The organism is Microvirga subterranea (assembly GCF_003350535.1).
Lineage (GTDB): Bacteria > Pseudomonadota > Alphaproteobacteria > Rhizobiales > Beijerinckiaceae > Microvirga > Microvirga subterranea.
In genome coordinates, this window is sequence record NZ_QQBB01000007.1 from 1 (window position 1) to 225,799 (window position 225,799).

Here is a 225,799-nt window from a genome sequence, read left to right on the forward strand (position 1 = left end):
CCATGGCGCGGGGTGGAGCAGCCCGGTAGCTCGTCAGGCTCATAACCTGAAGGTCACAGGTTCAAATCCTGTCCCCGCAACCAACACACAAAAAACCCCCGCCGGTCAAACCCGACGGGGGTTTTTGCTCGTCCAGACAACAAACACCCGCCACCAGGGCAGGAGCCTAAACCACCCCAAGGCTCTGACGCGTCGTGAACTGCTCAAGATGGTCCAACGCTGAACGACACGACTTCGCATGGCGCCATGACGCGCCCGCGAATCGACTGGACAAACGCTCCGGCGTGCTATCCTCTGACGCACCCAACGGGAGGAGCGAGCGGTGAGTGTTCCGTCAAACGATCTTCAGCATTACGTCCGTCTCGCGCCTGTGATTCCCGTCGTCACGATCCACGACGCCCGGATCAGCATCGACCTCGCGCATGCGCTGCTGCGGTCCGGATTTCCTGTGATCGAGATTACACTCCGAACCGCCGCAGCGCTCGACGCCATCAATGCGATCAGCAAAGCGGTACCGGGAGCCGTCGTTGCGGCCGGCACGGTTCTGCACCGCAGCCAGATCCGCGAGGTGGCCGACGCCGGCGCGAAGTTCATCGTGACACCCGGAACGCCCCTGCAACTCGCGGAGGCCCTGAGCGAGGCCGACATTCCCGCGATGCCAGGTTGCTCCACCGTTTCCGAAGCCATGGTGCTCGCGCAGCTCGGGTTCAGCACCCTGAAGTTCTTTCCCGCGGCCGCTTCCGGCGGAGCCGCCTGGCTGAAGTCGGTCCATGGCCCGCTTCCGCACCTGACATTCTGTCCGACCGGGGGCATCGACCTGAAAACGGCGCCGAATTACCTGGCCCTGCCCAACGTCCCCTGCGTCGGGGGAACGTGGCTGACGCCTTCGGATGCCTTGAAGCGCGGCGACTTCGTCGCCATCGAGCGTCTCGCATCCGAGGCGTCGTCGCTGCGCACGGCCACGACCTGAACCATTCCGCGCCGCTTCCGTTGTGTGTGTAGCTCAGCTTGCTCACGTCACGGAGGCTCCCATGGTCGATTACAAGAAACTACTCGATACGGTCGTCGGAGCCCTGAGCAATCCGCAGCAGGGGCAGGGGGGGCTCGCGGGTCTCGGCAGGCAGGTGGAGCAGGTCGCCGGACAATCGCCCGACCAGTTCCTCCAGAAGGCGAAGGACCTCGCCGCCCAGCATTCGACCCTGACGCAAGCCGCCGTGGTCGGTCTCGCCGGCCTCATGCTGACGAAGGGGCGGAAGGGCGGGCTCGCCGGCAGCCTCGCGAAGCTGGGCGGATTGGCCGTGATCGGCGGGCTGGCCTACAAAGCCTATCAGACGCAATCGAAGGCGACACAAGCCAAGAATCAGCCGACTACGCCCGACGCGCTGCCCGCTTCCAGCTCGGCTCCCGAAGCGCAGCCGGACGCCCCAGCTCTCGATCTGCCGGAGAACTCACGATTCCATCCCGTCTCGCAGACGGAGGACGATGCCCTGCTCTTCCTCCGCACCATGGTGGCGGCGGCCGCTGCCGACGGGCGCATCGACGAGACCGAGCGGGCGCGGATCATCAAAGGACTCACCGAAGCCGGCATTGATCCGCAGGCGAGCCGCTGGCTCGACGACGAGATGGCGTCGCCTGCCGACGTGGAGGAGATCGCCGCCGGCGTGAACGATCCGGAAAAGGCCGCACAGGTCTATGCCGCCGCACGCATCGCCATCGATCCCGATACGATGCAGGAGCGCGAGTTCATGAACCAGCTTGCCCTAGCGCTCGACCTGGATCCAGCCCTAAGGACTCAGATCGAAGACACTGCGGTGAGCCTCCGCTGACGTGTCGCGTCGGGACGCGGGCCCTGTTGTGCCGTGCTCAGCAGCCGGAGGGCAGGTTCTTCAGAGAGGCGAGACCCGGCCGAGCGGGCGAATGCTCTGATACTTGACGGTCGTTATCCGGCCGCCGTTCTCATCGTAGCGTTTGGCCAGAATGAAGCCGAGTTCGGGAGAGTAGAGGTCCGTGTGCTCTCCCACGAGCCGGCCGTCCGCGTTCAAGGTGCGGTTGCGGACCACGAGCACGTCATAGGAGCAGGCCCCCAGCTCCAGCCGCTCCTGCCCCGACACCGTGATCTCGACCGAACGCAGGGCGCCAACTCTGTCGGGCTCCGCCGACGCATAGGTCAGGGCCCGCTTGTCCTTGGCCTCGAGGGGAAAGACCGACCGGATATCCGAGACCGGAATGTTGATGCTGCGCGCCGTATCGTCGAATCGGCTGACCGGGAAGAACCCACGGTAGTAGATGACGTCCTGCTGCTTTCCGCCTGAATAGATGTTCCGGACATGCACGAAATGGTCCGAAGCCGGCCGCACCTCCGCACGCGCGCCCTGGCGCTCGAGAATGAAACCGAGCTTGGCAGTCTTCGCATTCGGGCAGTCATCCGCCCAAGCAGGGAAGATGCTGGTCGCGAGAAGAAGAAGGAAAATTGCAGATCGGGTCATCATGAGGATTTCGAAACAAAGTTTCGAATTATCAGAGCGCGTTCCGTAGCACAATGCAACTGCTGGATCAGGGAGGATCGAGCCTGCTCCCGCAGGGCTGAGCTGCGTGCATGCACTGCGGCTCAGATAGAAGACCTGCGAATGCGACGAGCGGTTGATTTCCGCGACGGCAAGGGGTCAAATCGCACCACATGCCTCAATCGGCAGTGAAAAGGACCGAAGAATGGCTGACAGGCCTCACCGTATCACGCCCGAACAGCTCCGCTCCCGCCTATGGTTCGACAATCCCGACAACCCGGGGATGACCGCACTCTATCTCGAGCGGTACCTGAATTTTGGTCTCACCGCCAAGGAGCTCCAGGGCAAGAAGCCGATCATCGGCATCGCGCAGACCGGATCGGATCTGTCCCCCTGCAACCGCCACCATCTGGAGCTCGCCAAGCGCGTGCGTGACGGCATCACGGCCGCAGGCGGCGTCGCCTTCGAGTTTCCATGCCACCCGATCCAGGAGACGGGCAAGCGTCCGACCGCCTGCCTCGACCGCAACCTGGCTTACCTGTCGCTGGTCGAGGTGCTCTACGGCTATCCTCTCGACGGCGTCGTGCTGCTGACGGGATGCGACAAGACCATGCCGGCCTGCCTCATGGCGGCCGCGACGGTCAACATCCCGGCGATCTCGCTCAACGTCGGCCCCATGCTCAACGGCTGGCACCATGGCGAGCGCACGGGCTCGGGCACGGTCGTCTGGAAGGCGCGCGAGCGCCATGCCGCCGGCGACATCGATTATCAGCAGTTCATGGACATCGTCGGCTCTTCGGCCCCGTCGGTCGGGCACTGCAACACCATGGGCACGGCCTCGACGATGAACGCGCTGGCCGAGGCGCTCGGCATGGCGCTTCCCGGCTCGGCGGCGATTCCGGCTCCTTATCGTGAGCGCGGACAGATGGCCTACGAGACCGGCAAGCGCATCGTCGACATGGTCTGGGAGGACCTGAAGCCCTCCGACATCATGACCCGAGAGGCTTTCGAGAACGCCATCGTGGCGAACGCCGCCATCGGCGGATCGACCAACGCGCCGATCCACATCAACGCCATCGCCAAGCATATCGGGGTTCCGCTCGACTGCGACGACTGGGAGCGGGTCGGCTTCGAGATCCCGCTGCTCGTGAACGTGCAGCCAGCCGGCGAGTATCTCGGCGAGGAATACTTCCGCGCCGGCGGCCTGCCGGCGGTGCTTGCCGAACTGATCGGCGCCGGGAAGATCCACGAAGACGCGCTCACCTGCACGGGCACGACGATCGGCGAGAACTCCAGAGGGAAGTTCACCTGGGACCACGAGGTGATCCGGTCCTACGACAACCCGCTGAAGGAAAAGGCGGGCTTCCTCAACCTCAAGGGCAATCTGTTCGATTCCGCGATCATGAAGACGAGCGTGATCAGCCCGGAGTTCAGGGACCGCTATCTGTCGAACCCTGACGACCCGAATGCCTTCGAGGGCCGCGTCGTCGTGTTCGACGGTCCGGAGGACTATCACCACCGCATCGACGATCCGTCTCTCGACATCGACGAGCATACGCTTCTGATCATGCGCGGCGCCGGACCGATCGGCTATCCGGGTGCAGCGGAAGTGGTGAACATGCAGCCGCCCGCCTCGCTGATCAAGCAGGGCGTGCTGTCGCTGCCCTGTATCGGCGACGGACGCCAGTCCGGGACGTCCGCGACGCCGTCGATCCTCAATGCGTCGCCGGAAGCCGCCGCGGGCGGCGGGCTCGCCCTGCTCCAGACGGGCGATCGGATCCGCATCGACCTCAACAAGCGCCGTGCGGACATCCTGATCGCCGATGACGAGTTGCGGAAGCGGCGGGAGGATCTGAACGCCCGGGGCGGCTACGCCTATCCGGCGAGCCAGACGCCATGGCAGGAAATCCAGCGCTCCATGGTCGATCAGCTGTCGGAAGGCATGACGCTCAAGCCTGCGGTGAAGTACCAGAAGGTCGCCCAGACCTTCGGCGTGCCGCGCGACAACCACTAGTGCATCGTGCGGGTCTCCGGATCCGCCCGAACGATGCCCTGACCTGAAAAGAATGCATCGGATCGGCCCCAGAAGTGCAAATCCACTTCTCCCGTCCGATGCTTTAGGCAATCCCGAACCGACACTCTTATCGCGCGAGGAACATCATGGTCGACCGGCTTCGAGGGAAGACGGCTCTCGTCACTGCGGCGGGGCAAGGCATCGGACGGGCCATCGCGGAGGCGTTCCTGCGCGAGGGAGCAACCGTCTGGGCGACCGACCTGAATGCCGAGAAACTCGATGGGCTGGATGGCGCCACGTGCCGCCGGCTCGATGTGCTCTCGGGGAGTGATGTGGAGGCCCTCGTGGCGGAGGCGGGGCCTCTCGACGTGCTGGTGAACGCCGCAGGTTTCGTGCATCACGGCACGATCCTCGACTGCTCCGATCGGGATTGGGATTTTTCGTTCGATCTGAACGTGAAGTCCATGCATCGGACCATCAAGGCCGTGCTGCCCGGCATGCTGAGCAAGGGTCATGGAGCAATCGTCAATATCGCATCCGGGGCTTCGTCGGTCCGCGGCATCCCGAACCGCTATGTCTACGGCACCACGAAGGCGGCGGTGATCGGGCTCACCAAGGCGGTGGCGGCAGACTTCATCAAGCAGGGCATCCGGGCAAATGCGATCTGTCCCGGCACGATACAGTCGCCGTCGCTGGACGAACGGATCCGGTCGCAGGCGGAGAGCTCGGGGCAAAGCGTTGAGGTCGTCCGCAAGGCTTTCATCGACCGTCAGCCGATGGGGCGCCTCGGAACGGCCGAGGAGGTGGCGGAGCTTGCCGTCTATCTGGCGTCCGACGAATCCAGCTACACGACGGGCCAGATCCACCTGGTCGACGGGGGCTTCGCGCTTTGACGAAAAGAGGCGGAGCCGTCCTTCTGTCGGGACGGTCTCCGCTCAAGGCCTAGCTGATGCGAGGCGGGCATCATGTTCCTGCATATGCGAACCGATGGCAGGTAGGCCTGTCCCAGACGGAGAGCGGAAAGGCCACCCCGTCGAATTCCTGAACATTGCCCGAGGCTGGGAGGAGGGTGGCCCGATGGGCTCGTTCTGCCCTGCCGATCCACAGGACCACCCTCTCGTTGCGCCAATCGAGGCGCAAGACCTTGCTGAAATCGGCCGCGGCTCTCTTATACCTGCCAAGGTGGAAGAATAAGATTCCGCGCCCGTAATAAAAATTCAGCAATCTGCTTTTTTTGTAGAGCAATGCACACAAGGGTGCGGATCTGAATATTTTTTGGTCATGAAAATTGAAGGTGACACGAACACCGGAGATATTATGTCTCTTTGTATTGTCCGCCAGGATCATGTCGGTCTCCAATGTTACTGATTGGAACTCAAGTATTCCGGTTTACGAACTGCTGATTTTTTAACTGATTGCGTCTGAGGTATGATTGCCATCCGTCTTCCCAAACGGAAATCGGAAAGCCGCACGACTTGTCGGAAATGCGTAGGAAATGTAGGCTTTCCCTTAAGACGCAAGCTTTTCGGGGGGATCATTGCAAGTCGCGGTGGAGGATGTGCCTCTAGGGAACAACGCGTCGCCGTCTATGGCGGATACCAAATACGACTTTGCGATACACTTTAAGTTACATGAATTGGCATTTGAGCAATTTAAAGGTGCGTCGAAGAGTACGTTTCTTTACGGCAAAACTAGCCGTTCTCCTCCTTGGACCACTTCAGCGCCGGTTGCCATCGGGAGCATCGCCGTGGACTGCTTCTGCCGACGCAGGAGCGCATATGGTCCCTCCTGCGGAGGTGCCGTCCACGTCGGCTCACTTCGGGCGACGGTGAAGACGGGTAGGCGCGTCGCCACGCTCTTCCTCCCACCTGACGGATCGCTTCTCCAGGGAACGGCCGCCGCATGAGTGATCCCGCACGCGGCGCTGCAGGGCGGATCTCCTCATCCCCCTCCCGGAGCGCGGGCAGCGGATCGGCTCTCGATTTCGTTTTCGCATCATCGAGGCTGGACGATCCGGCCTTTGCGACGGTGGCGGGCCTCACGCTCGGTTGCGCCTTCGGGCACATGGGCGAGTACGCTGCCCTCTACAAGCGTACCTACGGCGTCAGCCCGCGCGAGACCCTGCAGAAGAAGCCGAGGGCCTGAGATGACTTGGAAAAGCAGAGCAGTCCCAAATTGGGAGAGCACCGATGCATTCGATGAGAAGGTCCATTCCCTGGGGGGCTTATAATGGATGATCCAGAGCACCCAGGAGACCAGGATGCTCCCTCCAAGCGCAGCAGCCTTATAGCGGACTACTCCTTCAAGACGTCACGGCTCGACGAATTCGAGGACGTTCTTACCAAGCTCCTCACGAGGCATATCCTGACGCCAACCGAACGAGAGGCGCGACTCCATGGCGGGTTCGGCTTCAGCGGATGGAGCGACCTCAGTCATGTGAACATGCACTTCGGCTGCAACCTGTCGGCTGACCTCGCTTCGGAGGCGAGCGACGACCGGATCGGCTTCACGATCGCGACGAGAGGCTCCAGCGAGCTGGTCCTGAGGGGGAAGAAGTTTCCCGTGGCGGGATCGAACGGGGTCACTTTCACGTCGGGTCCGGCACGGACGCTCGTCTTTGGCGACGGATACGAGGGCGAAGGCATCATGATGAACCGCTATAGGATCGCTGATTATTGCGCGAAGCTCCTCGGGCGGGACATCGAAGGGCATGTGGATTTCGACACCCAGTTCAATCTCGACAGCGTTTCAGGACAGAGCTGGCTCCGGCTCTATCACTATGCTTCCGCCGAACTCACCGATCCGATGTCGTTGGCCAGACGATTGCCTGCAGCCAGACAGCAACTGGAGCAGATGGTGATCACCGGCTTCCTGCTCTCTCACCGAAGCAATTATTCCGACGCGCTGCTGCGACCCCAATCATCCGCCGCGCCTCACTACGTGAAGCGGGCGGAGACCTATATCGAGGCCCGTTTCAACGAACCACTGTCCCTGGCAGACATTGCCGCCCAGTCCGGTGTCAGTGCGAGAAGCCTTCAGAACGGGTTCCAGAACTTCCGCCACATGACGCCCATGGCGTTCCTGCGCAAGGTCCGCCTTCAGCACGTGCATCAGGCGCTGCTGAAGGCAGACCCGGCGTTGGCGACGGTGACGGATCTCGCGATCGGCTGCGGCTTCGGCCACATGGGCGAGTTCGCGGCTCTCTACAAGCGCACCTACGGCGTCAGTCCACGCGAAACCCTGCAGAAGAAGCTGAAGGCCTGAGACGCCGTCAACCCGCCGTAGCGGGCTGCTCCACGGCTGACCACGGCGTCTCGGGCACCGGCGTCAGCGGACCCCTGTCGGCGAACCATGAGACCAGGTTGTCGACGACGAGCTGGCCCATCGCCCTGCGCGTATGGACCGATGCGGAGCCGATGTGCGGCAGCAGCACCACGTTGTCCATGTCGATCAGCTCCTGGGGCACGCGCGGCTCGTCCTCGAACACGTCGAGGCCCGCCGCCAGGATCGTGCCGGACCGCAAGGCCTCGATCAGCGCCTTCTCGTCCACCACCGTCCCGCGCGAGACGTTGATCAGAACGCCGTTGGGACCCAGCGCCTTCAGAACCTCCGCATCGATCATGTGCCGCGTCTCGGCTCCCCCGGGGGTGATGACGATCAGGACGTCGCAGGCCTCCGCCAGGCTCGGCAGGCTGGCGTGATAGGAATAGGCGACGCTCTCCTGCCGGTTCCGCCCATAATAGGCGATCTCGACGCCGAACCCTTCGAGACGGCGCGCGATGGCCTTGCCGATGCGCCCGAGGCCGACGATGCCCACCTTCCGCTCGCGCAGGGTCGTCGAGAGCGGGAACGGCGCCTTGAGCCACTCGCCGGCGCGAAGATAGCGATCTGCCTGCGGGATCCGTCGCAGGGTCGCGAGGAGAAGACCGATGGTCAGGTCGGCCACCTCCTCGTTCAGCACGTCGGGCGTGTTGGTGACGATGATGCCGCGACGGCCGGCCTCGGCGGCGTCCACGTTGTCGTAGCCGACGCCGAGACTCGCGATGATCTCCAGATTGGGAAAGCGTCCGATGAAGGCGGCATCCGTACGGCCGGCGACAGCGCTGGCGGCAAGCCCGCGGATTCTGGGAGCGACCTCGTTCAGATAAGCGTCCTTGTCAGCCTGCTCCCAGAGGCGATGCAGGATGAAGTCCCGGTCGAGCGCCTCGATCACGCTCGGCATCATCGGGCCGGCCATCAGAATTTCGGTCTTCGTCATCATGTCATCCTGTCGTGGTGTTTAGCCGAGATGGCAGCGGGAGCCGGCGCCCTTGCGCAGGGCCTGATCGATCGCCTTCGCCTCCTGCTGAAGAGCGGTCTTCACGGTCTCCGGCAGGTCGAGCCAGTGGCAGCCGCGCAGGGCCGCTTCAAGCCCGTAGAGCGCGTTGAGGTTAACCCGGCCCGGAAACATGAACTTCAGCCGGCGATAGACCTCGACCGCTCCGAGCGCGCGCAGGTCGCCTACCGTTCCGATGCCGGCCTCGTCGAGCCAACCCTGCGTGACCGGTCCGATTCCCGGAAGGGTGCTGATGGGGGCGTCGTTCATGCGGATCGGTCCAGTTCCTGATGCCTCACCCGCTCACGATAGAGCAAGTAGAGGCCGGACGCGATGACGATGCCGGCGCCTGCGAATGTCCACGGATCGGGCCAGTCTCCGAACAGGATGTAGCCCAAGGCCAGCATCCAGATGATCTGGCTGTAGATGAAGGGCGACAGGATCGCGGCCGGCGCGCGCGCATGGGCGAGGATCAGGAGCCAATGGCCGAACCCGCCGAACGCCCCTGTCATCGCCAGCAGAAACCAGGTGAGGGGCGTCGGAGGCGCGGTCCAGAACCAGGGCAGGAGCGGGGTCATCAGCACGATGCCGGCAACCCCTGAATAGAATGTGGTGGTCGCCGTCGAGTCGGTCGAGGCGAGCATCCGCGTGGTGATGCCGTAGAAGGCGTAGGCCACGGATCCCGCCACCGAGAGCAGGATGGCCGGATGCATAGCCCCGAGGCCCGGGCGCGTGATCACCAGAATGCCGATGAACCCGACGCCGATTGCGGCGAGGCGCTTCGCCCCAACGTGCTCACCGAGGATCGGCCCGGCCAGCAGCGCCACGAGCAGAGGCGTCGAGAAGATGATCGACATGGTCTCGACGAGCTGGAGAAACTGCAGGGCCACGAAGTTGCAGAAGGTCGACAGGAGGAGCAGGACCGACCGGATGAGCTGGAGCGGCAGGCGGTTGGTTCGGAGCAGGCGCGGCTGCGTCCAGGGATTGATCGCGATCGCGGTCAGGACGAAGGCCGACATGTAGCGGGCCCACACGGTCACCAGGGGGTCGACCGAGCGGTTGAGCCATTTCGCGGTCGCATCGAGGCACGAGAAGCACAGCAGCGCGGCGCACATCAGGGCGATGCCGATCAGGCGCTGTCGAGGAGGGGAGTTCCAGGAGGGGAGGGCGCCGGGCGCGGTCTTGACCATGCGGGCGATGCTAAAGGCATCGCTTGGCGACGGCGAATGTTCCTGACGCACGGCCCGCCTGCGCGTCAGGCAATGCTGGCAGGATCAGGCGGAGGCGGCGAGGGGCGGCTGCTCCTCGGGCGGCCCGAATTCGTCGAGCTCATCGTCGCCCTCGAAACCGGTCTGATCGGCGCCCGTGATGCCCGCGAGGTTCTTGGCCGCCTTGCGCAGGAGCTTTCTCAGGCGCTTGCGGTCCTTGTTGTCGAAGCCTTCGAGAAGCTCCGCCTCGACCTCGTCCCAGAGGGCGTTGATGGCGGCGGCCTTGCGCTTGCCGTCCCGGGTCAGCTTCACGCGCACGATGCGGGCGTCGCCCGGTTCGGTGTGGCGTTCGACCAGCTTCAGGGCCGAGAGACGTGAAACGGTCTTCGATGCCGTGGGCGGGCGCACGCGCAGGATCGCCGCCAAATCGCCCATGGTCATGGGACCGGAATTGGCAAGCGCCTGAAGCACCTGCTCCTGGCCGGCGAAGAGCCCGAGCTCGGAGAGCTTGTCGCCGGTGCGGCTGCGATGGAGGCGGGAGGCCTGCACCAGAGCCCAGCCGACGCTTTTCACGGCAGGATGCTTGACCTCGTTATCCATCCGCTTCCCCCGATGCTCGCAGCTGCGGTGCCGACACTCTGAACAGGAACTCGTGACAGTTCGATGACAGAGTGACACAAAACGAACGAAGCCGCCTCAGGTCTCGGAGGAAAGCGCGCTTTCGTGCCAGCGCCGCAGGGCGAGATGGCTCAGCGCGGAGAGCAGGAGGAACAGCGCCACGCCCGTCAGGGCAAGGAGCACCAGGGCCGCAAAGAGGCGCGGGATGTTCAGGCGGTACTGGCTCTCGATGATTCGATAGGCCAGGCCCGATCCGGCCCCCGCAGAGCCCGCAGCCATCTCGGCCACCACGGCCCCGATGAGCGAGAGGCCGCCTGCGATCCGCAGGCCCGCGAGAAATGGCGGCAGGGCCGCCGGACGGCGCAGGATCCAGAGCGCCTTCAGGCGCGACCGGAGCCGGCTCCGGACAGTCTGGGAGGGGGACGTCCCATAGAGGTCGAACAGTTCGAGAAGGTTGCGGTCCACGGACTGCAATCCCAGCATCGTGTTCGACAGAACGGGAAAAAAGGCGACGAGCCAAGCGCAGGCCAGCACGGCGGCGTCCTGCGGCATGTAGATGAGCAGGAGCGGCGCGATGGCGATCACGGGCGTGACCTGCAGCACGACCGCGAAGGGATAGAGCGAATATTCCACGATCCGCGACAAGCTCAGCAGCACGGCGAGCGCCACGCCTCCGACGACCGCGAGGCCGAGGCCGAGGATCGTGGTCGTGAGGGTCGTGAGCAGGGATCCCCACAGGAGCGTCCAGTCGGCTACCATCGTGCGGGCGATGAGGCTCGGCGCCGGTAGGATGTAGGGCGGAACGGCGGCTGCGCGGACATAGCCCTCCCAGGCGCCGATGCCGGCGAGGAACACCAGGGCCGGAAGGAGGAGCCGCAGGGGATCGATGCGGCGCGGGCGCTTTCCTTCGGAGGGCTGCGGGCGGCTCGGCCGGCTCATGCGGCGTCTCCGGTGGCTGAAGCGGCCAATGCCTTGGAAACGGTGCCGCAGAGCTCCGCATAGCCGACACTCGTGCGGAAATCCGCATCACGCGGTGCCGACGCTGCGCCGGGAATCTCCGCGATGACCCGTCCCGGGCGCGGGCTCATGACCAGAATGCGCGTCGACAGATAGGCGCTCTCGTAGATCGAGTGGGTCACGAACACGACGGTGCACCCGAGATCCCGCTTCAAGCGCAGGAGATCGTCGTTCAGGCGGAAGCGGGTGATCTCGTCGAGCGCCCCGAAAGGCTCGTCCATCAGCAGCAGGCGCGGCCTGAGGCTGAGCGCCCGTGCGATCGAGACGCGCATCTTCATGCCGCCGGACAGCTCGCGAGGATAGGCTTCGGCGAAATCGTCGAGGCCGACCAGCGCAAGGCTTTCATGGATTCGCTTCATCGCATCGCGTCGCGACACGCCGCGCAGCCGAAGCGGCAGCCAGACGTTGTCGGCCACGTTCGCCCAGGGCATCAGGGTCGGCTCCTGGAACACGAAGCCGATCTCGCTCCGGTGATCCGTTGCCTCGGCGCCGGCCCATTCCACGGTGCCGGAGGTTGGTTTCGCAATCCCGGCGATGAGCCGGAGCGCCGTCGACTTGCCGCATCCGGACGGGCCGACGAGCGAGAGGAACTCGCCGGTGCGGATTTCGAAGCCGAGATCGCGCAAAGCCGTCACGCCGTTGGCGAAGACCTTGCTGACGCCCTGGAGGCGAAGGAGAGTGGCGGGAGGCTCCTGCATGGGGCGCGGCAGCGGCCGCTTCTCCTAGCGCTTCAGATCGAGCCCGACGCCCTTGTTCACGAACCGGAGCGTATAGGCGCGTCTGTAGTCGAGGTCGGCCTTGAACAGGCCGGCCTTCACCATCTTGTCGAAGAAGTCCTTCATGCGGGCATCCGTCATGGCGCCGATGCCGAGTTTGGCCGTGTCGCCGGAATCGACGATGCCGTATTCCTTCATCTTGGCGGCCGAATAGGCCAGGAGCTCGTCCGTCATCTCCGGGTTGTCGCGCTTGATGAGCGCCTTCGCCTTCGTGTTGTCACCGTAGAGATAGTTGTACCAGCCGATGGTCGACGCATCGACGAAGCGCTGCACCAGGTCCGGGTTCTTCTCCACCACCTCGCGCCGGGTCTCGACAGTGGTCGAATAGGTGCTGAAGCCATGGTCCGCGAGCAGGAACACGTTGGGCTTGAAGCCGGCGGCCTTCTCGATCGTCAGGGGCTCGGACGTCACGTAGCCCTGCTGAACGGCCTGCTTGTCGGCGATGAAGGGAGCCGGGTTGAACCCGAAGGGCTTCACCTGCTCGTCCCTGAAGCCGAACTCCACCTTCATCCACTGATAGAAGGTGGCGAAGCCGTCTTTCGAGAGAAGGATGTCATTCGATTTCTTCAGGTCCTGGAACGTGTCGAGACCCTGGCCCGGGTGGCTCAGGAGGACCTGCGGCTCCTTCTGGAAATGCGCCGCCACCACGATGGTCGGAATGTCCTTCTCGACCGCCGAGAAGGCCTGGATCATGCTGCCGCCCATGTAGAAGTCGAGCTTGCCGACGGTCATGAGCATGCGGTTATTGGCCCGCGGCCCGCCGGGCACGATGGTGACCTTGAGGCCGTATTTCTCGTAGGTGCCGTCCGCGACCGCCTGGTAATAGCCCCCGTGCTCGCCCTGGGCGATCCAGTTCGTCCCGAAGGTCACCTCGGTCAGGGGCTGCTGGGCCTGGGCGCTTCCTGCTCCCACCCCGAAGCCGATCACCAGGGCTCCCGCCAAGCGCACACGCAGCGTCATCCGCAGCCATCCTTCATCTGGCACCGCCGTCAATCGGCGATGCCAGCTTCTGCGCGCTCCGAGAGAGCTTGGCAAGATCCGGAGCGGAAGGGCCCGCTCCGGCGGTGGTCAGTCGATTGACCAGGGATAGGTCCAGGTTTCCGTCAGGGTCCGGTTTCCGGCCTTAAGGAAGGCGCGCAGGTCCGTCGACTGGCCCGGCTCCAACTTCACGTCGATGGCGGCCCGGAAACCCTTGGTGTGGTCGTTGGGAACGATGAAGGTGTGGGTGATCGTTCCGGCGGAGGTGGAGGGCACGATCTGCACCAGGCCCGGATCGCTCATGTAATAGGGCAGGTTTCCGCCAGCGAAATCGATGATGAAGCGGCGGTGGGTCGGGTCGCTCGGCGCGTTCGAGCCGCTGGCGCGGGGAGGGGCCTGGAACGTGTTTACGGCCTTGCCGCCCGGATGCATCCCGCCGACCGCGGCGACCGCGCGCAGGCGGTAGGCGATGTTGACCTCCTGGCCCGGCTCGTAGGGTCGGCTCGGCTTCCAGTACGCCACGATGTTGTCGTGGGTCTCGTCGGGAGTGGGGATCTCGACGAGCTCGACCCGGCCCTCGCCCCACTGGCCGATGGGCTCGACCCAATAGCCGGGCCGCTTGTGGTAATAGGCCTCGAGATCCTGATAGTTCTCGAACACCCGGTCGCGCTGCATCAGGCCGAAGCCGCGCGGGTTGTTGTCCTGGAAGGACGAGATCGCCTTGCGGGTGGGATTGCGCAGCGGGCGCCAGATCCACTCGCCCGAGCCGGACTGGATCAGCAGGCCGTCCGAATCGTGCAGCTCCATGCGAAAATCGTCGGTCTGGTGCCGGTCGTTCTCGCCCTCGAAGAACATGGACGTGAGGGGTGCGAGTCCCACATTCGCCATCGTCTGTCGCGGGAACAGGGTGGCGGTGACCTCGATGGTCGTCTCGCGGGACGGGTAGATCTCGAAGCGATAGGCGCCCGCCACGGAAGGGCTGTCGAGGAGTGCGTAGACCGTGGCCCGCTCCGAATCGGGTTTGGGCATCTCGACCCAGAATTCCCGGAAATGAGGGAATTCCTCCGCCTCTCCGCCTTCCACGTTGACCGCGAGCCCGCGCGCCGAGAGGCCGTATTTCTGGTCCGCCCCGAGGAAGCGGAAGTAGCTCGCTCCCAGGAAGGCGATCACCTCGTCGAACACTTTCGGGTCGTTGAGAGGATAGTGCAGGCGGAAGCCCGCAAACCCCAGGTTGACCGGCAGGGGGCGCTCGATCCGGTTCCGGCCGTAGTCGAACAGCTCCCGCTGGTAGGGAATCGGGTTCGGAACCCCGTCCCGCAGGACGTTCACGGTCACCGGGCGCTGATACAGGAAGCCGAGATGGAACAGCTGCATCCGCCACTGGCTGCCGCCGCTCGCCAGCAGCGCCCGGTCTGGCCGGAAGCGGATATCCCGGTAATCATCGAAGCTGAGCCGGTTCAGCGGCTCGGGCAGAGGGCCCGACGGCGATTCGTAAGGCGCTGCCGCCAGGTCGCGCGCGCGACGCACCACGTCCTCGAGGCGGAACGGCGTGGGGGCGGGGGCTCCGTTCTGCTGCGCCCAGGCGGGCATCGCAGCAGTGGCCAGCAGGCTTTGCAGGAGGGTTCTGCGGGACAGAGTCGTCATGGGGGCGAAAACTGTTCTTTCCTGGAAGGAATCGGGCCGGAGCGAGGCTTGGCAGAAAAGGCCGGAGCCTGTCTCCTTGGGCTCGCACCACTTAATGGAAGCTGAACGCTGAAGGCAGGGGAAAAGACCGGTTTCCCCTGCTCAAAAAATCCTGAAAAGGGTCACAAAAGGTCTTGTGATCCGGAGCCATTAAGCCTATTTGAGTTTTGCCCAATTTCGCACGTGCCTGTGGTCGCGTGCCGGTTGGTGGGCATCCGGACAAGAGGCCGGACAGCCGCCCGAGAGCGCCCTAGCTCTCGATACCCCTAACCGGCAGCCGGAGGCGAAAACCGGCGCACCTCGTTCTCAACGGGGGACGCGACTTAAAGCAACGACGAACGGGCTTTTTTGGTCTCGTTGGCCCTCCAAAGGTCAACACCGAAGAGGCTTGTTTATCATTGCCAGGCGTGCGGATGGAGTATCCCCATCCAATCCAAGGCAGCATCGTCGGGTGAAGAGCCCATCGCCGCTACTCGTGTCTCCATCGCACGAAGCGGGATGTGAATCTTCCCTCGCTGACGCCGGGCGGCAGGATTTCCTGACCGTCTGAACTTCAATCCGGAGGCTGGACAAGACCTCCATTGAACCTTTGGTGGGGAGAGCGCCATGACTGAGCGCATTCGTGAATTCCTGCGCAACCGACGTGAGGATGGCCCCTGCGTGGTCGTCGATCTGGACGTGGTGCGTGACAACTACTCCAAGTTCGCCCGTGCGCTTCCCGACACGCGTGTGTTCTACGCCGTGAAGGCGAATCCCGCGCCCGAGGTGCTGAAGGTCCTGGCCGAGATGGGCTCGTGCTTTGACACGGCTTCCGTGGTCGAGATCGAACTCGCGCTCGCGGCCGGCGCCACGCCGGACCGGATCTCCTTCGGCAACACGATCAAGAAGGAGCGCGACGTCGCCCGCGGCCTCGAGCTCGGCGTGCGCCTCTTCGCGGTCGACTGCGAGGCGGAGGTCGAGAAGATCGTGCGCGCGGCGGCTCTGGTCGGCGTGCCGGCCCGGGACGTGAAGGTGTTCTGCCGCATCCTCTGCGACGGCGCCGGCGCCGAATGGCCGCTCTCGCGCAAGTTCGGCTGCGTGCCGGAGATGGCGGTCGACGTGCTGGAGCATGCGTACCGGAATGGGCTCGAGGCCTATGGCGTCTCGTTCCATGTCGGCTCGCAGCAGCGCAACACGGAAGCGTGGGATCAGGCCCTCGGCTCTGCCTCCACGATCTTCCGGGAATGCGCCGATCGCGGCATCCACCTGTCGATGGTCAATCTCGGCGGCGGCTTCCCGACGAAGTACCTGAAGACGGTCCCGATGGTCGAAGCCTATGGCGAGTCGATCTTCCGGGCGCTGTCGAAGCACTTCGGCAACCGTCTGCCCGAGACGATCATCGAGCCAGGCCGCGGCATGGTCGGCAATGCCGGCATCATCGAGGCTGAGGTCGTCCTGATCTCGAAGAAGAGCCAGGAGGAGGACGAGGTGCGCTGGGTCTACCTCGACATCGGCAAGTTCGGCGGTCTCGCCGAGACGATGGACGAGTCGATCCGCTACCCGATCCGCAGCGAGCGCGACGGCGACCGCAAGGTTCCGTGCGTGCTGGCCGGTCCGACCTGCGACTCGGCGGATGTTCTCTACGAGAAGGAGCCTTATCCGCTCCCCATCTCGCTGGAGATCGGCGACAAGGTGCTGATCGAAGGCACGGGCGCCTACACGACCACCTACTCGGCGGTCGCGTTCAACGGCTTCCCGCCGCTCAAGTCCTACGTGATCTAACTCACGTCCCGCCTGCCTCAGGGTCTGAGGCAGGCACCAACCCCAAAAGTTGTCCCGGACGGCCTGCTTATCCGTAAGCAGGTGCGAGGGCTGTCGCTCACCCCAAGCCCTGGGAGGCCACGGCCATGATCACGATCCGCGAAGAATCCTTCCGCGATGTGGAAGCGCGCGAGGCGCTTCTCGATGCCTGCTTCGGACCCGAGCGGTTCCAGAAGACCTGCGAGCGCCTGCGCGAAGGCCGCCTGCCGGCCGAGGGCCTGTCCCTCGTGGTCGAGCAGTACGGCAACATCATCGGCACGGTCCGTCTCTGGCACGTTTCGGCGGGCCCGAACCGGCCGGCGCTGATGCTGGGGCCGATCGCCGTCGACCCGTCGCGCCAGGGGCTCGGCGTGGGCGGGAAGCTCATGCGCGAGGCGCTCAGGCGCGCTGCCGACCGCGGCCATAAGGCCGTACTCCTGGTGGGCGATGCGCCCTACTACGAGCGCTTCGGCTTCACCACCGCGACGACCCAGGCCCTCTGGATGCCCGGCCCCTACGAGCGCGGACGGTTCCTGGCGCTGGAACTCGAAGCCGGCGCCCTCGACGGCGCTCGCGGTCTCGTGTCGGCCACCGGCATCATGGAGCAGAAGCCCGATCTCGCGATGCTGGTCGCTGCGGCGGCCCAGGGAGGCGCCGTAAGTCTCGGCCGCGCTTTCTAAATCCCTTTCAACGATTGACGCGCGCCGCACCAGAAGGAATGGTGCGGCGCGCGTTCGTTTGCCACCGATCAACCCCAACCCCGGCAGCTTGCCGATGAAGGAGAACCATCGATGACCAACTGGCCCGTCTACGGCCGCATCTCCGGCCCGATCGTGATGATCGGCTTCGGATCGATCGGCAAAGGCATGCTGCCCCTGATCGAGCGCCATTTCGAGTTCGACAGGAGCCGTTTCGTGGTCGTCGATCCGAGCGATGCCGACCGGCACATGCTCGACGAGCGCGGCATCAAGTTCGTCCACCAGGGGCTGACGAAGGAGAACTACCGTCAGGTGCTCGAACCCCTGCTGACGCAGGGCGGTGGCCAGGGCTTCTGCGTGAACGTGTCGGTGGACACCTCCTCGCGCGACATCATGGAGCTCTGCCGCGAGGTCGGGGCGCTCTACATCGACACGGTGGCCGAGCCCTGGGCCGGCTTCTATTTCGACAAGAGCGCCGGACCGGCGGACCGCACCAACTATGCGCTGCGCGAAATCATTCTCGACGCCAGGCGGCGGAACCCGGGCGGCACGACCGCCGTGTCCTGCTGCGGCGCCAATCCCGGCATGGTGTCCTGGTTCGTGAAGCAGGCCCTGCTCAACCTCGCCCAAGACCTGAAGATCGAGCACGACGAGCCCAAATCCCGCGAGGAATGGGCGCGCCTGATGCAGAAGGTGGGCGTCAAGGGGATCCACATCGCGGAGCGCGACACGCAGCGCGCCAATTCCGAGAAGCCGATGGGCGTGTTCGTCAACACCTGGTCGGTCGAAGGCTTCGTGTCGGAGGGGCTGCAGCCGGCGGAACTCGGCTGGGGCACGCATGAGACGTGGATGCCCGAGAATGCCGGGACCCACGACAAGGGCTGCCAGGCGGCGATCTACCTGCTTCAGCCGGGCGCCGACACCCGCGTGCGCTCCTGGACACCGACCGCCCAGGCGCAGCATGCCTTCCTGGTAACGCACAACGAGTCGATCTCGATCGCTGACTTCTTCACGGTTCGCGACGGCGAAAAGGTCGCCTATCGTCCGACCTGCCACTACGCCTATCATCCGTGCAACGAGGCCGTGCTGTCCCTACACGAGATGTTCGGCAAGGCCGGCAAGGCGCAGGAGAAGTTCCACATCCTCACCGAGGACGAGATCGTCGACGGCATCGACGAGCTGGGCGTGCTCCTCTACGGCCACGGCAAGAACGCCTACTGGTATGGCTCGCAGCTCTCCATCGAGGAGACACGCAGGCTCGCGCCGTATCAGAACGCCACCGGGCTGCAGGTGACCTCCGCCGTGCTCGCCGGCATGGTCTGGGCCCTCGAGAATCCGAACGCCGGAATCGTCGAGGCGGACGACATCGATTTCCGCCGCTGCCTCGAGGTGCAGATGCCCTATCTCGGCCCGGTGGTCGGCGTCTACACGGACTGGACGCCGCTCGAGGGTCGCCCAGGGTTCTTCCCGGAGGATATCGACACCTCCGACCCGTGGCAGTTCCGGAACGTTCTGGTACGGTAAGATCGTTCATTATAGCCCGGGCGCCGCGAGGCGCCCGGGTCCGGCGACCGAGGAAGTCAGGCATGCCCCATTTCGAGGAATTCTACGCCGACAAGCTCCGGGGCTCGCTGGGGGTCAGGGATGCGGAATCGGTCCTCGATCTGCGCAACGCCTCCCGCGAACAGGCGGCGGCCTCGATCCAGGACATGCTGGAGCGAAGCCGCTTCGCGCAGAGCAAGACGGTCGCGATCCGGCTCGCGCCTCCGCCCGAGGGCGGCGGGGAAACCCTCTTCCAACCGGTCGGCAAGGCGCTCCTCGAAGCGAAGAAGCGCGGCTGGGTCGACCGCCTGCAGACCCTTCCGGCGCAGGATGGCCTCGGCTTCTACATCGCGCTGGCCGGCAAGCCTGCCTCGAAGGACTGATCAGGCCTGCGCTTCCCTGCGGGGCCGCGGCCGCCGGACGAGGCTGCGGACGAACCCCGCCAGCAGCAGGAGGCCGCCCCAGACGGCCACGAACCCGGCCGCTCCTGAGACGATGCCCTCCGACGTGACGGGCACGGCGGGCTCGAAATCGCGGTAGGCCGCCCGCATCACATCCTCATCCCCGTCCCGGACCATCAGGGCGACCCTCCCGAAGGGGCCCGCGTCCAGCATGGCCTGCCGATGGGCCTGAAGGCGGTCGAGGCGCTCCACATTGGCCTGCATCGCGGCGCCCTGGCGGCTGGCCAGATCGTCGGCGTTGCCCCGCAGACGCGCGATGGCGCTCTCGCGATTTTCCCCATGGGCCTGGGCATCCGCGTCGAAGCGGCCGACGATCTGGCGGAGCTCATCGATCGCGCCGCCGAGGCGCTGGCGGTATTGCTGGGAGTATTCCGGTCCCTGGGAGGCGACGACGCCCCCCAGAAGGCCGAGCCCGAAGGCAACGATTCGCGTGATCCGGGGCAAGCGACACCTCCTCAAGGATCAAGAGCGGCGCCGATATCCTGTTCCACGATTTCGTCGAGGGGCTTCGGAACCTTGTAGGCCTTCGTCTTCGCCCCCGGCTCCATGACGAGGATGACGGTCTCGGTGCCCGGGCAGGCCGGATCGGCGCACACAATTTCGTTGACCGCGAAGCTTGCATCCGGGCCGGCTCGAAGGGCCTTGCGGGCCAGATCCTTGACGCGCTCGATCGCCGCCCGATCGGCCTTGGGCCGCCCGAAGGCATTGCGGAGAAAGCCGAGACCTGCCATCGGGCTCAGGTGGGAAGCGTGAGGATGCCGGCCTTGCCGTCCTCGCACCCGAAGGCGAGGCGCTTGCCGGCCTTGTCCCAGGCCATGGCCGTGATGCCGCTTCCGGCCACGGCCGGGCGCACCAGCAGCTCGGAGGCATCGGCCATGCGGATGAGCAGGATGCAGCCGTCCTCGTAGCCGACCGCCAGCACGTAGGTGTTGGGATGGAACGCCACCCGGCTCACCTTGGCGGGGCGCACGCCGCATTCCCGCGGCTGCTTGCCCATGGGGCCTTCCTTCGATTCGAAGGGCCAGACGATCGCCGCTTCCGCCCCCGAGGTGGCGAGCCACTTGCCGTCATGGGACCAGGAGAAGGACCGGGTCTTCGATGGATAGCCGCTCATGCGCATGTGCCCCTTGTCGGGGATCAGGCGCCAGCCGTGCAGGGCATTCTCCTGCATGGAGGTGACGACGAAGCGGGCGTCGGGCGACCAGGTGACGTCGAGGTGCGAGCCCTTCCAGTCCAGCACTTCGGGCTTGGCCTCGACGTTGGGAAACCACAGGGTCGCGCCGTTGTAGTGGGAGATCGCGAGCCGGTAGCCCTTCGGGGCGAAAGCGAGGCCGCGGGCGGTCGAGGGAACCTCAAGGGTCTTCTCCTTGCCCCGGTCGTCGCGGGCGATCACGCGCTTGCCGGCCCCGTACGCGAAGGCGCCGCTCGGGCTCAGGGCGAGGGAGTCGATCCATGCGCCCTTGGTTTCGGCCAGCGTCTGGGTCGAGCCGTCCGACCCCGTCACCGCCACACGACCGTCGTCGCCGCCGGTGACGAAGCGCTCGCCGTCGCTCGCCCCGACCAGAATGCCGGCATCGGGATGAGCCTCGACCCGATGGGTCTCGCCGTCCCTCGCCAGCACTACGCCGCCGTCGGCGAGGCCGAGGGCGACGGTGCCCTTGAGCCAGCCGAGGGCGGTCACGTGCGCGCCCGCATCGATCGTCGTGACGCTCTGGGTCAGAGACGGAGCAGTTCCAGCAGTCATTCAGGCAATCCCTTCAGGGGGAGCGATAGCACAGGATCGCGGGTTCTGCGCAAGGGCAGGCGCACTCACGCCGCGGTCGCGAGGAAGCCTTCGCGGATCGCCTTCTCGTTCAGGTCGCGGCCGATGAAGACCACCTTTGAGCTGCGCTTCTCGCCCGGCTTCCAGTCGCCCTGCACGTCGCCGTCGAGGATCATGTGCACGCCCTGGAAGACGAAGCGCTTCGGCTCGTTCGGGAAGGCCACGATGCCCTTGCAGCGCAGGATGTTCGGGCCCTCGACCTGGGTCAGGTTCGAGATCCAGGGCATGAACTTGTTCGGATCGACCTCGCCGTCGATCGCCACCGACACGGACTGCATGTCCTCGTCGTGGTGGTGATGATGGCCCTCCTCGAGGAAATCGGGCTCGATCTCGATGATGCGGTCGAGGTCGAAGGCCTTGCGGTCGAGCACTTCCGAGATCGGGATGGCGCAGTTCTGCGTCCGGTGCACCTTGGCGTAGGGGTTGATGGCGCGGATGCGGGCCTCGACCTCCTCCAGCTCCTTCTCGGACACGAGATCGATCTTGTTGAGGATGATCACGTCCGCGAAGGCGATCTGGTTCTTGGCCTCGGGCGCGTCCTTCAGGCGGTCGGACAGCCACTTGGCGTCCGCTACGGTCACCACCGCGTCGAGGCGGGCGGTGTCGGACACGTCCTGGTCCATGAAGAAGGTCTGGGCGACCGGAGCCGGATCGGCGAGGCCGGTGGTCTCGACGATGATGGCGTCGAACTTTCCTTTTCGCTTCATCAGGCCGTCGAGGATGCGGATCAGGTCGCCGCGAACGGTGCAGCAGATGCAGCCGTTGTTCATCTCGAACACTTCCTCGTCGGCGCCGACGACGAGCTCGTTGTCGATGCCGATCTCGCCGAACTCGTTGACGATGACGGCATATTTCTTGCCGTGCTGCTCGGTCAGGATCCGGTTGAGAAGCGTCGTCTTGCCGGCGCCGAGATAGCCTGTGAGCACGGTGACGGGGATCTTGTCGGACATCGGATGTTCCATCGGTCTTTGGAGACGAAAACCGCCCCCGGGATCGCCGGGGACTTCAGAATATCGGTCAGCTCGACAGGGCCGAGCTGAAGGCCCTTATATTGTGTCGCATCATGTCAATGTAAGTCCCGGCCGGACCCTTCTCGTCCGAGAGGGCGTCGGAATAGACCCGCTCGCCGATCCTGGCGCCGGTCTCCTTGGCGATGCGCTCCATCAGGCGCGCATCGGACACGTTCTCCACGAAGACAGCCGTGATCTTGTCGCGCTTGATCTGCTGGATGATCCTGGCCACGTCCTTCGCCGAGGCCTCGGAATCGGTCGATACGCCCTGGGGGGACACGAAATCGATGCCGTAGGCGTCTTCGAGATACCGAAAGGCGTCATGCGAGGTGATGATCCGACGGCGATCCGGCGGGATCTGCTCCACGAGGGCCTTCACCTCCCGGTCGAGGGCGTCGAGCTGGCCGAGATAGGCCGTCGCATTGGCCTCATAGGCGGACTTCCCGGCCGGGTCGGCGGCGATGAGGGCATCCCGGATGTTGGCGACATAGATCTTGGCATTGGCGACGTTCTGCCATGCATGGGGATCCGACCCGCCATGCCCGTGGCTGTGGCCGTGATCGTCGTCCCCCTTGAGCGGCTTCACGCCCCGCGCGGCCTCCACGATTGCGGCCTTCGTGCCGGAGGATTTCACGAGCCGGTCGATCCAGCCCTCGAACTTGAGGCCGTTGGCGACGACCACCTTGGCCTCCGTCAGGCGCCTGCCGTCAGCCGGGGTGGGGGAATACACATGCGCATCCCCGTTCGGGCCCACGAGGGTGGTGACCTCCGTGCGCTCGCCGCCGACCTGGCGCACGAGGTCGCCCAGGATCGAGAAGGTGGCCACGACCTTCAGCTTCTCCGACCCCTGGGCGCGGGCCGATAGTGGCAGGGCCGCCAGAGCGAGGCATCCCAGCAGCAGCGAAACGGCGTTCCGGCGTGTCGGCATCGGCTGAACTCCTTGTCGGTGAAGGGGGCGGGTCAGGCTTCGAGGTGACGGCGCGGCCAGGCGAGCCAGAGCAGGCCGCCCTCGCGGCCGAGGACGAGGGAGGCCGCATAGACCGCTCCCGCGGTCAGAATGATCGCGGGGCCGGCGGGCAGCTCGGCATGATAGGACAGGAGCAGGCCGCCGATCCCCGACACGATGCCGATCAGCACCGACAGGAGCATCATCATGGTGATGTCGTTGCTCCAGAAGCGCGAGGCGGCTGCCGGGAGCATCATCATGCCGACGGCGAGCAGCGTTCCAAGGGCGTGGAAGCCGCCGACGAGGTTGAGCACCACGAGGCCGAGGAACATCAGGTGGGTCGGCGTTCCGGTGCGGCTGACCGAGCGCAGGAAGGTCGGGTCCACGCATTCCAGCACGAGGGGACGGTAGAGGACCGCCAAGGCCAGCACCGTGACGGTGGAGATGCCCGCGATCAGCAGCAGCGTGCTGTCGTCGAGGGCCAGCACCGTGCCGAAGAGCACATGCAGCAGGTCCACGTTCGAGCCCCTCAGGGACACGAGCGTGACGCCGAGCGCCAGCGACAGCAGGTAGAAGGCTGCGAGCGATGCATCCTCCTTCAGGGCCGTGAACCGGGAGATGAGGCCGGCCGCCACCGCCACGACGACGCCCGCGAACAATCCGCCGATGGTCATGGCCGGCAGGGACAGGCCAGCCATGAGATAGCCGACGGCCGCGCCCGGCAGGATCGCGTGGGCCATGGCGTCGCCCGTCAGGCTCATCCGGCGCAGCATGAGGAAGACCCCGATCGGGCCGCCGCCCAGCGCAATGGCGATCACGCCCACGAGGGCGCGGCGCATGAAGTCGAATTCCGCGAAGGGGCCGTAGAGGAGCTCGATCACGCGGCGCCCCTCTCGCAAGGAGCCGCATGGGGATCGTAAGCCTCGACCATCCGGCGGGCGCGCAGGAGGTTCTCCGGGCTCAGGACCTCCTGTGTCTCGCCCCAGGCCACGGGCTCGCGGGCGATGAGAAGGGTCTGCGGGAAGACGCGCTTCACCGTGTCGAGGTCGTGCAGCACGGCCACCACGGTGCGGGACTCCGCATGCCAGCGGCGCACCACGTCGAGCAGGTCGGCGGTGGTCTTGGCGTCGATGGCCGTGAAGGGCTCGTCCAACAGGATGACCGGGGAATCCTGCAGCAGAAGGCGCGCGAAGAGGGCGCGCTGCATCTGGCCGCCGGACAGGGTCGAGATCGGCCGGCGCTCGAACCCGATGAGGCCGACGGAGGCGAGCGCCTGCTCGACCCGGGTGCGGTTCTTGGCGCCGATGCCGCCGAACAGGCCGGCGCGGGACCAGAGGCCCATGGCGACGAGGTCGTAGACCGAGAGCGGGAAGGAGCGGTCGATCTCGGCCGCCTGCGGCAGATAGGCGATGGGGGCGCCGGCGGCTCCGGTCAGGTCGATCCGCCCCTCCAGCGGACGCAGGGTGCCGACGATCCCCTTGAGCAACGTCGACTTGCCGGCGCCGTTGGGGCCGACGATCGCCGTCAGGCTCCCGGAGGCGATCTCGCCGTCGAGGTGATGGACCGCCGGGCGCCGGCCGTAGCCGAGGGTCACCTCATCGAAGCGGATGGCGGCGGAATTCTTGTGCATCGGCTACGCCATGACCAGGAAGACCAGCAGCCACAGCGCACCGAGGAGGACGCCGGCACCCGCAAGCCGCTCCCAGGCCGAGAGGCGCAGGAGCGAGAAGGTCGGTGCCGCAGCAAGCGCCCGTGGGGCGTGGTGGTGGTGATGGTGGTGATGCGCCATTCCGTTCAGATAGAACGGATTTTTCGCCACTTCCAGAGGGCGTATAGTATTTTATACGCATTTTTTGGTTGCAGGGTATTTGCCCTGCAACCTCAGAAGGCAGGGTGGTACTGGTAGAGCCAGGTCTCGCTCAGGACCTCATCGCCGTTGCGCAGGTAGCAGCGCATCTCCACCGGCTCCGTTCCCGTGACCGTCAGGTCGAATTGGGTGCGCCAATGGCCGGGCACGTTGTCGGGCACGGCCTCGGTCAGGATGTTGGCGAACTCGCCGCGCGACGCGGTCAGCACCGGACGCGGGATGACGCCGCTCGGAAGCTTCGTCAGGGGGGCTCCTAAGAACTCCACCATGAACTTGCGCACACCCTTCGGCCGGACGGTGCCGGCCTGGCCGCCGTTGCCGAGGCGGGTCGCCACTACGCGGGCGAGCGGCGTCGGATAGGGCTCCTCGGCCGACCAGTGCATCTTGTAGCGGAACTCGAAGGACTGGCCCGCCTTGGCCGGCTCCGTCGGAACCCACATGGCCACGATGTTGTCGTGGATCTCATCGTCGGTCGGGATTTCGACGAGCTGGATCGTGCCCTTGCCCCAGCCGCCCTCCGGCTCGATCCAGAGGGAGGGGCGACGGTCGTAATAGACGCCGTCGAGGTAGTGGTCGAAGTTGCGGTCGCGCTGGAGCAGCCCGAAGCCCTTCGGGTTCTCGTCCGAGAAGGCGGAGGTGATGATCCGCGGCGGGTTGTTGAGGGGGCGCCAGATCCGCTCGCCGGCGCCGGTCCACATGGCGAGCCCGTCGGAATCGTGGATCTCCGGCCGCCAGTCGATGGCGGTGGCCTTGGCCTTCTCCGAGTACCAGTACATGGAGGTGAGCGGCGCGATCCCGAGGCGGCTCACGTCCTGGCGCAGGTAGACGGCGGCATCGATGTCCATAACGACGTCGGCGGCGCGGGTCATGATGAACCGGTAGGCGCCGGTCACGCTCGGGCCGTCGAGGAGCGCATAGACCGTCACGGTATTGGAATCGGGCTGGGGCGTCTCGAAATACACGTGGGTGAAGTCGGGGAATTCCTCGTTCTTGCCGAAGACTGCCACGTCGACTGCGAGGCCGCGGGCCGAGAGGCCGTACTGGTAGAGTTCGCCGATGGCGCGGAAATAGGAGGCTCCCAGGAAGGCGACCCAGTCGTTCTTGCGCCAGTCGAGCTTGCCGTTACGGGACTCCTGGAACCGGAAGCCCGCGAAGCCCGAGTTGTCGGGCAGCTTGTGGGCCGGGGAATCCGCCGGCATGTCGAAATAGTCGCTGTCGTAGATGATCTCGCGGGCCTGCCCGCCCTCGACCACGTGCATGCGCACCGGCTTCTGGAAGAAGCGCCCGAGGTGGAAGAACGTGACCGGGAACTGGCTCGGGCCGTTGGCCCAGAGGGCGAGGTCGGTCTTGAACCTGATCTTGCCGTGCGCGTCGTAGTCGATCTGCTGCAGGACTTCCGGCGCGGGGCGCGGCGGCGCCTCGTAGGGCCGGCTCGCCATGCTCTGCGCGCGCTGCTTCAGGGCGTCGAACGAGATAGGGGCGGGGGCTCCGACCTTCAGGCTCTCCTGGGCCAGGGCCTTTGTGGAAAAGCCCGTGGCGGCGAGGCCTGCGGTGGCTGTGGCGAATTGCAGGAACTGACGGCGATCGAACATGGGACGCGATGTATTGACCTGTGGAGACAAGACCCCTACCCACCAAGGCGGCAGGATTAAGACCCTCATATCCTCTTGAGGTTTCGACGTCAGCCGCCAAACTAGGCTCACACACAGGCGTCGCGCTGCCGGCGCCACAAAATCAGGGAGCTACGCCATGCGTTCCACCTTCAAGCGCCGCCTTTTCGGCGCTGCCACGGCCCTCGCGCTCGCGGGAGCCAGCCTGCCCGCCCAGGCGCAGGACTTCATCAACATCCTGACCGGCGGCACCTCCGGTGTCTATTACCCGCTCGGTGTGGCCCTCTCCAAAGTCTTCACGGAGAAGATGCAGGGCAGCCGTCCGTCCGTGCAGGCCACGAAGGCGTCGGTCGAGAACCTCACGCTCCTGCAGCAGGGCAAGGGCGAGATCGGCTTCACCCTGGGCGACAGCCTGGCCATGGGCTGGGCCGGCGACGAGGAGGCGGGCTTCAAGTCCAAGCTCGACAAGCTGCGCGGCGTCGCGGCCATCTATCCGAACTACATCCAGATCGTGGCCTCGAAGGATTCCGGCATCAAGACGCTGGCGGACCTCAAGGGCAAGCGCCTCTCCGTCGGCGCGCCGAAATCCGGCACCGAGCTCAACGCCCGGGCGATCCTGCAGGGCGCCGGCCTGACCTACAAGGACCTCGGCAAGGTCGAGTACCTGCCCTTCGGCGAGTCCGTCGAGCTCATGAAGAACCGCCAGCTCGACGCGACCCTCCAGTCCGCCGGCCTCGGCGTGTCGTCGATCCGCGACCTCGCCACCTCGGTGCCGATCGTGGTCGTGGAGATCCCGGCCGACATGATCCAGAAGGTCGGAAACCCCTACGTGACCGCCACCATCCCGGCCAACACCTACGAGGGCCAGAGCGCTCCGGTCACGACGGCCGCGGTGGTGAACTACCTCGTGACCCATTCGGGCGTGAAGGACGAGACCGTCTACCAGATGACGAAGTCGCTCTTCGAGAGCCTCCCGGAGCTTGCCGCCGCGCACGCGGCCGCCAAGGACATCAAGCTCGAGAACGCCCTCTCGGGCATGCCGGTGCCCGTGCATCCGGGCGCCCAGCGCTACTTCGACGAGAAGGGCGTGAAGAAGCAGGGCTCGTAAACCTTCAATCCATTTGACAAAGCGGCCGGGGCGGGTGAACTGCTCCGGCTTTTTCATGTCAATAATGAAACCCGAACGGGAGATCTCGCGCCATGAGCCAGGGTGTGAACGCGTCTGAAGTCGCTGAACTGGAGGCGCCGTCGACGCCTGCCAACCCTGAGCACGGGCTGCCGGAGAATTTCGGCACCGGCCTTCTCGGCACGCTCCTGTTCTGGATTGCGGTCTCCTTCTCCACCTTCCAGATCATCACGGCGTTCGGCATCCCGCTCGATCATTCGCTGATCGGCGGCATTTCGATGATCCACATCATCGGCGCGGGATTCGTCGTCTGGGCGGCATGGCTCGTGGTCTTGCGCATGAGGGGGCGCAACGTCATGGGCGGTCTGCTCGGACTGATCGCCCTGGCCGTGACCTACGGGCTGATCCTGAAGTTCCCGGGGAGCCTGCCGAGTCAGGTGGTCCGCACGCTGCATGTGGGCTTCCTCTGCCTCGTGGCCGGCGCCATGCTGGCGAACCACAAGGCCCACACCCCGCTGGCCAAGGCCTTCGGCTGGGCGGTCGGCCTGCTCGGCTTCGCCATCGGGCTCTATCACTGGGCGCTGTACGAGGAACTCCTGATCCGCTCCGGCGAACTGACCCAGCTGGACCTCGTCGTCGGCATCGCGGCCATCGCGGTCCTGTTCTATCTCGTCTGGCGCGTGATGGGGCCGGCGCTGCCGATCGTCGCAGGAATCTTCCTGGCCTACTGCCTGTTCGGCAACTATCTGCCGGCGCCCTTCGATCACCGCGGCTATTCCCTGGAGCAGGTGATCGAGCACATGTCCTTCGGGACCGAGGGGCTCTACGCCACGCCGACCCTGGTGTCGGCCACCTACATCTTCCTGTTCATCCTGTTCGGCGCCTTCCTCGAGCGCGCCGGCATGATCCAGCTCTTCACCGACATCGCCATGGGGGCCTTCGGCGGCGCCCGCGGCGGACCGGCCAAGGTAGCGGTGTTCTCGTCGGCCCTGATGGGCACGATCTCCGGCTCCGGCGTCGCGAACGTAGTCTCGACCGGCCAGTTCACCATCCCGCTGATGAAGCGTTTCGGCTACAAGCCCGAATTCGCCGGCGGCGTCGAGGCGACGGCGTCGATGGGCGGCCAGATCATGCCACCCGTCATGGGCGCCGTAGCCTTCATCATGGCCGAGACCATCGACGTGCCTTACGTCGAGATCGTCAAGGCGGCGATCATTCCGGCGATCCTCTACTACGCCTCGGCCTTCCTGGCCGTGCACCTGGAGGCCGGCAAGTCCGGCCTGATGGGCCTGGCGCGCTCCGAGCTGCCGAGCGCCTGGAGGGCTCTTCGGGAGAAGTGGCACCTCATCCTGCCGCTGGCGGTTCTGGTTTACCTCCTGTTCTCCGGCTACACGCCGCTCTTCGCAGGCTCCATCGGCCTCGCCCTGACCGTGGTCCTGATCCTCGCGGGCGCTTTGGCCATGGGGCTGGTGAGCGAGACCATCCGCCTCGTCTTCTGGGTCGGGCTCGGCCTGCTCGCCGCGGCCTTCCTCTGGGCCGGCGTGACCCTCGTGCTGGTCCTCGTGGCGGCGCTGGTCGTGATCAGCCTCTTCGTGCGCGGCGGTCCCGAGACGCTGGAGGCCTGCCGCGACGCCCTCGCGGACGGCGCCCGTCAGGCGCTTCCCGTCGGCCTTGCCTGCGCGGTGGTCGGCATCGTGATCGGCACGATGACGCTGACCGGCATCGGCACGATCTTCGGCAACTGGGTGGTGTCGATCGGCCGTGACTCGCTCATTCTGAGCCTGGTGCTGACCATGTTCGTCAGCCTCGTGCTCGGCATGGGCATTCCGACGATCCCGAACTACATCATCACCTCGTCGCTGGCGGCTCCCGCGCTCCTGACGCTCGGCGTGCCGCTGATCGTCTCGCACATGTTCGTGTTCTACTTCGGCATCATGGCGGACCTGACGCCTCCGGTAGCGCTTGCGGCCTTCGCGGCGGCGCCGATCGCGAAAGCTTCAGGCTTCAAGATCGGCTTCCAGGCCTTGCGCATAGCCCTTCCGGGCTTCGTGATCCCCTACATGGCGGTCTACGATCCGACCCTGATGATGCAGCCGGTGGCGGGGCTCGAAGGCTGGGCCTTCTGGGCCAGCGTCGCCTACATGGTGGTGAAGGCCGGGCTCGCGGTCCTGCTCTGGGGCATCGCCTCGGTCGGCTATTTCCGTGTTCGCATGCCCTGGTGGGAGCGCATCGGCGCCGCCATCGCGGCAGGCTTCCTGGTGCTGGCGCTTCCGATCACCGACGAGATCGGCTTCGGCCTCGCGGCGCTCGTCATCGGCTTCCACTACTGGCGCAACCGCCAGGCTCCGGCGGTCGCGGCGGGCCGGTGATCTGCCTCGTCGCCGGCAAGGTGATCGCGCCCCTGATGGCGGGCGCGATCACGCTGGCCTGGACGCATTCGGTCGAGAAGATCCTCTGGGAGGAGGATTGGCGCTCAGGCGCGGCGGGTCTGGAACTCCTGGAGGCGCGGGTGCGCGGCTCCGGGGCCGGCATGGAGCCGCCGCCGGAGGCCCGGTTCAAGGAGGGGGTCTATTCCTGGCGCCCCTCGGTGCCGCCTCAGAGGGAGATCGTGCTGCGCCGCTCGGGCGCCACCGCCGACTGGCGGATCTGCATCGCTGGTCAGTGCCGGCCGATGGACACTTACGTTCCGGCCGAGGCCGACCCGGTCGTCATGAAGCCATGCGAGAGGCCTTAGGCGCGCCCGCTGATCGGCTCGACCGTGGTGCAGCGGCGCCAGAGGTTGAGGAGGATCCAGGCGCCGAAGAGGCTGAACAGCGCCATCAGGATGTAGCCGACGACCTCGCCCAGCTCGAACAGTCCCGCGATGGCCCAGCCCGCCGCGATCGCGACCCCGAACACTTCCGTGCCGATCAGGATCATGATGCTGACGATGGTGATCAGGTTGCGCCAATTGGTGCCGGTCGGCTGTGCCACGGTCGTGTGCTCCATTCTTTGACGGAAGGGACTACCCTAAACGCCCCCTTCGGTGCAAGTTTCCCCTCCCTCTCATAACGTCACGTCCATGCCCGAAACTCCCGTCTTCTCCACCGCCGCTGTCGCGGCACCCCATACCCTCGCGGCCGAGACAGGCCAGACCGTGCTCGCCGCAGGCGGCAACGCCATCGAGGCGATGGTCGCCATGGCGGCCACCATCGCAGTGGTCTACCCGCACATGAACGGGATCGGAGGCGACGGCTTCTGGCTCGTGCGGGAGCCCAACGGGCGGGTCCACGCCCTCGACGCCTCGGGTCCGGCCGGAGCGCTCGCGACGATCCGGCGCTACCGGGACAAAGGCTATGACGCCATTCCGGCCCGCGGAGTGGACGCGTCCCTGACGGTGGCCGGCGCCGTCGGCGGGTGGGAGCTGGCGCTCGAGCTCGCCCGCGCCCTCGGGGGCCAGATGCCCCTCGACTTGCTGCTGGGGGACGCGATCCGCCATGCCCGCGAAGGATATGCGGTCTCCGGCTCCGAAGCCCGGTTCAGGACGAGCGAGGAGGCGGCGCTCTACGCGGTCCCGGGCTTTGCGGAGGCCTTCCTGACCGAGGGAAAGCGGACGCCGGCAGGCACCCTGCGCCGAGTGCCCCGTCTCGCCGACACCCTGGAGCACCTCACCCATACGGGCCTGCGCGACTTCTACCGCGGCGATGTCGGGCGGGAGATCGCGTCCGATCTCGAACGGGCCGGCGCGCCGATCACGCGCCGGGACCTCGAGACCTATCAGGCGCGGGTCACGAAACCCCTGGAACTGCGCCTTGGCGGCGGAACGGTCTACAACCTGCCGCCGCCCACCCAGGGCCTGACCACCCTCATGATCCTCGGGATGTTCGAGCGCCTCGGCTCGTTCCGGGCGGAGACGCCCGAACACCATCACGCCCTCATCGAGGCCTCGAAGCGGGCTTTCACGATCGGAGACCGGATCGTGGCGGATCCGCTGAACATGGTGCACGACGCAGCGGCGTTCCTGACCGCGTCCGCCCTGGAGCGGGAAGCTGCCCTGATCGACATGCGCCGGGCCGCGCCCTATCCGCTGCCGCGCTCGCCCGAGGGCGACACGATCTGGATGGGGGCGATCGACAAGGACGGCCTCGCGGTGTCCTACATCCAGTCGGTCTTCTGGGCGTTCGGCTCGGGCTGCGTCCTGCCGGCGACCGGCATCCACTGGCACAACCGGGGCGCCGCCTTCTCCCTCGACCCGGCAAGCCGCAACCGGCTCGAGCCGGGCCGCAAGCCATTCCACACCCTCAACCCGCCGCTCGCCGTGTTCGACGACGGGCGGGTCCTGTCCTTCGGCACCATGGGCGGGGAGACGCAGCCGCAGATCCTCGGCCAGATCTTCACGCGCTATGCGAATTTCGGCATGGGGCTTGCGGATGCGGTCGATGCGCCGCGCTGGCTGCTCGACAAGGGCAAGGGTATCGCGCCCGCGTTGGTCAGGCTCGAGGGTCGCTTCGACCCGGGCCTCGTCCGGGGACTTTCAGCCCTCGGGCACGAGGTGTCGGAGCTCACCGAACCCTACATCGACAATTTCGGCCATGCCGGGATGCTGGTGCGCCACCCGCGTAACGGCCGGGTCGAGGCGACGCACGATCCCAGGTCGGATGGCGGCGCCCTGGGGCTGTGAGGCTGCCTAGCTCGCGCTCGCCGAGGCCCACAGCCCGAACAGCAGGCTGAGTCCCAGCACGAGCACGAAGGCAGCGGCCAGGAGTTCGATCCCGGCAATCGCTACCGCGCCCGACAGGCCGCGGCCTCCGGCCATCCGCAGGGCCGCCGCCTTGGCGAAAACCGCCAGGGCCGCGATCGCTCCCGTGGTCAGGGCGGTGCCCAGCGCCATGGCGAAGGTCGCGGCGATGCCCGCGGCGAACAGGCCTTGCGAGAGGGCGAAGACCAGTACCACGAGCGCGCCGGCGCAGGGGCGGATGCCGGCCGCGAGCGCCACGCCCGCCATGTCCCGCCACCGGGTCAGGCGGCGCAGCTCCTCGGGCGGCGGCATGTGCACGTGGTCGCAATCGTCGGCCTGCGGGCCGGCCTGCGGGTTTTTGGACAGGGTCACGAGGCCCGTCACCTTGCCGGCCTTGCGCCAGGTGACCGCGGCTCCCAGGAGCGCCACGGCCGCGAAGCTCAGCAACTCTACCCCCTTCGTCACCTGGTTCATGGTGGCGGCGGTGGAGCGGAACACGACGGCGATCACGCTCACGAGCAGGATGGCCACGAGCGCCTGGACGAGAGCCGCCGCGAGGCTCAAGCCGAACCCCTTGGCGAGCGCCCGCTCGTCCGCCACCAGATAGGCCGCGATGACCCCCTTGCCGTGGCCGGGGCCGGCCGCGTGGAAGACCCCGTAGGCGAAGCCGATCAGGAGCAGCGGCCAAATGGCCGAGCCTTCGCTCTTCAGGGAGCCCACCGCCTGCTGCAGGCTGCGGTAGAAGCCGCTCTGAACCTCCAGGATATAGGCCCCGAGGCTGCCCGACGGGGCGGCCTCGCGCAGGCCCATGCCGAAGGGGTTGCGCACCGGAGGGGCGGCGGCCGGAGCGAGCCACCAGGCCAGGAGGGCAGCGACGCCCGCAACCACCGCGACGGCCGCCCCCGCGAGAGCGAGGCGGGACCAGAAGCGGGATTTGCCGGGCGTGGCGAGGCTGAGGGGCTCGGCCGTTACGGACATGCCACGATGGCCCTGTTGGCGAACTGGATGCCGAAGGAGGACGAGGCGGTCAGCGTCTCGAAGAAGGCCTCCGTCAGGTTCTGCTGCTGGGCCGCCTCGGCCGCCTTGGCGCGGGTGATGTTCGTGGCGCAGCCCTGCGGAGCGCTCGTGAGCTTCACCGCATCGTTGCCCTCGGCCAGTGAGAAGGCCACGAAGAAGGTCGGGTCGTAGATCTCCAGCGCCGCGGTCTTGGCCGAGGCCGGCGCCCTCAAGGGCAGGAAGTAGCTCAAGGTGACGGCCTCGTCGGCATGGGCCATGGCGTAGTCGCGCGGGGCACCGAAATCCTGCTTCTTGCCGTTGGCCTTCAGCACGGTGAAATAATCGAATTCGACGAGCGATTCGGTGTTTTCCTTGGCCAGATCCTTCAACTCGTCGGGCGTCAGCTTGCCATCGCCGTTCTTGTCGAGGCCTTGCGTGATATAGGCCGAGTAGGCCTTGTCGAAGGTCCAGGCATGGCGCACGCCGGTGACCTTTCCGTCCGGGTCGTAGACCAGTTCGGCCTTGGCGGTCACCCAAACGTGAGGATGGGCGAGGGCGGGAGTGGTCCATGCTCCGATCAGAGCGACCAGAAGCGTAAGGGGCCTGAGGCGGTGTGTCATCTGCTCAACCTGTCTTGCGACGCGGGGAGGCCGCGAACCGGCCGATGGCGACCCTGACGCATCATGGTTAATGGAGGCAAAACAGAGGCGGCGTCGATTGACGTCCCTGACCATATATGTCAGCATTGCTGACTTAAATCAGACAAGAAGAAGACCGGAAAACCGGCAGCGGAGCAGAGGCTCCAGGAGGATACGGACGATGGCCGGCAGCCCTGTGGCGCTCCGTGACGTTACGCTCGACGACAAGTTCGACCTCACCAAGGACCGGGTCTTCATCACTGGCACGCAGGCTGTCATCCGCATGCTGCTCATGCAGCGCGAGCGGGACCGCCTCGCCGGCCTGAACACGGCTGGCTTCGTGTCGGGCTATCGCGGCTCGCCGCTCGGCGGCCTCGACCAGAATCTCTGGCGCGCCAGGAAGTGGCTGGAAGCCGCCAACGTGGTCTTCCAGCCCGGCCTCAACGAGGAGCTTGCCGCGACCGCCGTCTGGGGCTCACAGCAGGCGGAGATCCGCGGCGACGGCAAGTACGACGGCGTCTTCGGCATGTGGTACGGCAAAGGGCCGGGCGTCGACCGCTCCGGCGACGTCTTCCGCCACGCCAACATGGCCGGCTCCTCGACGCATGGCGGTGTCCTGGCCCTCATGGGCGACGACCACACGGCGGAATCCTCCACGGTCGCGCACCAGTCTGAATTCCACTTCGTCGACGTGATGGTCCCGATCCTGAATCCTGCAGGCGTTCAGGAGATCCTCGATTACGGCCTCTACGGCTACGCCATGAGCCGCTTCTGCGGCACCTGGGTGGCGTTCAAGTGCGTGAAGGAGAACATCGAGTCGACGGCCTCCGTCGACGGCTCCCTCGACCGGGTGAAGATCGTCATGCCTGACGATTTTCTGATGCCGCCCGGCGGCCTCAACATCCGGGCGCGCGACGGCGTGCTCGACCAGGAGGCACGGCTCCAGGACTTCAAGCGCGACGCCATGCTGGCGTTCGTGCGCGCCAACAACCTCAACCGCATCGTGCTGTCGGGCGGGCGCAATCCGAAGATCGGCATCATCACCGTCGGCAAGTCCTATCTCGACGTGCGCCAGGCCCTGGACGAGCTCGGCCTCGACGAGGTCAAAGCGAACGACATGGGGCTGCGTCTCTACAAGGTCGCCTGCCCGTGGCCGCTGTCGCAGCGGGAGCTCGTCGACTTCGCCAGGGGGCTCGACCTTGTGATCGTGGTCGAGGAGAAGCGCTCCCTGATCGAGGTGCAGCTGCGCGAGGAGCTCTACGGCACCGCCAACCAGCCGCTCTGCATCGGCAAGAAGGACGAGGCCGGCAACTGGCTCTTCCCCGTGAAGGGCGCGCTCGATCCCAACGACATCGCCATCGCGATCGGCGAACGGCTGCTCAGGTACCACAACAACGACGACCTGCGCGGACGCGTGGCGCGCTTGGCGCAGGCGCAGGAGGTGCTGGCGCTCACCAGCGACGTCGCGACCCGCGTGCCGCATTTCTGCTCGGGCTGCCCGCACAACAGCTCCACCAAGGTGCCCGAGGGCATGCGCGCCTATGCGGGCATCGGCTGCCACTACATGGTGCAGTGGATGGACCGCGCGACCGACGGCTTCACCCAGATGGGCGGCGAAGGCGCGAACTGGATCGGCGAGGCGCCGTTCTCGAACCGCGGGCACGTGTTCCAGAATCTCGGCGACGGCACCTACAATCATTCGGGCGTGCTGGCCCTGCGCTGGTCCGTCGATACCAAGACCAACGTCACCTACAAGATCCTCTACAACGACGCTGTCGCAATGACGGGCGGGCAGAAGCACGAGGGCGGGCTCACGGTCGACATGATCGCCCGGCAGGTGCGTGCCGAGGGCGTCGAGCGCATCGCGCTGGTGACCGACGAGCCGCACAAGTACCCGAAGTCGATCCAATGGCCGTCCGGGATGACGATCCACCACCGGGACGAGCTCGACGCCGTGCAGCGCGAGCTTGCCGGCATCCCGGGCGTCACGGTCATGATCTACGACCAGACCTGTGCGTCCGAGAAGCGCCGCCGCCGCAAGCGCGGCGAGTTCCCGGATCCGGACAAGCGGGTCATCATCAACGATCTCGTGTGCGAGGCCTGCGGCGACTGCTCGGTGCAGTCGAACTGCGTGGCGGTGCAGCCGGTGCAGACCGAGTTCGGCCGCAAGCGCCAGATCGACCAGTCGAACTGCAACAAGGATTTCTCCTGCGTGAAGGGCTTCTGCCCGTCCTTCGTGACGGTGCACGGCGCTAAGATCAAAAAGGCTGCGCCCGACACGATCGCCATGGACGGCGCCACGTTCCGGCCGCTGCCCGATCCGGTGATCCCGGCGATCGACCGCACGTTCAACGTGATCGTGACGGGCGTCGGCGGCACGGGCGTCGTCACCATCGGGGCGATCCTCGGGATGGCGGCGCATCTCGAAGGCAAGGGCCTGGGCATGATCGACATGGCCGGCCTCGCCCAGAAGGGCGGCGCGGTCTACAGCCATGTGCGCCTCGCCAACTCCCAGGATGACATTCACGCGATCCGCGTCACGGCGGAGGCAGCCCACCTCGTGCTCGGCTGCGACCTCGTGGTGACCGGCACCAAGAAGGTGCTGGCCTCGGTCAAGAAGGCGCAGACCGCGCTCGTGGTGAACACCGCCGAGGTGATGCCCGGCGAGTTCACCCGCAACGCCGATTTCTCGCTGCCGACGGAGCGCCTGAAGCGCGCCATCGCGTCGGCGGCCGGCGAGGGCGCGGCCTTCGTGGATGCCACGAACATCGCCACCACGCTCCTCGGCAATGCAATCGCGGCCAACATGTTCATGCTGGGCTACGCCTACCAGACCGGCCGCGTGCCGCTGACCGCCGCCGCCATCGAGAACGCCATCGAGCTCAACGGCGAGGCCGTGAAGATGAACCTTGCGGCCTTCACCTGGGGCCGCCGCGCGGCGGCGGAACCCGAGGTGATGGCGAAGCTGATCGCCGAGCTGAAATCCCCCGGCGACGAGTTCAAGCTCTCCGACAGCCTTGACGAGGTGATCGACAGGCGCGCCGCCTTCCTCACGGGTTATCAGAGCGCGCGCTATGCGAAGCGCTACCGGGCGCTGGTGGACAAGGTGCGGGCGGCTGAGACCAAGGTCGCGCCGAGCGGGACCACGCTGACGGATGCGGTGGCGCGCTCGCTGTTCAAGCTGATGGCCTACAAGGACGAGTACGAGGTGGCGCGGCTCTATACCGACGGCCATTTCGAGCGTCAGGTCGCGTCGGCGTTCGAGGGCGAGAACCTCACTTACGAGTTCCACATGGCGCCGCCCGTCCTGGCGCGGAAGGATCCGGTCACTGGCCTTCCCAAGAAGATGAGCTTCGGCCCGTGGATGCTGAAGGCCATGCGGGTGCTTGCCCCCCTCAAGGTCCTGCGCGGCACGCCCCTCGACCTGTTCGGCTACACGCACGAGCGCCGCACCGAGCGCCAGCTCATTCGGGACTACGAGGGTTTGGTTCGGGAAATCCTGGAGAAGCTGACGCCGGACAATCACGCGAACGCCGTCGGCCTCGCGGGCATCCCGCAGAAGATCCGGGGCTTCGGCCACGTCAAGGAGCGCAATCTCAAGGCCGCGAAGGCCGAGGAGGCGGAACTGCTGGCCCGCTTCCGCACCCCGGCACAGCCGCTGCCGATGGCGGCGGAGTAGGGCGGGCGCTAGTCCAACCGCCAGTCGATCGGCTCCAGGCCCTTTTCCTTCAGCCACGCATTGGCGCGGCTGAAGGGGCGCGTCCCTCGAAAGTCGCGCAGGCGATTGAGCGGGGAGGGGTGCCCGGCTTCGATCACGAGGTGCCTCGTCCGGTCCACCTGAATCGCGTGCTTGCGCGCCGATCCGCCCCAGAGCAGGAACACGACGGCGGGCTGATTCTCGGAGACCGCGGCGACGGCCTCGTCCACGAGTTCCGCCCAGCCGAACTTCAAATGCGCTCCTGCCTTTCCGGCCTCGACCGTGAGCGCCGTGTTGAGCAGCAGCACGCCCTGTTTCGCCCAACGCGAGAGATCCCCGGACTTCGGCATGGGCTGGCCCAGATCCTCGGCCATCTCGGCCAGGATCGTGCGCAGGGAGGCCGGCAGCCGCCGCGACCCGCGATACGAGAACGCGAGCCCATGGGCGTCGCCCGGGGTCGGGTAGGGGTCCTGCCCGAGGATCACCACCTTCACCCGGTCGAGCGGCGTCAGCACGAGGCTGGTGAAAACCAGGTCCGGCGGCGGCAGAACCTGCGCTCCCCCGGCGATGACCGCATCGACGCGGGCGGCGACCCGCTCGGCGGCGCCTCCCGCGAAGAACGGGAGGGTGCGCCAGGCGACGGCGCCGGGATCGGCACGAAACGCCGCGAGCGCCTGGGTGACGGGACCTGTCATCGATCTGGAGCCTTTCGTGAAGAAGGTTTCGGCGCCGACTAACGGAAAGCTTTCCGGAAGAAAACAATCTTCGCGCAGGCCTCGGCCCCGGTGACGAAAAACCGTGCAGAATTGCCCGGGTTCCCGTTGCGGGAGAGCGTCGACAGCATGTTACTTCTGTGACACGTTGCTGGTCTAGGTTCACCCTGGCCATCCGTGGACCGCACCTTACGCAAGGATTATCTGACTATGCTGCAAAGCCGTTCCGTCGCAGCCTTTCGCGCCGGCCTCCTGGGCCTCTCCCTCCTGGTCTCGGGTTCGGTTCTCGCTCAGGAAGCCGTGACCATCCGCTTCGTCCAGACCAACGACATCGATCGCATGAGCCCGGAGAAGGGGCGCGGCGGCTTCGCGCGGCTGGCGACGGTCGTGAAGGAGGAGCGCGCCAAGGGCAACGCGTTCTTCATCCATGCGGGCGACACCCTCTCGCCCTCGCTCCTGTCGGGCTTCGACAAGGGCGCCCACGTGATCGACATCCTGAACAGGATGGGAGTCGACGCCATGGCTCCGGGCAATCACGAGTTCGATCTCGGGCCCGACGTCTTCCGGGCCCGCATGGCCGACGCCAAGTTCGACGTGCTGGCCACCAACATCGTCGACGGCAACGGCCTGCCGGCCAACACCAAGGCCGACAAGATCGTGGACGTGCAGGGCATCAAGGTGGGCTTCTTCGGCCTCACCACCGAAGACACGCCGATCGCGTCGAGCCCGGGCGACATCAAGTTCCGCTCGACCATCGACACGGGCCGCGCCAAGGCCAAGGAACTGCGCGAGAAGGGCGCGGACATCGTGGTCGCCATCGCCCACACGCCGCTCGAGGTCGACATGATCCTCGCCCGCTCCGCCGGCGCGGACGTGATCATCGGCGGCCATGACGAGCACCTGCTCGCCTTCTATGACGGCAAGGTCACCCTGACGGAGTCGGAATCCCAGGGCAACTACGTCGTCGTGACCGAGCTCGCCGTCACCAAGGCCACCAAGGACGGCAAGACCTCCGTCACCTGGTCGCCGAACTTCCGCATCGTCGACAGCGCGACCGTCAAGCCCGATCCGGAGATCGAGGCGGTCGTGAAGGGCTACGAGGACAAGCTCTCCAAAGAACTCGATGTCGAGATCGGCCTGACCGAAACCCCGCTCGACAGCCGCCGGGCGACCGTGCGCGGCGGCGAGGCCGCCATGGGCAACCTCGTGGCCGATGCCATGAAAGCCGCGGTCGGCGCGGACGTGGCCATCACCAATGGCGGCGGCCTGCGGGCGGACAAGCAGTATCAGGCCGGCCAGAAGCTGACCCGCCGCGACATCCTCTCGGAAATGCCGTTCGGCAACACGACCGTGCTCCTGGAGCTGACCGGCGACAAGCTGAAGGCGGCGCTGGAGAACGGCGTGAGCCAGGTGCGCGAGCTCGGCGGACGCTTCCCGCAGGTCTCCGGCATGGTGGTCGAGGTCGATCTCAAGGAGCCGGTCGGCAGCCGCGTGAAGTCCGTGAAGGTCAACGGCGAGCCGCTCGATCCGGCCAAGACCTACAAGGTCGCCACCAACGACTTCATGGCCCGCGGCGGCGACGGCTACCGCGCCTTCACGGACGGCAAGCAGCTCGTCGACGTATCCGCCAGCCAGCTCATGGCCGGCCAGGTCATCGATTACGTCACGAAGGCGGGCAAGGTCGCCCCGAAGGTGGAAGGTCGCGTCGTTCTTCGCTAACCTAACGTCAAGTCTGTCGGAGACGCCGGGACCATGAGGTCCCGGCGTTTTCGTTGGAACGCCGGCCCGACGTGACCATGGGGCGCATCGAAGCGGGACTTCCGTAAGGGTATGCCCGGACGTGCGGACAGAAAGGCGTTCTCCCGCTCCAAATTTAGAGTTCATGGACACTCTCGGCTGTGCCATGGTGCGTGGCAGCACAGCTCAGAAAACCAGAGCGACCCCACCGTTGCAGGCTCCTACGCGTTCGTTTCCCTCAAGTTCGGCCCTCAGACGGCAGAAGCGGTCGCTGACGCGCGGTCGCCTCTCCCTGATCATGGGTGTTTTCGGGGTCGGCTTCATCTTCCTGACTTTCGGCTACATCGCCTGGGAGCAGCGCGCCCGCCTCATGCAGCGCAGCGCCGAGGAGACGAGAAGCACGGCATTCTTCATGGCCGATCATGCGGCGCGGCTGTTCGAGGTGACGGACCTTGCCCTGAAGCAGACGGCCGCCCTGATCGCGGACGAGAGCTGGTACACGATCGAGCCCTCGCGGATGCTCTGGGAGCAGCTTCGCGCGATCAAGACGGCGCTGCCCTACGTGGACAACATCTGGCTGAACGACGCGAACGGGCGTCTTCGCATGACGTCGATGCAGTTCCCCCCGCCGGACTCGAGCGTGGCCGATCAGGATGCCTTCAAGGTTCAGGCTTCGAACGATCGCGGCCTTTACGTGGGAACGCCGGTTCGCGGCCATCTTACGCGCGAGCCCACCTTCCTGGTGAGCCGCCGCCTCCAGTATCCAGCGGGCTCCTTCCGGGGCATCGTATCGGTCAGCGTGGCCTTGTCCTATTTCAACGATTACTGGGGCAAGCCGAGGCTCCCGAAGGGGAGCCGCATCACCCTCCTGCGCGAGGACTCCCAGGTCCTCGCCCAGTATCCTCCACCGCCGGACGGATTGTCCTTCGTGCCTACCGTCAAGGACGATTTCGACCGGGCGATCCGCACCGACGCCCGCTCAGGCACATACACCTACGAGAGTCAGGGGCAGCGGCGCATCGGCTCCTACTATCAGGTCTCGGACCTTCCGCTCTATGTCCGGGTCAGCGTGCCGGAGAGCGCCTATTGGAACCCTTGGATTGCCCAGGTGCGGCTCTACGGCGTCTTCGCCCTGATCGCGCTGCTCGCTCTCCTGGCTCTGACGGCGATGGCCTCCCAGCAGTTTCGCGAGCAGGCCGCGAATGCTGAAGTTCTCGAACGGGAAGTGGCGGCGCGGACGCGGGCGCTGCAATCCGAGACCAACGCGCTCGAGATCCTCAACCGGACCGGGGCCGCCCTCTCGGCCGAGCTCGATCTCGACCGGGTCGTCCAGAGCATCACGGATGCCGGCGTGGAGCTGACGGGAGCTCAGTTCGGGGCCCTGTTCTACAACGTCGTCGACCAGGGTGGCGAGAGCTACACGCTCTACGCCCTGTCCGGGGCCCCGAAGGAAAAATTCTCCCAGTTTCCCATGCCCCATAACACGCAGGTGTTCGCACCCACCTTCGAAGGCACCGGCATCATCCGCTCGGACGACATCACCAAGGATCCCCGATACGGACATCACGAGCCTCACAAGGGCATGCCCGAGGGGCATCTGCCGGTCCGCAGCTACCTTGCCATCCCGGTGGTGTCGCGGACGGGGGAAGTCTATGGCGGCCTCTTCTTCGGCCACGAGAAGCCGGGCGTCTTCACGGAACGGTCCGAGCGCCTCATGATAGGCCTTGCGGCGCAGGCGGCCATCGCGATCGACAACGGGCGCCTCTATCAGGCCGCGCAGCACGAGATCGCGGAGCGCAGGCAGGCCCAGGCCCAGCAATCCCTCCTCATCCGCGAACTGCATCACCGTGTGAAGAACACGCTTGCAACGGTGCAAGCCGTGGTTGGCGCCACAGCCCGCGCCACATCCAATATCGACGATTTCTACGAGGCCTTCGTCGGCCGCATCATCTCGCTCGCCAACACCCATTCCCTGCTGACCGAGGCAGTGTGGCAGACCGCTTCCTTACGCGAGATCCTCGATAAGGAGCTGATGCCCTACAAGGACGACGCGGGCGAGCGCGTGGTGCTCGAAGGAACCCCGGTCGAGCTGCCGTCCGAGGCGGCGGTTCCCATCGGCATGGCGATTCATGAGCTCACCACGAACGCGGCCAAATACGGCGCCTTGTCGGTGAATTCCGGCAAGGTCGCGGTCTCCTGGACGTCCGAAACGCTGCCCGACGGCCTCAGGCTCATGCTCCGCTGGAAGGAGAGCGGCGGACCTCCCGTGACCCCGCCGAAACGTCAAGGCTTCGGATCGCGCCTTCTGCATCGGGTTCTGGCCACGCAGCTCAACGCCAAGGTCGAGATGGACTTTCGTCCGCAGGGTCTTCAGGTCGCCGTCGATGCCGTGCTGAAGAAGGCCACCTTCCTCGATCCGGCCGCCTGAGGACCGCGGATTTCCCGCAAACGTGACACCGGCTCCCGTTGGCGCGCGTGCCCGGACCGACTATCTAGGGCCCGACAAGAACTGCGATCCGCGATCCAGTTTCGCCAAGGGGTTTTCGATGAACGAGACAGTCAAGCTGGCCGATCTGCAGCAGGGCGTGCGGCCGGTGGACCATCCAACCGTCAGGATGGGGCGGATCGGCGTGCTGCTCCTCAATCTCGGCACGCCCGAGGGCACCAGCTACTGGCCCATGCGGCGCTACCTGAAGGAGTTCCTCTCCGACCGCCGCGTCATCGAGACCCCGCGCCTCCTGTGGTGGCCGATCCTCAACCTCATCATCCTCACCAAGCGCCCCGGCCCCAAGGGACGCGACTACGCGTCGATCTGGAACAACGAGCGGGACGAGGGGCCGCTCAAGACCATCACCCGCAGCCAGGCGGAGCAGCTGGCCGCTCACCTGAAGAGCGTCGCCGGCGACAAGGTCACGGTCGACTGGGCGATGCGCTACGGCAAGCCGGAGGTGCGCGAGCGCATCCAGGCGCTCCTGGACCAGGGCTGCGACCGCATCCTCCTCGTGCCGCTTTATCCGCAATATGCGGCCGCCACCTCCGCGACCGCCTGCGACCAGGCCTTCCGGGCCCTCATGGAGATGCGCTGGCAGCCGACGGTCCGCGTCTCGCCGCCCTATTACGACGATCCGGCCTATATCGACGCGGTGGTCGATTCCATGAAGCGTGACCTCGCCAAGCTTCCCTTCGAGCCGGAGGTGATCCTCGTCTCCTTCCATGGGGTGCCGAAGGAATACCTGCTCAAGGGCGATCCCTACCACTGCCAGTGCGTGAAGACATGGCGCCTGATGCGCGAGAAGTTCGGCTGGCCGGCGGACAAGTTCCGCATGAGCTTCCAGTCGCGGTTCGGCACCGCCGAGTGGCTGCAGCCTTATACGGACAAGACCGTTGAGGCCCTGGCCAAGAGTGGCGTGAAGCGCATGGCCATCGTGGCGCCCGGCTTCTCGGCAGACTGCCTCGAGACCCTTGAGGAGCTTGACGGCGAGAACCGCGAGATCTTCATGCATAACGGGGGCGAGCAGTTCGCCTATCTGCCCTGCCTCAACGACAGTCAGGATGGCATGAAGGTGATCCGGCATGTGGTGGAGCGGGAGCTCCAGGGCTGGATCTAGGCGGCCTCGAGGCTTTCGGATAAAGCTAAGCCTCACGCAACACCGTCTCGTTGTCGGGAGGCCTCATGCCGTTCGGGTTCGATCTCTTCGTAGGGGCGCTGGTCCTCGTCGTCATCGTGACGATCGCCATGGGCGTGAGGACCGTGCCGCAGGGCTATGCCTACACGGTCGAGCGGTTCGGGCGCTACTCCCGCACCCTCGGCCCGGGCCTCGGCCTGATCCTTCCCTACATCGAGCAGATCGGCAAGAAGGTGAACGTCATGGAGCAGGTGCTCGACGTTCCGAGCCAGGAGGCCTTCACCCGCGACAATGCCGGCGTCACCATCGACGCGGTGGCGTTCTTCCAGGTGCTCGACGCGGCGCGCGCCTCCTACGAGGTCTCGAACCTCAACCAGGCGCTCCTCACCCTCACCATGACCAATATCCGCACGGTCGTGGGCTCCATGGACCTCGACGAGCTCCTGTCCCACCGTGACGAGATCAACGAGCGGCTCCTGCGGGTCGTCGACGCCGCCGCCTCGCCCTGGGGCGCAAAGGTCACCCGCGTGGAGATCAAGGACATCGTGCCGCCGGCCGATCTCGCCGGCGCCATGGCGCGGCAGATGAAGGCCGAGCGCGACAAGCGCGCCGCCGTGCTCGAGGCCGAAGGCCTGCGCCAGGCCGAGATCCTGCGCGCCGAGGGCGACAAGCAGGCCCAGATCCTCTCGGCCGAGGGACGCAAGGAAGCGGCCTTCCGGGATGCCGAGGCCCGGGAGCGCCTCGCCGAGGCGGAAGCCAAGGCAACCACGATGGTGAGCGATGCCATCACGCAGGGCGATCTGGCCGCCGCCAACTTCATCGTGGCGGAGAAGTATATCGACGCGATCCGCACCCTGGCCTCGGCTCCGAACCAGAAGGTCGTCATCGTGCCCATCGAGGCGGCCGGCCTCGCCGGAACCCTCGGGGGCATCGCCGAGCTGACCAGGGCCGTGTTCAATGACGGGACCGGGGCCTCGAAGGGGCCGCGCACCGTCCCGAGCGTCGCGGCCGCGCCGGAGCGCCTATGATCGCCGATGCCGTCGTCAGCCTGGGCGCCTGGGCCTGGATTATCCTCGGGATCGTGCTGATCGGGCTCGAGCTGCTCGCGCCGGGCGTCTTCTTCATCTGGCTAGGCCTCGCGACCATCGTCACGGGGCTGGTCGATGCGACGCTCGGCCTGTCCTGGCAGGTGGCCGCTCTCGTCTTCGCAGTCCTCTCGGTCGCGGCAGTGGTTCTGGGGCGAACCCTCATGCGCCCGAGCACCCAGCAGGATACGCAGGCCAACCAGCTCAACCAGCGCGGCCAGTCCCTCGTCGGAAAGGTCTTCACCTTGGAGACCCCGATCAAGGACGGGGAGGGACGGATCCGGGTCGGAGACAGCTCCTGGCGCGTGACCGGCGCCGATCGCTTCGCCGGCGCGAAGGTCCGCGTCGTCCGGGTCGAAGGCGCGACCCTGGTGGTGGACGATCCTTAAGTCTCGGCAAGACCGATCTTGATGCGCCGGTTCTGGCGGCCCTTGTTGTCCACCTTCAGGATTCGGATCGGGCGCGCAGCCCCGCTCGTTTCCAGATGAGTGCCACCGCAGGCCTGCCGGTCCAGGCCGATTATCTCGACGATCCGTACGGTCCCGTCCTCCTGCGGCGGGGGAGAGACGGACTTGCTGCGGAACATGCCGCTCGTCGCTTCGGCTTCGCTCCAGGGCATGCGAAAGGTCCGGATCGGGAAATCCTGGCGGAGCGCGTCGTTGATCGGTCCGCCGAGAGACCGGAGACGATCCGGATCGATGTCGGGCAGATCGAAGTCGACCCGGAAGGTGCCGTCGGCCGAAAGCTGAGCGCCCGTCAGGAGGGCGCCTCCGAACTCGCGATACACGATGCTGTTGGCTACATGCGCCACGGTGTGGAGTTCGCACATGAGGTTGCGGAACACCCCGTCGATACGGGCCATGACCATCCCATGCGGCTCGGCCTCCCCGTCGAACTCGTGCCAGAGGCCTCTCCCGTCTGGAACAAGTCGGACGACGGCCAGAAGGCCTCCTTCCCATTCGAGCGTTCCCCGGTCGGGAAGCTGCCCGCCGCCGCCGGGGAAGAACGGTGACCGGTCGAGCAGAACGGCGCCGGGACGGGAGTCGACCACCCGCGCTTCGAGTGCGGCGACGCCGGGATGGTCCTGGCAGAAAAGGCGCGGCAAGGTCAGCCTCCGGAAAAGCGAGGCCGCATGATACCAGGTCTACGCCGCCCCCGCGCGCAGCAGGTCGAGGTAGTGCACGAGGCCGATCGGCCGCTGGTTCTCCACCACGATCAGGGCCGTGATCTTGGAGGTCTCCTGGACCTCCAGGGCGGTGGCGAGCAGGTCGTCCGGCGCGATGGTGCGGGGCGTCCGGGTCATGATGTCCGCGACCGGCAGGGTGCGCAGGTCCGGGCGGAGGTTGCGGCGCAGGTCGCCGTCCGTGACGATGCCGGCGAGCGTGCCGTCCGGATGCACCACGATCACCGAGCCGAAGCCCTTGCGGCCGATCTCGTCGATGGCCTCGTCCATGCGCGCTTCGACCCCGACGATGGGCAGGCGCTCGTTCTTGTGCATCACGTCGCGGACGAGCTTGAGCCGGGCGCCCAGCTTGCCGCCCGGGTGGAAGACCCGGAAATGCTCCGCCGTGAAGCCGCGCCGTTCGAGGAGCGCGATGGCGAGGGCGTCGCCCAGGGCCAGCTGCATGGTGGTGGAGGTGGTAGGGGCAAGGCCGTTCGGGCAGGCCTCGTCGGCCTTCGGCAGGGCGAGGCACAGATCGGCCGCATGCCCGAGGGTCGATTGTGCATTCGACGTGAGGGCGATGAGCGGCACCCGGAAGCGCTTGGCGTAGCCGATCAGGTCGGCAAGCTCCGAGGTCTCGCCCGACCAGGACAGGGCGATGATCACGTCGTCGGGTTGGATCATGCCGAGGTCGCCGTGGCTGGCCTCGGCCGGATGGACGTAATGGGACGGGGTGCCGGTGGAGGCGAGAGTGGCGGCGATCTTGCGGGCCACATGGCCCGACTTGCCCATACCGGAGACGATCACGCGCCCCGGGGCCGCCGCGATCCGGTCGACAGCCGTTGTGAAGACGGAGCCGAGGCCGTTGCCGATGGCCTCCATCAGAATGGTGATCCCGTCCCGTTCGGTCGCGAGGGTGCGCAGGGCCGAGGCGACGGCCTGGTCGGCGGATGGTGCGGTGGTCTGTGCAAGTGCCATGGCCGCCCTCTAGCACAGAGGGGCGGCCACGCGGAACCCTCGCGGGCTGCCTACTTCTGGCGCAGGAAGGCTTCGAGCTCCTGCCGGAAGGCCGGGCCCAGATCCTCGCGCTCCAGGGCATAGGCCACGTTCGCCATGAGGAAGCCGACCTTCGAGCCCGTGTCGTAGGTCCGGCCCTCGTACTTCATGCCGTAGAACTTCTGGCCCTTCATCAGGCGGATCATCGAGTCCGTGAGCTGGATCTCGTTGCCGGCGCCGCGCTGCTGGTTGGACAGGAGGTCGAAGATCTCGGGCTGGAGGATGTAGCGACCGGAGATGATGTAGTTCGACGGCGCAGTGCCCTTCGGGGGCTTCTCGACCATGCCGGTGATCTCGAAGGTCTGGCCGAATTCCTGGCCCACCGAGACGATGCCGTATTGATGGGTCTGGTCCTCCGGCACCTCCTCGACCGCGATGATGTTACCGCCGTGCTTTTCATAGGCGGCGATCATCTGCTCCATGGAGCCGCGGCTCAGCATGTCGGGGAGCAGGACCGCGAACGGCTCGTCGCCGACGAGTTCCCGGGCGCACCAGACCGCATGGCCGAGCCCGAGGGGCTCCTGCTGGCGGGTGAAGCTCGTCTGGCCGGCCTGGGGCTGGTCCTTGGTGAGGGCCTCGAGCTCCTTGGTCTTGTTCCGCTCCTGGAGGGTGCGGTTCAGCTCGTAAGCGATGTCGAAGTGGTCCTCGATGACGGCCTTGTTGCGGCCGGTCACGAAGATGAAGTGCTCGATTCCGGCCGCGCGGGCCTCGTCGACCACGTGCTGGACCACCGGGCGGTCGACGACGCACAGCATCTCCTTCGGGACGGCCTTGGTGGCCGGAAGGAACCGGGTTCCGAGGCCGGCGACGGGGAGGACTGCTTTGCGGATGCGCTTCATGGAAGGGGCCATTGTGAGCAGGGATGCGTCAGGAAAAGGATGGATGCGGGAAGGTGGAAACTGTCAAGGTTCGATCCCTATAACGCTTCTGCGACGACCTTGTTGCATCGCATCACGTCCAACTAGCGTCCCTGGACCTGAATTGGAGCTGAAGCGTTGTGGTTAACCTGCTAAGAGCGGCACGAAGGAGGACGAAACATGGCGGTTTTGGTGACGGGCGGAGCCGGCTATATCGGCAGCCACATGGTGCTCGAACTCGTCGATGCCGGTGAGAAGGTGGTCGTCCTGGACGATCTCTCCACAGGTTTCCGCTGGTCCGTGCCTCCCGAGGCGACCCTGGTGGTGGGCGATGTGGGCGACCAGGACCTCGTGACCCGCCTCATCGACGAGCACGGCATCGACAGCATCCTGCATTTCGCCGCCAAGATCGTCGTGCCCGAATCGGTCGCCGATCCGCTGACCTATTACCTGAACAACACGGTCAAATCCCGGGCCCTGATCGAGGCCGCGGTGACGACGGGGATCAGGAACTTCATCTTCTCCTCGACGGCGGCCGTCTACGGCAACGCCCAGGCCGATCTCCTGTCCGAGGACACGCCCCTCAACCCGATCAACCCTTACGGGCGCACCAAGCTCATGACGGAGTGGATGCTCGAGGATGCCTCCAAGGCCCATGGCCTCCGCTATGCGGTCCTGCGCTACTTCAACGTGGCGGGCGCCGACCCGAAGGGCCGCTCGGGCCAGTCGACGCCCCAGGCCACCCACCTGATCAAGGTGGCGGCCCAGGCGGCTCTGGGCCAGCGGCCCCATCTGGACGTGTACGGCACCGACTATGAGACCCCGGACGGCACCTGCGTCCGGGACTACATCCAGGTCACGGATCTCGCCCGCGCACATCTGGCGGCCCTGCGGCATTTGCGCCACGACGGCGACTGCATCACGATGAATTGCGGCTACGGCCACGGCGCCTCGGTGCGCGAGGTCGTGGATGTGGTCAAGAAGGTGTCCGGCGTCGATTTCGAGGTCCGCTACAGCCCGCGCCGCCCCGGAGATCCTGCGGCCCTCGTGGCCAAGGTGAGCCGGATCCGCAGCCTCGGCTGGGAGCCGCACTACGACGATCTCGAGGAAATCGTCGATCAGGCCCTGCGGTGGGAGCGGGCTCTGGCGGAACGGAAAGCCGCATAAAGTCCCACTATCAACCGGCTGTTAACCCCCGTAATGTCGCATGGCGGGACGAGACCATTGTCCTGTCCGTGAGCGACTCATATGCAGCAGCCGATTCGCGTGGCGCGCAGCCTCTGCAGCGCCCTCATTCTTGGTCTGAGCCTCAACCTGGGCCTGGGGGCGGCCGGGACCGCCCCCGTCATGGCCCAGGAGGCCTCGGAGGCGGGATTCCAGCGGTTCGTGGAAAGCCTCTGGCCGGCCGCCCGCGCCCGTGGCGTCTCCCGTGCGACCTTCGACGAAGCCTTCCGTGGGGTCGGGCCGGATCCGAAGATCGTCGCGCTCACCAGGAAGCAGTCGGAGTTCGTCCGGCCGATCTGGGACTACGTCAACGGCGCGATTTCGGCCCAGCGGCTGGAGCGCGGCCGGCAGATGGCGGCCGAATGGTCCAAGACGCTCGCGGCGGTCGAGCGGGCCTATGGGGTGCCGCGGTCCGTCGTCCTCGGCGTCTGGGGCATGGAGACCAATTTCGGCAGCTTCACGGGCTCGATCTATGCGGTCCGGGCGCTGGCGACCCTGGCCTATACGGGCTATCGCGGCGATTTCTTCCGGGACGAGCTGCTGACGGCGCTCCAGATCCTGGAAGCCGAGCACATCGACCGGGACAAGATGCTGGGCTCCTGGGCCGGTGCCATGGGGCACACCCAGTTCATGCCGTCGAGCTACATGAAGTTCGCCGTTGACGGCAACCGGGACGGCGTGCGCGACATTTGGGGTTCGGTCCCGGATGCCCTGGCCTCCACGGCCAATTACCTGCGCCAGCACGGCTGGAAGCCCGGCCTGCCCTGGGGCTTCGAGGTGAAGCTTCCGCGCGGGTTCGATTTCCGCAACCTCCGCCAGGGCTTCGCGAGCTGGGAGGGCCTCGGGCTGCGCCGGGCCGATGGGAAGCCGATGCCACGATCGGGAGAGGCGAGCCTTTTCCTGCCCGGCGGGGCGAGGGGGCCGGCCTTCCTGGTCACCGACAACTATGCGGTGATCAAGGCGTACAACTCCTCCGACGCCTATGCCATGGGCGTCGCCCATCTGGGGGACCGGCTCACGGGCGGCCTGCCGATCCAGGGGGCCTGGCCCAAGGACGAGCCGATGCTGGACAAGGACCAGCGGCAGGAGCTCCAGGAGCGCCTCGCAGCCCTCGGCCTGTATGAGGGGGAGACCGACGGCAAGCTCGGGTCCAAGACCCGCGATGCGGTCAGGAACTTCCAGCTCAAGCGCGGTTTGATCCCGGACGGCTACGCCGACGTCGCGGTTCTGCGTGAATTGCGCGCGGTGCGCTGACGAAGGTCCGGCAACGCGCTATCCTTGAGCAGGCCGGGCCCATCTGGAGTTGCCCATGCGTTTGACGCTGATCTTTCGCCTGCTCTTCCTGACCCTCCTGTTCGCCGCAGGAGGCAGCGATGCCGTGCTGGCTCAGCAGGGGTATTATTACCAGCAGGGGCCGCAGGCCGGCTATCGTGACCCGCGCGCCTATCCGCCCGGCTATTATCCCGGAAAGCTGGTCCAGCCGGCTCAGCCGCAACAGGGCTTCAGCCTCCGTCGGTTCTTCGGGGTGCAGGACGAGCCGCCGCCGCCGGCCCGCAAGCCGGTGGCCAAGCCACGCAAGCCCGCGCCCCAGCCGGTGGTCGCGGCTAAGCCCGAGAAGCCCAAGGCCAACCCGACCACCCATGTGGTGGTTTTCGGCGACGTGCTGGCGGACTTCGCCGGCCAGGGCCTCGACGACATGTTCTCGGAGAACCCGGACGTGGCGGTGGTCCGCAAGGTCAAGGCGGAGGGCGGGCTCGCCCGCTCGGAGCCGGGCGAGTGGCCGGCCTTCATCCGCGAGACCCTCGACGGCGGCCAGAAGGCAACGCTTGCGGTCGTGATGATCGGAGCCAACGACCGCCAGGCCATCAAGGACAAGGAGGACAGCGTCGAACTGCTCTCCGACCGGTGGAAGGACCTTTACGGCCAGAGGATCGACGAGGTGCTGCGCACGTTCCAGGAGCGCGGCATCCCGGTCGTCTGGATCGGCCTGCCGCCCATGAAGAACAGCAAGCTCACGGAAGACCTCGTGGCCATGAACGAGATATACCGCGAAAAGGCGGAGCGCTCCGGCGCCGCCTACGTGGACATCTGGCCCGGCTTCGTCGACGAGGACAACCGCTATACCTCGACCGGACCGGACGTGGACGGCGAGCCGGCAAGGCTGCGGACCAACGACGGCGTCCTGTTCACCAAGGCGGGCGCGCGCAAGATCGCCCATTTCACCGACACCGAGATCAAGCGTATTCTTGACGCCAAGCAGTCCGGAGCCGTCGCGACCCTGCCGCGCCCGGCGGACGGCCAGGTCGCGCCGGCCTCCATCGAGGCAGCCCTCCCGCCGCCGCCCGACCCGGCGGTGCCCGTGCCCCTTCCCAGCAAGCCGCTGGTCGGGCCCGTTCTGCCGCTCACCAAGCCCGACGTGACGCCCGGAGGCACCCTGGCGTCCAGCCCGCCGAAGCTGACCGGCGACCATGCCTACCCGGTCCAGCGCGCCCTTAGGGCCGGCATCGCGCCGAGCGCCCGTCCGGGGCGGGCGGACGATTTCCGCTGGCCGGCGCAGTAGGCTGGGACGAAACCACAGAGCCTGCGGCTGCTGTGACGGAGCGCACGTGCGTTCCGCGAAGGGATGTGCAACATCGTGTATGAGAGTTTTCCTCGGACACGATGAACCATGCCGCGATCGAAGTTCTTCTTCTGCTTGGCCGTTCTGACCATTCTGCCCGTCTCGGCCCGAGCCGACTTCTGGACCGAGAACGGGTGCAACCTCGATAAGCCCCAGCCCCTCTTCAAGAATGCAGGCTTCCGGCTCGACCCTAAGAAGGGAACGGCCCAGGAAACCCTCAAGCTCAGCGACGGGGTGACCCTGCGGCTGGAGCAGTCCCAGTGCGAGTACCAGACCCGGACCTACACCTTCATTCTCAAGGAGGCGCCGGGCGACATGGACCAAGTCGGATGGCAATACCGCAAGGCGGTCGAGCTGCTGACGCTGCTCGAGAGCAGGTCTACGCCCAAGCTGAAGTTCTCCGACGAGAAGAAGGCCCTGACCAGCTATGCACGCCTCGTGGCCGATCCTAAGCCGGAGGTGGAAATCAACGTCACGCCTCCGGATGCGGAAACGCCGGAGCTCATCACCGTCGCCGATCAGGTCGGGCAGCAGGACACGCGCATCCTCGTGAAGATCTGGAGCGGGCCCTACTGATCCTTTCGCGGAGCGACACCGCACAAAAAGAGAGCCCGGCCCCATGCTCGGGCCGGGCTGGTCTCAATCCGGAAGTCTTGGCTTCTCAGCGGGGCAGCACGCTCGATCCGGTGAGAAAGGTGTCGATGGACCGCGCCGCCTGACGGCCTTCGCGGATGGCCCACACCACCAGGGACTGGCCGCGGCGCATGTCTCCCGCAACGAAGACCTTCTCGCTCGACGTGCGGTAATCGCGCTCGTTGGCGACCACGTTGCCGCGCCGGTCCATCTCGACGCCGGACTGCTCCAGCAGCCCTTCCTTCACCGAGCCGGCGAAGCCGATGGCGAGAAACACGAGATCGGCCTTGAGGATGAACTCGGTGCCGGGGATCGGCTGGCGCTTCTCGTCCACCCGGGCGCAGCGCACGCCCACGACGCGGCCCTTCTTGCCCTCGATGCCGAGGGTCGCCGCCTGGAACTCGCGCTCGGCGCCCTCCGCTTGGCTCGAGGAGGTACGCATCTTGGTCGGCCAATAGGGCCACACGGTCAGCTTGTCCTCCCGCTCCGGCGGCTTCGGCCGGATGTCGAGCTGCGTGACGGAGAGCGCGCCCTGCCGGAAGGCCGTGCCGACGCAGTCGGAGGCCGTGTCGCCGCCGCCGATCACCACCACGTGCTTGCCGCCGGCCAGGACCGGCTCCTCCGTTACCTCCTCGCTGTTCACCCGCTTGTTGGACTGGGTGAGGTAGGGCATCGCGAAATGCACGCCCGCGAGGTCCTGTCCCGGCAGGTTCGGGTTGCGCGGGTCCTCCGCACCGCCGGCGAAGAGCACGGCGTCGAACTCGTTGTGCAGGGACGCGAAGGTCTTGTTCACGCCGATGTTGACGCCGCAATGGAAGGTGACGCCCTCGGCCTCCATCTGCTTCACGCGGCGGTCGATGTGGTACTTCTCCATCTTGAAGTCCGGGATGCCGTAGCGCAGCAGCCCGCCGGGCTTCGCCTGGCGCTCGAACACATGCACCTCGTGGCCGGCGCGGGCGAGCTGCTGCGCCGCCGCGAGGCCTGCGGGACCCGAGCCGATGACCGCGACGCGCTTGCCCGTCGAGACGTCGGCCGGCTCCGGCTTGATCCAGCCCATCTCCCAGGCCTTGTCGGCGATGGCCTGCTCGATGGTCTTGATGGTGACCGGCTGGTTCTCGAGGTTGAGCGTGCACGCCTCCTCGCAGGGAGCCGGGCAGATACGGCCCGTGAATTCCGGGAAGTTGTTGGTGGAGTGGAGGTTGCGCGAAGCCTCCTCCCAGTCGTTCTGCCAGACGAGGTCGTTCCAGTCCGGGATCTGGTTGTGCACCGGACAGCCCGTCGGCCCGTGGCAGAACGGGATGCCGCAATCCATGCAGCGCCCGGCCTGCTTCTTCAGGTCGTTGTCGTCGAGCGGCAGCGTGAACTCGCGGAAGTGGCGCACGCGCTCGCCGGCGAGCTGATACTTCTGCTCCTGGCGGTCGTATTCGAGAAAGCCTGTGACCTTGCCCATGGATCTGCCCCTTGTCCTTACTCTGCCGCCTGCAACGTTCTGAGGCGATCCATCTCCTGGAGCGCCCGGCGGTACTCGACCGGCATGACCTTTACGAACTTCGTGCGGTAGGTTGTCCAGTGGTCGAGGATCTCCTTGGCGCGCGCGGAGCCCGTATAGGTGTGATGGTTGGTGATGAGCTGCATGAGGCGCTCTTCGTCAGGGCCCGACATGTTGGCCATGATGTCGATGCGGCCCTTGGTCTCCAGATCGCCGCCATGGTGGTGGAGGCGGCGCATCAGGTCCTCCTCCTCCTCGACGGGTTCGAGATCGACCATGGAGAGGTTGCAGCGCTTGGCGAAGGTGCCGTCCTCGTCGAGCACGTAGGCGATGCCGCCCGACATGCCCGCCGCGAAGTTGCGGCCGGTCTGGCCGAGCACGACCACGAGGCCGCCGGTCATGTACTCGCAGCCGTGATCGCCCGTGCCCTCGACCACCGCGATAGCGCCCGAGTTGCGCACGGCGAAGCGCTCGCCGGCGACGCCGCGGAAATAGGCCTCGCCCGCGATCGCGCCGTACATCACCGTATTGCCGACGACGATGGAGCGCTCCGGCACGGCCTTGGAATCCGGTGACGGCCGGATGATGAGCTTGCCGCCCGACAGGCCCTTGCCGACATAGTCGTTCGCCTCGCCTTCGAGGGCGAGCGTCACGCCGGCAGCCAGCCAGGCACCGAAGCTCTGGCCCGCGGTGCCTTTCAGCTTCACCGTGATGGTGTCGTCCGGCAATCCCTCGTGGCCGTAGCGCTTGGCGACCTCGCCCGAGAGCATGGCGCCCACCGCGCGATCGGCGCTGCGCACCCGCGCCTCGATGGTGACGGCCTCGCCCTGCTCCAGGGCAGGACCCGCCTCAGCGATCAGGCTGCGGTCGAGCACCTCGGCGATCGGATGGACTTGGCGCTCAACATGGCGGACCGGGACGTCCGGCCCGACCTCGGGCTTGTGGAAGATGCGGGTGAAATCCAGCCCCTTCGCCTTCCAGTGGTCGATGGCGCCGTTCTTGTCGAGGAGCTCGGAGCGGCCGATCATCTCGTCGATGGTCCTGAAGCCCATGGCGGCCATCATCTCGCGCACTTCCTCGGCGACGAAGAAGAAGTAGTTGATGACGTGCTCGGGCAGTCCCTTGAAGCGCTTGCGCAGCACCGGGTCCTGCGTGGCGACGCCCACCGGGCAGGTGTTGAGATGGCACTTGCGCATCATGATGCAGCCGGCGGCGATCAGGGGCGCGGTCGAGAAGCCGTACTCGTCGGCGCCGAGCAGCGCGGCGATCACCACGTCCCGCCCCGTGCGCAGGCCGCCATCCGCCTGAAGGGCGACGCGGCCGCGCAGGCGGTTCAGCACGAGAGTCTGCTGCGTTTCGGCAAGGCCTATCTCCCACGGGGAGCCGGCATGCTTGAGCGAGGTCAGCGGCGAGGCGCCGGTGCCGCCCTCGAAGCCCGAGATCGTGATGTGGTCGGCGCGCGCCTTGGCGACGCCCGCCGCCACGGTGCCGACGCCCACTTCCGACACGAGCTTCACCGACACGTCCGCCGACGGGTTCACGTTCTTCAGGTCGAAGACGAGCTGCGCCAGGTCCTCGATCGAGTAGATGTCGTGGTGCGGCGGCGGCGAGATCAGGCCGACGCCGGGCGTCGAATGGCGCACGCGGGCGATCTTGGCGTCGACCTTGTGGCCGGGCAGCTGCCCACCCTCGCCGGGCTTCGCGCCCTGCGCGATCTTGATCTGCATCATGTCGGCGTTGACGAGGTATTCCGTCGTTACGCCGAAGCGGCCGGAGGCCACCTGCTTGATGGCGGAGCGCTTCGAGCGTCCGTCTGGCAGCTGACGGAAACGCTCCGGCTCCTCGCCGCCTTCGCCGGTGTTGGACTTGCCGCCGATGGCGTTCATGGCGAGCGCGAGCGTCTCGTGCGCCTCCTTCGAGATCGACCCGAACGACATGGCGCCCGTCGAGAAGCGCCGCACGATCTCAGCTGCCGGCTCGACCTCGTCGAGGGAGACGGGCGCGCGGTCGGCCTCTTCGGCCATCTTAATGCGGAACATGCCGCGGATGGTCTTGAGCTCGTGCTCCTGCTCGTTCACGAGGCGCGCATACTCGCGGTAGCGGTCCTGCGCGTTGAGGCGCACTGCATGCTGCAGGGTCGCGACCGTGTCGGGATTCCAGGCATGGACCTCGCCGCGGGTGCGGTAGGCGTATTCGCCGCCGACGTCGAGGGCGTCACGGTAGACCGGCGCGTCGCCGAAGGCGTCGCGGTGGCGGCGCACGGTCTCTTCCGAGACCTCGTCCATGCCGATGCCCTCGATGGTGGTCGCCGTGCCGAAGAAGTCCCGGTTCACGAAGTCGGAGCGCAGGCCGACCGCGTCGAAGATCTGCGCGCCGCAATAGGACTGGTAGGTGGAGATGCCCATCTTCGACATGACCTTGAGCAGGCCCTTGCCGATCGACTTGATGTAGCGCTTGATCGCCTCGTCCTCGTCCACCTCGCCCGGCAGCTCGCCGGCCGCATGCATGGCCGCGATGGTCTCGAAGGCAAGGTAGGGGTTAATGGCCTCCGCGCCGTAGCCCGCAAGGCACGCGAAGTGATGGATCTCGCGCGGCTCGCCGGATTCCAGCACCAGGCCGACCGAGGTGCGCAGGCCCTTGCGGATCAGGTAGTTGTGCACGGCCGCCGTCGCGAGCAGCGCCGGGATCGGGATGCGGTCGGGGCCGACCATGCGGTCGGACAGGATGATGATGTTGTAGCCGCCGTGGACCGCGGCCTCCGCACGGTCGCAGAGCCGGTCCAGCGCCCCGTCGAGGGCCGCGGCGCCGAGTTCCGACGGATAGGTGATGTCGAGGGTCTTGGTGTCGAAGCGGTCCTCGAAATGGCCGATGCAGCGGATCTTCTCCAGGTCCTCGTTGGTGAGGATCGGCTGGCGCACCTCGAGGCGCTTGCGGCGCGAGGTGCCCTCGAGGTCGAGGATGTTCGGGCGCGGACCGATGAACGACACGAGGCTCATGACGAGCTCCTCGCGGATCGGGTCGATCGGCGGGTTCGTCACCTGGGCGAAGTTCTGCTTGAAGTAGGTGTAGAGCAGCTTCGGCTTGTCGGAGAGCGCGGAGATCGGCGTGTCCGATCCCATGGATCCGACCGCCTCCTGGCCCGTTACGGCCATAGGCTGCATCAGGAGCTTGAGATCCTCGGCCGTGTAGCCGAAGGCCTGCTGGCGGTCGAGGAGCGACACGTCCGTGCGCGACTCGCGCGCCTGGACGGGCTTCAGGTCCTCCAGCACGATCTGGGTGCGCTTCAGCCAGTCCTTGTAGGGATGCGCCTGCGAGAGCTGCTGCTTGATCTCGTCGTCGGAGACGATGCGGCCTTCTTCCAGGTCGATGAGGAGCATCTTGCCCGGCTGCAGGCGCCACTTCTCGACGATCTTCTCCTCCGGGATCGGCAGCACGCCCATCTCGGAGGCGAGCACCACGAGGCCGTCCTCGGTCACGAGGTAGCGCGCGGGGCGCAGGCCGTTGCGGTCCAGCGTCGCGCCGATCTGCTTGCCGTCGGTGAAGCAGACGGCGGCCGGTCCGTCCCACGGCTCCATGAGAGCCGCGTGATACTCGTAGAAGGCGCGCCGGTCCTCGTCCATGAGCGGGTTGCCCGCCCAGGCTTCGGGGATCAGCATCATCATGGCGTGCGCGAGCGAGTAGCCGCCGCGCACGAGGAATTCGAGGGCGTTGTCGAAGCAGGCGGTGTCGGACTGGCCCTCGTAGGAGATCGGCCAGAGCTTCGAGATGTCGTTGCCGAAGAGGTCGGAGTCGACGGAGGCCTGGCGCGCCGCCATCCAGTTCACGTTGCCGCGCAGGGTGTTGATCTCGCCGTTATGGGCGACCATGCGGTAGGGATGCGCGAGCTGCCAGGTCGGGAAGGTGTTGGTGGCGAAGCGCTGGTGCACGAGCGCGATGGCGCTCTCGAAGCGCGGGTCCTGGAGGTCCTTGTAGTAGCCGCCGAGCTGGCCCACGAGCACCATGCCCTTGTACACGATGGTGCGCGAGGACAGGCTGACCGGGTAGTAGCCTGCCGTGCGCGGGTCCTTCATGTCGTAGACGGCGTTGGAGATCACCTTGCGGGCGATGAACAGGCGACGCTCGAACGTCTCCTGGTCGTCCATGCCCTTGCCCTTGCCGATGAAGATCTGCCGGTGCTGGGGCTCCGAGGCCTTCACGCTCTCGCCGAGGTCGCTCGAATCCACCGGCACGTCGCGCCAGCCGAGAACCTGCAGGCCCTCGTCGGTGATGGCCTTGGTAACAATCTCCTGGACGAGCGCGAAGCCCTCCGGGTCGCGCGGCATGAACAGGTGGCCGACGCCGTACTCGCCCGCGTCCGGGAGCCAGATGCCGAGCTTGGCGCATTCGGCCGCGAAGAACTTGTGCGGGATCTGGACGAGGATGCCGCAGCCGTCGCCCGTCTTCGGGTCGGCGCCCACGGCGCCGCGATGGTCGAGGTTCAGGAGGATCTGGAGGCCCTGCTCGACGATCGCATGGGACTTGCGGTTCTTCATGTCGGCGATGAAGCCGACGCCGCAGGAATCCTGCTCGTTGCCTGGATCGTAGAGACCTTGGAGCTTGGGCAGGGCCGGGTCCCGGACAACCAGGGCCGTATCGGTTTTGGCGGCCGCACGGGTCGAGGCTTCGATTTCCAGGCGCTTGTTCGACACGTCGCTCATGCCAAGATCCTTACATCCATTCGAACACGTCATCAGGGTTCTTTGAGGCGGCTTTCGGGTCCGCCGGATGATCTGGATCGTCCGGATGCCCACCGCTTCTTGGGTTGTTGGAGGCTCGGGTCCTGGAGGGGAGCCCGCTCCTCGCGGGCATCCTGGGCTGAAGCTCAGCCGCGAGTCGCCCGTGCCGCCCACGTTTTGCGGGCAGTATTTTTGGTATCTCGTTTCGTTCGCGTCAGGCGAAGCATCAAGAAAACCTCAGGGCCACGGGGCGCAGGCACCCCAAATGGGACAGCATCGCTGTCCTAATGCCTGCAAACTGCCAGAGATCGCGGCAGTGCACAAGGGGTTTTGGAAATATTTTAGACAAAAGTTTCAACTCCGCGCAACGGCGTGCAACAAAGCGACGTTTGGCCCCCTCGTGAACGAAAGTCTTCTCCAATAGGTCAATGATCTTGACATGTGCGCTCCGGTCGGGAGGCTGCACGCCCGAGGAGAGCTGATTCATGAATTTTGCGAGCGACAACATCGTGGGGGCGAGCGCCCAGGTCCTGCAGGCGATCGTGCAGTCCAACGGCGGCGCGCTGCCGGCCTACGGCAACGACGAGATCACTAAGCGCGTGAAGGCGCAGTTCTCGGCGATTTTCGAGCGCGACGTCTCGGTGTTCCTGGTAACGACGGGCACGGCCGCCAATGCGCTTGCGCTCGCCTCGGCGGTTCCGCCCTGGGGACTGTGCATCTGCCACCAGGAGGCGCATGTCATCGACGACGAGTGCGGCGCGCCGGAATTCTTCATGCACGGGGCCAAGCTCGTCGGCCTGCCGGGCGTCGGCGGCAAGCTGACGGCCGGGACGGTCTCGGCCTACGTCAGGGGATTGCCGAAGGCGGTCAAGCAGATGCCCCCGAAGGCGTTGTCGATCTCCCAGGTGACGGAATGCGGCATGGTCTACGGCCTCGACGAGATCGCGGCCCTGAGCCAGACCTGCCGGGAGCACGGCCTGTTCCTGCACATGGACGGGGCGCGCTTTGCCAACGCCCTGGTGTCCCTTGGCTGCACCCCGGCCGAGATGACCTGGAAGCAGGGCGTCGACATCCTGTCCTTCGGCGGCACGAAGAACGGCTGCCTCATGGCGGAGGCCATCGTGGTCTTCAATCCCGCCCTGGCGGAGGCCCTGGATTACCGGGCCAAGCGCGCCGGCCAGATCATCTCCAAGGGCCGCCTCATCGCGGCGCAGTTCGAAGGCTACTTCGCGGACGACCATTGGTACGCCAATGCCCGCCACGCCAACCGCATGGCCACGCTTCTCTCGGAGGGCCTCGCTGCCGTTCCGGGCGTACGGCTCGCCTGGCCGACTGAAGCCAACGAGGTCTTCCCGATCGTGCCGAAACTGGTCGATCAAGCGTTCAAGGCCGCCGGGCTCCAGTATCTGGGCTGGACCGAAGCCAGCCTTGCCGAGGACGAGCGCGTCGGTTCGGACGAGGCCCTGATTCGGCTCGTGGTCTCCTTCGCGACCGCCGAGGAGGAGGTGCGCCAGCTTGTGGATATCGCCCGCTCGGCCGTGTCCCGGCAGGCCGCGGAATGACGTTAGGGAAGATTTTGCCCTAACCGTGCCGCATTCTCCCGTGATCTATCCCCTCGAGACCGCTGACCAAAGGGGTGTCCTCCAAGCCCCCGCGGGAATTCAAGGGACCAGGTTTCGCCAATAAAAAAGCGCCCCGGATCAACCGGGGCGCTCTTTTTTTGCTCGTTGTGAACGACGTTTAAGCGGCGTGCTTGGCCTCGATCGTCTGGGCGCTGCCCGACGCAATCGGGATGAGCTTCGGCTTCTTGGTCTCCGGGATCTCGCGGACGAGGTCCACATGGAGCAGGCCGTTCTCGAGGGCCGCGCCGACCACCTGGACGCCGTCGGCAAGCTGGAAGCGCCGCTCGAAGGTGCGGGCCGCGATGCCCTGGTAGAGGACGTCGGACTTGCGCTCTTCCGAATTCTTCCTCTCGCCGCGGACCGAGAGGGTGTTCTCCTTCACCTCGATCGTGAGGTCACGGTCCGTGAAACCGGCGACAGCGACGGAGATGCGATAGGCATTCTCGCCGGTGCGCTCGATGTTGTAGGGCGGATAGCTGGAAGAGGCATCGACGCCGACGAATTGGTCGAGCATCGAGAACAGACGGTCGAAGCCGACCGTGTTGCGGTACAGGGGAGCAAGATCAAACTGACGCATGGCATATCCTCCAAGTGAAGCAACATGCAGATGGGCGATCCACCGCAATGGGCTGGATCCGGGTTCATGCCGCCGTCATGGCCGGCATGAACCTGATGTGGGAACGGCCATTTTTCCTGTCAAGAGTCGCATGGCGCCGGGCGCTTGCGCCCTATAAAAAGACCGAGTTCGCCCTGTGAGATCCGTGCCGTGCAGTTATACGACGCCCCCGACAACCCCATCCCGTCCGATCCGACCCTGGTCAGCGTGAAGACGCAAGACGGCATCGTCCTGAGGGCCGCCAGGTGGATGCCCGCCTCCGGCGAGGTGCGGGGCACGGTCTGCGTCCTTCAGGGCCGGGCGGAGTTCATCGAGAAGTATTTCGAGGTGATCGGCGAATTGCGCGAGCGGGGCTTCGCGGTGGTGGCGTTCGACTGGCGGGGGCAGGGGCTCTCCGGGCGGCAGGTCGGCAACCCGCGGAAAGGGCATGTCCGGCGCTTCTCCGATTATCGCCGGGACCTGGAGGCGATCCGCGATCAGGTCCTCGTGCCCTACATGCCCGCGCCGCATTTCGCGCTCGCCCATTCCATGGGCGGTGCCATCGCCCTGAACGCGGCCTATGAGGGTTGGCTCCCGTTCCGGCGCCTCGTCACCACCACGCCGATGATCGCCCTGTGCATCATCCGGCACTCGCTCTGGACGGTCGGGACTGTCAGGGTGCTCAAGTTTCTCGGCTTCGGCCGCGCCTTCGTGCCGGGCGGTGGCGAAACCTCGATCAGCACCATGCCGTTCAAAGGCAATCGCCTCACGGGCGACCCGGTGCGCTATGCCCGCAACGCCCATGTGGCGCATGCGATCGGCGAAGGCGCCATCGGGGCCCCGACGGTCTCCTGGCTCGATTCGGCGTTCCGGTTCATGAAGCGCTTCACCGATCCGCGCTTCGCCATGAGGATCCGCCTGCCCACCCTGGTGATCGCGGCCGGTGCCGATCCGGTCTGCGCAACGCCGGCCACGGAGCGGTTCGCGGCCCGGCTGAAGGCCGGGCACGCCATCGTCATTCCCGGCGCGCGCCACGAGATCCTCATGGAGCGGGACCCGATCCGCGAGCAGTTCTGGGCCGCCTTCGACGCGTTCATCCCCGGCAGCCCCGACAGGGCGATCCCAGGCGATGTGTCGGCAGCCGATAAATCAGCGGCTGAGGAGCTCGACCGCGGCGGCGTGGACCCTGCGGTCCCCAGCCGCGACGATGCGCCCGCCCTCAGCGGCTGAGCCGCCGTCCCAGGCGGTGACGATGCCGCCGGCGCCCTCGATGATCGGGATCAGCGCCACGATGTCGTACGGCTTGAGGCCGGATTCGACCACGAGGTCGATATGGCCGGCCGCCAGCATGCAATAGGCGTAGCAGTCGCAGCCGTAGCGCGCGAGCCGGGCGACGCTCTCGACCCGGTCGTAGGCGCGCAGCTCCTCGCCGGCGAAGAGCCGTGGGCTCGTGGTGGAGATCACCGCATCCTTGAGCGACGCGCAGCGGCGGGTCATGAGCTTGCGCTCGCCCCCGGGGCCCCGGAACGTGGCGCTGCCGCCGTCGCCGAAGAAGCGCTCGCCCGTGAAGGGCTGGTGCATCATGCCGAAGACCGGCCGGCCGTTGCGGGTGAGGCCGATCAGCGTGCCCCAGGTGGGGAGCCCTGAAATGAAGGCGCGGGTGCCGTCGATCGGATCGAGCACCCAGACATACTCCGCATCCGTCCGCTCGGACCCGAACTCCTCGCCGATGATGCCATGGGTCGGGAAGGTGCGCTTGATGAGCTGGCGCATGGTGGCCTCGCTCGCCCGGTCCGCTTCCGTGACCGGGTCGAAGGCGCCGCCGCGCGACTTGTCCTCGCTCGCGATGGAAGTGCGGAAGAAGGGGAGGATCGCCTGACCGGACAAGGTCGCGAGCTCGTTGACGAAGTGCTTGAAGTCGATGAGCCCCATGGCGCCCGATATCCTCTGTCTTTCATGCCCGGTGGTCTTGGCGAGCCGGGATCGATCCGCTTTTATCAACCGCTCCCTGCGCGGCAAGAGATTCCGTCGCAGCAGGGCGCTTTCGCCCCATCGGATCCCGCAACGGCATGACCTCCCTGTCCAGGGCCGCCCCGGCCCGCACCGAGACCGCTCTCCTGCTGATCGTCGCTCTCGTGGCCATCTATGCGGTCAGCCAGTTCCTCCGGAACTCCGTCGGCGTCATCGCGCATGATCTCGCCCGGGAACTCGGCCTCTCGGCGACCCAGATCGGGCTTCTCTCGAGCTCGTTCTTCCTGTCCTTCGCGGCGGCCCAGATCCCGGTCGGCATCGCCATCGACCGCTACGGCCCGAAAAGGACCATGCTGGCGACCTCCGTCCTGGCGATCGCCGGAACGGCTCTGTTCGCCGTCGCGCCGTCCGCTCCGGCCCTGATCGCCTCCCGCGCCCTGATGGGGCTCGGCTGCTCCACCTTCTTCATGGCTCCGCTGGTGATCTATGCGCGGCGCTTCCCGCCCGAGCGGTTCGCCAGCCTGACGAGCCTGCAGATGGGGTTCGCCAATATCGGGACCCTCTCGGCGACGGCGCCTCTCGCGGCCTCCGCGGCCGCCTTCGGGTGGCGCTCGTCCTTCCTCGGGGTGGCGCTCCTGACCGTGGCCGTGGCGCTCGCCGTCGCCTGGATCGTGCCGAAGGACGCCGGCACGGACCGCGAGCGGGAAAGCTGGTCGCAGACCTTCCGCGGGGTCGGGGCCGCCCTGAAGGTCCGCTCGTTCTGGCCGGTCTTCTTCGTCCATCTAACCGCGTATTCGTCCTTCGCCACCATGGTGGGGCTCTGGGGCGGTCCCTGGCTCACGGACGTGCATGGGGCGGACCTCACGACCCGCGGCAACATCCTGCTGGTCGGTGCCGCGGCCCAGATGGCTGGGCTCCTCCTCTGGGGCGCCATGGACCGCTACTGGGGCAGCTACAAGCGGCCTGTCCTGCTCGGCGGCGGGGCGAGCGTCCTGCTCCTCGCCGTCCTGGCCCTCTTTCCCCTGGACCGCGCGGCGGCTCCCGTGTGGTTCGGCCTCTTCGGCCTCTCCATCGCGTTCACGCCGATCCTGACAGCCCACGGAAAGTCCCTGTTCCCGCCGCAGCTGACCGGGCGGGGAATCACCCTGATGAATATCGGCTCGATCGGGGGCGCCTTCCTGTCCCAGAGCGTGACCGGCCTGCTGATGGATGCGGTCGGGGCCGGGGAGGGCGGGATCTACCTGCCGGAAGGGTACAGGGCCGTTTTTGCCGCTTTAGCGGGTTGGCTGCTCCTGAGCCTGCTCATTTATAGAGGGGCTATTGATCCTCATCCGAGCACCCATGCGTACAAAGCATAGAAAAAGCGAGATTTTCTGTTGCAATTTGTGCGGCGCGGTGTAATTGTTGCACTGCGATATGGCGATGGCGTCGCCGTATCGCTGCCCTTCTTGGGCGTTTCCTCCCTAAACTTCGGGCCGCTGGAGACAGCGGCCTTTTTTCTTGCCTGAAGCTTGGCCGTCCGGGGCGGGCCTACTCGGCTGCGATCTGCCGGGGCATCAAGCCTCCCGAGAGGTCGCCGATCACCTGGGCGAAGACCTGGGTCATGTCGCTGGCGACCGCCGCGAAGCGAGGCTTCTTCTGCATGCTGCGCTCGTCCATGTAGATCGCGCGGTTGATCTCGACCTGGAGCGCGTGCCGTCCGAGAGCGGGCTCGCCGTAGTGCTCGGTGATGAAGCCACCCGCATAGGGCTTGTTCCGCACCACAGTGTAGCCGCGCCCCCGGAGGGCGGCCTCCACCAGATCGACCAGCACGACGGCGCAGCTCGTGCCGTACCGGTCGCCCAGGACGATGTCGGCCTTGGCGCCGTCGTCGCGGCTCACGCTGCTCGACGGCATGGAATGGCAGTCGATGAGGACCGCGTGTCCGAAGGCTTGGGACGTCCTGCGGATCAGCTGCCGAAGGGTGCGGTGATAGGGCTTGTAGAGCCATTCGATCCGGTGCAGCGCCTCCTCCACCGAAAGGCGGGAGCCGTAGATCTCCTGGCCGTCGGCCACGATCCGGGGAATGGTGCCGAGCCCGCCGGCGACCCGCATGGAGCGGGTGTTGGCGAAGGGCGGAAGCCTGCCGTCGAACATGCGGGAGTCGAGCTCGTAGGGCTCCCGGTTCAGGTCGAGATAGGCCCGGGGGAAGCGGGCGGCCATGAGCGGCGCCCCGAGCCCGGGGGCTCCGGCGAAGAGTTCGTCCACGAAGGCGTCCTCGGACCGGCGCAGGGCCATCGCGTCCAGCCGGGATTCCGACAGGAAGGAGGTCGGATAGACTGCGCCCGCATGGGGAACGTTGAACACGAAGGGAGCCGTGTGCCCCGTGGGCTCGACAACGACATAGGGAGGTTCGAACTCGTCAGCGATGACTGGCCGCATCAGGGTAATGGTTCTGCCGGAAGGAGAGGAAACAGGGTCGGGATAGTGTAAGGCAGCGCTCCCGTCTGTCCATGGCTATATTGCTTCTCTTCTGCGTCCAACTTTCACGGCTTATTTACCGTGAGGAGTCATGAAGGCTCAGACACATCCGCCACGATTCGGGGTTGGCAGCCGATGAAGATTCTTCTCGCCGAAGACGACAACGACATGCGACGCTTTCTGGTGAAGGCGCTGCAGAACGCAGGCTACGACGTAGCCTCGTTCGACAACGGCCTCTCGGCCTATAACCGCCTGCGGGAGGAGCCCTTCGAGCTCTTGCTGACGGACATCGTCATGCCGGAGATGGACGGCATCGAGCTGGCCCGCCGGGCCACGGAGCTCGACCCGGACATCAAGGTGATGTTCATCACCGGCTTCGCGGCGGTCGCGCTCAACCCGGATTCGCAGGCTCCCCGCGACGCGAAGGTGCTTTCGAAGCCGTTCCACCTGCGCGATCTCGTCAACGAGGTCGAGAAAATGATGGCGGCCTGAAAAAGGTTCGCCAGACCGCTTGCGTCCTCGGGCGCTTGCCGGTATATCGCCCCCACACCTGAAGCGAGACCCAAAAGTTCATCGTTTCTCGGGCGCGTAGCTCAGCGGGAGAGCACTACGTTGACATCGTAGGGGTCGCTGGTTCGATCCCAGCCGCGCCCACCATTTGCTTTTTCCGGCCTTCCCGAAGGGCCGCAGGAGACCGGATATGAAGATCCGTAACTCGTTGAAGTCGATCCGCGGCCGTCACCGCGACAACCAGCTGGTTCGTCGCAAGGGCCGGGTCTACATCATCAACAAGACCCAGAAGCGCTACAAGGCTCGTCAGGGCTAAGCCTTTCTGCGCGGCAACGCCGCACACTTTCTTGAATTGACGTCGCATGCCGGGATCCTAAAATCCCGGCATGCGCTTTTTTGCGTGCCTGCTGACCGCATTCTTGGGCCTGACGGCGCTCCCTGCCGGAGCGCAGGAGAAGGCGCGCCCGCAGCAGGATCCCGCGCCGCCGGCCCGGGAGGCCCCGCGTCCCTCGACCCTGGATGAGCTGTTCGATCGCTTGTCGAAGGCCGAATCCGAGCGCGAGGCGCAAGGAATCGCATCGCTCATCGAGCGCCGCTTCTCCCGCTCCGGCTCCGATACCGCCGACCTGCTCCTGAGCCGCGCCACCGAGGCATTCAAGGAAAAGAATTATCCCCTGTCGATCGAGCTGCTCGACCGGGTGCTGGTGCTCGAGCCGAACTGGGCCGAGGCCTGGTATCGGCGGGCGACCCTCTTCTACCAGCTTGACGATCCGGTCGGCGCCATGGCGGACCTGTACCAGGCCCTCAAGCTCGAGCCCCGGCATTTCAGCGCCTGGACCGGTCTCGGCCACATCCTGATGGCCTCCGAGGACAAGGCCCGGGCGCTGGAGGCCTTTCGCAGGGCGCTGAAGATCAATCCGCAGATCGAGATGCTGCAAACCCTCGTGACCAAGCTCGATCACGAAGTGGCCGGCCAGGATCTCTGACCCCGCCGGCCATCGCTCCGCTGTGTGGCGTCAGGCCTGGGCTGCGTGCTCCTGGCTGACGAAGGCGATCCGCACCATGTTGGTGGCGCCCGGCGTGCCGAAGGGGACGCCCGCCACGATGATGATTCGGTCCCCGACGTTGGAGATGCCCTCGCGCATCGCGAACTTGCAGGCCCGGAACGTCATGTCGTCGATGTCGCTCGCATCCTTGGTTCGGATCGGGTGCACGCCCCAGACGAGTGCCAGGCGGCGGGCCGTGTGCTGGCTCGGCGTGAGGGCCATGACGGTCGAGTTCGGCCGCTCGCGGGCGATGCGGAAGGCGGTGGCGCCCGACGAGGTCCAGGCCGCCACGGTCTTCAGGTTGAGGGTATCGGCAATCTGGTGCGCGCCTGCCGCGATGGCGTCCGATCCGGTCGCCTCGGGCTCAGCGTTCAGGGTGCGCATGATCGACCAGTAGCTCTGGTCCTGCTCGACCTCCTCGGCGATGCGGTTCATGGTCGAGACCGCCTCGATGGGGAAGTGGCCCGAGGCGCTCTCGGCCGACAGCATCACGGCATCCGCGCCGTCATAGACGGCGGTCGCCACGTCGGAGACTTCCGCTCGGGTCGGGACAGGGGACTGGATCATCGATTCCAGCATCTGGGTCGCGACCACGACCGGCTTGCCGAGCCGGCGGGCGGCGCGAACGATCCGCTTCTGGATTCCGGGAACCTTCTCGAGCGGCATCTCCACGCCAAGGTCGCCGCGGGCCACCATGACGGCGTCGGAGATCTCCATGATCTCGTCGAGGCGCGTGATCGCCTGCGGCTTCTCGAGCTTCGCCATGACGAGCGCGCGGCCGCGCGCCACCTTCTTCACCTCGGCCACGTCCTCGGGGCGTTGCACGAAGGAGAGAGCGATCCAGTCGACGCCCGCATCAAGGGCCGCCTCCAGGTCGGAGCGGTCCTTCTCGGTCATGGCGGCCACCGGAATGACCGTGTCGGGGAGGCTCACGCCCTTGCGGTTGGAGATCTTGCCCGCAACCTCGACCTCCGTGGTGGCGGAGCCCTTCTTCACGCTCTTCACGCGAAGCCGCAGCTTGCCGTCGTCGATCAGGACCGTATGCCCCGGCTCCAGGGACGACAGGATCTCGGGATGGGGCAGATGCACGCGGTCCGCGCTGCCCGAGGCCTGGTCGGCGTCGAGGGTGAATTTCTGGCCCTTCACCAGCATGGCGCTGTCGCCCTCGAAGGTGCCTACGCGCAGCTTCGGCCCCTGCAGGTCCGCCAGGATGGCGATGGGGCGCTTGAACTTGGCCTCGACGGCGCGGATCATCTCGACCCGCTCCTTCAGCCGCTCGCGGCTGAGATGGCTCATGTTCAGGCGGAAGACGTCCGCACCGGCCTGGAACAGCTTCGCGATCATCTCGGGATTCTCGGAAGCCGGTCCTAAAGTCGCGAGGATCTTCGTGCGCCGCGCGCGTCTCATCATCATGGCCCCCCTGGGCGGTTGGTTTCCGTCAGCTGGATGGTCCAGCTCTTCTGTTCGCCTGTATCGACCTCAAAGAAGCCGCTGCGGTCGAAGCCGCGGGCCAGGCAATCCTCAGTGCCGCGGATCGTGAACTCGCGCTCCCGCGTGCACATGAAGGAGCGTCCGCTCCATTCGCCGCCCCGGTCGTAGTCGATCGCGTAGATGTAGTAGAAGCGCCCGGCGAGTTGGCCCTTGAGCAGGGTTTCGCAGCCGCGCGAGTTCAGGTTCCACCATCCCTCCGTGATCCAGCCCTGCGTGTCGCGATAGCCGAGAGCCACGCCGACCCGGCTCGACGTCATGTTGCACAGGCGCAGGTCCGCCTTGGCCGGGGATGCGGACAGGAATCCTCCCCCGAGAAGGGCGATGGCGAGCCCAAGGCTTCGCCGCCGGCTCGGAGCCGAAATGAGAGATGCGGCCTTCATGGATGTTTCGGTTCAGGTCGATTCGGGATGAACGAGATCGCACAATGCTTCGAGAACTATGTCGAATCGTTGTCGTTCAGAAGCGCCGCCGCATCAAGTCCCGCCTGCGGGAATGTTGCGAATTTAGCCCGCTAAAGTTCCTGTCGGAGGGCAGCCGGAGGCGCCATCCTCCCCGTGTGGATAGGAAAACAGGCGGATGGTCCGGCGCCGGAGGAGGCTCAGGTTTTGGGCCTCGCGGCCCAGATGCCGATGAGGATCAGGGCGCCGCCCAGGCTCTGCACGAGAGTGAGCGCCTCGTTGAGGATCAGCCAGCCAAATACGGCTGCGGCGACCGCTTCGAGGAAGATCACCAGGGAGGAGAAGACCGGCGGCAGCCGCCCGAGTGCGATCGAGAGCAGGCCCTGGCCTCCCGCATGGCTGATGAACGCCATGGCGGTGAGGGCCATGATGCCCTCCAGCGTCTGCGGCACCACCCGCGTGTCGAACAGGACCGCGATCACGAGAAGGGCTGCACTCGTCACCACGCCGGCCTCGAACGTCACCTGGGCGGCCCCCACGGTCTCGCGCGCCCGGCCGACGGCGATGAAGTAGAGGCCGAAGAAGAAAGCCGTGGCGACCCCGTAGAGGTCGCCCCGGATGCGGCCCGGGTCCACCTGCAGGCTCTGCCCGATGAGTGCCGCCCCGCCGAGCAGGCAGAGGCCGAGGCCGACCACCGTGCCCCGTGCGATGCGCTGCTTCAGGACGAGCCAGACGATCAGGATCACGAAGAGAGGCGCCATGGTGGCGAAGAAGGTGGCGTTGGCGACCGTGGTGCTGAGAATCGACAAGTGCCAGAAGAAGAGATCGCCCGTGAAGGCGAGGCCGGCCAGGACCGACGCCTTGCTGAAGGATGACCGGGGCGCCCCCGCCGGCGCCTTCGCGACCTCGATCCGCATCCAGGCGTAGAGAATCGGAAGCGACAGGGCCACCCGCCAGAATGCGCTGGCGAAGGGCCCGACATCGGCCGACGCGAAGCGCACGAAAATGGGCGAGATGCCCATGGCGACCGCGCCGAGGCACAGGGCCGCGAAGGCGGTGGCGTAGCCCGTCTCGAGACGGACTGTTGTCGAAGGGGAGGACATGCGTGCTATACAATGTTGCGCGAATGGGTCGCGTTGTCTTGTTATCAGGGGCAGTTTAAGGCTTTTCCTCGATCCTCCAACCATTCTCTTCCCAGTCATGCAGTCCTCTGCCGCGCTCAAGTTCGCCAACCCCTCCTTTGAGCCTCACCCGGTCGAAATCATCGAAGGCGCGCTCAATTCGGGCGTCCTGATCCTGTGCGACCACGCCTCGAATGCGGTGCCGCCGGACCTGTCCGATCTCGGACTGCCGGCCGAGCAGTTCGAGCGCCACATCGCCTACGACATCGGCGCCGCCGCGGTGACCCGGTCTCTCGCCCGCAGGCTCCGGGCGCCGGCGATCCTCACTCGGTTCTCGCGGCTGATCATCGATCCCAACCGGGGCCGGGACGATCCGACCCTAGTGATGCGCCTCTCGGACGGGGCGGTCGTGCCCGGCAACGCCGCGGTGGACGAAGCCGAGGTGGCGGCGCGCATCGCGCGCTTCTACGACCCCTACGACGCGGCGATCACGGCGGCGATCGAGACGGCCATGAAAGCGGGCCACCCGCCGGTGATCGTGACGGTGCACAGCTTCACGCCGATCTGGCGCGGCTGGCCGCGCCCCTGGCACGTGGGCATCCTGTGGGACGCCGACGACCGCTTCGCCCGCCCCCTGCTCGACGGCCTGTCGGCGGAGGACGGACTCGTGGTCGGCGACAACGAGCCCTATGATGGGGCCCTGGCCGGCGACACGGTCGACCGCCATGCAACCGCCCGAGGTCTCGCCAATGCGCTGATCGAGATCCGGCAGGACCTGATCGCGTCGGACGGGGGCGCCGAGGAATGGGCCGAGCGCTTCGCCCGCCTCCTCAAGCCTCTCGCTGCCCGGGAGAGCCTGCGCTCTCCGAAGGTTCACGCATCGCGGACCCGCGAGCGGCTGCGCCGGCACTGAGGGAGGGAACCCATGAAGCACATCGACGCCGTCACCCGGACCGAGCTGGAGGCCGCCGCCTTCCGCAGGCTGCTGGAGCATCTGCGCCAGCGCACCGACGTGCAGAACATCGACCTCATGAATCTCGCCGGGTTTTGCCGCAACTGCCTATCGAACTGGCTGAAGGACGCCGCCGACGAACGCGGGGTTTCCCTCTCGAAGGACGAGAGCCGGACTTACGTCTACGGCATGCCCTACGAGGAATGGAAGGAGCGCCACCAGCGCGAGGCGACGGCCACGCAGCTGAAGGCCTTTGAGGAATCGAAGCCGTCGCATTAAAGCGGCCTCAACCAAATGGACGTAACCCTGGCCGCAATGGCATCTATCAAAGGCTGAACCTATGGACGACGCAGCATTTCAAACCGAATCGGTCGCCGCCGACCAGCTCAAGGCCTTCATCGAGCGCATCGAGCGCCTGGAGGAGGAGAAGGCCGGCATCGCGGGCGACATCAAGGACGTCTACGCCGAGGCCAAGGGCAACGGCTTCGACACCAAGGTGCTCCGCAAGATCATCGCCCTCCGCAAGCGCGACTACGCCGAGCGCCAGGAGGAGGAGGCCATCCTCGAGCTCTACATGCAGGCGCTCGGAATGACGATCTAGTTTCACAGGTGTTGCGCATGAGGAATCCCATGCGCAACACGCGTGGAATTAGACGCGGGAGAAGCAATACATAGGAGACGAAGGTAACTGGCGGATCTGCCACCCGCGACGGGTATCCAGATTCTGATAGGGCTGGGTGCCGTCCGGCCGGCGCGCCCTCCATAGCGCCGTAGCCGGCCGGACGGCACCCAGCCCGCCCCCCTGCCATAGAACAGCAACAGTATGCCCATAGCTCTGCTGTGCCGTTGAGACCCGTGCACGGCGGGATGGCAGGCACTCGACTCGGCATCGTCCGGTCCAAACTAGCGCTGGGTTCGGATCTTCGGTCAGTGCAGGCGCTGTAGGGAGAGGGAGGTAATAGCCTTTACGCGTGCTTGCAGAAGAGCCAGGGTTTCCCTTGATGTGCTTGGAAACCGGGGAGCCTCGTCGCTCTAACGGACGCGGTTTCTATCGTTCGATCGAAATGAAAATCAGGTCCGGGAATAAAAGGGCTCTCCGAACGGACTGCGACTGCCGCTACCATATCGATTTTGCCAGTAACGGTTTCCCTCTACATGCCCTCTGGGTCCACTGTTTTACCTCCTAGGTAACGGCAGCCGAACTGCTCGCCTCCCTGAGGCTGAACCGTGTCTCATATACTTTACTGTTCGGATTCCGCTATTCGTTGAGGACAGTGGCAGTGGATGAATGGGCTGAGAGGTGGTAAGGCCTAAGATAGGAGCACGATCCTCCTGAGGTTAGCTTCAGGCCTTTAAGCCTTATGATTCGGAAGCCAATCCTTGACTGTGTTCATTTGCATGGTGTCGAGTACCGTAAGGCCGGTCATGAGGCGAGAAACGCAGTCTCGCAAATGGCCGAGGCGAGGGTCGTAAGCAGGCCAGCGTGAACATCTCCTTTGAAACAAGACTCCTGGTCTCGATCTGCTCGAGTTTACAAGCCGCCGAAGAGGCTCTTGGGGCTTCGGACGCACGAGCGCTTATCTCGACTATCTCGGATATTGAGGCCATGGGCACCGCAGAGGAGCTGCTGGCGATGTTCGGAACAAGCGCGAGAATCGTTGGGGATAAATCCATCGAGGTCGGAATTGGCGCACGTTATCGTGCGACATTCGTGCCCACAGGCATACGCTTCCGCCTTACAGTCGACGGGGTGCCGGATTGGGCAACCGTACGGTACCTGAAGCTGATGGACCTTTCAAAGCAGTCATGACGCAGGAACAAGCCTTCGAACGCGACTGGTTCTCGATGCCGGGAGACACGCTGCTTTCCTTGATGGAGCGCCGAAACGTGTCGGCGCACGAGCTTGCCGAGGGATTGGTCGGTGGCATGGATGCCGTTCGTGGTCTCTTGGCGGGATCGTGCCGGATCGATGCACGCCTGGCGGAGGAACTCGCCTTTGCCCTCGGGGGCTCTGCTGAGTTCTGGCTGCGGCGCCAAGCCAATTTCGACGAGTCCTTGGCCCGGGTGGTCAGCATGATCTATCCCAACGAAGGCGAGGAGTGGCTTAAGCGTGTCCCAGTGCCAGGCTCAAGGGCGAAAGGTCGGCTCAGCGAACCGCAGCGACGTGACGAGGTCCGCCGGCGTCTCGTCTTCTTCAACGTGAACAGCCTGCAAGCCTGGATGCGGCGTTACGGCTCCATCCGTAGCGAGACGCAATTCCGCACGTCTCCAACACTCCTCTCGGACGATGGGGCTGTGTCCATGTGGCTTCGGCAAGGCGAGTTGGAGGCGGCGTTGCTGCCCTCCAAGCCATGGAATGCGGAAGGTCTTCGAGATAGGCTCGGCGCCATACGCAGTCTCAGCAGGATTGGGCATCCGACACGCTTCCTGCCGAAGCTCAGGGACTTGCTCGCCGAGGTTGGCGTCGCCCTAGTAGCAGTTCGGGCGCCAACAGGATGCAGGGCAAGCGGTGCGACCCGCATGATCTCTGCCGACAAGGCGATGATCCTCATGAGCTTCCGCCATCGGGCCGACGATCACTTCTGGTTCACGCTATTCCATGAGATCGGACACCTTCTCCTGCATGGTGGCCAAACCTTCATCGATGATGAGGAGACATTCCAAGACGATCCCGAGCGCGAGGCAAACGAGTTCGCTCGCGGCTGCATCGTTCCGGCGCAGCGACAGTCTGAATTCGAGTGTCTGCGGCCCGAAAGGAAGTCCGTGCTTCGCTTCAGTGTCTCTGTCGGGACCGCGCCTGGCCTCATCGTCGGCCAGATGCAGCACCGGAAGATGATTGGTCACGATCGGCTCAATAGCCTCAAGCGTCGCTGGACTTGGAGTGAACTCGAGTCCGTTCTCTAGCCCTTGTAGTGAACAAAAGTCATGGGGCTCTTCTGCCAGTTGCAAAGGGCATCCTCCATGACTGTCATGCCAACACCCAGTTCAATGTCGAGTGCATCGAGCTGTGCCTGAAGGTGTCGGTTTGTCGAGGGGCCGTTCCTCACTCCATCGAAAAGAAGGCGCGCGCCCGCAGCCGGACCAGTCGCCCCGTTCAGGTATGCTGAGCCGGCTGTGATGGGCGCAATCCCATAGCGCCCGATCAGCGATAGGTAGTCGAACTTCGCCAAGCGCCCGAAGGTCGGTATGGGCAAATCCTGATAGAGCGCATCAAAGATTCGGTGAGGATCGTTACCCGCATGTCGCACGATGTTCCCGAAGAAACTTGCATGGCCCTGAAGTCCAATCCATCGGATGTACCCTTCCACCACCCGGCTCATGGGACGGCTCGCGTCCGGACGTAGGCTTTCGTACTTCCGGTGGTTCCCGAACTTGCCCCTGACATTTTGCCAATTCGCGGCCAGCCACGCAGTGAAGGATCCAGGGTTAGCAGTGACCGTCGCCCAGTCCCAAGTTCCTTGACCCAACTTACCATAGACGTCCCGCAGGCGGAGCCAGCCAGTGTCTGCGGGGCGGGCGAAGTGCGTCATGAGAAATATCAGCCAAGCAGCCTCGTCGAAGTTGTCACGCTGTACATGGTAGGCAACCGCGCGCTCCGCATCGAATGAGGGATGATTGGGATCTGCACGATCGGGCGAGATCCGCTTGCGCTGAACCAGTTGGTAATACCGCTCGCGGCGCAGGCTCGCGACGAATTGCATTGCTAGCGTTTCAAGCGCCTGTTGGTTCGCGATGCCCGGTAGCGGTTGTGCATGATTGCGGAGCGCGGCTGCAATTCGTGTCCGCTCGTTACCCCAAGTTGGCCAAGTCACCTAGATATTCCCTTGTTTCAGTCTCACCGTGGCGTCGGCGCCCGTTTCCTCATTTCGCGTCGTCCGTCGATGAACATGCGGTACATAGGATGGGCGAATTCGCCCTTGAGCTCATTGAGCCTATGCTCATCTCTTTCCCAGTGGACCTGAATAAGGCGAACGATGTCTGCCCAATAAGGATCTGACAGGAGATCGGAGGCAACTAAGCGTTCCCCGTTGCGGATCCGCTTCTCGACAGCGAGCAGAGTATCAACTAGGGCAAACGGATCCCCCTCGGGCATGGGGGGCATCTCAACAACCTTCTGATGCCCTTCCTCAACGTAATGTCGCGCCTCCTCAGCAGTATCGTCGTAGAGATGCATGCTTCCGACATAATGGAGGTAGTTACCGAGATCAGCCCCAAGCCTCCGTGCCACCATCTCCTGGAGCATGGTGAAGCAGAAGACATCGTGAGGCAGCCCCCTGAAGGCGTCGTTCGAACGCAAATTTGCAGACAGGTGAAGCCTGCCTTCGCGTAAGTGAAACTGGAGACTAATCGTACAGGGTGTCTCCGGATAGACGAACGATGGGTCATCGGTTTCTGGATAATCCAGTGCAATATCTTCGGCATTGAAGAGCTGGATTACCGCGCGTCTGGAGGACGGTTTCCATCGCAGGAGCTTCGTGACATTCGCTATCTGATCCAGATTGTTTCGCATCGAGAACAGGCGTGGGCCGTAGGCCCCGGGGACTACACCCTCAATTGCTTCCTTTCTGTAGGCGCGGATGTAAGGCTCGATGAATTCGAGCTTGTCTGAGCCGGCCAAGTACCAAAGCAGCTCACCGAGCGCGCTGAACAGCTTGCCTCGGTTTTCGGAGCGGCTGAGCCTCGACCTCGGCTTCGTGATACACAGCGCCGTCCCGAGCATTTCCATATTTGAACCGCGCGTTCCGACGTTGCGGTCCTTGCTGCCCAAGAGAGCCTGGTAGAGATCGATCAGGACCTCATCCAAACTCTCACCCGTGAATTCCATATCGTCCTGCTCGGAGTATCCTCGAGGCGCCAACCGCCATGAGAAGGGTTAGTAAACGGAGTTGATCGCGGAATGTGAATTTCATCTTATGTGCTATCGGCGCGTCCACGATCAAGTGCTACTTTCTGAGGTGCTGTGAGCCCTAGCACTCCATCAGTTTCTGCACTGTCCGTCGCCCTATGACCGCTGGTTGCACATTCGCGAAGTAGATCGAATGTCAGCTCCTGCTGAGAACCCCGGACGTTCTTGTGAGGCACGGATCATTTCCTCTTGACCCTGAGCGGCCGTTCCGATCGTGACTGCCGCTAGCTAATCTGAGACTCATCCGCCGCATGGGCTAGTCCCTACGTGGCACGGGCAAGATGGTCGGGATCAGGAGGCATGAACGCATGAAGGAAGGCGGAGAACCCCAACCCGCCCCGGTCACGAAGGCCCAAAGGTTTGGGGAGCCCCCGGCGAGCTGGGCTTTGTTGCGCTGGATCCGCCCAGGCAGATCACCATTCGAGCAGGCGGACGCATCAGGCGGCTGACCCGCTGGAGAAAGCCTAGGGGCAGGACTGATACGACGCAGTCACGTTCGTGGCCAGGGCCTGGCCGGAGCAACAGGCGCGGGACGGATCCTTGCCCATGACGGCCTTCGGCAGGCCCTTCCCTGCGAAGGCAGGCGTCTGGGAGAGGACCGCCCCCGCGCCGCCGAGGACGGCTGGGAAGCGGCGGCGGTCAGTCATTAAATCCCGGTTCAGGCTGCTGTCGGGGTGTAGCCGGCCTCGGTCACGAGAGCCTTGATGGCGCCCAGATCGGTGCTGCCGCGGACTGAGACAAGCTTGGAGGCCGGGTCGGCGTCCACGCTCGTGCCTGGCAGGCCCGTCTCGATGGCCTTCTTGATCGTCCCTGCGCAGTGGCCGCAGGTCATGTCCTCGACCCGCAGGGTGAGGGCAGACGGATCACGCTCAAAATTCTGGGTGGTCTGTGTCTGGTGGATGCTGCATCCGCACATCGCGTCTTCTCCGTTTCATGGTGGCGATGAACCAACCGTGCGCCTTCCCACGATGGCAAGGTCAAGCGCTTGTTCCGCAGGCCTCCCCAGGGAGCATCTTCCGGGATGGGGAACCGATCATGAGAGCGTTCGTTTCCGCCACGACCGCAAGGGATGGTGCCGTGACCTGCCTTCGCCTCCTGCTCCGCTGCCTGCTGGTCGTGACGGTCGCCCTCGGCCTCGCGAGCGCGCCATTGTCCGCAATGGCACGGGCGGCGGAATCCACCGTCGGAGCGGAGGCACATCATGGTGGGCCGGACGTGCTGGCGCCGTGGATGCCGGACCACGACCACGCGTCTCCCGCCAAGCACCACGCAATGGGGCAAACCTGCTGTCATCCCGGCTGCATCATGGCCGTCGTACCTGGTGCGATGAGCCTCACGACCGCCCTCATGTCGTGGGTCGCCGTGCCGATCCCGCGCGATCCGCGAGCACCTCCCGCCGCCCCATCGGGCATTGACCGTCCGCCGAAGCACGCCTGAACCGGGAACGGGGCAGGCACGCCTCGGCGTGGTCTCCCGTTCGCCATGGGACCTTGGCCCCTCGGTGCGTCAGGCGCCGTGACCGTGCGGGCCATGAACTCACCGCGCCTGGAATTCGGGAAATCACCATGACCATTCGAATGTTCGCAATCGCAGCCGCCTTCGTGTCCGTCGGCACCTTCGGCGCCCTGGCCCAGCAGACCCAGCCGAGTCAGATGCAGCATCCTTCCGGCGGCCAGATGACCATGTCGGCCGAGAGCCTGCCGGAGGAGTGCCGGACGGCGGTCCAGGCCAGCGGGCAGATGCAGAACATGCAGAACATGCCAGGCATGGACATGTCGTCCATGATGCAGGGCATGCAGGGCATGATGGCCAACATGAACGATGCCCAGAAGGGCTACATGCAGGCCATGATGAGGATGCACGGCCCGATGATGGCAGGCGTCATGGCCAAGGACTCCGACATCGCCTTCGTGTGCGGGATGATCGCACACCACCAGGGCGCCATCGACATGGCCGACGTGGTCCTCAAGACGGGCGACAACGCCGAGGCCAGGAAGATGGCCGAGAAGACGAAGAAGGAGCAGGGCCAGGAGATCGCCGAGATGAAGGATTGGCTGAAAGCGAATGCGAAGAAGGAAGGCGCTCAATGACGCATCCGAGCCCCCGCGGATCGCGGGGGCTCGCTGTCACGGCATGTCCTTCGCCGGACATGAGCCGGCGACACGAGGCATCAGGCCGGGCGACTGCCCCGGTAGCGCGCGAACGTCGTCTGGCCGGCGGGCCCGAACAGGACGACGTCGTAGGTGTCGTCCTCGACGCCCTCGACCTCCATGCCCCGGGGAGCCGACCGGCATGCCCGGAACCGCGAGTCCCTTGGCCTGCGGCCTCTCGGCGAGGAGGCGCTTGATCGCGTCCGCGGGAACGTGCCCCTCGACCACGTAGCCGCCGATTTCCGCCGTGTGGCAGGAGGCGAGCGCCTGCGGCACGCCGAGGCGGACCTTGAGGCGGTTCACCTCGGCGGACTCGATCACCTCGACGGGAAATCCAGCCTTGCGGACGTGATCCACCCACGCCCCGCAGCAGCCGCAGCTCGGGTCCTTGGTGACCGTCATCTTCGGCAGGGACTGCGCGGCAACCACCGGAAGGGCGGAAAGGGCGAGGGGAGCGGCGGCAAGGCCGACGAGGAGAGCCCGCCGGCTGATCGTCAGGTTCGGTTGCATCCTGTTTGCCTCACTGCTTCGCGTTCTCGGCGAGCCAGGACTTCATCATGGCGACCTCGTCCTCCTGTGCCCTGATGACGGCTTGGGCGAGCTCGCGGATCTTGGGATCCTTGCCGAAGGCGGCCTCAATCCTGGCCATGTCGATGGCGCCCTGATGGTGGGCGATCATGTTCCGGACGAAGTCGGCATCCACGTTCCCCGTGTACGCGGTGGCCATCTCGCGGTGCATGCGCTCGTTGACCGCGTTCATGGCGAGCGAGGCGACGCCCTGGTCCCCCTCGACGGCGCCCATCTGCATGGTGCCGGCTCCGCGGCCCATCATGCCCTGCATCATCGGGCAGTTCATCATCATGTTCTGCCCCATGCCGGACATCATCCCCCCGGGACGCTGGGTTCCCTGGCTCATCATGCCCCCCTGCATGCCGGACATCCCGCCTTGCGGGGAAGGCGTCGCACCCATCTGGTTCTGGGGACCGCCCATGGGAGCGCTAGTCTGTGCCTGGGTCTGCTCAGGATGGTGAGCGGTATGGTCCGCGTCGGACGGGGGCGCCTGCTGGGCCAGGGCCGGAACCGACAGGCCGGCGGCGAGAGCGAGTGCGAGAATGGATGACTTCATGGTGGTTCTCCTCGAGAACGGTCGAGCTTCTGAAAGACGAAGGCCTGCCTGAGGCATGGCCCGAGTGCGGACAGCAGCTCAGGATCGGGGAGGGGGCACCAGTGTCTCCGGAGGGAGGCCATCCGGAAATGCGGTAGTGTCCACCCACCACGAGCCCGCGCGGGCAACGGAAGCGCTCGCGAGCCCGAAGGCAGGCAGGCCAATGACGCCGCAGGAGGATTGGGAACAGACCGGAGCGCAGCCGCGGCCCATCCTCTCGGGAGCGGGATCGCAGCAATCGTGCGGCGCGGAGACATGGGAGATGACGGAGGCGCCGTCGTTGCCCCGGTCCGCGGATGCGACCGCGGTCGGCCCGAGCGTGCCGACGACCAGCACGACCGCGAGGATGCAGCGGAGCAGGCACGGGATCAGTGACCGGAGGGGCATCATGCGCTCGAACTTAGCGTGACCTTCCCTATTTTCCATTGTTCCAGATCAATCCCCGCACCTGAAGGCCGTTCCGGTTTCGCCTGCATCAGAATTGCTCCAGGCGGTGCTTGGCTTCCATGCCCCAGGCGTGGGCCGCAGCACCGATGAACAGGAGCGGTAAGCCAAGGGATCCGATGCGGCTGGCAGCCAAGACGCCGATCCCGGCGCCAGCAACGGCCACGCCGATGCCCGACGTGAGGTTGGGCAAGCGCAGGCGGTCAGGCCTGGCGACGGTCACTCGCGCTTTCCGTGATGGTGACCATGACCGCCATGCATGAACAGGTGCATCAGCGGGCAGGCGAGCAGCAGAAGGTAGGGCAGGGCGGACAGGATGTGGCCCGTGTGGGTTGCGAACAGATAGATACCGAGTCCGGCCAGCGCGAGCGTAACAACCCAGCCCAGGGGAGTTCCGACCAAAAGCGTCCGCCAGCTCTTGGGCGGCGTCGAAGACACGTTCGGTGTGGTCATGGCGAGGTCTCCCGATCAGGTGAGATCAATCTCAGACGGTGCAGGGGAACGCGCCTTGATCTCGCTCAAATGAGGCCCTCGGGAGGCCCGGACAATGGGCCTCCCGAGCTGCCGGGTTACTTGTAGGAATAACCGAGCTTGATCACGTCATTGGCATCGCTGGCGGTCTGCGTCCAAGGGTCCATGGTCGCATCGGTTCCGACGAGCGACGGCGTTCCGCCATGGTTCAGTTGCCAAAGATCCCAGATGCGATCGACGTTCGCATGCAGCAGCCAGAATATCGGATCCTGTGACGCCGTCGGCGGGCTCCTGAGCGTTCCACCACACCAGTTGTGCACCTGATTGTGGGCGTCGAACTCGAGATCCTCGGTGAAGGACGTGTAACCGGAATTGGAGAGAATGGCGTTCATGCCCGCGGGGTCCGGAAGCGATCCGCTCGCGCCGGGGGCCGGCCGCGTCACTGAGGGCGGACGCCAGACCCAGTCAGGCCGCGCCTTATCGACCGCATAGTTCCAGCAGGGGATCGTCAGGCCCGGCTTCTTGGAGCGCAGCAGGTCTTCCATCTTCAGGAGATAGACCCTGTGCCATGGCAGGAAGCGCTGCGTGCCGACGGCTCCCATGTTCGAATGCATGTTGTGGCTCATGTCGGCATGCACGGCGGCAAGGGCCTGGTAGCTGCCGTCCGCATGAACCTGTTGAATGGCGTCGTTGAATTGCTGCCGCTGCGCCGAGCTCAGCGTCCGATGGTCGGCCCGGCTCCTGAACAGGGCCCTGAGGAGCGCGAGGATCCAGGGCTTGATCTGGAGCCTGTCGCCGATGAGGGCGTCCGAGAGCTTTGGCGTGAGCTGCGTCAGCAAATCCGACTTGCGGAGCTCAAGCCCGGTCTCGTTCAGGTGCCGCTCGACCCGCAGCCATGCCGTCTCGAGGTCCGGCATGCGCTCGATGCCGAAGTGCGCCTGCGCGTCCCGCAACTCGTCCCGGGTCGGGAAGTGATCGAACATCGGATGCGGGCCATGGACGTGCGGCTCATGCCCGGGCTTGGCCGCCTCGGCTCTGGCGACCTCGTCGCGGGTGGGAAAGTGATCCAGGGTCAGGTGATCGCCATGACCATCGGACTCAAGGGCATCCTTGCGGGACGAGCGTGCACGGTTGTTGCGCTCACTCATGGAATTTCTCCCTTCGCTGGCCGGGATGGAGTTGGGCCGGCCAACCGGAAGCATGCCTTCTCCGGTCCGGGATGCCCGTGCGCTGCCTCACAGGACCGTACGCGAAACGGCAGGATCGCCGTCGACAGTGATGAACGAACGCTCCGACGGCGGTGACCACCTACGCGGCAAAGCACCCCTCGGAATTCGCCGGCGACGCGCCCCCTCTTTCGATCGACATTCCGCCCGGACTGCCGGGCCGAATGTCATAGCCGGACGGTACGGAGCCGGATCGCATTGCCGATCACGCTGACCGACGACAGCGCCATCGCGGCCGCCGCGATGATCGGCGACAGCAGGATGCCGAAGAACGGGTAGAGGACACCTGCTGCGACCGGCACGCCGAGGGCGTTGTAGATGAAGGCGAAGAATAGGTTCTGGCGGATGTTGCGCATCGTGGCATGCGACAGCCGATGCGCCCGCACGATCCCGGTCAGGTCGCCTTTGAGCAGGGTCACGCCGGCGCTCTCCATGGCCACGTCGGTGCCGGTGCCCATCGCGATGCCGACATCCGCCGCCGCCAGCGCCGGCGCGTCGTTGACGCCATCACCCGCCATGGCCACCACGCGGCCCTCGCGCTTGAACTTTTCGACCACGGCGCTCTTCTGCTCCGGCAGCACCTCGGCCTCGACCTCGTCGATCCCGAGCCTGCGGGCGACGGCCCGTGCCGTCGTCCAGTTGTCGCCGGTCAGCATCACGACGCGGATGCCCTCCTTCTTCAGGCCGGCCAAGGCCTCGGGCGTCGTTGCCTTCACCGGATCGGCGATGGCAATCGCGCCCGCCACCCTCCCGTCGACACCTGCGAAAATGGCGGTAGCCCCATCCTCGCGGAGGCGGTCTGCCGACACGGCCAGGGGAGCGACGTCGATGCCGTGCTCCGCCAGGAACTTGGCGCTGCCGAGCACGACGCGCCGCCCCTCGACGGTGCCGAGCGCGCCCTTGCCGGTGGGCGAGTCGAAGTCCGTGACCGGGGCCGTCGTGATGCCCTGCTTCTCGGCCGCCTCAACGATGGCGATGGCGAGCGGATGCTCGCTCGGTCGCTCGGCGCTGGCCGACAGGCGCAGCACCTCGGCCTCCGCGAAGCCCGGCGCCGGCACGACGGCCGTCACGGCGGGCCTGCCCTCGGTGAGCGTGCCGGTCTTGTCGACCACGAGCGTATCGACCTTCTCCATGTGCTCCAGCGCCTCGGCATTCTTGATCAGTACGCCCGCCTGGGCGCCTCGCCCGACCCCCACCATGATCGACATTGGCGTCGCGAGGCCCAACGCGCACGGACAGGCGATGATCAGGACCGCCACGGCGGCCACCAGGCCATAGGAGAACTGCGGTTCGGGTCCCCAGATTGCCCAGGCGACGAAGGCCAGCACCGCCACCCCGATGACGGCCGGCACGAAGTAGCCCGAGACTTGGTCCGCTAGGCGCTGGATCGGGGCGCGGCTGCGTTGCGCCTCGGCGACGAGCTGCACGATCTGGGACAGCATGGTGTCGCGTCCGACCTTCTGCGCCTCGATGACGAGGCCGCCGCTCTGGTTCATGGTGCCGCCGATGACCTTGGCGCCGACCTCCTTGGTTACGGGCATCGACTCGCCGGTGACCATCGACTCGTCGACCGCACTGCGCCCCTCGAGCACGGCCCCGTCGACCGGCACCTTCTCGCCGGGACGGACCCGCAGGCGGTCGCCCGCCTGCACGGTATCGAGCTGGACCTCCTGCTCCGAGCCGTCGGGCAGGATCTTGCGGGCCGTCTTGGGGGCAAGATCCAGCAGTGCCCGGATGGCGCCGCTCGTCGTCTCGCGGGCACGCAGTTCGAGCACCTGCCCGAGCAGGACGAGCACCGTGATCACCGCCGCCGCCTCGAAGTATACGGCGACCGATCCATCGTGACCCCGGAAGGCGGACGGGAAAACGTCAGGGGCGAGGGTCGCAACCATGCTGTAGACCCATGCTACGCCCGTGCCCATGGCGATCAGCGTGAACATGTTGAGGCTGCGGTTCACGAGCGATTGCCAGGCGCGCACGAAGAACGGCCAGCCGGCCCAGAGCACGACCGGGGTCGCGAGCAGCATCTGGATCCAGTTCGAGGTCTGCTGGCCGACGTAGTGGCTTAAGCCCGTCAGGTGGCCGCCCATCTCCAGCGCGACCACGGGTAGGCTCAGGACGAGGCCGATCCAGAAGCGGCGCGTCATGTCGACGAGCTCATGGCTTGAGCCAGCCTCGGCGGTGGCGAGCACGGGTTCGAGCGCCATGCCGCAGATCGGACAGGAGCCCGGACCTACCTGCCGGATCTCGGGATGCATCGGGCAGGTGTAGATCGTGCCCTCCGGCACGGGCTTGGCCTTTCGCGCCGTTGCCGGCTCGACGTACTTCGCAGGCTCGGCCGTGAACTTCGACTGGCAGCCGGATGAGCAGAAGTAGTACGGCTTGCCCTCGTACTGCACCCGGTGGGTGGTCACATGCGGGTCGACCATCATCCCGCAGACCGGATCCTTCACCGTCCCGGTATCCGCCACTGGATCGGGGTGGTGATGGTGCCCGGCATGGTCGTGGTGGACGCCATGGTCGTGACGGGCATGGCCTGAATGACCGTTTGCTTTGGTGTCGTTCATGACGGTCCTCTGCTTGATTCTCGATCCCGACTGGGAATCCTGAGGGTTTCCATCGTGGCAAGGTCAAGTCGGTAAGCCTTACCTGGCAGACTGCCTGGCATTGACGGGGTCGCGCCAAGTCACCGGGATGCAGCCATGGGGCGCCGCTTGGGCTCTGATCCGAGGCTATGCCGCAAGGCCGCGCTCGGCGTTGATCCGCGTCAAGGCGGACGGCGGTACAGGCGTTAATCTTCCTTCAAGCTCACGGCAGGGCATTCTCACGACAGGGCTTCAAATTGGAATATGGTCGTGGCCATTCTCCCGTTTCTCCAGCGCACGAGCATCGCCTACTTCTCGATGGAGATCGCCCTCCGGCCTGAGATCCACAGCTACAGTGGAGGCCTTGGCATCCTGGCGGGGGATACCGCCCGGTCCTGCGCCGACCTCGAGCTGCCGGTGGTCTTCGTGACCTTGGCGAGCCGGGCGGGCTACCTGCGCCAGGAGATCGCCGCCGACGGCTCCCAGGTCGGGCATGACGATCCCTGGAGCCCGGCGGAGTGGGCCACACCGCTCGAGGCCATGATCGCCGTGGCCATCGAGGGCCGCTCGGTCTGGATCCGGCCCTGGCTCTACGTGGTCACGTGCCCCATCGGACACCAGGTTCCGGTGCTGCTGCTCGACACGGATCTCGACCAGAATGCCCCAGAGGACCGCAAGATTACCGACCACCTTTACGGCGGCGATGAGGTGTACCGCCTCATGCAGGAGGTCGTGCTCGGGATCGGGGGCGCCCGCATGCTCCAGGCGCTCGGGTTCAGCATCGGAACCTATCACCTGAACGAGGGCCATGCGGCCTTCCTGACCCTCGAGCTGTTGCGCCGAAGGCGCCGGTCCGGCGGCAACGGGTTGGCCCACGAGGTCGACCACGTCCGCGACATGTGCGTGTTCACCACCCACACCCCGGTCGAGGCCGGGCACGACCGCTTCGCCTACGAGGACGTCCAGCGCATCCTGGGAGCCGATTTCGTCCCCTTCGACGAACTCAGGCCCCTGGCCGGCGAGGACCGGCTCAACATGACCCGGCTGGCCCTGAACCTCAGCGGTTACGTCAATGGTGTCGCGCGCCGCCATGCCGAGACGACGCAGCGGATGTTCCCGGGCTACAGGATTGCGGCGATCACGAACGGCGTGCATGCCCCGACCTGGACCCACCCGGCCTTTGCCAGGCTTTATCAGGACATCCTGCCCAACTGGGGCCATGAGCCCGAGCTCCTGGTCCGGGCCGACCAGCTCCGGGACGAGGATGTCTGGGCCGCCCACCAGAGGGCCAAGCGCGACCTGCTGGAGGAGATCCTGCGGAGCACCGGCGTCGCCATGGATCCGGATGTGCCCCTGATCGGCTTCGCCCGCCGCATGACGGGCTACAAGCGTCCGGACCTCCTGTTGGCGGACGTGCAGCGGCTTCGCGCGATCGATGCGCGTTTCCCGTTTCAGGTGGTGATGGCCGGGAAGGCCCATCCCTGCGACACGCAGGGCCAGCACATGATCCGGGACATCCATGACCGGATGCGCCAGCTCTCCCCAGACATTCGCACGGCGTTCATGCCGAACTACGACATGGCGCTGGCTCGGACCCTGGTGGCCGGGACGGACCTGTGGCTGAACACGCCGCTGCCGCCGCTGGAGGCGTCGGGAACGAGCGGCATGAAGGCGGCCCTGAACGGCGTCCTGAACCTGAGCGTGCTCGACGGCTGGTGGATCGAGGCCTGCATCGACGGCGTCACCGGCTGGTCGATTGGCCGGGACGGCGCAGAGGGGGCCGAGCAACATGGGCATGACCTCTACGACAGGCTCGAAGGGCAGGTTCTGCCCACGTACTACCAGGACCGCGCCCGCTGGATCGGAATGATGAAGCAGGGCATCTCCAAGATCGCGTCCTACTTCAACAGCCAGCGGATGATGCGCCGCTACACGACCGAGGCTTACGTCCGGCCCTGACACGTGGCAGGTCAGCCACGGGCGATGCGTCCCGAGTTCCAGGTATGATGCTCAGGGTCCATGCAGGCCCGTGATTTCCCGAGGCGTGCCAGGAGCACCTGCTCCGGCGTCGGGGACGTGTTTGCTCTCGGGATCGGCTACTGTAGGAAGCCCGTGCACCATGATCGGTCCAGCTCTCGTCGGCTTTCCGTCCATGTCTTCGATGACCATCCGGCGACCAGCGGCGATCCTGTCGAGTGCTCCGGCCATGCGACGCAACGGGCTGCCGAAGTCGGGGAGGTCGGTCAGCGCCAGCAGCAGCCCTGCGATCCAGAAGGCGTGGACATGGGTGAACATGGCGAGCAGGCCCAGCACGCCCACGATCTCGTACTGCACCTTTTGGGACTTGTGGGCAATGTGATCGGGGAGGTGATGCAGCGTCAGGTAGAGGAGACCTATTGCGAGCATGAAGGCGACCAAAAAGATCGCCATCCCGACCAGGAGGTAGTCCGTCCCACCGGGAGACGGAATGAAGATCGGCAGCGGGTTCGGTGAGGGCGTCAAGGCAGTCCCTCCCAGAGTTGGCGCGTGCCATATGTCGAAAGCATAGCACAATGGCCGATCCGCCGTCACGCGGACACTCCAGTTCGCCGTCACGGCAGCGGGTGCGGTGAGGGCGCACGATCAGAACACCATCGTGGCTCCAGCCACAAGCCGATCTCCCAGCTTCGGAAAGGCCCTCAGGTGCTCCGCGATCTGCTCCTCGACACGCAGTCTCCAGGCGGTGGGCGGATATCGGTCACGGGGCGAGCTTGACTTGCATGGCCGCGGGCTCGGTCACCGGAGCCCCCGTCCGGCTCACCACTGGATATTGGACCGCTTCATGCCTCCGTTTCTGGTATGATGGCCGTCGTGGAATGAAGACTGCGGCAGACTGGTTTCGGGGCTGAAATGCGGTGACCGCCAGCAGTCGCCCAGCCAATGGCCGGGACGGCGGGGCGAGCGGGAGGACAGCGGATGGATGGTCCGCAGCGCCCTCGGGCATCGGGTCCGACGCATCCGCCGAGGATCCTATCGGCAGAACGGCCTTGGGGCATTCGCCGACAATGCGATCGGCATTCCGCTCGCCGCGTTGGGACGGCCCGCTCCTATCACCGCCGCGGCAGCCAAGGCACGGAATTCCCTCGCGGGGATTGCCAGCCCGGCATCCCCCAAAGCGGCCAGGATCACCCTGACGTACCAAGGAGGATTTCAGATGAGCGCGAGCTCCCTTCAAATCGCCTGAGGTCTCCGTGATGCCTCAGGCGGACACGCGAGCAGGGGGTCGGATGGACACAGGCGTGTTTACGGCGCGCGATCTGACAAAGGTCTACCGGACCGGGGAGGTCGAGGTGCGTGCCCTGAGAGGGCTCACCTTCGAGATCACGGCCGGGGAGGTGGTCGTCCTGCTTGGTCCCTCGGGCAGCGGCAAGTCGACCTTGCTCAACATCATGGGCGGGCTCGACCAGGCTACGAGCGGGCGCCTGTTCTTCAAGGACCTCGATCTCACTACGCTCGATGACCGCGGTCTGACCGCCTACCGCCGGCGCCATGTCGGCTTCGTGTTCCAGTTCTACAACCTTGTCCCGAGCCTGACGGCCTACGAGAACGTCGCTCTGGTGACCGAGATCTCCGAGAACCCGATGCGCCCGGACGAGGCTCTCGCGCTGGTCGGGCTCGAAGCGCGGATGGACCATTTCCCGGCCCAGCTCTCAGGCGGCGAGCAGCAGCGCGTCGCCATCGCGCGGGCCATCGCCAAGCGGCCCGAGGTCCTGCTCTGCGACGAGCCCACCGGCGCCCTGGATTCCAAGACCGGCATCCGGGTGATCGAGGCCCTGCTGGGCGTCAACGCCCAACTCGGGACCACGACCCTGATCATCACGCACAATGCAGGCATCCAGGAGGTGGCCGACCGCGTGTTCTTCTTCGCCGACGGCCGGATCTCCCAAGAGATCAGGAACGAGATGCGCCGGGCGGCGGCCGAGCTCACCTGGTGATCCGATGCGGATGCTCGACATCAAGCTGTTCCGCGACCTGAGACGGCTCTGGGCGCAGGCGCTCGCCATCGCGCTCGTGATCGCCGGCGCGGTCGCAACCCTCGTGATGTCCGTGGGCTCCTACCGCTCGCTCGACGAGACCCGCAGAGCCTATTACGAACGCTATCAGTTCGCCGACGTGTTCGCCCTGGTGCGGCGCGCTCCCATGAGCCTGGTGAGCCAGATCGCCGAAATTCCTGGCGTGGCGGCCGTTGACGCGCGCATCGCCAAACTCGCCCTCCTCGACATCCCGGGCTTCCGCGAGCCTGCGACAGGTCGGTTCGTCTCGCTGCCGGAGCATGGCACGCCGCATCTCAATCAGCTCTACGTCCGGGCCGGGCGGTTGCCTGAGCCCGGCAGCGTCGCGGAGGTCGCGATCAGCGAGAGCTTCGCGAACGCCCACGGCTTCGTCCCGGGTGCGCGCTTCTCGGCGATCCTGAACGGCCGCAAGCGCGAGCTCACCGTCGTCGGGATCACGCTCTCGCCCGAGTTCGTCTACGCCATCGGCCCCGGCGACATCATGCCGGACGATCGGCGCTTCGGCATCGTCTGGATGCCGGAGAAGGCGCTGGCCGGCGCCTTCGACCTCGACGGCGCTTTCTCGTCGGTCGCCGTGAAGCTCCTGCGGAATGCCTCCGAGCGCGAGGTGATCCTCCGGCTTGACGCGCTTCTCGACCGCTACGGCGGGCAGGCGGCCTACGGGCGCAAGGACCAGACCTCGCACGCCTTCCTCGACCACGAGCTCGACATGCTCAACAACATGAGCCGGACCCTGCCGCCGATCTTCCTGGTGGTGGCGGCGTTCCTGGTCAACCTGACGCTCGACCGCCTAGTGGCGCTCGACCGCGAGCAGGTCGGGCTCTTCAAGGCCCTGGGCTACGGCAATCTCGCCATTGCCTCGCATTACCTCAAGTTCGTCTTGGCCCTCGTCGTGATTGGGATCGCCATCGGCAGTCTCGCCGGCACCTGGCTCGGGAGCCTCATCACCAGCCTGTTCGGCGACTATTTCCGCTTCCCGTTCCTCATCTTCAGCAAGAGCCCCGACGTCTATCTCATGGCGGCCGTGGCGAGCCTCACCGCCGGAACCCTGGGTGCTGCTCGAGCCCTCCGCGGTGTCGTCGCTTTGGCGCCGGCGGTCGCCATGCAGCCGCCCGCTCCGCCGCAGTTCAGGCACCTGCTCCCCTTGGGCGTTCGCGTCGATCGCCTGCTGTCGCAGCCGGCCATCATGATGCTGCGGGGGATCGCCCATCATCCGTTCCGGGCGGGGTTCACAGTGCTGGGCATGGCGCTCGCAACCGCGATCCTGATCGTGTCGCTCTTTACCCGGGACACCATGGAGCAGTTGATCGACGTCACGTACTTCATGGCCGACCGGCAGGATGCCACTGTCAGCTTCACGGAGAAGCGCCCGCGGGACGTGCTGTTTCAGGTCGCCCGCCTGCCCGGCGTGATCACGGCCGAACCCTACCGTGAGGTTCCCGTCCGGATCAGGCACCGCAACGTCGAGCGGCGGATCATGATCAGCGGCCGGCCGCCCGACGCGGACCTCAGCCGGATCATCGACGAGAAGCTGCGTCCCGTGGTGCTGCCGGAAAGCGGGCTGGCGATTTCCGCCATGCTGGCGCAGATCCTCGGCGTGCAGGTGGGCGATGACGTGGAAGTCGACCTGCTCGACGGGCAGCGCAGGACGGTGACCCTGCCCATCGCCGCGTTGGTCGAGGATTACTTCGGCATCAGGGGCATGATGAACGCCGACGCCCTGTCGCGGCTGATGCGGGAGGCGCCGGTCATCAACAGCGTCCACCTGGCGCTGGACGAGAGCCGGCTCGATTCCCTCTACGACACTGTCAAGGAGCTGCCTTCGGTCAGTGGCCTGGCGCTCCAGCGCGTGTCGCTCGCCAACTTCCGTGCCTCGCTGGCCGTGCTCGTGACGACGATGGCCAGCATCTACACCGGGCTGGCTGCCATCATCGCGTTCGGGGTCGTCTACAACACCGCCCGGATCTCGCTGTCGGAGCGGGCGCGCGAGCTGGCGAGCCTGCGCGTTCTCGGCTTCACCCGGGCCGAGGTCCTGCGGATCCTGTTCCTGGAGCTGGCCCTGTTGACGCTGGTTGCGCAGCTCCCAGGTTGGGTGATGGGCTATGGACTGGCATGGGTCATGAGGACGAACCTGGCCGGCGAGCTCATGCGGGTGCGCCTGGTGGTGGAGAATTCCACCTATGTCCTCGCCAGCGCGGTCGTCGTGGCCGCCGCCGTCGTTTCGGCTCTCGTCGTGCGCCGACGGGTCCATCAGCTCGATCTCGTGGCCGTCCTCAAGACGCGGGATTAGCCCATGCGTGGGATTTGGCTCAAACGTGTGGCCGGGACGCTCATCCTCGCAGGAGCAGCGGCCGGGATTGGCTGGTTCGCCTGGCCCCGGCCAATTCCCGTCGATCTCGCACGGGCGACGCTGGGACCGATGGAGGTGACGGTCGACGACGACGCCCGCACGCGCGTGCGCCACATCTACACGGTCTCCGCCCCCGTGGCCGGGAGGGTCCTGCGCATCTCCCATCCCGCCGGGCACCACGAGACCTCCCTCCACATCGGCGATCAGGTCACCGCGGGCGAGACGGTCGTGGCCGTCATGCAGCCGACCCTGCCGAGCTTTCTCGACATCCGGTCGCGCGAGGAGTTGCAGGCGGCGGTCGCGGCGGCAGACGCGGCCGTGAAGCTGGCGGAGGCGGAGGTGCGCCGGATCGAGGCGGCGCTCGACTTCTCGCGCGACGAGCTCCGGCGGGCCCAGGCGCTGGTCCGCACGGGCGCGATCTCGTCCCGGGCGCTGGACAAGGCCCAGTTCGACGTCGACACCAACGAAGCCGCCCTCGCGAGCGCGAAGGCTCAGCTCGATGTCCGCCGCAGCGAGCAGGCGGTCGCGGCTGCGCGGCTGATCGATCCCTCAGGCGGTTCGGAGGCAACGAACCCGAACTGCTGCATCGAGGTCCGGGCCCCCGTGACGGGGCGCATTCTCAAGATCATCCAGGAGAGCGAGGCGGTCGTCCTGCCCGGGGCGCCGCTGCTCGCCATCGGTGATCCGCTCGACATCGAGGTGGCGGCGGACCTTCTCTCGACCGACGCGGTGCAGGTGAAGCCGGGAGCGTCGGTGCGGATCGACGGTTGGGGCGGGCCCCCGCTGCGCGGACGAGTGACGCGCGTGGATCCGGCCGGCTTCCTGAAGGTCTCGGCGCTCGGCATCGAGGAGCAACGGGTGAGCACCGTGATCGATTTCGTCGATCCGCCCGAGGCGTGGAGCGCCCTCGGGCATGACTTCCGCGTCGTGGTCCATGTGACGACGTGGGGCGCCGACAATGTCCTGACGGTGCCTGTCAGTGCCCTGTTCCGAAGTGGGGAGGAGTGGGCGGTGTTCACCGTGAGGGACGGCCGGGCCCATACCGCCCTTGTCCGGGTCGGGCACCGCAACAGCCGTCAGGCCGAGGTGCTGTCCGGGCTGTCGGCCGGGGATTCCGTCGTGCTGCATCCGAGCGACCGGATCAGGGACGGAGTGGCCGTCTCGGAACGCGACAGCCGATGACGGAGCAAAGGAGGCGTGAGCCATGAAGGTCGCCGTGTTCGAGACCGAGCAGTGGGAGCATGAGGCGTGCCTCAGGCTCCAGCCCGATCACGCGGTCACGTGTACCCACGAGCGGCTGACCGGGGATACGGTCGTGAAGTACGCTGACGCTGAGATCGTGAGCCCGTTCGTCTATTCGAGGCTCGATGCGGGCGTGCTGGCGCAACTCCCGCGGCTGAAGCTCGTCGCGACACGCTCGACAGGCCATGACCACATCGATCTTGGGTACTGCCGTGCCCATGGAGTGACGGTGTGCAACGTTCCCGACTACGGCGACCACACGGTCGCGGAGCATGCCTTCGCGCTCCTGCTCGCCGTGAGCCGCCATCTGGTGGAAGCCGTCGACCGGACCCGGCGCGGAAACTTCTCGCAGAGCGGCCTGCGCGGCTTCGATCTCCACGGCAGGACCCTTGGCGTGATCGGCACCGGGCGGATCGGGCGCCGCGTCGTCGGGATCGCCAAGGGATTTGGGATGGACGTGGTGGCGTTCGATATCGAATCCAATGAGAAAACCGCGCACCGGATGGGCTTTCGCTACGCGCCCTTGGACGACATTCTGACCGCCGCCGACGTGGTGACGCTGCATGTGCCCGCGACGCCACAGACGATCGGCCTCCTGTCCGACCGCGAGTTCGGGCTCATGAAGCCGGGAGCGGTCCTGATCAACACGGCCCGCGGCAACGTCGTGGACGTTGCCGCGCTGGTTCGGGCGCTGGCCGGGGGCAGGCTGGCGGCGGCGGGCCTCGACGTGCTGCCCGAGGAGCCTGCGATCCGGGAGGAGGCCGAGATTTTTCGGGCCGAGGCCGTGCCCGTGGCTTACGACCTCAGGGCCCTGGTGGCGAACCACGTGCTCCTCAGGTTCCCGAACGTGATCGTCACGCCCCACAACGCCTATAACACCGATGGGGCGATCCAGCGCATCATCGAGACGACACTCGGCAACATCGAGGCCTTCGTCAGGGGAGAGCCCCGGAATGTCGTTGCCTGAAGTTGAGCAGCCGGGGCCGCGCTTGCGGGTGCCATCCTACGCCGCTCTCGGCGCCCTTGTGCCGTCAGGACCGTTAACCTCGTGGCTGTGGGGCCAAGGAACGATGGCGACAATCCACAGGCCGATCAGATTGGCAAACGGGATCAGGGCGATCACGGACCAGAACGGCGAAAACCGTAAGGGCACCCCAGTGCAATGCGCTCCAGTGCCCCATTATGCCAGAACCGAACATCATGTCGGATCCTCCGGATCGAGCCAACTCCAAGCCGCTACGCTCATGTCGATCGCAGCGTGCTTGCGCATGGCAACTCGGTCATTGCGCACGCGAAACCTGGAGAGGTGCCTCAGGTGCTGTGGCAGAGGCTGCCTCGGCACGCGGCACCTCGAGATCCGGGCACAGGACGAGCTTGCCCGCGAGACTACCCGCCTCGAGACGGCGATGCGCGTCGGCGACCTCATCGATCGAGATCCGCCCGGCGACGCGCGGCCGGATGGCGCCTGTCGCCAACAGCTCGAAGAGCCGCTCCAGATCCTCCCGGAACCAGGCAGGATGGCGCGCCCGCATCAGATTGATCGAGTAGAGGCGCAGGCGCTTGCCGCCGGGCAACCACCCCAGCACCTGCCGCCAGACATACACGCGCACAAGCCACATCAGAAGGCTCAGGAGGCGACGCTCCGCCTGCACATTCGCCGAATAGCCATAGGCGCAGAGCAGACCGCCGGGCCTGAGCGCCGCGAACGAGCGGCGATAATCGTCCTCGCCGACACCGTCGAAGACGACGTCGAACCCACCCGGCAGGACGCGCGTGAAGTCTTCGCGCTGGTAGTCGATCGGCGTGGCGCCGAGCTCGCGGACGATCCCGGCGTGCTCCCCCCGTGCGGTGCCCCACAGCTCCAGCCCGGCCATCCGGCCGAGCGTCAGCAGCGCCTGGCCGACGGCACCGGCGGCGCCCTGCACGAGCACGCGCTGGCCGCGCTGCACGCGGGCGGTGCGGTGCAGGAGCTGGTAGGCCGTGGTCCAGCTCAGGATCAGCGTCGTCGCCTCTGCCGGATCGACGTCCGTCGGCATGCGGGTCAGGTCTTTGGCCCGGAGCGTGCGATAAGCCGCATTCGAGCCGACCACCGTCATGTCGGCCACGCGCTCGCCAAGCCGGAAGCCCGTCACGCCGTCGCCGAGCTGATCGATTTCGCCGACCACGTCGTAGCCCAGCACGAATGGCGGCCGCAGGCGCATCGTTTGCGGATAGAGGTGGCGCCGGATCGTGACGTCGGTGTACTCCAGGCCCGAGGCGAGCACGCGCACCCGCACCTCGCCCGGGCCGGGCGTCGGCATGGGCGCATCGACCACCTCCAACCCGTCGGGACCGCCGAAGCGCCCAACCTGAACAACCTGGTTGCGCGGTTTCATCATGGGCGTTCTCCTTGCAACCTCGTGATCCGGTGCAAGGGCGGGAAAGGCCTGGGCGGCTCCTGTGCCGAGGGTCTCACCGCCGTGCCGGATGGCGAGACTTCCAATGCAGCATTCTAACTCGCCTGCCTGCGGCTCCCCCTTGATCTGTCTCAAATCAGCGAGCACTGCGGACCCGGTCTTCACGTGCCAGCGACCGTGGCCCTGACAGCCGCGTCCTGCCAAGCGTCCGACCCGCGCCCGGCATTCCAGAACTGCCGTGAAGAGAATTGGGCTGAGAGGCAGCTCTTGGGCACGAGCCGAACGTCCATGTCAGACAGGAAACCGGACGCTCCTGAAGGCCAGGGAATTTCGTAGCGTGACCCGTTCCCGACCTTCCCGCTCATTGTGGTCGCATTGTTGCTGCGGCGAGCGCACGCCCGAGATCACGGATGGCGGCACTATCCCTACCGTCGCGGCTGGGGCTGGGGTGCTGCCGGACTGGCGACGGGGATCGCCCTCGGGCAGCAGCGGCGGCAGCGTCGTCGGGCCGTAAGCGACACGGATCGCGACACGATCCCGATCGCTGCCGGGTTCCGCACCGGCCGTCCGGCCCAACCTCAGGTCGAACCCGACGGCCATGGGAGTTCATTCAGGTTTTAACCTGTGTTAGCCTTCCGGTGAAACCCGACGGCGAAGCGGGCCGGTCGCCGCGCCGGGGCCTCATGCGGAGGCGGTGTCATGCATGACGTGAACCCTCTCAGGCTGCGCGGGCGCGGCCTGGTCCGGTCGCCCGGCCTCCGCGGCTGGGTGATCCTGACCGCCTCGGCGACGGCGCTACTGTCGTTCCTCACTGTCGCCGCCGTCCTGCTCGGGCAGGCCTCCCACGAGCGTCATGACATGATCCACCGCGGACTGTCGGCCTCGGTCGCGACCGTGAGCGCCCTCGACCGCGAGGCGGAGGCGCTCGGGAATACCCTGCGGGGCCTGTCGCGTTCGCCCCTTCTCGACGCGGACGATCTCGCACCCTTCTACCGCCAGCTCGCGGCGACGCCCCGCCCCGACGGCTCCCGCTTCGTCCTCTGGACACCCGAGCGGCAGCTCCTCAACACGGCCGTTCCCTTCGGCGCGCCGCTGCCCGCCCTTGCGGCGCTGCCCGTCAAGGAGGAGCGGCTGGCGCTGCTGCGGCGGGTCGGGCTGATCCTTTCCGAGCGGGTCCATGGTCCGCTGGACGGGAAATGGGTCGTGGCCGTGAGCCTGAGGCTCGAGGGGCGGGCCGACGAGCCGGACCGCATCCTGACGCTGGGCGTGCCGGAGGACCATCTCTACGGGACCGTGCGGGACGTCGACGGGACGGAGGGCTGGAGGACGGTCATCCTGGACCACAGGCTCCAGGAGCTGGCAGGCCCCGACCGGGATGTGCCGCAAGGGTCGGTGAGCCTGACGCGGGATGTGGTGGACCGCCTGTCGGGGGCGGAGCGCAGCGGCCACTTCGAGGCCGACGGGGCGTCGGGCGATTGGGCCGTCGCCTTCTCCCGGTCCCCGACCTCCGGATACACGGCCCTCTCGGTTGCCCCGGCCGAAATGGTGGATGCGCCGGTGCAGCGGGCCGCCTACCGCATTGCCCTCGCGGGAGGCGTCCTGCTTCTCGTCGGCGGGGCCTCGGCCTTGCTGCTGATGCGCTCCGGTGGTCCGGTCGACAGCCTCCGGCGCGACGCGGCGGCCAGCCGCGGCCAGCTCGCGGCGGCCAACGCGCGCATGAGCGACATCCTCGGGAGCATCAGCGACTGCTACTTCACCCTCGACCGGGACTACCGCATCACGGACGTGAACGCCGCCGCGGTGCGTTGGTGGGGGCTGGAGGGGAGAAGCCTCGCAGGGCGCTCCTACTTCGACACCGTCGGGCGTGATCCATCCATCGACGCCGCCCTGGCGCAGGCGATCGGGGAGGGGCGCGAGTTCCGGGGCGTGCTCGCCTCGCTCTACCATCCCGGGCGTTTCATCGACTACCGTGTCTATCCCGCGCCCGAGGGCGCCGCCGTGTTCTTCAGCGACGTCACGGACCGCCACGAGGCGCACCGGGCGGCGTTGCGCGAGCGGGAGTTCCTGCAAGCCTCGCTCGATGCCCTCGTGGCCCATATCGCCATCCTCGACGACCAAGGCACGATCCTCGCGGTCAACGAGGCTTGGCACCGCTTCGGCCGGGACGATGGGTCCGGCGGGTCCTCGCACAGTGTCGGCACCAATTACCTCGATGTGTGCGCGTCCGTCCGGCACCGGGGCATGGCGGAGGAGCGGATCTTCCGCGGCATGGAAGCCCTCGTCGCAGGCAAGCGCGTGGATTTCCAGGCCCTGTGCAAATACCCGGGGCCGGATCGGCCGCGCTGGTTCCAGCTCCGAGCGAGCCGGTTCCTGGTGGGCACCGACACCCGCATCGTCGTGGCACGCGAGGACATCACCGACATCATCACCGCCCGGGAGGAGGTCAGCGAGATCTCCGGACGCCTGCTCGGCCTCCAGGATGAGGAGCGGCGGCGCATCGCGGCGGAGTTGCACGACTCCACCGCCCAGCACCTGGTGGCGGCCGGCCTGAGATTGATGCAGGCCGAGTCCCTCGGAATGCCGCCGGCCGGACGGCGGATCCTCAACGAGATCGACCGCTCGCTCGAGGAAGCGCTGAAGGAGCTGCGCGTCTTCACGTACCTGCTGCATCCGCCCGGCCTGGAGAGCGACGGGCTGGCCGGGGCCGTCCGGGCCTTCGCCGACGGCTTCGCGGACCGGACCGGCCTGCATGTCCAGGCATGGGTCGATGACGGGGTCGGGACGCTGCCCTCCGAGCTCCAGCGCGCCCTGTTCCGCATCGTCCAGGAGGGCCTGGCCAACGTGCACCGTCATGCCGGGGCCTCGCGGGCCGCAATTGCCCTGCGCCTCACGCCGGGCGAGGTGATCCTGTGCATCGGGGATGACGGCCACGGCATGCGCCCGCGGCGTGGCGAGGCGGCGGCCCAGCGCACGTCGCTGGGCGTCGGCATCCCAGGGATGCGGATCCGCCTGAGCCAGTTCGGCGGCAGCCTGCGCATCCGCAGCGTCCGGCGGGGCACCGTCGTCCGCGCCGCGGTTCCGCGGGATTCGGAGGGCGTGCAGGGGACGGGAGCGGCGCCGATCAGGGTTCCCTGAGGCGTTTCTCAGGGTTTTCCCCGGCTTCTGCGGCCCAGCTTTTGCGCTATAAGGAAGGATCGCGGCGGAGGGTCTCCCGGGGTCATGACACGCATCCTGATCGCCGACGACCACGACGTCGTCCGTTCCGGTCTCGTCGCGATCCTGGGCAACCAGCCGGGCTGGGAGGTGGTCGCCGAGGCGGAGGATGGCCGCCGGGCGGTGCAGCTCGCGGCCGAAACCCTGCCCGACGTCGCCGTGCTCGACTACCAGCTCCCGCTGATGAACGGGGCCGACGCCACCCGCGAGATCCGCGCCGCCCGGCCCCAGACCGAGGTGCTGATCTTCACGATGCACGAGAGCGAACCGCTCCTGCGCGAGCTGCTCGAGGCGGGCGCCCGCGGCTACCTGCTCAAGTCCGACGCGCGCAGGTTCCTCATCGCGGCGGTGGAGTCCCTGTCGAACCACAAGCCGTTCTTCACCGGGAAGGTCTCCGAGACGCTGCTGAACGCCTACCTGTCACACGGCCGCGTGGGCGACGGGACCCTGACCACTCGGGAGCGGAGCGTCGTCCAGCTCATCGCGGAGGGCCACAGCAACAAGGAGGTGGCTCAGATCCTGGGCGTCAACCTCAAGACCGTGGAAAGCCATCGCGCCGCCGCCATGCGCAAGGTCAACGTCAACTCGACCGCCACCCTGGTGAGGTATGCCATCAGGAACAAGTTGGTCGAACCGTAGTGTCGCGCCTGCGCATGTCGACCGAGGGTTTATTCCGGTTGAAGTCAGGGTTTACCCCAATTGCCGGACCAGGTCGGGCAGGGGAAGCTCCACCGGCGGACCGGTGCCGGGGGGAGTGGGGAGTTCCCGTCCATTCCCGTGACGCACCGGGTGCAGGAGAGCTTCATGATGGCTGCCCACCGGACGATCGCACCGTACCTGCTCGCCACGGCCCTGCTCTTTGCCGCTACCGGAGGTCCAGCCCAGGCCGCTGCGATCTCGGAACTTCAGGGGGCCTGGATCATCAACTCGGCCGAGTGTTCCGCCGCCTTCACGAAGAGGGGCGGGCGCTTCGCCTTCAAGCCCAACCGCCGCAACGCCGACACCAGCTTCATCATCAGCGGCAACCGCATCCAGGGCGCGCGGGCGAGCTGCACGCTGGGATCCGAGAAGCCGACGTCCGACGGCTTCAGGGCCATTCTCGACTGCTCGAGCCAGATGATGGTCGGCGCGCTGCCCGTCACGTTCAGGGTGCCCAACCCGAACACCATCGTGAAGTTCGATCCGGACTTTCCCGAACTCGAGACCACGTTCACGCGCTGCCAGTGACCGTCGGACGAAGGGGCATCCATGGGACAGGTGGGGAAGGCAGCGCTCGGTTTCGCATTCGGTGTTGCCGCGCTTGCGCCCGCTTCGAATGCGCAGGAGGGCAATGCCCAGAACGACGCCAACAATCCGCTGACGCCAAAGGTCACGATCAACCTCCAGGACTACTACATCCCGTCCTTCAAGGGGCTGCCCGGGCGTGACGCCAACCAATTCCTGCTGCGCGGCCTGATCCCGCTCAACCTGTTCGACACGCCCCAGCTCCTGCGCTTCACGCTGCCGATAGCCAACTCCCCAACCCTCCCGACGGGGTCCGACCCAGGGTTCGGCGACCTGACCCTGATCGATCTCGTCCTGATCCCCGGCAAGCCCGTCAGCTTCGGCGTGGGTCCCGTGCTGGTCGCGCCGACCGCAAGCACCGACGCGCTGGGGACAGGACGCTGGCAGACGGGCGCCGCCGCCGTGGCCATTGCCCCGCAGAGCTGGGGCCTGCTCGGCGGCCTGGTCATCTACCAGCACTCCTTCGCGAAGGATGACGGACGCGATCCGGTCAACCTCCTGACCGTGCAGCCGATCGTCAACGTCAACCTGCCGGAGGGCTTCTACCTGCGCTCGTCCGCGATCTGGAACTTCGATCTCGAGCACGACACCCGCTACATCCCGGTCGGCCTCGGTCTCGGCAAGGTGTTCCAGGTCGGCAAGACCACGGTGAACGCCTTCATCGAGCCGCAGTACACGGTCTGGCGCAACGGCGACGGCGTGCCTCGCTGGCAGATCTTCGGCGGGCTGAACTTCCAGTTCTCGATCAACTAGGACGTCAACGCCAATGCATCCGACACGACGCAGCCTCCTGACGGTTCTCGGCATCGCGGCGATAGGCCCGGTGCTCCCGGCTGGCGCGCAGGAGGGTCCCCTGCCGTCCTGGAACGATGGCGACGTGAAGGCGGCCATCGTCGATTTCATCGGGCGCGCCAGCCGGCCGGGCGAGGCGGGGTTCATACCACCCGAGGAGCGAATCGCCGTGTTCGACAACGACGGCACGCTTTGGTCGGAGCAGCCCACCTACTTCCAGGGCATGTTCGTCATGGACAGGCTCAAGGCCTTGGCTCCGCGGAATCCGGAATGGAGAACGAAGGAGCCTTTCCGGTCGGCTCTCTCCGGGGACGCGAGGGGATTGGCCGCGAGCGGGACCAAGGGCATCGAGCAGTTGATGATGGCGACCCACGCCGGCATTACCGCGGCGGAGTTCGAGACCATCGTCAAGGATTGGATGGCAACCGCCCGGCATCCGAGGTTCAACCGACCGTACAACGAGCTGACCTACAAGCCGATGGTGGAACTCATCGCCTACCTCAAGGCCCATGGGTTCAAGACCTATATCGTCTCGGGCGGTGGGGTCGAGTTCATGCGGCCCCGGGGTCGAGCCTGCCTACGGCATCCCGCCCGAGCAGGTCGTCGGGTCGGGCATCAGGCTGAAGTACGAATTGAACGGCGATACGCCCGCATTGCGGCGTTTGCCGCAGGTCGACTTCGTCGACGACGGGCCCGGCAAGCCCGTCGGCATCGCACGGTTCATCGGGCGCCGTCCGGTCTTCGCGGCCGGCAATTCGGATGGCGACCTCCAGATGCTGCAATGGACGACGCTGGCGCCGGGACCGCGCTTCGCCCTGATCGTCCATCACACCGATGCGGAGCGCGAATATGCCTACGGCCGCCGGTCGCAGGTCGACAAACTCGACAAGGCCCTCGACGAGGCCCCGCGACGCGGCTGGCTCGTCGTCGACATGAGGAACGATTGGAAGACGATCCACAGGCCGTAGTTCCGGAGATCGTCTTCCAGGCATGCAGCCGACACGAGCTGGCTGTTTCGCAATCCACCGGGAGGAGTTGGAGATGAGCGAGAAAGACAAGGAAACGATCCGGCAGCGCAACGCAGCCGAGGAGCCGAACGTCAACCGACGTGACATCCTTCTCTCAGGGACTGCGATCGCTCTGGCATCGCTGGCAGGCAGCGGGGCCGGAGCTCAGGCGCAGCAGCCGCAGGCCGCGCCTGCGCCCGGCGCCGGACCGAAGCCCAACATCCTCATGATCATGGGCGACGACATCGGCTGGTTCAATCCGAGCATCTATCATCGCGGCATCATGGGATACCGCACGCCCAACATCGACCGCGTCGGCAACGAAGGCGCGATGTTCACCGATTGGTATGGCGAGCAGAGCTGCACCGCCGGCCGGGCCGCCTTCATCACCGGGCAATCCCCGATCCGTACCGGCCTGACCAAGGTCGGCCTTCCGGGCGCCGATGTCGGTCTCCAGCCACAGGATCCGACCGTGGCGGAACTGCTGAAACCCCTCGGCTACATGTGCGGCCAGTTCGGCAAGAACCATCTCGGCGACAAGGACGAGTTCCTGCCGACCGCTCACGGCTTCGACGAGTTCTTCGGCAACCTCTATCATCTCAATGCCGAGGAGGAGCCGGAGAACCCCGACTACCCCAAGGACCCGAACTTCCGCAGGCGCTTCGGGCCGCGCGGCGTCATCCGCTCCTCCGCCGATGGCCGGATCGAGGATACGGGACCGCTCACCAAGAAGCGCATGGAGACCATCGACGACGAGACATGCGCCGCCGCTCTCGACTTCATGGACCGCCAGCAGAAGGCCGGAAAGCCGTGGTTCTGCTACTTCAACTCGACGCGCATGCACGTGAACACGCATCTGAAGCCGGAAGTGGAGGGGAGGACCGGCAAGGGGCTGTATCCGGACGGCATGGTGGAGCATGACGGCCATGTCGGCCAGTTGCTGAAAAAGCTCGACGATCTCGGCGTCACCCAGAACACGATCGTCGTCTACACCACCGACAACGGGGCCGAGGTGATGACATGGCCAGATGGCGGCGCGACGCCGTTCCGCGGCGAGAAGGCCACCAACTGGGAAGGCGGCTTCCGCGTGCCGATGCTGATCCGCTGGCCGGGCGTCATCAAGCCCGGCACGATCTATAACGAGATGTTTTCGCACTATGACCTGATCCCGACCTTCTGCGCGGCAGGCGGCGATCCCGACGTCGTGGCGAAATGCCTGAGGGGCTATCAGGCCGGCGCGAAGACCTTCAAGGTGCATCTCGACGGCTACAACCTGATGCCCTTTTTCACGGGCAGCGTGAAGGATGGCCCCCGTCGGGAATTCCTGTACTGGAACGACGACGGTGAACTGGTCTCGATCCGCGTCCTGGACTGGAAGATCGTCTTCAAGCCGCAGGAGCACGAGGGCATCGACATCTGGAGACGGGAATTCACCAACCTCCGCGCCCCGATGCTGTTTAATTTGCGGGCCGATCCGTTCGAGCGGGGCGACTCGTCCTTCGAGTACGAGAAGTGGTTCTTCGACCGTACCTTCGTCCTCGTTCCGGCCCAGGCGGCCGTGGCGCAGTGGGTGGAGAGCTTCAAGGAGTTCCCGATCCGGCAGAAGCCCGCGAGCTTCAATCTCGACGAGATCATGACCAAGTTCGCGCCGAGGAACTGACTGCAAGATCATGACGCGGGCCGGCGGATGCACCTGCCGTCGACCCGCCAACGCCGATGATGGGGATTCCATGGGGTTTCAGGGGTTCAGCCAGGGAAGGCAACGGGACCGGGGTGGCCGAGCGGGCGCGTGCAGGCAGTTGGCTTGCCTTGCGCTGGCTCTAGCGCTCGGGATGTCGGTCGACCTGTTTGCCGGGTCGGCACGGGCCACGGAGGGCGGGGTGAGCCTCTACGTGCCGGGGTTGCGCGGACCGCTGGCCGGGGTCACGCCGCCGCCCGGGTTCTACTTCGACAACGACGCCTACTACTACTACGGTGAACTGCCAAACGCCCGGCGGCTCCAGATCGGCGGTGCCGTCGTCAGCAACGTCAAGCAGCGCGCCTATGTCGACTTCGTCACGCCGCTCTGGGTCACGCCGCTGGAGATCCTCGGCGGCAACCTTGCCTTCTCGGTTACGGTTCCATTCGGCGCCCCCTACGTCAGCGCCGGCGCGGTCATCGCCGCCCCGCGACTGGGACGGGCGTTCGGCTTCAAGCAGCGCGACCAGGACCTCACCTTCGGCGATCCGGTGGCTTCGAGCTTCATCGGCTGGCACTCCGGCAACGCCCATTGGCAGGCGGGCGTCTCGGTCAACATCCCGGCGGGCGCCTACCAGGAGGGCGAGCTGTCGAACGTCGCCTTCAACCGCTGGATCGGCGACGTCTACGGCGCGCTCACCTACCTCGATCCGGCAACGGGCCTCGACATCTCGGGGAGCGTCGGCTTCGAGATCAACGGGGAGAACGACGCCACCGATTACGACAGCGGCAACGCCTTCCATGCCGATCTCGCGATCAGCAAGAGCCTGACCAAGGAGCTGTCCGTGGGCTTCCTGGCCTCGCACTACCAGCAGTTCTCGGACGATGGCGGCGAGGGTGATCGTGTCGGCCCCAACCGGGGCCGCGTGACGGCGCTCGGCGGCACCGTCGGCTACAACTTCCTGATCGGCCAGACACCCGTCTCGACGCGGATCAAGGTGCTGCGCGAGGTCGAGACGGACAACCGCTTCAAGGGCACCGTCGGGCTGTTCACGGTCTCGTTCCCGCTCGGCGGGCAGGCGCCTCCGGCCGCGCCCGTCACCGCGAAGTACTGAGCGGGCTTCGGCAACGCGCTTGCCAAGCTCTCACATCGATGATGCACGAGTCCCGGACCGGAAAACAGCCTCCCGAAGTGGGACCGCTCCGCGCAGCATGGGAGCCTCCCACCCCGGTGTGGGATCGGGGTTAGTCCTGCCGGACCCGAACACCACGTCCGCTGGCATAGGCCGCAGGAGTCGCCTCCCGCTGCACGCGTTTCTGGTCCTTCAGGCGGGCAAAGGCTTCCTTGTTGGCCTGCGCCTCCTCCATCGCCTGCTGGATCTCACCGGAGCGGACCATCGCGTTGTACTCCTCGAGGACCGGCAGCACGTCCTCGGCGGCGGACGCAACCGTCGGAAGGGCTACGGCGAGGATGGCGCAGGCGATCAGTTTCTTCATCGTTGGTCTCCTTGGGTTCAGGTGCCGGTGAGGACTGATCCGTCCTGTCCGTCCGGCACGAACCCACTCTCGCCCCCTGTAACAAATCAGTCCAATAGGTTTGACAGGCCACTTTGATCATCGAAAATGATTACCGGAACCGCCCTGCCGAAAAGACAACCTGCAAGGGCATGACGGGAGCCAGCCATGGAACTGCGCCATCTCCGCTATTTCGTCGTCCTGGCGGAGGAGCTTCACTTCGCCCGGGCGGCCGAACGGCTTCACATCGTCCAGCCGGCTCTGAGCATGCAGATCAAGGCCCTCGAGCAGTTTTTGGGCACGCCGTTGCTGCGGCGCACGAAACGCAGCGTCGAGCTGACTGAACCGGGGCGCCTGTTCCTCGAGGAGGCCCGCCGGACGCTCGAGCAGGCGGGACGGGCCGCCGCCGTCGCAAGGCAGGCGGGTGCCGGCACGCTGGGGCGCATCGAGATCGGCTACTCCGCCCACGCCGCCTATTCCGGGCTTCTCTCCGCGACGATCAAGGCCTTCCACGGACGCGCGCCGGAGGTCGAGCTCGCGCTGCACGAGCTGCACCCGCGCGTTCAACTGGAATGGCTGCTCGACCGCCGCTTGCAGGTCGGCTTCCTGACGGCCGTCTCCCCGAACCTGCCCGAGGGGCTGGAAGCCGTCCGGCTGGGAACGCTCGCGCTCAAGGTGGCGCTGCCGGCCGATCACCCCCTCGCCGATAAGGACGACATCCCGGCCGCCGCCCTCGCCGACGAGCCGTTCATCGTCCACGCTTCCCCCTCGGGGGACAGCTCCGGTGGCGCACCGATCCGGAGAATCCTCGGATTCGAGCCCACGGTCCGCCACCACGCTGCCAGCAGCGTGATGGCCGTCAGCCTCGTGGCGGCGGGCCTCGGGGTGGCGCTGGTACCGGAATCGATCGCATCGGTCTCGGTCGGCGGCAACGTCGTCTACCGCTCGGTGATCGGGGCAGGCCGGATGATCGATATCGTGCTGGCCTACCGCCGCTGGGAGAGCGATCCCTGCACGAGGAGGTTGTTGGGCGTCATCGGGGATTGCGACGGCCTTGGGCCACCGCAGTCCCTGGTATCGTCCCCCTCCTAGCTCAGGTGGCTTCCGGCCGATCCCGGCGGACGCAGCGGAAGCCGATGTGGCTCGTCGAGGTGTCGACGGGATGCGGATGCCGCGCCGCCGGACGGTAGCGGCGGCAGTAGTTCGGCGCGCACAGGTGCGAGCCGCCCTTCACGACCTTGCGGGGAATCCTGATCCCGGGCTGGCGGGGATCGTAGCTGTTGTCCTCGCGGCCGCCGCGCGGGTTCTCCGGAATGCAGCAGGCCTTCGGCGCATCCCCGGGATGCCTCTCGCTGTACCAGTCGTCCGTCCATTCCCAGACATTGCCGATCATGTCGACGAGGCCGTAGCCGTTGGCCGGGAACGAGCCGACCGGGGAGGTGCGCCCGTAGCCATCGAGCATCGTGTTCTGGAACGGGAACTGCCCCTGCCAGGTATTGGCCATCTGCCGGCCGCCGGGCGTGAGCTCGTCGCCCCAGGCAAACTCCTTGCCCTCGAGGCCGCCGCGCGCGGCGAACTCCCATTCGGCCTCGGTCGGCAGGTCCTTGCCGGCCCAGCGGGCATAGGCGAGGGCATCCGTGTAGCTGACATGGACGACCGGGTGGTCCTCGAGACCCTTGAGGTTGCCGTTCGGACCATGGGGCCGCTTCCAGTTCACCCCGAAGGCGAAGGTCCACCACTGGCTCCAGTCGCGCAGGTCCACCGGATGGCCCGTCGGCGTGAACAGCATGGAGCCGGCCTTCAGCATCTCCTTCCTGGCTCCGGGATAGTCCCTGGCGTCCGGCATCGTCTCGGCGGTCGTGACGTGCCCGGTCGCCTGCACGAAGGCCTTGAACTGGCGGTTCGTGACGGGAGCGGCATCCATCCAGAACCCGTCCACGGTGACGCGGTGGACCGGCGCCTCCTCCGGGTAGTGATCGTTCGATCCCATGGCAAACGTGCCGCCGGGAATCCAGACCATGCCGCCATGGGCGTCGGACGGCTTCGAAGGAATCGCTGCATGCTTCATGGGTTCGGCACCGGATTGAGGGGCGGCAGGGGAGAGGACGCGCGATGGCTGTCCGCATGATGGCGAAGGCCGCTCCTGACCTGCCTGAGATTCGAGGCAAGCGTGCGGCCGTCCGACCGGGCCCACGCGACGGATGACGCATGGGGAGCGTACAGGATGGCTTCGAGCTCGCGCATGACGGATTGCGTCGCGTGCCGATCCGGCTCCGGCAGGCGTGACCGCCATGCGAGGTAGGCCCGGTAGGTACCGGCGGCCTCGCCGGACCGCGCCGCCTCGAGCAAGGCACGGAAGGCGGCCGCCTCGGAGCCGGCGACCCGTTGCCTTCTCCGCTGCCATGCTCGGCGCAACGCGGGGAGGATGCGCCAGGCGAGACCCACTGCCAGGCAGGCGAGCGTGATGCCGACGGCCAGCGCACCGACCTGCCGCACGGACGGTCTCCGCAGATCGAGGGAACGGACCGGTCCCGCGGGAGCGGGATCGCCGGAGACCGATGCATTCAGCCCCGGTGCCGTCGCCTGCTTCAGGGAGCCGTCACGAAGGTTCCACCAGGGCTGCGTAATGGCCGGGAGGGTATACTGGCCTGCCTTCTCGAACACGTAGGTCAGCGTGTCGGTCCGCCGTCCGGTGAGAGAGCCGCGGGCAATCCTGTCCTCGGACAGGGGAGGATCGGCATAGACCCCCACGCCCTCCGGTGCCGTCCGGGGAACGGGCTGCATCGCGAGCGCGGGAACGTCCTCTGCCTCCCGATGGATGGTCCGCGTGATGGCATCCCCGGTTGCCAGGGAGGCTCCATCCGGCCTGGACCACGTTTCCGTCACGGTCACGGAGGTCGAGGCGATCACGGGGGCGGACGGGTCGACGCCCGCGGGCGCTTCGATGGTCAGCCCGGTCGGCGACCCCATGGCCGTGCCGACGGGATCACCGACTTGGTCGAGCAGGGTGACCCTGGCACCCGGGATCGTGAAGGGACCGCCCCGCCTGGCATAGACGGCGAACTCGAACCGCTGTCCGACGTAGTCCCGGCCATCGATGCGGTCCCGCATCGTCGTCCCCTGGCTCTCGAAGCGGAAGGTCTGGATCCCCGGCACGTCGGGCACCGTCACCCACGGCGGTCGCGGCATCGTGCCGGGAAAGAGCACGTCGATGTACAGGGCGATCCGCTGTCCGATCACCGCACCCTGCGCAGGGTTCACGCCCTGCCGGACCACGACGTCCGGTGGACGCTGCTCCTGAGCCAGGACGGAGGACGATCCGAGCAGCAGGAGGCCGATGAGCGGGAGAACGGCTTTCACGGCGCTCCTCCTGCGGAAGGGGAGGCCGGGTTGCGGAGCTGGTAGGCGAACTTCGCCCGCAGGAAGTCAGCGGGCCGGGTCTGGACACCGCGCAGCCACAGCGCCCGCACCGCTTCGTCGGACATGGGAGCGCCGCCCGCGACGGGCTGGTCCTTGCCCTCGCTGCCCTTGGGCTTGTCCGGGTCGAAGACGACCTCGTCCGGGCGCGAGTCGGTGTCGCCCATGTCGCCGCCCGTGGTCTTCATCCGTTCGGCCCTGAGCCGCGCCAGCGTTCGGTTCGCCTCCGCCTCGGCCCATCCCGGCCGGAGCTCGAGCGCCCGGTCGTAGCGGCCGACCGCGTTGTCGTACTGCCCCAGCATCACGAGGGCGTTGCCGTGGTCGTAGGCGGCTTCCGCCGTGTCGAGCGCGGCGAAGGCCTGCGCCGCGTCCTTGAAGGCACCGGCGCGGAACAGCGCCACGCCCCGCCACATGGGATCGGCGAAGGCATCGGCGGCCTCCCGGAAGCGCTCGTGCCGCATGGCCCAGGCACCGTGCTGATCGGGCGTCAGCAGCATGGTCCGCCAGCCCGTCGCCACGCCGAGCGCGATTAGCGCCACCGCCACGGCGCAGGCGATCGCCGCGTAGGCGTGGCGCGTCAGGAATGAGAGCAGGTGGTCCATCGCTCGCGGGAGCGCGTGCATGGCGTCAGCTCCCCAGAACCCAGCCGCGCCGGAACCAGGCGAGCGTGAGCAAGGCGAGGAGGGGCGTCAGCCCGTATCCGGCCTCCTGCCAACGCTCGCCTTCGCCGGCGACGTCACTCGCCACCGTCGCGCGGTCGAGACGTGCGGCCATGGTCTCCACGTCGGAGCGGTCGGGCGCCATCGCGTCCAAGGTGGCGTCGATTGCGGACGCTGCGGACCGCAGGCTCGTCTCCGCCGCCATGCGCGAAGGCGGGATGGCGGCCCAGAGGGTGGTCTCGAACCGGACGGGGCCGTCCGCGGCGTCTTGCAGGAGCGACACCTGGTCCGGCGCGACTCCGTCCGCCATGACGAGGATCGACCCGCCCTTGCCGGCCTCGCGCAGCACGTCTCCCGCGAGGCGAAGCGCCTGCGCGAGGCCGTCGCCCGGCCGGGGCATGATCTCGGGTGACAGCGCCTGGGCCATCGCGACCACCACGTCCTTGTCCGGTGTCGGCGGCAGGACAAGGTGGACCGATCCGGCATAGGCGACAAGCCCCGTCGAGGCGCCCTCCCGCATGGCCACGAGATCGGAGAGCTTCTGCACGGAGCGCACGAGGCGGCTCGGAGCCAGGTCCGCGGCCTTCATGGACGGTGCCACCTTGAGGACCACCATCACCGGCGGGCGGGCATCGGCGAAGGGGGAAGGCTCCCGCTTCCAGGTCGGTCCGGCCACCGCCAGGATGCCGAGGAGCCACACGGCGAGCAGCAGGTCGTGCGGCCTGAGGCGGGACCGCTCCGCCCCGCCGACAATCAGCGCCCGCAGGATGCCGGGATCGATGACGGATGCCCATCGTGCGCTCGCGTCGTCTCCCCGGCGCAGGAGCCACCACACGACGAGAGCCGGGATGAGCAGCAGGAGCCACCATGGCCGCAGGAGATGGAACGAGGCCAGGGCCGTGCTCATGGCCGGATCTCCCGCCGCAGGAGAGGCCGCAGGCGGCGGCTCCGGATCAGGATGGCGGCCGACCCTGCCATGCCGACGAGCAGGGCGGCGGCAAGGGGAACCCAGTAGAGGTCGGTCTTCGGCCGGAACGAGACGGTGTCGATGCGGCGGGTCTCGATCTCGTCGAGCCGCCCGTAGATCCCGACAAGCTGGTCCCGGTCGAGCGCACGGTAGAAGCCGCCGCCGGTCCGCTCCGCCACGTCCCTGAGGGCGGCCTCGTCGAGCTTCTCCTCGCCCGCCGCCGTCGGGTCGCCGATGGCGATGGTGTGGATGACGATGCCGCGGTCCCGGGCGACGCCCGCGGCCTCGCCGGGCGGCACCTTGCTGGCGGTGTCGTTGCCGTCCGTGAGCGCGACCATCGTCTTCGCCGTGACGGTCGACCTGTCGAACAGGGAGATGCCGAGCCCGATCGCGTCGCCGAAGGCAGTGCGGGGGCCTGCCATGCCGACGGCGGTGTCCTGCACGAGCTGGCGTGCCAGCTTCAGGTCGGTGGTGAACGGCACCAGGGTGAAGGGCGCGTCGCCGAAGACCACCACGCCGATGCGGTCGCCGCGGCGGCGGGCGACGAAATCGTCGAGCACCTGCTTGAGCGCGGTCAGGCGGTCGACCGTCCGCCCTTGCGCGTCCGCGAAGTCCTTCGTGTCCATGGAGGCCGAGAGGTCGACCAGCAGGAGCATGTCCCGGGTCGGGACGTCGCGATGGAGGGGAGGCTCGATCCATTGCGGACGCATCAGGGATGCCAGCGCCAGCATCCAGCAGAGGACGAGGACCCCCATGCGCGCGGCGCCGCGCCTCGCCGTGACCGCTCCGCTTCCCGGCACCTGCCCGGTCATCATGACGAGGGTCCGGAAGAACGGCACCCGCACGCCCGGCCTCCGCTCCGCATGCGGGGGCGCGAACCTGTACACGAGCCAGGGCAGGGGGAGCAGGAGCGCGAGCCAGGGATAGGCGAAGGTCAGCATCTCACCCCTCCCGCGCCCGATGGATCCGCAGCCAGCGTCCGGCGTCGGCGACGGCCGTCGTGAGGTCCGTGGCCGGGATCGTGCCGCGGCTCGCGAAGGTGAGGTCCGGGAGCAGGCGGGCCGGCCCGGCGGTGAAGGCCGTCGTGCCCCCCGTGCGGTCGAGGAAGTCCAGGAAGGCGGTCCCGCTCAGCGATGCCACCTGCTCGCGGCCATAGGCCGTGATGGCGGCGCGCTTCAGGATCGGCAGGACGCCCCTCATGTCCGTCAGGGCGGCGAGCTCCCGCACCGCCTCGCGGCGGTAGGCATTGGCTTTATGGCGGCGGTAGGCGTGGATGGACGCCACCAGCAGGGCGGCGAGAAGGCCTGCGAGGACGATCCAAGCGCCGGGTGCCAATGGCCACCACGGCGCGCTCTCCGGGAGGACGATGTCCCGCAGGTTGGCGAGATCGGCCGGGTCGCCGCTCATGGCCGATGCCCTCCCGCCGTCCGTCCGCGGACGGACCGGACCGTCCGGTGCCCCAGCAGGTCGCGGAGCTGGTCGATTGGGTCAAGGTCCGCGCGGATCGGCAGGAGCGGGATGGCGCGCCTGCGGGAAAACCCCTCGATCCGGCTCCGGCGCTGCCCGAAGTCCTGCGCGAACCGGGTCCTTAGGGCTGCGGAGGAAAGGTCGACCTCGACCTGCCGGTCGGCCTCGGCCACGACGGCGGGACCGATGTCCGGGAGATCGGCCTCGAGCGGATCGTAGACGAACACGGACAGGACGTCGTTGTGCGCCGTGATCGTGGTCACGCGCTCGACGGTGTCCGCGTCGGCCCCGGCCGCGTCCGAGATCAGGCACAGGAGCGCGTCGTGCCTCAGGAACGGCTCCGCGCGGAGCAGCGCCTCGTTCAGGGCCTCGGGCCTCGGTACATCGCGGATCCGCGCCGGGAGTCGGTTGTTGGCCTTCGCGACCGCATCGATCACGGCCATCGCCCCGGCATCGCGGGCCTGCGGCTTCACGACCTGCGACCCGCCGTCCGAGAAGACGACCGCGCCGATGCGGTCGCCCAGTGATGTCACACGCCAGGCCGCCGCGGCCGCGATCTCTGCGGCGGCGACCGACTTCGTGGCCCGGCGGCTGCCGAAGAACATCGACAGGCGCTGGTCGACGAGCAGAACGACGGCCCGGTCCCGCTCCTCGGTGGAAACGCGGATGAATGGATCGCGCAGGCGCGCCGTCGCGTTCCAGTCGATCGTGCGGGTGTCGTCGCCGGGATAATACGGCCGCAGCTCCTCGAAGTTCAGGCCGCGCCCGCGCAGGCGGGAGGCATGGCGTCCGGTGAGGATGCTGTGCACGGGCTGGCGCGGCAGGAAGCTGAAGCCCCGGGCCTTGTGACGAAGCCGGATGAGCTCGTCCCTGGTGACCGTGATCCGGCTCCGGTCCTCCGAGGGCTGGCGGGATGGTGCGGTCAACGCCATCGTTTGTCCCCGAGTCCGTCAGGTCGCCACCGCCACCTGGCGGACGACCTCGTCGATCACGTCATCGGGCGTCACGCCATCCGCCGTCGCCTCGTGGCTCAGGGACACGCGGTGGCGCAGGCAGTCGTGGGCGACGGCCTGCACGTCCTCGGGAACGACGTAATCCCGTCCCTGGAGCCACGCGTACACCCGTGAGGTCCGGTCGAGGGCGAGTGACCCGCGCGGGCTGGCGCCGATCGCGATCCACTGCTTGAGCCTGTCGCCGTATTCGGCCGGGCGGCGGGTGGCGGCGATCAGGCCGACCATGTAGGTCTCGATGGCCTCGGCCGAGGTGATGCGGTCGATCTCCCGCCTGGCATCGAAGATCGCCTGCTGCGGAATCTTCGGCGGCGAAGGGGAGGATGCGCTTCCGCCTGCGTTCTCCTCGCGGACCAGACGGAGCACCTTCACCTCGTCGGCATCGCTCGGATAATCGATGCGCACGTGCATCAGGAACCGATCCATCTGTGCCTCGGGCAGGGGATAGGTGCCCTCCTGCTCGATCGGGTTCTCGGTGGCGAGCACCATGAACAGGTCGGGCAGCCCGTAGCGCTTGCCGGCCACCGTCACCTGCCGCTCCTCCATGGCCTCGAGCAGGGCCGACTGGACCTTGGCCGGGGCGCGGTTGATCTCGTCGGCAAGGATGAGGTTGCCGAACACCGGGCCCTGCCGGAACTCGAACGTGCCGCCGCCCTGGCCGTCGCTGCGGTAGATCTCGCCTCCGGTGACGTCGGACGGCAAGAGATCGGGGGTGAACTGGATGCGGCTGAAGTCGGCCTCGAGGTTGTGCGCCAGGCTCTTGATGGCGCGTGTCTTGGCGAGGCCCGGCAGTCCCTCGATCAGCACGTTGCCGTTCGCCAGGAGCGCGACGATCAAGCGCTCCACGACCCGCTCCTGCCCGATGATCGATCGGTTCACGCGGGCCTGGAGGTCGCGGATGGCGTCGCGGGCCGTCAGCGTTTCCCGGGACTCCAGCCTGTTCAAGGCTTGCGTCGCTTCACCCACGTGGCCTCGATCCCCATTGATTGATCCGCACTGCTCCCGACGGCGCCGTCATTCCGCCGGGGCAGCGGGCGCGATGCCGGTGACCTGAGCCGAGGGCTCCTCGCTGAGCCAGCGGTAGAGGATGCCGCCGATGGCCCCGCCGATCAGAGGCGCGACCCAGAACATCCAGAGCTGCGCCAGCGCCCAACCGCCGGCGAACAGCGCCGGGCCGGTGCTGCGAGCCGGATTGACCGACGTGTTCGTGATCGGGATGCCCACGAGGTGGATCAGGGTGAGGCCGAGCCCGATGGCGATGGGGGCGAAGCCCGCCGGCGCCTTGCCGTGGGTCGCGCCCATGATGATGAACAGGAACATCATGGTGAGCACCACCTCGGCAATGAAGCCGGAGATCATGCTGTACTGGCCCGGCGAGTGGGCGCCGTAGCCGTTGGCGGCGAAACCCTTGGCGAGATCGAAGGTGGGCGAGCCGATGGCAATGGCGTAGAGAGCCGCCGCCGCGACCACGGCGCCGAGGACCTGCGAGACCACGTAGGGCAGGACGTCCTGCTTCGGGAAGCGGCCACCCGCCGCCAGGCCGACGGTGACGGCCGGATTGAGATGGCAGCCGGAGATGTGGCCGATGGCATAGGCCATGGTGAGCACGCTCAGGCCAAAGGCGAGCGACACGCCGAGCAGGCCGATGCCGACGTCGGGAAAGGCCGCCGCGATGACGGCACTGCCGCAGCCCGCAAAGGTCAGCCAGAAGGTGCCGATGCCCTCGGCGACGCAGCGGTGGATGTTCTGGCTGTTGTGCAGGTCCATGCGATCCTCCCTTGGGGTCGGCAGGTGGGCCGGAGCACTTGCGCGGCTCACTCGGGACCTGCTCCCCCAGGCTGGAAAGCTTAATCCGTCCATTGCGAACCGGAATTGGGGAAACACCTGAGATGAGGACGGGAAAATACTGAGCTCGATCACATCGGATCGTCCCTGCGCCCGCGGGCACGTGCTCAATGCAGGCGGTGGCGCGGGAGGGCACCCGGCGCGGCAAGGGCCCGCTCGAGGGCGAGCGCCGCCCGCATGAGGCACCAGCGTTCCTCCGCCCCGGCGAGCCTCGCCGCCAGGGCCTCGCAGGCGGCCAGCGCCGTTTCCTCCTGGCGGAAGAGATGCTCGAGCGGGCCGAAGGATTGTTGGCGGTAGGCCTGCTCGAGCGCCTGGTCGAGCGTCTCGCGCAATGCCATCAGCCTGTTGCGGGCCCCTGCGAGTTCGAGCCGTGCCTCTTCGAGTTCCGCGAGAGACGCCTCGTAGGCCGGCAGGCTGACAAGGGCGGCAGTCATCCCATGGCCGGGTTCCCATGACACCGGTGGCATCGTGAAGGATCCTATGCTCGCGTCGCCGAGCATAGCATTGCCGGTCCTCCGGCGGGATCGGGCATTCCCCGAGCCGGCTGCCGGAAACACCGGAGTTGCATGAGTTTGATTGCCGACGCGGTACCGATGCGACTACCCCGTAACGGATGCCATGGTCTTCCGCACGAAAAGGGATCCGCCGTGCGGCCTCTCCAGGAAGCGGCCGTCTGCGAGCGGGTCGAAGGGAGATCTTGGAGGCTGCGGTTTCAGCACACCGACTTGCTTGCAATCGGGTGAAATCGGCGATCACGTGCCGGCGCAGGACGAGGCGCTCCGTTTCGGGCTCCGCACCGATTTCTCGGGAAGGGATGGAGTTGGACATGATCGACCTCGGTGAATTCTGATGCCTTGTCGCCGGGAGTGATCGATGCTCCGGGAGGTCATGTTGGAGGCCATGAGCCTGCCACCGGACGTTCCCGCCGGACCTGGACCTGGGAGTGAGGCGCACGGACTTGACCCGTTGTGGCAGTCATTCACCGGGAAGATCCGAATGTTCTCATCGGAAACCCCGATGGATCAACGCATCTGACAGGCGCAGGACGGCCTTGCGGAATCCTGTACCCTAAGCGGGTCCAGGTGACTGGGCCAGCATCCCTCGAGAAATGGGTTGGCGAGCGGGTGCGAACGGCGCGCAATCGGTTCTACGGAAAGGTCAGCTTCCGGGCATGGGGCTGAACGGCGGATGCAGTCGGAAGGCGCTCTCTTCGATCTTGCAGGAACCGGCGAACGCTCGGATCAGGTTCCAGCCTGATCGCGCATGCATAGGCCTGATCGGCTGCGGCTGCCTGTCCGCAGCGGGCCAGGAGTTCTGCCCGGGCGGCCCAGTAAGGCTGGTACCTGGACAGGCGCGGATCGTTTTCGACGCCACACAGGACGGACAATCCTTCCTCGGGGCTTCGGGCTTCAGCAATCACCATTGCCCGGTTGATGGCCACGACGGGCGAGCCGGTGATCGTCAGGAGCGCGTCGTACAGCGTTGCCAGCACCGTCCAGTCGGGAGGCCGGCCGAACCGCCGGATCGCATGGGCGGATTGCACGGCGCCTTCGAGCTGGTAGCGGCCGATGCGCCCCATGTGGCTTGCCCCGAGCAGGATGTCCTCGGCCTCGCCGATGAGCATGGCGTCCCACTTGGACGGGTCCTGGTCATCCAGGGGAACATAGCCACCCTGGTGATCGCGCCGCGCGCACCGACGCGCCTCGAGATGAAGCATGAGGGCGAGAAGGCCAAGCACCTCGGGTTCGCCCGGCAGAAGCCTCGCGACCAGCCGGCCAAGCCAGAGCGCCTCGTGGGCGAGTTCGCGTCGGCGCTGCTCCGTTCCGGCTGGATCGGACCACCCTTCCGTGAAGGCCGCATAGATCGCCTCCAGCACGGCATCGAGCCGCTCGGGCATTTCCGCGCGCTCCGGTAGCCTGAAGGCAATCCCGGCTTGCTTGATCTTGGTCTTGGCCCGGACCAGGCGTTGCCCCATCGTGACCGGGGAGACCAGGTAACAGCCCGCGATGGTGGCGGCATCGAAGCCGAGGACCGTCTGAAGGATCAGGGGGCTGCGGATCTGGCGGTCGATGGCCGGATGGGCGCAGGCGAACATCAGCCGCAGGCGCTCGTCGGGGATGTCCGAGCCGTCCCCAGCCTCCCGTAACTCATCCGCGAGCAGCTTGAGGTGATCGGCTGCGCCCGCTCGGGTCTCCCTCTGCCGTGCCGTGTCGATCATCCGCCGGCGGGCGACCGTCAGGAGCCATCCCTCCGGGTTGGCCGGGATGCCGTCGGCATCCCACTGGGCGAGAGCGGCCGCGAAGGCTTCGGACAAGGCGTCCTCGGCCCCCGCGATGTCCCGGGTCCGCGCGGAGAGATAGGCGACCAGCTTGCCATAGGAGTGCCGGGCAACCTGTTCGGCCGCCTCTCCGGCCTGCCGATCGCGTCTGGTCGCACCCATATCGTCAGACAACCCACATCGGACGGACCTCGACGGCACCCTGTCCCACGGCAGGGCATCGCGCCGCCCACTGGAGGGCTGCGTCGAGGTCGGGAACGTCAATGATGTAAAAGCCGCCGAACTGCTCCTTCGTGTCGGCATAGGGCCCGTCGAGAATCTCGGGGGCTCCATCGCCGGCCCGCAGGGTGCTGGCCGTCGACGACGGCTGGAGGCGGTCGCCGCCCACGAAGACGCCGGCTGCCTTCAGGGCGTCCGCGTACGCAATATATGAGCCAGAGTGGGCGCCACTGGTTTGGCCGGGAGCGAAGGCCGCTTCGTCGCGATAGATCATGAGCATGTACTTCAAGGCTGTTCTCCTGATGTGGACAGCCCGGACTGGGCTGCCACACCAAAGTCGATTGAACCCGGGCCAATTCGACAGCAGCCTTCATCAGTGTCTGGTTTTCGGCACGGTCGCAAGCTGACAGGCTCCGGGAGACCGCCGGGACAGCGATGGCGCGAGCGATTAGCGTCCCCGAACTTCGAGCAAATGGCTGCTTTTGGCACTCCTGAGACGTAGGCGTTCGGTCCGCTTCGACACTCGAGTGCCGACGTTCGTCGGGAAGGCCGGAACGGGAAAGATTGGCCCTGAGCGGTCGTTGCGCGAACGGGGAACAGGTGAATGATGTAGTTTTCGGCGCTCGGGAACGTATGCTGGTTCCCATCAACAGGATGCCGCCATCTATGCCAGCCGATCGAATTCCGGCGCTTCTGCCGCGGACGCCAGGGCACCACTTTGTCCTCTACGGCGATACCTGTTCCGGTGTCCCGGGAGCACTCCACGAGACAACCTTTGCATCGGTCAATGCGGTTATCCGGCGTCTTTCGCCGCAGCCCGAGTTCATTCTGTTTCCCGGGGACGAGATCATCGGCCTGACCCCTGATGCCGATGCGCTGCGCGCCCAGTGGCGGCACTGGCTTGATCACGAGATGGCGTGGCTCGACCGGCAGACGATTCCGCTCTGGCACACCACCGGCAACCACACGACTTATGACGTCTTCAGCGAGGACGTCTTCCGCGAGGTTCTCGACCTGCCTCGCAATGGGCCACCCGGCCAGGAGGGGCTGTCCTATTGGGTGCGCCGGGGCGACCTGCTGCTGGTGTTCGTCCATACCCTCTGGACCGGTCTCGGAGGCGAAGGGCATGTCGAGACCGCTTGGTTGGAACACGTGCTTCGTGAGCACGCCGACGCCCGGCACAAGCTCGTTCTGGGCCATCACCCCGTCCATCCCGTCAATGGCTTCTCCGGTCCCTACCAACGCGAGATCGGGCCCGAGCATGCCAGCCGCTTTTGGGGACTCCTCGTCGAGGCAGGCGTGCTCGCCTACCTGTGCAGCCATATCCTGGCTTTCGATGTGCAGGTGCATCGGGGTGTCCTCCAGATCTGCACCGCCGGGGCGGGGACGGCCCACCGGATGCCGGAGGGGGTCGAGTATCTTCACTGCGTCCAGGCAGCTCTCGACGATCAAGGACTGCGCTATCAGGTTCTCGACACGGAGGGGCGGGCGCGTGAGAGGCTGACATGGCCGATGAACCCGCTTTCGCCCGGGACCTGGATGGAGCTTTCCGTCGGAGAGGCCGCAGCGCCTTTCACCGGCCCTCTGGGAGAGGGATGTCGCATCGAGTTCCGCTTTCAGGGGCGGACCGTGGCCGAAGCAGCCGGAGCCGCTCAAACCCTGTTCACGGCGTTCTCACGCGGAAGTCTCGCACCGCTCTGGATCGGCCTGCGGGGGCCGCGGCAGACCCTGACCTTGATCTTCGGGCGCGAGCCCGGGCGCAGCCCGCACTACTGGGTAGGACCGGATCTTCCGGAGGGGCAGGACTTCGACCTGCACCTCGCGATCCATCCTGACATGGGGCCGGGTGGCGTTCTGTATCGCCTGGCCGAAGAGACGCGATGGTCGTCATTTGCGGCCGCTTCGGCGACGGGACTTGCTGCGTTGCATTGGCCCGGGCAATGGAGCATTGGACATGGCCAGCATGGCTGCGGTGACCGGCGCTTCCTGGGGAACGCGCTTAAAGTGATCTTTGCTGTCGGCTGAAAGGTTTGCCGCAAGGTCCTTCATCGTTGCAACTCAGGGGAAATCATGTGCTCCAACATGGCAGAGGAGGTGGCAGCCATCATGCGCGAGGCGGCCACCATGGCCATCCTACCCCGCTTTCAGAAGCTCGCGGCCAACGAGGTCGAGGAGAAGACGCCTGGCGAGGTCGTGACCGCTGCTGACCGAGACGCCGAGCAACTGATTAACCCTCGACTGGCTAAGCTGCTTGCCGGCTCGCGGGCTGTCGGCGAGGAGGCAGCGGCAGCCAATCCCGCGTTGATGGACCGGCTTGATGAGGGACGCGTGTGGTTGGTTGATCCGCTTGATGGCACCTCCAACTTCGTGGCTGGATTGCCGACCTTCTCGGTGATGGTGGCGCTGCTCGAAAACGGGCAGACCCTCGCCTCGTGGCTGCTTGAGCCGGTCAGCGGCCGGCTGTGCATCGCGGTCCGCGGCGAGGGGGCCTTCATTGATGGCGTCCGGACGTGGGCGCCGACGATGTCTCTGTCCGCCCCTGATTGCCGGGGATCCGTCCTGACCCGGTTCCTGCCCGATGACCTGAAGCAGCAGGTCGCAGCGCGGTCGCATATGGTTGCAGAGGTGAGGCCCGGCGCCAAATGTGCGGGCGTTGACTACCCATCCATCATCGAGGGAACCCAGGATTTCCTGATGTTCTGGCGCCTTCTGCCCTGGGATCATGCCGCCGGCGCGCTCCTCGTCAGAGAGGCCGGCGGCCATGTGGCTCATCTGGATGCTTCGGAGTACAAACCATCCGATAGGCGTCCAGGCCTGCTGGTGGGTTCAAACAGGGATGTTTGGGAGAATGTGAAGGCAGCCCTTTCACCATAATGCCACGCGCCACTCCTCTTGATTTCGCGTGATCCGAGCCCGTGACTTGTTCTTTGACGACATCACGGACCTGCTCAGTCCACGGTCAGTAAGATCTGGCATTAAGGTCGTCTCCTGGCACGTTCCGGAAGTACAGCGAACGTCCGCTTCAGAGCCGCTTACAGTCGCTTATGCACATGGCTTAGCTGATCAGCGTTTAACCTCGGAAGGGTCTTGCCCCGGGCGCCCGTACGCCACCTCAAACGCGCGTTCCTCCCACGCGTCCCGAACCTTCCGGCTGGCCTCGATCGCCCGGGTGACATCCTCGAACCAAGCGGCCTCTACTGCCTTGAACGGGTTGTCCTCAGGAAGGGGCCGGCGCCGCTCGCCGACGGGAGAGGCAAGGGCTTCGACGGCCTTCATCCAGGGACTGACGGACGCGGAAAACATGAGGCGGCTCACCCGCATAGGATGCATCCACTCTAGGGCCGCCGCGGACCACGGCGTTACCGCCGCCTGAACCCAAGGGCTGACGAAGGTCCGATAGGCCTGCTCATTGGCCTCGGAGATTTCCCGGACGCGCTCGAAGGAGGTCCGTGGGTAGTCGAAGCGCAGATCCTCGACGCGCCGCTCCTCGAACGTGATCTCCGCCGGCCCGGCGATCCTCATCTCGTAGAGGCCGGGTGCCAACGCTTCGATCCTCGGCAGGCCCTCCAGGATCGCGCGGTGCTCCAGGTTGGCCACCTTGGCTGACACGAAGATGCCGAGATGCCCGACGTGCGGGTTGGTGAGATAGACGATCCGCTGCCCGGCCTGCTTGAGGTCCTCGGTGGAGGCATACACCGCCGGGATCCAGCCCAATGCCTGATGAGGAGGGGTGATGTTGTCGCCGTAGGAGGCGAAGATCACCAGCGGGTTCCTGATCCGCCGCAGGTCGACATGGCATCCGGGGCAGACCTGCACGAGTCCCTGTTCGAGGCGGTTGCCCACGAACAGGTTCTCGACGATGGCAACGATCTCCTCCCGTGCCAGGAAGTAAAAGCCGTTCCACCAGCGCTCGAACTCCAGGAACCGCTCGCGCTCGCTCTCGATGTGGGCGAACAGGTTGGCGTACTTCTCCCAGACGGCTTCCGGCTTGAGGTTCTCGAAGTTCTGCACGAGCCAGGCGCCATCGAAGCGCCCTTGGCCGAGGTCGGCGAGCAGGTGGACGAGCCAGGCGCCGCCGACGAAGCCACCCGCGATCCGCATCGGGTTGATGCCGGATTCCCCGGCCCAGTACGACAGGGGCGAGCCGTTGAGGACGGCCGGCCCGACCAGTCCGGCGCAGTCGGCGGCCAGGATCGTGATCGCCCATCCGGCCTGGCAGTTGCCGTACAGGATGGGCGCTCGGCTCCCGTGCTGGTTGGCGACCTCCTCGACGAAACGCCGGAGGGTGTGCAGTACATCGAGCAGGGTCTGTCCCGGGACGGGTTCGGGTGCGAACGCCACGAAGTAGACAGGATGCCCAGCGCGGAGCGCCAAGCCAACCTCGGAGTCGCGCTTGAAGCCGCCGATGCCCGGCCCGTGCCCGGCGCGCGGGTCGAAGACCATGACCGGGGGCTTCGCCTCATCGAGGCAGTCGCTCAGGCAGTCACCGTCGACGCGGGTGATCCGCAGGAGGGAGTAGTTGGTCGGGCGCTCGAAGCGGCGCGCGTCGAGGATGACCTCGTAGTCGAAGTCGAGGAGGGGCGGCTTACCGGCCCGCTCGTGCGCCAGCATGTTGTCGGCCCGCTGTCGCAGCGTGTCCCAGAACAGGAGCGAGCGCTCGGTGACGTCCCGGGCATATGCCGCCAGGTCCCCGAAAGCAGCCCAGGGATCAGCCGGATCGGTCGCTGCTTCGGACGGAACGCGCTCCTCGGCCCCGGCCTGGAGTCCGCTCACGACCTGAAGCCGTGCCCGGCGCCTCCCCGTGGCCGAGGGCGCGGTCGATTCGGGGTGGGTGGACGCCATCACGCTCTCCTGTCCTCGAAGCCTTAGTCGCCCTGCGGCCGGAAGCCCTTGATCGGGATCAACAAGCGTAGCCGTGTGCTACTTTCCCTTCCGGATGCTGACGACGCTGATCTGGCCGTTCACGCGGTCGGCCTGGAACCGTATCCGGTCGCCGGCCTTCACGCCCTTGAGGATCGCGGGGTCCGGTGTCCGGAACACCATGGTCATCGCATCCATGTCGAGGTTCGGGATCGGGCCATGGTTGATGGTGATCTTCCCGGCGCCCGTGTCCACCTTCTCGACCGTGCCGGACACGCTGGGGAGGTTCGCCGCGGCAGGCTGGGGCGCAGCCTGGGATGGAGCCGCTTGGGCTCGTTCGGTCTCGATCCCCACGACCGAGATCTGGCCGTTCACCCGGTCGGCTTGGAACTGCACCTTGTCCCCGGCCTTCACGCCCTGGAGGAGGGCAGGATCCTGGACGCGGAAGACCATGGTCATGGCGTCCATGTTCAGGTTCGGGATCGCGCCGTGATCGATCGTGATCTTGCCGGCGCCCGTATCGACCTTCTCCACCGTGCCGGACACCATCGGGAGCTGGCTGGCGGAAGCCGATGCGGCGGGTTGTGCCGGAGCGGCCGCCTGGACCTGCGGGGCCGGCGTGCCGGTCCGGTCGAGCGGCCCGGACCCGTGCGGGGGCTGGTCCGCCTTGGCGCGGTAGTCCGCCTGACGGTTGCGGACCTGCCACTCCTTCAATTCGGCGATCTGCTTCTGCTGCTCGTCGAGGATCCTCTGCGCCATTCGGCGGAGCTGCTCGTCGGCGCCGTGCTCCAGTTGCGTGCGGGCGAGGAAGATCAGGTCCTCGTGATGGGCGATGAGCAGCGCGGCGAAATCCTTGTCGGGATCACCGGCGAGCCTCATGTCCTTGAAGCGGTCGTCCATGACCTCGCGGACGCGCTCGTAGGCGGCCGGAGCTCCCTTGGCGGGCTGGGCCTGCGCCAGACGATCAGGGACGATGATGGCCATGGCGGCTGACAGTGCCCCAATGGCGGTGAGGGTGACGGCAAAGCGTTTCATGGCGGTCGCTCGTATGCAGGAGGGGCCGCCCCATGGAGGCACTCCGCGGGGCGGCACGGGCCTTACGAGCCCTTCTTGATCGAGGTGACGGAGATCTGGCCGTTCACGCGGTCGGCGGTGAACTGCACCTTGTCGCCGGCCTTGATGCCCTTGAGCAGGTTCGGATCCTGGGCGCGGAACACCATGGTCATAGCCTCCATATCGAGGTTCTTGATCGGGCCGTGGTCGATGGTGATCTTGCCCTGGACGGTGTCGACCTTCTCGACCGTACCGGAGACGGTGGGCAGGCCCTGCGCCAAGGCGGCCGCGGAGAGGGCGAGGGTGGCAATCAGGCTGATGGCGATACGCTTCATGGAAAACTCCTGTTTCGGATCGTGGTGACGAGGGGATTGGTGCCGTCACTTGACGACGATGGTGCCGTGCATGCCGGACTCGTAGTGACCCGGGATCAGGCAGGCGAACTCGAAGGTGCCGGGCTTGGTGAAGCGCCAGACGATCTCGTTGGAGCCCTTCGAGGCGAGCCGCTTCCCGTTCGGGTCGTCGTGCTCCATGTCCGGGTTCTTCTCCATGGCGATCTTGTGCTTGGCGTTGCGTTCGACCGTGTCGAGCATGAACTCATGGTCGACCGAGCCATGGTTCCTGAGCACGAACCTCACCTGATCGCCGCGCCTGATCTCGACCTTGTTGGGCTCGAACAGCATCTTCGCGTCCTCGGTCTCCTTCATGGCGACCTCGATCGTGCGGGCGATGGGCTTCTTCGGATCGCCCGGCTCACCTGTCGCGAAAGACTTGTGGCTGTGGCCGGCCTCGCCAGGCCCGGCAAGGACCAGCGTGGTCGAGAGTGCCAGCGCCGCCGCGGCGCCGACGAGGGTGGAAAGACGAACCATCATTGAGTGCTCCTTACTGTCGTTCCGATCGTGATCAGTGATTGTCGTGGCCGCCGGCCGTGCGGACGGGCCTCTTGCGCGGATCGATGGCGCGGAATTCCGTCGCCTTCACGCCGCTGTCGGGCGATGGCGCGCGGGCGGGCTCGGCGAGCTGCTCGCCCGTCCACTCGTAGGCGACCGTGCCTTCCGGGTGCTTGTACCAACCCGGATCCTTGTAATCGTCAACTGCAAGGCCGGGTCGAACCTTCACGACCGAGAACATGCCGCCCATCTCGACCGGCCCGAACTGGGCGAAGCCCGTCATCATCGGCAGGGTGTTGTCGGGCAGCGGCATCTCCATCGAGCCCATCTCGCCCATGCCGGCCGAGCCCATCGGCATGTACCCTGGCGCCACCTTCTTGATGGCGGCCGCCGTCCTCTTCATGTTGACGCCGATGTACGTCTTCACGTCATGACCCATGGCGTTCATAGTGTGGTGCGACTTGTGGCAGTGGATCGCCCAATCGCCAGGGGCGTCGGCCACGAACTCGAAGGCGCGCATCTGCCCCACCGCGACGTCGACGGAGACCTCCGGCCACTGCGCCGCCTCCGGCACCCAGCCGCCGTCCGTGCCCGTCACCTTGAAGTCGTAGCCGTGCATGTGGATCGGGTGGTTGGTCATGGTCAGGTTGCCGAACCGGACCCGCACCTTGTCGCCCTGGCGCACTACAAGCGGATCGATGCCGGGGAAGACCCGGCTGTTCCAGCACCAGAGATTGAAGTCGAGCATCGTGTTGACCTTCGGCACGTAGCTTCCGGCCTCGATGTCGAAGGCGTTGAGCAGGAACACGAAGTCGCGGTCGACGCGGCGCTCGGCCGGATCGCGTGGGTGCACGACGAAGAAGCCCATCATGCCCATCGCCATCTGCACCATCTCGTCCGAGTGCGGGTGGTACATGAAGGTGCCGGACTTCTGGCAGATGAACTCGTACACGAAGGTCTTGCCCGGCGGGATGTGCGGCTGGGTCAGGCCGCCGACGCCGTCCATGCCGTTGGGCAGGAGCTGGCCGTGCCAGTGCACCGCCGTGTTCTCCGGCAGCTTGTTGGTGACGAAGATGCGCACCTTGTCGCCTTGCACCGCCTCGATGGTCGGTCCGGGCGACTGGCCGTTGTAGCCCCACAGGTGCGCCTTCATGCCGGGCGCGAGCTCGCGCACGACGGGTTCGGCGACAAGGTGGAACTCCTTCCAGTCGCCGTTCTGGCGCCAGGGAAGGGTCCAGCCGTTGAGGGTGACGACGGGTTGGTAGTCCGGGCCGCTCTTCGGGTAGAGCGGCGGCTGCATGGTGGCTTCCGTCATGATCGGCGCCTCGGGCAGGCTGGCCGCCTGCGTGCGTCCGCTGACCATGGAGGCGCCGGCGAGAGCCAGGCCTCCGGCGCCGAGAAAACCTCTGCGTGAGAGATCGGTCATTGCATGTCTCCTTGTCAATGTCCGCCGCCACCGCCGCCGGCGGCAGCCACGGCTTGCCCGCCGCCTTCTCCGCCGCTGCCGGCCACGCCACCAACAAGGGCGGCCTTAAGGTCGGTGGCGGCGATCCAGAAGTCGCGGCGGGCATTGATGGCGTCGACGTTGCTGAGGATGCGGGTGCGGGCATCAATGATGAGCTGGCTCACGTCGACGAGCATGCCGCTGTACTGAAGGGTCGCCTCGTCCTGGATCGTCTTCTGCAACGGCAGGACGCGGCCCTGGTAATGCCGGGCGAGGTCGTAGTTTCCGCGGTAGCGCAGGTAGGCCTCGCGCGCCTCGGAGCGCACGTTGACCGCCCGCTCCGCCAAGCGGTTGGCGGCGGCCATGTAGGTCTCCTGGGCGTTGCGGACGCCCACCGCGCCGAAGTCGAAGATTGGGATCGTGAACTCAATCTCCAGCCCGCGCCGCTTGATCCTCTCGCTCTCGACCACGGTCTGGCCGTCCTCGGTGAAGGCGGACGTCGTGCGCTCGTAGCTGGAGAGGCCGGCGAGCTCGACGTCGGAGACGAAGCGGGTGGCATTGGTCAGGCCGTACTGCCCCGCGACGGCGTTTAGGTCATGGCGCAGCGCCTGGAGGTCGACACGCCGCTCGAGGGCCCGGCGCTCGATGTCCTGGGCCGAGGCGATGCGGGCCGGCAGAGGCGGCAGCGAGTTGGGCAGGCGGAAGTCGATGTCCCGCCCCCACAGGCCGAGCTGGCGGATCAGGCGCTCGCGGGCGACCTTCTGCTCGATCCGGGCCCGGGCGAGCTGGGCGCCGAGTTCCTGGTAGAAGGCGTGCTCGCGGGCCTGCTCCAGCTTGTTGAGGGCGCCGCTCTCGCCGAGCTGCTTGGCGAGCTCGGAGGCGGTCTCGGCGGTGCCGAGCGCCTGCTGCATGAAGGCGACCTGCTGGTTGGCCGCGATGGCCCTGTAGTATTCCCGGCGCGTCTCGGCGGCGAGCCGCAGGACTGCCTCCGCGGTACGGAACTGGGCGGCGCGGAAGCGCTCCTCGGCAATGGCCGTCCGGGCGGGCAGGGTGGCGAGTTCGAACAGCCCGATCAGGATCTGGCGCTCGACCTCCAGCTCCAGGCTGCCGCCGAGGCGGGACAGGGAGACCGTCGGGCTCGGCGGCAGGCTCGTCTGGACGTAGTCGGCCTCCGAGACGCCGAGGTCGTTGAATGCGGCTTGCAGGCCCCGGTTCTTGAGCAGGGCGATCTGCACGGCGCTGTCCGGCGTGAGCGGGCGCCTCAGCAGGTCCTCGACCCGCTGCTGGATGCCGGCAGCATCGGCCTCGCTGCTGACCTTGACGACGTCCTTGCCCAGCTCACTGTAGGCGACCGTCTGCGCCGGAGTGAGCCCGGCATCGGGCGAGAACGAGACGCAGCCCCCGAGCAGGATAGTGGCGGCGACGCCCCCGAGCAGTCGCAGCGTGCGGGTTGGTCCCGCGGGATTGTTTTCGGTCATTGGATGGTCTTCCTGGCGCATGGGTCATCGGCCCCGTCGGGCGGCATCGTTGCTGTCGTCCCGTTCGGGTGCGACGCCCGGCGTGGCGCGTCGGTTGAGCTCGCGCCAGTCGAGGGGGGTGACGACGTCGTAGCCGCGCACGCCCGCGGTGACGGAGGAGTAGGCCGGCGGGCGGACGCCCACGGCAGGATCGGCCGCCGACACGAGGTAGGAGGGAGGCTGGGAAGGCACGCAGGCGGCCAGACCCAGTCCGAGTCCTGCCAGGGAAAAGAGTTTCATCATGGGGTCCGTCTCCGGGCGGACCTCCGCAGGGCGGTTCCGAATCGAGGCCGGGTCCGGGCGGACAAGGAGTCCAACCGATCCGTGGGGCCTACATTCTGATCGCGTTCTGGGAAGGGGACCGGTTCGAGCTTCAGGACGGTCGCCGCCGGCCCTCAGGAGCAGGCGCGCCGGTTCATGCGGGCCCACTGGCCCGCGCCTGGATCAGACGGTTCGCGGGGGCTTGTCGAGGCCACCTGCGGTGACGCCGTCGACCTGCTCGTCACCAGGGAATGCGACCGGCACGATGGAGGCCGCAGGCGAGAAGAGATCTGGAAGCGCGATGGCCTGGAAGGCGTGACAGGTGCCCATGCTGCAACAGACGGGACCGGAGCAATCGTGCGAACCCTGGCCGTGATCGGCCGAAGCATCCACGGCGATCTCGTGAGACGATGCCGGCTCGTGGACGTGACCGTGATCCCCGTCGAAGGCGGCATGCGTATGTCCCGCCGCGGTTGCCGTGGCGTGCGGATGCCCGGTCGACGCGGCCGCCTGCGGCACGGAGATCGGGAAGATCGCCATGGTGAACGCAAGCAGAGCAACGATGAGGGTGCCCAACAGCCGCAAGGGAGGAACGCTCCGGTTCGTATGAGGCGGATGTTTCTCACGAAACCATGGCACGGACAAGTCGCGAGGCATGGCGGTCAGCCCCACGGCAGGAGAACCGGGTCGGCCGCATAGCCGGCGTCCCGGAGGGCACGCAGGAGAGCGGATTCAAGACGCGCGGAGATGACGCGGAGGGTGCGAGCCGACATGTCGGCCGTGACACGCACCGTTTGGTCGATGTCCCACAGGGCCCGGACCACGAAGCCCAGGCAGCCGCCGCACTTAAGGTCGGGAACGTGGAAGAGATGCATGATCGGGATCCTCGATTCGCTCTGGTCCCGATCCTTCTGAACCTTTCCATCGTGGCAGGGTCAAGTGCCGCAACCGGCCGCGCAGGTGGTGCGACGCCCCGGTCGAGCGAATCCTACGCCGATGGACCCTACGACAAGGCCGTTGCGGGCACCGCGAGATCGACGAAGCCCTGCACGAGCATGACCGCGCCGAGGATTCCCACGAGGCCGGCCGAGGCCAGCGGCAGGCGCCGCAGCAGGCGGTCGGAGAAATTGATCCGCTTCGAGGCGTGCTGGATGCCCCATGCGGCGGCGACGCCGATCGACACCATGGTGATCGCCAGCCCCAGGCTGAAGGCCGCCACGGTCGCGGCACCCAAGGTGAACTGGCCGAGCTGGAGGCAGATCAACAGGACGGTGATGGAAGCGGGGCAGGGGATCAGGCCACCCGTGATGCCGAACAGCGCGATCTGCCACGTCGTAACCTGGCCGTTATTGGCGGCGAGCTGGCGGGCGATCTGCTCGCCGTGCTCGCGCTCGTGGGCGTCCTCGTCCAGATGGGTATGATCGTGGTGGTGATCGTGGTCATGCTCCGCGAAGGTGACCGTGTAGGTGTGAGCATGGTCCTCGTGGGACAGACGCACGCGGGCCGTGAATGCGTGCGGCTCCGGGATCTCCTCAACGGATTCGAGATAGCCGCCGCGATCCACGAAGGTGAAGGCCTGGCGCGAGCCGTCCGGACGCTCGGTCTCGACGGTCACGTCCCTGGCCACCCAGCCGTGGCCGCTCCGGGTACGGACGCGCCAGCGCGGCGGCACGCCGTCCTCGAACACCGACAGCTCCACGATGCCGTGCCCGGTGTCGATGGTCCTGACCTCATCGTGATCGTGGTGATGATGGTGATGGTCATGATGGTGGGAGCGCCGGAACCAGCCGAGGCTCTGGCCCGTACGCCAGAACATCCAGCCGGCAATGCCGAGGATGATCACGCCGGACGCGATCAGCAGCCAGGCCTCGAAGTGCGAGTTCAGGATTTCCTGCCCGAACGACAGGCCGAGCATGGCCACGATCCAGACGATGAGTGAATGGGAGAGGGCAGCGCAGACGCCGAGCAGGATAGCCTGCCCGATGGTGCCACGGATCGCCACGATGTAGGCGGCCATCATGGTCTTGGAGTGGCCAGGCTCCAGCCCGTGCAAGGCGCCGAGCAGAACGGCAATGGGAAGATAGATCCAGCCGTTTTCGCCGGACTGAAGCAGTTGAGCAATATCAGGCATTGGTCTTGGCTTTCCAGAGAGGTCTTGTGGCGGCGATCATTCATCCAGCCGCCGGGAACAAGCTCATTTCAGGTAAGTGCGGACGACGCCGATGAGTTCGGCGGCGCCCTTGGCGCGCCCCGGGTCCGGCTCATAGGCCGGGTCGACTACGTGGTTGCGGATGTGGTCCTCCATCAGCTCGACGGTCAGCCCGTTCACGGCCCCACGGACGGACGCGACCAGCATCAGGACGTCGGCACAGCCGAGTTCTGCCTCCAGCGCACGCTCGATGGCCTCGACCTGGCCCTTGATCCGGCGCACCCGGGCGAGAAGCTTCGTCTTCTCCTTGATCGTGTGGGACATGGAACCTCCTGGTTGACGGCTTGCATCATATAGGGGGGTATCCTATGTGACGTCCACCGCATTGTTTGCCGCAGGCGAGGAGAAACTGTGAGGAAGGACAATCCCTGCATCTCCGTGTGCGAGTTCGATGGCCGGACCGGCTGGTGCCTCGGCTGCGGGCGAACGATTCCGGAGATCCGGGAGTGGCAGAAGCTGACGCCGTATCGGCGTACCGCTCTGCTGCGGGAGCTTCCCCGACGCGTGAAGCAGGTCCGGACGGACAATGAGGCATCCAGGAATCAGGCTACTGGCCGGGTACGCCGCACGTTCCCGGCTCCGTCAGGGAGCAAACGGCCGAACTGATGCACGGGTTTCCGACATCAAGCTGGCTCCAGGTTGACAGGATCGCGGCACGCGAAATCATGGAAAGCACGGACAGGTAGCCATTCCGGCCACCCGGAAGCGGATGTTCGAAGTGCACCTCCGCAGCCTCCCGGGAACGCCCGCTTACCCGCACCAGATCTCGATGGGGGCACTGCGGCCTCTCAGGATGCGGGGGCCGACGAACCGGAAGGCCTCGACGACGGACAGGTCTCCTGCCGCCCCGCGAGCCTTCGTCATGAAGGCCTCGCTGGCGGCGACCCCGCAGCCCAGCTCACGCGTGATGCCCTGGAGGCGGCTGGCCGTGTTGACCGTGTCGCCCACGACCGTGAAGGCCATCGAGCGCTCCGAGCCGACGTCGCCCATGACCACCGGGCCGTAGTGCAGGCCGATGCCGATCCCGATGGCGTCCTGGCCGCTGCGTGCACGCTCGTCGTTCCACCGCCCGACCTCGGCCAGCATGGCCCGGGCGCAGGCGAGCGCCCGGACGGCGTCGTCCGCAGCGGGATCGGGAACCCCGAACGTGACCAGCAGGGCATCACCGATGAACTTGTCCAGGGTGCCGCCGTGGGCGAAGACGATCTCCTCCATCCGGGCATGGAACTCGCGCAGGAGCTGCATGACCTCCTCGGGCGCGAGCCGCTCTGACAGCGTCGTGAAGCCCTTGATGTCGGCGAACAGCACGGCCACCTCCTGCCGCCGGTCCCCGCCGAACGGCTGGTCGGAACGGGCAAGCCGCTCCACGACCCGGGGCGAGAAGTAGCGCGCGAGGTTGGCTTGCCGCCGCTCGGCGCCGGCACGGGTGAGCGCAAGGCGGCGCGAGCGCTCGACCGCCGCCGCGAGCGCCGCGGCTACAAGGAGCAGCACGAGAGCCTCTGTGTACCATTGCCCGATGTGCACGAAGGCGAGATCGCGAAACGCCTCGACGGCGTTCGCGGCGAGGCTCCCCGACATGCTCGGAACGCCGATGCGGATGCTGGGGTCGAGGAAGGCCACGGCGAGGGGAATGGACCAGCCCAGCACCGCGCAGACCCCGGACCACAGCAGCAGGAGGGGATCGAGGGCGAAGGCGCGCAGGGCCAGCAGGAACACGAACCAGAGCACCAAGCCACCCTTGAGGGTCATGGTGACCGGGATCGTGCCATCGAGCCAGGGATTGGGCAGGGCCAGGACGAGGCCGAGGATGACGCTGTCGAGCAGGGCGAACGCCATCGCGATGCCGCGCGGATGGCGGTGTCGCTTCAGGATCGCGAACTCGGCAAGGCCAGAAGCGAGGACGGCTCCCACGGCCGCGAGGTTGAACACGGCGGCCCAGCCGACGTGGAGCAGGTCGTGCCCGAGCCAAACGAACGCCACGGCGAGAAGCACGCTGCGGACCTTGGCGGCAAGGCGCAGCCCTTCCTGCTCCTCGAGGCGCAGGGAGGCGGCCACGCGCTCCGGCAGGGGCGCGGCTCCGAATGTGCCCAGGAACGGCACCGCACCGGCGAGCTTGATCATTCCAACGTCCTCACCCCGTTCGCCACTCTTGGCTAGTTGCGCACTCCCTTCGGCGCCGTGCCCCGACGTGCGGAGCGGAGGCCGACGGTGCCGAACTGCGGAGACGAGTGAATGTCGATCGGTTCCGCGCCATCACCGGACTGAAGTCCGTCGAGGATCGGGCACTCGGGCCGCTCGTCACCGTGGCAGTGCTTCGCGAGGTGCCTGAGGGTGGCGGCCATCTCCTGCAATTCCCGCGCCTTCCGCTCGAGGATGTCGACGTGCTCGAGGGCAATCCGCTTCACGTCCGTGCTGGCGCGGTCCCGATCCCGCCACAGGGTGACGAGTTCCCCGATCTGCTCGACGGAGAAGCCGAGGTCGCGCGCCCGCCGGATGAAGCCGAGCGTGTGGACGTCGTTGTCCGAGTACACGCGGTACCCGGCTTCCGTCCGCACCGTCTTCGGGATCAGCCCGATCGACTCGTAGTAGCGGATCATCTTGGCCGAGACGCCCGAGGCCTCCGCTGCCTGTCCGATGTTCATTGCGAATCCTCCTTGGATGGGTGAAGGGCCCGCCGTGGCGGACCGCGGTCGTCATTCGCCCGGGGCGAGCCGAGGTGCGGGCGCGGCTGCGCGGGATGCCGTGTCCGCGCCGACCGGCGCCCTGAACCCGCGCAGGCGCAGGGCATTGCCCAGCACTAACACGCTCGAGAGCGCCATCGCCCCCGCCGCGATCATCGGCGACAGCAGCGTGCCGTTGACCGGATACAGCGCACCCGCAGCCACCGGGATCAGCACCACGTTGTAGGCGAACGCCCAGAACAGGTTCTGCCGGATGTTGCGGATCGTGGCCTTCGACAGGGCAATCGCGTTCGGCACGCCACGCAGGTCGCCGGACATCAGCACGACATCGGCGCTCTCGATTGCCACGTCCGTGCCCGTCCCGATGGCGAGGCCGACATCTGCGGCTGCCAGCGCCGGGGCGTCGTTGATGCCGTCGCCGACGAAGGCGACGCGCCGTCCGCCGGCCTGCAATTCCATGACCGAGGCGACCTTGCCGTCGGGCAGCACCTCGGCGATCACCTCGTCGATCCCGACCTGGCGGGCGATGGCCTGTGCCGTGCGGCGGTTGTCGCCCGTGACCATTGCCACCTTGAGGCCAAGGCGGTGCAAGGCCGCGATCGCCTCCGGGGTGGACGGCTTGATCGGGTCGGCCACGGCGATGATTGCGGCGAGCCGGCCGTCGATGGCGGCATAAAGTGGGCTCTTGCCCTCGTCGCCGAGACGGGACGCCGCCGACGCGAACGCCGTGATCGGATGACCGAGCCGCTCCATGTAGCGGTCGGCCCCGACCTCGACCCTCCGGCCCCGGACCGTCGCCGTGATCCCGAAGCCGGGAACGGCCTCGAAACCTTCCGCAGGCGCCAATTCCAGCCCCCGGTGCGTGGCGGCCGCCACGATAGCCTCCCCGATGGGATGCTCGGACCGGGTCTCCACGGCCGCGACGAGCGCCAGCACCTCGGCCTCAGTGAATCCTTCCGCGGCGATCAGGTCTGTCAGCTCCGGACGTCCCTTGGTCAGGGTGCCCGTCTTGTCGAGCGCCACCACCTGGACGTCGCCCAGGCCCTGCAAGGCCTCGCCCTGGCGGAAGAGCACGCCGAGTTCGGCCGCCCGGCCCGTGCCGACCATGATCGAGGTCGGTGTCGCCAGGCCCATGGCGCACGGGCAGGCGATGATCAGGACGGCAACCGCGTTCACGAGGGCGAAACTCAGGGCCGGATCGGGGCCGAAGAGGAGCCAGACCAGGAAGGTGAGGGCGGCAGCGGCCATCACGGCGGGCACGAACCACGCCGTCACCTTGTCGACGAGCGCCTGGATCGGGAGCTTGGACCCTTGGGCCGCCTCGACCATGCGGATAATCTGGGCCAGCACCGTGTCGGCGCCGACCTTGGTCGCCCGGAACGTGAAGCTGCCCGTCCGGTTGATCGTGCCGCCGACGACGGGGCTGCCCTCGGCCTTCTGCACGGGTACGGGCTCGCCCGTGATCATGGACTCGTCCACGAAGGACGAGCCCTCGAGGACGTCGCCGTCGACCGGGACCTTCTCGCCCGGGCGGACCTGGACGAGGTCGCCCGTGCGGACCTCCGCCAGCGGGATCTCGACCACGCTGCCCTGGCGGACCACGCGCGCGGTCTTCGGCGTCAGGCCCATCAGGCGCTTGATGGCCTCGGAGGTGCGTCCCTTGGCCTTGGCCTCGAGGAAGCGCCCGAGCAGGATCAGGGTCACGATGACGGCCGCCGCCTCGTAGTACACGTTCGCCGTGCCCGCAGGCAGGACGCCGCGCGCGAACGTCGCCACGACCGAGTAGCCGTAGGCTGCCGCGGTGCCGAGCGACACGAGCGAGTTCATGTCCGGGGCGCGGCGCAGCAGGGCAGGAACCCCCTTGCGGAAGAACCTCAGGCCGGGACCGAACAGCACGAGCGTCGTGAAGGCGAACTGGAGGTACCAGCTCTCCCGGTGCCCGATCGTGTCCATGATCCACTCGTGCACCCCCGGCACGAAGTGCGATCCCATCTCCAGGGCGAACACCGGAAGCGTGAGGACGGCGGCGAGGGCGAGGGACGTCCGGAGGGACGCGATCTCCGCCTCGCGGGCGGCGCGCTCCTCGTCGGTGCGATCGACGCCGACACGGACCTCCTCGGCCTCGTAGCCGGTTGCCTCGACGGCCGCGACGAGGCGGCCCACCGCCTCCGACGAACCGAAGAGCCGCACGGTGGCGCGCTCGGTCGCCAGGTTGACCGCGGCGTCGACGACGCCGGGCACGCGCTTCAGGGCCTTCTCGACCCGCCCGACGCAGGAGGCGCAGGTCATGCCGGAGACCTTCAGCTCGACGGTGGCGGGCATCGGCTCATAGCCGACGTCGCGGATGGCCTCGACGACCGCCTGCGGATCGGCATCCGCGGAGCCGAACGACACGCTGGCGCGCTCGGTCGCCAGGTTCACGTTGGCGGCGGTGACGCCCTCGATCCGTCGGATCGCCTTCTCGACGCGGCCGACGCACGACGCGCAGGTCATTCCCTGGACGGGAATCTCGACCGTCAGGCCTTGCCTGGCCAACTCCTTCACAGCCATTTCGGAACTCCTACCTGGAAGCATTGGCTGAGGTGTAATCCTTCCAACAATGGGAAGGTCAAGCGATCGTTTCAAGCTGGCGGGGCCCTCGTCGCCGACGGTGTCCGGGTGCTATCATCGGGTCATGAATGCTCCCAACTGGATCCCGCCCGCCCTGCTCGGGACTGCGCTCCGACGCTCCCTCGCGGCGGGCGAGACCCTGTTCCTGCGGAAGGATCGGCCTGTCGGTCTCTACCTCCTGGAAAGCGGGGAGATCCGCCTGACCCGCTCCGATCCGGAAGGCCGGGAGATGATCCTCTTCAGGGCGCAGCCTGGCGACACCTTCGCCGAGGCGTCACTCTTCTCCGAGACCTACCATTGCGATGCGGTGGCGAGCGCTCCCAGCGTCGTCCTCCTCCTGCCGAAGGCTGCCGTACTCGAGGTCTTCGCGTCGAGGCCGGACATTGCCCAGGCGTTCATGGCCACTCTCGCCCGACAGGTGATGGGACTGCGGACCCGGCTGGAGAACCGGAACCTGCGGACGGCCCGCGAGCTCGTCCTCCATCACCTGGGACTTCGGGCGAGCGATCATGACCGCGTGGTCAGGTTGAATGGCGACCTGAAGACGATGGCGGCGGAACTCGGCCTGACGCACGAGAGCCTGTACCGGACGCTGGCGTCGCTCGAAGCGGAGGGCGCCATCCGGCGGACCAGGGAGGAAATCAGGTTGTCGGCTCCGGCCGTATGATCGCGATCATACGGGTAGGGCAGGAACCCAGGCTACCACGCTTGCAACCGCAACCGTGGAGTTCCGACGACCATGATCCGTACTGACCTGTTGGCGCTGTTCCTAGCCGCCTCGTCCGTGCCCGCGCTGGCACAGCATCATCATGCTCCCGCAGGCTCACCCTACGCTGGGTTCGAGAGGAGGGCCGTAAAGGCCCTCTCGGACCAGCAGGTCGCCGATTTGAAGGCAGGGCGGGGCATGGGGTACGCGCTCCCCGCCGAGCTCAACGGGTATCCCGGTCCGAGCCATGTGCTCGAACTCGGGGAGAAGCTCGGCCTGACGGAGGCGCAACGGCGCCGGATGCAGAATTATTTCGATGCCATGAAAGCCGAGACTATCCCGATCGGTGAGCGGCTCATCGCGCAGGAGGCCGAGCTCGAGCGTCAGTTCTCCGGACGCACCGTGACGGCTGCAACCCTCACGGTGGCCACGGCGGAAATCGGGGCGACGCAGGCGGCGCTTCGGGCAGCCCACCTGAAGTACCACGTTGCTACGGTAGAGATCCTCACCACGGAGCAGGTTCGGCGGTATGGTGAATTGCGGGGCTACTTCGGCGTTCAATAGGGCATCACGGCGGAGCATTGCGCACCGAATGTTGAGAAGGTCGGGAATTGGCACACCTCGGTCGTTTGTCTCGTGGCTGCTTAAGCCTTAAGTCCGGACGTTGCTTCGGTATGCTTGGTGAGCTAAGGCGGCTCATTGAAGAGCCGCCTCTGCGTTAGATTTCCACCTGCTCCGCAATCAGAAGCGCATCGTCGACGTCGATGCCCAGGTACCGAACAGTGCTTTCGATCTTATTGTGGCCGAGCAGGAGCTGGACCGCCCGCAGATTGCCGGTTCGTCGGTAGATCATCGAGGCTTTGGTTCGCCGCAAGGAATGGGTGCCATAAGCCAGGGGATCGAGACTGATTGAGCGAAGCCAGGATGCCAGCAGGCGAGCGTACTGACGCGTGGTCATGGGTCTCGTTCGGTTGATTCTGCTTGGGAACAGCGGCTCGCCTTTGTACAGGGCCTTCTTCTCCAGCCAGCGTCCCACAGCCTCCCGGGTTTGCTCCGTGATCTCGAACTGAACAGGCCGACCCGTCTTCCGCTGCATGATAGTGGTTCGAGACTGCACTCGGCCGTTGAGGGCTACATCGTCAACCCGGAGCGCGACGAGATCACAAGCTCGTAACTTGCTGTCGAGAGCCAAGTTGAACAAGGCCAGATCCCGGATGCGATGGGCAACCTGGAGCCTGACCCGAATGGACCAGATCTCCTTCGTCTTGAGAGGCGGCTTGGCGCCAATCAGCTTGCCCCGGTTCCAGGGTGTGGTGGTTCGGCAGTGATGGTCAGCGGTACTGTCTTGCATTGCAGTGCTCCTGAAGCGAAGCCCCCCGCAATGAACCTTGGCCGTCTCTGCTGATAGCAAAACCCGGCTGAGCATTCGTCTTAAGGTTTTCGTCAGCTTACCAGGATAAGCTGGACCTCCCTGACTTTGCGCCGATCTCCTGCTCGTGACCTGATGCAGTCATCCGCCGCGCAAGAAATCCGTCAAATCTGCGGCGCACAGCCTGAGGAAGCTGCCTTGTCATTTGCGCTCTCGTTCTTCGTTGGAGCGCAACTTGTCACAAACGCCGCGATGCGGGCGGAGAACAGGAGGAGCGCGGCACTAACGACCGGTCGCCCTGCCCGTCAGTAACTCCGCGCAAAGGCGCCAGGCGTCACCCCCACATACCGGGTGAATGCCACGTTGAAGGCGCTGGCGGAGGCATAGCCGATCCGTGCGGCAATCTCGATAAGCGGCGCCTCTTGGCGAAGCAGCATGTCCTTGGCGAGTGCCATGCGCCAGCTCGTCACATATTCCATGGGCGGCACGCCCACCTCGCGCCGGAAGCGATCGAAAAAGGCTGAGCGTGACATCGCAGCCGCTTCAGCCAGCTCTTCGACAGAGATTTCGCCGCCTGGGTTCTGATGGATGCGTCGCAGGGCAGGAGCCAGTCGGCTGTCGGCAAGACCGCGCAGTAATCCGGGAGATGCCGTCGCGCTACCCGCGCTGCGCAGTGCGTCAATGAACAGCACCTCCAGTAACCGGGTCAGGATCATATCTCGCGCCACTAGCAGACCGACTGTTTCAGCATGGATCATCCGCACCAGTTCCGCGAGCCTACTCTCATTTTGAACATGAAGGATGTCCGGCAGCAGCGAGCTCAGCAACCGCTCTTCATTCGCCTCGAAGGCACAATGACCCACCATGGCTTTCACCTCGGCCGCCGCCTGCGGATCGCCCAGGCGGAAGACACCCGGGCTCGTCTCCAGCCGTTGTGGCAGCGTACCTCGCGGCGGTGGCTGAAGGCTGCTCATGGTAAAGGCATGGATTTGCGGGACCAGAACAAAATCCCCTGCTGCGAGCCTGATCGGTGATCGGTCACCGATCGTGAGCAGACAATGTCCCTCTACAATCGCACAATAGAAAGGGCTTCCGAGCTCCCGGCGCTCCACTAGCCAAGTACCGCCCGCCACCACCAGCTTGGCAATCGACGGGACGGGCTTGAGAAGCGAGACGATCTCGGCCAGCGGATCCGACATTGTTGGACGATCCCTAAATAAAAATGGATTATTGAGTATAGATCGTCCGATCGGTCTCGTCCATCTTGATGCTCTTAGCAGGAGCCTACCAATGACAACGAATAACCTGATCGAGATCGCACTCCATATCCCGACCCCGGACGCCGCTCGCACTGTCGCCTACTCGCCGATCCGCCTTGATCTTGCTGGGCGGCAGCCTCTGGAACTGCGTTTGACCGCCCCAGCGAGCGGTCACAAACTACCAATCGTTATCCTGTCGCATGGCTATGGGCCTTCAAATTACCTTCCGTCCAAGGACGGTTACGCACCGTTGGCGCAGTTCTGGGCGGAGCGCGGTTTCGCCGTCATTCAGCCGACACATGCCAGTTCCCGCGTCGGCGGACTTCCGGCAGATACAGAAGGAGCGCCGTTCTTCTGGCGCGAGCGTGTCGAGGAGGTGAGGGCAATCCTCGATCGGCTGATCGAGGTCGAAGAGCAAGCGCCGGCCGTGGCGGGTCGGCTGGACCATGGAAATATCGCCGCGGCGGGGCATTCCTTGGGTGGCCACACCGTCAGCCTGCTCTTGGGCGCGCGTCTCCATGGCGAGGTATTTTACGATCCCCGCATCTCGGGGGGCATCCTGCTTACGGCGCCGGGCCGGGGCGGAAAGGATCTGACGGAAGAGAATGCGGCACGCTTTCCGTTCTTCGATCTCGATTTTGCTCACCTGGTGACGCCGAGCCTCGTCGTATGCGGGGCAGATGACAATCCACGTTTCACGTCGCGCGGTCCTGAGTGGCATGCCGATGCTTATCACGATGGGCCGGGAGCACGAGCGCTGCTCACCCTTCATGGTGTCGGCCACGGCCTGGGTGGCATCGCCGGGCTCGATGCCAAGGAGACCGAGGTGGAGGTGCCGGACGGGCTTGAGGCAACGAGGCGGATGACCCTGGCTTGGTTGAGAACCATACTAGGTTATGATGCTGCGGCCTGGACTTCCGCCTGCGCAGCACTAGCCGGCCCAGCGAGCGCCCTCGGACAGGTCGAAGAAAAGTCCTCCAGGTGACTTCAACCTGCTGGATGGAAGTAATGACGGCACTGCTTCAAGTGCCGTCAGACCTCTTCCCGTTGGTCAGGCGAGGGAACTCCGCTCGGAGACAGACCTAACATTGCTCGAGGCGAGCACAGGCTGCCTCCAGCTTTCTGCATATCCGCTATGGCACGAGGCAGACGAAGGCCGAACTTCCTTGGTCAAAGGGTAAGCTGACCTTCATAGGGCCATGCCCAAAGGCTTAGTTTGACCCGACGCGGACCTTCACGGGGTGGCAGGATCCCGTCAGGTGCAGATTGCTCGAGGGCATAAAATCCCCAGGTCCCGCCCAGATGAGCAGGACCTGGATGCCTAGTCTCTCACATCGTCAAGGCGTGACGATGGGGAACCAGAACTCGAAGTTGTCGAGATACGACACCATCTCGGTCAGCTTCGCCTGGTTGCCGCTCACCTTCACGTCGCCAGCGCTGATCGCATCCGGCAGTTTCGTCTCCTGGAGGATGATCTTGTTCAGCGTATCGCGCGACAGCGTCACCGTTGCGTCGGCATTGTTGGCCTGGCGGCCCTCGGTATGATTGAGCACGCCGTTCTCCAGCTCGATCAGGTACTTCCCGTCCGAGCCGCCGAAGTCGAAGTTGAGCGCCATCTTCGCCTCGCCCGCCTTGGCGCGGTCGACCCGGACGCTGAGATAGTCGAAGAACATCTCAGGCGTCATCGCCCTCACGGTGTCGGGGCTTGCCGTGTTTGGGGTCGGCAGCTTCTTCACGCCCTCGCGCAGCTCCTTGGCGCCAGTGAGGTAGAAGTTGCGCCATGGTCCCGACTCGGCCTGATAGCCGAGCTGCTCGAGCGCATCAGCCTGGAGATCTCTGGCCTGCTTGTTGTTCGGATCGGCAAAGATGACGTGGTCGACCACCTGCGCCACCCAGCGGTAGTCGCCCTTGTCGAAGGATTGCTTCGCCTTTTGCAGGACGGCATCCGCCCCGCCCATGAACTCGACATAGGCCTTGCTGGCCTCGACCGGGGGAAGCTCGTGCAGCGTCGCCGGGTTGCCGGTGAACCAGCCCAGGTAGAGGACGTAGGTCGCGGCGACGTCGTGGTAGACCGACCCGTAATAGCCACGGTTCGCCCAGACATTCGCCAAGCTGGCGGGCATCTTGAAGCTGTCGGCAATCTCCCGCATCGTCATGCCCTGGTTGGCCATGCGCAGGGTCTCGTCGTTGATGAAGCGGTAGAGGTCGCGCTGGCTCCTGAGGAGTTTCGTGACCTCGGCGTTTCCGAAGGTCGGCCAGTGGTGCTGAGCGAACATCACCTCGGCCTTGTCGCCCCACATCGTCAGCACTTCGTTGAGGTACTTTGACCACGGCAGCGGCTCGCGGATCTTGGCGCCCCGTAGCGAGTAAGTGTTGTGCAGCGTATGGGTCGCGTCCTCGGCGGCCGAGATCGCCTTCATCTCCTCGATGTACCAGAGCATCTCCGATGGGGCCTCGGAGCCGGGCGCCATCAGGAACTCATAGGTCAGGCCGTCGATCGTGTGCTTCTCGCCGGTCTTCGTGATGGTGTCGGTCGGCGGGATCAGCGTGACGGTCCCGGCCGAGGTGGTGGTGCCAAGGCCCGCGCCGACCTGACCCTTGGGATCCGGCGGAAGGAGGTTGCCGTACATGTAGCTCGCGCGCCGGCTCATCGCATTGCCGGCCATGACGTTCTCGGCGACGGCGGCCTCGAGGAAGCCCTCCGGAGCGTAGATCTTGACCTTGCCGGAGGCCACGTCAGCCTCATTCGTGACCCCCTTGACCCCGCCGTAATGGTCGACGTGGCTGTGGGTGTAGATCACCGCCTTGACGGGCTTCTGCCCACGGTTGGCGTAGTAGAGGTCAAGGCCCACCTTTGCGGTCTCGGCCGAGACGAGCGGGTCGACAATGGTGATGCCTTCCCGTCCCTCGATGATGGTCATGTTCGACAAATCGAGGTTGCGGATCTGGTAGAGGCCATCCGCGACCTTGAACAGACCACTCAGGTTGATGAGCTGCGCTTGTCGCCACAGGCTCGGATTGACGGTGTCCGGGGCGGCGGCATCGGGCCTGATGAAGCCGTACTGCTGCGGGTTCCAGATCGTGTTGCCGGCCTGGCCCTTGATTACATCGGTCGGCAGGGGCGCGATGAAGCCGCGTTGGGCATTGTCGAAATCCGACTTGTCGGAGAACGGCAGCTCGGTGAGCAGGCGCTGGTTGGCCGCCTTGGTCGCGGCCGTGGCATCCTTGCGCTGATCCTGCGCGGAAGCGGATGCGCTCATGCCTGTGACCAGACCCAGAACAGATACGACGGATAGGAAACGGCTCAGTTTCATGGGACTTCCTCCTTCGTGCCGCGAGTGTCTCGCGGTGATCGAGGGAGGTCTATCGGGGTAGACCCTGAGACGGAATCGGGGCGGACCCCATTCCGGACGCGGGCTGAATCTGACGCGTGCCGGACCGAGAAGGCCAAGACCCGTCGGCGGGCCGGCGTTCGGCAAAGGAGACAGGCGCTCGACAGCGCAGCGGCTCAGGGTTTAACCTCGGTCAATGGATTGCGGGTCCTGGTCGCGGCCCCGATGCCCGTTGCGTTGGCCCTGCGGCCGGACGTCGAGTGCACGATGGATGGCACCACCCCGCTGCCTGCGCGATCATCCCAGGGTGCGATACCCCGCCTGCGCCGGCGGGTTGCCATCATCTTCATGGCGACCATCCTGGCTGCGTGCCTCGTCGCGGCAGCCCTTCTGGTTTCGCGCGCGCGGGGAGAACGGGACGCGATCGAGCACCAGGCCAGGCATGCCGCGCAGGCGCTCTCGTTCGGCTTCGACCAGGAGGTCGCTGCGGTCAACTTTCTCCTGAAGGGCCTATCCAAGTCCCCGGCAGTTCTGTCGGGTGATGCCAAGGCCGTCTACGACCAGTTCAAGGCAACGCCGCTTCCCGAGGGCTCCTGGCTGAACCTGAGCGACCTCGAGCGGCAGCTCGTCAACACCCTGCGGCCGTTCGGGGCGCCGTTGCCGAGGCATTCGGACTTCGCGAACTACCAGGAGCAGATCGACCGGATCCGGGATCGGAGGTGGACCGTCTCCGGCCGCATGCTTGGGCTGGTCAAGGGCGGAATCGTCGTGGCCCTGAGCCTCCGCCTTGACGATGCGGACGGACGGATGAGCGGGTACATCACGACGTTCCTGTCGGAGGAGCGGCTCCGCCGGATCCTCGCTGACCAGGCCGTATCCGCCGGGTGGACGAAGGGCCTCTACGACCGGAGGCTCCAGCCGGTTGCGGTGGAGCGGGACGGTCAGACCAGTACCGACACGGCCGCACCAGCCGCGCTGACCGCCCGACTTGCCGATGTCGCCCCCGACGCCACGATCGAGGGAACGGTCGAGGCCATGGACGAGAATGGCGTTCCCGTCCTCGTTGCCTTCCGCCGCTCGGGCGCCACGAACTGGACCACGGCGGTTGCGGTACCGCTTGCGGCTCTCAACGCGCCAGTCACCGGTGCCTTGTGGCAGATGGCAGGACCCGTCGCCCTGCTGCTATTGGCTGGAGGACTGGCAGCCCTGTTCACGGCCCGCCAGGTCGAGGAGCCCCTTCGCGCCATGTCCGGTCAAGTCATTGGTCTGTCAGACCGAGTACTGGCCCACCAGGAGGAGGAGCGGCGCGCCAAGGGCTTGCTCCAGGCCTCACTGGACGCTTTGTCGGCCCACGTCGCGATCCTGGACGCAGGCGGAACGGTGATCGCCGTGAACCGGGCCTGGCATCGCTTCGCCGAGCACAACGGGTATGCTTTCGCCGGACATGGGATCGGGCTCAATTACCTGGACGTGTGCCGGTCCGCCGCATCAGGTGACGTGGATGCGCGGCTTGCCGCCGACGGCCTGTCCGCCCTCTTAACCGGGGAACGGACTGACTTCGGAATGGAATACACATGCGGCGAGCGTTGGTTCCTGCTGCGGGCGGCCCGGTTCACGCATGAGGGAGCCATCCATGCAGTCGTCGCCCATGAGGACGTCACCGACGTGATTGTCGCGAGGAACGAGGTCCGCACGCTCTCGGGTGATCTCCTGCACCTCCAGGACGAGGAGCGGCAGCGGATCGGTGCCGAACTCCACGACTCCACGACCCAGCACCTCACCGCGGCTGGCCTCGGCCTGGCGCGGATCCACGTGCTTGCTTCCGAGCACCCCGACATTGAGGCGGCTCTGGGCAGCGTCGGGACGAGCATCGACGAGGCTCAGAAGGAGATCAGGACACTGTCGTTCCTGCTCTTCCCCCCAAGCCTCGAACGCGATGGGCTGGCCCTCACCCTGCGCGATTTCATCCATGGCTTCGCCCGCCGGGCGGGCCTGACCGCACGCGTGCGCATCGATCCGGCCATCGACATAGCCGATGCGAACGTGAGCTGGGCGGCGCTCCGCGTCACCCAGGAGGCCTTGGCCAACATCCGCCGTCATGCCCAGGCAACCCGGATCTCGGTCGACATCCGCACCGAAGACGGCAGCCTGCGCCTGCGCATCTCGGACAACGGCATCGGCTTGCCGGGCAAGAAGTCGACGGATGCCCGGCCGAAGCTCGGCGTCGGGATTCCCGGCATGGAGGCCCGGGTCCGCCAACTTGGGGGCGAGCTGTCGGTGACCAGCGGCCGGAGGGGCGTGACGGTCCGCGCCGCGCTGCCCCTGGTTTCCGCGACGAACGGTGCAGCAGCGCAGCCGTTGGAGACAGGGCCTGAGCCGAAGTCAGGGTTTGCACCGATGGCGTGACGGGAACGGTCACGTTAGTCTGGCCGATCCCTGGAGGACGGGGGTGGCCCGATGACCCAAATCCTGATTGCCGACGACCATGACATCGTCCGGGACGGCCTGCGCGCCCTTCTCGAGACCCGGTCCAATTGGACGGTGGTGGCCGAGGCCCGCAACGGGCAGGAGGCCCTGGAGCTCGCCACCGCGACCCGGCCGGACATTGTCATCCTCGACTATGCGATGCCGGTGATGAACGGGGTCGAGGTGGTCCGGCAGATGCGGGCGCGGCGCCTTCGGTCGGAGGTGCTGGTCTTCACCATGCACGACGACGACAATGTCATCCGCGAGGCCCTTCAGGCGGGCATCCGGGGATACCTGCTCAAGGCGGATGCGCGAAGCCATCTTGTTGAGGCTGTCGAGACGCTGGCCCGGCACGAGGCCTACATCTCAGGCAAGGTCTCGGGGGCTCTGATCGATGCAACCCTCGGTGGCCGGAGCACGGCCGGCAGTCCTCTGACCGCCCGCGAGCGCACCATCGTCCAGCTCATCGCCGAGGGCCGGACGAACAAGGAGATCTGCCCGATCCTCCGGATCAGCATCAAGACGGTCGAGACGCATCGGGCCTCCGCGTTGCGCAAGCTCGGGGTCAGGACCACAGCCGACCTGATCCGCTATGCTATCCGCAACCGCATGATCGACGTCTAGGCAGGAAACTCGGGAAGAACCTGAGGCGAACTCGGGGCCTGCCCAATGGCAGGATGTCGCCGGGCGTGCATATCCGTCAGCGAAGACGGAATGTCGCTTGATGGCACCAAGCGGAAGTACACCGAACGTCGGTGATGCGGCGATAACCGGACTTTGGGCAACTGCCGATTGTCTGAGACCATTCGCTCCGTGCAGTTTGGACAGGCGTCTTTCCGTATCTATTCGCCGCCATGTCCCGGGTCAGACATCGGTATGGAATGGACCTTCTGATGGTAGTGGGTCCCGTCGCCGATCAGGATCTCGGCGAGTCTATCGATCTCCTGCACCACGCGATCGATCTGACGGTATTCCGGGCCGCCGATCGGGATGTCGGCCAACGTCCGCGTGAGGAGATGGCGGGTCGGTCGCAGGGACTCCAGGAGCCTGTCGGCAACCTCCCGAGTCATGAGGCGCCGAGATCGTCTCGAATGACCATGTCGCATCGACTCAAGTCCTCGACGTTCCGTTCAGCGGCGTGACGCCGATCCGTCCGCGGACGTAACCGAACGACAGTGATGCGGCCAGGCGCTCGATCCGTTGCTCCTGAATGAGTTTCTCTACCAGAAGGGCCTTGATGACGGTTCTCGGATCGCCGTCGCAGGCCAGGATCAAGGCGGTCACATCAGCCTCCATCTCGTCCGTGTCGCATGCAGGCTGAACCTGATCGGTCATTGTCACCTCCGTCGGGAGCCGTGAAGTTACTGATTCACGGCGCGGCCTGCCAGGAGAATGTTCGCTATTTGTTCGCGGCCTGTGGAATGCGGGGAAAGCGTGTTTGCCGCAAGAACCGGATCGGCCCGAAATGCGGTTGCGTGGCTGCGGACCGCTCACGTCCCTACGTGCCGCGTAGCGGCATGGCGCGATGCAGGCCACGACGGGAAAACCGTTCCGGTGGTCACTGATACTTCAAGGACGCCACCAACCAATCCATCTGCGCACGGGCGGACGAGATCAGGCTCGCGTACGAATGGATCGACACCCCCTCAGACAGACGGTTGGCATCGAGCGTGGACACGCGCCCCCTGCCGATCATCATGACGGCCATCGGGGAGGTCGAGTTCAATTTCGAGGAGAGATCGTCGCGATACTTCTCGGCCTGGGCGACGTCGTCGCGCGTGATATCATGCGCCGGGCGCTTGAACTCCACCAGCAGGTACCGTTCGCCGTAATCCTGGGATAGGAGGAGGTCGGGACGCTTGGACGCGCGATCTCCCTTGAATTCGGCATTGCAGTAAGTGGCGATGACATGCCTGAGGGTCAGGTTCGAGGACATCGTCGCATAGCTGCGCCCGAGGATCCACGGGTTCCTCTCGAATGCCTTGTGGGCATCCTTCTCGAGCGTCTTCGGGTTCTGCACGAGCTGATCGAGGAAGTCGAGGAACTGGAGACGGTGGAATGCCTGCGTCCCGATCGTCGACAGCTCCACGAGGCCGAACTGATCAAGGGCAGCCGCAAGGGATTCCATATCGCCGCGGCTGGAGTCGTTGATGCTCTCGAACACCGCCCAGTAGGCATCGTGCTCGATCGCATCGAGCGCCACGTCCGCGATGGTGGCGATCCGCTCCTCGCTCTCGCCATAGAAGCGCATCAGGATCCGGTTGAGGGCCTCGCGGGCAAAGCGGCGGCGGTGCTCCGGAAGCTGCTGGAGGCGGAGCTGGACCTGCTTTTCCAGCCGGGCCTTCTGAAGCCTCATGTCCTTGGCATGCGAGATCTTGAGTTCCTTCTTGACCTCGACTTGGACGTAGGCCCGCACTTCTTGGAAAACCTTGCTGTTCTCGATGAGCGCTCCCCAGTCGGCCGTGACGAACTCGTCGACACCGCTCAACTCGATTTCGCCGTAGACCTTCCTGGCCAGCTTGGGCGGTATCTCGTCGTCCTCGTCGAGGCCGAACAGTTGTGGCCTGCCGACCGCCTTCCCGTCGACCTTCAGGATGATCCCGGGCGACCTCGGAACCTTGCTGCCCTCAGACAGCGTGAAGTGGAGGTCGATAGCGCCCGCCGACGGCAGCGTCGCGTTCAGGCGGGTCGTCCTGCCCGGCACGTCCTGGACGGAGAGGGCCATGCCGTTGACGTGAACCCTGAAGTCGTCCTCGCGTCCGTACTCGTAGATCAGGACCTCGCGCAGGCGCTCGGCCGTGGGAAAGTTTAGGCGGGCGTCGAGGCGGGACAACGTGATGGTCGTGCCGGATTCGCCTTCCGTCGCGATTGCCTCAGAGAAGGGCAGGGGCACGGCCTCAAGATCGCTGCCGTTCTCGACGAGCTCCCGCTTGTCGATCACGAGCGTGGACTTGCGACCGCGTGCCACCGAGCTGACCTGCATCTGCTCGGCGATCGTGAGACCGGCGAACTTGCCGATGCCCTTGCGTCCCTTGACCTTCCGGTTGTGCCGTTGCGTCCTGTCGCCCATGCGGGTGCGCTTGTCGCTCGCGATATTGAGGTACTCGCCGCGCATCTCCTCGGACGTCATGCCCGTACCGTCGTCGCGCACGACGATTGCCTCCGACGTCAGTGGGGTGGGAAGCGTGATCCAGACATTCCTAGCATCGGCGTCCCAGGCATTGTCCACCAGTTCCTTGAGGGCGGCCTCGCTGGATCGATACGTCTCACCCAGGAGACGTGTTAGCCTCGTGTCAACGGAGAAGTATGCGCTTTCGTTCATGAGAACCGATACCTGATCCCGCAGTCCTCAGTAGCAGGTATTCTGTCTCATTTTCAAACTGTATCCGCTTCACGGGAGATTGCTGTCAGTCCGGCACTTGCAGATTCAGTTTCCGTGCCAAGAACTCGCGCCGCACTGCGGCGGGTGTAGTCAAGAACCATGCGTCAGGAAGGTTGAGCGGGTGGTATTCAACCTAGACTCCCTGCATTCAGGATAGGCTCTCTCCAGGCTTAACACCTGTCTCACCATGATCCTCGATCGAGGCTCGAAGGCGATCCACCGGCACGAGAAATCCTAATCCCTTGTTGGTGTGTGCAGTGAAGACAGCTCCCCGGCGTTCAAGGGCACCTTGGACCAACATGATCGTGCGGATTGAGGTGGTCGGATCGCAGGCCTCAAGTTTTTGTAGGTTGCGAAGGCTGACACGAGCAAGGGAGGCCACGTCCTCTTGAGTGAGGTCAAGAGCCATTCTCGCGAGCTTGAGGATCTTCGGATGGGTGGTCATTCCCGGCACTTTCAGGTGCCTTGGATCCTTGTCAACAATTGCGGGTGGGATGCAGAGCTGATGCGTGAAAACAGGTCCCTGTTGCGGGTTAGCTGGCAGGGTCGTATGAAGGTCCAACAGAACTGATTCGCTCCACCCGCAAAGTTGGGGTGACGGAGGACTCAATGGAGACGTTCCTTTTCATAGGCTCCAGAGGGGGAGCAGGTCGGACAACTTCCAGCTTCCTAGTTGCTGCCGGACTGACCGCGCTCGGTCTTCGCCGGCTTACGTTCAAGTCATGACCGCAGGTCGCGAACCCGCCCTCGTGGAGGCTAAGTGGGACGTGCGCGCCCGATCAGCAGAGAGCCACTCATCTCCGCGCACGAGGTCCTGATTCATCGACCCGCCGAGTGAGTCCACTGCACGGCTGTATCGTCAGTCAACGCGCACATCTTTGCCGTCAGACGCCGCTTCAGAACATAGGAAGGACTTGATGTTCGTAATCCACAAGGATCGGATCCTGAGCCGAGACAACGTTGCCGCGCTGATCATTGCCCTCGAACAATTTATCCCGGTTCTCCGGGCAATTCAGGAAGGGCATGGACCCACTGTACAGGAGTTGGCTGAGGCTCCCGTTCTTAACAACTGGAGCCTTGAGGTCAAATCCGCGCCTTGCCTGCGCGTCATGACCGACTTCACGGACGATCTGCTCCTTCCATACGGTCAAACCCTCGGCGAGCTATTGGATTTTTGGATCATTGCTGAACAGCAAGGTTGGGTAAGGGGCCTCCTCCGCTGGTATCGCCTCGGAACTCCGCTTGGCCCTTTCAGTCCGTCGTGATCAGCAGGATTCGTTATGTCAGCAGACAGGCCACCCCGGGATCCTGGCCACCGGTCGGATCGTGATCGGAGGCATTTCGACCGCAGGCGGAAGGCCGCTCTAGCAGGCCTTCACCTGCCCACGGAGCAGGAACTCCTCGAGGGAATGCCGTTCCTTGCCAACGATGTCCGGCAGGACATGCAGGCCTTTGCCGAGCGGTTGATGCCTCGGCTTCGAAGGAAGGCGAGCCATGCCCACTTCGCAGCAGCCATCAACGGCCTGGAGCAACTCACCGTCAGTCCTGGCGCAGACGAGGTCCGGGCGCTCACGGACATCCTTGAGGAGGCCACGGCCAGCCTTCCGGATGGTGTTCAGTCCTGGCGACTGCGGTGCCGGATCTACCTTGCGCACTTCGGTGATCATCGCGCCGCGCTCGCACTCGCCCGCGATGCCATCCTCATGGCTCTTGCGATGCAGTCATACTCGAGGGAGCCCGCGACGGCTCTGAAAATGGTCAAGGCCGCACTGGGTTGGCTCTTCTTCGCAACGTCTGATCCTGGATACGCCTATCTTGGGCGTGAGGTCCGAGTAGCATCCCGGGCCGAGCCAGCGAGAATGGTTGACCACTACGGGGGATTGCTCGTCGAGTTTGTGGAACAACAAGCTCACGAGGCGCTGCTCGCCACCATCGCTGACGAGGAGACTGCACGCGGAAAGTTGGCGGCGAACGAAACCGCAAACACCCCGAGCGTTCCGATGCCGATGGGGTCGCTGGGAGCCGCCATGTCGACATCGGTGGTCATTTTCAACCACGTCGGCAATGCGAACACAGGAGAAGGGAAGAAGGTCGCGAAGGAACTCGAGGGGCTCACCGGAAAGGCTTTGCCCTTGATCCCAGTGCCTGACCTCAAGGCGGCTCGCGCAGCGTTGAGGGCGGAGTTTCCGTATGCGGCGGACGTGATCGACGACGTCCTTCGGGACGTCGCGCTCCGGTCCCATGTCCAGATCCGCCCGACCATCCTTGTCGGCTCTCCGGGATGCGGCAAGTCCCGCTTCGCGACCCGCCTCCTGACGGTTCTCAATCTGCCTCACGACCTGATCCCATGCGGCGGGGTTTCGGATGGCACCTTCGCCGGCACTCCCCGTCGATGGTCGACGGGCGAACCGTCCCTCCCGGTTGCCCTCATCACCCGCTACAAGGCGGCAGGACCGGGTGCGATCCTGGACGAGATCGAGAAGGTCGGGACTTCCCGCCACAACGGGCAGGCCCATGACGCACTGCTCGCATTTTTGGAACGCGAGACGGCATCCCGCTTTCACGACCCCTATGTCCAGGCACCATGTGACCTTTCCTATGTCACATGGGTGATGACAGCCAACTCTCTCGAGGGAGTTTCGGCGCCGCTCCGGGACCGCTGCCGGGTCATTCCGTTCCCCGAGCCCGGACAGGATCATCTCCCGACACTCAGCCGCCAGATCATCTCGGGACTCCTTGCCGAGCAAGGACTGGATCACCGCTGGGTCAGACCACTCGACGAGATCGAAGTCGAAGCCGTCACAAAGGCATGGCCGGGCGGTTCGTTGCGCAAACTGCGAAGGGTGATCGAGGTCATCCTAACGAGCAGAGACGTGAGGCACTGATCTCAAGCATGACGCGCATCGAGGGACAAAATGTATGGCCTGATCACCGACTTCTGGAGCAAGGCGGAATCCCCAATAATCTGGCTTGGGTGCCGTAACCTTGGGTCATTCTCTGCTCCGTGGAGTCGGACGGATGGTCCGCACATCCGACATCTGGATCATATCCGAGACCTATTCATGTGCGCGGCCGCTGCCGCGCTGATTTCACACCGGCCGCCCTTAGGGAGCGGCTCACGGGAACAAGACCTTCGCGTCGTGAGGGAGGCTCCATGAGCGGCAAACGCCACAGAGACATTCGGGCAGGGCGGGGTTTCCCAAGCGTCGCGGAACTGGAAACCGGGTTTCCTTTCCATAAGGACAGCATCCGCGAGGACATGAGCATCTGGGCGGAACGCCTAGTGCGGAGAAAGCCGGAGAAGCAGGACGGGGGTTGGGACCGCTCAAAATCCCTCGTCGCTCTCCGATGGTTGCGGTACAGCGCGAGGGACAGCCTCAAGACCGACGGGGACTTGATCGAACTCGTCCTCCAGGTGGTGGATGCCCTGCCGCCTTGGGCGCTCACCGAACACCGCCGGTGCCGAGTGTATTTGAGCTGGCTCAGGGCACAGCCGCTGCCGATGGATGAGGAACGCCGACGAACCCTCACAGCATCGGCTGATGTGGCTGCCGGCAAGAGTCCTGATCGTCAAGCCGCACGCGTGGGAGCCGATAGCCTCAACCGTCACCCGGTTTCCATCACGCCACAAGCGAGTGATCAGTCGGGGCGTAAGATGGACATTCTGGCTGGGAAGGCATGGCCCGAAGCCACTGAACTCTTGCATGGAACGCCGTTCTTCAAGGGCAGCCTCCACGAGGACATGCGCCACTACGCCGGACGTCTGCTGGGCGGCATCGAACGCGATGGGTACAGACGCGATGATTGGGACGAGTACGAAGGGTCTATCATCGAACAGGCTCGGCGCTTGCGGAAGGCAGCAAGCAACGAGGCGTCAACCCAGTGGGATTTCCGTCCGATTGTTGAACGTCTGCTGTTCACGTTCCCTAAGGGCTATCACGAGGGGTGGCTTCGGTGCAGCTACTACCGGGCGGCTCTCGGGGTGAGATGGGCGCAGGTCGACATGGCGAGCACGGCAGTCTCACTTGCCCTGGTTTCAGTCCAAGCCGGATCGCCGTCAGAATCCGACTATCAACTGATCGCCGCGGCGCTGGGCTGGCTGGCCGAGTTGGCGGCAGATGAGCCCGCGCTGGTGGAGCAACCGAAACCGATCTGTTGCGACGCGCCGGAAGACACCGCGAGACACTATGGGCAGATGCTCGTCGATTTCATGCGTATGCCTCCGACGAGGAGTGGTCCATGACAGACCGAATGGCTGAGATCCGTGCCTACAACACCCGCCAGGGCCACATCCTGGCTGGACGGGCGCTCCCGTCTGCCGACGAATTGCTGCGCCTCATGCCGTTCTATGAGGACAGCCTCCGTGAGGACGTCCTTGAGTGGGTCAAGGGCGAGATCGCCCGCCTTGAGCGGCTCGACCCACTTGAGTGCCGAGCGCTCCTCCCATTTCGAGGGCTGCTCAACGACTTGGAAGACTCCAATGTCGTTGGTGCAAAGCTGGCCCAGCGCATCTACATGCTGATGCTCGCGCTGCCCGAGGACGAACACGAGGGGAGGTTGCGGTGCAGCGTCTACCGGGCTGCCCTCGGGCATCGCGCGAGCATGATCGCACTCGCCTGCAATGCGGCAGCCGCCCTCGCGGCATCCGCCGAGACGTCGCCGGAGCCGACACTGGTGGATCTCACGCTCGCCTGGGCGGCGCTGGGCTGGCTCGCCGCACTGGCCGCCGACGGTACTTTCGTGCCGCTGTCGGACCATCCTCGGCCAGAACGCCTCGAGGCGTCCGTCGACATTGCTCTGTGGCACGGCCGGGCGATCGTACGGTTCCTGACCGGAGAGGCACCTCCGAAGGTGCTGCTGCGGCAGAACTACCGTGATGATGCAATTCAGCATCACGACGTTGCCGAGTACAAGCAGTGGCTGATCCGGCAGGCCGGCGGCGTGGTGGAAGAGGGTATCGTGGCCGACTGGCTCGGCATGAGCCCTCCGGAGTTACGGCGGTACACGGAAGGGGGCGACCTGATCGCCATCGACATGGACGGCCGTACGGTCTATCCCGCGTTCCAGTTGAAGAACCCGACGTCAGTCCTGGACGTGCGCAAGATCCTCTCCATCATGCCGATCGGGTCTCCTTGGATGAGACTGGAATGGTTCCTGACACCGGACAGCGTACTAGACGGCGAGACCCCATGGGAAGCCCTGTGTGCGGGGCGGCGCGAGGGTGTCTTTGATTGTGCAAGAAGCCACGGCACTGATTGATAGGCCCACGGACCGTACTGTCCGGTGCTGCTTCACGCTGTGGTGAACATCGTTGTCTCATGCACTTCGCTGGCGACCTCCAAGCCATTCGGGGATGGGCGCGGCCGAACCGAGTCGAAATTCAAGGATGTACCACTCCTTAGCAACTGAGAACGCGGCGTCAGGCCGGCCGCCTGTCTAGCCGGGAACGTATGCGATCATGCGATGCTGTCCAGCAGAGAACACTCGTCTTCCCCTCCGATTTTTGGGGCCTCGCTGCGGGCTCTGGATGGGCGGGGACCCTCTCACGCTGATACCAACTTAGCGCGCAGCGCAGGGTCCGGTCGATGCCCTGATGGAGGATAGATCCGTGGCTTTCGATGGTATGTCCTGAGAGGTTGGCGAGCCATTATGTGCGGGCGCCCTGTGACGCTTCCCATGTCAGTTGGGTGGTGGCCGCTAACTTGATCGACGGCCTCTCGAGGCCATCAAGGGACCGTTGCCGTGTCATCCACTTTCCGGAGCCCGGGCGGGAGCGCCTCCCGATCTTTGCTCGCCAGCTTGTCATCGAGCTCGTTGCTGAGCAGGAATTGTATCAACGTTGGGCCCACTCCCACGACGTAGCCGACATGAAAGCGGTTGAGCAGGCGTGTACGGGAGGGTCACTGCGTACACTGCGGCGGATGATTGAGCTGATTGCGGCATTGAGGACCATAAGTCGCTGACTTGCATTCAAAATCGAGCGGTCGCTGTAGATCACATGTGCGAAAAGCAGTCGTCCGTCAGGAGGGATGTCGCGAGCAACAGGCGGCCAAACAATTGTTGGTAGCTCGCTTCCAATGAAGACGCTATGGGAATTCAAACAGTTTGCGTGACCGATATGGTCTAGTTCACGCAAGCCGACGCTGCTGCACTACCTCTGCCGCGACTATCTGATTGACGTGCTAGGGGGTGTGGACATTCATTTGAGGGCCATGAAGCTGGCGGCGAGATAGATCATGGCTGAGAAGCTCAGATCGGTCTTGTCGTAGCGGGTGGCGATGCGGCGGAACTGCTTCAAATCACAAAAGAAGTTCTCGACCAGATGCCGCCAGCGGTACATGGCAAAGTCACACGCGATTGGCTTCGCACGATTGGCTTTGGGCGGAATGACAGCGGTCGCCCCACGGGCATCCAGCTCCTGGCGTAGCGCATCATTGTCGAAGCCCTTGTCGGCGATCAGCGCACCAATCTCGATCCCATCGAGCAGGGGCTCTGCCCCGACGCTGTCATGGCGCTGCCCCGGCAGTAGCAGAAGGTGCGCCAGATTGCCGAGTGCATCCACCAGGGCCACGATCTTGGTGGTCAAGCCGCCGCGCGAACGCCCGATGGCCTGAGCACAAGTCCCCCTTTAGCGCCCGTCCCGTGCTGGTGGACGCGGATGATCGTGCCGTCGATGAGCGCGTACTCGAAATCAGGATCGCCTGAGAGCGCGTGGAAGATGTGCTCAAGCACGCTGTCTGAGCCCGCCGGCGAAAGCGGCGGAAGACTGTATTCCAGTTCCCGAATATCGCGGGCAGGTCCCGCCAGGGCGCCCCGGTGTGCACCATCCACAGCACCGCCTCCAGGAACAGGCGGTTATCCGCGCCCGAGCGGCCGGGATCACCGGCCTTGCCGGGCAGCAACGACGCGACGCGGGCCCACTGCTCATCCTTCAGCACCAAACGGTTCAAAACTGACCTCCAGTTTGCAGTCTTGAATCAGATCCCAACCGGTGCGGGAATCCCTCAGGTCACCTGAATGTCCACACGCCTTAGTCCGAACTACCCTTGTCGCGAGCCACATTCGAATCAATCCTGAACTGGATGATGCTCGATTCTGGGATAGCTCCTAGCCTTCCAAGTTCGTCGCGTATGCTCTGGTACTGCGAGAAAAAACGCGCCCACCCAGCGACCCCACCAGCCTCTCCGATCGCCAAAAGCATGGCCTTATGAGATGCGAGTAGGATTTGAACTTGCCGCTTGCGCTCTGCAAGTTGGTGTTCGGTCGCCTCGAGCTTTCGGGCCAGATCGGCCATCGATTGCTTGCTGGCGGCTTCCAAGTGTAAGCGAAACTGGGTTTGTCGGACCGCTCCGTCTGAAACCTTCTTTGTGCGGTCCTTATTCCTAGTGATTGTTGATGTTGAACATCCGATGCGCTTGGCAATCGCGCGAGCGGTCACGTTCTCATTCGATAGCAGCAGTTCCTTGATGATGTATGGCAATTGTTCGTCAACGGAGTGGTTCTTAGAAGCCATCGAGTGGCGTCCTCCTGCTTGGTACGCCCGCTACAGCGGACAGATCCGGACCGTCCGGGAATGGGTGACGTCCTGGGCGTGTACCCTTTGCTGCACGAACGTTCATCAGCTTGCGCTGTGCGTCTGCAAGCTGGTTCTCTCTCCCCACCGAGCCGATAGGCCGTCGTTCAATTGCTGCGATCGCGGCTGTCAGTTGCCGTTCCATCAGGTCGAGATTCCGTTCATGTTCGCCATTCTGGGATAGAACCAAGCTTCGACAGCCATTGAAGCACTCGAGATGCTTAGGACAGGGGTCCACAGTAAACGAGTTGACGCAGTACCCATAAGGCGTCGCGTGGAAGCCGTCGGCCTCTACTGCGAGGAACTCAAGGGCAGCGTCCTCACCGTGGACCTGTTGAACCCGCTCAAACTCATGAGTAATCGGACCTCTTACCCGTCCTGACTTGATCAACTTCAATGCTTGCTGAGCTTTCGCTGGCAACATGGTGGCCTTACTGGGCAGCTCGATTGCATCTAAGTCCTCCGCTAGGCTGCGGTGATCATAGGTATAGCTCTGACGAACGCTTCGTCGATTGAAGCGCTTCGTGATGATGGTATCAGCAAGGCCTAACCTGAAAAGCTCGGTGTTCTGGAGATGTCGAAGTGCGTGGGTATTGGTCAAGGAAAGGGCGCGATCCTCCTCAGTCCGGCCATAACGCGTGAAAAGGCTAGCATTCTTCGAGCCGAGCGCTCGCCTGAAATCGTCGTCGTCGATTGTTCCTATTGCGAAGTATCTGTTCACATCGAGTATGTTCCCATTCCGCTCTTCAGCCAACGCGGCCTTAGGTGCGAGGAGCAGCATTTCGTATGGGTACAGACGGCGCCCGCCAGTTAACTGATGAGGGTCCACATCCGGGAGCTTGCGGGGCATTGCCTCCCGAACGGCTTTTTCGAGTTCACCGACCCGAACATAGGCATCTATCCATCGTACCGGGCCGTTCCAAGCTGATCCATCAGCCTTTCGAGCGGGGAACAGGATCCCATGATCACCTACCGCGCGAAAGCCGAACTGATGGAAATAGTTCACGGCATACTTTCGCAGGCGATGCGCAGGACGCAGTTGTGTTTCCCAAAGTCTATCGAGGATTTCAGGAGCGAACGTCCGCTTGTACTCTGCGACCAAGTCCTCGGGCAGTTGGTCGTCGAGTAAGCGCAAATCCCCGCTTAGCCTCGGATAGAATTCACCAACGGGTACCAGATCGGCCAGGTCAAACTCAGGAAATAGCCTACCCGTCTCTGTCTGCTGTTTGAGGCGACGCCGCAGCGGTTCGGTACGTCGCAATATCCCGTCAAATGCTTCCTCAATGATTGGCTCAAAGATTTGTGGGACAGGTTGCTCCGCTTCGAACAGTACTTGGCTATCTTCATTTCTTCCCCGTTGCTTCGCGGCGAAGTGGCGCAAGATGAGAGCCTCGGAGATCCCGCCAATCTCCCCGGCAGGACGACCGTCGCTGGTCACGAACTTCTTTACTCGGCGCCAGTCTGCCGGGAGGGTGCAGGACTCAGAGATGCGGAACCCACAACAAATTTGGATCTTCGCATGATCGAACCGCAACGTGTCGAGGTAAGTCTGCGGCTGTTCAGTAAATGCGATGCGCACTAATTCCCAGAAAGCCCGCATCTCAGGCAGTTTCTCGGCCGATTTTCTGTCCTCAAGACGGCTTCGGAGGTCTGCTTGGCCTGGGGGCATTCTCTTCCCCGGGCTTCCAATCTGAGCTCGTGGCTTTCCATCTAGGGCAAGTGGCAGGAGCGGTGCGTTGCTAGCAAGGAAGGAGCGGTCGAAAAGCTGCGCCACCGCAGTCTCAACCCCAGCACGCTCCGACTCTCCGATTTTGGAGGCAATCCGGAGCGCTGTGCGGACGTGGTCTACTGTTAAGAGCCAGGGTACTACGTCCGTTGCACCCGCCGCCAGGATCCGGAGGGGCCTCAGGCGTCGGTCATAGAGAGTGCCTGGCCGATTCTTCTTGATGAACACCCAATCAACGGCAACTGCGAGCAGGAAATCGACCCATCTTGAGTCGAGACCACGTTGTTGGATGGGCGCCTTGCCAACGGCAATACGTTCCTCGTTAAGCAAAGAAAGCGCGCGACGGTCGGCTCCAAGATCTCGCAAGCGGCCCTTTTTTGCCATAGGAGCACCAGTGGCACGATCAAGATCCCAGACTTGGTCTTCATCGATCCGCCCGCTTTCATCAATGATCAATGCCCAAAGTAGGCCCTTTGATGCAGCTATTTCCTTTGAGGTTTGAACGAACCTATCAAAATTCTTGTTCCGTTGCACTTCTTGCTTCCCCGTCGATTTCAGTGATGATTTGCTTGGCAGCCTCAATTGTCCTTCTTAATTGTGTGTAGGCTGGGGATCCCGCTTCTCCATGGGAAGCTTGAAAGAAATGAGTAACGACGGGATACAGCGAGTCACAAACCTCCTTGTGAACCTGAACGTCGCGGACGGGCAGAAACTTTCGGCACCCATAGCAAGACAGGACAGGGTTCTTCGTACAGAGAGACTGCCCCAGCTCACATATCCCGATTCCGGCGATTGGCACTCCATGAGGGACGGCACCAATCTGGTGGTCCAGCGGACGGTCCAGAAGAGTTGCGGAGTCGATGGTCCTCGTTCTGTGGATATTGACGATCGTTGAGTAAACCGTCGACGTAGCGAGCGCCTTGTTCACTCGCTCGGCCTGGGTGGCTGACTCGCGATAATAGAGGATCGCAGTCCTCGTGTTGTTGTGCCCCAACAACTCAGCAAGCTCCTCATGGGACGCGCCCGCATCGGCCATACGCTGCGCCGCGGTGTGGCGCAGTTGGGTTGCATTCCTCGGGCAGGGTAGGAGCTCAGCCGTCAGGCTTCGGATCAAAAGACTAACGGCACCCGGCGAAAGGCCGAAGAATGACTGATCGACGGCGTCAGGCCCGATCAGCCACAAGGGCTTCGCTTGGCGGGCAGCCGAGAGTTGCCTGTACAGCACAGCCCAATCGCGCCTTATCTTGCGCATCATTGCTACCCTGTCCTTCTCATTGGCCTGTTTCTCGCGGTGAAACCGCACGTGTACGATAGGACCGTCTGTCACTGGATCGTTCGGAAGCCGAATGAGGACGTCGGTTGTTTTCACCCTTGCAATCTGGAGAGGGCGCATTGCATGTTGAAATGCAGCTATCAGAACGCACGCACCTCTTAAGGTAATTGGATCCAATTCCGTGGAACTGGCCGATGCGCTCAGATCATCCAGGTAGTTGATTAGGGTGAGTTCCTCGCTAGCGCTCAGAAACGTATCTGCGGATCGGATTGAGGAGTAAAGATCTGCCTTTGGCCCGGCAAAGGATGAGACGAAGTCCAGATATCCGGGACCAAGGTATCCTAGATCCATCTCGCACAGGTAGAATAGAAAGCGCTTCAGACCCGTTGATCTTTTGCCATCCTCAATGAGTGCCGGAAGGACCTTGGAGTGCCAAAAATGCTTCAGATCGAGAGGGCGTAGCTCAAACGGAGCGAGGACGAACTCCTCAGTGCGGCATGTTACGAACCAGAGGAGATCCCGACAAGTATCGCCGACCGTGGCGGGCGCGTACTTTCGAAGGCACCAAGCAAGCACTCTCCGCATCAGATCGCGTACACTTGATGGAAAACTTGATAAATGCAGTATCTCGCTGGTTCCACGGGAGTGAACCCGCCAGTGGTCATTCGTTGCGGGAGATGGAATGGAGTAGTATTGCTCCGTATATGGATCGATATAGCGTATTGTGGATGGTAGGTCAGGAAGGCTCTCAAGCTCGGCACGAACCCGCTGGCCAACTCCGAGGTTTGAACGATGCATCACTCGGCCCTGCTCTCGAGTGCCCTGAGCTGGTCTATGTGAGCATCAAGCCTTCTGTCCCAAACCGTAGCCAGCCGATCTTCGAAGTAGGCTCGGGAGTAATGCCGTGGCATCTCTGAGTCTGTAGTCCAGCCGAAGAATGCTCGAAGCTTGGCCAAAGCGACATCCATGCTCTCACCGGCATCAAGAAATTCTGTCAGCCGCACAACTGCGCATGTATGTCGTAGATCGTGAGGGGTGACGCTCTCCTTGCGCCGGAAATCCCAAAGTGCCTTCTTTGCTGCGACAGATAATCGTTCGGACAATTTGGCAAAGATGAGATTTATCATCGGCAGAGAGAGCGGTTTCTTCTTTTGCGATGCAAATAAGAAGCTATGGCTCTGATGATCGCGATAGTTCTCCGTGTAGAGTTCGATTAGGCTCACCAATTCATCAGATATTGGAATCTGGCGGGTGGAGAGCGGAGTTTTCATTCCAGGGCGCGCATAACGCGGGTCGTGGGGCTCGTACGGGTTCTCAGACACATTGATCCAAAAGCGAACCTCTCCTGTCCTTGGATCTATGCCTTCCTTGATCGCGTCTAATGCAAGAATGCCCCCCTCGCTCCGCCGGAGACCTTCGTGCAGCAACAGTTTATACAACGGGAAGTTGCGGTAGGCGATATCCTCGCTCCTGAACGGATTGCGTCTGGAACTTGGGTATAACAGTTCGTCCAGATCTTCGACGACAGCGGACGGCAGCGCCCGCAGTGTTTTCGTTCCGGCTTTGTAGCTAGGTTTGATGTCACTGTAGAGCTTGTCCAGTTTGTTGAGGCGCTCATGAAGGGCGTCCATGCCTGGGATGTTCGGCGTCTGGAGCACTCGCTCAAGCGTGGTCCTCACGAACTGGTACGCCTCGCGCCAGGCTTGGTTTCCGCCGGCACCCTCGTCCAGACCACGGTTTCGGAGTTCCACGAAGTAGCCTTCGAGGACAGTCGCAAGGCGCTTGAGATCGGCGTCCGCGAGGAGACTGTCGAGGCAATCTGAGCCGAGCCGCCTCTCGACGGCCAAGTAGAACTTCTCAATGCTCGCTTGCCATCGCTGCTGCGTGGAGAGCGATTTACCAGCGCCGTCGAGAGCTACCCAAGCGGTCAGCCAGTATCTAGGAAGGCCATATGAGTCGACCCGAATAGGGCCGGAAAGTGACGGGGGAAGCAGGTCCTCGCGCAAGTGGATGCGCATGATCTACTCCCCAGTGCTCTGTGTCCGCCTCACGGCCGAACCCAGCCAACCCTGTGACGCGGTGAACTGCGGGCACGTCGTGCAAGCCCTGACCCGGCATTCGACTCCCTCGACACGCTGGTACAGTTCGGTTTCGACTGGGTCGGAGGAGGCATCCTCGTTGGGGTCGATGGTGGCACGGTCCTGTAGCGGGACGGCAGGGTGAGCGATCAGGCAAAAGCCGTCGGTTTCTCTGTAGTGCATTCCTAGACCTCGTCAGTTGAGGTCCTATGCGTGCAGCACAGATGCCTGACAGGGCAAGAGCCCCGGCCGGTGGTGCACGGAAGCCGCGAATCCTTGTGAAGGATGAGTCTTGCGGAGCTCTTTTGCTCCCTCGGGAGTCCTTTGGGCCTCAGCGGAAAACCGGCCTCTTCCTATGCCAACCGCGCGCAATTGTTGACAAAGGATTCGCGAGCAAATCACTTTTTTGAGCGAAGCGGGTTATCCACAGGATTTCGGTTTTCTGGGAAGTGGCTCGGCCGGTGCACCTAGAAGGAGCGGATGATATTGCCGAAAACCAAGGAGGACGAGCGCTGTCATTCTGCAAATTTTCGCCACAGGTAACTCGCCTGGGGTCGTTTCATCCATGTGGCGCGGGATACCAATTTTAACCCTGGTTCTGTGGTGACCTTTTGATCGTGTTGCGTTGCTCAGCCCGCGCAACGCAACACCGGGGGATGAATTGAGGCGCAACGATCTCCGCACCCCTCAGGGAAAGAGCAAGGAGGACTTTACTAGGCTTCACAATAGCTTGAGTGATTGTGCTTGGATGGCAACACTATCCGGAACTAGACATTCGGGGATGGTCGGCTGATGCTCCCGTGCGTCGGGAGACGGCTCCCGACGCAGCGCCTTTCTTGAGATTTCCTGAACGGCAAACCTCCGGCTCATGATCCTGCCTCCGGCGAAGAAGCGCCAGGAGGCCCGGGTTGCGGGGCGTTTGCTCCCGCAAGATGTCCGGCGTGGTTGGACAGAGCGGTTTCCCCTGCATGGAAGCCGCTCTTTTCTTGTTCCTTCGTCCCGACGTGCATTCCGGAGGCGAACCGGATCCGCTGCGCCGAACGCCGCTCCCGCCGGAGCGGCTGCTTGGCCTGATTGACGTGCCATCCTGATCGACAGGCGCACCGGGCGACCTCCATCCACGCGATCGTGATCCTCGCTGGGCCGCGCAGGGCCGGGATGTCCGAATGCATCTCCGATCGCATCATCGGGGGCCGCTCGTGCGCGCGACGAAGTTTGATTTTTGTCAGCGAGGCCGATCCCCGGGCCGATATGGTGTGAAATGGTTTCCTCCGGGTGACCGGAAGAGCCGACGGAGATTCCGGGAGGTTTCCGCCTGCTTGCCGAGGTGCTGGCTCGATCAACCGGGCGGCCTGCGGCCCGGAGCGGCGCTTCCTGTTGAAGAGGGCCTTCCGAGCGTGGGAAGCGATAACCTCCACTTCCTGCCTTGAAGAACCGGAACGCATTCCGGCCCGAACACGAGCCGTGACGCGAAGGATCGCCCGCCGGACGACGTGATCTGATGGGAGCCCGAGACGATGAGCGGCGACAGGGCGGCGGCCGACGTCAGAGAGCTGAACGCGACGCGGATGAAGAAGCTCCTCCGGCCGTTCGAGTGCGGCCCGATCCAGCTCACGGGTGCGAACGACGCGCTCTACGAGCGGCACCTCATGTTCGACAACGTGGTCGACCCTCTCGCCGTGGGACCCCGCGAACGCTACGAGGCCGTCGCCCGCTCCGTTCGGGACATCCTGTCCCAGCGCTGGATCCGCACGGAGCAGACCTACGATCGGGAGAACCCGAAGCGCGTCTACTACCTTTCCATGGAGTTCCTGATCGGCCGCTCCCTGGCCAGCAACGTGGCCAATCTCCTTCTCGATCCGGTCATGCGGCAGTTCACCGAGGAAAAGGGGCTCGATTGGCTCAGCCTGCTCGAGCAGGAGCCCGATGCCGGGTTGGGCAACGGCGGCCTCGGACGCCTCGCGGCCTGCTTCATCGAGTCGATGGCCACAATGCAGATCCCCGCCATGGGATATGGCCTGCGGTACGAGTACGGAATCTTCAGGCAGGCCATCCGCGACGGCTGGCAGACTGAGCAGCCGGACAACTGGCTCAGATATCCGGACCCATGGGAGGTCGCCAGGCCGCACGAGGAGGTGGAGGTCACGCTCGGCTGCTCCTTCGAGGTGCGCGGCGGCGCGCTCGTCGTCATTCCGGGCGAGCCGTCCATGCTGGTCGGGCTGCCGTATGACCGCCCGGTGGTCGGCTATGGCGGGAAAACCGTCAACACCCTTCGGCTCTGGGCCGCGGCAGCGCCGCATTCCTTCGATTTCCAGGTCTTCAGCGCAGGCGACTTCGTCGGCGCCCTGGCCGAGCGCCTGACGGCCGAATCCCTGACGCGCGTGCTCTATCCGGATGACTCCACCAGCATGGGGCATGGGCTTCGCTTCATTCAGGAGTATTTCCTGGTCGCCTGCTCGCTGGCCGATCTGGTGCGGCGCTTCCGCCGAAACAATGACGACTGGGGCGTACTGCCCGAGAAGGCGGCAATCCAGCTCAACGATACCCACCCGAGCCTCGCCGTCCCCGAACTGATGCGGATCCTTCTCGACGAGGGGCGTTTGGGATGGGACGAGGCCTGGGACATCACCCGGCGCACGCTCGCCTACACGAACCACACGCTCCTGCCGGAGGCGCTGGAGAAATGGCCCCTGCGTTGGTTCGAGGTGCTGCTGCCCCGCCACCTGGAGATCATCCTGGAGATCAACCACCGCCTTCTCGGGGACGTGAGGAGCCGCTTCCCGCACGACGAGGGGCGGGTCGGACGCGTCAGCCTGATCGAGGAGGGGGACGTGCGCAAGATCCGCATGGCCAACCTGGCCATCGTCGGCTCTCACAGCACCAACGGGGTGGCGGCAATCCATTCCAATCTGCTGCGCACCGTCACCGTGAAGGATCTGGCGGAGGTTTTTCCCGAGCGCTTCAGCAACAAGACCAACGGCGTGACCCCGCGTCGCTGGCTTCTGCTGGCCAATCCCGCTCTTGCCGCAACGATCACGCGGGCGATCGGCGACGGCTGGATCACTGATCTCTCGCAGCTCGAGAGGCTCAAGCCTCTGGCGGGCGACCAAGGATTTCTGAGCGAGGTGCGGGCGGCGAAGCGGGAGGCGAAGATCCGGTTCGCGGAGTGGCTCAGGTCCACGTCGGGAGTGGAGATCGACCCCGGCACGATCTTCGACAGTCAGGTCAAGCGCATCCACGAGTACAAGCGCCAACTGCTGAACGGGCTGCGCGTGGTCGCGCTCTACAATCGGCTGCGGCAGAACCCGGATCTCGCGATGGCGCCGCGCACCTTCTTCTTCGCAGGCAAGGCCGCGCCCGCCTACCGCCTGGCGAAGATCGTCATCAAGCTCCTCAACAATCTCGCCGGAACCATCGACGGCGATCCGGTCGTGCGCGGCCGGATGCGCGTGGTTTTCCTGCCGGATTACTGCGTATCCCTGGCCGAGAAGCTGATCCCGGCCAGCGACGTGTCGAACCAGATCTCGACGGCCGGCTACGAGGCAAGCGGCACGAGCAACATGAAGTTCATGATGAACGGGGCTCTGACCATCGGGACGCGAGACGGCGCGGCCATCGAGATGTCGGAAGCCGCCGGCGAGGAAAACTTCTTCCTGTTCGGCCTGACGGCGGACGAGGTCGCCCGGAGCCAGAGCTGGTACAGCCCGCAATGGCACTACGATAACGAGCCGGAGACGAGATCGGCGCTCGACCTGATCTTCTCGGGCCATTTCAGCCGCTACGAGCCCGGCGTCTTCGAGCCGTTGCGCGACACTCTCCTGATGCATGGAGACCGCTACAGGCATCTGGCCGACCTTACGGCATACCTCGATGCGGACAGGCGGCTGCTTGAGCTCTATGCGGACCAGGACGCCTGGACACGCAAGGCGATCCTGAACATTGCCGCATCGGGACGCTTCTCCAGCGACCGCTCGATTGCCGAGTATGCGGCCGAGATCTGGGATGCGAAGCCATGCCCGGTGCGGTAGGCGGCGGGGCGACGGCGCGCGACGGGACCAGCGGTCACGCGGACGACATGGCGACGATCGCCTTTGCGCCTGCTCCGGCGCGGGCAAGTCCACTGCGCACGTCGGAGCCGGGCAGGCCGGCGCCGCTCGGGGCGAGCCTCAACGATGGCGGCGTGAACTTCAGCGTGTTCTCCAAACACGCCGCCGCCATCGAACTCCTGCTCTTCGACGATGTCGGGCAGGCAGAGCCTGCGCGCGTGGTGCGCTTCGATCCCGTCGTCAATCGCAGCTATCATGACTGGCACGTCTTCGTTCCGGGCCTGAAGCCGGGCCAGCTCTACGGTTATCGTGCGGACGGACCGTTCGACCCGGAAAGGGGCCTTCGCTTCGACTTCGAGAAGGTTCTTCTCGACTCGTACGGGCGCGGCGTCGCCGTTCCGGCGCATTACAGCCGCGAGGCGGCGCGGAGGCCCGGCAACAACACGGCGACCGCGATGAAGAGCGTCGTGGTCGATCCCTCCACCTACGACTAGGAAGGAGATGCGCCCCCGCGGCGCGCCTCGGCCCGGACCATCGTGTACGAGATGCATGTGCGCGGGTTCACCCGTCATCCGAACTCCGGCGTCTCGGAGGCGAAGCGCGGCACCTTCGCGGGCTTGATCGAGAAGATTCCCTATCTTCAGCAACTGGGCATCACGGCCGTGGAGCTTCTCCCGGTCTTCCAATTCGATGCGCAGGATTGCCCACCCGGCAAGGTGAACTACTGGGGCTATGCGCCGGTCTCGTTCTTCGCGCCGCACCAGGCCTACAGCTCCCGGCAGGATCCCCTCGGCCCGATCGACGAGTTCCGCGACATGGTCAAGGCCCTGCACCGGGCCGGGATCGAGGTCATTCTCGACGTCGTGTTCAACCACACCACGGAAGGCGACCATACGGGGCCGACCCTGTGCTTCCGTGGCCTCGACAACACCATGTACTACACCCTCGAGGCGGATCGCTCGCATTATGCCGACTACACCGGCACCGGAAACACCCTCAACGCGAACCGTCCCGCGGTCCGTCGCATGATCATCGACAGCCTCCGCTACTGGGTCGAGGTGATGCATGTGGACGGGTTCCGGTTCGACCTGGCATCGGTCCTGGGGCGCGATGCATCGGGTCAGCCCATCCCCAATCCGCCGATCCTGTGGGACATCGAATCCGATCCGGCGCTCGCCGGCACGAAGCTCATCGCGGAGGCTTGGGATGCTGCGGGCCTCTACCAGGTCGGAAGCTTCATCGGCGACAGCTGGAGGGAATGGAACGGACGGTTCCGCGACGACGTGCGCTCGTTCTTCCGAGCCGGTCCCGGATCGGCTGCGCGGATCGCCGACCGGATCGTCGGCAGTCCCGAGCTCTTTGGGCACGAGCAGCGCGAGGCCGAGCAGAGCGTCAATTTCGTGACGTGCCACGACGGCTTCACGTTGAACGACCTCGTCTCCTACGACACGAAGCACAACGAGGCGAACGGCGAGGACAATCGCGACGGAACCGACGACAATCGCAGCTGGAACTGCGGCGTGGAGGGGCCGAGCGACGACCCCTCCATCGAGGGGCTCAGGAACCGGCAGGCGAAGAACTTCCTGACGGTGACCATGCTCTCGCTCGGGATGCCGATGATCCTCATGGGCGACGAGGTCCGTCGGACCCAGGGGGGCAACAACAATGCCTATTGCCAGGACAACGAGATCAGCTGGTTCGACTGGACGCTGCCCGCCAAGCACGCCGACCTGCACCGTTTCGTCACCCTGCTCAACGCGCGCCGGACTCTGCGCGTCGTCGACCATGAGCGCAGCCGCCTGCCCTTGAGCACGTTGATCAGCCAAGCGGAGAAGACGTGGCACGGTCTCGAGGTCGGCCAGCCGGACTGGGGGGAGTTCTCCCACAGCCTTGCATTCGAAGCGGAGGTGCGTCGGGACGGGCTTCGCGTCTACCTGATCCTGAATGCCCATCGGGAACCGCTGACCTTCCAGCTGCCGCATTTGGGAAGAGAGCCGTCTCCCTGGCGGCGGTGGATCGGTACCGCGCGCCCTTCACCCGACGACATCGTGCCCTGGCGGATCGCGCCGTCGGTTTCAGAGCCGTTCTATCGGGCGGAAGCGCATTCGGTGGTCGTCCTGTTCGGGAAGAGCAAGGGGTAAGCGAACTGCCGAGCAGGGCATGGAGGAGCCAACGGGATTCTCGTTTCCGATCGGCTCCCCTTCCAGTGCACCTGTTCGGCTGCGAGAGCGGAACGCCGTGCTCAGGCTTCCGGTCCTGTCGGACCGGCTCAGCGAGCACACCGCTTATAGGGCCTGCCGATCTTGTCCTGATCGTCGAAGAAGCGTTTGAGGGAACCGTCCGGTGCCGCGGCCATCTGCACCGTGACGTCGTTGGCTGCGACGGAGTTCGCGCAGTTCAGCGTGATGACCTGCCGGTCGTCCGTCGACTTCACCGACCTCACCCGACAGGATGCCATCGGCGTCCGGAGCGTTTTGCCCGAAATGATGAAGGCCGGCGCAAAGATATCAATGGGCTTCTTGAAGGAGGGACTCTTGCCCGTGCTGGCGTAGATGTCGTCACACGAAAGGCCCGGCTCCAGCCATGCACCCTGATAGGAGGACAGCCCGGTTTCTGCGGCGATCGCGGACGGAGGGAAAGCCGCAAGGGCGAGAATCATGGCGCCGGAAACTCCAAGCAATCTCATCGAGACCTCCTTCGGGAAATGGGGCGCCCCGTTCGGGAGACGCGTCGACAGGGCGAGCCGGATCTGCCGGCCGTGAAGCAGCATCGAGCGAAAGGCCTGCGCAGTCTTTGACTTTAGTCATCTGGTAGGAGGTTGTGACGCAGGGGCCTGCGATTTCGGACCGACATCCCGACCGCCTCTGCCTGACTCGGAAACGGCGCCAGATTGACGTTCGTCAATGATGGCTCCACCGGATCGGGCGAGCGTCTCCGAGCAGCCGAATTCCGTCGGAGCGTGACATGAGCCGCCAGGATACCATCACGAGGAAGAGACACGCGACCGATGGCTTTTCCGAAAAGACCCAGACGCCGAGGATGAAGCGGAACGACTTCGAGGCTGAGCTGCGAAAGCTCCAGGTCGAGCTGGTCCGGCTGCAGACATGGGTCAAGGCCACGGGCGCGAGGATCATCGTCGTGTTCGAAGGGCGCGACACGGCCGGCAAGGGCGGCGTGATCAGCAGGATCACCCAACGGGTGAGCCCGAGGGTCTTCCGTCATGTCGCGTTGCCCGCTCCGACCGAGCGCGAAAAGAGCCAGCTCTACATTCAGCGGTACATCGCCCATTTCCCGGCCGCCGGTGAGGTCGTGCTGTTCGACCGCTCCTGGTACAACCGGGCCGGCGTGGAGCGCGTGATGGGATTTTGCACCCAGGACGAGTTCGAGCGGTTCATGCGCCTCGTTCCGCCTTTCGAGCAGGAGGTGGTCGACAATGGCATCATCCTCCTCAAGTATTTTCTCGACGTCAGCCAGGAGGAGCAGCATCGCCGCTTTGCCGACCGCATCGATGATCCGGTGAAGCACTGGAAGCTCAGCCCCATGGACACCGAGTCCGTGCGGCGATGGTGGGATTACACGATCGCCTATCAGGACATGCTTCGCGGAACCGATACCCCGACCAATCCCTGGTACATCGTCCCCTCCGACGACAAGCGCCGGGCGCGCCTCAACCTGATTTCGCACATGCTGAGCATGGTTCCCTACGAGAAGGTAAGACTCGATCTGCCCAGGGTCCCGAAGATGGATCCGCGCCCGAAGGGAGTCGATGACAGTTTGCCGTCGGGCAATGTGGTGCCTTCGCGATACTGAGATGCCGCACACGAGAAGCGTGAGCGCGCCGGAGGTCGAAGGGGCTGGTGCTCCACCCATCCGTTGGGGAGACCAGGATGGGCCCTGCACCCCGACGACACGAACTGGGAATGTCGTTCGGACACTCCTTCCATGGCCGGACCAGATCGGCCCTTATGGAATTTGCTCAAGCCCGGCCAAGCCGCCGCCTCTTTCGCAGTTCATGCTTTCCGATCCAAGTCGCCCTAGCGCGTCGTGCGGAACGGTGGACCCGACTTCCCGCAATGGACGAGGCGCCGCTTGAGGAGGGAGCGCTCCATGACTCTTTTCAACGAACGCGAGCAGGCCTTCGAGCAGATGTTCGTGCATGACGAGGAGGCGCGTTTCAGGGCGCTGGCCAAGCGCAACCGGCTGCTCGGGCAATGGGCCGCGACGCAGATCGGCCTCACCGGTGAGAGGGCCGATGCCTACGCCAACGAGATCGGCAAGAGCGTCGTGGCGGCTGTGGTCGACGAAAGCCTCGTCGAGAGGATCCAGGCCGATTTCGCAAGCCACGGAGTCGCGGAGTCCGAGGAGGGAATTCGCGAGAAGATGGCCGAACTGATGACCTTCGCCGTCGCTGCAGTTCGCTCCACGACCTGGTAGGCTTTGGGTCCGGAGGGCTGCCGCCGCCCTCCGGCCTCATCGGGCTTGGGACAACGGTCAAGGAGTCCGCGTGCGGGCGATATCGGCGGATTTCGCGTAGATCCCCATCAGCTTGGTCATCTCCGTGTTGTAGTCCCGGACCGTCTCCTCGATCCAGCGGGACTGCAGCGCCGCAACATCCCCGAGGGTCTTGCAGCTCACCATCTCGCGCAAGGTCTCTCCGTCCCTTTCGAGGCGTTTCGACATGAAGCTGATCATCTCTCTCTGGCACTCGCTGCTGGCGTTGAACCACGTCTCTGCGGCATTGGTCAGGGCGCGCCCGCCTTGGCCGCTCGCTGCGAATTCACTCATGTTGCGCAGCGCGTCCGCCGCCGATTTGCTCTGCATCGTTGCCATGTCTTTCTCCTGGGTGTGGGTCGCTGCGTTTCGGAACAGCGGGATTGCCTCGACCTGTCCCTTGGCCCTCGTGAATCCGGCAGGGAGCACCGCGAAGGGGACTGTTGGACGATCGATTTCATCGAACGGCCGCCGCGGAATGCGAGGCTCGGCCGGTTGGGACTACGGAACGCCCGAAGCCTTCGCGGATGCGCCAGCCTCCAGATGCCGCACAGGCGCTGGTTGCCCGCTCATTGGCCGCTCCAGGTCGCTTTCAAGTGGCCCGACTGTGGGCGAGTCGGACCGGCGAGGATTTGATTTTTCGCAACGCGGCGGGAAATTTGCGCATCCCGCACTGCGTTCGGGCGGCTGCCGGCGAAAGCGCGCGAACTGCGTCTTCTTAGGCTCCTTCCTCCGGGGTCTTGCCCTTGACCAGGGTGAGGACCTGCCGGGCCGCGGCAGGTTCCACCTCGTCGCGGCCCGCGACCTGGACCGTCGGGAAAGCAAACTTGATGCCGTTCTCGTCGAACGCCTTCTTGATCAGCGCGAAAGCGCGGCGGCGGATCACGAACTGCTCGCCCGGGCGGGTCATCATCTTCATGCGCAGTTCGATGGCGAACTCGCCGAACTGCTCCACGCCCTGCATCTTGAGCGGTTCGAGAATGTTATGGGCATATTCGGGATCCGCGGCCAGCTCCTTGCCGATCTGCTTGATGATCTTCTTGGCCTTGTCGAGATCGGTGTCGTAGGTGACGTTGAGGGTCATCTTGTCGATGACCCAGTCGCGGCTCATGTTCTGCACCGCCCCGAGCTGTCCGTAAGGCACGGTGAAGATCGGGCCGCGCTGGTGGCGCAGCTTGACGGAGCGAAATCCCAGCTTCTCCACGGTCCCTTTGTAGCTGCCGCTCTGGATGTATTCACCGACCCGAAACGCGTCGTCCAACAGGTAGAAGACGCCGCTGATGACGTCCTTCACCAGTGTCTGGGACCCGAAGCCGACCGCCACGCCGACGATGCCGGCGCCGGCGATCAGGGGACCGATCTCCACGCCGAGGGACGAGAGGGCCATAAGGACCGCCACGACCGCCAGAACGACGAAGCTCATGCTCCGGAAGATCGGAAGGAGGGTCCGCAGCCGGGCCTGCCTCAGAGCTTCCTCGCTGCCGGGAGGCGCTGCAGGCGTCGTCTGCGCGAGCGTGTTGTCGATATGGGTCTTGATGATCTGCCAGATGAGGTCCGCGACAAGCAGGATCACGACGCTGCTCAACAGGCCGCGGATCGCACGCGTCGCGACGGTGTCCCGGCTGGTCAGCTCGACGAGATCAATCTGCCAGGCATAGGCGAGGAACAGCACTGCTCCGGCGATCAGCAGGACACGAATGCCCCGGTCGACATAGACCGCGCTGAGCTTCTGCTCGGATCTGGCCACCTCGCCCGGGCCCGGTCGGAGGACGTGGCGGACGGATGCCTTGGTGACGGCGATCGCCTGCGGCAGGAGGACGGCGACGGCGGCTAGCCAGAACAATCCCATCAGGCCTGCGACCCACAAGACCCAGAGCAGCACCAGATAGAGCGTGACCAGCCACGTACCGATCACGTGATGGCGCACCGGCTGTTCGGGCGCCGCCACCATGGACGGCGGCGCGACCGGCCGCCGCCATACGGCTTCGACGGCGATGACCAGGAGGCCGATGCCGAGCGCGTAGGCGAGCACCCTGCGGCCGTCGAGGGAGAAGCCGAGGGTCCGGGTGGTCTCGACCGTGGCCCAGCCTAGCAGGAACCAGCCGGCGAACAGCGCGATGCGGCCGAACCAGAACCGCGCCGCTTCGTCGGAAATGGGAACGACGCGGCCGGCTTGGCTCTGAGCCGCCGTCGCAGACCGGGGGGCGAGGAGGACCCGGCAGGCCAGCAGAACGAGGCGCAGCATGAACGCGGCGGACAGATAGGCGAGAACGATCCGCCGCAGCAGGGGCGGCCAGTCGAAGACGAGGAATGCCCCGATGCTGCCAAGCCCGAAGATCGTGACTCCTGCGAGGCCGAGCGCGAAAAGCAGGGCGATCGTGCGGGCACGCGCCTTCGCGGTCTCGACCGGCCGGTCGACGATGCGGGCCCGCGCGGATGCGCTCGCCCGGCCGAAGAGCCATTCCATGCCGGCTCCGAGGACCAGGAAGCCGAGCACGAGCAGAACGACGTCGAGGATCGGCCTGGACCGAAGCTCCTGCGACAGCAGGCCGGCAGCCCGGCGGAACTCCTCCGGCATGCGAGGCACCGCCGCCACGAGGGCCGCAAGACGCGCCCGCGTTTCCTGTACCCTGGTCGACAGCTGCTCGGAGGCGGTGACCTGCTCGCTAGCCTCCGCGACGGCCTCCGACCGCTGGCGCTGCCGCTCCATCCATTCCCGGACCGACGGATCATCCAGGAGCTTCAGCAGCTCCTGCACCTGGGGTGGAGGGGGCGCCGGCGCCGGAGCTGCCTGAGCCCAAACCCGGCTCGGAGCACCCGGGATGAGAAGCAGGAGGCACAGCAGGATGCCGGGCCAGATCCTGAAACGCGCTCCGTGCTTGATGTCCGTCATCACGATCCATCCGGCTGTCGTCGCTCAACATAGGCCTGTCCGGGAGGCTCCGGCAACGGTCCTCTCCACCATGACGATCATAGTCAGGCAGCTTCCACACGCCTGATCGGCCGAGACATCGTCTTGACAATTTGGGACGTGAGCGAGCTGCCGCACCCTCCGCAGCGAGCGTCAGCCCTTCCGGGACCGGCGCGCACTGCCTCTCACGGGGCCTTTCAGGCTGTAGCGCTGGGTATCCGTGCGGTCGCGGTTGCCGATCTTGTCCTGCCGCTCTCCCGAAAGAACGGCGACGATGTCGTCACGCACGGCGGGCGAGATGCGATAATACTGGTGGCTTTGAAAGTCCTCGGTCGGGGCAATCGCGTCGCTGACGTCGACCGCCGTCACCTTGTCGCTGATCAGCGCCATGTTCTCCGGGCCGTTTACGCCCAGGCGCGGCCCGTTGAACTTCGTGACGGAGCTCAGCGTCGAAAGGATCCAGTCCTCCCGGGTGTGATACACCGAAACGCGGTTGCCAAGGCGGGGCAAGTAGCGCAGCTCCTTGGCATCTTCGAAGGCGTCCTCGTCTTCGTCGGCCGCCGCCAGCACGATCTGGTCGAATGTGCGACGCAGCCGGTTCGGGTCGGGCGCCTCCGTCGGCAGGGCGACCAGCGCCGGAAAGGAGTGCTCCTCGCTTTCCATCGCAGGGGCATCGACCGCCCGAACGTATTCGCGGGGCTCGCCTTGAGGCACCTGCATGAGCGCCTGGACGGCATACCGGAACGCATAGTTGCCCATGCTGTGGCAGATCAGGTGCAGCGGCTGGCGGCACACGTCCCTGCGGGGGAGCCCGTCGATGAAATCGTAGAGGATGCGCATCGTGCGGGCGATGGCCACGCCCGAGCCGCGCGCGGTGCCGCGATCATGGAAGTAGTCGCTGTAGGGCAGCGGCGTCGGCAGGGGCGTGCCGATGGAGGGCCAGGTGAACGAGAACACGTTCGCATCGAGGCCGTAGAAGCTGATGATGGCCGCGGCTCGTTCGATCGCTTCCTTGAACGTGTTCGAAAAGCCGTGAATGACCACCAGGGTCGGGCGTCCCCCTTCCTTCATGTCCTGCCGAAGCTTCTCGAAGATATCCCGGCTGCCGCGGTGCATGCCGGGGCCGTAGAGCTGCTCCGAGGCGACGTAGAGCGAGCCCGCCACGAAGGTCGAGCCGGTGGGCGTGACCCTGGCCTGGGCGCTTCCGAAGCGGACCGCGGTTCCGTCGATCGGGCCGGGATCGGGTCCGAAGTCGATGATGCTGCCTCCGCTCGCATCCGTGAGCGGCATGCGGTTCGTCGCGAAATAGACCGTCACGACCTGTGCCATGGCCCGTTCCCCAGAACAGGAGCAGTGTCTCACATCCAAGGACAGGTGTCAGCCGAGGGGGCATGGCGGGATAATCAGTCATGGGCGCGGCAGGCGCCGGGACCGGACGTCCTCCACGCGACGATGTGACTAAAGTCAATGCAGCGGCAGTTTCCTCACGCATGCTGGGTGCGCTGGTCCGAGGACGGCATGCGTCAGCGCGCTCGAAGCGGCAGAACACGTACCGCACCCGGCCTTGTCGATCCGCGCCGGGAACGAGGTTCTCCGCTGGAGGTATGGCGGCCGGTTCTTCCTGGTTAACCGTTCCGAATTCCGGCGTCGGGCGTGGGAGCGGGCCGGAGCAGCGCTATGTCGGTGATGGCAGCCTTCGGCTGCGCGGAGTGGAGGTCGAACATGAGAAAGCTGGCATTGTCCGCGTCTGCTGCCCTCCTCATGCTGGGAAGCATCGGCTCGGCCGAGGCGCAGTACCGGTATCCCTATGGGGCCTATCGGGGCGGCTACTACCGGGGATCCGGCTGGTACGGTGGCGGTGCGGTCGCGGCGGGTCTGATCGGCGGGCTGGTGCTCGGCGGACTCGCGGCAGCGGCGACCGCACCCCCATATTCATATCCCTACACCTATGGCTATGGCGGGCCGTACTACGGCGGCTACGCCTATCCGGCGCCGGCTTACCGCACCTATTACGCCTATCCTCCGGCGTCCTATTACGGTCCCGGCGTGGCCTATCAATTCGATCCGTATGCCGCGCCGCATGAATACTGGGGCGGCTATCGCACGGTGTACCGGCCGGGATACGGACGGGTGATCGTGGGAGGGCCTCTCTACTGAGGCCAGAAGGTTTGCAACGCTCAGCCCTGCGGCGTCACGGCGGATGAACCGATTGTCATGCCAGGGGAATACACGGGAGGCAGCGGTGAGGAGAGCCGTCGTCGTGCTTGTTCTTTCGATGCTGGTGACGCACGCCCACGCCCAGACGCGTCCGTCGACCGTCAACCGGCCCTGCATCGCCAGTCGCCAACTCGTGATTGCCCGTGGAGCGATCGTGCTCGGCACCGGAGGCTTCACCTACGACCGCTTCGTCCGGGACAGCTCGTTCTGCGAGGTCGGCGAGTATGCCCAGCCCGCCTACGTCCCGAGCCTCGATACGCCGCAATGCTTCGTGGGCTACCGCTGCAAGCAGGGGCCGATGGATTTCTTCGGTGACTGATGAACGGCGCATCCTACCGTGGGGCAGGATGCGCACGCAGCGGCCCGTCAAATGATATATTGATAGCTCATGTCGGCCGCACTCCCGGCATGGGCCAGTACCACTCCCGTCTCGAACCGGTTGTCGTTGTTCAGGTCGGACAGGAGATAGCCCGTATCCGTATCGGGATTGTACAGGAACACGTGGGCGATCGCCGCACTTGGAAAGTTCGCCTCGGCCTGCGCCGCGGCGGCTTCGATCGAGGTGGCGCTCGTCCGCGCCTCGCGGTAGTTGGCCGAGGTCGCGGCGATGGTCATGTCGATCCAGTCCGATGAGTGGTTCCAGTCCGTGATGGTGTCGGCCGTCGTACTGGTGATGCCGGAGGAGCCGGAGGTGAAGACGAACATGTCCGCCCCGGTTCCGCCGCTCATCCTGTCCTGTCCGGAGCCGCCCACCAGCAGGTCGTCGCTCGCGCCGCCCGACATGGTGTCGCGTCCCGAGCCGCCGTAGAGATTGTCGTAGCCCGCGCCGCCGGACAGGCGGTCGTTCCCGGCCTCGCCGAGCAGGAAGTCGAAGCCGTTGCCGCCGGTCAGATAATCGTTGCCGGAGCCGCCATAGAGATCGTCCGGACCGTCGCCGCCGTTCACGGTGTCGTTGCCGCTTCCGGCGAAGACGACGTCATAACCCCAGCCGGCGTCGATGGAATCGTTTCCGCCATTGCCGTAGATATCGTCGTCGCAGCCGAAGCCGTAGATCCTGTCGGGACCGGATGTGCCATAGAGCAGGTTCGGCCAATCGTTGCCGTAGATCGTCGCCATTTCGTCCTCCGTGTCCGCCCCATGCGTCGATGAACCTGAACCGACGTCGTGGACGCGGCTCATGGAGGCTCTGCTCACCGGTGGACGACCGCGCGATCAGACGACCATCGCAGCCACGCGCTGCCTCTCGCGCCCATCGCGGGCATCCTCAAGATCGCGATCCCGCACCCGTCCGGTGCATATCGAAGAGTGTAGAACCTACGCGTGCGGGACGATTGACCGATATCAATCGGGCAAGAGCCTGCGCCGATCCCTGTCGAGCGCGGCACCGGTCGCGGGGCCTCGGCCTTGGATCCGCCGAAGTTCAAACGAACATTGGATGAAGGCGCACATCGACGGTTCGCGAGAGCCCGTGTTTCCCCCTGGGATCCGCTCCGTCGGCCGAAGCCCTCCCGGAGGTGCCGATGACGTCGACATGCAAGGTCTGGATGGCAGCCGGAAGCCTGATCGTCGCGACGCTGTCGCCTTCCGGCGCCTCGGCCCAGGAAGGCTCCTTCCTGGATCGCTTCAAGGGTGTCTGGATCGGTTCTGGGCACATCCAGCGCAACGCCGAGACCAGTCCCTGGAACGTGAACTGCACCGTGAACGGAGATCGTGCCCCGGATCGGATCAGCATCCAGGGCAATTGCCGCGCCGCTCTCGTCCTGCAGCGCCGAATCGCGGCCGACATCGCCTACGACGTGCGCACCGGTCTTTATCGAGGTGTCTATACAGGCGCTCGCGTCGGTCCGGCGCGCCTCTCCGGAACGCGTCGCGGCGACGCCGTCCGGCTGACGATCGACTGGCCGAAGCCCGTCAACGGCGACATGCAGGCCGAGATGATCATCGTCAACGAGGGCAGCGGAATGCTGCGAATCGTCGTGCGAGATAACCTCGTTCCAGGCGGTCCGGTCCAGCAGACGTCGGAACTGATTCTCAGGCAGCGATAACGCAAAGGTTTACCATTGGGGGTGACAGCCCTAGGTTCCACATCAAGGAAATGTGGAGAGTGGAGTTGTCGCGGCTCGTTGTGGTTTCGAATCGAGTGGCTGTTCCAGATCCGACCGGGAAGGGATCGGCCGGAGGATTGGCCGTCGCCCTGCGCGAGGCCTTCCAGGCCTATCAGGGCATCTGGTTCGGCTGGAGCGGCAAGGTCGCCGCCCATCCGTCGAGCCAGCCGAAGCTGGTGGACAAGGAGCGGGTGCAATACGCCCTGATGGATCTCACGTCCCTCGACCGGCAGGAATATTACAACGGCTTCGCCAACCGGGCGCTCTGGCCCATCATGCACTACCGCATCGGCCTGTCGGAATTCTCGCGCGCCGATTACGCCGGCTACCTGCGGGTCAACCGCACCTTCGCGACTGCGCTCGCCCAGATGGTGCGGCCCGACGATCTCGTATGGGTGCACGATTATCACCTTATCCCGCTGGCGGCCGAGATGCGCGCTCTCGGTCTCACCAACCGGATCGGGTACTTCCACCATATCCCCTGGCCGGCGCCCGAGGTGCTCGGGACGCTGCCAGGAAGCCGCGAGTTGCTCCGGGCGATCACGGATTACGACCTCGTGGGCATGCAGACGGACCGGGATGCGGACAATCTGAGGCGCGCCCTGATGCAGGAGTTCGGTGCCGCCCAGCGTAAGGCGGACATCGTCGATCTGGGCGAGCGGCAGACGCGGGTGAAGGGCTATCCGATCGGCATCGACGTCCGCGGCTTCGAGCAGGCCGCGCAGCGCTCCGGCAATCACCGGATCGTCCGCCAGACGGCCGCAGGCCTCGGCTCGCGCCAACTCATCATCGGGGTCGACAGGCTCGACTACTCGAAGGGGATTCCGGAGCGGATGGAGGCCTTTGAGCGCTTTCTCATCGGCAATCCCGACCAGCGCGGGCGTGTCACCTACCTCCAGATCACGCCGACGAGCCGCAGCGAGGTGCCGGAATACGCCACCCTGAGCCGGGTCGTGAACGAGACGCTGGGACGGATCAACGGCTCCCTCGGCGAGCCCGGTTGGGTGCCGATCCATTACGTGAACAGCACCTATCCCCGATCGGTCCTCGCCGGGCTCCACCGGCTCGCCAAGGTGGGCCTCGTCACGCCCATGCGCGACGGCATGAACCTCGTCGCCAAGGAATACGTGGCAGCCCAGAACCCAGAGGATCCCGGCGTGCTGGTGCTGTCGAAGTTCGCCGGCGCCGCACAGCAGCTCACCGACGCCCTGATCGTCAACCCCAACGACAAGTTCGAGGTCGCGGAGGCGATCCGGGACGCGCTCTACATGGACCGGACCGAGCGCATCACGCGGTGGGAGCGCATGATGAACGCCATCCGCGAGACGGACGTGTCGTGGTGGGCAGCGACGTTCCTCAGGGACCTGTCGGGGAACAAATCGCTCGGGCGCACGCGCACGCAAGTCCGCGCCTGATCCCAATCGGCAGGAGCAATCAAAAAAAGGCGGGGCCGATGCCCCGCCTTTTCCTTATCGCGCCACCGGCAGCGGCTTCACCGCAGGGCCCGTGAACTTGTTGGTCGCCAGATCACCCATCGGTTTCGACGAGAATCCCATGCCGAGGCTCGGCTCCGCGGACAGAAGGGCCGTGAGAGCCGTCACCGGCTGGCTCTTCTGCGCGGGAGCCGGCTTTGTCTCCGCCGTCGGATGCGGCTTGGGCCTTTCCTCGCGCGCGGCGGGTCGAGCGGTCGATCCCGTCGTGGCCGGAAGGTCGACCGGACTGGCTGCCGCGACGACGACCGGCTGGAGGACGTTGGGGCGCGGCGGCGGCAGGGGAGCCGGGGACAGGCTCGCCACGTCCGTGGAGCCCCGCAGCTCGCTGATCCCTGGAATCGGGTTGGTCTCGGCGAGGGAGCCCGGCCGCACGGGCGGAAGCGGCGCGTAGGCGAGGGCGATCGTCTCGACCGGCTCCTCCGCATCAGGCCGCCGCGGCGGGATCGGCGCGAGGGCGATCTCGCTCGACATGCCGAAGGACGACCGGGTCGGCGTCTGCCCGGCCGGGCCCTGCTGCCAGTTGAGGGCCGGACCGGTCGGGGTCTCGACCGTGCTCGGCAGGCCCGCGATCCGGGTCGGCGGGAGCGGGGGCGGCGAGAGATCCTCCCTGAGGGCGGGAGCGATCGACGCGAGCACCACCGGCGCTGGCTGCGGCGCAGGCTCCGGGCGCGGCTGCTGCGGGACGGGCGCCGGGCGTACGGCGGCCGGGGCGGGAGCTGCGGCCGGCTGCATGGCGGCATAGACCGAGGAGTTAGAGTCGCTCGCGTAGTAATTGCCCGAGGGCGCGGCTGCAGGCGCGGAGCGCGAGGCGAAGATCGAGCGGCCCGGACGGGACGCGGTCCGGATCTCCTCCGCGTCCTCGTCCTCGTCGCTGCCGCCGAACAGGGTCGCCCAGAAGCTCTTGCGGCGCGGCTGGACGGATTCCTCGTCCGCGGAGGCGACGGCGGTGTAGCCGGCAACGGTGCCGCCCTTGGCCAGGACCTCGGTCCGGGCCTCTTCGTAGCGGGCCATCGGCGTGCCGTCTGCCGGGATGTGGACGGTCTTGCCGTCGGGGAAGATGCGGGCGAGCTGGTCGCGGGTCATGCGCGGCCAAGCGCGCACGCTGCCCACGTCGAGATGGACGAAGGGGGTGTAGGCGTTCGGGTAATAACCGACGCCGCCGTTCTGCAGGCGCATGCCGATGGCGCGCAGGCGCTCGGCCGATATGTCCGGCAGATAGAAATCCATAGCCTTGCCGAGCATGTGCTGGCTGTTCTTCGCCACCACGCTCGAGCGACGCCGCAGCATCGCGTTGGTCTGGGGCGAGCGGTAGGCCGAGTTCACGTGGACCGGCGCGCTCGACCCCACCTCGCGGTAGACCTCCCAGACCGTGTCGAAGAGGCGCGGGTCCATCCGGGTCGACTCGTCCCGCCGCCAGTCGCGCAGGAACCAGTTGAGCTGCTGCAGGGCGGCCGAATCGTACTGGCCGTTGCGCCGGAAGGTGACCGTCAGGGTTTCCTTCGTGTTGTTGTGGTAGAAGGTGAGGGTTCTGGTGTCGCCGTTGGCGACCGCATCCTGCGTGCCGCGGGTGCCGACGACCAGAACCGTCATGAAGGCCGCCAAGCCGACGCCCGCGCGACGCACGATGTTCGACGCGACCGCGGAGCGGTCCGAACGCAATACTCTCACTGTGATACTCGTCTTTAGCGTGCCGCCGGCGTGGAAGCGGCATCCCGTATAGTGAAGGGATCTTTGCCGAAGACGGTTACTTCCGGGTTAAGTGGTCGTGGAAAAACGACAGGAACACAGGACTTTGGAGAAAATTCAGGACGCGAGGCCGAGCGCGGCCTGAACCTTGCGGTCGAGGCCGTAGAGGTCGTCGAAGGTCTTCACGTCCCCGTGCTCGTCGATCGCGATCGTGAAGTAGGTCAGGTGCACGGGAAGGGGATTGCGCAGGTGCACGTAGCGCTCGCCCTTGCCGATGAGGCCGCGCAGCCTCTCCTCCGACCACTTGCCGTCCTGGCCGAGGATCTCCTCCGCGAGCTCGAAGGGCTGCTCGACGCGCACGCAGCCGTGGCTGAAGGCTCGCTTCGAGGCCGAGAACAGGTTCCGGTTCGGCGTGTCGTGGAGATACACCGCATGCTGGTTCGGGAACATGAACTTCACGAATCCGAGGGCGTTGCGCTCGCCGGGCGGCTGCTGGACCGAGATCTTGTTGCCCCGGCGGATGATCTTGTAGCCCTTGCGCTCCGCATAATAGGGATCGGCCGCGAGAGCCGGCAGGATCTCCTTCTTCATGATCGACGGGGGGATCGTCCAGGACGGGTTGACCACCAGGTACTTCATGTCCTCGGAGAAGATCGGCGTCTGGGACTTCTCCTTGCCGACGATCACGCGGGTCTGGTGGATCACCTTCCCGCCGTCGAAGAAGCGCAGGCGGTATTCCGGCACGTTCACCATGATGTTGCGCGCGCCGAGTTCGCCCGGGAGCCAGCGCCAGCGCTCCATGTTCGAGATCAGCTCGGCCTCGAGCCGCCTCACGGACGGCCCCGAGAGGGCCGCCACGGTCTGCGGCGTGAGGCTGCCCTTGCCCGGCAGGCCCTTCTCCTTCTGGAAGGCTGCGACGGCGGATGCGACGCGCTCGTCGTAGGTCGTCTGATCCTTGCCACTTCCAAGACCGAAGCGGGCGCGAATCAGGGGGACGCGGTCGTCCTGCATGCCCACGCGAAGGGTCGGACCCTTCGGGACCTGCACCATCGGGGTGGACGGGTGGCTTTCGCGCAGGCGGACGAGGCGGGCCTTCAGGGCCTGGTAGCCGGAGTGCTGCGGATTGTAGGCGACGAGCGCCGCGCTGGCATCCCGGGCACTCGAGACCTCGGCCAGCACCGCGCCGGCGTCAGGCAGATCGAGCTTCGGGGTCACGAGCGGCGACAGGCGAGACGGCTCAAGCCGGCCGCCGCGTGCGTCGCGCGCATAGCGGACGACGGCGGCGCTGAGCTTCAGATCGGCCTCGGCCCATTGGGCGGGAGCGGAATCCTTGCGCAGAGCCAGATCGGGCAGGGGATAGTCCGTCGGGTTGAGCCCGTCGTCGGCCGCGGCCTTGATCGCGCCGATCACCGCATGGGCGGCAGGCGTCCAGGCGCCGTCGCGGGCCCAGGCCAGCGGACGCTCCGCCTCCGCATAGTATTTCGTGAGGGATTCCCGCTCGGCCCGGCCGAGGCGCAGGTCACGGAGAAGCGCCTCGTCGGCGAGCCGCGTCTCCATGGCGACGCGGTACCAGTCCGCCTGCGTGAGGGTCGTGGTCGCGGCCTCGGGGAGCGGAATGGCGAGGGTGTCAGCGGGCTTATGGTCGGACGCCGTGATGGCGACGGGCGCAGGCTCGATGGCCGGGATCGCGATGGAAGGAGCCGCGGTCGGCGTCGCAACGTCATGAAAGGACGGCTCGGCCGGCGCCGAGTCGACGAGGACGGAGGGAAGTCCGTCGGGAGCGGATGGTCCGGATTCCTGTGCGAGGGCCGGGAGCGACAGCAGGGACACGGAGCCGATCAGGCCCAACCAAAGAGAAGTCTGGCGCAATGTCCGCATGGCCTTAGTCCTTGTCGCAATGGGGCGGGAAGACAGAACGATCCTCCCCTGTTCATGAAAATACCGATGTGACGCCGCACACCCGCTACGCTTAACGCACGAAGGTGTCATGCGGCTGCATCGTCTAGGCCAAGTTCTTTCAATTTCCGGTAAAGAGTTGATCGGCCGATGCCGAGGCGGCGGGAAATGGCCGACAGATGGCCCTGGTAATGCGCAAGGGCGAAGCGGATGGCCTGCGCCTCCAGTTCCGCCAGGGTGTGCATCTCCCCGCTTTCGTTCACGAGGGCGAGGCTGTGAGGGTCGCGGCGCGCGGCGGGCACGGCCTCGCGCACGGGCCCGAGGGCCGCAGGACTCGGAACGGGCGGGATCTCGATGCGGAAGCCCTGGACGTGCGCGGCGATCTGCGGGAATTCCGCGGGGGTCAGCCAGGGACCCTCCGCGAGGAGGACCGCGCGGAAGACGACGTTCTCGAGCTGGCGGAGATTGCCCGGCCAGCCGTAGCGGGCGAGCAGCGTCGCGGCCTCCGGCGACAGGCCTCTCATCCTCTTGCCCTCTTCGGCGCCGATCCGGTGCATGAACAGCTCCGCCCATTCGGCCACGGCCTCGGGCCGGGCGCGCAGGGGTCGGAGTGCGATCGGCAGGACCTGGAGACGGTAATAGAGGTCTTCGCGGAACCGGGCCCGGCGCACCTCGTCGATGAGCGGGACATCCGTCGCGGCGATGATGCGAATCTCGTGGCGCGTCGCCCGGCGCGTTCCGCGCGGCATCGTCTCGACACCGCTCAGGAGGTCGAGGAGCCGGTCCTGCGCGGCGGGCGTCAGGCGCTCCACGTCCTGAACGAAAAGGGTGCCGCCATGCGCGTCCCGCAGGTGGCGAAGGAACGCGGCATCCGATTCGCCGGAGCCCTCGGGCCGGAAGGGGACGAAGGGACGCTGCCGATCGCTCGCATCGTGGATGGCCCGGGCCAGGGACTTGGCTCCGCATCCCGGCTCACCTTCGATCAGCACGGGTACGGTCGTGCGGGCCGCGCGATCCGCCCGCCGCGCCACCTGCTCCCGATCGGACGAGAGCGCCTGGCCCGGCGTGCCCTGTCGCAGGGCGCGGATGTCGTCCGTGAAGATCTGGGCAAGGTGCATGATGCGGTCGAGGCAAGGAGTCGGGGCGGGCGGCGCGATGCTGCCGCCGCAAGGGTAAACGGCCCCTTAACGGTCTGGGCCCCTTCGACGGTTATCCTCAGGTGCGGTCGGGTTGATCCGGAGGCGCCGGCGGCCAATATGAGAGGGACCCTTTCTCGAACCCTGCGCCGGAAATGCCAAGCACCTTCAGCCTCCAGAACGCCTCCCCCCTGCACACCCTCGCCTCGTCGGGCGCCGCACAGACCGAACTCGGCCTCTTGCCGGAATGGAACCTGTCGGACCTCTATCCGGGCATGGACAGCGAGGCCTTCCGGACTGATCTCGCGAAGGCGGAGGCTGAGTGCAAGGCGCTCGCCGAGGCTTATCGAGGCAAGCTCGATGCGCTGGCGCACGGCGACGACGCGTCAAAGACCCTGGGCGAGGCGGTGAAACGCTACGAGGCGGTGGAGGACCTGCTCGGGCGCCTCATGTCCTATGCGGGCCTCATCTATTCGGGCGACACCACCGATCCGGTGCGGGCGAAGTTCTATGGCGACACCCAGGAGCGGCTCACCGCGGCGTCCAGCGACCTCCTGTTCTTCGGCCTGGAGCTCAACCGCATCGACGATGCTGTGCTCGACAAGGCCATGGCTGCGGGGCCGCTCGCCCATTACCGCCCCTGGCTCGAGGACCTGCGCAAGGACAAGCCCTATCAGCTCGACGACAAGACCGAGAAGCTGTTCCACGAGAAGTCGGTGACCGGCCGCGCCGCCTGGAACCGCCTCTTCGACGAGACCATCGCTTCGTTGCGCTTCACCGTGCGCGGCGAGGAGCTTCCGATCGAGCCGACGCTCAACAAGATGCAGGATCCGGACGAGAGCGTGCGCAAGGACGCCTCCGACGCGCTGGCCAAGACCTTCAAGGAGAACCTGCGCACCTTCACGCTCATCACCAACACGCTTGCCAAGGACAAGGAGATCTCGGACCGCTGGCGCGGCTTCGAGGACGTGGCGGATTCGCGCCATCTCGCCAACCGGGTCGAGCGCGAGGTCGTGGAGGCGCTGGTCTCCGCCGTGCGCGAGGCCTATCCGCGCCTGTCGCACCGCTACTACGCCCTGAAGGCCAGGTGGTTCGGCAAGGACAAGCTCGATCACTGGGACCGCAACGCGCCCCTGCCGAAGGTGGAGCAGCGCACCATCGCCTGGGACGAGGCGAAGGAGACGGTTCTGGCCGCCTATTCGGCCTTCTCGCCGCGCATGGCCGACATCGCGAAGCGCTTCTTCGACGAGCGCTGGATCGACGCTCCGACCCGCCCTGGCAAGGCGCCGGGCGCCTTCGCGCACCCGACCGTGCCGTCCGCGCACCCCTACGTGCTCCTGAACTACCAGGGCAAGCCGCGGGACGTGATGACGCTCGCGCACGAGCTGGGGCACGGCGTGCACCAGGTCCTGGCCGCCCCGAACGGCGCCCTGATGGCTCCGACGCCGCTGACGCTCGCCGAGACCGCGAGCGTCTTCGGCGAGATGCTCACCTTCCGGCGCCTGCTCGACCAGACCACCGGCCGGGTGCAGCGCAAGGCGATGCTCGCCGCGAAGGTCGAGGACATGATCAACACGGTGGTGCGCCAGATCGCGTTCTATTCCTTCGAGCGCAAGGTGCATCTGGAGCGCCGCAACGGCGAGCTCACGGCCGACAAGCTCTGCGAATTGTGGATGTCCGTGCAGGACGAGTCGCTCGGCCCGGCGATCCGCCTCGGTCCCGGCTACGAGAGCTTCTGGACCTATATCCCGCACTTCATCCACTCGCCGTTCTACGTCTATGCCTATGCGTTCGGCGACTGCCTCGTGAACTCGCTCTACGGGAAGTACGAGACGGCGAACGAGGGCTTCGTGGACCGCTATTTCGCGCTGCTCTCGGCCGGCGGCACCAAGCATTATTCCGAGCTCCTCGCGCCCTTCGGCCTCGACGCCCGCGATCCGTCCTTCTGGCAGATCGGCCTGTCGATGATCGAGGGGCTGATCGGCGAGCTGGAAGCCATGGAACGGAACCCCTGATGTCGGAATCCGACCGCGAAGCGAACCGCTTCTCCGCGCGCGCCGCCCGCTATGCGCGCGTGGGCGCCAACATGGGCGGGGTCGCGGCCCGCATCGCGGGTGCACGGCTCTTCGGCGGGGAGGGGCGCGACGCCTCCAACGCGGCGGTGCTGGCCCAGGCGCTCGGGGGGCTGAAGGGCCCGATCATGAAGGTGGCGCAGCTTCTCGCCACCATCCCCGACCTCATCCCGCCCGAATACGCCGCCGAGCTGCAGAAGCTCCAGAGCGAGGCGCCGCCCATGGGAGCCGCCTTCGTCAAGCGGCGGATGCAGGCGGAGCTCGGCCCCGGCTGGCAGAGCCGGTTCGGCTCCTTCGAGCTGAACCCGGCAGCCGCCGCCTCCCTCGGGCAGGTGCACCGCGCCACCACCAAGGACGGCGCGCCGCTCGCCTGCAAGCTGCAATACCCGGACATGCAGTCGGCCGTGGAGGCCGACCTCAAGCAGCTCGAACTCGTGTTCGCCGTCCATCGCCGGATGGATCCGGCCATCGACACCCGCGAGATCGCCAAGGAGATCGGCGAGCGGGTGCGGGAGGAACTCGACTACGAGCGGGAGGCGAAGCACGCGGCGCTCTATGCCATGGCGCTTGCCGACGTGGACGAGGTGCGCGTGCCCGTGGTCCACCCGGAACTCTCGACCAAGCGGCTCCTCTCCTTGAGCTGGCTCGAGGGCGAGAAGATCCTGGGCTTCACGGAAGCCCCGACCGAGATCCGCAACCGGCTGGCCATCGCCATGTTCAAGGCCTGGTGGCACCCGTTCAGCCATGCGGCCGTCATCCACGGCGATCCGCATCTGGGCAACTACACCGTCTTTTCCGAGGACGGAGAGGCGCAGGGCATCAACCTGCTTGATTACGGCTGCATCCGCATCTTCCATCCGCGGTTCGTGGGCGGCGTGGTCGATCTCTATCGCGGGCTCCAGCAGGACGACCGCGCCCGCATCGTCCATGCCTACGAGACCTGGGGCTTCAAGAGCCTGTCGAACGAGCTGATCGACGTCCTGAACATCTGGGCGCGCTTCATCTACGCGCCGCTCCTCGACGACCGGATCCGCACGGTGGCCGACGGGGTCAAGCCCGGCGAGTACGGCCGCCGGCAAGCCTTCGAGGTCCACAAGGCCCTCAAGGAGAAGGGGCCGGTGACGGTGCCGCGCGAATTCGTGTTCATGGACCGCGCTGCGGTCGGCCTCGGGGCCGTCTTCCTGCATCTCAAGGCCGAGCTCAACTACCACAGGCTGTTCGAGACCGAGATCGAGAAGTTCTCCCTCGACGGCCTTGCGGCGCGCCAGAAGGAGGTTCTGGACGCAGCCGGCCTGCCTCTTCCGGCGTAACGAGGTTGCGTCCTCGTCCGTCTCGCCTTAGACCCTGAAGCCGAAGGGAAGGGCAGGGGCAGGCATGAGGGTTCTTTTCGTCCATCAGAATTTCCCGGGGCAGTTCGGGCGCCTCGCCATGGCGCTCGCCCGCGAGGGGCACGAGGTCGCCGCTCTCGGGATGGTCAAGAGCTGCTCGCTCCCGGGTGTGGCCTACCACCCCTACGCCGCCGTCGCAGGCCCCGAGGATGCCCCCTACAAGAACCGCTATTCGCCCGTCATTCCCCGCCTGCGCCGGGCCTACGGGGTCGCCCACAAGGCCATGCACCTCGCCGAGAAGGGCTTCAGGCCCGACGTGGTGGTGGTCAATACGGGCTGGGGCGAGAACCTCTTCCTGAAGGACATCTGGCCCGAGGCCCGGCACGTGGCCTATTTCGAGTACTACTACGCCGCCAAGGGCCAGGACCTGGACTTCGATCCCGAGTTCTCGACCCATGATCCGGAGACGATCTGGAAGCTCAGGATCAAGAACGCGATGCAGCTCGGGGCGCTCGACGCGGCCGATCTCGCCGTGGCGCCGACCCGATACCAGAGGGACACCTTCCCGGAGTACCTGCGCGACCGGGTGGCGGTGATCCATGACGGCATCGACGCCCAGCGGCTGAAGCCCAATCCGGAGATGACGATCCATCTCGGCGACAAGGGCCTCACCCTCGACCGGACCCTTCCCGTGGTGACCTATGTCACCCGCAACATCGAACCCATGCGCGGCGCGCATGTGGTCCTGCGCAGCCTGCCGGACCTCCTCGACATCGACCCGCGCCTCCAGATGGTGATCATCGGCGGCACCGGCACCAGCTATTCCGGCCAAGCGCCGGGCGGGAAGGGCTGGCTCGACGTGTTCCGGTCCTCCATCGAGCGGCCCGTGGACTGGTCCCGGGTCCATTTCGTCGGGAACCTCCCCTACGACCAGTTCGTGAAGGTCCTCCAGGTCTCCTCCGCCCACCTCTACCTGACCTATCCATTCGTCCTCTCGTGGTCCCTGATCGAATCCATGGCGCTCGGTTGCCGCATCGTGGCCTCCGCGACGCCGCCGGTGGAGGAGGTCATCCGGGACGGGGTCACGGGCCGCCTCTTCCCGTTCTTCGACCGGCAGGCCCTGGTGGGGCGGGTCCGCGACGCGCTGGTCGAGAAGGATCGATCGGCCGCCATGGCCGAGGAGGCCCGGCGATTCGCTCTGGCGCACTACGATTTCGAGACGGTCTGCCTTCCGCAATGGCGGGAGTTTCTTGGAATAAAGTAACCTTGGCGGTTCGCTCATAAAGTTCTCGCCAAGTCCATCCGAAAGATTGCGGCTGCTCACCGCATGGGTTAAACGCAGCGTTCAAGAACTGATGCTGAACGGGGCATTGATCATGGCCAATACAAAACACGCGCCGCATGGGGGCTATAGTCCGGACATGGACGCGCCCGCTCATGAGGCGACCTACAGCGGATTCGTCCGGTTCGCCGAAATCGGAACCGCCGTCATCATCTGCCACGTGCTCGCGCTGGCGGTCGGGGGCATCAAGCATGCGTGGCTCACGGCGATCTTCGGCGTGATTCTCTCGCTCGCGGCCGGCGCCGTCGGGGCGTTTTCCCCATCGATCGGCGTGCGCGCGCCCGTCGGCGTCGCAATCCTGCTTCTGTTGGCCCTCATCCTCTATTGATAAGCTTCCCGGCCCGTCTAAGAATGGTGCAACCTAAAGGCTAAGCTATCGACGTGGGGTAATTCATGCGGATCGCCGTTCTCTCCGAAACCGACAGAGCGGAGACACGCGTCGCCGCCACCCCCGAGACGGTCAAGAAGTACAAGGGCCTCGGCGCCGACGTCGTGGTCCAGGCGGGAGCCGGCCTCAGGGCCGGTTTTTCCGATTCCGAGTTTGAGGTGGCAGGGGCCGCCATCGCGGCTTCAGCCGAGGAGGCCGTGAGGGATGCCGACATCATCCTGAAGGTTCGCCGTCCCTCGAACGGCGAGCTCACCGGCGTGAAGTCCGGCGCCCTCCTGATCGGGATCATGGATCCCTACGGCCAGGATGCGGCTCTTAAAAGCCTGGCCGACGCCCATGTCGCCGCCTTCTCCATGGAGCTGATGCCGCGCATCACCCGGGCGCAGGTCATGGACGTGCTGTCCTCCCAGGCCAATCTCGCGGGCTACCGCGCCGTCATCGACGCGACGGCCGAGTACGGCCGCGCCATGCCCATGATGATGACCGCCGCCGGCACCGTTCCGGCCGCCCGCGTCTTCGTGATGGGCGCCGGCGTCGCGGGCCTCCAGGCCGTCGCCACGGCCCGCCGCCTCGGCGCGGTGGTGACCGCCACCGACGTGCGTCCCGCCGCCAAGGAGCAGGTGGAGAGCCTCGGGGCCAAGTTCATCGCCGTCGAGGACGAGGAGTTCAAGCAGGCCGAGACGGCCGGCGGCTACGCCAAGGAGATGTCGGCCGAATACCGGGCGAAGCAGGCGGCGCTGGTCGCCTCCCACATCGCCAAGCAGGACATCGTCATCACCACCGCCCTGATCCCGGGCCGTCCCGCGCCGAAGCTGGTGACGCGGGAGATGGTCGAGTCGATGAAACCGGGCTCGGTCGTCGTGGACTTGGCCGTGGAGCGCGGCGGAAACTGCGAGCTCGCCAAGCCCGGCGAGGTGGTGGAGCACAACGGCGTCAAGATCGTCGGCCACCTCAACATGCCGGGCCGCCTCGCGGCCTCGGCCTCCAGCCTCTATGCGAAGAATCTCTATGCTTTCGTCGAGACCTTGATCGACAAGGACAGCAAGACCGTCGCCGTGAAATGGGACGACGAGCTGGTGAAGGCGACCTGCCTCACCCGTGACGGCGCCATCGTCCACACGGCCTTCCAGCCGACGGCTTGAACAGGGGGGACATCATGGCACTCACGCCCGAACAGGCTGTCGAACAATCACGGGCCGCGGCGGCGGCCGCCCAGCGCGCCGCCGACATGGCCCAGGCCATCGCCGACCAGGTGGCGGTGGGCGTCACCACGGTTACCCACGGGGCCGTCGACCCCACGGTGTTCCGCCTCGCCATCTTCGTGCTGGCGATCTTCGTCGGCTACTACGTGGTCTGGCAGGTGACCCCGGCCCTTCACACGCCGCTCATGTCGGTCACCAACGCGATCTCGTCCGTCATCGTGGTGGGCGCGCTCCTGGCGGTGGGCGTCAACGTGGCCCCGGCCCTGGGCGACGGGCCGATCTGGGCCCGGGTTCTCGGCTTTATCGGCGTGATCCTCGCGTCGATCAACATCTTCGGCGGCTTCCTGGTGACCCAGCGCATGCTCGCCATGTACCGCAAGAAGGGTTGAGGCCATGTCGGCGAATCTTGCCTCGATCCTCTATCTCGTCTCCGGCGTCCTGTTCATCCTGGCCCTGCGCGGCCTCTCGCACCCCACCACCTCGCGGCAGGGCAACCTGTTCGGCATGGTCGGCATGGGGATCGCGATCCTCACCACCCTGATGGTATCCCCGCCGAGCGGCTTCGGCGGCTGGCTCCTGGTGATCCTCGGGCTCGCCATCGGCGGCGGCATCGGCGCCGTAGTGGCCAAGCGCGTGCCGATGACCGCCATGCCTCAGCTCGTGGCGGCGTTCCACTCGCTCGTCGGCCTCGCGGCGGTGCTGGTGGCGGCGGGTGCGCTCTACGCCCCGCAGGCCTTCGGCATCGGCACCGTAGGCACCATCCATGGCGGCTCGCTGTTCGAGATGTCGCTCGGCGCCGCCATCGGGGCCATCACCTTCACGGGCTCGGTGATCGCGTTCCTGAAGCTCGACGGCCGCATGTCCGGCAAGCCGATCCTGCTGCCCCAGCGCCATCTCATCAACATCGGCCTCGGCCTGCTCCTCCTGGTGCTGGTCATCGCGTTCATCCGCACCGAGAGCCACGCCGTGTTCTGGCTCATCGTGCTGACCTCCTTCGTGCTCGGCGTGACGCTCATCATCCCGATCGGCGGCGCCGACATGCCGGTGGTGGTGTCGATGCTCAACTCCTATTCGGGCTGGGCGGCGGCCGGCATCGGCTTCACCCTCGGCAACCTGGCGCTGATCATCACCGGCGCCCTGGTCGGCTCCTCGGGCGCGATCCTGTCCTACATCATGTGCAAGGGCATGAACCGCTCCTTCATTTCGGTGATCCTCGGCGGCTTCGGCGGCGAGACGGCGGCCGCGGCGGCCGGCGCGGTCGAGACCCGGCCCGTGAAGCAGGGCTCGGCGGACGATGCGGCCTTCATCATGAAGAACGCCGCCAAGGTCATCATCGTGCCGGGCTACGGCATGGCGGTGGCCCAGGCGCAGCATGCGCTGCGCGAGATGGCCGACGAGCTCAAGGCCGAGGGCGTCGAGGTGAAGTACGCCATCCACCCTGTGGCGGGCCGCATGCCCGGCCACATGAACGTGCTGCTGGCCGAGGCCAACGTGCCCTACGACGAGGTGTTCGAGCTCGAGGACATCAACGGCGAGTTCGCCCAGGCCGACGTGGCCTTCGTGATCGGCGCCAACGACGTCACGAACCCGGCGGCCAAGACCGACCCCAGCTCACCGATCTTCGGCATGCCGATCCTGGACGTGGAGCGGGCCAAGACCGTGCTGTTCATCAAGCGCGGCATGGGCTCCGGCTATGCGGGCGTGGAGAACGAGCTGTTCTTCCGCGACAACACCATGATGCTCTTCGGCGACGCCAAGAAGGTGGTGGACGAGATCCTGAAGAGCCTCTAGGCGTCTCGACCATCGGTATCTGCGAGAGAGGCCGGTTCCGCACCGGCCTTTTTGCATGGAGTTCCCCATGGGCGTCACATTGCGGACCGCACGTCCCTCCGACCGGGACGCGGTCGTCGAGCTGATCCACCGGCTCAACCTGTTCGAGGCGGACCTCGTCGGGGACCGGCGGCGCGACTACGCCGCCGCCAAGACCTATTACGACGAGCTCCAGCAGCGGCTCTCCCGACGACAGGGACGCATCGTCCTGGCGGAGGAGGGCGGCGTCGTGGTGGCAGCCATGGGCTTCTCCATCGACGAGGACGCGGCCTACGTCACGGACGACGTGCGCCGGCACGGCACGGTGACCGACCTGATCGTGCACGAGGACTGGCGCGGCCGGGGGGTAGGCCGCCTGCTGCTCCAGGAGGCCGAGCGCCTGACCCGCGAAGCCGGCATGGCGCGCCTCTTCATCGGCGCCCTCGTGGCCAACGAGCCCGCCTGCCGCATCTACGAGACCTTCGGCTTCCAGCCCTACGTGTCGCTGCTGGTCAAGGACCTTTGAGGGGCGCGGGGGAGGGCGGCATAACCGCAACCCTCCCCGGGACCCTCAGGAGCGCAGGAACGCCAGCAGATCCTCGTTCAGCCGGTCCTGATGCGTGGTGGCGAGGCCGTGCGGCGCGCCGGGATAGACCTTCAGGGTCGCGTTCTTCACGATCTTCGACGACAGATGCGCCGCGGCGCCGATCGGGACGATCTGGTCGTCGTCGCCGTGGATGATGAGGGTCGGCACATCGAAGCGCTTCAGGTCCTCGGTGTAGTCCACCTCCGAGAACTCCCGGATGCAGTCGTACTGGCCCTTGAGGCCGCCCATCATGCCCTGCAGCCAGAAGGAGTCGCGCACGCCCTCCGAGAGCTTCGCGCCGTCGCGGTTATAGCCGTAGAAGGGGATCGCGAGATCCTTGTAGTACTGGGCGCGGTTGCCGAAGGTGTTCCGGCGGATGTCGTCGAAGACCTCGATCGGCAAGCCGCCCGGATTGGCGCCCGTCTTCAGCATCAGCGGCGGCACCGCGCTGATCAGCACGGCCCTGGCGACCCGCCGGGTGCCGTGGCGGCCGATGTAGTGAGCGACCTCGCCGCCGCCGGTGGAGTGGCCGACCAGGGTGATGTCGCGCAGGTCGAGGGCCTCGATGAGGGCCGCGAGATCGTCCGCATAGGTATCCATGTCGTTGCCGTCCCAGGGCTGGCCCGATCGGCCGTGGCCCCGCCGGTCGTGCGCGATCACCCGGTATCCGCGCTCGCCGAGGAACAGCATCTGGCCGTCCCAGGCATCCGCGCTCAACGGCCAGCCGTGCGAGAACACCACCGGGGAGCCTGATCCCCAATCCTTGTAGAAGATCTGGGTGCCGTCTTTCGTCGTGATGAAGCCCATTGTCTTGCTCCGTTGTCATGAACGGGAGGCCACGCGCAGAGTCCGCGCTCAGGAGGCCGACGGGGCCTACCAGGTGGATGCAGGAACGGGATACGGGAACTGGAGCGGGGACGCAGGGACCGGTCAGATCCGACAGAACGCGGACAGTGACGTTTCTCCCGCGCAGACGATACCCCTTCGACGACGGGCGCGGAAGGTCATTCTTTAGGCAGCGAGTCCTCACGGAGGATCGTCACCCCGGGCCAGCGGCGTGGCCAGTCCTTAGCGGCGAGCCGCTCCCGGTAGACGGCCGCCTTGGTCCGGAACGCCGGGGTGGGCCTGACGATGCAGGCGAGCAGGTCATCGACCCCACAGGGAGCGATGATCTCGACCCGCCCCTGCACAAGACGTGCCGCAACGGCAGTCGCCGTCTCCGGCCAATGGGCGATGGCGTCCGTGGTGTCGCGATAGGGCCGGTCGCCGTTGCGCCGATGCATGCGGGCTTGGTTCTTCACCGACCAAGGGACCTGCGGATCGAGGTTGCGCAGGCGGCTCTCCAGCTCCCTGTCCCGATCCGCACGGACGTCCGTGAGGTCGAAGTAGACCACGTCGATATCGTCGAGGCGGTAGGGATCGGGTGTCCGCCCGTGAAGCACGTCCCAGACCGCATTGCGGACGAACCCGGCGCCGATCCAGCCGTCCGGGAGGGCAAGGCTCCCGACATGGCCGAGAAGGCGGCGCAGGTCGCCGTGGGCCTCGAGAAGGTTCGCGATGTCCGCGAGCCCTCTCATCGTGTCAGGCCGTCAGGGGCTTGCGATCAGCGGAAGAGGCCCGCGACGCCGCCGCCCTGGAGGCGCGACTGGCCCTGGCGGGCCGTGGCGTTGTTGTTGTCGATGCCGAGCGCGCGCTGGTAGCTCTCGATGGCCTGCTGGCGGTCGCCCTTGCGCTCGTAGGCCACGCCGCGCCAGGCCCAGGAATCGGCGTCCTGCGCATTGACGTTGAGGGCCGCGTTGAAGTCCTCGATCGCCTTGTCGAACTGGCCGGTCGCCACGAGGCTCTGGCCGCGCGCGGCATAGGGCGCCGCCACGAAGGGGTTGCGGTCGATGGTGGCGTCGAAGTCGAGGATCGCCTGCGGGTGCTGGCCCTGGCGCTGGTAGAGCAGGCCGCGGGCATGGAGCGCCTCGGCCGATTCGGGCAGGAGGCGGATGGCGACCGACAGGTCGTTCAGGGCTTCCTGGAACTGGTTCTGGGCGCGCAGCAGGTTGCCGCGGCCGATATAGGCCGGGCCGTAGTTGGGGTCCGCCTGGATGGCGCGGCTGAAATCCGCGTAGGCCTGGTCGTTGCGGTTGGTCTGGCGGAGAGCCAGTGCCCGGTTGGTGTAGGCCGGGGCGTAGTTCGCATCGATCTGGATCGCCTTGGTGAAGTCGGCCATGGCGTCGCTGTAACGGCCGACGCGGGCATAGGCCGCGCCGCGGGTGTTGTAGGCGCTCGGGTCGTTCGGATTGCGCTGGATGACGTCCGACAGGGAGGCGATGTTCACTTTGCTCGTGCCCTGCGTGTCCTCCTCCACCACCGCGATGCGCTGGAAGGAGCCGCCGCTCGTCGTCTCGCAGCCGGCGAGACCAAGGGCGACAAGGGTAAGGCTCAAGGGAGCAAAGCGGCGAATCGATGGGGCGAACACCTTCGTCTCCAGTTCTTTCGGGGAAAGGTCACTCTGCCGAGCAAACCTTAAGCAGCCATGAACCGGGCTGCCGGGAGGGAGGTCACAAACGCAATCAGCGCCCCGCTTGCGCAGACGGGCGCTGATTTACAACCGATAGGCCAAAGGTTTTTAAGCTCGGGGCTTAGCGGGTAGGGCGGGGCTTCGAAGGCAGGAGGCCTTCGCGCTGCATCCGCTTGCGGATCAGCTTGCGGGCGCGACGAACGGCTTCGGCCTTCTCGCGGGCCTTCTTCTCAGACGGCTTCTCGTAGTGGCCGCGGAGCTTCATCTCGCGGAAGATACCCTCGCGCTGCATCTTCTTCTTGAGAGCGCGGAGCGCCTGATCGACATTGTTATCCCGGACAAGAACCTGCACGCCAATTCCTCGTGTTTTAGCCGTTTCGATTGTTGCAAAAGGAAAGGAGGCGCGTCTGGCGCACCTCTATCTGGCCGGCGGGATTATCAGAAGAAGCCTTGCCTGTCCAGGGTTCTTCCAAACAAAAGCACCGGTCGGTTAAGTCAACGGCAGAGATCTGGAAAGGTTTCAGGCCGATTCCGGGAAAACCCGGGTGACGTGGCCCATCTTGCGCCCGGGCCGGGCCTCGGCCTTCCCGTAGAGGTGCAGATGCGCCCCGGGCTCCGCCAGGACCTGCCGCCAGGCATCGGCCTCGGGGCCGATGAGGTTCTTCATCTCGACCCGGCCGAGCCGCGCCGTGTCTCCGAGGGGCCAGCCGCAGACCGCCCGCACATGCTGCTCGAACTGCGACGTCACGGCACCGCCCAGGGTCCAATGGCCCGAGTTGTGCACCCGCGGGGCGATCTCGTTGACCACCAGCCGCTCGGTGCCGTCCGCAGTTACCAGGAACATCTCGACCGCCAGGACGCCGACATAATCCAGGGCTTCGGCGATCCGGCGGGCGACCTCGACCGCCTGGCGCTCCGTCTCGGCCGAGACGCCTGCCGGCACCCGGGTGGTGTCGAGGATGTGGTTGCGGTGCTCGTTGGCGCAGAGATCGAAAGCCGCGAACTCGCCCGAGGCGGTTCGGGCCGCCACCACCGAGACCTCGCGCTCGAAGAGCACGAAACCTTCGAGGATGGAAGGCGCCTGGCCAACCGCCGCCCAGGCGGCGGCCGGGTCCGTGTCCGGGCGGATCATGGCCTGGCCCTTGCCGTCGTAGCCGAAGCGGCGGGTCTTGAGCACGCTCGGCCGGCCGATCCGCTCGAGGGCGGCTGCGAGGTCCGCCTCGTCCGCCACGTCCGCGAAGGGCGCGACCGGAATGCCGAGATCCGCGATGAAGCTCTTCTCCAGGAGCCGGTCCTGGGAAACCGCGAGGGATTTGGCGTTGGGCGCGAGCGGCGCATGGGCGCTCAGGATGTCGGCCGTCGCCCCGGGGACGTTCTCGAACTCGTAGGTGATCACGTCGACCGACTTGGCGAAGCGGATCAGGGCGGATTCGTCGTCGTACGGAGCGACCGTGTGTTCCGCGCAGACGTCGAAGGCCGGACTGTTCTCGTCGGGGCAGTAGACATGGGCGCGCAGGCCCAGCTCGGCGGCCGCCATGGCGATCATCCGGCCGAGCTGGCCGCCACCGAGGATTCCGAGGGTGCTGCCGGGGCGGATGTCCATGGTCACGCCTCGCCGACCGGGCGCTCGGCCACGCTCTCGCTCTGGCGTCGGCGCCACGCGTCGAGGCGCTCGGCCAGGCCCTTGTCGTGCAGGGCGAGGACGGCAGCGGCGAGGAGCGCGGCGTTCACGGCGCCCGCCCGGCCGATGGCGAGCGTCCCGACCGGGATGCCGGCCGGCATCTGCACGATCGACAGGAGGCTGTCCTGGCCCGAAAGGGATTTCGACTCGACCGGCACGCCGAAGACCGGCAGGGGGGTCATCGCGGCCGTCATGCCCGGCAGGTGGGCGGCGCCGCCGGCGCCCGCGATGACGACCTGGAAGCCTTCCGCCTTCGCGCCCTTGGCGAAGGCGACCAGCCGGTCCGGCGTGCGATGGGCGGAGACGATGCGAGCGTCATGGGGAATGCCGAGCGCGTCCAGCGTCTCGGCGGCATGCCTCATGGTGGCCCAGTCGGACTGGCTGCCCATGATGATGGCAACGGGAACTCCCGCCATGATGTGGCTCCGGCTCGAAAGATGCGGTCCTTCGCGGCATACCGAAGGCCGCAGGGCCAAGCAAGGCTGTTGCCGGCCCGGACAGGAACTTTCTCAGGCGATGATGTCGGGCGTCAGCTGGTCCTCGAGCCGGCTGATCTGGTCCTTCAGGACGAGCTTGCGCTTCTTCAGACGCTGAACCTGGAGCTGATCCCCTGCGATGATTCCCTCAAGGGCGTCGATGGCCGTGTCCAGGTCGCGATGTTCCTGCTTGAGCCGCGCCAGTTCCGCTTCCAGTTCGCGCTTTTCGGTCATGGGAAATCCAGATTGCCTGCCTGCCTCCCGGCGGTCCGGCGAGAGGCGAAATTATGCTCTTCCGACGGGCGGAGAGCAAGGTCCAACCCTGGCCTTTCGATACCGCGTTGCAGCATCGAAAGTCGTACACGTGCCTTCGACTCGCCACACTCTCTGTGTCACACTGTCGCCTGTCGGAAGATCGAATAGGAGGGACCGACATGGCATTGCAGAACCACCTGGCGGAGCTCGAGCGCAAGCATCGGGCCCTTGAGCGTGAAATCCAGGACGCCCTGAATCATCCGTCCATGGACGACACGAGACTGGTGGAACTCAAACGCAGGAAGCTCCAACTCAAGGACGAGATCACCAGGCTCAGAGACACCCGCACGATGGTGCATTAGCCCAGGAAACCTTCGCAAAATCCCCACGGAAAGCCGTCGACTTCCCTGAAGCGGCGGCTTTTTCATGGGCCGGAGCAGCGTGCGGAGCCGGAGGTCCGCGGAAACGATGCTCTCCTCTAATGAAAAAGCAGCGGCACCAAGCCGTCATAGATCAGCTTGGCCCCGACCAGGACCAGCAGCAGGTAGACCAGTGTGTAGAAGCGCTCGCCGGACACGTAACGCACGAGGCGCACGCCCGCCCATGTCGACAGGATCGCGAGCGGAAACAGAGCGGCGGCCGTCGCCAGATTGGCGGCCGTGAGCTGGCCGAGCGCGAAGTAGGGCGGCACCTTCATCCAGTTGTTGACCGCGAAGAAGATCGCGCCCGTTCCGACGAACACGTCGCGCGGCAGCCGCTGCGGCATTACGTAGATCTGGAACGGCGGCCCACCCGCATGGGCGATCATGCTCGTGAAGCCGGTCACCCAGCCCCAGAACACGCCGCGCGGCACGTCGGCCCTGATGGGCGTCGGCGGGGCCTTCCTCCATTCCAGGACGATCCGCCGCAGGGCGAAGCCCATGGCGATGAGGCCGACCGCGAGCCGCACCGCCGCGTCCGACACCTGGGCGGCCATGAGGTAGCCGGTGCCCGTGCCGATCATGGCGCTCGGCAGCAGGATCATCACGTTGCGCTTGTCCCAGCTGCGCCGGTAGGCCCAGACCGAAACCACGTCCTGCACCAGGAGGATCGGCAGGATGATGGCGGCCGCCTGCACGGGCGGGAGCACGAGCGACATGAGCGGCAGCGACAGCAGGCCGAGGCCCGAGAAGCCGCCCTTGGCGAGTCCCAGAAGCGTGACCGCCGGCACCGCGACGGCGTAGAAAAGTGGGTCGGTGACCATGGATACTCGCCGAAAGTCGCCGCTGACCGCGGCGCGCCCGCCTGCTACCACGACAAAGCCTGCAAGTCTCATGCGGTGACGACAACGGGGTTACGCCATGACATCAGCCCACAGCCGCTATCATGACGTCTATGCGCGCTGGAAGACCAATCCGGTCGGCTTCTGGGAGGAGGCCGCGCGCGAGATCGACTGGATCAGGCCGGCCGACAAGATCTTCGACCCGGACGCCGGCACCTACGGGCGCTGGTTCGTCGGCGCCCAGTGCAACACCTGCTACAACGCCGTCGACCGGCACGTGGCGACGCGGGGCGACCAGGCGGCGATCATCTACGACAGCCCGATCACCGGCACGAAGCAGACGCTCACCTATGCCGAATTGCAGGACGAGGTCGCGACGCTCGCGGCCGTGCTGCAGGACATGGGCGTCAGGAAGGGCGACCGAGTCGTCCTCTACATGCCGATGATCCCGCAGGCGTCCATCGGCATGCTGGCCTGCGCGCGCATCGGCGCGATCCATTCGGTGGTCTTCGGTGGCTTCGCCCCCAAGGAGCTCGCCACCCGGATCGACGACGCCAAGCCGAAGGTCATTCTCTCGGCCTCCTGCGGCATCGAGGGCAGCCGCGTCATCCCGTACAAGCCGCTGCTCGACGAGGCGATCACCCTGTCGTCCTCGAAGCCCGATTCCTGCCTCGTCTTCCAGCGGCCCCAGCTCGACTGCTCCCTGGTCGACGGGCGCGACCGTGACTGGAAGGCGGAGGTGTCGCGGGCGCGGGCCGAGGGCCGCAAGGCCGAATGCGTGGCGGTCGCCGCCACCGACCCGCTCTACGTGCTCTACACCTCCGGCACGACCGGCAAGCCCAAGGGGGTAGTGCGCGACAACGGCGGCCACATGGTCGCGCTCAAGTGGACCATGAAAAACTTCTTCGGAGTCGATCCGGGCGAGGTGTTCTGGGCCGCCTCCGACGTCGGCTGGGTGGTGGGCCACTCGTACATCGTCTACGGGCCGCTCCTCCACGGGGCGACGGCGATCCTCTACGAGGGCAAGCCGGTCGGTACGCCGGACGCAGGCGCCTATTGGCGGGTCATCGCCGAGCACGGCGTCGTCACGCTCTTCACCGCGCCCACCGCGTTCCGGGCGATCAAGAAGGAGGATCCGGACGCCAAGCTCCTCGAGGGCCACGACCTTTCGCATTTCCGGGCCCTGTTCCTGGCCGGCGAGCGGGCCGATCCGGACACGATCCGCTGGGCCGAGACCATTCTCAAGGTTCCGGTGATCGACCATTGGTGGCAGACCGAGACGGGCTGGCCCGTCGCTGGAAACCCCCTCGGGCTCGGCGCCCTGCCGGTCAAGCACGGCTCCCCGACCGTGCCGATGCCAGGGTATATCCTGGAGGTCCTGGACGAGGGCGGAAAGCCGGTGCCGCCCAACACCATGGGCGCGATCGTGATCAAGCTGCCGCTGCCGCCCGGCTGCCTGCCGACCCTGTGGCATGCGGACGAGCGGTTCAGGGAATCCTACCTCTCGGTCTATCCGGGCTACTACAACACCTCGGACGCCGGCTATCTGGACGAGGACGGCTATGTCTGGGTGATGGGCCGCACGGACGACATCATCAACGTGGCGGGCCATCGCCTCTCGACCGGCGGCATGGAAGAGGTCCTGGCTTCCCATCCGGCCGTGGCGGAATGCGCCGTGATCGGCATCAAGGACGCCCTCAAGGGCGAGGTGCCCTGCGGCTTCGTGGTGCTGAAGTCCGGCGTCCAGACGGCTCCCGAGAGGGTCGAGACGGAGCTCGTCTCCCTGGTCCGCGAGAAGATCGGACCGGTGGCGGCCTTCAAGCTCGCCATCACGGTCGGCCGTCTGCCGAAGACCCGCTCGGGCAAGATCCTGCGCGGCACAATGAAGAAGATCGCGGACGGGGATTCCTGGTCGATGCCCGCTACTATCGACGACCCGATCATCCTGTCCGAGATCGGCGACGTGCTGAAACAGCGGGGACTGCCCGGATGACGCAGGCGCCCGACGTACCCGATGATCGCGAGGCCCGGTTCGAGGCCATGCTGCGCGAGGTCCTCACCACGGAGGAGGAGGCGCTCCAGCGCCGATCCGCCAAGGACCTCAGGACGGTGGCCCGGTATCGTGCCGTCGGCGCGAAGGAACGTTTCGAACGCAGCCGGGCCAAGGGGTCGAAATCCCGCCGGCCTGGGCCCGAGGCAGGGCGCTGAAACCAAGAAAAAGGCCCGGATCGCTCCGGGCCTTTTCGTTGAGCCTTACTCGTCGTCCTCGTCCTCGGGGCGCCTGAGCTGCTTGAGCTTGGCGAAGACGGAGTTGACGTCGATTTCCTCCTCGCGGGCCGGCTTCGGGCGGCTCATGTCCGCGAAGGGCTCGTCGTGGCGCTCGGGAGCGGTCGACACCTCGGCCGGCATGAGGGTGCCGCCGGCGTCGTGAACCTCCACGTGCGGACGGTCCTTCGCGGCGCGCTGCACCTCGAAGTCCAGGTCGATCTGCGAGCATAGGCCCAGCGTCACCGGATCCATCGGGGAGAGGCTGGCCGAGTTCCAGTGGGTGCGGTCGCGGACCTGCTGGATCGTGGTCTTGGTCGTGCCCACGAGGCGCATGATCTGCGCATCCTTGAGCTCGGGATGGTTGCGCACGAGCCAGAGGATCGCGTTCGGGCGGTCGTGCCGGCGGGACACGGGGGTGTAGCGCGGGCCCTTCTTGATGCGCTTCTGCTCGGGCAGCTTCACGCGGGTCTCGGCCATCTTGAGGCGGCGGTCGGGATCTCCTTGCGCCTTCTCGATCTCCTCGCGGGTGAGCTGGCCCGTGGTGATCGGGTCGAGGCCTTTGATGCCGGCGGCGACCTCGCCGTCGGCGATGCCCTTCACCTCGAGGGGGTGGAGCTTGCAGAAATCGGCGATCTGCTCGAACGACAGCGACGTGTTCTCGACGAGCCAAACGGCCGTCGCCTTCGGCATCAGCGGTCCCTGGGACATGGGGCGAACCTCCTTCAAGCCGGGCGCCAGTCGTCAGGCGCCGCACGGCAAAACTCTCTCGCGCTCCGACCCGGTCGGACCGGAGCATCTCGTCTCACATTGTGAGGGAAACGGGATAATTATAGTGATCGTGCCCCGATGTTGCAAATTTTAAAGGGGCTTGGCACCACCGCATCGAACGGAAATCTAGACAGGGCCGCTCGGGCTGCTTCTAGGCTCTCATCCGCAGGAGCCGCGCTCCCGCGTCAGGAATTCGCCGCATATCTTTCGTCCTTTGAACAAGCTGCGAGGCTAAAGGCCGGCGTTGGCAAGGGTGGTATCCCGCACTAACCTCAGGAAGATCGTTCAGAAGGAGAACGCCATGGCTTTCGATCCTTTCGCCGAGGAACCGGTTGCGAGCGTATCCGAGCACCAGCTGGGACAGGATCTGTCGACGCTGTCCATCGACGAGATCGACGAGCGGATCGCGCTCCTCGAACGCGAGATCTCCCGCCTCAAGGACGTGAAGGCCGGCAAGGAAAGCTCCAGGGCGGCGGCGAGCGCGTTCTTCAAGCTGGGCCAAGCCTGAGTTCCCCGTTCTGTGACTCAGTTACGGTCTTTAACCGGACCTTAAGGTTTCCAGGGCATAAACGGTGCATCCAGTTTCCTCTGGATGCCGAGTGGCTCCTGTCCACTCTGTTTGACGCCTCCCTGTTATGACCTCGAGCCGCCCTTGGGCGGCTCATTTTTCACAGGACCTTTGCCGTTTAACCTTAACCAAGGGTTAGCAGGGCAAACGCCGTCAACGCGCCCTATACTGCACCTCAAGTAGCGTTGATCCCCCGCCGAGCCGGTCGGCAGGGGGCAGGACCCATTCGGAGGCGCGGGTGAGCGAACCTGATGTGATCAAACTGGGAGCAGGCCCCATCCGCTTCGGCCAGAACTTCGTGAATTCCGAGGCGTTCAAGACGCTGTTCCAGGAAGGCATGGAGCTGATCGAGGAGGCGGCCGCCTACCTGGACGGCCCGGGGCGCGAGGATTCCCGCAGGATGGCCCGGGAGATCAGCCTCGTTTACGCCAGCGAGAGCATGCGGCTGACCACCCGGCTGATGCAGGTGGCCTCCTGGCTCCTCCTCCAGCGGGCAGTCGCCGAGGGCGAGCTCACCGCCGACCAAGCCAATCTGGAGAAGAACCGGGTCCGGCTGACCATGCCGGAGACTCCCACCACCATCTCCGACTTCGAGGCCCTGCCGGAGCGCCTCAAGGACCTGATCGGTCTCGCGGCCCGGCTTCACGCCCGGATCATGCACCTCGAGAAGCTGATGTCCGAGCCGCCCGCCGTCCCGCCGGCGCCCGCCCCCAACCCGGTCACGGCCCAGCTCGGGCTCCTGGAGAAGGCCTTCTCCCGGGAATGACGCAAAGAAAAAGCCCCGCCGAAGCGGGGCTTTTTCTGTTTCGGTTCCGGCAAAAGGCGCCGGGAACAGCTTACTTCTTGCCGAAGGAGAGGTTGCCGAACTTCGAGTTGAAGCGCGACAGACGGCCGCCGCGGTCGAGCAGCTGCTGCGTACCGCCGGTCCAGGCCGGATGGGTGTTCGGGTCGATGTCGAGGTTGAGCGTGTCGCCCTCTTTGCCGTAGGTCGAGCGGGTGGTGTACTCGGTGCCGTTGGTCATTACGACCTTGATGAAGTGGTAGTCGGGGTGGTCGGTTTCTTTGCGCGCCATTGCCATAGTCCTTCTTGCGGCCAGCCAGTCCGGCTTACCGCAGCCTGAGATCGAGCCTGTCGTGAAATGATTGCGCGCCTATACCTCACTTAGAACCTTGAAACAAGCCGCGGGAAAGATGCTAAAGCATCGGACCCGAAAGTGGATCTGCACTTTCGGGATCGATCCGATGCTTTCTCACTGGATGAGAGCATCGTCCGAGCGGAAAACCGGATCCACTTTTCCGCACGATGCTCTAAGTCCCTAGGGTCCCGAATTGTCGTAACGAAAGCTGATGGCCGAACAATCCAACCGCCCGAAAGCCGCCCTGAGCTCGCTCAGGCCGCTGATTCCCTACGGTCTCGCCTATAAGGGGCGCATCGCGGCCGCCATCGCGGCGCTCATGCTGGCTTCCGGCGCGACCCTCGTGGTGCCCATCGCGGTTCGGCGGGTCATCGATTTCGGTTTCTCGGAGCAGGGCAGGGCCTACATCAACGCCTATTTCGCGGTCCTGCTCCTGGTGGTCGCCGTTCTGGCCGTGGCCAGCGCGCTTCGCTACTACCTGGTCATCACCCTCGGCGAGCGGGTGGTGGCGGACCTGCGCGCCGCCGTCTTCCGGCACCTGACCTCCCTCGATCCGGCCTTCTTCGACCAGACCAAGAGCGGCGAGATCGTGTCGCGCCTGACCGCCGACACCACCCAGGTCAAGGCGGCCTTCGGGGTCAGCGTCTCCATCGCGCTGCGCAACCTGTTCCTGTTCTTCGGGGCCGTGGCCCTCATGATCGTCACGAGCCCGAAGCTCTCGGCCCTCGTGCTCGTGGCCATCCCGGTGATCGTCCTGCCGCTGGTCATCTCCGGCCGGGCCGTGCGCCGCCGCTCCCGCGCCGCCCAGGACCGGCTCGCCGACGCCTCGGCCTATGCGGCGGAGGCGATCGGAGCCGTCAGGACCATGCAGGCCTTCGGCATGGAGAGCCGCACCGCCTCGAGCTTCGCGGCGGCGGCCGAGGAGGCGTTCGGGGCTGCGCGCCTGTCCACCACCATGCGGGCGCTGCTGACCGGCACGGGCATCTTCCTGGTCTCGTCGAGCGTCGTGGCCGTGCTGTGGTACGGGGCGCAGGACGTTCTGGCCGGCGAGATGACCGCCGGCCGGCTGTCGCAGTTCGTCCTCTACGCGGTCTTCGCCGCCTCTTCCCTCGGCCAGCTCTCCGAGGTCTACGGCGAGCTCGCCCAGGCGGCCGGCGCGGCGGAGCGCCTCGGGGAGATCCTGGCCGCGAAGCCCGCCATCGAGGCCCCGAGGAACCCGAAGCCCCTGCCGCAGCCGCCCCTGGGAACGGTCGCCTTCCAGGACGTGACCTTCGCCTACCCGACAAGGGCGAGCCAGTCGACGCTCCACGGCCTCAGCTTCACGGTCGCGCCGGGCGAGCGGGTGGCGCTGGTCGGGCCGTCCGGCGCCGGCAAGAGCACGGTCCTGCAATTGCTGCTGCGCTTCTACGATCCTCAGAGCGGGACGATCCTGGTCGACAACGTGCCCATCCAGGACGCCGACCCCTACGTGCTGCGCCATCGCATGGCCCTCGTGCCGCAGGAGCCGACGATCTTCGCCGCCAGCGTCCTGGACAACATCCGCTACGGACGGCCCGACGCCACCGAGGAGGATGTGCGCCGGTCCGCCGCGCTCGCCGCCGCCGACGGCTTCATCCAGGCGCTGCCCGAAGGCTACGGCACGGTCGTGGGAGAGCGCGGCGTGACCCTCTCGGGCGGGCAGCGGCAGCGCCTCGCCATCGCGCGGGCGATCCTGAAGGACGCCCCCATCCTCCTCCTCGACGAGGCGACCTCGGCCCTCGACGCGGAGAGCGAGCGCAAGGTCCAGGTCGCGCTCGAGCGCCTGATGGAAGGGCGCACGACCCTGGTCATCGCCCACCGCCTCGCCACGGTCCGGTCGGCCGACCGCATTCTCGTGATGGAGCACGGACGGATCGTGGAGGAGGGGGCCCATGAGGCATTGATCGCCAGGGAGGGCCTCTACGCCCGGCTCGCCCGCCTCCAGTTCATCGACGACGAGCGCGCGCAGGCGGCGGAATAGCTCGCGCCCGCGCGTGAACCGATGGGCGGCGTCCCGGGTTGAAGGATGGGGCGGCATCTCGCCGTCGCTTCCCCGGGAGAGCGATCATGGTCGGCACCCTGAGCAGAAGGCACCCTCAGGATTCCTCCCGCATCAACATCCACGAGGATTGGGAGCTCCGCTACTGGACGGACCGCTGGCAGATCCCGCGCCAGCACCTGCTGGACACCGTGAAACGGGTGGGCCTCCAGGTGAGCGACGTCGCCAGGGCGCTCGGCAAGAGCGCCTGATCGTCGGCGCCCGATCCTCACCGCTCCGTCAGCTTGAGCTCGATGCGCCGGTTACGGGCATAGGCCTCCTCGCTCGTGCCGGGGTCGAGGGGCTGGAACTCGCCGAAGCCGGCGGCCACCAGATGGCGCGGCTGGACGCCGCGGGCGATGAGGGCCTGCACCACCGCGATGGCGCGCGCCGAGGACAGGGCCCAGTTCGACGGGAACTGGGAGGTGGCGATCGGCCGGGCGTCTGTATGCCCGTCGACGCGGACCACCCACGGAATGTCCGGCGGGACCTCTTTCTCCACCTCGATGAGGGCGCTGGCGATCCGGTCGATCTCGCCGGAGGCTTCCGGGCGCAGGACCGCCTGGCCGGCCGGGAAGAGCACCTCCGACTGGAACACGAAGCGGTCGCCGACGATGCGCACGTCCTGCCGGTTGCCGAGGATCTGCCGCAGGCGGCCGAAGAAGTCGGAGCGGTAGCGGGCGAGTTCCTGGACGCGCTGGGCGAGTGCGATGTTGAGGCGGCTGCCGAGATCGGCGATCCGGGCCTGGCTTTCCTTGTCGCGGGTCTCCGAGGCGGCGAGCGCCTCCTCCAGGGCCGCGAGCTGCTGGCGCATGGCGGCGATCTGCTGGTTGAGGATCTCGACCTGGCTCATGGCCCGGGTCGCGGTCTGGCGTTGGGCGTCGAGGGCCGTGTTCAGCTCGTTCGCCCGCTCCTGGGCGGCGCCACCGCTGTCGACGAGCGCCTGAAGCCGCGCCCGATCGGCCTCTGCAGCCTGGAGAGTCGTCTGCAGGGCGTTCAGGTTGTCCTGGACGGATCGCCGGCTGGAGCGTTCCAGGGAGAGGAGGTCCGTCAGCTCCGAGATCTGGCGGTTCAGCCGGTCGAGCACCGTGTCGCGGCTCGACAATTCGCGGGACAGGAAGAACTGCCCGACCATGAAGACCGAGATCAGGAACACGATGGCGAGCAGCAGGGTCGACAGGGCATCGACGAATCCCGGCCAGTAATTGAGCTGGCCCTGCCGGCCGCGCCTGCCGCGGCCTCCCGTGCTCGACATCGGCATCAGGGCAGCCTTTCACGGGAGAGACGGTCGAGGACCTGCTTGAGCTCCTTCTCCCGGGCGGCCTGCGCCTCCACCCAGTCGCGGATCAGCTGCTGCTCCGCCCGCATGTGCTGGACGAGCCCCTGCACCCCCTCGGCCAGATTGGCCATGGCCTGGGTCGAAGCCCGGCCGCCGGCGCCGTCGTTGACGGCCGCCGTTAGCCGGTTGAGCGCGGTGGCGAGGTCGTTCGAGGTGGTGGACCGGACGGACGAGACTTCGGCGCCGGTATCCATGGTCGAGGTGGCGAGCCAGTCTTCGAGCTCGGTGTAGAACCGGCTCTGGGCCTGGCCGGCCTGGAGGTCGAGGAAGCCGAGCACCAGCGAGCCCGCGAGGCCGAAGAGGGAGGCCGAGAAGGACAGGCCCATGCCCTGGAGCGGAGCCGCGAGCGAGGTCTTCAGCTCGTCGAAGAGCACGGCCGCGTCCTGCCCGGTCCTGAGGGAGCCGATGATCCGTCCGACCGAGCCCACGGTCTCGATCAGGCCCCAGAAGGTGCCGAGTAGGCCCAGGAACACCAGGAGGCCTGCGAGATAGCGCACGATCTCCCGGCTCTCGTCGAGGCGGGCGCCGATCGAATCGAGGACGGAGCGCATCGCCGTGACGGACAGGAGCGAGCGGTTCGACCGGTTGCTGATGAGGGCCGCCATAGGGGCGAGCCGCACCGGGGAGGTGGGGGCCACGAGGCCCTCTTCGGTCTGCCGGATGGTGTTGACCCAGCGGACCTCGGGAAACAGGCGCCAGACCTGCCGGATCGCCAGCACGATGCCGATGGCCATGACGCCCAGGATCAGGGCGTTGAGGCCGGGATTGGCCAGGAAGGCGGCCCAGATCTGCCGATAGAGGATGAAGGCGACGAATCCCGCCAGGACCAGGAAGACCGCCATTCGGATGAGATAGATCCGCGGCGGGGTAAGCGGTTGATCGGCCATCGTTATCCTGCTCGCTCGTGCTTCGAGACCGACCTACTGTGACCGCGCCGGATCGTGGGATCAAGCGCGGCCTCGGGTCCCGTGCCCTCGGCGAACAGAAAATTCAGCCCTTGGCCTTCTTCAGCAGCGCGACGAGCTCGCGGTGGATGATCTCGTTGCCGCAGGCGACCGTCTTCTTGGTGAGCGGATCGCTGCCGCCGTCCGCGTCGGAGATGAAGCCGCCGGCCTCGCGGATCATCAGGATGCCGGCCGCGATGTCCCAGGAATTGAGCCCGCGCTCCCAGTAGCCGTCGAGGCGGCCGCAGGCCACGTAGGCGAGGTCGAGGGCGGCGGCGCCCCAGCGGCGCATGCCGCCCACATGGCCCATGACGGCGGCCGTCTCGCGCAGGAACAGGCCGTGGTCGCCCTTGCCGATATGCGGAAGGCCGCAGGCCACGACCGCATCGGCCATGTCGTTGCGGGCGGCCACGCGGATGCGGCGGTTGTTGAGGAAGGCACCCTTGCCGCGCTCGGCGATGAAGAGCTCGTCCTTGGCGGGATCGTAGATCACGCCGGCGACGATCTGGCCGTCGCGCTCAAGGCCGACCGAGATCGCGAAATGCGGCAGGCCGTGCAGGAAGTTCGTGGTGCCGTCGAGCGGGTCGATGTGCCAGCGGTGGTTCGGATCGGTCCCGTGGACGACGCCGCTCTCCTCCATGACGAAGCTGTAGCCGGGACGGGCCTTCTCCAGCGCCTCGCGCAGGATCTGCTCGGCCTTGCGGTCGGCCGCAGACACGAAGTCGCCGGGCCCCTTGCGGGAGACCTGCAGGTTCTCGACCTCGCCGAAGTCGCGCTTCAGGGAGCGCGAGGCCTTCATCACGGCATCGGTCATGACGGTCATGAGGGGCGAGCGGATCATGCGGTGGTGTCCTAAGCGGTAAGCGTCTCAATCGGAATGCGGTCGGGTGGACCACGGGAGGTGGCGAACGTCAAGCAACTCTCGAACCTACCGCATCCCCAGACGTTCCGCCGCCAGGCGTTCGGCACGGGTGCGGTCGTCCTTGCTCAGGTCCTTGAGGGCGCTGTCGAGCCAGGGGTCGGTCAGGCCCTGGGCGGCCGCCAGGATGTGCCAGGCCGCGGCATCGACCTTGTTCTGCGGCACGCCGCGCCCGGAGGCGAGGAGGCGCGCCAGGCGGTTCTGGGCGATGGCGTTGCCCTTGGCGGCGGCGCGGCGGAAGTAGCGGGCCGCCTGGGACTCGCTCACCTGGACGCCCTCGCCGTTGAACAGCAGGATCGCGTACTCGACCTCGCCGACCGAGCTGCCGTTGTCGGCCGCGCGCTTGAACAGGCTTGCGGCCTCGGTGGCGTCGCGCTCCACGCCACGCCCCTTCAGGTAGAGCACGCCGAGCGCATGCTGGGCGTCCGGGATCTCGTGGTCGGCGGCGCGGCGCAGCAGCTGCACGGCGCGCTGGAGATCGGGCTCCGTGGCGCTCGAGATCAGCAGCAGGGCGAGATTGTAGCTTGCGACCGGATTGCCCTTGGCGGCCGCCTGCTCGAGCCATGTCCGGGCTTGGGCCTGGTTCTTCTCCATGCCGCGCCCGTCGAGGGCCATCAGGCCGAGGGACGCCATGGCATTGGCGTCGCCCCTCTCGGCCGCGAGCCGGTACCAGTCCGCGGCCTTGCGCGGATCGGTCGCGAGTCCGAGGCCCTGGTTGTAGAGCTCGCCGAGCAGGGTCATGGCGGCGGCGTCGTTCCGATTCTTGTCGAGGCGCATCGTCGCCTCCCGGAAGGCGGTCTGGTAAAGGCCGCGCTGATAGGCCCCGTAGGCGAGGTCCGGCTCCGCGGCATGAGCCAGGGTCGCGAGGGCCAGGACGGCGCTCGCCCCGAGAAGGGAGGCGAGCCGCATCAGCCGACATCCTCCACGGTGCCGATTCGCGCGACCGCTTCCGCGACGCCCTTGGCCGGGCCGCCCTCGTGGGACCAGACCGCATCCGAGAGGGCGATGAACTCGGCCTTCGTGGCCACGAGGGCCGGAATCGCGTCGAGGTCCGGCGCGAACGCGACGCAGGGCGTCTCGAAGATCTCGGCCCACCATCCGGCGCGCTCGACGACGCTGTCCAGGGCCTGAAGGGATCCGTCCGGCCGCGGCTCGCCGAAGAGCAGGTAGTCGACCCCGGCCTCGCCCAGGGTCATGGCATCGTCCTTGGTGCGGATGCCGCCGGCTCCGACGGCCCGCCCGTCCTTCAGGCGCTCGCGCAGCTCGCGCACGCGGGCCGAGTCGCCCTGGACATGGACGCCGTCGGCCCCGCCCCGGGCCGCGATGGTGGCAATGTCCGCCTCGCCCTCGACGGCCACGATGAGGGCGGCCCCATGGTCCTGGACGGAGGGGCCTAAAGCCTTCACCTGGTTGATGAGGGAGCGCTCGTCGGCGGCGGCGAGCCGCACCAGCACGGCGGCGACGGTCCCGCCCGCGCAGGCTTCCGCAAGCCGGGGCGCGAAGGAGGCATCCTCCAGAACGGGGGTGACGAGATAGAGACGGGCAGCAGGCTCGGCCATGGTCCACAGGTGGTGAGAGGTTGTCGGACAGCTACGCCATAACGAAAACGGGGCCATCTTGCGAGGCCCCGTTTGTGTCGATCGATTGAGGCGAAAGCCCGGTTGCTTATTCCGCCGCCTGCTTCGTCGTGCCGAAGGTCGGGTCGAGCTCGCCGGAGGCGTAGCGCTTGGCCATCTCGGCCAGCGTGAAGACGCGCTTGATCTTGGAGGCCTGGCCGGCGGTGTTGAACTCCTGCAGGCGCTGCTTGCAGAGCTTCGTCATCGCCTCCATGGCGGGCTTCAGGTACTTGCGCGGATCGAACTCGCCCGGGTTCTCGGTCAGCACCTTGCGGATCTGGCCGGTCATGGCCATGCGGTTGTCCGTGTCGATGTTGATCTTGCGCACGCCGTTCTTGATGCCGCGCTGGATCTCCTCCACCGGCACGCCCCAGGTCGGCTTCATCTGGCCGCCGTACTGGTTGATGATGTCCTGCAGGTCCTGCGGCACCGACGAGGAGCCGTGCATCACGAGGTGCGTGTTCGGCAGCTTGCGGTGGATTTCCTCGATGACGTGCATGGCGAGGATCGCGCCGTCGGGCTTGCGGGTGAACTTGTAGGCGCCGTGCGAAGTGCCCATGGCGATGGCGAGCGCGTCGACCTTCGTCTCGGCCACGAACTTCACGGCCTCGTCCGGATTGGTCAGGAGCTGGTCGTGCGAGAGCTTGCCCTCGGCACCGTGGCCGTCCTCGGCCTCGCCCATGCCGCTCTCGAGGGAGCCGAGCACGCCGAGCTCGCCCTCCACCGAGATGCCGCCGAGATGGGCCATCTCGACCACCTTCCGGGTGACGCCGACATTGTAGTCCCAGTCGCCCGGGGTCTTGCCGTCCGCTTTCAGCGATCCGTCCATCATGACCGAGGTGAAGCCGGCCTGGATCGCCGTCATGCAGGTGGCGGGCTCGTTGCCGTGGTCGAGGTGCACGCAGACCGGGATGTGCGGGTAGATCTCGGTGACCGCGTCCATCATGTGCTTGAGCATGACGTCGTTAGCGTAGGAGCGCGCGCCGCGGCTCGCCTGGATGATCACCGGAGCGTCGACCTCGTTGGCGGCCGCCATGATGGCGAGCGCCTGCTCCATGTTGTTGATGTTGAAGGCAGGCACGCCATAGCCTTGCTCGGCGGCGTGGTCCAGAAGCTGCCTCATGGTGATGCGTGCCATGATATCCTCCGTGTGTTCTTGCTCTTTAACTCTGCCGAAGCTGAACCGCAGCTTAAGCCTTCAGGGCCTCGACGCCCGGCAGCGACTTGCCCTCAAGCCATTCGAGGAAGGCGCCGCCCGCCGTTGATACATAGGTGAAGCTTTCCGCCACGCCAGCATGGTTGAGCGCCGCCACCGTGTCGCCGCCGCCGGCGACGGACACGAGCTTGCCCTCCTTGGTGCGCTGCGCCGCGTGGCGGGCCGCCGCGACCGTGCCCTGGTCGAAGGGCGGAATCTCGAAGGCGCCGAGCGGGCCGTTCCAGACCAGCGTCGCGGCGTCGTTGATGGCGGCCGAGACGCGCTCCACCGACTGCGAGCCCACGTCGAGGATCATCTGGTCCTCGGGGATCGCGTCGATGCCGTAGGTGTGGTTCTGGGCGCCCGCCTTGAACTCGTAGGCGCAGACGCCGTCGACGGGCAGGATGATGGCGCAGTTGGATTCCCGCGCCTGCTCGATGATGCGCAGAGCCGTTGCGGCGAGGTCCTTCTCGGCCAGCGACTTGCCGATGCCCAGGCCCATGGCGTGCACGAAGGTGTTGGCCATGCCGCCGCCGATCACGAGGGCGTCGACCTTCTTCACAAGGTTTTCCAGGAGGTCGATCTTCGTCGACACCTTGGCGCCGCCCACGATGGCGACGACCGGGCGCTTGGGCGCCTCGAGGCCCTTCGTCAGGGCCTCCAGCTCCGCCTGCATGGTGCGGCCCGCATAGGACGGCAGCACGCGGGCGAGGCCCTCGGTCGAGGCATGCGCCCGGTGCGCCGCCGAGAAGGCGTCGTTGACGTAGAGGTCGCCGAGCTTCGCCAGCTCGGCCACGAAGGCCTTGTCGTTCTTCTCCTCGCCCGCATGGAAGCGGGTGTTCTCGAGAAGGAGGACATCGCCGTCCTTGAGGCCGTTCACGGCCTGCGCGGCGGCTTCGCCGATGCAGTCATCGGCGAAGAAGACCGGCTTGCCGAGGTGGGTCGAGACCGCCTCCGCGACGGGTTTCAGGGACTCCTTGGGATCGCGGCCCTTCGGGCGGCCGAAATGCGCGAGAAGGATCACCTTTCCGCCCTTGTCGGCGATTTCCCGGATGGTGGGCAAGACGCGCTCGATGCGCGTCGCATCCGTCACCCGGCCGTTCTCCATCGGGACGTTGAGGTCGACCCGGACGAGAACGCGCTTACCCTTGACGTCGGCCTGATCGAGCGTGCGGAAGGCGGTCATTCAAAGCCTCCGTCAGATGAGCTTCGCCATGGCGACGGCGGTGTCCGCCATGCGGTTCGAGAAGCCCCACTCGTTGTCGTACCAGGACAGGACGCGCACGAAGTTGCCTTCCATGACCTTGGTCTGGTCGAGGTGGAACACGGAGGAGTGCGGGTCGTGGTTGAAGTCCGACGAGACGTTGGGCTGGTTGGTGACGCCAAGGATGCCCTTCAGCTCCTGGCTCGCCGCGCGCTTGATCGCCTCGTTGATCTCCTCCTTCGTGGTGGCCTTCTTGGCCACGAACTTGAAGTCGACCACGGAGACGTTCGGGGTCGGCACGCGGATCGACGAGCCGTCGAGCTTGCCGTTGAGCTCCGGCAGGACGAGGCCCACCGCCTTGGCGGCGCCGGTCGAGGTCGGGATCATGTTCAGGGCCGCCGCGCGGGCGCGGTACAGGTCCTTGTGCATCTGATCGAGGGTGGGCTGATCGTTCGTGTAGGAATGGATCGTCGTCATGAAGCCCTTCTCGATGCCGACCGCATCGTGAAGCACCTTGGCGACCGGGGCCAGGCAGTTCGTGGTGCAGGAGGCGTTCGAGACGACCACGTGGTCCTTCGTCAGCTTGTCGTGGTTGACGCCGTACACGACCGTCAGGTCGGCGCCGTCCGCGGGGGCCGACACGATCACGCGCTTGGCGCCCGCCTGAAGGTGCGCCGAGGCCTTCTCCTTCGAGGTGAAGATGCCGGTGCATTCCAGCGCGATGTCGACGCCGAGTTCCTTGTGGGGGAGCGTCGCCGGATCCTTGATCGCCGTGACGCGGATCTTCTGGCCGTTGATGACGAGGAACTCGCCCTCGACCGCGACGTCGGCCGGGAAGCGGCCATGGACGGAGTCGAAGCGCAGCAGGTGGGCGTTCGTCTCGACCGGGCCGAGGTCGTTGATGGCGACCACCTCGATGTCCTTGCGGCCGCTCTCCACGATGGCGCGGAGGATGTTGCGCCCGATGCGACCGAATCCGTTGATCGCGACCTTCACCGTCATAGTCTGTGCTCCCTTTGTGCGGCGAGGCTCAGGATATCCCGAGTCTCAGAGATTATGCGTTCTCAACACCTTCTCGGCGACTGCTTCGGCCGTGATGCCGAAGTGCCGGTAGAGATCCTTGTAGGGCGCGCTCGCGCCGAACCCATGCATGCCGACGAAGATTCCGTCGGAGCCGATGACCGAGTCCCAGCCGAAGCGCACGGCGGCCTCGACCGCGACCTTGACCGGCGCATCGCCGATGATGCGGGCGCGGACTTTCTCGGGCTGGGCCAGGAAGAGGTCGAGCGAGGGCACCGAGACAACGCGAACGGCGAAGCTTTGTTCACTCAGGAGCTTCTGGGCCGCCAGCGCGATCTCGACCTCGGAGCCCGACGCGAAGATCGTGGCGCGGGCCTTTCCTTCGGCAGGCGAGATCTCGTAGGCGCCGGTGGCCGAGAGGTTCTCGGCCGAAGCTTCCTTGCGGACCTGCGGCAGGTTCTGGCGGGTGAGCGCCAGCAGGCTTGGGCCGTCGGTGCGCTCGAGCGCCAGCTGCCAGCACTCGGCGGTCTCGACCGCGTCGGCCGGGCGGAACACGTGCATCTTCGGCATGGCGCGCAGGGACGCCAGGTGCTCCACCGGCTGGTGGGTCGGGCCGTCCTCGCCGAGGCCGATCGAGTCGTGGGTCATCACGTAGACGACCGGGATGCCGGAGAGCGCAGCGATGCGCATGGCCGGACGGGCGTAGTCGGCGAAGACCAGGAAGGTGGCGCCGGCCGGCACGAGGCCGCCGTGCAGCGCCATGCCGTTCATGGCCGCCGCCATGCCGTGCTCGCGGATGCCGTAATGGATGTAGCGGCCCGCATAGGAGCCGGGCGAGATGGCGGTCAGGTTCTTGGTCTTGGTGTTGTTCGACGGCGTCAGGTCCGCCGAGCCCAGCACCAGCTCCGGCACCGCCTCGGTCAGCACCTCGAGGGCGATCTCGCTCGCCTTGCGGGTGGCGACGGTCTGCGGCTCGGCGATCAGCCGATCCTTCAGCTTGGCCACCGCGGCGGAGAGGCCCTGCGGGCGCACGCCGTTGACGCGGCGCTCGAACTCGGCGCGCTTGTCCTCGGGCAGCGCCTTCAGGCGGTCGGCCCAGGCCTTGCGCTGGCGGCGGCCCTTCTTGCCGGCCTTGGCCCAGGCGTCGCGGATGGTCTCGGGCAGCTCGAACGGAGCGGAGCTCCAGCCGTAGGCGGCCTTGGCGCCGGCCAGCTCCTCGGCTCCGAGGGGCTCGCCGTGGGCCTTGGAGGTGCCGGCCTTCTTCGGGGCGCCGTAGCCGATGGTGGTGCGGCAGGCGATCATGGTCGGGCGGTCCGACTTCTGGGCCCGCGAGAGGGCGCGGCCGATGGCCTGCGGGTCGTGGCCGTCGACGCGCACCGCGCGCCAGCCGGCGGCCTCGAAGCGCTTCACCTGGTCGACGGAGTCCGAGAGGGACAGGGGGCCGTCGATGGAGATGCCGTTGTCGTCGAAGAGCACGATGAGGCGGCTGAGCTTCAGGTGGCCCGCAAGCGCGATCGCCTCCTGGCTGATGCCCTCCATGAGGTCGCCGTCCGAGGCGATCACGTAGGTGCGGTGGTCGACGAGGTCGTCGCCGTATTCGGCGTTGAGCATCCGCTCGGCGAGGGCCATGCCGACGGCGGTCGCGATGCCCTGGCCCAGCGGGCCGGTCGTCGTCTCGACGCCGGGGGTCATGAAGTTCTCGGGGTGGCCCGGGGTCTTGGAGTCGAGCTGGCGGAAGCGCTTGAGCTCCTCGACGGTCATGCCCTTCACGCCCGTGAGGTGGAGGAGGGCGTAGAGCAGCATCGAGCCGTGGCCGGCGGAGAGCACGAAGCGGTCGCGGTCGGGCCAGGCCGGATCGGCGGCGTCGTATTTCAGGAACTTCGTGAAGAGCACCGTCGCCATGTCGGCGGCGCCCATGGGGAGGCCCGGATGGCCGGATTTCGCTTGCTCCACTGCGTCCATGGCGAGGACGCGCACGGCGTTCGCCAGATCGGAATGGGTGACGCGATCGGCGGGGACGGTATCTTGCACGGCGTGTTCCACAGGTCTTGCGGGCGGCCTCCGGGGCCGAGCCCATCCAAAAAGCGAGGGCTCCTTAACACGGGGGAGGGGCGAGTCAAAGGCCGCAACCGGTTAAATCCCGAAGGACCGTTGCCGCTGCGGGGCCGTACGCCTAGTGTCTTGGCCGAATCCCGGATGATGCGATGAGCCCCAACCTCGACGATGCGATGAAACGGCTTGAGAAGGCCCTCGGGCTGCTGGAGGCCTCCGTCTCCCGCCGCCTCGAGGCCGACCGCCGTCGCGGCGACCTGGAGACCGAGCTGCAGCTCATGCAGGACGACCGGTCCCGGCTCGCCGTGGAACTCGACGGCGCGGTCACGCGCCTGCACCGGTTCGAGGCCGCCACCGACGACGTCAGCCGGCGGGTGCGCGAGGCGATCGGTGCGGTCCAGTCGGTCCTGGCCCAGGCCGGCGCGATCCAGGCGGAGGAGGGCTGAGCATGTCCCAGGTGACGGTCACCATTGCCGGAAAGACCTACCGCATGGCCTGCGCCGAAGGGGAGGAGGCGCATCTCGAAAGCCTGGCCGCCGCTTTCGACGCCAGGATCGAGGAGATGCGGAGTGCGGCCGGCGAGATCGGCGACATGCGCCTGCACGTGATGGCCGCCCTGACCCTCGCGGACGAGCTTCACGAGGCAAGGCGGCGCATCGCCTCCCTGGAGCGCGAGATGGACGAGATGCGCCGGTTCTATTCCGCAGGCGACCACCGCATCCAGGCGGCGGAGGCCCGGTTCGCCGAAAGCGTGCAGAACGTGGCAGAGCGGATCGAGCGTCTGGCGCGCAGCCTCAACGCGCCGGTTCAGGGGTAGGCTGGCGCAGGAAACATGGCGACACGACTGACCACTCCCACGATCAGAATCGTGGAGGAAGCCTGCCTCAACGGCTGGCCCGCCCTGCGCACGATCGTTCTCGACGGCTGGGTTCTTCGGCTGGCTGAAGGATACACGCGTCGCGCGAACTCCGTGCATGTGCTGTCCCCGGGAAGCAGGCACGCGGGCGAGAAGGTGGCGGCCTGCGAACGGATCTACGAGGCGCACGGGCTGCCGGCCGTCTTCTGCCTGACCTCTATGGCTCCGTCCTCGATCGGCGCGGTCCTCGATCGGCGGGGCTACGATCCACCGGAGGACGAAACGTGCGTCCTGTATCAGGATCTTTCCCCGGCAAAGACCCGCTGCCTGGATCAGGTCGACCTCGCCGAAGGAGCGCCTACGGAGGAGTGGCTTGAAACGCTCGGCCGGCTGCAGGACCAGGGAAGGGCGGCGCGCGAGGTCCATCGCCGGATCCTCGACGCGCTCGCTGTGCCGGCGGTGTTCGCATCGGTTTGCGAGGAGGGGCACATCGCCTCCGTGGCGTTCGGGGCGGTTCACGACGGCATCGTCTGTGTGAACTCGGTGGCGACCGACCCCGCGTTCCAGCGCCGGGGGCTGGCGCAGCGGACGATCTCGGCGATCCTCGCCTGGGCGGTGGACCGGTGCGGGGCCACGGGAGCCTGCGTGCCGGTGGTGGCCGCCAACAGGCCGGCGGTGGGCCTTTACCAAGGCCTGGGCTTCGCTAGCGAAGCCTACCGGTACCATTACAGGCGCCGGTCGGGCCCCAGTGAAATTTAGGCCGGCGTCTCCGTTTCCCTCTTCCCCCGGACCCGCATCGTCCCTACATAGGAAAGGCGGGGCTGCGGGGCGCGTCAGGAGTTCATTTCCCCGGGGCCTTATCGATCCTGAAGGGAGCTGTCCCTGACCCGGTCCCTGGACCGGGACATACGGCGCCCACCTACTTTGTAGGTTCCCGGGATCGCTTCTCCGACGGCTTTTGTGGCTCCGCACTTCATGTCTTCCCTGTCCCCTCCCGAACTCAAGGACCGGCTGCGCAGCGAGGGTTTCGCCCGCCGCGACGGCCTTGATCCCGACTTCCGGGAAGGTGCCGCACGGTCCATCGCCGGGAAGGCCTTGGCCCTTCCGGACCTTAAGGACGCGACGCCCGTGGGCGGCTATTGGCCGATCCGCAGCGAGGTCGATCCGCGCCCGCTCATGGAGGCGCTGCTCGACCGCGGGCAGGACGTGGCGCTCTCCCAGATCCTCCATCCCCACCTGAGCTGGCGCCTCTGGCAGCCCGGCGACGTGCTCGTGAAGGGCGGCTTCGGCGTACGCGAACCGGGGCCGGACGCCCCCGAGGTGTTCCCGGTGGCCCTCCTCGTGCCGCTGGTCGCCTTCGACCGGCGCGGCGGGCGCATCGGCTACGGCAAGGGCCATTTCGACCGGGCCATCGCGGCCCTCGAAGCCCAGCATCCGGTCTTGACCATCGGCCTCGCTTATGCGGTTCAGGAGATCGAGCAGGTTCCCGTGGAACCGCACGACCGCCTGCTCGATGTCATCATCACGGAATCCGAACTCATCCGGACCTGAGCCCTTCAAGGAGTTCCCATGCGTCTTCTCTTCCTCGGCGACGTGGTCGGTCGGGCCGGCCGCAACGTGGTGGTCGACCGGTTGCCATCCTTGCGCGAGCGCTGGGGCCTCGATTGCGTGGTGATCAACGGCGAGAACTCGGCCGGGGGTTTCGGGATCACGGAAGGGATCTGCGACGACCTGCTGAACGCGGGCGCCGACGCGGTGACGCTCGGCAACCACTCCTGGGACCAGCGCGAGACCCTGGTGTTCATTGAGCGCCAGCAGCGGCTCCTGCGTCCGGTCAACTATCCGCCCGGGACGCCCGGCCGGGGCGCGAATCTCATCGACACCCAATCCGGCCGGCGCGTGCTCGTCATCAACGTCATGGGCCGGCTCTACATGGACGCCCTCGACGATCCCTTCGCGGCGGTCGATCGCGAGATCGAGGCCTGCCCCATGGGCCAAGTGGCCGATGCGGTCATCGTCGACGTCCATGCGGAGGCGACCTCCGAGAAGGAGGCGATGGGGCACCACCTCGACGGGCGCGCCAGCCTCGTGGTGGGCACCCACACCCATGTGCCGACCGCCGACCACCGGGTGCTCGCCGGCGGCACCGCCTACATGTCCGACGCGGGCATGTGCGGCGACTACGATTCCGTTCTCGGCATGCAGAAGGAGGAATCGATCCGCCGCTTCCTCCAGAAGACGCCGGGGCCCCGCATGGAACCCGCCATGGGGGAGGGGACGCTGTCCGGCATCGCGGTCGAGACCGACGACCGCACGGGGCTCGCGGTCCGGGTGGCGGCGCTCCGGCTCGGGCCGCATCTCGAGGAATCCTGGCCCCGCTTCTGGGACTAAGCCGTCACGCTCCCGTCCTCTCTCCCTTGGCGCACCGCAAAACGTCCCCATCTGTCCCGTCACGGAGATTTCAGGTGGATATCGAACAGAAGAAGCGCCTCTATCGGGATGTCGGATCGACCGTGGAGGAGGCGCTCGAGCACAAGAGCGCGTCCGACGTCCTGCGGGCCGTCATCAATTCGGCCAAGGGAGAGAGCATCTCCATCGGGGAGATCATCGAGGCCTTCGGGGAGCGCGCCTTCGGGTTCGTGCTGATCCTGTTCAGCCTGCCGAACTGCGTCCCCGCACCCCCCGGCGTCGCGGGCGTGGTCGGCACGCCGGTCCTGATCTTCGGCATTCAGATGATGCTGGGCCACAAGCATCCCTGGCTTCCGGGCTTCATCCGGCGCCGGACGATCTCGCTCTCCAAGTTCAAGCGCCTGATCGACGTGGCCGAGCCGAAGATGCGGTGGCTCGAGAGCTGGTGCAAGCCGCGGCTGACGCAGCTCTTCAACGTGGTCGGCGACCGCATGATCGGCCTCTTCGCCTTCCTGGTGGCCCTGTCGGTGCTGATTCCCTTCCCAGGCACCAACTTCCCGCCCTCCATCGCCCTCGTGATCGCCTCCATCGCCGTGATGGAGGAGGACGGTTACCTCCTGATCCTGGGCTATCTCATCGGAATCGCGGGCCTGGCCTATACGGTGACGGTGCTGGGCGCCTCCTATCACCTGATCCATGCGGCCTTCGTCAGCGGAATGTCCTGGCTGGGCTTCTGAAGGGCTTTGCCTCCGGCGCAACAGCGTTTTATAAGCCGGCATCGACACCATCCCCGGCCTGACGAGCCCCTGGACATCAGGGCGTTCTCGGCCGTGACCACGGAGGCCCCATGGCCGGACATTCACAGTTCAAGAACATCATGCACCGCAAGGGGCGCCAGGATGCAATGCGCTCCAAGCTCTTCTCCAAGCTCGCCCGCGAAATCACCGTGGCGGCCAAGATGGGCACGCCCGATCCCAACATGAACCCGCGCCTGCGCGCCGCCATCCTGGCCGCCCGGGCCGAGAACATGCCCAAGGACAACATCCAGCGCGCCATCAACAAGGCCGCCGGTGCGGAGGGCGAGAACTACGAGGAGATCCGGTACGAGGGCTACGGCCCGGGCGGCGCGGCGATCATCGTCGAGGCCATGACGGACAACCGCAACCGCACGGCCTCGGACATCCGCTCCTACTTCACCAAGAGCGGCGGCAACCTCGCCGAGACGGGCGCCGTCTCCTTCATGTTCGACCGGGTCGGCCTCGTCGAGTTCGGTCCCGAGGCGGCCGATGCGGACGCCATGCTGGAAGCCGCCATCGAGGCGGGCGCCGACGACGTGGCCTCCTCCGAGGACGGCCACGAGATCTACTGCGACCAGACCGCCCTCAACGAGGTCACCAAGGCGCTCGAGGAGAAGTTCGGCGAGCCGAAGGCCTCGAAGCTCGTCTGGAAGCCCCAGACCCCGGTCGCCGTCGACGACGAGGCGGGCGAGAAGCTCATGAAGCTCATGGAGACCCTCGAGGAGCACGACGACGTCCAGAACGTCTACGGCAATTTCGAGCTCTCCGACGCCCTCATGCAGAAGATGGCGGAATAGCCGGACAAGCGCCGCGCCTTTTCCCTCACCCTTGCGGGGAGGGCCAGGGTGGGGGTGTCGGGTCCAGGCCTTCATAGGCCATCGCCCACACCCCCTCCTCCAACTCCTCCCCACAAGGGGCAGGAGGGTCAGGTGGAGCCAGATCGCTGGCTTGAGGAAGTATCATGGAACGCGTTCGTATCCTCGGCCTCGATCCCGGCCTGCGCAATACGGGCTGGGGGGTCATCACCGTCGAGGGGACGAAGCTCTCCTTCGTGGCGTGCGGGGTCGTGACCTCGGACGGCGACCTGGAGCTGGCGCTGCGCCTCAAGCAGCTCCACGACCGGATTACCGACGTGGTCCGGACCTGGACTCCGGACGAGGTCTCCGTCGAGGAGACCTTCGTCAACAAGGACGCCCAGGCGACCCTCAAGCTGGGGCAGGCCCGCGCCATGTCCCTGCTGGTCCCGGCCCTGCACGGGCTGCCGGTGGCGGAATACGGCGCCAACCAGGTCAAGAAGACCGTGGTGGGGGTCGGCCACGCCGAGAAGGACCAGGTTCAGGCGATGGTGAAGATCCTGCTGCCCAAGGCCGACTTCAAGAAGGCCGACGCGGCCGACGCGCTCGCCATCGCCATCGCCCACGCCCACCACCGCAAGGCCCGGGCTTTGGCGGCGAGCCTTTAAGGTGTTACAGAGGAACCCGTGTTATCCCCGGCGGCCCGAAAGGGCCGGGAAGGGGATCCAGAACGGGTGCCATACGATGATGGATTCCCTTCCCTCGCTTCGCTCGCCGGGAATGACAAGAAAGAGGACCAGCGAGTGATCGGCAAACTCAAGGGCGTGGTGGATTCCTACGGCGACGACTTCGTCATCCTCGACGTGCACGGGGTCGGCTACGTCGTGCACTGCTCCTCGCGCACGCTGCAGAACCTGCCCCAGACGGGCGAGGCCGCGACCCTGTCCATCGAAACCATGGTGCGCGAGGACATGATCCGCCTTTTCGGCTTCCGGTCGGACGCGGAGCGCGAGTGGTTCCGACTGCTCCAGAGCGTGCAGGGCGTGGGCGCCAAGGTGGCGCTCGGCATCCTGTCGGTGCTCGATCCCGGCGCGCTTGCCACCGCCATCGCCACCGGCGACAAGGCCTCTGTGGCCCGCGGTCCCGGCGTCGGGCCGAAGCTCGCCCAGCGCATCGTGTCGGAACTGAAGGACAAGGCCCCGGCCTTCTCGACCGTCGACCCGGCCCTCATCCGCCTGACCGGCGCCGTCGAGGACAAGACCGCCCCCGTGCCGGTCTCGGACGCGATCTCGGCCCTGGTCAACCTCGGCTACCCCCAGGTCCAGGCCTCCGCGGCGGTCGCCGCCGCCCTGAAGCAGGCGGGCGAGGAGGCCGAGGCCAAGACGCTGATCCGACTTGGTCTGCGCGAGCTAGCGAGATAACATTACGCTCATGGAGGGCCTCCATGAGAAAGTTCGTCATCTGGTTTGCTCTCCTGGCTCCCCTGCTGCTGTGGCTCTCCGCAACGGCAGCGTTGGTTTTGACCGCACCGATCTGGCTGAACTATCCAGGCTGCTGCCTCATCGACAACTCAGTCGGGCTTTTGTGGTTAGGTGTTCTGCCACTCGCGTACGTGACCGTCGTTCTTCCCGCGGCTGCAACGGCCCTGCTGATATTCAGGCTCTCCCTCTGGTGCGACAATTTCGAGACTTCGGCGGTTTTCATGAGTCTTCTCATGAGCTTGCTGGGTGTATTCGTCCTCATGGTCGATATCACCCATCGTCCCGGAGAAGAACTTTTCAGTCGGTACAACCTCATTCTCATCGGTGCCCTATTCGGTATGTTGTTCACGACGATTGGGCTTTCAGCGCAGGTGGCCCGTCGATTGTCACGGGGTGCGCCGTGACGGATCTCCTGAGAAGAGGATCGGTGGTATCTGAGCGGGGGGCCGGCTAGGACCGAGGCACTCCGCTCGGTATGATATGGCGTTCCTGTTTTGATCTTTTTAAGGATTGGCGTATGAGAACGGGGCGCCCATATCCAAGCCTTCCGAAGGGTAGTTTTCGTTGACCGATTCCCGCCGCCTGCTGACCCCCGAAAAGCGCGAGGACGACCTCGAGACGTCGATCCGGCCGCTGTCGCTCGACGATTTCACGGGTCAGAAGGCCGCCCGGGCCAACCTCCAGGTCTTCATCAACGCCGCCAAGGCGCGGGGCGACGCCCTCGACCACGTGCTCTTCGTCGGTCCGCCGGGGCTGGGCAAGACGACGCTGGCCCAGATCGTCGCCCGCGAGCTCGGCGTCAACTTCCGCTCCACCTCCGGCCCGGTCATCGCCAAGGCGGGCGACCTCGCGGCGCAGCTCACGAACCTGGAAGAGCGCGACGTGCTCTTCATCGACGAGATCCACCGCCTCAACCCGGCCGTGGAGGAAATCCTCTATCCGGCCATGGAGGACTACCAGCTCGACCTGATCATCGGCGAGGGACCGGCGGCCCGCTCGGTGAAGATCGAGCTGCCGAAATTCACGCTGGTGGGCGCCACGACCCGCGCCGGCCTGCTCACGACCCCCTTGCGCGACCGCTTCGGCATCCCGATCCGGCTCGAGTTCTACACCGTCGACGAGCTGGAGCTGATCGTGCGGCGCGGCGCCCGTGTGATGGGCCTGAACATGAGCCCGGAGGGGGCGAACGAGATCGCCCGCCGCTCCCGCGGCACGCCCCGCATCGCTGGTCGTCTCCTGCGCCGGGTGCGCGACTTCGCCATCGTCGAGGGGGTCGAGATCGTGTCGCGCGACCTGGCCGACCGATCCTTGCGCCTCCTCGACGTCGATCCCATCGGTCTCGACCTGATGGACCGCAAGTACCTGACCATGATCGCCTCCTCCTTCGGCGGTGGCCCCGTCGGCATCGAGACCATCGCGGCGGCGCTCTCCGAGCCCCGCGACGCCATCGAGGACATCATCGAGCCCTACCTGATCCAGAAGGGCTTCGTGCAGCGCACCCCGCGCGGGCGCATTCTCACGCCCCACGCCTTCAAGCATCTCGGCATCCCGGAGCCCAGCCGCGAGACGGCGGCCCAGTTCGGGCTGTTCAACGGGGACGAGGATGAGTGAAGCGTTGGGCTCCTGGCCCCACCTCTCCGGCGTCATGCATGACGGCGCCCATGTCCTGCCCGTGCGCGTCTATTACGAGGACACGGATTTCTCGGCCCGCGTCTACCACGCAAGCTATCTCAGGTTCCTGGAGCGCGGCCGCACGGAGCTGCTGCGGGCCGTCGAGGTGGCGCAGTCCGATCTCCACGCCGAGCTGGGCGGCCTCGCCTTCGTGGTGCGGAAGATGACCATCGACTTTCTCGGCGCCGCCGTCATGGACGACGTGCTGACCATCGTGACCCGTCCCAAGGAGATGCGCGGCGCCTCCATGACGCTTGCCCAGGAGGTGCGCCGGGGCGATGACGTGCTCGTCGCGGCCGACGTGGTGGTGGCGGCCGTGCGCGACGGCCGGGCCGTGCGCATCCCGGATCACCTGAGGGCCGCCCTCGCGGGCGGGACCGACTTTTCCTAGGAAAACGAACCGTCCAGGTAGCGTTGGAGCGTGGCGCGGGTGCCGTCCCGCCAAAGGCCTGTCAGCGCGTTCTCGAACCGCGACCGGAAGGACGAGGCGTCGGCGAGATCGCCGAAAATGTCCCGAAGCGCCAGGAAGGCGGCCGGGTTTTCTCTCGCCGCCAAGGCGGCCGGCACCAGGCGGGCAGCGTTCGGGTCGTCGATGGTGACGGGGGCGCCCGCATCGTCCGTGCCGGCGCAGAAGCGGCACCACAGGGCGGAGACCAGTGCGAGGCCGGTCACGCCTGCGCCAGTTCTCAGGCGGTCGCGGGCGGAGGGCAGGATGAACTTGGGCTGGCGGTTCGAGCCGTCCTGGGCAAGCCGCGGGATCGTGTCGCCGATCTCCGAATTGGCGAAGCGGCGGGCAATCAGGCCGTAATAGTCCTGAAGCTCAACTCCCGGCACCGGCGGCACGCACGGGATGATCTCCTCCGCCTCCAGCCTGTCGAGAAAGCCCCGCACCTGCGGGTCCGCCATGGCGTCGTGGACGTAATGGATGCCGAGCAGGGCGCCCGGATAGGCGATGGCCGCATGGCCCCCGTTGAGGATGCGGATCTTCATAAGCTCGAAGGCGGCCACATGGGGCGTGAAGGTCACGCCGACATCCTCGAAAGCGGGCCGACCGGCCGGGAAATGGTCCTCCAGCACCCATTGCCGGAACGGCTCGCAGAAGACCGGCCACTCGTCCCGGATGCCGAAGCGCTCGGCGAGGAGCGCGCGGTGGCTTTCCGTGGTCGCCGGCGTGATGCGGTCGACCATGCTGTTGGGGAACGCGACCTCGTCCCGGATGAATGCCGCCAGGCCCGGATCGATGAGGGCGGCCAGCCCCGCCACCGCGTCACGCGTCACCGCGCCGTTGTGGGGGATGTTGTCGCAGGACATGACCGTGAAGGGGGCAAGGCCCCGGTCCCGGCGGCGCCGGAGGGCTGAGACGATAGTGCCGAAGACGCTCCTGGGCGCCTCCGGGTGGGCGGCGTCCTGGCGGATCTCCGGGTGGCCCGGGTCGAAGGCGCCCGTCGCCGGGTCGATGCAGTAGCCGCCCTCGGTGACCGTGAGCGAGACGATGCGCAGGTTCGGGTCGTCCAGCGCGGCCACGATCCCACGGGCGTCGTCTCCCACCGGCACGAAGCCCGCCATGGCGCCGGTCACCCGCGCCCGGTGGGAGCTGGGCTCCATTTCCACCACCGTCGTCAGAAAGTCCTGCGCCTCCAGCGCCCGGCGCATGGCGGCGTCGCCCGGCCGGACCCCGGCGCCGAGGATCGCCCAGTCGAGGTCCCGTCCCCGGCTGAAAAGCTCGTCCAGGTAGACGGCCTGGTGCGCCCGGTGGAAGTTGCCGACGCCGACATGGAGGATCCCGGGGCGCAGCGCCTGCCGGGAATAGGCCGGGCGGGCGACGGCGGACGGAAGGCTCGGTAGGGCCGCGAGGCTCAGGGGCTGGCTCATCACACCGACCGACAAGAGAGAGGGAGCATCCCTATACCAGACTGCTCCAGGCGGTGCGATGGCCGGCAGGCACCGGCCGCCAAGGTTGTGAAAAGCGCATCCCTGGTCGGCATTCGATGCATCGCGTTACCAAACGACGCAGCACCGCCGAAGCAGGATTTCGCCGGGGATCAAGGCAATGCCAAGAACTGCCGTTGGGGAATACTCGCGGCATCGTGAGATTTCGCCGCGAACCACTTAAACCAAGCCTTAACCCTACTGTGTGCTTAACATGTAACGCAGGAGTGCTTCTGCGCGTCGAAGGTCCGTGCGCCCTTATTTTCGACAGATTCCGGGGCGAACGAACAATGATACGCAAAAGAAATTTTCCTAATGCGCGGTGAGCCTTGAGCATTCAAGGCTGCTCGTAGAGCGAGGACCAGAGATCATGAATCCGGCTGATGTGGCCCAGGCCGCTCCTGTGGCGCACGACATGTCCCTGTTCGGCCTTTTCTGGCAGGCCCATTTCGTCGTCAAGCTCGTGATGGTGGGGCTCCTGGCCGCTTCCGTGTGGTGCTGGGCGATCATCGTCGACAAGACCCTGCTGTACAGCCGCACCAAGCGGGCCATGGACCGGTTCGAGGAGGTGTTCTGGTCGGGCCAGTCCCTCGAGGAGCTCTACCGCTCGCTCCAGAGCCGCAACTCCACCGGCTTGGCTGCCGTCTTCGTGGCCGCCATGCGGGAATGGAAGCGCTCGTTCGAGGGCTCGGGCCGCTCGTTCCAGAGCCTGCCCCAGCGCATCGACAAGGTGCTCGACGTCACCATCCAGCGCGAGGTCGAGCGGCTCAACGCCCGCCTGACGGTGCTGGCCTCCATCGGCTCCGCCGGTCCCTATATCGGCCTCTTCGGCACGGTGGTGGGCATCATGAACTCATTCACGTCCATCGCGGCCTCCAAGAACACCAGCCTCGCGGTCGTGGCGCCGGGCATCGCGGAGGCGCTCTTCGCCACCGCCATCGGGCTCTTCGCGGCGATTCCAGCGGTGCTCGCCTACAACAAGCTCCAGAGCGAGGTCGGCAAGCTGCAGTCGCGGCTTGAGGGCTTCGCGGACGAGTTCTCGGCCATCCTGTCCCGTCAGATCGACGAGCGGATCGGCCATGCGGGCCATCACCCGGCTAACGCTGCGTAAGGGAGACCCGGCATGGCCATGAGTGCAGGCACGGCGGGCGGCGGACGTCGCCGCAGGCGCGCCCGGAGCGGGGGCGCCATCAACGAGATCAACATGACGCCGTTCATCGACGTCATGCTGGTGTTGCTCATCATCTTCATGGTGGCGGCCCCGATGATGACGGTGGGCGTACCCCTCGACCTGCCGCAGACCAAGGCGGCGCCGCTCAACATGGATTCCAAGCCCGTCACCCTCTCGATCAAGGAGACCGGCCAGGTCTTCCTGGGCGACGCCGAGCTCACCGACGAGGCCATCGTGGGCAAGCTCGCGGAAGTGGCGAAGCAGGGCTTCGAGGAGCGCATCTTCGTGCGCGGAGCCAAGCAGGTCGATTACGGGCGCGTGGCCCAGATCATGTCGCTCGTCACCTCCGCCGGCTACAAGCGCGTCGCGCTCGTGACCGAGCCGGACCAACGCTGAAGCGACCGGAGGGGCACGCAGCCGTGGCGTTGAAGCTGAAATTCAACTCCTCAGAACCGGGCTTCTGGGTCTCCGGCGTCGCGCATGCGGCGCTGCTGGGCGCCGCCCTGGTCGGGCTGTCCTTCACGGAGGAGTTCCCGGACGCCGAGGAAGGCATCCCGGTCGAGATCATCACCGACAACCAGTTCTCCCAGATCACCAAGGGCGAGACTTCCGCCAAGGAGGTCCTGCCGACGCCCAAGCCCCGCGCGGACCGCATCGCCGACAAGGTCGAGCAGCGCGACCCCGGCGAGGACAAGCGCGACGCGCCGGCGCCCCCGAAGCGCCCGGAGGAGATGAAGGTGGCCGAGAAGGAGGAGCCGGTCGCGGCCCAGCCTCCGCCGCCCCCTCCGCCGCCGAAGCCCTCCCAGGCCGAAGCCGAAGCGAAGGCCAAGGCCGAGGAACAGCTCAAGCTCGCCGAGAAGGCCGAAGCGGAGGCGATCGCCAAGGCCGCCGAGGCGAAGGCGAAAGCGGAGGCAGACGCGAAGGCCAAGGCGGAGGCCGAGGCGAAGGCGGAGGCCGAAGCCCGCAAGGTCGCGGAAGCCAAGGCGAAGGCGGAAGCCGAGGCGAAAGCCAAGGCGGAAGCGGAGGCCAAGAAGGTCGCCGAGGCGAAAGCCAAGGCCGAGGCGGAAGCGAAGGCCCGCAAGGAAGCCCAGGCCGCCAAGAAGCTCGACATGGGCGACATCCGGCAGTTCCTCGACAACAAGGAACGCAACCAGTCCACCGGCGCGACCGGCTCGGAGGTCCAGAAGACCGCCTCGCTCGGCACCGCCACGGGCACGGCCGCGAAGCTCAACCCGAGCATGCGCGACGCGCTCGGGGGCATCCTGAAAGAGCAGATGGAGCGGTGCTACCAGCCTCCGATCGGCGCCGCCGGCAGCTCGGTGGCTCTGCCGATGCTGGACGTGCGCTTCAATCCGGACGGAAGTCTGGCCAACGAGCCGCGGATCATCCGCTCAGGACCCAATCCGATCGACCGAACGGTGGCCGAGGCCGCTCTCCGGGCGGTTCGCCGGTGCGCCCCCTACAACATCCCGGCCAAGTTCGCTCCCTACTACTCGGACTGGAAGGCCTGGAACATCGAGTTCGAGACCAATCAGATCTGATTGCCCGCCTCTTACAGACCTCATGACCAAGCTATGGATATAAACATGCCTGCACGATCTCTGCTTCGCGTTCTGATAGCGGGGTTCTGCTTCGCGCTTGCGCTCGTCGCCCTGGCCCCGAATGCGTCGGCCCAGCTGACCTTGCGCGTGGGGCCTGGAAGCCAGTTCCAGCCCATGCCGATCGCCGTCGCGGACTTCGCCGGCGAGGGCGATCTCGGCCAGCGCGTCTCCGGCATCATCAGCAGCAACCTGCAGCGCTCGGGTTATTTCGCGCCCCTCGACCGCTCGCGCTTCCCGGAGCGCCCGGCCTTCGACGCCGCGCCGCGCTTCGAGGCCTGGCGGGCCGCAGGCGCCCAGGCGCTCGTGACCGGCCGCGTCTCGCGCGACCCGTCGGGCCGGCTCAAGGCCGAATTCCGCCTGTGGGACGTGGAGTCGGGCCAGCAGCTCACCGGCCAGCAATACGTGACGGACGCCAATTTCTGGCGCCGCGTCGGCCACATCATCTCCGACGCCGTCTTCACTAAGATTACGGGAGTCGGCGGCTTCTTCGACACGCGCATCGTGTTCGTCGACGAGTCGGGCCCGAAGGAGAACCGTCGCAAGCGCCTCGCCATCATGGACCAGGACGGCGCGAACGTGCGCTTCCTGACCCAGGGCGACAACCTGGTGGTGACGCCGCGCTACTCGCCCGCCTCCCAAGACATCACCTACATGTCCCAGGCGGAAGGCCAGCAGCCCCGCGTCCAGGTCATCAACCTTGAGACCGGCACCCGCCAGGTGGTGGGCAACTTCCCGGACATGACCTCGAGCCCGCGCTTCTCGCCCGACGGCCAGAAGATCGTCATGAGCCTGCAGCAGGGCGGCAACGCCAACATCTTCATGATGGACCTGCGCTCCCAGGCGACCACGCGCCTGACCTCGACGGCCGCCATCGACACCTCGCCGTCCTTCTCGCCGGACGGCAGCCAGATCGTGTTCGAGAGCGACCGCGGGGGCCAGCAGCAGATCTACGCCATGAACGCGGACGGCTCGAACCAGCGCCGC

Annotated in this window: 213 protein-coding genes, 2 tRNA genes, 1 other RNA gene and 3 pseudogenes (1 of these 219 cut by a window edge); 105 read left to right on the plus strand and 114 right to left on the minus strand. The window is 66.0% G+C overall.

Features of this window, described 5'->3' with window-relative positions; genetic code table 11:
- Positions 1–6: 6 nt before the first annotated feature.
- From DES45_RS17460 to DES45_RS17470, 3 genes are all read left to right on the plus strand, one after another.
- Positions 7–83: transfer RNA gene (locus DES45_RS17460), tRNA-Met, on the plus strand.
- Positions 84–322: 239 nt separating this feature from the next.
- Positions 323–970 carry a bifunctional 4-hydroxy-2-oxoglutarate aldolase/2-dehydro-3-deoxy-phosphogluconate aldolase gene (gene eda, locus DES45_RS17465; protein WP_114771328.1) on the plus strand — a complete coding sequence of 216 codons (648 nt, stop codon included), beginning with the start codon at positions 323–325 and terminating at the stop codon, positions 968–970.
- 61 nt (positions 971–1,031) lie between these two features.
- A complete protein-coding gene (locus tag DES45_RS17470) occupies positions 1,032–1,826 on the plus strand; it encodes a tellurite resistance TerB family protein (protein WP_114771329.1) in 795 nt (264 codons plus the stop codon).
- Positions 1,827–1,886: 60 nt separating this feature from the next.
- On the opposite strand, the gene DES45_RS17475 is transcribed toward DES45_RS17470, so the two are convergent.
- Positions 1,887–2,489, minus strand: coding sequence for a hypothetical protein (locus tag DES45_RS17475; protein ID WP_114771330.1), 603 nt, complete (start codon positions 2,487–2,489; stop codon positions 1,887–1,889).
- 220 nt (positions 2,490–2,709) lie between these two features.
- Here DES45_RS17475 and DES45_RS17480 point away from each other — a divergent pair, with 220 nt between their 5' ends.
- Complete coding sequence (locus tag DES45_RS17480; RefSeq protein ID WP_114771331.1) at positions 2,710–4,518, plus strand: IlvD/Edd family dehydratase; 1,809 nt, start codon at positions 2,710–2,712, stop codon at positions 4,516–4,518.
- 146 nt (positions 4,519–4,664) lie between these two features.
- Positions 4,665–5,411 (plus strand): SDR family oxidoreductase, encoded by a 747-nt coding sequence (locus tag DES45_RS17485; protein ID WP_114771332.1) that lies wholly within the window; start codon positions 4,665–4,667, stop codon positions 5,409–5,411.
- Between the two features lie 70 nt (positions 5,412–5,481).
- Here DES45_RS17485 and DES45_RS17490 read toward each other — a convergent pair whose 3' ends face one another.
- Positions 5,482–5,865, minus strand: a complete 384-nt coding sequence (locus tag DES45_RS17490; RefSeq protein WP_114771333.1) for a tetratricopeptide repeat protein — start codon at positions 5,863–5,865, stop codon at positions 5,482–5,484.
- 555 nt (positions 5,866–6,420) lie between these two features.
- Between DES45_RS17490 and DES45_RS17495 the strand changes: the two genes are divergently transcribed.
- Together DES45_RS17495 and DES45_RS17500 are read left to right on the plus strand one after the other, a co-directional pair.
- Positions 6,421–6,663, plus strand: a complete 243-nt coding sequence (locus DES45_RS17495; protein ID WP_114771334.1) for a hypothetical protein — start codon at positions 6,421–6,423, stop codon at positions 6,661–6,663.
- Positions 6,664–6,747: 84 nt separating this feature from the next.
- A complete protein-coding gene (locus DES45_RS17500; protein WP_114771335.1) occupies positions 6,748–7,782 on the plus strand; it encodes a helix-turn-helix domain-containing protein in 1,035 nt (344 codons plus the stop codon).
- A gap of 7 nt (positions 7,783–7,789) precedes the next feature.
- On the opposite strand, the gene DES45_RS17505 is transcribed toward DES45_RS17500, so the two are convergent.
- The 8 genes from DES45_RS17505 to DES45_RS17540 all read right to left on the minus strand — a co-directional run bounded on the left by DES45_RS17505 (position 7,790) and on the right by DES45_RS17540 (position 15,074).
- Positions 7,790–8,776: a 2-hydroxyacid dehydrogenase gene (locus DES45_RS17505; RefSeq protein WP_114771336.1), complete on the minus strand. Its 987-nt coding sequence runs from the start codon at positions 8,774–8,776 to the stop codon at positions 7,790–7,792.
- Between the two features lie 21 nt (positions 8,777–8,797).
- Positions 8,798–9,103, minus strand: a complete 306-nt coding sequence (locus DES45_RS17510) for a TfoX/Sxy family protein (RefSeq protein ID WP_114771337.1) — start codon at positions 9,101–9,103, stop codon at positions 8,798–8,800.
- Entirely contained in the window at positions 9,100–10,023 is a 924-nt protein-coding gene (locus DES45_RS17515; protein ID WP_114771338.1) for a DMT family transporter, read from the minus strand. The genes DES45_RS17510 and DES45_RS17515 overlap by 4 nt, the downstream gene beginning before the upstream one ends.
- An 84-nt stretch (positions 10,024–10,107) precedes the next feature.
- Entirely contained in the window at positions 10,108–10,641 is a 534-nt protein-coding gene (locus tag DES45_RS17520; protein ID WP_114771339.1) for a MarR family winged helix-turn-helix transcriptional regulator, read from the minus strand.
- Between the two features lie 96 nt (positions 10,642–10,737).
- On the minus strand, positions 10,738–11,598 hold the full coding sequence (locus DES45_RS17525; protein WP_114771340.1) for an ABC transporter permease: 861 nt from the start codon (positions 11,596–11,598) through the stop codon (positions 10,738–10,740).
- Positions 11,595–12,374 (minus strand): ABC transporter ATP-binding protein, encoded by a 780-nt coding sequence (locus tag DES45_RS17530; protein ID WP_114771341.1) that lies wholly within the window; start codon positions 12,372–12,374, stop codon positions 11,595–11,597. The genes DES45_RS17525 and DES45_RS17530 overlap by 4 nt, the downstream gene beginning before the upstream one ends.
- 24 nt (positions 12,375–12,398) lie before the next feature.
- A complete protein-coding gene (locus DES45_RS17535) occupies positions 12,399–13,412 on the minus strand; it encodes an ABC transporter substrate-binding protein (RefSeq protein ID WP_173945221.1) in 1,014 nt (337 codons plus the stop codon).
- A 108-nt stretch (positions 13,413–13,520) separates the two neighbouring features.
- On the minus strand, positions 13,521–15,074 hold the full coding sequence (locus DES45_RS17540) for an OpgD/OpgG family glucan biosynthesis protein (protein ID WP_114771342.1): 1,554 nt from the start codon (positions 15,072–15,074) through the stop codon (positions 13,521–13,523).
- Positions 15,075–15,719: 645 nt separating this feature from the next.
- Here DES45_RS17540 and DES45_RS17545 point away from each other — a divergent pair.
- The 4 genes from DES45_RS17545 (at position 15,720) to DES45_RS17560 (ending at position 19,515) form a co-directional block, all read left to right on the plus strand.
- Positions 15,720–16,874, plus strand: a complete 1,155-nt coding sequence (locus tag DES45_RS17545) for a type III PLP-dependent enzyme (RefSeq protein ID WP_114771343.1) — start codon at positions 15,720–15,722, stop codon at positions 16,872–16,874.
- A gap of 125 nt (positions 16,875–16,999) precedes the next feature.
- Positions 17,000–17,572, plus strand: coding sequence for a GNAT family N-acetyltransferase (locus DES45_RS17550; RefSeq protein ID WP_114771344.1), 573 nt, complete (start codon positions 17,000–17,002; stop codon positions 17,570–17,572).
- A gap of 111 nt (positions 17,573–17,683) precedes the next feature.
- Positions 17,684–19,114 (plus strand): homospermidine synthase, encoded by a 1,431-nt coding sequence (locus tag DES45_RS17555; RefSeq protein WP_114771345.1) that lies wholly within the window; start codon positions 17,684–17,686, stop codon positions 19,112–19,114.
- A 62-nt stretch (positions 19,115–19,176) separates the two neighbouring features.
- Positions 19,177–19,515: a hypothetical protein gene (locus tag DES45_RS17560; RefSeq protein WP_114771346.1), complete on the plus strand. Its 339-nt coding sequence runs from the start codon at positions 19,177–19,179 to the stop codon at positions 19,513–19,515.
- Here the strand turns inward: DES45_RS17560 and DES45_RS17565 are convergent, their stop codons facing one another.
- The 9 genes from DES45_RS17565 to DES45_RS17605 form a co-directional block, all read right to left on the minus strand.
- A complete protein-coding gene (locus DES45_RS17565; RefSeq protein ID WP_114771347.1) occupies positions 19,516–20,037 on the minus strand; it encodes a DUF2937 family protein in 522 nt (173 codons plus the stop codon). It lies immediately after the preceding gene.
- Between the two features lie 11 nt (positions 20,038–20,048).
- The gene (locus DES45_RS17570) at positions 20,049–20,324 is read right to left on the minus strand and encodes a hypothetical protein (RefSeq protein WP_114771348.1); all 276 of its coding nucleotides are present in this window, start codon (positions 20,322–20,324) and stop codon (positions 20,049–20,051) included.
- Positions 20,325–20,329: 5 nt separating this feature from the next.
- Entirely contained in the window at positions 20,330–21,337 is a 1,008-nt protein-coding gene (locus tag DES45_RS17575) for a WD40 repeat domain-containing protein (protein WP_114771349.1), read from the minus strand.
- 65 nt (positions 21,338–21,402) lie between these two features.
- The gene (locus DES45_RS17580) at positions 21,403–22,365 is read right to left on the minus strand and encodes a CobW family GTP-binding protein (protein ID WP_114771350.1); all 963 of its coding nucleotides are present in this window, start codon (positions 22,363–22,365) and stop codon (positions 21,403–21,405) included.
- 67 nt (positions 22,366–22,432) lie between these two features.
- A complete protein-coding gene (locus DES45_RS17585) occupies positions 22,433–23,353 on the minus strand; it encodes a metal ABC transporter substrate-binding protein (RefSeq protein ID WP_114771351.1) in 921 nt (306 codons plus the stop codon).
- A gap of 32 nt (positions 23,354–23,385) precedes the next feature.
- The gene (locus tag DES45_RS17590; protein WP_114771352.1) at positions 23,386–24,252 is read right to left on the minus strand and encodes a metal ABC transporter permease; all 867 of its coding nucleotides are present in this window, start codon (positions 24,250–24,252) and stop codon (positions 23,386–23,388) included.
- Positions 24,249–25,001, minus strand: a complete 753-nt coding sequence (gene aztA, locus DES45_RS17595; RefSeq protein ID WP_114771353.1) for a zinc ABC transporter ATP-binding protein AztA — start codon at positions 24,999–25,001, stop codon at positions 24,249–24,251. Before aztA ends, DES45_RS17590 begins: the two co-directional genes overlap by 4 nt.
- A gap of 3 nt (positions 25,002–25,004) precedes the next feature.
- A complete protein-coding gene (locus DES45_RS25220) occupies positions 25,005–25,160 on the minus strand; it encodes a hypothetical protein (RefSeq protein WP_170151548.1) in 156 nt (51 codons plus the stop codon).
- Positions 25,161–25,252: 92 nt separating this feature from the next.
- Entirely contained in the window at positions 25,253–26,830 is a 1,578-nt protein-coding gene (locus DES45_RS17605; RefSeq protein WP_114771355.1) for an OpgD/OpgG family glucan biosynthesis protein, read from the minus strand.
- A 157-nt stretch (positions 26,831–26,987) separates the two neighbouring features.
- Here DES45_RS17605 and DES45_RS17610 point away from each other — a divergent pair, with 157 nt between their 5' ends.
- The 3 genes from DES45_RS17610 (at position 26,988) to DES45_RS17620 (ending at position 30,708) form a co-directional block, all read left to right on the plus strand.
- Positions 26,988–27,956, plus strand: a complete 969-nt coding sequence (locus DES45_RS17610; protein ID WP_114771356.1) for a TAXI family TRAP transporter solute-binding subunit — start codon at positions 26,988–26,990, stop codon at positions 27,954–27,956.
- Positions 27,957–28,048: 92 nt separating this feature from the next.
- Complete coding sequence (locus DES45_RS17615) at positions 28,049–30,343, plus strand: TRAP transporter permease (protein WP_114771357.1); 2,295 nt, start codon at positions 28,049–28,051, stop codon at positions 30,341–30,343.
- Positions 30,340–30,708 carry a DUF1850 domain-containing protein gene (locus DES45_RS17620; RefSeq protein WP_114771358.1) on the plus strand — a complete coding sequence of 123 codons (369 nt, stop codon included), beginning with the start codon at positions 30,340–30,342 and terminating at the stop codon, positions 30,706–30,708. The genes DES45_RS17615 and DES45_RS17620 overlap by 4 nt, the downstream gene beginning before the upstream one ends.
- On the opposite strand, the gene DES45_RS17625 is transcribed toward DES45_RS17620, so the two are convergent.
- Entirely contained in the window at positions 30,705–30,893 is a 189-nt protein-coding gene (locus DES45_RS17625) for a hypothetical protein (protein WP_245571790.1), read from the minus strand. The genes DES45_RS17620 and DES45_RS17625 overlap by 4 nt on opposite strands.
- A gap of 142 nt (positions 30,894–31,035) precedes the next feature.
- Here DES45_RS17625 and DES45_RS17630 point away from each other — a divergent pair, with 142 nt between their 5' ends.
- Positions 31,036–32,634 (plus strand): gamma-glutamyltransferase family protein, encoded by a 1,599-nt coding sequence (locus tag DES45_RS17630; RefSeq protein ID WP_114771360.1) that lies wholly within the window; start codon positions 31,036–31,038, stop codon positions 32,632–32,634.
- Between the two features lie 6 nt (positions 32,635–32,640).
- On the opposite strand, the gene DES45_RS17635 is transcribed toward DES45_RS17630, so the two are convergent.
- On the minus strand, positions 32,641–33,669 hold the full coding sequence (locus DES45_RS17635) for a nickel/cobalt transporter (protein WP_114771361.1): 1,029 nt from the start codon (positions 33,667–33,669) through the stop codon (positions 32,641–32,643).
- On the minus strand, positions 33,660–34,307 hold the full coding sequence (locus DES45_RS17640; protein ID WP_114771362.1) for a DUF1007 family protein: 648 nt from the start codon (positions 34,305–34,307) through the stop codon (positions 33,660–33,662). The genes DES45_RS17635 and DES45_RS17640 overlap by 10 nt, the downstream gene beginning before the upstream one ends.
- Positions 34,308–34,506: 199 nt before the next feature.
- Between DES45_RS17640 and DES45_RS17645 the strand changes: the two genes are divergently transcribed.
- A complete protein-coding gene (locus DES45_RS17645) occupies positions 34,507–38,004 on the plus strand; it encodes an indolepyruvate ferredoxin oxidoreductase family protein (protein WP_210272428.1) in 3,498 nt (1,165 codons plus the stop codon).
- A gap of 8 nt (positions 38,005–38,012) precedes the next feature.
- Here DES45_RS17645 and ung read toward each other — a convergent pair whose 3' ends face one another.
- On the minus strand, positions 38,013–38,717 hold the full coding sequence (gene ung, locus DES45_RS17650) for a uracil-DNA glycosylase (RefSeq protein WP_114771363.1): 705 nt from the start codon (positions 38,715–38,717) through the stop codon (positions 38,013–38,015).
- A 228-nt stretch (positions 38,718–38,945) separates the two neighbouring features.
- Between ung and DES45_RS17655 the strand changes: the two genes are divergently transcribed.
- From DES45_RS17655 to DES45_RS17675, 5 genes are all read left to right on the plus strand, one after another.
- The gene (locus DES45_RS17655; protein ID WP_114771364.1) at positions 38,946–40,454 is read left to right on the plus strand and encodes a bifunctional metallophosphatase/5'-nucleotidase; all 1,509 of its coding nucleotides are present in this window, start codon (positions 38,946–38,948) and stop codon (positions 40,452–40,454) included.
- 316 nt (positions 40,455–40,770) lie between these two features.
- Positions 40,771–42,900 carry a sensor histidine kinase gene (locus DES45_RS17660; RefSeq protein ID WP_170151549.1) on the plus strand — a complete coding sequence of 710 codons (2,130 nt, stop codon included), beginning with the start codon at positions 40,771–40,773 and terminating at the stop codon, positions 42,898–42,900.
- A gap of 118 nt (positions 42,901–43,018) precedes the next feature.
- Positions 43,019–44,080, plus strand: a complete 1,062-nt coding sequence (gene hemH / locus DES45_RS17665) for a ferrochelatase (protein WP_114771366.1) — start codon at positions 43,019–43,021, stop codon at positions 44,078–44,080.
- A gap of 65 nt (positions 44,081–44,145) precedes the next feature.
- On the plus strand, positions 44,146–45,126 hold the full coding sequence (locus DES45_RS17670; protein ID WP_114771367.1) for an SPFH domain-containing protein: 981 nt from the start codon (positions 44,146–44,148) through the stop codon (positions 45,124–45,126).
- Positions 45,123–45,572, plus strand: a complete 450-nt coding sequence (locus DES45_RS17675; RefSeq protein WP_114771368.1) for an NfeD family protein — start codon at positions 45,123–45,125, stop codon at positions 45,570–45,572. Before DES45_RS17670 ends, DES45_RS17675 begins: the two co-directional genes overlap by 4 nt.
- On the opposite strand, the gene DES45_RS17680 is transcribed toward DES45_RS17675, so the two are convergent.
- The 3 genes from DES45_RS17680 to galU are packed head-to-tail and all read right to left on the minus strand — an operon-like array spanning position 45,569 to position 48,240.
- A complete protein-coding gene (locus DES45_RS17680) occupies positions 45,569–46,288 on the minus strand; it encodes an alanyl-tRNA editing protein (RefSeq protein ID WP_114771369.1) in 720 nt (239 codons plus the stop codon). The two genes, DES45_RS17675 and DES45_RS17680, sit on opposite strands and share 4 nt — an antisense overlap.
- A 39-nt stretch (positions 46,289–46,327) precedes the next feature.
- Complete coding sequence (locus tag DES45_RS17685) at positions 46,328–47,323, minus strand: KpsF/GutQ family sugar-phosphate isomerase (RefSeq protein ID WP_114771370.1); 996 nt, start codon at positions 47,321–47,323, stop codon at positions 46,328–46,330.
- Positions 47,324–47,373: 50 nt separating this feature from the next.
- The gene (galU, locus tag DES45_RS17690) at positions 47,374–48,240 is read right to left on the minus strand and encodes a UTP--glucose-1-phosphate uridylyltransferase GalU (RefSeq protein WP_114771371.1); all 867 of its coding nucleotides are present in this window, start codon (positions 48,238–48,240) and stop codon (positions 47,374–47,376) included.
- Positions 48,241–48,438: 198 nt separating this feature from the next.
- Between galU and galE the strand changes: the two genes are divergently transcribed.
- The 4 genes from galE to DES45_RS17710 all read left to right on the plus strand — a co-directional run bounded on the left by galE (position 48,439) and on the right by DES45_RS17710 (position 52,678).
- A complete protein-coding gene (galE, locus tag DES45_RS17695; RefSeq protein ID WP_114771372.1) occupies positions 48,439–49,425 on the plus strand; it encodes a UDP-glucose 4-epimerase GalE in 987 nt (328 codons plus the stop codon).
- Between the two features lie 81 nt (positions 49,426–49,506).
- Positions 49,507–50,736 (plus strand): lytic murein transglycosylase, encoded by a 1,230-nt coding sequence (locus DES45_RS17700; protein ID WP_114771373.1) that lies wholly within the window; start codon positions 49,507–49,509, stop codon positions 50,734–50,736.
- Positions 50,737–50,791: 55 nt separating this feature from the next.
- Positions 50,792–52,042 carry an SGNH/GDSL hydrolase family protein gene (locus tag DES45_RS17705; protein WP_114771374.1) on the plus strand — a complete coding sequence of 417 codons (1,251 nt, stop codon included), beginning with the start codon at positions 50,792–50,794 and terminating at the stop codon, positions 52,040–52,042.
- A gap of 108 nt (positions 52,043–52,150) precedes the next feature.
- On the plus strand, positions 52,151–52,678 hold the full coding sequence (locus DES45_RS17710; RefSeq protein ID WP_114771375.1) for a hypothetical protein: 528 nt from the start codon (positions 52,151–52,153) through the stop codon (positions 52,676–52,678).
- An 85-nt stretch (positions 52,679–52,763) separates the two neighbouring features.
- On the opposite strand, the gene DES45_RS17715 is transcribed toward DES45_RS17710, so the two are convergent.
- Both DES45_RS17715 and gltB read right to left on the minus strand, forming a co-directional pair.
- Positions 52,764–54,185 carry a glutamate synthase subunit beta gene (locus DES45_RS17715; RefSeq protein ID WP_114771376.1) on the minus strand — a complete coding sequence of 474 codons (1,422 nt, stop codon included), beginning with the start codon at positions 54,183–54,185 and terminating at the stop codon, positions 52,764–52,766.
- Positions 54,186–54,202: 17 nt separating this feature from the next.
- Positions 54,203–58,921, minus strand: a complete 4,719-nt coding sequence (gene gltB, locus DES45_RS17720; protein WP_114771377.1) for a glutamate synthase large subunit — start codon at positions 58,919–58,921, stop codon at positions 54,203–54,205.
- Positions 58,922–59,424: 503 nt separating this feature from the next.
- Here gltB and DES45_RS17730 point away from each other — a divergent pair.
- A complete protein-coding gene (locus tag DES45_RS17730; protein ID WP_114771379.1) occupies positions 59,425–60,501 on the plus strand; it encodes a threonine aldolase family protein in 1,077 nt (358 codons plus the stop codon).
- A 178-nt stretch (positions 60,502–60,679) separates the two neighbouring features.
- On the opposite strand, the gene DES45_RS17735 is transcribed toward DES45_RS17730, so the two are convergent.
- Complete coding sequence (locus DES45_RS17735; protein ID WP_114771380.1) at positions 60,680–61,138, minus strand: Hsp20 family protein; 459 nt, start codon at positions 61,136–61,138, stop codon at positions 60,680–60,682.
- Positions 61,139–61,327: 189 nt separating this feature from the next.
- Between DES45_RS17735 and DES45_RS17740 the strand changes: the two genes are divergently transcribed.
- Positions 61,328–62,386, plus strand: a complete 1,059-nt coding sequence (locus DES45_RS17740; protein WP_245571779.1) for an alpha/beta fold hydrolase — start codon at positions 61,328–61,330, stop codon at positions 62,384–62,386.
- Here the strand turns inward: DES45_RS17740 and hisN are convergent.
- The gene (hisN, locus tag DES45_RS17745) at positions 62,306–63,088 is read right to left on the minus strand and encodes a histidinol-phosphatase (RefSeq protein WP_114771381.1); all 783 of its coding nucleotides are present in this window, start codon (positions 63,086–63,088) and stop codon (positions 62,306–62,308) included. The two genes, DES45_RS17740 and hisN, sit on opposite strands and share 81 nt — an antisense overlap.
- Before the next feature lie 137 nt (positions 63,089–63,225).
- Between hisN and DES45_RS17750 the strand changes: the two genes are divergently transcribed.
- Positions 63,226–64,485, plus strand: coding sequence for an MFS transporter (locus DES45_RS17750; RefSeq protein WP_114771382.1), 1,260 nt, complete (start codon positions 63,226–63,228; stop codon positions 64,483–64,485).
- A 172-nt stretch (positions 64,486–64,657) separates the two neighbouring features.
- Here the strand turns inward: DES45_RS17750 and DES45_RS17755 are convergent, their stop codons facing one another.
- Entirely contained in the window at positions 64,658–65,548 is an 891-nt protein-coding gene (locus tag DES45_RS17755) for an N-formylglutamate amidohydrolase (protein ID WP_114771383.1), read from the minus strand.
- Between the two features lie 174 nt (positions 65,549–65,722).
- Between DES45_RS17755 and cpdR the strand changes: the two genes are divergently transcribed.
- The 4 genes from cpdR to DES45_RS17775 all read left to right on the plus strand — a co-directional run bounded on the left by cpdR (position 65,723) and on the right by DES45_RS17775 (position 67,083).
- The gene (gene cpdR, locus DES45_RS17760; protein ID WP_114771384.1) at positions 65,723–66,079 is read left to right on the plus strand and encodes a cell cycle two-component system response regulator CpdR; all 357 of its coding nucleotides are present in this window, start codon (positions 65,723–65,725) and stop codon (positions 66,077–66,079) included.
- 90 nt (positions 66,080–66,169) lie between these two features.
- Positions 66,170–66,244, plus strand: a tRNA-Val gene (locus DES45_RS17765).
- A 43-nt stretch (positions 66,245–66,287) separates the two neighbouring features.
- A complete protein-coding gene (ykgO, locus tag DES45_RS17770; protein ID WP_009763379.1) occupies positions 66,288–66,413 on the plus strand; it encodes a type B 50S ribosomal protein L36 in 126 nt (41 codons plus the stop codon).
- Positions 66,414–66,483: 70 nt separating this feature from the next.
- Positions 66,484–67,083, plus strand: a complete 600-nt coding sequence (locus DES45_RS17775) for a tetratricopeptide repeat protein (RefSeq protein WP_114771385.1) — start codon at positions 66,484–66,486, stop codon at positions 67,081–67,083.
- A 30-nt stretch (positions 67,084–67,113) separates the two neighbouring features.
- On the opposite strand, the gene pyk is transcribed toward DES45_RS17775, so the two are convergent.
- From pyk to DES45_RS17790, 3 genes are all read right to left on the minus strand, one after another.
- Complete coding sequence (gene pyk / locus DES45_RS17780) at positions 67,114–68,550, minus strand: pyruvate kinase (protein WP_114771597.1); 1,437 nt, start codon at positions 68,548–68,550, stop codon at positions 67,114–67,116.
- Positions 68,551–68,552: 2 nt separating this feature from the next.
- The gene (locus DES45_RS17785; RefSeq protein ID WP_114771386.1) at positions 68,553–69,014 is read right to left on the minus strand and encodes a DUF1036 domain-containing protein; all 462 of its coding nucleotides are present in this window, start codon (positions 69,012–69,014) and stop codon (positions 68,553–68,555) included.
- A 218-nt stretch (positions 69,015–69,232) separates the two neighbouring features.
- Positions 69,233–70,135 carry a DMT family transporter gene (locus tag DES45_RS17790; RefSeq protein WP_114771387.1) on the minus strand — a complete coding sequence of 301 codons (903 nt, stop codon included), beginning with the start codon at positions 70,133–70,135 and terminating at the stop codon, positions 69,233–69,235.
- 97 nt (positions 70,136–70,232) lie between these two features.
- On the opposite strand from DES45_RS17790, the gene DES45_RS17795 reads away from it, so the two are divergent.
- The 5 genes from DES45_RS17795 (at position 70,233) to DES45_RS17815 (ending at position 74,009) form a co-directional block, all read left to right on the plus strand.
- On the plus strand, positions 70,233–71,066 hold the full coding sequence (locus DES45_RS17795; protein ID WP_114771388.1) for an N-formylglutamate amidohydrolase: 834 nt from the start codon (positions 70,233–70,235) through the stop codon (positions 71,064–71,066).
- A 12-nt stretch (positions 71,067–71,078) separates the two neighbouring features.
- A complete protein-coding gene (locus tag DES45_RS17800) occupies positions 71,079–71,384 on the plus strand; it encodes a DUF1244 domain-containing protein (protein WP_114771389.1) in 306 nt (101 codons plus the stop codon).
- A 61-nt stretch (positions 71,385–71,445) separates the two neighbouring features.
- Complete coding sequence (locus DES45_RS17805) at positions 71,446–71,706, plus strand: DUF2312 domain-containing protein (RefSeq protein WP_114771390.1); 261 nt, start codon at positions 71,446–71,448, stop codon at positions 71,704–71,706.
- Positions 71,707–72,588: 882 nt separating this feature from the next.
- Complete coding sequence (locus DES45_RS17810; protein ID WP_114771391.1) at positions 72,589–72,915, plus strand: hypothetical protein; 327 nt, start codon at positions 72,589–72,591, stop codon at positions 72,913–72,915.
- Positions 72,912–74,009: an ImmA/IrrE family metallo-endopeptidase gene (locus DES45_RS17815; protein WP_114771392.1), complete on the plus strand. Its 1,098-nt coding sequence runs from the start codon at positions 72,912–72,914 to the stop codon at positions 74,007–74,009. Before DES45_RS17810 ends, DES45_RS17815 begins: the two co-directional genes overlap by 4 nt.
- On the opposite strand, the gene DES45_RS17820 is transcribed toward DES45_RS17815, so the two are convergent.
- The 4 genes from DES45_RS17820 to DES45_RS17835 all read right to left on the minus strand — a co-directional run bounded on the left by DES45_RS17820 (position 74,006) and on the right by DES45_RS17835 (position 76,927).
- Complete coding sequence (locus tag DES45_RS17820) at positions 74,006–74,917, minus strand: alpha-glutamyl/putrescinyl thymine pyrophosphorylase clade 3 protein (protein WP_114771393.1); 912 nt, start codon at positions 74,915–74,917, stop codon at positions 74,006–74,008. The genes DES45_RS17815 and DES45_RS17820 overlap by 4 nt on opposite strands.
- Before the next feature lie 23 nt (positions 74,918–74,940).
- Entirely contained in the window at positions 74,941–75,930 is a 990-nt protein-coding gene (locus tag DES45_RS17825; RefSeq protein WP_114771394.1) for a thymidylate synthase, read from the minus strand.
- Positions 75,931–76,475: 545 nt separating this feature from the next.
- On the minus strand, positions 76,476–76,658 hold the full coding sequence (locus DES45_RS17830; RefSeq protein ID WP_114771395.1) for a hypothetical protein: 183 nt from the start codon (positions 76,656–76,658) through the stop codon (positions 76,476–76,478).
- An 11-nt stretch (positions 76,659–76,669) separates the two neighbouring features.
- Complete coding sequence (locus DES45_RS17835; RefSeq protein WP_114771396.1) at positions 76,670–76,927, minus strand: heavy-metal-associated domain-containing protein; 258 nt, start codon at positions 76,925–76,927, stop codon at positions 76,670–76,672.
- Between the two features lie 119 nt (positions 76,928–77,046).
- Between DES45_RS17835 and DES45_RS17840 the strand changes: the two genes are divergently transcribed.
- A complete protein-coding gene (locus tag DES45_RS17840) occupies positions 77,047–77,448 on the plus strand; it encodes a hypothetical protein (protein WP_114771397.1) in 402 nt (133 codons plus the stop codon).
- A gap of 128 nt (positions 77,449–77,576) precedes the next feature.
- Complete coding sequence (locus DES45_RS17845; protein WP_114771398.1) at positions 77,577–78,101, plus strand: DUF305 domain-containing protein; 525 nt, start codon at positions 77,577–77,579, stop codon at positions 78,099–78,101.
- A gap of 80 nt (positions 78,102–78,181) precedes the next feature.
- Here the strand turns inward: DES45_RS17845 and DES45_RS17850 are convergent.
- From DES45_RS17850 to DES45_RS17880, 7 genes and pseudogenes are all read right to left on the minus strand, one after another.
- A pseudogene (locus DES45_RS17850) lies at positions 78,182–78,671 on the minus strand (DUF411 domain-containing protein).
- 10 nt (positions 78,672–78,681) lie between these two features.
- Positions 78,682–79,287: a CopM family metallochaperone gene (gene copM / locus DES45_RS17855; protein WP_170151550.1), complete on the minus strand. Its 606-nt coding sequence runs from the start codon at positions 79,285–79,287 to the stop codon at positions 78,682–78,684.
- 78 nt (positions 79,288–79,365) lie between these two features.
- Entirely contained in the window at positions 79,366–79,716 is a 351-nt protein-coding gene (locus DES45_RS24815) for a hypothetical protein (RefSeq protein WP_147282440.1), read from the minus strand.
- An 85-nt stretch (positions 79,717–79,801) separates the two neighbouring features.
- The gene (locus tag DES45_RS17865) at positions 79,802–79,993 is read right to left on the minus strand and encodes a hypothetical protein (RefSeq protein WP_114771401.1); all 192 of its coding nucleotides are present in this window, start codon (positions 79,991–79,993) and stop codon (positions 79,802–79,804) included.
- On the minus strand, positions 79,990–80,223 hold the full coding sequence (locus tag DES45_RS17870; protein WP_173949862.1) for a DUF2933 domain-containing protein: 234 nt from the start codon (positions 80,221–80,223) through the stop codon (positions 79,990–79,992). The genes DES45_RS17865 and DES45_RS17870 overlap by 4 nt, the downstream gene beginning before the upstream one ends.
- 116 nt (positions 80,224–80,339) lie before the next feature.
- The gene (locus DES45_RS17875) at positions 80,340–81,389 is read right to left on the minus strand and encodes a tyrosinase family protein (protein WP_170151551.1); all 1,050 of its coding nucleotides are present in this window, start codon (positions 81,387–81,389) and stop codon (positions 80,340–80,342) included.
- Between the two features lie 245 nt (positions 81,390–81,634).
- Positions 81,635–84,034 (minus strand): heavy metal translocating P-type ATPase, encoded by a 2,400-nt coding sequence (locus DES45_RS17880; RefSeq protein WP_114771403.1) that lies wholly within the window; start codon positions 84,032–84,034, stop codon positions 81,635–81,637.
- A 288-nt stretch (positions 84,035–84,322) separates the two neighbouring features.
- Between DES45_RS17880 and glgP the strand changes: the two genes are divergently transcribed.
- Complete coding sequence (gene glgP, locus DES45_RS17885) at positions 84,323–86,011, plus strand: alpha-glucan family phosphorylase (protein ID WP_245571780.1); 1,689 nt, start codon at positions 84,323–84,325, stop codon at positions 86,009–86,011.
- A 51-nt stretch (positions 86,012–86,062) separates the two neighbouring features.
- Here glgP and DES45_RS17890 read toward each other — a convergent pair whose 3' ends face one another.
- The gene (locus tag DES45_RS17890) at positions 86,063–86,554 is read right to left on the minus strand and encodes a hypothetical protein (RefSeq protein ID WP_210210233.1); all 492 of its coding nucleotides are present in this window, start codon (positions 86,552–86,554) and stop codon (positions 86,063–86,065) included.
- 764 nt (positions 86,555–87,318) lie between these two features.
- Here DES45_RS17890 and DES45_RS17900 point away from each other — a divergent pair.
- Genes DES45_RS17900 through DES45_RS17915 form a run of 4 tightly spaced genes read left to right on the plus strand, consistent with a single transcriptional unit; the run spans position 87,319 to position 92,663 of the window.
- Positions 87,319–88,026, plus strand: a complete 708-nt coding sequence (locus tag DES45_RS17900) for an ABC transporter ATP-binding protein (protein WP_114771406.1) — start codon at positions 87,319–87,321, stop codon at positions 88,024–88,026.
- Positions 88,027–88,030: 4 nt separating this feature from the next.
- Positions 88,031–90,394, plus strand: a complete 2,364-nt coding sequence (locus tag DES45_RS17905) for an ABC transporter permease (RefSeq protein WP_114771407.1) — start codon at positions 88,031–88,033, stop codon at positions 90,392–90,394.
- Between the two features lie 3 nt (positions 90,395–90,397).
- Positions 90,398–91,636 carry an efflux RND transporter periplasmic adaptor subunit gene (locus DES45_RS17910; RefSeq protein WP_114771408.1) on the plus strand — a complete coding sequence of 413 codons (1,239 nt, stop codon included), beginning with the start codon at positions 90,398–90,400 and terminating at the stop codon, positions 91,634–91,636.
- A 22-nt stretch (positions 91,637–91,658) separates the two neighbouring features.
- Positions 91,659–92,663 (plus strand): hydroxyacid dehydrogenase, encoded by a 1,005-nt coding sequence (locus DES45_RS17915; protein ID WP_114771409.1) that lies wholly within the window; start codon positions 91,659–91,661, stop codon positions 92,661–92,663.
- A gap of 313 nt (positions 92,664–92,976) precedes the next feature.
- On the opposite strand, the gene DES45_RS17920 is transcribed toward DES45_RS17915, so the two are convergent.
- Positions 92,977–94,074, minus strand: a complete 1,098-nt coding sequence (locus tag DES45_RS17920; RefSeq protein ID WP_114771410.1) for a medium chain dehydrogenase/reductase family protein — start codon at positions 94,072–94,074, stop codon at positions 92,977–92,979.
- A gap of 717 nt (positions 94,075–94,791) precedes the next feature.
- Between DES45_RS17920 and DES45_RS17925 the strand changes: the two genes are divergently transcribed.
- The 7 genes and pseudogenes from DES45_RS17925 (at position 94,792) to DES45_RS17955 (ending at position 103,180) form a co-directional block, all read left to right on the plus strand.
- Positions 94,792–97,227, plus strand: coding sequence for a PAS domain-containing sensor histidine kinase (locus DES45_RS17925; protein ID WP_114771411.1), 2,436 nt, complete (start codon positions 94,792–94,794; stop codon positions 97,225–97,227).
- A gap of 84 nt (positions 97,228–97,311) precedes the next feature.
- Positions 97,312–97,944, plus strand: a complete 633-nt coding sequence (locus DES45_RS17930; protein ID WP_114771412.1) for a response regulator — start codon at positions 97,312–97,314, stop codon at positions 97,942–97,944.
- 165 nt (positions 97,945–98,109) lie between these two features.
- Positions 98,110–98,532 carry a hypothetical protein gene (locus DES45_RS17935; protein WP_114771413.1) on the plus strand — a complete coding sequence of 141 codons (423 nt, stop codon included), beginning with the start codon at positions 98,110–98,112 and terminating at the stop codon, positions 98,530–98,532.
- A gap of 21 nt (positions 98,533–98,553) precedes the next feature.
- On the plus strand, positions 98,554–99,342 hold the full coding sequence (locus DES45_RS17940) for a hypothetical protein (RefSeq protein WP_114771414.1): 789 nt from the start codon (positions 98,554–98,556) through the stop codon (positions 99,340–99,342).
- 13 nt (positions 99,343–99,355) lie between these two features.
- A pseudogene (locus DES45_RS17945) lies at positions 99,356–100,349 on the plus strand (HAD family hydrolase).
- A 73-nt stretch (positions 100,350–100,422) separates the two neighbouring features.
- Entirely contained in the window at positions 100,423–102,048 is a 1,626-nt protein-coding gene (locus DES45_RS17950) for an arylsulfatase (RefSeq protein ID WP_114771416.1), read from the plus strand.
- A gap of 220 nt (positions 102,049–102,268) precedes the next feature.
- A complete protein-coding gene (locus tag DES45_RS17955; RefSeq protein WP_245571781.1) occupies positions 102,269–103,180 on the plus strand; it encodes a SphA family protein in 912 nt (303 codons plus the stop codon).
- Between the two features lie 130 nt (positions 103,181–103,310).
- Here DES45_RS17955 and DES45_RS17960 read toward each other — a convergent pair whose 3' ends face one another.
- Positions 103,311–103,562, minus strand: coding sequence for a hypothetical protein (locus DES45_RS17960; protein WP_114771418.1), 252 nt, complete (start codon positions 103,560–103,562; stop codon positions 103,311–103,313).
- 186 nt (positions 103,563–103,748) lie between these two features.
- Here DES45_RS17960 and DES45_RS17965 point away from each other — a divergent pair, with 186 nt between their 5' ends.
- On the plus strand, positions 103,749–104,672 hold the full coding sequence (locus DES45_RS17965) for a LysR substrate-binding domain-containing protein (RefSeq protein ID WP_114771419.1): 924 nt from the start codon (positions 103,749–103,751) through the stop codon (positions 104,670–104,672).
- 1 nt (position 104,673) lies between these two features.
- Here DES45_RS17965 and DES45_RS17970 read toward each other — a convergent pair whose 3' ends face one another.
- The 12 genes from DES45_RS17970 to DES45_RS18025 form a co-directional block, all read right to left on the minus strand.
- The gene (locus DES45_RS17970) at positions 104,674–105,648 is read right to left on the minus strand and encodes a formylglycine-generating enzyme family protein (RefSeq protein WP_245571782.1); all 975 of its coding nucleotides are present in this window, start codon (positions 105,646–105,648) and stop codon (positions 104,674–104,676) included.
- A complete protein-coding gene (locus tag DES45_RS17975; RefSeq protein ID WP_114771420.1) occupies positions 105,645–106,940 on the minus strand; it encodes a BatD family protein in 1,296 nt (431 codons plus the stop codon). The genes DES45_RS17970 and DES45_RS17975 overlap by 4 nt, the downstream gene beginning before the upstream one ends.
- Positions 106,937–107,620 (minus strand): tetratricopeptide repeat protein, encoded by a 684-nt coding sequence (locus DES45_RS17980; protein WP_245571783.1) that lies wholly within the window; start codon positions 107,618–107,620, stop codon positions 106,937–106,939. Before DES45_RS17980 ends, DES45_RS17975 begins: the two co-directional genes overlap by 4 nt.
- Before the next feature lie 4 nt (positions 107,621–107,624).
- Entirely contained in the window at positions 107,625–108,563 is a 939-nt protein-coding gene (locus tag DES45_RS17985; protein WP_114771422.1) for a VWA domain-containing protein, read from the minus strand.
- The gene (locus DES45_RS17990; protein ID WP_114771423.1) at positions 108,560–109,564 is read right to left on the minus strand and encodes a VWA domain-containing protein; all 1,005 of its coding nucleotides are present in this window, start codon (positions 109,562–109,564) and stop codon (positions 108,560–108,562) included. Before DES45_RS17990 ends, DES45_RS17985 begins: the two co-directional genes overlap by 4 nt.
- Position 109,565: 1 nt before the next feature.
- Positions 109,566–110,030: a DUF4381 domain-containing protein gene (locus DES45_RS17995; protein ID WP_114771424.1), complete on the minus strand. Its 465-nt coding sequence runs from the start codon at positions 110,028–110,030 to the stop codon at positions 109,566–109,568.
- The gene (locus DES45_RS18000) at positions 110,027–111,022 is read right to left on the minus strand and encodes a DUF58 domain-containing protein (RefSeq protein WP_114771425.1); all 996 of its coding nucleotides are present in this window, start codon (positions 111,020–111,022) and stop codon (positions 110,027–110,029) included. The genes DES45_RS17995 and DES45_RS18000 overlap by 4 nt, the downstream gene beginning before the upstream one ends.
- 18 nt (positions 111,023–111,040) lie before the next feature.
- Positions 111,041–112,018 carry an AAA family ATPase gene (locus DES45_RS18005; RefSeq protein WP_170151565.1) on the minus strand — a complete coding sequence of 326 codons (978 nt, stop codon included), beginning with the start codon at positions 112,016–112,018 and terminating at the stop codon, positions 111,041–111,043.
- Positions 112,019–112,114: 96 nt separating this feature from the next.
- Positions 112,115–112,867, minus strand: coding sequence for an aquaporin Z (gene aqpZ, locus DES45_RS18010; protein WP_114771427.1), 753 nt, complete (start codon positions 112,865–112,867; stop codon positions 112,115–112,117).
- Between the two features lie 185 nt (positions 112,868–113,052).
- Positions 113,053–113,379, minus strand: coding sequence for a hypothetical protein (locus DES45_RS18015; RefSeq protein ID WP_147282441.1), 327 nt, complete (start codon positions 113,377–113,379; stop codon positions 113,053–113,055).
- A 713-nt stretch (positions 113,380–114,092) separates the two neighbouring features.
- Positions 114,093–115,385, minus strand: coding sequence for an RNA polymerase sigma factor (locus tag DES45_RS18020; protein WP_114771429.1), 1,293 nt, complete (start codon positions 115,383–115,385; stop codon positions 114,093–114,095).
- 4 nt (positions 115,386–115,389) lie between these two features.
- Positions 115,390–115,722 (minus strand): YciI family protein, encoded by a 333-nt coding sequence (locus DES45_RS18025; RefSeq protein ID WP_342633534.1) that lies wholly within the window; start codon positions 115,720–115,722, stop codon positions 115,390–115,392.
- A 386-nt stretch (positions 115,723–116,108) separates the two neighbouring features.
- Between DES45_RS18025 and DES45_RS18030 the strand changes: the two genes are divergently transcribed.
- Positions 116,109–117,467: a metallophosphoesterase family protein gene (locus DES45_RS18030; protein ID WP_114771600.1), complete on the plus strand. Its 1,359-nt coding sequence runs from the start codon at positions 116,109–116,111 to the stop codon at positions 117,465–117,467.
- 81 nt (positions 117,468–117,548) lie between these two features.
- Complete coding sequence (locus tag DES45_RS18035; protein ID WP_245571784.1) at positions 117,549–118,316, plus strand: inositol monophosphatase family protein; 768 nt, start codon at positions 117,549–117,551, stop codon at positions 118,314–118,316.
- A gap of 189 nt (positions 118,317–118,505) precedes the next feature.
- Here DES45_RS18035 and DES45_RS18040 read toward each other — a convergent pair whose 3' ends face one another.
- The 11 genes from DES45_RS18040 to DES45_RS18090 form a co-directional block, all read right to left on the minus strand.
- A complete protein-coding gene (locus DES45_RS18040) occupies positions 118,506–120,284 on the minus strand; it encodes a DUF3141 domain-containing protein (RefSeq protein WP_114771432.1) in 1,779 nt (592 codons plus the stop codon).
- A 78-nt stretch (positions 120,285–120,362) separates the two neighbouring features.
- Positions 120,363–121,337 carry a copper-binding protein gene (locus DES45_RS18045; RefSeq protein ID WP_245571785.1) on the minus strand — a complete coding sequence of 325 codons (975 nt, stop codon included), beginning with the start codon at positions 121,335–121,337 and terminating at the stop codon, positions 120,363–120,365.
- A 62-nt stretch (positions 121,338–121,399) separates the two neighbouring features.
- The gene (locus DES45_RS18050; protein WP_114771433.1) at positions 121,400–121,690 is read right to left on the minus strand and encodes a copper-binding protein; all 291 of its coding nucleotides are present in this window, start codon (positions 121,688–121,690) and stop codon (positions 121,400–121,402) included.
- A 45-nt stretch (positions 121,691–121,735) separates the two neighbouring features.
- Positions 121,736–122,224: a cupredoxin domain-containing protein gene (locus DES45_RS18055; RefSeq protein ID WP_114771601.1), complete on the minus strand. Its 489-nt coding sequence runs from the start codon at positions 122,222–122,224 to the stop codon at positions 121,736–121,738.
- A gap of 34 nt (positions 122,225–122,258) precedes the next feature.
- Positions 122,259–123,671: a multicopper oxidase family protein gene (locus tag DES45_RS18060; RefSeq protein WP_114771434.1), complete on the minus strand. Its 1,413-nt coding sequence runs from the start codon at positions 123,669–123,671 to the stop codon at positions 122,259–122,261.
- A 14-nt stretch (positions 123,672–123,685) separates the two neighbouring features.
- Complete coding sequence (locus DES45_RS18065) at positions 123,686–125,167, minus strand: TolC family protein (protein WP_245571787.1); 1,482 nt, start codon at positions 125,165–125,167, stop codon at positions 123,686–123,688.
- Positions 125,168–125,191: 24 nt separating this feature from the next.
- Positions 125,192–125,449: a hypothetical protein gene (locus DES45_RS18070; protein WP_114771436.1), complete on the minus strand. Its 258-nt coding sequence runs from the start codon at positions 125,447–125,449 to the stop codon at positions 125,192–125,194.
- A gap of 201 nt (positions 125,450–125,650) precedes the next feature.
- Positions 125,651–126,052, minus strand: a complete 402-nt coding sequence (locus DES45_RS18075) for a hypothetical protein (protein ID WP_114771437.1) — start codon at positions 126,050–126,052, stop codon at positions 125,651–125,653.
- Positions 126,053–126,129: 77 nt separating this feature from the next.
- Positions 126,130–126,342 (minus strand): heavy-metal-associated domain-containing protein, encoded by a 213-nt coding sequence (locus DES45_RS18080; protein ID WP_114771438.1) that lies wholly within the window; start codon positions 126,340–126,342, stop codon positions 126,130–126,132.
- A gap of 128 nt (positions 126,343–126,470) precedes the next feature.
- Positions 126,471–127,598, minus strand: coding sequence for a HoxN/HupN/NixA family nickel/cobalt transporter (locus DES45_RS18085; protein WP_114771439.1), 1,128 nt, complete (start codon positions 127,596–127,598; stop codon positions 126,471–126,473).
- Between the two features lie 63 nt (positions 127,599–127,661).
- Positions 127,662–127,940: a metal/formaldehyde-sensitive transcriptional repressor gene (locus DES45_RS18090; protein WP_114771440.1), complete on the minus strand. Its 279-nt coding sequence runs from the start codon at positions 127,938–127,940 to the stop codon at positions 127,662–127,664.
- Between the two features lie 87 nt (positions 127,941–128,027).
- Here DES45_RS18090 and DES45_RS18095 point away from each other — a divergent pair, with 87 nt between their 5' ends.
- On the plus strand, positions 128,028–128,282 hold the full coding sequence (locus DES45_RS18095) for a DUF1289 domain-containing protein (RefSeq protein WP_114771441.1): 255 nt from the start codon (positions 128,028–128,030) through the stop codon (positions 128,280–128,282).
- Positions 128,283–128,426: 144 nt separating this feature from the next.
- Here the strand turns inward: DES45_RS18095 and DES45_RS18100 are convergent, their stop codons facing one another.
- The 3 genes from DES45_RS18100 to DES45_RS18110 are packed head-to-tail and all read right to left on the minus strand — an operon-like array spanning position 128,427 to position 132,907.
- On the minus strand, positions 128,427–129,797 hold the full coding sequence (locus DES45_RS18100) for an adenylate/guanylate cyclase domain-containing protein (protein ID WP_114771442.1): 1,371 nt from the start codon (positions 129,795–129,797) through the stop codon (positions 128,427–128,429).
- Positions 129,798–129,829: 32 nt separating this feature from the next.
- Positions 129,830–130,318 carry a Cu(I)-responsive transcriptional regulator gene (gene cueR, locus DES45_RS18105; RefSeq protein ID WP_114771443.1) on the minus strand — a complete coding sequence of 163 codons (489 nt, stop codon included), beginning with the start codon at positions 130,316–130,318 and terminating at the stop codon, positions 129,830–129,832.
- Between the two features lie 51 nt (positions 130,319–130,369).
- Complete coding sequence (locus DES45_RS18110; protein ID WP_114771444.1) at positions 130,370–132,907, minus strand: heavy metal translocating P-type ATPase; 2,538 nt, start codon at positions 132,905–132,907, stop codon at positions 130,370–130,372.
- 124 nt (positions 132,908–133,031) lie between these two features.
- Here DES45_RS18110 and DES45_RS18115 point away from each other — a divergent pair, with 124 nt between their 5' ends.
- Together DES45_RS18115 and DES45_RS18120 are read left to right on the plus strand one after the other, a co-directional pair.
- Complete coding sequence (locus DES45_RS18115; protein WP_170151552.1) at positions 133,032–133,634, plus strand: Crp/Fnr family transcriptional regulator; 603 nt, start codon at positions 133,032–133,034, stop codon at positions 133,632–133,634.
- Positions 133,635–133,706: 72 nt separating this feature from the next.
- Positions 133,707–134,237, plus strand: a complete 531-nt coding sequence (locus DES45_RS18120; protein WP_114771446.1) for a periplasmic heavy metal sensor — start codon at positions 133,707–133,709, stop codon at positions 134,235–134,237.
- Positions 134,238–134,391: 154 nt separating this feature from the next.
- On the opposite strand, the gene DES45_RS18125 is transcribed toward DES45_RS18120, so the two are convergent.
- Together DES45_RS18125 and DES45_RS18130 are read right to left on the minus strand one after the other, a co-directional pair.
- Positions 134,392–135,024 carry a tyrosine-type recombinase/integrase gene (locus DES45_RS18125; protein WP_114771447.1) on the minus strand — a complete coding sequence of 211 codons (633 nt, stop codon included), beginning with the start codon at positions 135,022–135,024 and terminating at the stop codon, positions 134,392–134,394.
- Between the two features lie 323 nt (positions 135,025–135,347).
- A complete protein-coding gene (locus DES45_RS18130) occupies positions 135,348–136,241 on the minus strand; it encodes an AraC family transcriptional regulator (RefSeq protein WP_114771448.1) in 894 nt (297 codons plus the stop codon).
- A gap of 91 nt (positions 136,242–136,332) precedes the next feature.
- Between DES45_RS18130 and DES45_RS18135 the strand changes: the two genes are divergently transcribed.
- Positions 136,333–137,286 carry an alpha/beta hydrolase family protein gene (locus tag DES45_RS18135; protein ID WP_114771449.1) on the plus strand — a complete coding sequence of 318 codons (954 nt, stop codon included), beginning with the start codon at positions 136,333–136,335 and terminating at the stop codon, positions 137,284–137,286.
- 352 nt (positions 137,287–137,638) lie between these two features.
- Here the strand turns inward: DES45_RS18135 and DES45_RS18140 are convergent, their stop codons facing one another.
- On the minus strand, positions 137,639–139,615 hold the full coding sequence (locus DES45_RS18140) for an alkyl/aryl-sulfatase (RefSeq protein WP_114771450.1): 1,977 nt from the start codon (positions 139,613–139,615) through the stop codon (positions 137,639–137,641).
- A gap of 285 nt (positions 139,616–139,900) precedes the next feature.
- Here DES45_RS18140 and DES45_RS18145 point away from each other — a divergent pair, with 285 nt between their 5' ends.
- Both DES45_RS18145 and DES45_RS18150 read left to right on the plus strand, forming a co-directional pair.
- Positions 139,901–142,039, plus strand: a complete 2,139-nt coding sequence (locus DES45_RS18145; RefSeq protein WP_170151553.1) for a sensor histidine kinase — start codon at positions 139,901–139,903, stop codon at positions 142,037–142,039.
- A 51-nt stretch (positions 142,040–142,090) separates the two neighbouring features.
- On the plus strand, positions 142,091–142,723 hold the full coding sequence (locus tag DES45_RS18150; RefSeq protein ID WP_114771452.1) for a response regulator: 633 nt from the start codon (positions 142,091–142,093) through the stop codon (positions 142,721–142,723).
- Positions 142,724–142,941: 218 nt separating this feature from the next.
- Here the strand turns inward: DES45_RS18150 and DES45_RS18155 are convergent, their stop codons facing one another.
- The 4 genes from DES45_RS18155 to DES45_RS18170 form a co-directional block, all read right to left on the minus strand.
- On the minus strand, positions 142,942–143,169 hold the full coding sequence (locus DES45_RS18155) for a hypothetical protein (protein WP_114771453.1): 228 nt from the start codon (positions 143,167–143,169) through the stop codon (positions 142,942–142,944).
- Positions 143,170–143,209: 40 nt separating this feature from the next.
- Positions 143,210–143,434, minus strand: a complete 225-nt coding sequence (locus tag DES45_RS18160; RefSeq protein ID WP_245571788.1) for a hypothetical protein — start codon at positions 143,432–143,434, stop codon at positions 143,210–143,212.
- A gap of 223 nt (positions 143,435–143,657) precedes the next feature.
- Positions 143,658–145,421, minus strand: coding sequence for an ATP-binding protein (locus DES45_RS18165; protein WP_114771454.1), 1,764 nt, complete (start codon positions 145,419–145,421; stop codon positions 143,658–143,660).
- A 208-nt stretch (positions 145,422–145,629) separates the two neighbouring features.
- Positions 145,630–145,926, minus strand: a complete 297-nt coding sequence (locus DES45_RS18170; protein WP_114771455.1) for a helix-turn-helix domain-containing protein — start codon at positions 145,924–145,926, stop codon at positions 145,630–145,632.
- Positions 145,927–146,398: 472 nt separating this feature from the next.
- On the opposite strand from DES45_RS18170, the gene DES45_RS18175 reads away from it, so the two are divergent.
- The 4 genes from DES45_RS18175 (at position 146,399) to DES45_RS18190 (ending at position 150,740) form a co-directional block, all read left to right on the plus strand.
- Positions 146,399–146,746: a DUF6634 family protein gene (locus DES45_RS18175; RefSeq protein ID WP_114771456.1), complete on the plus strand. Its 348-nt coding sequence runs from the start codon at positions 146,399–146,401 to the stop codon at positions 146,744–146,746.
- Between the two features lie 177 nt (positions 146,747–146,923).
- Positions 146,924–148,366 carry an AAA family ATPase gene (locus DES45_RS18180; protein WP_170151554.1) on the plus strand — a complete coding sequence of 481 codons (1,443 nt, stop codon included), beginning with the start codon at positions 146,924–146,926 and terminating at the stop codon, positions 148,364–148,366.
- 269 nt (positions 148,367–148,635) lie between these two features.
- Positions 148,636–149,724 (plus strand): hypothetical protein, encoded by a 1,089-nt coding sequence (locus tag DES45_RS18185; protein WP_114771458.1) that lies wholly within the window; start codon positions 148,636–148,638, stop codon positions 149,722–149,724.
- A gap of 8 nt (positions 149,725–149,732) precedes the next feature.
- Positions 149,733–150,740, plus strand: coding sequence for a hypothetical protein (locus DES45_RS18190; protein ID WP_147282443.1), 1,008 nt, complete (start codon positions 149,733–149,735; stop codon positions 150,738–150,740).
- A 940-nt stretch (positions 150,741–151,680) separates the two neighbouring features.
- Here DES45_RS18190 and DES45_RS18200 read toward each other — a convergent pair.
- The 5 genes and pseudogenes from DES45_RS18200 to DES45_RS18220 form a co-directional block, all read right to left on the minus strand.
- Positions 151,681–152,431, minus strand: a pseudogene (locus tag DES45_RS18200) (IS5 family transposase).
- Between the two features lie 80 nt (positions 152,432–152,511).
- Positions 152,512–152,994, minus strand: coding sequence for an HTH domain-containing protein (locus DES45_RS18205; RefSeq protein ID WP_114771461.1), 483 nt, complete (start codon positions 152,992–152,994; stop codon positions 152,512–152,514).
- Positions 152,984–155,314, minus strand: a complete 2,331-nt coding sequence (locus tag DES45_RS18210; RefSeq protein ID WP_147282444.1) for a hypothetical protein — start codon at positions 155,312–155,314, stop codon at positions 152,984–152,986. Before DES45_RS18210 ends, DES45_RS18205 begins: the two co-directional genes overlap by 11 nt.
- Positions 155,292–156,149: a site-specific integrase gene (locus tag DES45_RS25225; RefSeq protein ID WP_170151555.1), complete on the minus strand. Its 858-nt coding sequence runs from the start codon at positions 156,147–156,149 to the stop codon at positions 155,292–155,294. Before DES45_RS25225 ends, DES45_RS18210 begins: the two co-directional genes overlap by 23 nt.
- A gap of 701 nt (positions 156,150–156,850) precedes the next feature.
- Positions 156,851–158,071 (minus strand): site-specific integrase, encoded by a 1,221-nt coding sequence (locus DES45_RS18220; protein ID WP_114771464.1) that lies wholly within the window; start codon positions 158,069–158,071, stop codon positions 156,851–156,853.
- A gap of 1,577 nt (positions 158,072–159,648) precedes the next feature.
- Between DES45_RS18220 and DES45_RS18230 the strand changes: the two genes are divergently transcribed.
- The 3 genes from DES45_RS18230 to DES45_RS18235 are packed head-to-tail and all read left to right on the plus strand — an operon-like array spanning position 159,649 to position 164,318.
- Positions 159,649–162,159 (plus strand): glycogen/starch/alpha-glucan phosphorylase, encoded by a 2,511-nt coding sequence (locus tag DES45_RS18230; protein WP_114771466.1) that lies wholly within the window; start codon positions 159,649–159,651, stop codon positions 162,157–162,159.
- Positions 162,144–162,671 (plus strand): hypothetical protein, encoded by a 528-nt coding sequence (locus tag DES45_RS25410; RefSeq protein WP_210210234.1) that lies wholly within the window; start codon positions 162,144–162,146, stop codon positions 162,669–162,671. Before DES45_RS18230 ends, DES45_RS25410 begins: the two co-directional genes overlap by 16 nt.
- 57 nt (positions 162,672–162,728) lie before the next feature.
- Complete coding sequence (locus DES45_RS18235; RefSeq protein ID WP_210210235.1) at positions 162,729–164,318, plus strand: glycogen debranching protein; 1,590 nt, start codon at positions 162,729–162,731, stop codon at positions 164,316–164,318.
- A gap of 128 nt (positions 164,319–164,446) precedes the next feature.
- Here DES45_RS18235 and DES45_RS18240 read toward each other — a convergent pair whose 3' ends face one another.
- Entirely contained in the window at positions 164,447–164,863 is a 417-nt protein-coding gene (locus tag DES45_RS18240; protein WP_114771603.1) for a hypothetical protein, read from the minus strand.
- A gap of 278 nt (positions 164,864–165,141) precedes the next feature.
- Between DES45_RS18240 and ppk2 the strand changes: the two genes are divergently transcribed.
- On the plus strand, positions 165,142–165,987 hold the full coding sequence (gene ppk2 / locus DES45_RS18245; RefSeq protein ID WP_114771467.1) for a polyphosphate kinase 2: 846 nt from the start codon (positions 165,142–165,144) through the stop codon (positions 165,985–165,987).
- Between the two features lie 297 nt (positions 165,988–166,284).
- On the plus strand, positions 166,285–166,611 hold the full coding sequence (locus DES45_RS18250; RefSeq protein ID WP_114771468.1) for a DUF1476 domain-containing protein: 327 nt from the start codon (positions 166,285–166,287) through the stop codon (positions 166,609–166,611).
- A gap of 57 nt (positions 166,612–166,668) precedes the next feature.
- On the opposite strand, the gene DES45_RS18255 is transcribed toward DES45_RS18250, so the two are convergent.
- The 3 genes from DES45_RS18255 to DES45_RS18265 all read right to left on the minus strand — a co-directional run bounded on the left by DES45_RS18255 (position 166,669) and on the right by DES45_RS18265 (position 170,908).
- The gene (locus DES45_RS18255) at positions 166,669–167,007 is read right to left on the minus strand and encodes a phasin family protein (protein WP_114771604.1); all 339 of its coding nucleotides are present in this window, start codon (positions 167,005–167,007) and stop codon (positions 166,669–166,671) included.
- A 379-nt stretch (positions 167,008–167,386) separates the two neighbouring features.
- Positions 167,387–169,561, minus strand: coding sequence for a mechanosensitive ion channel family protein (locus DES45_RS18260; protein WP_114771469.1), 2,175 nt, complete (start codon positions 169,559–169,561; stop codon positions 167,387–167,389).
- 171 nt (positions 169,562–169,732) lie between these two features.
- Positions 169,733–170,908, minus strand: coding sequence for an alpha/beta fold hydrolase (locus DES45_RS18265; RefSeq protein WP_114771470.1), 1,176 nt, complete (start codon positions 170,906–170,908; stop codon positions 169,733–169,735).
- Positions 170,909–171,301: 393 nt separating this feature from the next.
- On the opposite strand from DES45_RS18265, the gene DES45_RS18270 reads away from it, so the two are divergent.
- Positions 171,302–171,736 carry a hypothetical protein gene (locus DES45_RS18270; RefSeq protein ID WP_114771605.1) on the plus strand — a complete coding sequence of 145 codons (435 nt, stop codon included), beginning with the start codon at positions 171,302–171,304 and terminating at the stop codon, positions 171,734–171,736.
- Positions 171,737–171,839: 103 nt separating this feature from the next.
- Positions 171,840–172,115 carry a hypothetical protein gene (locus tag DES45_RS18275; protein WP_245571789.1) on the plus strand — a complete coding sequence of 92 codons (276 nt, stop codon included), beginning with the start codon at positions 171,840–171,842 and terminating at the stop codon, positions 172,113–172,115.
- A 47-nt stretch (positions 172,116–172,162) separates the two neighbouring features.
- On the opposite strand, the gene DES45_RS26135 is transcribed toward DES45_RS18275, so the two are convergent.
- Entirely contained in the window at positions 172,163–172,912 is a 750-nt protein-coding gene (locus tag DES45_RS26135; RefSeq protein WP_281024097.1) for a calcium-binding protein, read from the minus strand.
- Between the two features lie 404 nt (positions 172,913–173,316).
- On the opposite strand from DES45_RS26135, the gene DES45_RS18285 reads away from it, so the two are divergent.
- Together DES45_RS18285 and otsA are read left to right on the plus strand one after the other, a co-directional pair.
- A complete protein-coding gene (locus DES45_RS18285) occupies positions 173,317–173,841 on the plus strand; it encodes a hypothetical protein (protein ID WP_114771473.1) in 525 nt (174 codons plus the stop codon).
- A gap of 65 nt (positions 173,842–173,906) precedes the next feature.
- Entirely contained in the window at positions 173,907–175,316 is a 1,410-nt protein-coding gene (otsA, locus tag DES45_RS18290) for an alpha,alpha-trehalose-phosphate synthase (UDP-forming) (RefSeq protein ID WP_170151556.1), read from the plus strand.
- 54 nt (positions 175,317–175,370) lie between these two features.
- Here otsA and DES45_RS18295 read toward each other — a convergent pair whose 3' ends face one another.
- The 3 genes from DES45_RS18295 to DES45_RS18305 all read right to left on the minus strand — a co-directional run bounded on the left by DES45_RS18295 (position 175,371) and on the right by DES45_RS18305 (position 180,094).
- A complete protein-coding gene (locus tag DES45_RS18295; RefSeq protein WP_425374292.1) occupies positions 175,371–177,062 on the minus strand; it encodes a peptidoglycan L,D-endopeptidase MepK in 1,692 nt (563 codons plus the stop codon).
- A gap of 135 nt (positions 177,063–177,197) precedes the next feature.
- Positions 177,198–178,958, minus strand: coding sequence for a L,D-transpeptidase family protein (locus tag DES45_RS18300; protein ID WP_114771475.1), 1,761 nt, complete (start codon positions 178,956–178,958; stop codon positions 177,198–177,200).
- Between the two features lie 107 nt (positions 178,959–179,065).
- Complete coding sequence (locus DES45_RS18305) at positions 179,066–180,094, minus strand: sigma 54-interacting transcriptional regulator (RefSeq protein ID WP_114771476.1); 1,029 nt, start codon at positions 180,092–180,094, stop codon at positions 179,066–179,068.
- Between the two features lie 173 nt (positions 180,095–180,267).
- Here DES45_RS18305 and DES45_RS18310 point away from each other — a divergent pair, with 173 nt between their 5' ends.
- The 8 genes from DES45_RS18310 to DES45_RS18345 all read left to right on the plus strand — a co-directional run bounded on the left by DES45_RS18310 (position 180,268) and on the right by DES45_RS18345 (position 188,779).
- A complete protein-coding gene (locus tag DES45_RS18310; RefSeq protein ID WP_114771477.1) occupies positions 180,268–182,127 on the plus strand; it encodes a M3 family oligoendopeptidase in 1,860 nt (619 codons plus the stop codon).
- Positions 182,127–183,494 carry an ABC1 kinase family protein gene (locus DES45_RS18315; RefSeq protein WP_114771478.1) on the plus strand — a complete coding sequence of 456 codons (1,368 nt, stop codon included), beginning with the start codon at positions 182,127–182,129 and terminating at the stop codon, positions 183,492–183,494. The genes DES45_RS18310 and DES45_RS18315 overlap by 1 nt, the downstream gene beginning before the upstream one ends.
- A gap of 64 nt (positions 183,495–183,558) precedes the next feature.
- Entirely contained in the window at positions 183,559–184,776 is a 1,218-nt protein-coding gene (locus DES45_RS18320) for a glycosyltransferase (protein ID WP_114771479.1), read from the plus strand.
- A 112-nt stretch (positions 184,777–184,888) separates the two neighbouring features.
- A complete protein-coding gene (locus DES45_RS18325) occupies positions 184,889–185,182 on the plus strand; it encodes an aa3-type cytochrome c oxidase subunit IV (RefSeq protein WP_114771607.1) in 294 nt (97 codons plus the stop codon).
- A gap of 65 nt (positions 185,183–185,247) precedes the next feature.
- Positions 185,248–186,384: a Re/Si-specific NAD(P)(+) transhydrogenase subunit alpha gene (locus DES45_RS18330; RefSeq protein ID WP_114771480.1), complete on the plus strand. Its 1,137-nt coding sequence runs from the start codon at positions 185,248–185,250 to the stop codon at positions 186,382–186,384.
- A 14-nt stretch (positions 186,385–186,398) separates the two neighbouring features.
- Positions 186,399–186,833 (plus strand): proton-translocating transhydrogenase family protein, encoded by a 435-nt coding sequence (locus DES45_RS18335; protein ID WP_173949864.1) that lies wholly within the window; start codon positions 186,399–186,401, stop codon positions 186,831–186,833.
- Between the two features lie 4 nt (positions 186,834–186,837).
- A complete protein-coding gene (locus tag DES45_RS18340) occupies positions 186,838–188,235 on the plus strand; it encodes an NAD(P)(+) transhydrogenase (Re/Si-specific) subunit beta (RefSeq protein WP_114771481.1) in 1,398 nt (465 codons plus the stop codon).
- A 67-nt stretch (positions 188,236–188,302) separates the two neighbouring features.
- On the plus strand, positions 188,303–188,779 hold the full coding sequence (locus tag DES45_RS18345; protein ID WP_170151557.1) for a GNAT family N-acetyltransferase: 477 nt from the start codon (positions 188,303–188,305) through the stop codon (positions 188,777–188,779).
- A gap of 45 nt (positions 188,780–188,824) precedes the next feature.
- Here the strand turns inward: DES45_RS18345 and DES45_RS18350 are convergent, their stop codons facing one another.
- From DES45_RS18350 to DES45_RS18380, 7 genes are all read right to left on the minus strand, one after another.
- The gene (locus tag DES45_RS18350; RefSeq protein ID WP_114771483.1) at positions 188,825–189,646 is read right to left on the minus strand and encodes an alpha/beta fold hydrolase; all 822 of its coding nucleotides are present in this window, start codon (positions 189,644–189,646) and stop codon (positions 188,825–188,827) included.
- Between the two features lie 197 nt (positions 189,647–189,843).
- Positions 189,844–190,416, minus strand: a complete 573-nt coding sequence (locus DES45_RS18355) for a nucleotidyltransferase family protein (RefSeq protein ID WP_114771484.1) — start codon at positions 190,414–190,416, stop codon at positions 189,844–189,846.
- Positions 190,417–190,442: 26 nt separating this feature from the next.
- Positions 190,443–191,306: a tetratricopeptide repeat protein gene (locus tag DES45_RS18360; RefSeq protein WP_114771485.1), complete on the minus strand. Its 864-nt coding sequence runs from the start codon at positions 191,304–191,306 to the stop codon at positions 190,443–190,445.
- 163 nt (positions 191,307–191,469) lie between these two features.
- Positions 191,470–191,700, minus strand: a complete 231-nt coding sequence (rpsU, locus tag DES45_RS18365; RefSeq protein WP_009763401.1) for a 30S ribosomal protein S21 — start codon at positions 191,698–191,700, stop codon at positions 191,470–191,472.
- A gap of 168 nt (positions 191,701–191,868) precedes the next feature.
- On the minus strand, positions 191,869–192,951 hold the full coding sequence (locus DES45_RS18370; protein WP_114771486.1) for a 5-(carboxyamino)imidazole ribonucleotide synthase: 1,083 nt from the start codon (positions 192,949–192,951) through the stop codon (positions 191,869–191,871).
- A 2-nt stretch (positions 192,952–192,953) separates the two neighbouring features.
- Positions 192,954–193,445, minus strand: a complete 492-nt coding sequence (gene purE / locus DES45_RS18375; RefSeq protein ID WP_114771487.1) for a 5-(carboxyamino)imidazole ribonucleotide mutase — start codon at positions 193,443–193,445, stop codon at positions 192,954–192,956.
- Positions 193,446–193,538: 93 nt separating this feature from the next.
- Entirely contained in the window at positions 193,539–193,739 is a 201-nt protein-coding gene (locus DES45_RS18380; RefSeq protein ID WP_114771488.1) for a YdcH family protein, read from the minus strand.
- Positions 193,740–193,939: 200 nt separating this feature from the next.
- Between DES45_RS18380 and DES45_RS18385 the strand changes: the two genes are divergently transcribed.
- Positions 193,940–194,122 carry a YdcH family protein gene (locus DES45_RS18385; protein ID WP_114771489.1) on the plus strand — a complete coding sequence of 61 codons (183 nt, stop codon included), beginning with the start codon at positions 193,940–193,942 and terminating at the stop codon, positions 194,120–194,122.
- Positions 194,123–194,238: 116 nt separating this feature from the next.
- Here DES45_RS18385 and DES45_RS18390 read toward each other — a convergent pair whose 3' ends face one another.
- A complete protein-coding gene (locus DES45_RS18390; protein WP_114771490.1) occupies positions 194,239–195,003 on the minus strand; it encodes a sulfite exporter TauE/SafE family protein in 765 nt (254 codons plus the stop codon).
- A 97-nt stretch (positions 195,004–195,100) separates the two neighbouring features.
- Here DES45_RS18390 and DES45_RS18395 point away from each other — a divergent pair, with 97 nt between their 5' ends.
- Positions 195,101–197,014, plus strand: a complete 1,914-nt coding sequence (locus DES45_RS18395) for a propionyl-CoA synthetase (RefSeq protein WP_114771491.1) — start codon at positions 195,101–195,103, stop codon at positions 197,012–197,014.
- The gene (locus tag DES45_RS18400; protein ID WP_114771492.1) at positions 197,011–197,229 is read left to right on the plus strand and encodes a hypothetical protein; all 219 of its coding nucleotides are present in this window, start codon (positions 197,011–197,013) and stop codon (positions 197,227–197,229) included. The genes DES45_RS18395 and DES45_RS18400 overlap by 4 nt, the downstream gene beginning before the upstream one ends.
- A gap of 45 nt (positions 197,230–197,274) precedes the next feature.
- Here the strand turns inward: DES45_RS18400 and DES45_RS18405 are convergent, their stop codons facing one another.
- A complete protein-coding gene (locus tag DES45_RS18405; protein WP_114771493.1) occupies positions 197,275–197,997 on the minus strand; it encodes a DUF1013 domain-containing protein in 723 nt (240 codons plus the stop codon).
- Positions 197,998–198,358: 361 nt separating this feature from the next.
- On the opposite strand from DES45_RS18405, the gene DES45_RS18410 reads away from it, so the two are divergent.
- Together DES45_RS18410 and rcdA are read left to right on the plus strand one after the other, a co-directional pair.
- Positions 198,359–198,565 (plus strand): DUF1192 domain-containing protein, encoded by a 207-nt coding sequence (locus DES45_RS18410; protein WP_114771494.1) that lies wholly within the window; start codon positions 198,359–198,361, stop codon positions 198,563–198,565.
- A gap of 298 nt (positions 198,566–198,863) precedes the next feature.
- Positions 198,864–199,391, plus strand: coding sequence for a protease adaptor protein RcdA (gene rcdA / locus DES45_RS18415; protein ID WP_114771495.1), 528 nt, complete (start codon positions 198,864–198,866; stop codon positions 199,389–199,391).
- Between the two features lie 70 nt (positions 199,392–199,461).
- On the opposite strand, the gene rpmE is transcribed toward rcdA, so the two are convergent.
- Positions 199,462–199,698: a 50S ribosomal protein L31 gene (gene rpmE / locus DES45_RS18420; RefSeq protein ID WP_114771609.1), complete on the minus strand. Its 237-nt coding sequence runs from the start codon at positions 199,696–199,698 to the stop codon at positions 199,462–199,464.
- A gap of 274 nt (positions 199,699–199,972) precedes the next feature.
- On the opposite strand from rpmE, the gene DES45_RS18425 reads away from it, so the two are divergent.
- Positions 199,973–201,760 carry an ABC transporter transmembrane domain-containing protein gene (locus DES45_RS18425; RefSeq protein ID WP_114771496.1) on the plus strand — a complete coding sequence of 596 codons (1,788 nt, stop codon included), beginning with the start codon at positions 199,973–199,975 and terminating at the stop codon, positions 201,758–201,760.
- A gap of 86 nt (positions 201,761–201,846) precedes the next feature.
- The gene (locus DES45_RS18430) at positions 201,847–202,029 is read left to right on the plus strand and encodes a DUF3606 domain-containing protein (RefSeq protein WP_114771497.1); all 183 of its coding nucleotides are present in this window, start codon (positions 201,847–201,849) and stop codon (positions 202,027–202,029) included.
- Positions 202,030–202,046: 17 nt separating this feature from the next.
- On the opposite strand, the gene DES45_RS18435 is transcribed toward DES45_RS18430, so the two are convergent.
- From DES45_RS18435 to tkt, 9 genes are all read right to left on the minus strand, one after another.
- The gene (locus DES45_RS18435; RefSeq protein ID WP_114771610.1) at positions 202,047–203,072 is read right to left on the minus strand and encodes a peptidoglycan -binding protein; all 1,026 of its coding nucleotides are present in this window, start codon (positions 203,070–203,072) and stop codon (positions 202,047–202,049) included.
- A gap of 5 nt (positions 203,073–203,077) precedes the next feature.
- Positions 203,078–204,043, minus strand: a complete 966-nt coding sequence (locus DES45_RS18440) for a MotA/TolQ/ExbB proton channel family protein (protein ID WP_114771498.1) — start codon at positions 204,041–204,043, stop codon at positions 203,078–203,080.
- 103 nt (positions 204,044–204,146) lie between these two features.
- Positions 204,147–204,941: an inositol monophosphatase family protein gene (locus DES45_RS18445; protein WP_114771499.1), complete on the minus strand. Its 795-nt coding sequence runs from the start codon at positions 204,939–204,941 to the stop codon at positions 204,147–204,149.
- Between the two features lie 87 nt (positions 204,942–205,028).
- Positions 205,029–205,928, minus strand: a complete 900-nt coding sequence (locus DES45_RS18450; RefSeq protein ID WP_114771500.1) for a tetratricopeptide repeat protein — start codon at positions 205,926–205,928, stop codon at positions 205,029–205,031.
- Entirely contained in the window at positions 205,928–206,578 is a 651-nt protein-coding gene (locus DES45_RS18455; protein ID WP_114771501.1) for a thiamine phosphate synthase, read from the minus strand. The genes DES45_RS18450 and DES45_RS18455 overlap by 1 nt, the downstream gene beginning before the upstream one ends.
- Before the next feature lie 106 nt (positions 206,579–206,684).
- Complete coding sequence (fba, locus tag DES45_RS18460) at positions 206,685–207,773, minus strand: class II fructose-bisphosphate aldolase (protein ID WP_114771502.1); 1,089 nt, start codon at positions 207,771–207,773, stop codon at positions 206,685–206,687.
- A gap of 52 nt (positions 207,774–207,825) precedes the next feature.
- Positions 207,826–209,016, minus strand: coding sequence for a phosphoglycerate kinase (locus DES45_RS18465; protein WP_114771503.1), 1,191 nt, complete (start codon positions 209,014–209,016; stop codon positions 207,826–207,828).
- 12 nt (positions 209,017–209,028) lie between these two features.
- The gene (gap, locus tag DES45_RS18470) at positions 209,029–210,036 is read right to left on the minus strand and encodes a type I glyceraldehyde-3-phosphate dehydrogenase (RefSeq protein ID WP_114771504.1); all 1,008 of its coding nucleotides are present in this window, start codon (positions 210,034–210,036) and stop codon (positions 209,029–209,031) included.
- A 45-nt stretch (positions 210,037–210,081) separates the two neighbouring features.
- Complete coding sequence (gene tkt / locus DES45_RS18475) at positions 210,082–212,085, minus strand: transketolase (protein ID WP_114771505.1); 2,004 nt, start codon at positions 212,083–212,085, stop codon at positions 210,082–210,084.
- Positions 212,086–212,258: 173 nt separating this feature from the next.
- Between tkt and DES45_RS18480 the strand changes: the two genes are divergently transcribed.
- The 13 genes from DES45_RS18480 (at position 212,259) to ybgC (ending at position 220,505) form a co-directional block, all read left to right on the plus strand.
- The gene (locus tag DES45_RS18480; protein WP_114771506.1) at positions 212,259–212,552 is read left to right on the plus strand and encodes a DUF4164 domain-containing protein; all 294 of its coding nucleotides are present in this window, start codon (positions 212,259–212,261) and stop codon (positions 212,550–212,552) included.
- A gap of 2 nt (positions 212,553–212,554) precedes the next feature.
- A complete protein-coding gene (locus DES45_RS18485; protein ID WP_114771507.1) occupies positions 212,555–212,923 on the plus strand; it encodes a cell division protein ZapA in 369 nt (122 codons plus the stop codon).
- 15 nt (positions 212,924–212,938) lie between these two features.
- Entirely contained in the window at positions 212,939–213,721 is a 783-nt protein-coding gene (locus tag DES45_RS18490; RefSeq protein ID WP_114771508.1) for a GNAT family N-acetyltransferase, read from the plus strand.
- 56 nt (positions 213,722–213,777) lie between these two features.
- A non-coding RNA gene (ssrS, locus tag DES45_RS18495) (6S RNA) lies at positions 213,778–213,933 on the plus strand.
- Between the two features lie 4 nt (positions 213,934–213,937).
- The gene (locus DES45_RS18500) at positions 213,938–214,513 is read left to right on the plus strand and encodes a 5-formyltetrahydrofolate cyclo-ligase (RefSeq protein WP_114771509.1); all 576 of its coding nucleotides are present in this window, start codon (positions 213,938–213,940) and stop codon (positions 214,511–214,513) included.
- Between the two features lie 18 nt (positions 214,514–214,531).
- Positions 214,532–215,353 (plus strand): TIGR00282 family metallophosphoesterase, encoded by an 822-nt coding sequence (locus DES45_RS18505; RefSeq protein WP_114771510.1) that lies wholly within the window; start codon positions 214,532–214,534, stop codon positions 215,351–215,353.
- Between the two features lie 74 nt (positions 215,354–215,427).
- Positions 215,428–216,108 carry an exopolysaccharide biosynthesis protein gene (locus DES45_RS18510; protein WP_170151558.1) on the plus strand — a complete coding sequence of 227 codons (681 nt, stop codon included), beginning with the start codon at positions 215,428–215,430 and terminating at the stop codon, positions 216,106–216,108.
- A 110-nt stretch (positions 216,109–216,218) separates the two neighbouring features.
- The gene (locus tag DES45_RS18515) at positions 216,219–216,965 is read left to right on the plus strand and encodes a YebC/PmpR family DNA-binding transcriptional regulator (RefSeq protein WP_114771512.1); all 747 of its coding nucleotides are present in this window, start codon (positions 216,219–216,221) and stop codon (positions 216,963–216,965) included.
- 161 nt (positions 216,966–217,126) lie between these two features.
- Positions 217,127–217,630 (plus strand): crossover junction endodeoxyribonuclease RuvC, encoded by a 504-nt coding sequence (gene ruvC, locus DES45_RS18520; RefSeq protein WP_173949869.1) that lies wholly within the window; start codon positions 217,127–217,129, stop codon positions 217,628–217,630.
- A 135-nt stretch (positions 217,631–217,765) separates the two neighbouring features.
- Positions 217,766–218,383, plus strand: a complete 618-nt coding sequence (ruvA, locus tag DES45_RS18525; RefSeq protein WP_114771611.1) for a Holliday junction branch migration protein RuvA — start codon at positions 217,766–217,768, stop codon at positions 218,381–218,383.
- 23 nt (positions 218,384–218,406) lie between these two features.
- On the plus strand, positions 218,407–218,847 hold the full coding sequence (locus tag DES45_RS18530) for a hypothetical protein (RefSeq protein ID WP_114771514.1): 441 nt from the start codon (positions 218,407–218,409) through the stop codon (positions 218,845–218,847).
- A gap of 160 nt (positions 218,848–219,007) precedes the next feature.
- A complete protein-coding gene (ruvB, locus tag DES45_RS18535; RefSeq protein WP_114771515.1) occupies positions 219,008–220,054 on the plus strand; it encodes a Holliday junction branch migration DNA helicase RuvB in 1,047 nt (348 codons plus the stop codon).
- Positions 220,047–220,505, plus strand: a complete 459-nt coding sequence (gene ybgC / locus DES45_RS18540) for a tol-pal system-associated acyl-CoA thioesterase (RefSeq protein ID WP_173949865.1) — start codon at positions 220,047–220,049, stop codon at positions 220,503–220,505. The genes ruvB and ybgC overlap by 8 nt, the downstream gene beginning before the upstream one ends.
- On the opposite strand, the gene DES45_RS18545 is transcribed toward ybgC, so the two are convergent.
- The gene (locus DES45_RS18545; RefSeq protein WP_114771613.1) at positions 220,502–221,986 is read right to left on the minus strand and encodes a mannitol dehydrogenase family protein; all 1,485 of its coding nucleotides are present in this window, start codon (positions 221,984–221,986) and stop codon (positions 220,502–220,504) included. The two genes, ybgC and DES45_RS18545, sit on opposite strands and share 4 nt — an antisense overlap.
- Positions 221,987–222,413: 427 nt before the next feature.
- On the opposite strand from DES45_RS18545, the gene tolQ reads away from it, so the two are divergent.
- The 4 genes in view from tolQ to tolB are tightly spaced (at most 45 nt apart) and all read left to right on the plus strand, a layout consistent with a single transcriptional unit that may run on beyond the window.
- Complete coding sequence (gene tolQ, locus DES45_RS18550; protein WP_114771516.1) at positions 222,414–223,154, plus strand: protein TolQ; 741 nt, start codon at positions 222,414–222,416, stop codon at positions 223,152–223,154.
- Between the two features lie 12 nt (positions 223,155–223,166).
- Entirely contained in the window at positions 223,167–223,610 is a 444-nt protein-coding gene (locus tag DES45_RS18555) for an ExbD/TolR family protein (RefSeq protein WP_173949866.1), read from the plus strand.
- Positions 223,611–223,639: 29 nt separating this feature from the next.
- Positions 223,640–224,755, plus strand: coding sequence for a cell envelope integrity protein TolA (gene tolA / locus DES45_RS18560; protein WP_114771517.1), 1,116 nt, complete (start codon positions 223,640–223,642; stop codon positions 224,753–224,755).
- Positions 224,756–224,800: 45 nt separating this feature from the next.
- Positions 224,801–225,799, plus strand: the 5' portion of a protein-coding gene (gene tolB, locus DES45_RS18565; protein ID WP_114771518.1) for a Tol-Pal system beta propeller repeat protein TolB. It continues 330 nt past the right edge of the window; the window shows 999 of its 1,329 coding nt (coding positions 1–999); its start codon is at positions 224,801–224,803; its stop codon lies beyond the right edge, outside the window.

What these genes read in the sequence shown, in the direction of transcription:
- DES45_RS17940 (WP_114771414.1), top strand. Translation starts at nt 98,554, where the DNA reads ATGGGACAGGTGGGGAAGGCAGCGCTCGGTTTCGCATTCGGTGTTGCC.
- DES45_RS18450 (WP_114771500.1), bottom strand. Translation starts at nt 205,928, where the DNA reads ATGCGGCTCGCCTCCCTTCTCGGGGCGAGCGCCGTCCTGGCCCTCGCG.
- DES45_RS17910 (WP_114771408.1), top strand. Translation starts at nt 90,398, where the DNA reads ATGCGTGGGATTTGGCTCAAACGTGTGGCCGGGACGCTCATCCTCGCA.
- DES45_RS18170 (WP_114771455.1), bottom strand. Translation starts at nt 145,926, where the DNA reads ATGACCACCCATCCGAAGATCCTCAAGCTCGCGAGAATGGCTCTTGAC.
- DES45_RS17475 (WP_114771330.1), bottom strand. Translation starts at nt 2,489, where the DNA reads ATGATGACCCGATCTGCAATTTTCCTTCTTCTTCTCGCGACCAGCATC.
- copM (WP_170151550.1), bottom strand. Translation starts at nt 79,287, where the DNA reads ATGAAGTCATCCATTCTCGCACTCGCTCTCGCCGCCGGCCTGTCGGTT.
- DES45_RS18020 (WP_114771429.1), bottom strand. Translation starts at nt 115,385, where the DNA reads ATGGGTGCGACCAGACGCGATCGGCAGGCCGGAGAGGCGGCCGAACAG.
- DES45_RS17540 (WP_114771342.1), bottom strand. Translation starts at nt 15,074, where the DNA reads ATGACGACTCTGTCCCGCAGAACCCTCCTGCAAAGCCTGCTGGCCACT.
- DES45_RS17515 (WP_114771338.1), bottom strand. Translation starts at nt 10,023, where the DNA reads ATGGTCAAGACCGCGCCCGGCGCCCTCCCCTCCTGGAACTCCCCTCCT.
- DES45_RS17575 (WP_114771349.1), bottom strand. Translation starts at nt 21,337, where the DNA reads ATGACTGCTGGAACTGCTCCGTCTCTGACCCAGAGCGTCACGACGATC.
- DES45_RS18230 (WP_114771466.1), top strand. Translation starts at nt 159,649, where the DNA reads ATGAGCGGCGACAGGGCGGCGGCCGACGTCAGAGAGCTGAACGCGACG.
- DES45_RS18185 (WP_114771458.1), top strand. Translation starts at nt 148,636, where the DNA reads ATGAGCGGCAAACGCCACAGAGACATTCGGGCAGGGCGGGGTTTCCCA.
- aztA (WP_114771353.1), bottom strand. Translation starts at nt 25,001, where the DNA reads ATGCACAAGAATTCCGCCGCCATCCGCTTCGATGAGGTGACCCTCGGC.
- DES45_RS17880 (WP_114771403.1), bottom strand. Translation starts at nt 84,034, where the DNA reads ATGAACGACACCAAAGCAAACGGTCATTCAGGCCATGCCCGTCACGAC.
- DES45_RS17560 (WP_114771346.1), top strand. Translation starts at nt 19,177, where the DNA reads ATGCCCCATTTCGAGGAATTCTACGCCGACAAGCTCCGGGGCTCGCTG.
- DES45_RS18055 (WP_114771601.1), bottom strand. Translation starts at nt 122,224, where the DNA reads ATGGTTCGTCTTTCCACCCTCGTCGGCGCCGCGGCGGCGCTGGCACTC.
- aqpZ (WP_114771427.1), bottom strand. Translation starts at nt 112,867, where the DNA reads ATGGACCTGCACAACAGCCAGAACATCCACCGCTGCGTCGCCGAGGGC.
- galE (WP_114771372.1), top strand. Translation starts at nt 48,439, where the DNA reads ATGGCGGTTTTGGTGACGGGCGGAGCCGGCTATATCGGCAGCCACATG.
- DES45_RS18390 (WP_114771490.1), bottom strand. Translation starts at nt 195,003, where the DNA reads ATGGTCACCGACCCACTTTTCTACGCCGTCGCGGTGCCGGCGGTCACG.
- DES45_RS17645 (WP_210272428.1), top strand. Translation starts at nt 34,507, where the DNA reads ATGGCCGGCAGCCCTGTGGCGCTCCGTGACGTTACGCTCGACGACAAG.
- DES45_RS17965 (WP_114771419.1), top strand. Translation starts at nt 103,749, where the DNA reads ATGGAACTGCGCCATCTCCGCTATTTCGTCGTCCTGGCGGAGGAGCTT.
- DES45_RS25220 (WP_170151548.1), bottom strand. Translation starts at nt 25,160, where the DNA reads ATGGCGCATCACCACCATCACCACCACCACGCCCCACGGGCGCTTGCT.
- DES45_RS18445 (WP_114771499.1), bottom strand. Translation starts at nt 204,941, where the DNA reads ATGATCCGCTCGCCCCTCATGACCGTCATGACCGATGCCGTGATGAAG.
- DES45_RS18000 (WP_114771425.1), bottom strand. Translation starts at nt 111,022, where the DNA reads ATGGCGTTGACCGCACCATCCCGCCAGCCCTCGGAGGACCGGAGCCGG.
- DES45_RS17660 (WP_170151549.1), top strand. Translation starts at nt 40,771, where the DNA reads ATGGGTGTTTTCGGGGTCGGCTTCATCTTCCTGACTTTCGGCTACATC.
- DES45_RS17625 (WP_245571790.1), bottom strand. Translation starts at nt 30,893, where the DNA reads ATGATCCTGATCGGCACGGAAGTGTTCGGGGTCGCGATCGCGGCGGGC.
- DES45_RS18145 (WP_170151553.1), top strand. Translation starts at nt 139,901, where the DNA reads ATGGATGGCACCACCCCGCTGCCTGCGCGATCATCCCAGGGTGCGATA.
- pyk (WP_114771597.1), bottom strand. Translation starts at nt 68,550, where the DNA reads ATGAGACGCGCGCGGCGCACGAAGATCCTCGCGACTTTAGGACCGGCT.
- DES45_RS18150 (WP_114771452.1), top strand. Translation starts at nt 142,091, where the DNA reads ATGACCCAAATCCTGATTGCCGACGACCATGACATCGTCCGGGACGGC.
- DES45_RS18330 (WP_114771480.1), top strand. Translation starts at nt 185,248, where the DNA reads ATGCGGATCGCCGTTCTCTCCGAAACCGACAGAGCGGAGACACGCGTC.
- DES45_RS17675 (WP_114771368.1), top strand. Translation starts at nt 45,123, where the DNA reads ATGATCGCCGATGCCGTCGTCAGCCTGGGCGCCTGGGCCTGGATTATC.
- purE (WP_114771487.1), bottom strand. Translation starts at nt 193,445, where the DNA reads ATGGCGGGAGTTCCCGTTGCCATCATCATGGGCAGCCAGTCCGACTGG.
- DES45_RS18155 (WP_114771453.1), bottom strand. Translation starts at nt 143,169, where the DNA reads ATGACTCGGGAGGTTGCCGACAGGCTCCTGGAGTCCCTGCGACCGACC.
- DES45_RS17830 (WP_114771395.1), bottom strand. Translation starts at nt 76,658, where the DNA reads ATGACTGACCGCCGCCGCTTCCCAGCCGTCCTCGGCGGCGCGGGGGCG.
- DES45_RS18045 (WP_245571785.1), bottom strand. Translation starts at nt 121,337, where the DNA reads ATGAAACGCTTTGCCGTCACCCTCACCGCCATTGGGGCACTGTCAGCC.
- cpdR (WP_114771384.1), top strand. Translation starts at nt 65,723, where the DNA reads ATGAAGATTCTTCTCGCCGAAGACGACAACGACATGCGACGCTTTCTG.
- DES45_RS18425 (WP_114771496.1), top strand. Translation starts at nt 199,973, where the DNA reads ATGGCCGAACAATCCAACCGCCCGAAAGCCGCCCTGAGCTCGCTCAGG.
- DES45_RS18490 (WP_114771508.1), top strand. Translation starts at nt 212,939, where the DNA reads ATGGCGACACGACTGACCACTCCCACGATCAGAATCGTGGAGGAAGCC.
- rpmE (WP_114771609.1), bottom strand. Translation starts at nt 199,698, where the DNA reads ATGGCGCGCAAAGAAACCGACCACCCCGACTACCACTTCATCAAGGTC.
- DES45_RS17755 (WP_114771383.1), bottom strand. Translation starts at nt 65,548, where the DNA reads ATGCGGCCAGTCATCGCTGACGAGTTCGAACCTCCCTATGTCGTTGTC.
- DES45_RS17995 (WP_114771424.1), bottom strand. Translation starts at nt 110,030, where the DNA reads ATGAGCGGCGACCCGGCCGATCTCGCCAACCTGCGGGACATCGTCCTC.
- DES45_RS17950 (WP_114771416.1), top strand. Translation starts at nt 100,423, where the DNA reads ATGAGCGAGAAAGACAAGGAAACGATCCGGCAGCGCAACGCAGCCGAG.
- DES45_RS17730 (WP_114771379.1), top strand. Translation starts at nt 59,425, where the DNA reads ATGAATTTTGCGAGCGACAACATCGTGGGGGCGAGCGCCCAGGTCCTG.
- DES45_RS18110 (WP_114771444.1), bottom strand. Translation starts at nt 132,907, where the DNA reads ATGGCTGTGAAGGAGTTGGCCAGGCAAGGCCTGACGGTCGAGATTCCC.
- DES45_RS18410 (WP_114771494.1), top strand. Translation starts at nt 198,359, where the DNA reads ATGGCTTTCGATCCTTTCGCCGAGGAACCGGTTGCGAGCGTATCCGAG.
- DES45_RS18380 (WP_114771488.1), bottom strand. Translation starts at nt 193,739, where the DNA reads ATGACCGAAAAGCGCGAACTGGAAGCGGAACTGGCGCGGCTCAAGCAG.
- DES45_RS18335 (WP_173949864.1), top strand. Translation starts at nt 186,399, where the DNA reads ATGGCACTCACGCCCGAACAGGCTGTCGAACAATCACGGGCCGCGGCG.
- DES45_RS18180 (WP_170151554.1), top strand. Translation starts at nt 146,924, where the DNA reads ATGCAGGCCTTTGCCGAGCGGTTGATGCCTCGGCTTCGAAGGAAGGCG.
- DES45_RS18340 (WP_114771481.1), top strand. Translation starts at nt 186,838, where the DNA reads ATGTCGGCGAATCTTGCCTCGATCCTCTATCTCGTCTCCGGCGTCCTG.
- DES45_RS17790 (WP_114771387.1), bottom strand. Translation starts at nt 70,135, where the DNA reads ATGTCCTCCCCTTCGACAACAGTCCGTCTCGAGACGGGCTACGCCACC.
- DES45_RS17520 (WP_114771339.1), bottom strand. Translation starts at nt 10,641, where the DNA reads ATGGATAACGAGGTCAAGCATCCTGCCGTGAAAAGCGTCGGCTGGGCT.
- DES45_RS24815 (WP_147282440.1), bottom strand. Translation starts at nt 79,716, where the DNA reads ATGATGCCCCTCCGGTCACTGATCCCGTGCCTGCTCCGCTGCATCCTC.
- DES45_RS18240 (WP_114771603.1), bottom strand. Translation starts at nt 164,863, where the DNA reads ATGAGATTGCTTGGAGTTTCCGGCGCCATGATTCTCGCCCTTGCGGCT.
- DES45_RS17655 (WP_114771364.1), top strand. Translation starts at nt 38,946, where the DNA reads ATGCTGCAAAGCCGTTCCGTCGCAGCCTTTCGCGCCGGCCTCCTGGGC.
- DES45_RS17605 (WP_114771355.1), bottom strand. Translation starts at nt 26,830, where the DNA reads ATGTTCGATCGCCGTCAGTTCCTGCAATTCGCCACAGCCACCGCAGGC.
- DES45_RS17510 (WP_114771337.1), bottom strand. Translation starts at nt 9,103, where the DNA reads ATGAACGACGCCCCCATCAGCACCCTTCCGGGAATCGGACCGGTCACG.
- DES45_RS17470 (WP_114771329.1), top strand. Translation starts at nt 1,032, where the DNA reads ATGGTCGATTACAAGAAACTACTCGATACGGTCGTCGGAGCCCTGAGC.
- DES45_RS18175 (WP_114771456.1), top strand. Translation starts at nt 146,399, where the DNA reads ATGTTCGTAATCCACAAGGATCGGATCCTGAGCCGAGACAACGTTGCC.
- DES45_RS17805 (WP_114771390.1), top strand. Translation starts at nt 71,446, where the DNA reads ATGGACGACGCAGCATTTCAAACCGAATCGGTCGCCGCCGACCAGCTC.
- DES45_RS17795 (WP_114771388.1), top strand. Translation starts at nt 70,233, where the DNA reads ATGCAGTCCTCTGCCGCGCTCAAGTTCGCCAACCCCTCCTTTGAGCCT.
- DES45_RS17545 (WP_114771343.1), top strand. Translation starts at nt 15,720, where the DNA reads ATGACTGAGCGCATTCGTGAATTCCTGCGCAACCGACGTGAGGATGGC.
- DES45_RS18050 (WP_114771433.1), bottom strand. Translation starts at nt 121,690, where the DNA reads ATGAAGCGTATCGCCATCAGCCTGATTGCCACCCTCGCCCTCTCCGCG.
- DES45_RS18350 (WP_114771483.1), bottom strand. Translation starts at nt 189,646, where the DNA reads ATGGGCTTCATCACGACGAAAGACGGCACCCAGATCTTCTACAAGGAT.
- DES45_RS17705 (WP_114771374.1), top strand. Translation starts at nt 50,792, where the DNA reads ATGCGTTTGACGCTGATCTTTCGCCTGCTCTTCCTGACCCTCCTGTTC.
- hisN (WP_114771381.1), bottom strand. Translation starts at nt 63,088, where the DNA reads ATGGGGCTCATCGACTTCAAGCACTTCGTCAACGAGCTCGCGACCTTG.
- DES45_RS18100 (WP_114771442.1), bottom strand. Translation starts at nt 129,797, where the DNA reads ATGATCAAGCTCGCCGGTGCGGTGCCGTTCCTGGGCACATTCGGAGCC.
- DES45_RS18065 (WP_245571787.1), bottom strand. Translation starts at nt 125,167, where the DNA reads ATGACCGAAAACAATCCCGCGGGACCAACCCGCACGCTGCGACTGCTC.
- DES45_RS18355 (WP_114771484.1), bottom strand. Translation starts at nt 190,416, where the DNA reads ATGAGAGGGCTCGCGGACATCGCGAACCTTCTCGAGGCCCACGGCGAC.
- DES45_RS25410 (WP_210210234.1), top strand. Translation starts at nt 162,144, where the DNA reads ATGCCCGGTGCGGTAGGCGGCGGGGCGACGGCGCGCGACGGGACCAGC.
- DES45_RS17930 (WP_114771412.1), top strand. Translation starts at nt 97,312, where the DNA reads ATGACACGCATCCTGATCGCCGACGACCACGACGTCGTCCGTTCCGGT.
- DES45_RS18190 (WP_147282443.1), top strand. Translation starts at nt 149,733, where the DNA reads ATGGCTGAGATCCGTGCCTACAACACCCGCCAGGGCCACATCCTGGCT.
- DES45_RS17505 (WP_114771336.1), bottom strand. Translation starts at nt 8,776, where the DNA reads ATGACGAAGACCGAAATTCTGATGGCCGGCCCGATGATGCCGAGCGTG.
- DES45_RS18255 (WP_114771604.1), bottom strand. Translation starts at nt 167,007, where the DNA reads ATGGCAACGATGCAGAGCAAATCGGCGGCGGACGCGCTGCGCAACATG.
- DES45_RS17775 (WP_114771385.1), top strand. Translation starts at nt 66,484, where the DNA reads ATGCGCTTTTTTGCGTGCCTGCTGACCGCATTCTTGGGCCTGACGGCG.
- DES45_RS18530 (WP_114771514.1), top strand. Translation starts at nt 218,407, where the DNA reads ATGAGAAAGTTCGTCATCTGGTTTGCTCTCCTGGCTCCCCTGCTGCTG.
- DES45_RS18260 (WP_114771469.1), bottom strand. Translation starts at nt 169,561, where the DNA reads ATGACGGACATCAAGCACGGAGCGCGTTTCAGGATCTGGCCCGGCATC.
- DES45_RS18025 (WP_342633534.1), bottom strand. Translation starts at nt 115,722, where the DNA reads ATGCTCATGATCTATCGCGACGAAGCGGCCTTCGCTCCCGGCCAAACC.
- DES45_RS18270 (WP_114771605.1), top strand. Translation starts at nt 171,302, where the DNA reads ATGAGAAAGCTGGCATTGTCCGCGTCTGCTGCCCTCCTCATGCTGGGA.
- DES45_RS17785 (WP_114771386.1), bottom strand. Translation starts at nt 69,014, where the DNA reads ATGAAGGCCGCATCTCTCATTTCGGCTCCGAGCCGGCGGCGAAGCCTT.
- DES45_RS18130 (WP_114771448.1), bottom strand. Translation starts at nt 136,241, where the DNA reads ATGTCGGATCCGCTGGCCGAGATCGTCTCGCTTCTCAAGCCCGTCCCG.
- DES45_RS17550 (WP_114771344.1), top strand. Translation starts at nt 17,000, where the DNA reads ATGATCACGATCCGCGAAGAATCCTTCCGCGATGTGGAAGCGCGCGAG.
- DES45_RS17990 (WP_114771423.1), bottom strand. Translation starts at nt 109,564, where the DNA reads ATGCTGACCTTCGCCTATCCCTGGCTCGCGCTCCTGCTCCCCCTGCCC.
- DES45_RS17735 (WP_114771380.1), bottom strand. Translation starts at nt 61,138, where the DNA reads ATGCGTCAGTTTGATCTTGCTCCCCTGTACCGCAACACGGTCGGCTTC.
- ykgO (WP_009763379.1), top strand. Translation starts at nt 66,288, where the DNA reads ATGAAGATCCGTAACTCGTTGAAGTCGATCCGCGGCCGTCACCGCGAC.
- DES45_RS18455 (WP_114771501.1), bottom strand. Translation starts at nt 206,578, where the DNA reads ATGGCCGAGCCTGCTGCCCGTCTCTATCTCGTCACCCCCGTTCTGGAG.
- DES45_RS18405 (WP_114771493.1), bottom strand. Translation starts at nt 197,997, where the DNA reads ATGTCCCAGGGACCGCTGATGCCGAAGGCGACGGCCGTTTGGCTCGTC.
- DES45_RS18315 (WP_114771478.1), top strand. Translation starts at nt 182,127, where the DNA reads ATGTCGGAATCCGACCGCGAAGCGAACCGCTTCTCCGCGCGCGCCGCC.
- DES45_RS18465 (WP_114771503.1), bottom strand. Translation starts at nt 209,016, where the DNA reads ATGACCGCCTTCCGCACGCTCGATCAGGCCGACGTCAAGGGTAAGCGC.
- DES45_RS17800 (WP_114771389.1), top strand. Translation starts at nt 71,079, where the DNA reads ATGAAGCACATCGACGCCGTCACCCGGACCGAGCTGGAGGCCGCCGCC.
- DES45_RS17555 (WP_114771345.1), top strand. Translation starts at nt 17,684, where the DNA reads ATGACCAACTGGCCCGTCTACGGCCGCATCTCCGGCCCGATCGTGATG.
- DES45_RS17610 (WP_114771356.1), top strand. Translation starts at nt 26,988, where the DNA reads ATGCGTTCCACCTTCAAGCGCCGCCTTTTCGGCGCTGCCACGGCCCTC.
- DES45_RS18545 (WP_114771613.1), bottom strand. Translation starts at nt 221,986, where the DNA reads ATGAGCCAGCCCCTGAGCCTCGCGGCCCTACCGAGCCTTCCGTCCGCC.
- DES45_RS17710 (WP_114771375.1), top strand. Translation starts at nt 52,151, where the DNA reads ATGCCGCGATCGAAGTTCTTCTTCTGCTTGGCCGTTCTGACCATTCTG.
- cueR (WP_114771443.1), bottom strand. Translation starts at nt 130,318, where the DNA reads ATGAACATCGGACAGGCAGCGGAGGCCTCGGGCGTCTCGGCCAAGATG.
- DES45_RS18160 (WP_245571788.1), bottom strand. Translation starts at nt 143,434, where the DNA reads ATGACCGATCAGGTTCAGCCTGCATGCGACACGGACGAGATGGAGGCT.
- DES45_RS18345 (WP_170151557.1), top strand. Translation starts at nt 188,303, where the DNA reads ATGGGCGTCACATTGCGGACCGCACGTCCCTCCGACCGGGACGCGGTC.
- DES45_RS18320 (WP_114771479.1), top strand. Translation starts at nt 183,559, where the DNA reads ATGAGGGTTCTTTTCGTCCATCAGAATTTCCCGGGGCAGTTCGGGCGC.
- DES45_RS17750 (WP_114771382.1), top strand. Translation starts at nt 63,226, where the DNA reads ATGACCTCCCTGTCCAGGGCCGCCCCGGCCCGCACCGAGACCGCTCTC.
- DES45_RS17920 (WP_114771410.1), bottom strand. Translation starts at nt 94,074, where the DNA reads ATGATGAAACCGCGCAACCAGGTTGTTCAGGTTGGGCGCTTCGGCGGT.
- DES45_RS18285 (WP_114771473.1), top strand. Translation starts at nt 173,317, where the DNA reads ATGACGTCGACATGCAAGGTCTGGATGGCAGCCGGAAGCCTGATCGTC.
- hemH (WP_114771366.1), top strand. Translation starts at nt 43,019, where the DNA reads ATGAACGAGACAGTCAAGCTGGCCGATCTGCAGCAGGGCGTGCGGCCG.
- DES45_RS18435 (WP_114771610.1), bottom strand. Translation starts at nt 203,072, where the DNA reads ATGTCGAGCACGGGAGGCCGCGGCAGGCGCGGCCGGCAGGGCCAGCTC.
- DES45_RS18505 (WP_114771510.1), top strand. Translation starts at nt 214,532, where the DNA reads ATGCGTCTTCTCTTCCTCGGCGACGTGGTCGGTCGGGCCGGCCGCAAC.
- DES45_RS17840 (WP_114771397.1), top strand. Translation starts at nt 77,047, where the DNA reads ATGAGAGCGTTCGTTTCCGCCACGACCGCAAGGGATGGTGCCGTGACC.
- DES45_RS17815 (WP_114771392.1), top strand. Translation starts at nt 72,912, where the DNA reads ATGACGCAGGAACAAGCCTTCGAACGCGACTGGTTCTCGATGCCGGGA.
- DES45_RS17970 (WP_245571782.1), bottom strand. Translation starts at nt 105,648, where the DNA reads ATGAAGCATGCAGCGATTCCTTCGAAGCCGTCCGACGCCCATGGCGGC.
- DES45_RS18085 (WP_114771439.1), bottom strand. Translation starts at nt 127,598, where the DNA reads ATGCCTGATATTGCTCAACTGCTTCAGTCCGGCGAAAACGGCTGGATC.
- DES45_RS17700 (WP_114771373.1), top strand. Translation starts at nt 49,507, where the DNA reads ATGCAGCAGCCGATTCGCGTGGCGCGCAGCCTCTGCAGCGCCCTCATT.
- DES45_RS17580 (WP_114771350.1), bottom strand. Translation starts at nt 22,365, where the DNA reads ATGTCCGACAAGATCCCCGTCACCGTGCTCACAGGCTATCTCGGCGCC.
- gltB (WP_114771377.1), bottom strand. Translation starts at nt 58,921, where the DNA reads ATGAGCGACGTGTCGAACAAGCGCCTGGAAATCGAAGCCTCGACCCGT.
- DES45_RS17495 (WP_114771334.1), top strand. Translation starts at nt 6,421, where the DNA reads ATGAGTGATCCCGCACGCGGCGCTGCAGGGCGGATCTCCTCATCCCCC.
- DES45_RS17490 (WP_114771333.1), bottom strand. Translation starts at nt 5,865, where the DNA reads ATGATCCTGGCGGACAATACAAAGAGACATAATATCTCCGGTGTTCGT.
- DES45_RS17570 (WP_114771348.1), bottom strand. Translation starts at nt 20,324, where the DNA reads ATGGCAGGTCTCGGCTTTCTCCGCAATGCCTTCGGGCGGCCCAAGGCC.
- DES45_RS17985 (WP_114771422.1), bottom strand. Translation starts at nt 108,563, where the DNA reads ATGAGCACGGCCCTGGCCTCGTTCCATCTCCTGCGGCCATGGTGGCTC.
- DES45_RS18300 (WP_114771475.1), bottom strand. Translation starts at nt 178,958, where the DNA reads ATGCGGACATTGCGCCAGACTTCTCTTTGGTTGGGCCTGATCGGCTCC.
- DES45_RS18135 (WP_114771449.1), top strand. Translation starts at nt 136,333, where the DNA reads ATGACAACGAATAACCTGATCGAGATCGCACTCCATATCCCGACCCCG.
- ppk2 (WP_114771467.1), top strand. Translation starts at nt 165,142, where the DNA reads ATGAGCCGCCAGGATACCATCACGAGGAAGAGACACGCGACCGATGGC.
- DES45_RS18040 (WP_114771432.1), bottom strand. Translation starts at nt 120,284, where the DNA reads ATGGCGTCCACCCACCCCGAATCGACCGCGCCCTCGGCCACGGGGAGG.
- DES45_RS18395 (WP_114771491.1), top strand. Translation starts at nt 195,101, where the DNA reads ATGACATCAGCCCACAGCCGCTATCATGACGTCTATGCGCGCTGGAAG.
- DES45_RS18035 (WP_245571784.1), top strand. Translation starts at nt 117,549, where the DNA reads ATGCGCGAGGCGGCCACCATGGCCATCCTACCCCGCTTTCAGAAGCTC.
- DES45_RS17530 (WP_114771341.1), bottom strand. Translation starts at nt 12,374, where the DNA reads ATGCAGGAGCCTCCCGCCACTCTCCTTCGCCTCCAGGGCGTCAGCAAG.
- DES45_RS18140 (WP_114771450.1), bottom strand. Translation starts at nt 139,615, where the DNA reads ATGAAACTGAGCCGTTTCCTATCCGTCGTATCTGTTCTGGGTCTGGTC.
- DES45_RS18250 (WP_114771468.1), top strand. Translation starts at nt 166,285, where the DNA reads ATGACTCTTTTCAACGAACGCGAGCAGGCCTTCGAGCAGATGTTCGTG.
- DES45_RS17480 (WP_114771331.1), top strand. Translation starts at nt 2,710, where the DNA reads ATGGCTGACAGGCCTCACCGTATCACGCCCGAACAGCTCCGCTCCCGC.
- DES45_RS17870 (WP_173949862.1), bottom strand. Translation starts at nt 80,223, where the DNA reads ATGACCACACCGAACGTGTCTTCGACGCCGCCCAAGAGCTGGCGGACG.
- DES45_RS17640 (WP_114771362.1), bottom strand. Translation starts at nt 34,307, where the DNA reads ATGACACACCGCCTCAGGCCCCTTACGCTTCTGGTCGCTCTGATCGGA.
- DES45_RS17585 (WP_114771351.1), bottom strand. Translation starts at nt 23,353, where the DNA reads ATGCCGACACGCCGGAACGCCGTTTCGCTGCTGCTGGGATGCCTCGCT.
- DES45_RS17875 (WP_170151551.1), bottom strand. Translation starts at nt 81,389, where the DNA reads ATGAGTGAGCGCAACAACCGTGCACGCTCGTCCCGCAAGGATGCCCTT.
- ybgC (WP_173949865.1), top strand. Translation starts at nt 220,047, where the DNA reads ATGAGTGAAGCGTTGGGCTCCTGGCCCCACCTCTCCGGCGTCATGCAT.
- DES45_RS18440 (WP_114771498.1), bottom strand. Translation starts at nt 204,043, where the DNA reads ATGGCCGATCAACCGCTTACCCCGCCGCGGATCTATCTCATCCGAATG.
- tolQ (WP_114771516.1), top strand. Translation starts at nt 222,414, where the DNA reads ATGAATCCGGCTGATGTGGCCCAGGCCGCTCCTGTGGCGCACGACATG.
- DES45_RS18265 (WP_114771470.1), bottom strand. Translation starts at nt 170,908, where the DNA reads ATGGCACAGGTCGTGACGGTCTATTTCGCGACGAACCGCATGCCGCTC.
- DES45_RS18480 (WP_114771506.1), top strand. Translation starts at nt 212,259, where the DNA reads ATGAGCCCCAACCTCGACGATGCGATGAAACGGCTTGAGAAGGCCCTC.
- DES45_RS18205 (WP_114771461.1), bottom strand. Translation starts at nt 152,994, where the DNA reads ATGGCTTCTAAGAACCACTCCGTTGACGAACAATTGCCATACATCATC.
- DES45_RS17835 (WP_114771396.1), bottom strand. Translation starts at nt 76,927, where the DNA reads ATGTGCGGATGCAGCATCCACCAGACACAGACCACCCAGAATTTTGAG.
- DES45_RS18220 (WP_114771464.1), bottom strand. Translation starts at nt 158,071, where the DNA reads ATGCGCATCCACTTGCGCGAGGACCTGCTTCCCCCGTCACTTTCCGGC.
- DES45_RS17960 (WP_114771418.1), bottom strand. Translation starts at nt 103,562, where the DNA reads ATGAAGAAACTGATCGCCTGCGCCATCCTCGCCGTAGCCCTTCCGACG.
- DES45_RS18370 (WP_114771486.1), bottom strand. Translation starts at nt 192,951, where the DNA reads ATGGACATCCGCCCCGGCAGCACCCTCGGAATCCTCGGTGGCGGCCAG.
- DES45_RS17685 (WP_114771370.1), bottom strand. Translation starts at nt 47,323, where the DNA reads ATGGCACTTGCACAGACCACCGCACCATCCGCCGACCAGGCCGTCGCC.
- DES45_RS17935 (WP_114771413.1), top strand. Translation starts at nt 98,110, where the DNA reads ATGATGGCTGCCCACCGGACGATCGCACCGTACCTGCTCGCCACGGCC.
- DES45_RS18125 (WP_114771447.1), bottom strand. Translation starts at nt 135,024, where the DNA reads ATGCAAGACAGTACCGCTGACCATCACTGCCGAACCACCACACCCTGG.
- DES45_RS18115 (WP_170151552.1), top strand. Translation starts at nt 133,032, where the DNA reads ATGAATGCTCCCAACTGGATCCCGCCCGCCCTGCTCGGGACTGCGCTC.
- DES45_RS18385 (WP_114771489.1), top strand. Translation starts at nt 193,940, where the DNA reads ATGGCATTGCAGAACCACCTGGCGGAGCTCGAGCGCAAGCATCGGGCC.
- DES45_RS18400 (WP_114771492.1), top strand. Translation starts at nt 197,011, where the DNA reads ATGACGCAGGCGCCCGACGTACCCGATGATCGCGAGGCCCGGTTCGAG.
- DES45_RS17980 (WP_245571783.1), bottom strand. Translation starts at nt 107,620, where the DNA reads ATGCACGCGCTCCCGCGAGCGATGGACCACCTGCTCTCATTCCTGACG.
- DES45_RS18030 (WP_114771600.1), top strand. Translation starts at nt 116,109, where the DNA reads ATGCCAGCCGATCGAATTCCGGCGCTTCTGCCGCGGACGCCAGGGCAC.
- DES45_RS17905 (WP_114771407.1), top strand. Translation starts at nt 88,031, where the DNA reads ATGCGGATGCTCGACATCAAGCTGTTCCGCGACCTGAGACGGCTCTGG.
- DES45_RS17845 (WP_114771398.1), top strand. Translation starts at nt 77,577, where the DNA reads ATGACCATTCGAATGTTCGCAATCGCAGCCGCCTTCGTGTCCGTCGGC.
- DES45_RS17485 (WP_114771332.1), top strand. Translation starts at nt 4,665, where the DNA reads ATGGTCGACCGGCTTCGAGGGAAGACGGCTCTCGTCACTGCGGCGGGG.
- DES45_RS18555 (WP_173949866.1), top strand. Translation starts at nt 223,167, where the DNA reads ATGGCCATGAGTGCAGGCACGGCGGGCGGCGGACGTCGCCGCAGGCGC.
- DES45_RS18080 (WP_114771438.1), bottom strand. Translation starts at nt 126,342, where the DNA reads ATGCATCTCTTCCACGTTCCCGACCTTAAGTGCGGCGGCTGCCTGGGC.
- DES45_RS18120 (WP_114771446.1), top strand. Translation starts at nt 133,707, where the DNA reads ATGATCCGTACTGACCTGTTGGCGCTGTTCCTAGCCGCCTCGTCCGTG.
- DES45_RS17635 (WP_114771361.1), bottom strand. Translation starts at nt 33,669, where the DNA reads ATGTCCGTAACGGCCGAGCCCCTCAGCCTCGCCACGCCCGGCAAATCC.
- DES45_RS17715 (WP_114771376.1), bottom strand. Translation starts at nt 54,185, where the DNA reads ATGGGCAAGGTCACAGGCTTTCTCGAATACGACCGCCAGGAGCAGAAG.
- DES45_RS17900 (WP_114771406.1), top strand. Translation starts at nt 87,319, where the DNA reads ATGGACACAGGCGTGTTTACGGCGCGCGATCTGACAAAGGTCTACCGG.
- DES45_RS18015 (WP_147282441.1), bottom strand. Translation starts at nt 113,379, where the DNA reads ATGACTGCCGCCCTTGTCAGCCTGCCGGCCTACGAGGCGTCTCTCGCG.
- DES45_RS17525 (WP_114771340.1), bottom strand. Translation starts at nt 11,598, where the DNA reads ATGAGCCGGCCGAGCCGCCCGCAGCCCTCCGAAGGAAAGCGCCCGCGC.
- ung (WP_114771363.1), bottom strand. Translation starts at nt 38,717, where the DNA reads ATGACAGGTCCCGTCACCCAGGCGCTCGCGGCGTTTCGTGCCGATCCC.
- DES45_RS17615 (WP_114771357.1), top strand. Translation starts at nt 28,049, where the DNA reads ATGAGCCAGGGTGTGAACGCGTCTGAAGTCGCTGAACTGGAGGCGCCG.
- DES45_RS18310 (WP_114771477.1), top strand. Translation starts at nt 180,268, where the DNA reads ATGCCAAGCACCTTCAGCCTCCAGAACGCCTCCCCCCTGCACACCCTC.
- DES45_RS18165 (WP_114771454.1), bottom strand. Translation starts at nt 145,421, where the DNA reads ATGAACGAAAGCGCATACTTCTCCGTTGACACGAGGCTAACACGTCTC.
- DES45_RS17925 (WP_114771411.1), top strand. Translation starts at nt 94,792, where the DNA reads ATGCATGACGTGAACCCTCTCAGGCTGCGCGGGCGCGGCCTGGTCCGG.
- DES45_RS26135 (WP_281024097.1), bottom strand. Translation starts at nt 172,912, where the DNA reads ATGGCGACGATCTACGGCAACGATTGGCCGAACCTGCTCTATGGCACA.
- DES45_RS17535 (WP_173945221.1), bottom strand. Translation starts at nt 13,412, where the DNA reads ATGACGCTGCGTGTGCGCTTGGCGGGAGCCCTGGTGATCGGCTTCGGG.
- fba (WP_114771502.1), bottom strand. Translation starts at nt 207,773, where the DNA reads ATGGCACGCATCACCATGAGGCAGCTTCTGGACCACGCCGCCGAGCAA.
- DES45_RS18515 (WP_114771512.1), top strand. Translation starts at nt 216,219, where the DNA reads ATGGCCGGACATTCACAGTTCAAGAACATCATGCACCGCAAGGGGCGC.
- DES45_RS18325 (WP_114771607.1), top strand. Translation starts at nt 184,889, where the DNA reads ATGGCCAATACAAAACACGCGCCGCATGGGGGCTATAGTCCGGACATG.
- galU (WP_114771371.1), bottom strand. Translation starts at nt 48,240, where the DNA reads ATGAAGCGCATCCGCAAAGCAGTCCTCCCCGTCGCCGGCCTCGGAACC.
- DES45_RS18060 (WP_114771434.1), bottom strand. Translation starts at nt 123,671, where the DNA reads ATGACCGATCTCTCACGCAGAGGTTTTCTCGGCGCCGGAGGCCTGGCT.
- DES45_RS18305 (WP_114771476.1), bottom strand. Translation starts at nt 180,094, where the DNA reads ATGCACCTTGCCCAGATCTTCACGGACGACATCCGCGCCCTGCGACAG.
- DES45_RS18090 (WP_114771440.1), bottom strand. Translation starts at nt 127,940, where the DNA reads ATGTCCCACACGATCAAGGAGAAGACGAAGCTTCTCGCCCGGGTGCGC.
- DES45_RS17915 (WP_114771409.1), top strand. Translation starts at nt 91,659, where the DNA reads ATGAAGGTCGCCGTGTTCGAGACCGAGCAGTGGGAGCATGAGGCGTGC.
- gap (WP_114771504.1), bottom strand. Translation starts at nt 210,036, where the DNA reads ATGACGGTGAAGGTCGCGATCAACGGATTCGGTCGCATCGGGCGCAAC.
- DES45_RS18485 (WP_114771507.1), top strand. Translation starts at nt 212,555, where the DNA reads ATGTCCCAGGTGACGGTCACCATTGCCGGAAAGACCTACCGCATGGCC.
- DES45_RS18430 (WP_114771497.1), top strand. Translation starts at nt 201,847, where the DNA reads ATGGTCGGCACCCTGAGCAGAAGGCACCCTCAGGATTCCTCCCGCATC.
- DES45_RS17670 (WP_114771367.1), top strand. Translation starts at nt 44,146, where the DNA reads ATGCCGTTCGGGTTCGATCTCTTCGTAGGGGCGCTGGTCCTCGTCGTC.
- DES45_RS18500 (WP_114771509.1), top strand. Translation starts at nt 213,938, where the DNA reads ATGTCTTCCCTGTCCCCTCCCGAACTCAAGGACCGGCTGCGCAGCGAG.
- DES45_RS18070 (WP_114771436.1), bottom strand. Translation starts at nt 125,449, where the DNA reads ATGATGAAACTCTTTTCCCTGGCAGGACTCGGACTGGGTCTGGCCGCC.
- DES45_RS17500 (WP_114771335.1), top strand. Translation starts at nt 6,748, where the DNA reads ATGGATGATCCAGAGCACCCAGGAGACCAGGATGCTCCCTCCAAGCGC.
- DES45_RS17825 (WP_114771394.1), bottom strand. Translation starts at nt 75,930, where the DNA reads ATGGAATTCACGGGTGAGAGTTTGGATGAGGTCCTGATCGATCTCTAC.
- DES45_RS17630 (WP_114771360.1), top strand. Translation starts at nt 31,036, where the DNA reads ATGCCCGAAACTCCCGTCTTCTCCACCGCCGCTGTCGCGGCACCCCAT.